General features: G+C 61.0%; 189 protein-coding genes, 4 pseudogenes and 1 riboswitch (2 of these 194 running past the window's edge). Of the genes and pseudogenes, 106 read left to right on the top strand and 87 right to left on the bottom strand.

What is annotated here, in order from left to right:
- Positions 1–1,852, bottom strand: the 5' portion of a protein-coding gene (locus KZH41_RS02980; protein WP_094952173.1) for an AsmA family protein. Its footprint begins 365 nt before the window's first position; the window shows 1,852 of its 2,217 coding nt (coding positions 1–1,852); its start codon is at positions 1,850–1,852; its stop codon lies beyond the left edge, outside the window.
- Between the two features lie 326 nt (positions 1,853–2,178).
- Here KZH41_RS02980 and KZH41_RS02985 point away from each other — a divergent pair, with 326 nt between their 5' ends.
- From KZH41_RS02985 to KZH41_RS03015, 7 genes are all read left to right on the top strand, one after another.
- On the top strand, positions 2,179–3,840 hold the full coding sequence (locus KZH41_RS02985) for an OFA family MFS transporter (protein WP_263274364.1): 1,662 nt from the start codon (positions 2,179–2,181) through the stop codon (positions 3,838–3,840).
- A gap of 258 nt (positions 3,841–4,098) precedes the next feature.
- Positions 4,099–4,692, top strand: a complete 594-nt coding sequence (hisB, locus tag KZH41_RS02990; protein WP_003218037.1) for an imidazoleglycerol-phosphate dehydratase HisB — start codon at positions 4,099–4,101, stop codon at positions 4,690–4,692.
- The gene (hisH, locus tag KZH41_RS02995; RefSeq protein WP_094952175.1) at positions 4,692–5,330 is read left to right on the top strand and encodes an imidazole glycerol phosphate synthase subunit HisH; all 639 of its coding nucleotides are present in this window, start codon (positions 4,692–4,694) and stop codon (positions 5,328–5,330) included. The genes hisB and hisH overlap by 1 nt, the downstream gene beginning before the upstream one ends.
- Positions 5,331–5,588: a DUF2164 domain-containing protein gene (locus tag KZH41_RS03000; protein ID WP_094952176.1), complete on the top strand. Its 258-nt coding sequence runs from the start codon at positions 5,331–5,333 to the stop codon at positions 5,586–5,588. It begins immediately after the preceding gene.
- 39 nt (positions 5,589–5,627) lie between these two features.
- Positions 5,628–6,365, top strand: coding sequence for a 1-(5-phosphoribosyl)-5-[(5-phosphoribosylamino)methylideneamino]imidazole-4-carboxamide isomerase (gene hisA / locus KZH41_RS03005; protein WP_003187784.1), 738 nt, complete (start codon positions 5,628–5,630; stop codon positions 6,363–6,365).
- A gap of 9 nt (positions 6,366–6,374) precedes the next feature.
- Positions 6,375–7,145, top strand: a complete 771-nt coding sequence (gene hisF / locus KZH41_RS03010; RefSeq protein ID WP_003171107.1) for an imidazole glycerol phosphate synthase subunit HisF — start codon at positions 6,375–6,377, stop codon at positions 7,143–7,145.
- Between the two features lie 66 nt (positions 7,146–7,211).
- Positions 7,212–7,967, top strand: coding sequence for a substrate-binding periplasmic protein (locus KZH41_RS03015; protein WP_094952177.1), 756 nt, complete (start codon positions 7,212–7,214; stop codon positions 7,965–7,967).
- Here the strand turns inward: KZH41_RS03015 and KZH41_RS03020 are convergent.
- The 5 genes from KZH41_RS03020 to gpmI all read right to left on the bottom strand — a co-directional run bounded on the left by KZH41_RS03020 (position 7,920) and on the right by gpmI (position 14,497).
- Entirely contained in the window at positions 7,920–9,209 is a 1,290-nt protein-coding gene (locus tag KZH41_RS03020; RefSeq protein WP_094952178.1) for a Vps62-related protein, read from the bottom strand. The two genes, KZH41_RS03015 and KZH41_RS03020, sit on opposite strands and share 48 nt — an antisense overlap.
- Before the next feature lie 63 nt (positions 9,210–9,272).
- Positions 9,273–10,058, bottom strand: coding sequence for a divergent polysaccharide deacetylase family protein (locus KZH41_RS03025; RefSeq protein WP_094952179.1), 786 nt, complete (start codon positions 10,056–10,058; stop codon positions 9,273–9,275).
- Position 10,059: 1 nt separating this feature from the next.
- Positions 10,060–11,388: a S41 family peptidase gene (locus KZH41_RS03030; RefSeq protein ID WP_094952180.1), complete on the bottom strand. Its 1,329-nt coding sequence runs from the start codon at positions 11,386–11,388 to the stop codon at positions 10,060–10,062.
- 30 nt (positions 11,389–11,418) lie between these two features.
- Positions 11,419–12,714: a murein hydrolase activator EnvC family protein gene (locus KZH41_RS03035; RefSeq protein ID WP_094952181.1), complete on the bottom strand. Its 1,296-nt coding sequence runs from the start codon at positions 12,712–12,714 to the stop codon at positions 11,419–11,421.
- 256 nt (positions 12,715–12,970) lie between these two features.
- On the bottom strand, positions 12,971–14,497 hold the full coding sequence (gpmI, locus tag KZH41_RS03040) for a 2,3-bisphosphoglycerate-independent phosphoglycerate mutase (protein WP_263274365.1): 1,527 nt from the start codon (positions 14,495–14,497) through the stop codon (positions 12,971–12,973).
- A 151-nt stretch (positions 14,498–14,648) separates the two neighbouring features.
- On the opposite strand from gpmI, the gene KZH41_RS03045 reads away from it, so the two are divergent.
- From KZH41_RS03045 to secB, 3 genes are read left to right on the top strand one after another with little or no spacing between them, the layout of a single operon-like run.
- Positions 14,649–15,062 carry a rhodanese-like domain-containing protein gene (locus tag KZH41_RS03045; RefSeq protein ID WP_263274366.1) on the top strand — a complete coding sequence of 138 codons (414 nt, stop codon included), beginning with the start codon at positions 14,649–14,651 and terminating at the stop codon, positions 15,060–15,062.
- Position 15,063: 1 nt separating this feature from the next.
- The gene (gene grxC, locus KZH41_RS03050; protein ID WP_094952184.1) at positions 15,064–15,318 is read left to right on the top strand and encodes a glutaredoxin 3; all 255 of its coding nucleotides are present in this window, start codon (positions 15,064–15,066) and stop codon (positions 15,316–15,318) included.
- Positions 15,319–15,360: 42 nt separating this feature from the next.
- The gene (gene secB / locus KZH41_RS03055) at positions 15,361–15,840 is read left to right on the top strand and encodes a protein-export chaperone SecB (RefSeq protein WP_083355711.1); all 480 of its coding nucleotides are present in this window, start codon (positions 15,361–15,363) and stop codon (positions 15,838–15,840) included.
- A 150-nt stretch (positions 15,841–15,990) separates the two neighbouring features.
- Here the strand turns inward: secB and KZH41_RS03060 are convergent, their stop codons facing one another.
- The gene (locus KZH41_RS03060; RefSeq protein ID WP_003171120.1) at positions 15,991–16,446 is read right to left on the bottom strand and encodes a tRNA (cytidine(34)-2'-O)-methyltransferase; all 456 of its coding nucleotides are present in this window, start codon (positions 16,444–16,446) and stop codon (positions 15,991–15,993) included.
- Between KZH41_RS03060 and KZH41_RS03065 the strand changes: the two genes are divergently transcribed.
- The gene (locus KZH41_RS03065) at positions 16,445–16,885 is read left to right on the top strand and encodes a hypothetical protein (RefSeq protein ID WP_094952185.1); all 441 of its coding nucleotides are present in this window, start codon (positions 16,445–16,447) and stop codon (positions 16,883–16,885) included. The genes KZH41_RS03060 and KZH41_RS03065 overlap by 2 nt on opposite strands.
- Positions 16,886–17,354: 469 nt before the next feature.
- On the opposite strand, the gene ntrC is transcribed toward KZH41_RS03065, so the two are convergent.
- The 3 genes from ntrC to KZH41_RS03080 all read right to left on the bottom strand — a co-directional run bounded on the left by ntrC (position 17,355) and on the right by KZH41_RS03080 (position 20,843).
- Entirely contained in the window at positions 17,355–18,791 is a 1,437-nt protein-coding gene (gene ntrC, locus KZH41_RS03070; RefSeq protein WP_094952186.1) for a nitrogen regulation protein NR(I), read from the bottom strand.
- Positions 18,788–19,873, bottom strand: a complete 1,086-nt coding sequence (gene glnL, locus KZH41_RS03075) for a nitrogen regulation protein NR(II) (RefSeq protein WP_078046461.1) — start codon at positions 19,871–19,873, stop codon at positions 18,788–18,790. The genes ntrC and glnL overlap by 4 nt, the downstream gene beginning before the upstream one ends.
- A 373-nt stretch (positions 19,874–20,246) precedes the next feature.
- Positions 20,247–20,843 carry a chorismate mutase gene (locus KZH41_RS03080; protein ID WP_406980080.1) on the bottom strand — a complete coding sequence of 199 codons (597 nt, stop codon included), beginning with the start codon at positions 20,841–20,843 and terminating at the stop codon, positions 20,247–20,249.
- Positions 20,844–21,228: 385 nt separating this feature from the next.
- Between KZH41_RS03080 and KZH41_RS03085 the strand changes: the two genes are divergently transcribed.
- Entirely contained in the window at positions 21,229–21,468 is a 240-nt protein-coding gene (locus tag KZH41_RS03085) for a DUF6124 family protein (protein WP_083355706.1), read from the top strand.
- 71 nt (positions 21,469–21,539) lie between these two features.
- Here the strand turns inward: KZH41_RS03085 and glnA are convergent, their stop codons facing one another.
- Positions 21,540–22,946, bottom strand: a complete 1,407-nt coding sequence (glnA, locus tag KZH41_RS03090) for a glutamate--ammonia ligase (protein WP_017138628.1) — start codon at positions 22,944–22,946, stop codon at positions 21,540–21,542.
- Between the two features lie 334 nt (positions 22,947–23,280).
- Here glnA and thiI point away from each other — a divergent pair, with 334 nt between their 5' ends.
- Entirely contained in the window at positions 23,281–24,735 is a 1,455-nt protein-coding gene (gene thiI / locus KZH41_RS03095; RefSeq protein WP_242153954.1) for a tRNA uracil 4-sulfurtransferase ThiI, read from the top strand.
- A gap of 139 nt (positions 24,736–24,874) precedes the next feature.
- Positions 24,875–26,695 carry a translational GTPase TypA gene (typA, locus tag KZH41_RS03100; protein ID WP_094952189.1) on the top strand — a complete coding sequence of 607 codons (1,821 nt, stop codon included), beginning with the start codon at positions 24,875–24,877 and terminating at the stop codon, positions 26,693–26,695.
- 155 nt (positions 26,696–26,850) lie between these two features.
- Here typA and KZH41_RS03105 read toward each other — a convergent pair whose 3' ends face one another.
- The gene (locus KZH41_RS03105; RefSeq protein ID WP_003171132.1) at positions 26,851–27,285 is read right to left on the bottom strand and encodes a YkgJ family cysteine cluster protein; all 435 of its coding nucleotides are present in this window, start codon (positions 27,283–27,285) and stop codon (positions 26,851–26,853) included.
- Positions 27,286–27,521: 236 nt separating this feature from the next.
- On the opposite strand from KZH41_RS03105, the gene KZH41_RS03110 reads away from it, so the two are divergent.
- The 6 genes from KZH41_RS03110 to KZH41_RS03135 all read left to right on the top strand — a co-directional run bounded on the left by KZH41_RS03110 (position 27,522) and on the right by KZH41_RS03135 (position 37,136).
- On the top strand, positions 27,522–29,972 hold the full coding sequence (locus KZH41_RS03110; RefSeq protein ID WP_094952190.1) for a glycogen/starch/alpha-glucan phosphorylase: 2,451 nt from the start codon (positions 27,522–27,524) through the stop codon (positions 29,970–29,972).
- Positions 29,973–30,142: 170 nt separating this feature from the next.
- Entirely contained in the window at positions 30,143–33,655 is a 3,513-nt protein-coding gene (locus KZH41_RS03115) for a DUF2339 domain-containing protein (RefSeq protein ID WP_263274368.1), read from the top strand.
- Positions 33,655–34,998 (top strand): DUF3999 domain-containing protein, encoded by a 1,344-nt coding sequence (locus KZH41_RS03120; RefSeq protein ID WP_242155990.1) that lies wholly within the window; start codon positions 33,655–33,657, stop codon positions 34,996–34,998. The genes KZH41_RS03115 and KZH41_RS03120 overlap by 1 nt, the downstream gene beginning before the upstream one ends.
- A 96-nt stretch (positions 34,999–35,094) precedes the next feature.
- Complete coding sequence (locus KZH41_RS03125; protein WP_094949338.1) at positions 35,095–36,105, top strand: class 1 fructose-bisphosphatase; 1,011 nt, start codon at positions 35,095–35,097, stop codon at positions 36,103–36,105.
- A 176-nt stretch (positions 36,106–36,281) separates the two neighbouring features.
- Positions 36,282–36,536 carry a hypothetical protein gene (locus KZH41_RS03130; protein ID WP_017849914.1) on the top strand — a complete coding sequence of 85 codons (255 nt, stop codon included), beginning with the start codon at positions 36,282–36,284 and terminating at the stop codon, positions 36,534–36,536.
- Between the two features lie 30 nt (positions 36,537–36,566).
- Complete coding sequence (locus KZH41_RS03135) at positions 36,567–37,136, top strand: lipocalin family protein (protein ID WP_094949337.1); 570 nt, start codon at positions 36,567–36,569, stop codon at positions 37,134–37,136.
- Positions 37,137–37,247: 111 nt separating this feature from the next.
- On the opposite strand, the gene KZH41_RS03140 is transcribed toward KZH41_RS03135, so the two are convergent.
- Positions 37,248–38,612 (bottom strand): formimidoylglutamate deiminase, encoded by a 1,365-nt coding sequence (locus KZH41_RS03140; RefSeq protein ID WP_094949336.1) that lies wholly within the window; start codon positions 38,610–38,612, stop codon positions 37,248–37,250.
- Between the two features lie 147 nt (positions 38,613–38,759).
- Here KZH41_RS03140 and hutC point away from each other — a divergent pair, with 147 nt between their 5' ends.
- The 12 genes from hutC to hutG all read left to right on the top strand — a co-directional run bounded on the left by hutC (position 38,760) and on the right by hutG (position 53,343).
- Positions 38,760–39,470, top strand: coding sequence for a histidine utilization repressor (gene hutC / locus KZH41_RS03145; RefSeq protein WP_232000148.1), 711 nt, complete (start codon positions 38,760–38,762; stop codon positions 39,468–39,470).
- The gene (locus KZH41_RS03150) at positions 39,467–40,027 is read left to right on the top strand and encodes a HutD family protein (protein WP_263274369.1); all 561 of its coding nucleotides are present in this window, start codon (positions 39,467–39,469) and stop codon (positions 40,025–40,027) included. Before hutC ends, KZH41_RS03150 begins: the two co-directional genes overlap by 4 nt.
- 406 nt (positions 40,028–40,433) lie before the next feature.
- The gene (hutU, locus tag KZH41_RS03155; protein WP_094949334.1) at positions 40,434–42,104 is read left to right on the top strand and encodes a urocanate hydratase; all 1,671 of its coding nucleotides are present in this window, start codon (positions 40,434–40,436) and stop codon (positions 42,102–42,104) included.
- Between the two features lie 176 nt (positions 42,105–42,280).
- Entirely contained in the window at positions 42,281–43,738 is a 1,458-nt protein-coding gene (locus tag KZH41_RS03160; RefSeq protein ID WP_263274370.1) for a purine-cytosine permease family protein, read from the top strand.
- Between the two features lie 69 nt (positions 43,739–43,807).
- Complete coding sequence (locus tag KZH41_RS03165) at positions 43,808–44,773, top strand: ABC transporter substrate-binding protein (RefSeq protein ID WP_263274371.1); 966 nt, start codon at positions 43,808–43,810, stop codon at positions 44,771–44,773.
- A gap of 71 nt (positions 44,774–44,844) precedes the next feature.
- Positions 44,845–45,696, top strand: coding sequence for an ABC transporter permease (locus tag KZH41_RS03170; RefSeq protein ID WP_083355696.1), 852 nt, complete (start codon positions 44,845–44,847; stop codon positions 45,694–45,696).
- Positions 45,693–46,517, top strand: a complete 825-nt coding sequence (locus tag KZH41_RS03175) for a quaternary amine ABC transporter ATP-binding protein (protein WP_094949331.1) — start codon at positions 45,693–45,695, stop codon at positions 46,515–46,517. Before KZH41_RS03170 ends, KZH41_RS03175 begins: the two co-directional genes overlap by 4 nt.
- Positions 46,518–46,648: 131 nt before the next feature.
- Positions 46,649–48,172 (top strand): HAL/PAL/TAL family ammonia-lyase, encoded by a 1,524-nt coding sequence (locus KZH41_RS03180; RefSeq protein ID WP_094949330.1) that lies wholly within the window; start codon positions 46,649–46,651, stop codon positions 48,170–48,172.
- Between the two features lie 18 nt (positions 48,173–48,190).
- On the top strand, positions 48,191–49,729 hold the full coding sequence (gene hutH / locus KZH41_RS03185; protein ID WP_094949329.1) for a histidine ammonia-lyase: 1,539 nt from the start codon (positions 48,191–48,193) through the stop codon (positions 49,727–49,729).
- Between the two features lie 150 nt (positions 49,730–49,879).
- Positions 49,880–51,289: an amino acid permease gene (locus KZH41_RS03190; protein WP_094949328.1), complete on the top strand. Its 1,410-nt coding sequence runs from the start codon at positions 49,880–49,882 to the stop codon at positions 51,287–51,289.
- A gap of 15 nt (positions 51,290–51,304) precedes the next feature.
- Complete coding sequence (gene hutI / locus KZH41_RS03195) at positions 51,305–52,510, top strand: imidazolonepropionase (protein WP_263274372.1); 1,206 nt, start codon at positions 51,305–51,307, stop codon at positions 52,508–52,510.
- 29 nt (positions 52,511–52,539) lie between these two features.
- Positions 52,540–53,343, top strand: a complete 804-nt coding sequence (gene hutG / locus KZH41_RS03200) for an N-formylglutamate deformylase (protein WP_263274373.1) — start codon at positions 52,540–52,542, stop codon at positions 53,341–53,343.
- Positions 53,344–53,408: 65 nt separating this feature from the next.
- On the opposite strand, the gene KZH41_RS03205 is transcribed toward hutG, so the two are convergent.
- Positions 53,409–53,915: a hypothetical protein gene (locus KZH41_RS03205; RefSeq protein ID WP_263274374.1), complete on the bottom strand. Its 507-nt coding sequence runs from the start codon at positions 53,913–53,915 to the stop codon at positions 53,409–53,411.
- Positions 53,916–54,238: 323 nt separating this feature from the next.
- Here KZH41_RS03205 and KZH41_RS03210 point away from each other — a divergent pair, with 323 nt between their 5' ends.
- The 10 genes and pseudogenes from KZH41_RS03210 (at position 54,239) to KZH41_RS03255 (ending at position 66,136) form a co-directional block, all read left to right on the top strand.
- Positions 54,239–55,186 (top strand): choline ABC transporter substrate-binding protein, encoded by a 948-nt coding sequence (locus KZH41_RS03210; protein ID WP_263274375.1) that lies wholly within the window; start codon positions 54,239–54,241, stop codon positions 55,184–55,186.
- A gap of 136 nt (positions 55,187–55,322) precedes the next feature.
- Positions 55,323–56,252 (top strand): alpha/beta hydrolase, encoded by a 930-nt coding sequence (locus tag KZH41_RS03215; RefSeq protein WP_263274376.1) that lies wholly within the window; start codon positions 55,323–55,325, stop codon positions 56,250–56,252.
- A 104-nt stretch (positions 56,253–56,356) separates the two neighbouring features.
- Positions 56,357–57,328: a prolyl aminopeptidase gene (gene pip, locus KZH41_RS03220; RefSeq protein WP_056860643.1), complete on the top strand. Its 972-nt coding sequence runs from the start codon at positions 56,357–56,359 to the stop codon at positions 57,326–57,328.
- Positions 57,325–57,762, top strand: a complete 438-nt coding sequence (gene dtd, locus KZH41_RS03225; protein ID WP_094949322.1) for a D-aminoacyl-tRNA deacylase — start codon at positions 57,325–57,327, stop codon at positions 57,760–57,762. Before pip ends, dtd begins: the two co-directional genes overlap by 4 nt.
- 265 nt (positions 57,763–58,027) lie before the next feature.
- On the top strand, positions 58,028–59,803 hold the full coding sequence (locus KZH41_RS03230; RefSeq protein WP_094949340.1) for a glucan biosynthesis protein G: 1,776 nt from the start codon (positions 58,028–58,030) through the stop codon (positions 59,801–59,803).
- Positions 59,796–62,368, top strand: a pseudogene (gene mdoH / locus KZH41_RS03235) (glucans biosynthesis glucosyltransferase MdoH); the annotation flags it as partial. The gene KZH41_RS03230 and the pseudogene mdoH, both read left to right, overlap by 8 nt.
- Positions 62,369–62,552: 184 nt before the next feature.
- Positions 62,553–63,353, top strand: a complete 801-nt coding sequence (locus KZH41_RS03240) for a transporter substrate-binding domain-containing protein (protein WP_094949320.1) — start codon at positions 62,553–62,555, stop codon at positions 63,351–63,353.
- Between the two features lie 219 nt (positions 63,354–63,572).
- Positions 63,573–64,370 (top strand): transporter substrate-binding domain-containing protein, encoded by a 798-nt coding sequence (locus tag KZH41_RS03245; RefSeq protein ID WP_094949319.1) that lies wholly within the window; start codon positions 63,573–63,575, stop codon positions 64,368–64,370.
- 79 nt (positions 64,371–64,449) lie between these two features.
- Complete coding sequence (locus KZH41_RS03250; RefSeq protein WP_263274377.1) at positions 64,450–65,409, top strand: amino acid ABC transporter permease; 960 nt, start codon at positions 64,450–64,452, stop codon at positions 65,407–65,409.
- The gene (locus KZH41_RS03255; protein ID WP_094949317.1) at positions 65,402–66,136 is read left to right on the top strand and encodes an amino acid ABC transporter ATP-binding protein; all 735 of its coding nucleotides are present in this window, start codon (positions 65,402–65,404) and stop codon (positions 66,134–66,136) included. The genes KZH41_RS03250 and KZH41_RS03255 overlap by 8 nt, the downstream gene beginning before the upstream one ends.
- 78 nt (positions 66,137–66,214) lie before the next feature.
- On the opposite strand, the gene KZH41_RS03260 is transcribed toward KZH41_RS03255, so the two are convergent.
- The 12 genes and pseudogenes from KZH41_RS03260 to ubiE all read right to left on the bottom strand — a co-directional run bounded on the left by KZH41_RS03260 (position 66,215) and on the right by ubiE (position 76,373).
- Positions 66,215–68,122 carry a methyl-accepting chemotaxis protein gene (locus KZH41_RS03260; RefSeq protein ID WP_242153980.1) on the bottom strand — a complete coding sequence of 636 codons (1,908 nt, stop codon included), beginning with the start codon at positions 68,120–68,122 and terminating at the stop codon, positions 66,215–66,217.
- Positions 68,123–68,292: 170 nt separating this feature from the next.
- Positions 68,293–69,165, bottom strand: a complete 873-nt coding sequence (locus KZH41_RS30355; RefSeq protein WP_406979632.1) for a methyl-accepting chemotaxis protein — start codon at positions 69,163–69,165, stop codon at positions 68,293–68,295.
- Positions 69,151–70,209, bottom strand: a pseudogene (locus tag KZH41_RS30360) (methyl-accepting chemotaxis protein); the annotation flags it as partial. The pseudogene KZH41_RS30360 and the gene KZH41_RS30355, both read right to left, overlap by 15 nt.
- A gap of 192 nt (positions 70,210–70,401) precedes the next feature.
- Positions 70,402–71,109 carry a 16S rRNA (uracil(1498)-N(3))-methyltransferase gene (locus KZH41_RS03270; protein ID WP_094949315.1) on the bottom strand — a complete coding sequence of 236 codons (708 nt, stop codon included), beginning with the start codon at positions 71,107–71,109 and terminating at the stop codon, positions 70,402–70,404.
- Positions 71,106–71,897 carry a twin-arginine translocase subunit TatC gene (gene tatC, locus KZH41_RS03275; RefSeq protein ID WP_094949314.1) on the bottom strand — a complete coding sequence of 264 codons (792 nt, stop codon included), beginning with the start codon at positions 71,895–71,897 and terminating at the stop codon, positions 71,106–71,108. Before tatC ends, KZH41_RS03270 begins: the two co-directional genes overlap by 4 nt.
- Positions 71,894–72,295, bottom strand: coding sequence for a Sec-independent protein translocase protein TatB (tatB, locus tag KZH41_RS03280; RefSeq protein ID WP_263274379.1), 402 nt, complete (start codon positions 72,293–72,295; stop codon positions 71,894–71,896). The genes tatC and tatB overlap by 4 nt, the downstream gene beginning before the upstream one ends.
- A 10-nt stretch (positions 72,296–72,305) precedes the next feature.
- Positions 72,306–72,584, bottom strand: a complete 279-nt coding sequence (locus KZH41_RS03285; protein ID WP_012721795.1) for a twin-arginine translocase TatA/TatE family subunit — start codon at positions 72,582–72,584, stop codon at positions 72,306–72,308.
- A 25-nt stretch (positions 72,585–72,609) separates the two neighbouring features.
- Positions 72,610–72,942 (bottom strand): phosphoribosyl-ATP diphosphatase, encoded by a 333-nt coding sequence (locus KZH41_RS03290; RefSeq protein ID WP_083355678.1) that lies wholly within the window; start codon positions 72,940–72,942, stop codon positions 72,610–72,612.
- Positions 72,943–72,944: 2 nt separating this feature from the next.
- Positions 72,945–73,337, bottom strand: coding sequence for a phosphoribosyl-AMP cyclohydrolase (gene hisI, locus KZH41_RS03295; protein ID WP_058423690.1), 393 nt, complete (start codon positions 73,335–73,337; stop codon positions 72,945–72,947).
- 41 nt (positions 73,338–73,378) lie between these two features.
- Positions 73,379–74,983 (bottom strand): ubiquinone biosynthesis regulatory protein kinase UbiB, encoded by a 1,605-nt coding sequence (ubiB, locus tag KZH41_RS03300; protein ID WP_094949312.1) that lies wholly within the window; start codon positions 74,981–74,983, stop codon positions 73,379–73,381.
- Positions 74,980–75,603, bottom strand: coding sequence for an SCP2 domain-containing protein (locus KZH41_RS03305; protein ID WP_094949311.1), 624 nt, complete (start codon positions 75,601–75,603; stop codon positions 74,980–74,982). Before KZH41_RS03305 ends, ubiB begins: the two co-directional genes overlap by 4 nt.
- Positions 75,603–76,373 carry a bifunctional demethylmenaquinone methyltransferase/2-methoxy-6-polyprenyl-1,4-benzoquinol methylase UbiE gene (gene ubiE, locus KZH41_RS03310; protein WP_263274380.1) on the bottom strand — a complete coding sequence of 257 codons (771 nt, stop codon included), beginning with the start codon at positions 76,371–76,373 and terminating at the stop codon, positions 75,603–75,605. Before ubiE ends, KZH41_RS03305 begins: the two co-directional genes overlap by 1 nt.
- 145 nt (positions 76,374–76,518) lie before the next feature.
- On the opposite strand from ubiE, the gene KZH41_RS03315 reads away from it, so the two are divergent.
- The 3 genes from KZH41_RS03315 (at position 76,519) to KZH41_RS03325 (ending at position 78,294) form a co-directional block, all read left to right on the top strand.
- Positions 76,519–76,794, top strand: coding sequence for a polyhydroxyalkanoic acid system family protein (locus KZH41_RS03315; RefSeq protein ID WP_094949309.1), 276 nt, complete (start codon positions 76,519–76,521; stop codon positions 76,792–76,794).
- Positions 76,795–76,899: 105 nt separating this feature from the next.
- Positions 76,900–77,322 (top strand): phasin family protein, encoded by a 423-nt coding sequence (locus KZH41_RS03320; RefSeq protein WP_094949308.1) that lies wholly within the window; start codon positions 76,900–76,902, stop codon positions 77,320–77,322.
- Between the two features lie 12 nt (positions 77,323–77,334).
- Positions 77,335–78,294: a phasin family protein gene (locus KZH41_RS03325; protein ID WP_263274381.1), complete on the top strand. Its 960-nt coding sequence runs from the start codon at positions 77,335–77,337 to the stop codon at positions 78,292–78,294.
- 86 nt (positions 78,295–78,380) lie between these two features.
- Here the strand turns inward: KZH41_RS03325 and KZH41_RS03330 are convergent, their stop codons facing one another.
- From KZH41_RS03330 to KZH41_RS03375, 10 genes are all read right to left on the bottom strand, one after another.
- Positions 78,381–79,001 (bottom strand): TetR/AcrR family transcriptional regulator, encoded by a 621-nt coding sequence (locus KZH41_RS03330; protein WP_094949306.1) that lies wholly within the window; start codon positions 78,999–79,001, stop codon positions 78,381–78,383.
- A gap of 27 nt (positions 79,002–79,028) precedes the next feature.
- Positions 79,029–80,711 (bottom strand): class II poly(R)-hydroxyalkanoic acid synthase, encoded by a 1,683-nt coding sequence (gene phaC, locus KZH41_RS03335; protein ID WP_242153990.1) that lies wholly within the window; start codon positions 80,709–80,711, stop codon positions 79,029–79,031.
- Between the two features lie 88 nt (positions 80,712–80,799).
- Positions 80,800–81,645, bottom strand: coding sequence for a poly(3-hydroxyalkanoate) depolymerase (gene phaZ, locus KZH41_RS03340; protein ID WP_263274382.1), 846 nt, complete (start codon positions 81,643–81,645; stop codon positions 80,800–80,802).
- Between the two features lie 153 nt (positions 81,646–81,798).
- On the bottom strand, positions 81,799–83,478 hold the full coding sequence (gene phaC, locus KZH41_RS03345) for a class II poly(R)-hydroxyalkanoic acid synthase (RefSeq protein WP_263274383.1): 1,680 nt from the start codon (positions 83,476–83,478) through the stop codon (positions 81,799–81,801).
- Between the two features lie 249 nt (positions 83,479–83,727).
- Positions 83,728–84,105, bottom strand: a complete 378-nt coding sequence (locus KZH41_RS03350) for a gamma-butyrobetaine hydroxylase-like domain-containing protein (RefSeq protein ID WP_094949302.1) — start codon at positions 84,103–84,105, stop codon at positions 83,728–83,730.
- A 186-nt stretch (positions 84,106–84,291) separates the two neighbouring features.
- Positions 84,292–85,629: an ATP-dependent protease ATPase subunit HslU gene (gene hslU / locus KZH41_RS03355; protein WP_083355661.1), complete on the bottom strand. Its 1,338-nt coding sequence runs from the start codon at positions 85,627–85,629 to the stop codon at positions 84,292–84,294.
- Positions 85,630–85,665: 36 nt separating this feature from the next.
- Positions 85,666–86,196 carry an ATP-dependent protease subunit HslV gene (gene hslV, locus KZH41_RS03360; protein WP_064450299.1) on the bottom strand — a complete coding sequence of 177 codons (531 nt, stop codon included), beginning with the start codon at positions 86,194–86,196 and terminating at the stop codon, positions 85,666–85,668.
- Positions 86,197–86,453: 257 nt separating this feature from the next.
- Complete coding sequence (locus tag KZH41_RS03365) at positions 86,454–87,155, bottom strand: SPOR domain-containing protein (RefSeq protein ID WP_094949300.1); 702 nt, start codon at positions 87,153–87,155, stop codon at positions 86,454–86,456.
- 1 nt (position 87,156) lies between these two features.
- Positions 87,157–88,893: an arginine--tRNA ligase gene (argS, locus tag KZH41_RS03370; RefSeq protein WP_263274384.1), complete on the bottom strand. Its 1,737-nt coding sequence runs from the start codon at positions 88,891–88,893 to the stop codon at positions 87,157–87,159.
- Between the two features lie 190 nt (positions 88,894–89,083).
- Complete coding sequence (locus KZH41_RS03375) at positions 89,084–91,303, bottom strand: primosomal protein N' (protein ID WP_263274385.1); 2,220 nt, start codon at positions 91,301–91,303, stop codon at positions 89,084–89,086.
- Positions 91,304–91,662: 359 nt separating this feature from the next.
- On the opposite strand from KZH41_RS03375, the gene rpmE reads away from it, so the two are divergent.
- Both rpmE and KZH41_RS03385 read left to right on the top strand, forming a co-directional pair.
- Positions 91,663–91,896, top strand: a complete 234-nt coding sequence (gene rpmE / locus KZH41_RS03380) for a 50S ribosomal protein L31 (protein ID WP_094949297.1) — start codon at positions 91,663–91,665, stop codon at positions 91,894–91,896.
- 288 nt (positions 91,897–92,184) lie between these two features.
- Positions 92,185–93,453, top strand: a complete 1,269-nt coding sequence (locus tag KZH41_RS03385) for a malic enzyme-like NAD(P)-binding protein (RefSeq protein WP_263274386.1) — start codon at positions 92,185–92,187, stop codon at positions 93,451–93,453.
- Between the two features lie 194 nt (positions 93,454–93,647).
- On the opposite strand, the gene KZH41_RS03390 is transcribed toward KZH41_RS03385, so the two are convergent.
- Positions 93,648–96,110 carry a penicillin-binding protein 1A gene (locus KZH41_RS03390; RefSeq protein ID WP_406979633.1) on the bottom strand — a complete coding sequence of 821 codons (2,463 nt, stop codon included), beginning with the start codon at positions 96,108–96,110 and terminating at the stop codon, positions 93,648–93,650.
- Positions 96,111–96,329: 219 nt separating this feature from the next.
- On the opposite strand from KZH41_RS03390, the gene pilM reads away from it, so the two are divergent.
- The 9 genes and pseudogenes from pilM (at position 96,330) to KZH41_RS03435 (ending at position 109,466) form a co-directional block, all read left to right on the top strand.
- Complete coding sequence (gene pilM / locus KZH41_RS03395; protein ID WP_242153997.1) at positions 96,330–96,986, top strand: type IV pilus assembly protein PilM; 657 nt, start codon at positions 96,330–96,332, stop codon at positions 96,984–96,986.
- Entirely contained in the window at positions 96,983–97,534 is a 552-nt protein-coding gene (locus KZH41_RS03400; protein WP_094949293.1) for a PilN domain-containing protein, read from the top strand. The genes pilM and KZH41_RS03400 overlap by 4 nt, the downstream gene beginning before the upstream one ends.
- Positions 97,531–98,502, top strand: coding sequence for a pilus assembly protein PilP (locus tag KZH41_RS03405; protein ID WP_263274388.1), 972 nt, complete (start codon positions 97,531–97,533; stop codon positions 98,500–98,502). Before KZH41_RS03400 ends, KZH41_RS03405 begins: the two co-directional genes overlap by 4 nt.
- 144 nt (positions 98,503–98,646) lie before the next feature.
- Positions 98,647–99,900, top strand: a pseudogene (locus KZH41_RS03410) (type IV pilus secretin PilQ); the annotation flags it as partial.
- A gap of 4 nt (positions 99,901–99,904) precedes the next feature.
- Positions 99,905–100,423 carry a shikimate kinase AroK gene (gene aroK, locus KZH41_RS03415; protein ID WP_071482666.1) on the top strand — a complete coding sequence of 173 codons (519 nt, stop codon included), beginning with the start codon at positions 99,905–99,907 and terminating at the stop codon, positions 100,421–100,423.
- A gap of 124 nt (positions 100,424–100,547) precedes the next feature.
- On the top strand, positions 100,548–101,648 hold the full coding sequence (gene aroB, locus KZH41_RS03420) for a 3-dehydroquinate synthase (RefSeq protein ID WP_094949290.1): 1,101 nt from the start codon (positions 100,548–100,550) through the stop codon (positions 101,646–101,648).
- Positions 101,649–101,658: 10 nt separating this feature from the next.
- The gene (locus KZH41_RS03425; RefSeq protein ID WP_263274389.1) at positions 101,659–103,221 is read left to right on the top strand and encodes an AAA family ATPase; all 1,563 of its coding nucleotides are present in this window, start codon (positions 101,659–101,661) and stop codon (positions 103,219–103,221) included.
- A gap of 348 nt (positions 103,222–103,569) precedes the next feature.
- Positions 103,570–108,015 carry a glutamate synthase large subunit gene (gene gltB, locus KZH41_RS03430; protein ID WP_242154001.1) on the top strand — a complete coding sequence of 1,482 codons (4,446 nt, stop codon included), beginning with the start codon at positions 103,570–103,572 and terminating at the stop codon, positions 108,013–108,015.
- A 32-nt stretch (positions 108,016–108,047) separates the two neighbouring features.
- Complete coding sequence (locus KZH41_RS03435) at positions 108,048–109,466, top strand: FAD-dependent oxidoreductase (protein ID WP_263274390.1); 1,419 nt, start codon at positions 108,048–108,050, stop codon at positions 109,464–109,466.
- A gap of 62 nt (positions 109,467–109,528) precedes the next feature.
- On the opposite strand, the gene KZH41_RS03440 is transcribed toward KZH41_RS03435, so the two are convergent.
- Both KZH41_RS03440 and KZH41_RS03445 read right to left on the bottom strand, forming a co-directional pair.
- Positions 109,529–112,618, bottom strand: a complete 3,090-nt coding sequence (locus KZH41_RS03440) for an efflux RND transporter permease subunit (RefSeq protein ID WP_242154003.1) — start codon at positions 112,616–112,618, stop codon at positions 109,529–109,531.
- 3 nt (positions 112,619–112,621) lie between these two features.
- On the bottom strand, positions 112,622–113,794 hold the full coding sequence (locus KZH41_RS03445; RefSeq protein WP_371917640.1) for an efflux RND transporter periplasmic adaptor subunit: 1,173 nt from the start codon (positions 113,792–113,794) through the stop codon (positions 112,622–112,624).
- Between the two features lie 234 nt (positions 113,795–114,028).
- Between KZH41_RS03445 and hemE the strand changes: the two genes are divergently transcribed.
- On the top strand, positions 114,029–115,096 hold the full coding sequence (hemE, locus tag KZH41_RS03450) for a uroporphyrinogen decarboxylase (protein WP_094949284.1): 1,068 nt from the start codon (positions 114,029–114,031) through the stop codon (positions 115,094–115,096).
- Positions 115,097–115,239: 143 nt separating this feature from the next.
- Here hemE and KZH41_RS03455 read toward each other — a convergent pair whose 3' ends face one another.
- The gene (locus KZH41_RS03455) at positions 115,240–116,475 is read right to left on the bottom strand and encodes an MFS transporter (protein WP_406979634.1); all 1,236 of its coding nucleotides are present in this window, start codon (positions 116,473–116,475) and stop codon (positions 115,240–115,242) included.
- A 157-nt stretch (positions 116,476–116,632) separates the two neighbouring features.
- On the opposite strand from KZH41_RS03455, the gene KZH41_RS03460 reads away from it, so the two are divergent.
- Positions 116,633–117,526 carry a LysR family transcriptional regulator gene (locus KZH41_RS03460; protein WP_242154008.1) on the top strand — a complete coding sequence of 298 codons (894 nt, stop codon included), beginning with the start codon at positions 116,633–116,635 and terminating at the stop codon, positions 117,524–117,526.
- Positions 117,527–117,583: 57 nt separating this feature from the next.
- On the opposite strand, the gene KZH41_RS03465 is transcribed toward KZH41_RS03460, so the two are convergent.
- The 20 genes from KZH41_RS03465 to KZH41_RS03560 all read right to left on the bottom strand — a co-directional run bounded on the left by KZH41_RS03465 (position 117,584) and on the right by KZH41_RS03560 (position 135,037).
- Positions 117,584–118,033 (bottom strand): hypothetical protein, encoded by a 450-nt coding sequence (locus KZH41_RS03465; RefSeq protein ID WP_263274391.1) that lies wholly within the window; start codon positions 118,031–118,033, stop codon positions 117,584–117,586.
- 26 nt (positions 118,034–118,059) lie between these two features.
- Positions 118,060–119,286, bottom strand: a complete 1,227-nt coding sequence (locus KZH41_RS03470; protein ID WP_094949280.1) for a beta-ketoacyl-ACP synthase — start codon at positions 119,284–119,286, stop codon at positions 118,060–118,062.
- Entirely contained in the window at positions 119,286–120,014 is a 729-nt protein-coding gene (gene fabG / locus KZH41_RS03475; protein WP_242154013.1) for a 3-oxoacyl-ACP reductase FabG, read from the bottom strand. The genes KZH41_RS03470 and fabG overlap by 1 nt, the downstream gene beginning before the upstream one ends.
- Positions 120,011–120,472, bottom strand: coding sequence for a hotdog family protein (locus KZH41_RS03480; RefSeq protein WP_083355642.1), 462 nt, complete (start codon positions 120,470–120,472; stop codon positions 120,011–120,013). Before KZH41_RS03480 ends, fabG begins: the two co-directional genes overlap by 4 nt.
- On the bottom strand, positions 120,469–121,635 hold the full coding sequence (locus KZH41_RS03485; protein WP_094949278.1) for a beta-ketoacyl-[acyl-carrier-protein] synthase family protein: 1,167 nt from the start codon (positions 121,633–121,635) through the stop codon (positions 120,469–120,471). Before KZH41_RS03485 ends, KZH41_RS03480 begins: the two co-directional genes overlap by 4 nt.
- Complete coding sequence (locus KZH41_RS03490) at positions 121,632–122,114, bottom strand: hypothetical protein (protein WP_263274392.1); 483 nt, start codon at positions 122,112–122,114, stop codon at positions 121,632–121,634. Before KZH41_RS03490 ends, KZH41_RS03485 begins: the two co-directional genes overlap by 4 nt.
- Positions 122,111–122,845 (bottom strand): class I SAM-dependent methyltransferase, encoded by a 735-nt coding sequence (locus KZH41_RS03495; protein WP_263274393.1) that lies wholly within the window; start codon positions 122,843–122,845, stop codon positions 122,111–122,113. Before KZH41_RS03495 ends, KZH41_RS03490 begins: the two co-directional genes overlap by 4 nt.
- Complete coding sequence (locus KZH41_RS03500) at positions 122,842–124,089, bottom strand: NAD(P)/FAD-dependent oxidoreductase (protein WP_263274394.1); 1,248 nt, start codon at positions 124,087–124,089, stop codon at positions 122,842–122,844. Before KZH41_RS03500 ends, KZH41_RS03495 begins: the two co-directional genes overlap by 4 nt.
- Positions 124,090–124,122: 33 nt before the next feature.
- The gene (locus KZH41_RS03505; protein ID WP_242154021.1) at positions 124,123–126,435 is read right to left on the bottom strand and encodes an MMPL family transporter; all 2,313 of its coding nucleotides are present in this window, start codon (positions 126,433–126,435) and stop codon (positions 124,123–124,125) included.
- Positions 126,425–127,015 (bottom strand): outer membrane lipoprotein carrier protein LolA, encoded by a 591-nt coding sequence (locus KZH41_RS03510; RefSeq protein WP_263274395.1) that lies wholly within the window; start codon positions 127,013–127,015, stop codon positions 126,425–126,427. Before KZH41_RS03510 ends, KZH41_RS03505 begins: the two co-directional genes overlap by 11 nt.
- Positions 127,012–127,437 (bottom strand): acyl-CoA thioesterase, encoded by a 426-nt coding sequence (locus KZH41_RS03515; RefSeq protein ID WP_263274396.1) that lies wholly within the window; start codon positions 127,435–127,437, stop codon positions 127,012–127,014. Before KZH41_RS03515 ends, KZH41_RS03510 begins: the two co-directional genes overlap by 4 nt.
- Entirely contained in the window at positions 127,430–128,971 is a 1,542-nt protein-coding gene (locus KZH41_RS03520) for an HAL/PAL/TAL family ammonia-lyase (protein WP_242154024.1), read from the bottom strand. Before KZH41_RS03520 ends, KZH41_RS03515 begins: the two co-directional genes overlap by 8 nt.
- Positions 128,955–129,890 (bottom strand): glycosyl transferase, encoded by a 936-nt coding sequence (locus tag KZH41_RS03525; protein ID WP_094949270.1) that lies wholly within the window; start codon positions 129,888–129,890, stop codon positions 128,955–128,957. Before KZH41_RS03525 ends, KZH41_RS03520 begins: the two co-directional genes overlap by 17 nt.
- Positions 129,887–130,621: a glycosyltransferase family 2 protein gene (locus KZH41_RS03530; protein ID WP_094949269.1), complete on the bottom strand. Its 735-nt coding sequence runs from the start codon at positions 130,619–130,621 to the stop codon at positions 129,887–129,889. Before KZH41_RS03530 ends, KZH41_RS03525 begins: the two co-directional genes overlap by 4 nt.
- 188 nt (positions 130,622–130,809) lie before the next feature.
- Positions 130,810–132,480, bottom strand: a complete 1,671-nt coding sequence (locus KZH41_RS03535) for an acyl-CoA synthetase family protein (RefSeq protein ID WP_094949268.1) — start codon at positions 132,478–132,480, stop codon at positions 130,810–130,812.
- Positions 132,477–133,022: a hypothetical protein gene (locus KZH41_RS03540; RefSeq protein ID WP_094949267.1), complete on the bottom strand. Its 546-nt coding sequence runs from the start codon at positions 133,020–133,022 to the stop codon at positions 132,477–132,479. Before KZH41_RS03540 ends, KZH41_RS03535 begins: the two co-directional genes overlap by 4 nt.
- Positions 133,019–133,273, bottom strand: coding sequence for an acyl carrier protein (locus KZH41_RS03545; RefSeq protein ID WP_094949266.1), 255 nt, complete (start codon positions 133,271–133,273; stop codon positions 133,019–133,021). Before KZH41_RS03545 ends, KZH41_RS03540 begins: the two co-directional genes overlap by 4 nt.
- Before the next feature lie 9 nt (positions 133,274–133,282).
- On the bottom strand, positions 133,283–133,552 hold the full coding sequence (locus KZH41_RS03550; protein ID WP_032904077.1) for a phosphopantetheine-binding protein: 270 nt from the start codon (positions 133,550–133,552) through the stop codon (positions 133,283–133,285).
- Entirely contained in the window at positions 133,530–134,342 is an 813-nt protein-coding gene (locus KZH41_RS03555) for a lysophospholipid acyltransferase family protein (protein WP_094949265.1), read from the bottom strand. Before KZH41_RS03555 ends, KZH41_RS03550 begins: the two co-directional genes overlap by 23 nt.
- Entirely contained in the window at positions 134,318–135,037 is a 720-nt protein-coding gene (locus tag KZH41_RS03560; RefSeq protein WP_094949264.1) for a beta-ketoacyl synthase chain length factor, read from the bottom strand. The genes KZH41_RS03555 and KZH41_RS03560 overlap by 25 nt, the downstream gene beginning before the upstream one ends.
- Before the next feature lie 348 nt (positions 135,038–135,385).
- On the opposite strand from KZH41_RS03560, the gene KZH41_RS03565 reads away from it, so the two are divergent.
- Together KZH41_RS03565 and KZH41_RS03570 are read left to right on the top strand one after the other, a co-directional pair.
- On the top strand, positions 135,386–136,156 hold the full coding sequence (locus tag KZH41_RS03565; RefSeq protein ID WP_012721840.1) for a ParA family protein: 771 nt from the start codon (positions 135,386–135,388) through the stop codon (positions 136,154–136,156).
- Positions 136,157–136,585: 429 nt separating this feature from the next.
- Positions 136,586–136,807: a DUF6124 family protein gene (locus tag KZH41_RS03570; protein ID WP_242154052.1), complete on the top strand. Its 222-nt coding sequence runs from the start codon at positions 136,586–136,588 to the stop codon at positions 136,805–136,807.
- 126 nt (positions 136,808–136,933) lie between these two features.
- On the opposite strand, the gene trxC is transcribed toward KZH41_RS03570, so the two are convergent.
- Entirely contained in the window at positions 136,934–137,368 is a 435-nt protein-coding gene (trxC, locus tag KZH41_RS03575) for a thioredoxin TrxC (protein ID WP_017138537.1), read from the bottom strand.
- Positions 137,369–137,602: 234 nt separating this feature from the next.
- Between trxC and KZH41_RS03580 the strand changes: the two genes are divergently transcribed.
- Entirely contained in the window at positions 137,603–137,899 is a 297-nt protein-coding gene (locus KZH41_RS03580; RefSeq protein ID WP_094949262.1) for a type II toxin-antitoxin system HigB family toxin, read from the top strand.
- The gene (locus KZH41_RS03585) at positions 137,896–138,297 is read left to right on the top strand and encodes a helix-turn-helix domain-containing protein (RefSeq protein ID WP_263274397.1); all 402 of its coding nucleotides are present in this window, start codon (positions 137,896–137,898) and stop codon (positions 138,295–138,297) included. Before KZH41_RS03580 ends, KZH41_RS03585 begins: the two co-directional genes overlap by 4 nt.
- 5 nt (positions 138,298–138,302) lie before the next feature.
- On the opposite strand, the gene selO is transcribed toward KZH41_RS03585, so the two are convergent.
- From selO to KZH41_RS30370, 5 genes and pseudogenes are all read right to left on the bottom strand, one after another.
- The gene (gene selO, locus KZH41_RS03590; RefSeq protein WP_242154055.1) at positions 138,303–139,766 is read right to left on the bottom strand and encodes a protein adenylyltransferase SelO; all 1,464 of its coding nucleotides are present in this window, start codon (positions 139,764–139,766) and stop codon (positions 138,303–138,305) included.
- 48 nt (positions 139,767–139,814) lie between these two features.
- Entirely contained in the window at positions 139,815–143,153 is a 3,339-nt protein-coding gene (gene mscK / locus KZH41_RS03595) for a mechanosensitive channel MscK (RefSeq protein ID WP_263274398.1), read from the bottom strand.
- A 57-nt stretch (positions 143,154–143,210) separates the two neighbouring features.
- Positions 143,211–144,953 (bottom strand): potassium/proton antiporter, encoded by a 1,743-nt coding sequence (locus KZH41_RS03600; RefSeq protein ID WP_094949258.1) that lies wholly within the window; start codon positions 144,951–144,953, stop codon positions 143,211–143,213.
- Between the two features lie 229 nt (positions 144,954–145,182).
- Positions 145,183–146,055, bottom strand: coding sequence for a methyl-accepting chemotaxis protein (locus KZH41_RS30365; protein ID WP_371923444.1), 873 nt, complete (start codon positions 146,053–146,055; stop codon positions 145,183–145,185).
- 30 nt (positions 146,056–146,085) lie between these two features.
- Positions 146,086–146,862 (bottom strand): annotated as a pseudogene (locus KZH41_RS30370) (MCP four helix bundle domain-containing protein); the annotation flags it as partial.
- 224 nt (positions 146,863–147,086) lie between these two features.
- On the opposite strand from KZH41_RS30370, the gene KZH41_RS03610 reads away from it, so the two are divergent.
- Both KZH41_RS03610 and KZH41_RS03615 read left to right on the top strand, forming a co-directional pair.
- Positions 147,087–147,317 (top strand): hypothetical protein, encoded by a 231-nt coding sequence (locus KZH41_RS03610; RefSeq protein WP_263274399.1) that lies wholly within the window; start codon positions 147,087–147,089, stop codon positions 147,315–147,317.
- Complete coding sequence (locus KZH41_RS03615) at positions 147,314–147,607, top strand: cell division protein ZapA (protein ID WP_094949256.1); 294 nt, start codon at positions 147,314–147,316, stop codon at positions 147,605–147,607. The genes KZH41_RS03610 and KZH41_RS03615 overlap by 4 nt, the downstream gene beginning before the upstream one ends.
- Before the next feature lie 3 nt (positions 147,608–147,610).
- Here KZH41_RS03615 and KZH41_RS03620 read toward each other — a convergent pair whose 3' ends face one another.
- The gene (locus KZH41_RS03620; protein WP_263274400.1) at positions 147,611–149,413 is read right to left on the bottom strand and encodes an acyl-CoA dehydrogenase; all 1,803 of its coding nucleotides are present in this window, start codon (positions 149,411–149,413) and stop codon (positions 147,611–147,613) included.
- Positions 149,414–149,626: 213 nt separating this feature from the next.
- Positions 149,627–153,580 (bottom strand): trifunctional transcriptional regulator/proline dehydrogenase/L-glutamate gamma-semialdehyde dehydrogenase, encoded by a 3,954-nt coding sequence (gene putA / locus KZH41_RS03625; protein WP_094949254.1) that lies wholly within the window; start codon positions 153,578–153,580, stop codon positions 149,627–149,629.
- Between the two features lie 81 nt (positions 153,581–153,661).
- Here putA and KZH41_RS03630 point away from each other — a divergent pair, with 81 nt between their 5' ends.
- Both KZH41_RS03630 and putP read left to right on the top strand, forming a co-directional pair.
- Positions 153,662–153,898 (top strand): hypothetical protein, encoded by a 237-nt coding sequence (locus KZH41_RS03630; RefSeq protein WP_242154062.1) that lies wholly within the window; start codon positions 153,662–153,664, stop codon positions 153,896–153,898.
- A gap of 143 nt (positions 153,899–154,041) precedes the next feature.
- The gene (gene putP, locus KZH41_RS03635) at positions 154,042–155,526 is read left to right on the top strand and encodes a sodium/proline symporter PutP (RefSeq protein ID WP_094949253.1); all 1,485 of its coding nucleotides are present in this window, start codon (positions 154,042–154,044) and stop codon (positions 155,524–155,526) included.
- A gap of 77 nt (positions 155,527–155,603) precedes the next feature.
- Here the strand turns inward: putP and KZH41_RS03640 are convergent, their stop codons facing one another.
- Entirely contained in the window at positions 155,604–156,092 is a 489-nt protein-coding gene (locus KZH41_RS03640) for a DUF2165 family protein (protein WP_263274401.1), read from the bottom strand.
- 187 nt (positions 156,093–156,279) lie between these two features.
- Between KZH41_RS03640 and KZH41_RS03645 the strand changes: the two genes are divergently transcribed.
- Positions 156,280–158,298, top strand: a complete 2,019-nt coding sequence (locus KZH41_RS03645) for a type VI secretion system tip protein VgrG (RefSeq protein WP_094949251.1) — start codon at positions 156,280–156,282, stop codon at positions 158,296–158,298.
- A gap of 15 nt (positions 158,299–158,313) precedes the next feature.
- Positions 158,314–159,039: a DUF4123 domain-containing protein gene (locus KZH41_RS03650; protein ID WP_263274402.1), complete on the top strand. Its 726-nt coding sequence runs from the start codon at positions 158,314–158,316 to the stop codon at positions 159,037–159,039.
- Here KZH41_RS03650 and KZH41_RS03655 read toward each other — a convergent pair.
- Entirely contained in the window at positions 159,025–160,302 is a 1,278-nt protein-coding gene (locus KZH41_RS03655; RefSeq protein WP_263274403.1) for an O-acetylhomoserine aminocarboxypropyltransferase/cysteine synthase family protein, read from the bottom strand. The genes KZH41_RS03650 and KZH41_RS03655 overlap by 15 nt on opposite strands.
- Positions 160,303–160,552: 250 nt before the next feature.
- Between KZH41_RS03655 and KZH41_RS03660 the strand changes: the two genes are divergently transcribed.
- Positions 160,553–161,389, top strand: a complete 837-nt coding sequence (locus tag KZH41_RS03660; RefSeq protein ID WP_034117387.1) for a 23S rRNA (adenine(2030)-N(6))-methyltransferase RlmJ — start codon at positions 160,553–160,555, stop codon at positions 161,387–161,389.
- A gap of 96 nt (positions 161,390–161,485) precedes the next feature.
- On the opposite strand, the gene msrA is transcribed toward KZH41_RS03660, so the two are convergent.
- The 4 genes from msrA to aceE form a co-directional block, all read right to left on the bottom strand.
- The gene (gene msrA, locus KZH41_RS03665; RefSeq protein WP_094949247.1) at positions 161,486–162,133 is read right to left on the bottom strand and encodes a peptide-methionine (S)-S-oxide reductase MsrA; all 648 of its coding nucleotides are present in this window, start codon (positions 162,131–162,133) and stop codon (positions 161,486–161,488) included.
- A gap of 71 nt (positions 162,134–162,204) precedes the next feature.
- Positions 162,205–164,898 (bottom strand): putative bifunctional diguanylate cyclase/phosphodiesterase, encoded by a 2,694-nt coding sequence (locus KZH41_RS03670; RefSeq protein ID WP_094949246.1) that lies wholly within the window; start codon positions 164,896–164,898, stop codon positions 162,205–162,207.
- Between the two features lie 317 nt (positions 164,899–165,215).
- A complete protein-coding gene (gene aceF, locus KZH41_RS03675; protein ID WP_094949245.1) occupies positions 165,216–166,865 on the bottom strand; it encodes a dihydrolipoyllysine-residue acetyltransferase in 1,650 nt (549 codons plus the stop codon).
- Between the two features lie 11 nt (positions 166,866–166,876).
- A complete protein-coding gene (gene aceE, locus KZH41_RS03680; RefSeq protein ID WP_094949244.1) occupies positions 166,877–169,522 on the bottom strand; it encodes a pyruvate dehydrogenase (acetyl-transferring), homodimeric type in 2,646 nt (881 codons plus the stop codon).
- Positions 169,523–169,904: 382 nt separating this feature from the next.
- Here aceE and glnE point away from each other — a divergent pair, with 382 nt between their 5' ends.
- The 8 genes from glnE (at position 169,905) to KZH41_RS03720 (ending at position 180,007) form a co-directional block, all read left to right on the top strand.
- Positions 169,905–172,844, top strand: a complete 2,940-nt coding sequence (gene glnE / locus KZH41_RS03685; RefSeq protein WP_263274404.1) for a bifunctional [glutamate--ammonia ligase]-adenylyl-L-tyrosine phosphorylase/[glutamate--ammonia-ligase] adenylyltransferase — start codon at positions 169,905–169,907, stop codon at positions 172,842–172,844.
- 204 nt (positions 172,845–173,048) lie between these two features.
- Entirely contained in the window at positions 173,049–174,083 is a 1,035-nt protein-coding gene (gene waaF, locus KZH41_RS03690) for a lipopolysaccharide heptosyltransferase II (protein ID WP_094949242.1), read from the top strand.
- 1 nt (position 174,084) lies between these two features.
- On the top strand, positions 174,085–175,146 hold the full coding sequence (gene waaC / locus KZH41_RS03695) for a lipopolysaccharide heptosyltransferase I (protein ID WP_094949241.1): 1,062 nt from the start codon (positions 174,085–174,087) through the stop codon (positions 175,144–175,146).
- Positions 175,146–176,270 carry a glycosyltransferase family 4 protein gene (locus KZH41_RS03700; RefSeq protein ID WP_094949240.1) on the top strand — a complete coding sequence of 375 codons (1,125 nt, stop codon included), beginning with the start codon at positions 175,146–175,148 and terminating at the stop codon, positions 176,268–176,270. Before waaC ends, KZH41_RS03700 begins: the two co-directional genes overlap by 1 nt.
- The gene (gene rfaP / locus KZH41_RS03705; protein ID WP_094949239.1) at positions 176,267–177,073 is read left to right on the top strand and encodes a lipopolysaccharide core heptose(I) kinase RfaP; all 807 of its coding nucleotides are present in this window, start codon (positions 176,267–176,269) and stop codon (positions 177,071–177,073) included. Before KZH41_RS03700 ends, rfaP begins: the two co-directional genes overlap by 4 nt.
- Positions 177,073–177,807, top strand: coding sequence for a lipopolysaccharide kinase InaA family protein (locus KZH41_RS03710; protein WP_263274405.1), 735 nt, complete (start codon positions 177,073–177,075; stop codon positions 177,805–177,807). The genes rfaP and KZH41_RS03710 overlap by 1 nt, the downstream gene beginning before the upstream one ends.
- On the top strand, positions 177,804–178,556 hold the full coding sequence (locus KZH41_RS03715) for a lipopolysaccharide kinase InaA family protein (RefSeq protein ID WP_263274406.1): 753 nt from the start codon (positions 177,804–177,806) through the stop codon (positions 178,554–178,556). Before KZH41_RS03710 ends, KZH41_RS03715 begins: the two co-directional genes overlap by 4 nt.
- Positions 178,556–180,007 carry a lipopolysaccharide kinase InaA family protein gene (locus KZH41_RS03720; RefSeq protein ID WP_094949236.1) on the top strand — a complete coding sequence of 484 codons (1,452 nt, stop codon included), beginning with the start codon at positions 178,556–178,558 and terminating at the stop codon, positions 180,005–180,007. Before KZH41_RS03715 ends, KZH41_RS03720 begins: the two co-directional genes overlap by 1 nt.
- Before the next feature lie 1,182 nt (positions 180,008–181,189).
- Here KZH41_RS03720 and KZH41_RS03725 read toward each other — a convergent pair.
- A complete protein-coding gene (locus tag KZH41_RS03725) occupies positions 181,190–183,277 on the bottom strand; it encodes a TonB-dependent receptor family protein (RefSeq protein ID WP_263274407.1) in 2,088 nt (695 codons plus the stop codon).
- A gap of 162 nt (positions 183,278–183,439) precedes the next feature.
- On the opposite strand from KZH41_RS03725, the gene KZH41_RS03730 reads away from it, so the two are divergent.
- The 8 genes from KZH41_RS03730 (at position 183,440) to KZH41_RS03765 (ending at position 192,088) form a co-directional block, all read left to right on the top strand.
- On the top strand, positions 183,440–183,781 hold the full coding sequence (locus KZH41_RS03730; protein WP_263274408.1) for a YceK/YidQ family lipoprotein: 342 nt from the start codon (positions 183,440–183,442) through the stop codon (positions 183,779–183,781).
- A gap of 153 nt (positions 183,782–183,934) precedes the next feature.
- Positions 183,935–185,692 carry a carbamoyltransferase gene (locus KZH41_RS03735; protein WP_094952899.1) on the top strand — a complete coding sequence of 586 codons (1,758 nt, stop codon included), beginning with the start codon at positions 183,935–183,937 and terminating at the stop codon, positions 185,690–185,692.
- Entirely contained in the window at positions 185,676–186,806 is a 1,131-nt protein-coding gene (locus KZH41_RS03740) for a glycosyltransferase (RefSeq protein ID WP_094952898.1), read from the top strand. The genes KZH41_RS03735 and KZH41_RS03740 overlap by 17 nt, the downstream gene beginning before the upstream one ends.
- Positions 186,806–187,702 carry an antimicrobial resistance protein Mig-14 gene (locus KZH41_RS03745; RefSeq protein WP_094952897.1) on the top strand — a complete coding sequence of 299 codons (897 nt, stop codon included), beginning with the start codon at positions 186,806–186,808 and terminating at the stop codon, positions 187,700–187,702. Before KZH41_RS03740 ends, KZH41_RS03745 begins: the two co-directional genes overlap by 1 nt.
- Entirely contained in the window at positions 187,699–189,114 is a 1,416-nt protein-coding gene (locus KZH41_RS03750) for a PIG-L deacetylase family protein (protein WP_094952896.1), read from the top strand. The genes KZH41_RS03745 and KZH41_RS03750 overlap by 4 nt, the downstream gene beginning before the upstream one ends.
- 57 nt (positions 189,115–189,171) lie before the next feature.
- Complete coding sequence (locus tag KZH41_RS03755) at positions 189,172–190,056, top strand: DUF6625 family protein (RefSeq protein WP_094952895.1); 885 nt, start codon at positions 189,172–189,174, stop codon at positions 190,054–190,056.
- Complete coding sequence (locus KZH41_RS03760; protein WP_263274409.1) at positions 190,053–191,207, top strand: glycosyltransferase; 1,155 nt, start codon at positions 190,053–190,055, stop codon at positions 191,205–191,207. The genes KZH41_RS03755 and KZH41_RS03760 overlap by 4 nt, the downstream gene beginning before the upstream one ends.
- On the top strand, positions 191,204–192,088 hold the full coding sequence (locus KZH41_RS03765; RefSeq protein ID WP_094952893.1) for a glycosyltransferase: 885 nt from the start codon (positions 191,204–191,206) through the stop codon (positions 192,086–192,088). The genes KZH41_RS03760 and KZH41_RS03765 overlap by 4 nt, the downstream gene beginning before the upstream one ends.
- A gap of 43 nt (positions 192,089–192,131) precedes the next feature.
- Here KZH41_RS03765 and KZH41_RS03770 read toward each other — a convergent pair whose 3' ends face one another.
- On the bottom strand, positions 192,132–193,991 hold the full coding sequence (locus tag KZH41_RS03770; protein WP_094952892.1) for an O-antigen ligase family protein: 1,860 nt from the start codon (positions 193,989–193,991) through the stop codon (positions 192,132–192,134).
- 159 nt (positions 193,992–194,150) lie between these two features.
- On the opposite strand from KZH41_RS03770, the gene msbA reads away from it, so the two are divergent.
- From msbA to KZH41_RS03785, 3 genes are all read left to right on the top strand, one after another.
- Positions 194,151–195,956: a lipid A export permease/ATP-binding protein MsbA gene (gene msbA / locus KZH41_RS03775; RefSeq protein ID WP_094952891.1), complete on the top strand. Its 1,806-nt coding sequence runs from the start codon at positions 194,151–194,153 to the stop codon at positions 195,954–195,956.
- A gap of 218 nt (positions 195,957–196,174) precedes the next feature.
- On the top strand, positions 196,175–197,599 hold the full coding sequence (gene hldE, locus KZH41_RS03780) for a bifunctional D-glycero-beta-D-manno-heptose-7-phosphate kinase/D-glycero-beta-D-manno-heptose 1-phosphate adenylyltransferase HldE (protein WP_263274410.1): 1,425 nt from the start codon (positions 196,175–196,177) through the stop codon (positions 197,597–197,599).
- Positions 197,592–198,527, top strand: coding sequence for an NAD-dependent epimerase/dehydratase family protein (locus KZH41_RS03785; RefSeq protein WP_094952888.1), 936 nt, complete (start codon positions 197,592–197,594; stop codon positions 198,525–198,527). The genes hldE and KZH41_RS03785 overlap by 8 nt, the downstream gene beginning before the upstream one ends.
- Positions 198,528–198,663: 136 nt before the next feature.
- Here KZH41_RS03785 and KZH41_RS03790 read toward each other — a convergent pair whose 3' ends face one another.
- From KZH41_RS03790 to KZH41_RS03805, 4 genes are read right to left on the bottom strand one after another with little or no spacing between them, the layout of a single operon-like run.
- A complete protein-coding gene (locus tag KZH41_RS03790; RefSeq protein WP_094952887.1) occupies positions 198,664–199,632 on the bottom strand; it encodes a metal ABC transporter ATPase in 969 nt (322 codons plus the stop codon).
- Between the two features lie 41 nt (positions 199,633–199,673).
- Positions 199,674–200,486, bottom strand: a complete 813-nt coding sequence (locus KZH41_RS03795; RefSeq protein WP_263274411.1) for an aldo/keto reductase — start codon at positions 200,484–200,486, stop codon at positions 199,674–199,676.
- Positions 200,483–201,658 carry an NAD(P)/FAD-dependent oxidoreductase gene (locus tag KZH41_RS03800; RefSeq protein ID WP_094952885.1) on the bottom strand — a complete coding sequence of 392 codons (1,176 nt, stop codon included), beginning with the start codon at positions 201,656–201,658 and terminating at the stop codon, positions 200,483–200,485. Before KZH41_RS03800 ends, KZH41_RS03795 begins: the two co-directional genes overlap by 4 nt.
- 55 nt (positions 201,659–201,713) lie before the next feature.
- Positions 201,714–202,049 carry a DMT family transporter gene (locus tag KZH41_RS03805; RefSeq protein WP_094952884.1) on the bottom strand — a complete coding sequence of 112 codons (336 nt, stop codon included), beginning with the start codon at positions 202,047–202,049 and terminating at the stop codon, positions 201,714–201,716.
- A gap of 103 nt (positions 202,050–202,152) precedes the next feature.
- Here KZH41_RS03805 and KZH41_RS03810 point away from each other — a divergent pair, with 103 nt between their 5' ends.
- Together KZH41_RS03810 and waaA are read left to right on the top strand one after the other, a co-directional pair.
- A complete protein-coding gene (locus KZH41_RS03810) occupies positions 202,153–203,043 on the top strand; it encodes a LysR family transcriptional regulator (RefSeq protein WP_094952883.1) in 891 nt (296 codons plus the stop codon).
- Between the two features lie 23 nt (positions 203,044–203,066).
- On the top strand, positions 203,067–204,344 hold the full coding sequence (gene waaA, locus KZH41_RS03815) for a lipid IV(A) 3-deoxy-D-manno-octulosonic acid transferase (RefSeq protein ID WP_263274412.1): 1,278 nt from the start codon (positions 203,067–203,069) through the stop codon (positions 204,342–204,344).
- Positions 204,345–204,464: 120 nt separating this feature from the next.
- On the opposite strand, the gene KZH41_RS03820 is transcribed toward waaA, so the two are convergent.
- On the bottom strand, positions 204,465–205,904 hold the full coding sequence (locus KZH41_RS03820; RefSeq protein ID WP_094953735.1) for a TolC family outer membrane protein: 1,440 nt from the start codon (positions 205,902–205,904) through the stop codon (positions 204,465–204,467).
- Positions 205,905–206,100: 196 nt separating this feature from the next.
- A riboswitch (TPP riboswitch) is annotated at positions 206,101–206,206 on the top strand.
- Between the two features lie 148 nt (positions 206,207–206,354).
- Here KZH41_RS03820 and thiC point away from each other — a divergent pair.
- Together thiC and cytX are read left to right on the top strand one after the other, a co-directional pair.
- A complete protein-coding gene (thiC, locus tag KZH41_RS03825; RefSeq protein ID WP_094953736.1) occupies positions 206,355–208,259 on the top strand; it encodes a phosphomethylpyrimidine synthase ThiC in 1,905 nt (634 codons plus the stop codon).
- Positions 208,260–208,395: 136 nt separating this feature from the next.
- Positions 208,396–209,685: a putative hydroxymethylpyrimidine transporter CytX gene (gene cytX / locus KZH41_RS03830; RefSeq protein WP_094953737.1), complete on the top strand. Its 1,290-nt coding sequence runs from the start codon at positions 208,396–208,398 to the stop codon at positions 209,683–209,685.
- Here cytX and KZH41_RS03835 read toward each other — a convergent pair.
- Entirely contained in the window at positions 209,654–210,400 is a 747-nt protein-coding gene (locus tag KZH41_RS03835) for an RsiV family protein (RefSeq protein WP_094953738.1), read from the bottom strand. The two genes, cytX and KZH41_RS03835, sit on opposite strands and share 32 nt — an antisense overlap.
- 194 nt (positions 210,401–210,594) lie before the next feature.
- On the opposite strand from KZH41_RS03835, the gene KZH41_RS03840 reads away from it, so the two are divergent.
- From KZH41_RS03840 to KZH41_RS03880, 9 genes are all read left to right on the top strand, one after another.
- A complete protein-coding gene (locus tag KZH41_RS03840; protein ID WP_094953739.1) occupies positions 210,595–211,212 on the top strand; it encodes an NUDIX domain-containing protein in 618 nt (205 codons plus the stop codon).
- A complete protein-coding gene (locus KZH41_RS03845; RefSeq protein ID WP_094953740.1) occupies positions 211,203–211,652 on the top strand; it encodes a DUF1249 domain-containing protein in 450 nt (149 codons plus the stop codon). The genes KZH41_RS03840 and KZH41_RS03845 overlap by 10 nt, the downstream gene beginning before the upstream one ends.
- A 99-nt stretch (positions 211,653–211,751) precedes the next feature.
- Positions 211,752–212,567 (top strand): 3',5'-cyclic-AMP phosphodiesterase, encoded by an 816-nt coding sequence (gene cpdA / locus KZH41_RS03850; RefSeq protein WP_094953741.1) that lies wholly within the window; start codon positions 211,752–211,754, stop codon positions 212,565–212,567.
- A gap of 204 nt (positions 212,568–212,771) precedes the next feature.
- Entirely contained in the window at positions 212,772–213,380 is a 609-nt protein-coding gene (locus KZH41_RS03855) for a YqiA/YcfP family alpha/beta fold hydrolase (protein WP_094950989.1), read from the top strand.
- Between the two features lie 45 nt (positions 213,381–213,425).
- Positions 213,426–215,330 carry a DNA topoisomerase IV subunit B gene (parE, locus tag KZH41_RS03860; protein ID WP_263274413.1) on the top strand — a complete coding sequence of 635 codons (1,905 nt, stop codon included), beginning with the start codon at positions 213,426–213,428 and terminating at the stop codon, positions 215,328–215,330.
- Positions 215,330–216,325 (top strand): esterase-like activity of phytase family protein, encoded by a 996-nt coding sequence (locus tag KZH41_RS03865; protein ID WP_263274414.1) that lies wholly within the window; start codon positions 215,330–215,332, stop codon positions 216,323–216,325. The genes parE and KZH41_RS03865 overlap by 1 nt, the downstream gene beginning before the upstream one ends.
- A complete protein-coding gene (locus KZH41_RS03870) occupies positions 216,322–216,840 on the top strand; it encodes a TIGR02281 family clan AA aspartic protease (RefSeq protein WP_094950986.1) in 519 nt (172 codons plus the stop codon). Before KZH41_RS03865 ends, KZH41_RS03870 begins: the two co-directional genes overlap by 4 nt.
- Before the next feature lie 13 nt (positions 216,841–216,853).
- Positions 216,854–219,118, top strand: coding sequence for a DNA topoisomerase IV subunit A (gene parC / locus KZH41_RS03875; protein WP_094950985.1), 2,265 nt, complete (start codon positions 216,854–216,856; stop codon positions 219,116–219,118).
- A gap of 173 nt (positions 219,119–219,291) precedes the next feature.
- Positions 219,292–220,002: a membrane integrity-associated transporter subunit PqiC gene (locus tag KZH41_RS03880; RefSeq protein WP_094950984.1), complete on the top strand. Its 711-nt coding sequence runs from the start codon at positions 219,292–219,294 to the stop codon at positions 220,000–220,002.
- 192 nt (positions 220,003–220,194) lie between these two features.
- On the opposite strand, the gene KZH41_RS03885 is transcribed toward KZH41_RS03880, so the two are convergent.
- Positions 220,195–221,730 (bottom strand): AhpA/YtjB family protein, encoded by a 1,536-nt coding sequence (locus tag KZH41_RS03885; RefSeq protein WP_094950983.1) that lies wholly within the window; start codon positions 221,728–221,730, stop codon positions 220,195–220,197.
- Positions 221,731–221,864: 134 nt separating this feature from the next.
- On the opposite strand from KZH41_RS03885, the gene serB reads away from it, so the two are divergent.
- Positions 221,865–223,079 (top strand): phosphoserine phosphatase SerB, encoded by a 1,215-nt coding sequence (gene serB, locus KZH41_RS03890; RefSeq protein ID WP_094950982.1) that lies wholly within the window; start codon positions 221,865–221,867, stop codon positions 223,077–223,079.
- Between the two features lie 144 nt (positions 223,080–223,223).
- On the opposite strand, the gene asd is transcribed toward serB, so the two are convergent.
- Genes asd through KZH41_RS03905 form a run of 3 tightly spaced genes read right to left on the bottom strand, consistent with a single transcriptional unit; the run spans position 223,224 to position 226,509 of the window.
- Complete coding sequence (asd, locus tag KZH41_RS03895) at positions 223,224–224,084, bottom strand: archaetidylserine decarboxylase (RefSeq protein WP_094950981.1); 861 nt, start codon at positions 224,082–224,084, stop codon at positions 223,224–223,226.
- Positions 224,085–224,100: 16 nt separating this feature from the next.
- Entirely contained in the window at positions 224,101–224,916 is an 816-nt protein-coding gene (locus tag KZH41_RS03900; protein WP_094950980.1) for a rhodanese-like domain-containing protein, read from the bottom strand.
- Positions 224,917–224,973: 57 nt separating this feature from the next.
- A complete protein-coding gene (locus KZH41_RS03905) occupies positions 224,974–226,509 on the bottom strand; it encodes an HDOD domain-containing protein (protein ID WP_263274415.1) in 1,536 nt (511 codons plus the stop codon).
- 166 nt (positions 226,510–226,675) lie between these two features.
- Between KZH41_RS03905 and motA the strand changes: the two genes are divergently transcribed.
- Complete coding sequence (gene motA, locus KZH41_RS03910) at positions 226,676–227,527, top strand: flagellar motor stator protein MotA (RefSeq protein ID WP_053254041.1); 852 nt, start codon at positions 226,676–226,678, stop codon at positions 227,525–227,527.
- Positions 227,528–227,530: 3 nt separating this feature from the next.
- Positions 227,531–228,559 carry a flagellar motor protein MotB gene (gene motB, locus KZH41_RS03915; protein WP_094950978.1) on the top strand — a complete coding sequence of 343 codons (1,029 nt, stop codon included), beginning with the start codon at positions 227,531–227,533 and terminating at the stop codon, positions 228,557–228,559.
- 49 nt (positions 228,560–228,608) lie between these two features.
- Here the strand turns inward: motB and rsgA are convergent, their stop codons facing one another.
- Positions 228,609–229,640, bottom strand: a complete 1,032-nt coding sequence (rsgA, locus tag KZH41_RS03920; RefSeq protein ID WP_003171340.1) for a small ribosomal subunit biogenesis GTPase RsgA — start codon at positions 229,638–229,640, stop codon at positions 228,609–228,611.
- A 108-nt stretch (positions 229,641–229,748) separates the two neighbouring features.
- Here rsgA and orn point away from each other — a divergent pair, with 108 nt between their 5' ends.
- Both orn and KZH41_RS03930 read left to right on the top strand, forming a co-directional pair.
- A complete protein-coding gene (gene orn, locus KZH41_RS03925; protein WP_003188046.1) occupies positions 229,749–230,291 on the top strand; it encodes an oligoribonuclease in 543 nt (180 codons plus the stop codon).
- A 191-nt stretch (positions 230,292–230,482) separates the two neighbouring features.
- Positions 230,483–230,686, top strand: partial view of a trimeric intracellular cation channel family protein gene (locus tag KZH41_RS03930; protein WP_169875734.1) — the 5' portion only. It continues 414 nt past the right edge of the window; the window shows 204 of its 618 coding nt (coding positions 1–204); the start codon lies at positions 230,483–230,485; the stop codon falls past the right edge of the window.

Here is a 230,686-nt window from a genome sequence, read left to right on the forward strand (position 1 = left end):
TACGCAAGGTCAGGTTGCCGCGCAGTTCCTGGAACGGCGTGTCTTTGCCTTGTGGCGTGGTGCTCAAGGTCTTGCGGTTGAGCAGGGCGATGCCGGTGCACAGTTGTTGTTCAATGTTGGCGTTGAGCAGCGCGCCGTTATTGATCACAAAGCTGGCGGTGCCGTTCAGGCTGTCGATCAGCGCCTTCTGGCTGTTACCACGGCCGTTGAGGTTGCTGTCGAGGGTGATCTGGCCTTTCACCGGCGGGGTTTGCCCCTGGGCTTGCAGGATGCGTTCAACCGGTACCTGCTTGATGCGGGTCTGCAACGCCAGCACCGGGATGTCCTGGCGCACATCGAGTGTGCCGTTGGCCTGGAAGGTGCCGTTGTAGAGGCCGCCGCTGAGGGTCTCGAGTTTGAGCTGGCCATCGATGCCGGACGCTTTGAGCGCGGCGTTCTGGATCGGCAGTTTGCTCAGGGTCAGTTCGCCAAAGGCCAGGTCGGCGTCGATATCCAAGGTGCGCAGGCGGGTCAATGGCAGCAGCTTGTCGGTGCTCCACGCGCCTTTGGTCGGTGCGTCCGGCAGGGGTGTGGTGCCACCGGCAGCCATGGCGCCGGCTTCGCTGTTCTGTACTTCGGCCTGGCGTGCGGCGGCTGCACCTTTGGCGGTTTCGGATTTGGCCGGCAGGTAGTTGTCGGCGTTGAAGCTGTCGCCTTTGAGTTGCACACGCAGCGATTGCTTGGCGAAGTCGTCCACAGCGATGCGGCCGGTAAAGGTGCTGCTGTCGAGTTTCAGGTTCAAGTCTTCCAGCGCCATGCTGGTGGGCGTGCCTTTAAGGCGGCTGACCAGCTCGACTTTACTCAGGCTGCCCGCGGCCATGGCCGGCAGCGGGTGCCCCACGCTGTCGAGGAACTTGGCCAGGTCAAACTGGGCAATGGACAGGGCACCGCTCAGTTGCGGGGTTTTGTTCAGGTCGTTGACCTTAAGTTCGCCCAAGGCGCGCAGCTGGTTGGCGGAAAGTTTCAGGTTGGTCCATTCGGCGATGTTAGCCGCCAGGTCCACCAGCAACTGGCCTTGGGTCGAGAAGGTTACGGTTTTGCCTTGCAGTGGCTCGCCGGTGGCTTCGCCGCTGAGTTTCATGTCTTCGAATTGGTAACGCTGGAGCGCGCGTTGAATGCGCAGGTTGCCGTTCAGCTCGGTCTTGACGCGCATCAGCGGCTGGTTGCTGCCCAGGAATGCGGTGAGTTTGAGCGGAATGCTCGCGCCTTCGTGCACGGCGCCGGCGCTCAACTGAATGCTTTCGGCGCTGTACTGTTTGCCGGTCTGCTCATCGTTGTATTCAACGCGGGCGTTGTTGATGGTCAGGCTGTCGATGTCCAGGCGGATCGGTTTTGGCGGCTTTTCCGGTTCGGGCTCGGCTGGCGTTTCCACTGGCGCAGGCACCGGCGCATTGGCCGTTGTCTCGGCCACGTTCTTGCCGATGTCCTCCCAGTTGCCGTGGCCTTGTTTGTCACGGGTCAGGCGCAGGTTCAGGCCCTCGACACGCACATCGCTCATCTGCACTTCGCGGCGCAGCAGCGGCAGGACGCGCACCGACAGGCCGATCATCTGCAGGTCGGCGAACGGTTGGGTCGGGTTGGTCAGGGTCGCGACGCTGGCTTCGTGCAACTCAAGGCCCAGCCAGGGGAACAGGCTCCAACCGATATCGCCATTGAGCGTCAGCTCGATGTGGGCCTTGTCGCGGGCAATCTGGCGAATCTCGTCTTTGTAATCGTTGGGATCGAAGAGGTGGGTCAGGGCAAAGCCCAGGGCCACAATGATCAGCAACAGCCCGAGAAGTACCAGACCCAGGATTTTGCCGAACGCTTTCATGGGCGAGTCCTTGTATGTCGATTTCAAAATTTAGCCGCAGAGTATAACGCCCGACGGCCTGCGTCAGTTCATGCATCGTTACATTGTATCTAGACGCAGCAAAATCGGATTTTGCTGTCGGGCAGATCAGGTTGCGTGAAAAAGGTGATGTCAGTTTGGTTTTTCTGTCATCCACTGGTGCTAATCTGCGCGGGTTCGTCTGTCGTCTGCGACACAGCGTCGCGCTCAAATGGAGCTTTACTCAACAACAACGGCCAACGCTTTGCGTGCAAGGTCGAGGGAGAGAGCGCCTGACGGACACATACTAATAACTGGGGGAAACACCAATGAGCACAAGCACTGCGGCTGGCAGTACTGCCGCACAGCCTGCGTTCCTGTCCAAGGAACGCATTATCGCCAAGCCGGGGTTCAACCGCTGGCTGGTTCCACCGGCCGCCCTGGCCATCCACCTGTGCATCGGCATGGCCTACGGGTTCTCGGTGTTTTGGTTGCCACTGTCCAAAGCGCTGGGTATCACCGCACCGGTTGCCTGCGCGCCGGACATGAGCTTCATCGCACAAGTCTTCTCGTCGCAATGCGACTGGCCCATCTCCATGCTGGGCTGGATCTACACCCTGTTCTTTATCTTCCTGGGCTGCTCGGCAGCGATCTGGGGCGGCTGGCTGGAACACTCCGGGCCACGTAAAGCCGGCGTTGTATCGGCCTTGTGCTGGTGCGGCGGCCTGTTGATCTCGGCGTTGGGCATCTATACCCACCAGATCTGGCTGATGTGGATCGGCTCCGGGGTCATTGGCGGCATCGGCCTGGGCCTGGGCTATATCTCGCCCGTGTCGACCCTGATCAAGTGGTTCCCGGACAAGCGCGGCATGGCCACCGGCATGGCGATCATGGGCTTCGGCGGCGGCGCGATGGTCGGTGCACCGTTGGCCGCAGCGCTGATGGGCCACTTCGCTTCGCCAACCAGCGTGGGCGTGTGGCAGAGCTTCGTGGTCATGGCCGCGATCTACTTCGTGTTCATGATCGGTGGCGCATTGTCGTACCGCGTTCCGCCGACCGGCTGGAAGCCTGAGGGCTGGACCGCGCCGGCGAAAAAAGCCAGTAATGCGATGATCACTCACCGTCACGTGCACGTGAACGTGGCGTGGAAAACCCCGCAATTTCGCCTGGTGTGGCTGGTGCTGTGCCTGAACGTGTCTGCCGGTATCGGCATCCTCGGCATGGCTTCGCCGCTGCTGCAGGAAGTGTTTGGTGGCAAGTTGCTGGGTGTTGATGTGCCGTTCGGCCAACTGGATGCTGGGCAGCTTGCGTCTATAGCCGCCATCGCCGCGGGCTTCACCGGTTTGTTGAGCCTGTTCAACATCGGTGGCCGGTTCTTCTGGGCGTCGTTCTCCGACTACCTGGGGCGTAAAAACACCTACTTTGTGTTCTTCGCGCTGGGTTTTGCCCTGTACGCGCTGATCCCGAACCTGGGGCATCTGGGCAACGTAGCGCTGTTTGTGGCGGCGTTCTGCATCATCCTGTCGATGTACGGCGGTGGTTTCGCGACTGTCCCGGCTTACCTGGCCGACCTGTTCGGCACCCAGATGGTTGGCGCGATCCACGGTCGCCTGTTGACCGCATGGGCAGCGGCGGGCGTGTTGGGCCCGGTGCTGGTGAACTACCTGCGTGAGTATCAGCTGAGCATCGGCGTTGAACGCGCGGCGGCCTACGACATCACCTTGTACATCCTCGCCGGCCTGCTGGTGCTGGGCTTCATCTGCAACCTGCTGGTACGCCCGGTGGCTGACAAGTACTTCATGACCGACGCCGAACTGGCTGCCGAACAGGCGCTGGGCCATGATAAAGGGGCGGATGCTTCCACCTCGCTGGAATGGAAAGCGGCTTCCGGCACGGTGCCATTGGCGATTGCCGCCTGGCTGGTGGTGGGTATTCCGTTGGCGTGGGGTGTGTGGGTGACCCTGCAGAAGACGGCGGTATTGTTCCACTAACACCGCGTAACCCCTTGTGGGCACGGTTTCTGTGGGAGCCGGGCTCATGTGGGAGCTGGCTTGTGTGGGAGCCAGCTCCCACACTTGATCTTCACCCATCTGAAGATATCGGGTCGGCGCACCATTCTGGAGCGCCTGCTTGTACACACATGTCTATCGCCGACACTCCATCAGTCTTATCCCCTTCGATGTTTCTGTTTAGCGCCCGCGCCCCTATAATGGCTGCCTTTTTCGCCCAATGATTTTGCGGAGTTGGTGATGGCCGAACGTAAGGCGTCCGTCGAGCGCGACACTCTGGAAACCCAGATCAAAGCCTCGATCAACCTGGATGGCACCGGAAAGGCCCGATTTGATATCGGTGTACCTTTTCTTGAGCACATGCTGGACCAGATCGCCCGCCATGGGCTGATCGACCTGGATATCGTCAGCAAGGGCGACCTGCATATCGACGACCACCACACGGTGGAAGACGTCGGTATCACGTTGGGCCAGGCATTTGCCAAAGCCATCGGTGACAAAAAAGGCATCCGTCGCTACGGCCACGCCTATGTTCCGCTGGACGAAGCGCTGTCGCGCGTAGTCATCGACTTCTCCGGCCGCCCAGGCCTGCAGATGCATGTGCCCTACACCCGCGCCACCGTGGGCGGCTTCGATGTCGACCTGTTCCAGGAATTTTTCCAGGGCTTCGTCAACCACGCACTTGTCAGCCTGCACATCGACAACCTGCGCGGCACCAACACCCACCACCAGATCGAAACCGTGTTCAAGGCTTTCGGCCGCGCGCTGCGCATGGCGGTGGAGCTGGATGACCGCATGGCCGGGCAAATGCCTTCGACCAAGGGCGTTCTGTAATGCAGACGGTCGCGGTTATCGATTACGGCATGGGTAACCTGCACTCGGTGGCCAAGGCCCTCGAACACGTAGGCGCTGGTAAGGTGCTGATCACCAGCGATGCCAATGTGATTCGCGAAGCCGACCGGGTCGTATTTCCCGGCGTGGGCGCGATTCGCGATTGCATGGCTGAGATCCGCCGCCTGGGCTTTGACAGTCTGGTGCGTGAAGTCAGCCAGGACCGGCCGTTCCTCGGCATCTGTGTGGGCATGCAAGCTTTGCTCGACAGCAGTGAAGAGAACGACGGCGTCGACTGCATCGGCCTGTTCCCAGGCCAGGTGAAGTTCTTCGGTAAAGGCCTGCACGAAGACGGCGAACACCTGAAAGTCCCGCATATGGGCTGGAACGAAGTTCGCCAGGCCGTGGATCACCCGTTGTGGCACGAAGTGCCAGACATGGCGCGTTTCTACTTCGTGCACAGCTACTACATCGCCGCCGGTAACCCGCGCCAGGTGGTGGGTGGCGGGCACTACGGCGTGGATTTTGCCGCAGCGCTGGCCGAAGGTTCGCGTTTTGCCGTGCAATTCCACCCGGAGAAGAGCCATACCCATGGCCTGCAATTGTTGCAGAACTTCGCCGCGTGGGATGGTCGCTGGTAAATGGCCAAGAAGCCGAAAGTGCCGGTCTTGAACCTCACGCCCGAACAGGAGGGTGAGGCTACCCTCACGATCAAGCGCTTCATGGAAGACCGCTTCGAGCTCAAGCTGGGCTCGTTCGAGGTCGCCGAGCTTCTTGAGTTGTTCACCACCGAAGTGGCGCCGCATTATTACAACAGGGCGATTTTCGACACGCAGACGCTCCTTAAAGAAAGGTTCGAAAGCATCGAAAGCGACTTGTGGTCGCTTGAGAAACCCTGATTTCCCAAGCATTGCTGAATATCGAATAAGGTTTGCCAGATGCTGATTATCCCCGCTATCGATCTCAAGGACGGCGCTTGTGTACGCCTGCGCCAAGGCCGCATGGAAGATTCCACCGTGTTCTCCGACGACCCGGTGAGCATGGCTGCCAAATGGGTAGAAGGTGGCTGCCGTCGTCTGCATCTGGTGGACTTGAACGGCGCCTTCGAAGGCCAGCCGGTGAATGGTGAGGTGGTTACCGCCATCGCCAAGCGCTACCCGAACCTGCCGATCCAGATCGGCGGCGGTATTCGCTCCTTGGAAACCATCGAGCACTACGTCAAAGCCGGCGTGAGCTACGTAATCATCGGCACCAAAGCCGTTAAAGACCCAGCCTTCGTTGCTGAAGCCTGCCGCGCGTTCCCGGGCAAGGTGATCGTGGGCCTGGACGCCAAAGACGGTTTTGTCGCCACCGACGGCTGGGCTGAAATCAGCACCGTGCAGGTGATCGACCTGGCCAAGCAGTTCGAAGCTGACGGTGTGTCCGCCATCGTTTATACCGACATCGCCAAAGACGGCATGATGCAGGGCTGCAACGTACCGTTCACCGCTGCTTTGGCTGCGGCTACCAAGATCCCGGTGATCGCTTCCGGTGGTATCCACAACCTGGGCGACATCAAGTCGCTGCTGGACGCCAAGGCGCCTGGCATCATCGGCGCCATCACTGGCCGCGCGATCTACGAAGGTACCTTGGACGTCGCCGAAGCCCAGGCTTACTGCGACGCCTACAACGGCTGAGGACTGACCATGGCGCTGGCCAAACGCATCATCCCTTGCCTGGACGTCGACAACGGTCGCGTGGTCAAGGGCGTCAAGTTCGAGAACATCCGTGACGCCGGCGACCCGGTGGAAATCGCGCGTCGCTACGATGAGCAAGGTGCCGACGAGATTACCTTTCTCGACATCACCGCCAGCGTCGACGGCCGTGACACCACGCTGCATACCGTGGAACGCATGGCCAGCCAGGTGTTTATCCCGCTGACCGTGGGCGGCGGCGTGCGTACCGTGCAAGACATCCGCAACCTGCTCAATGCCGGCGCGGACAAGGTCTCGATCAATACCGCGGCGGTATTCAACCCGGAGTTTGTCGGCGAAGCCGCGCAGCACTTCGGCTCGCAATGCATCGTGGTCGCCATCGACGCCAAAAAAGTCTCCGGCCCGGGTGAAACACCGCGCTGGGAGATCTTCACTCACGGCGGCCGCAAGCCCACCGGGCTGGACGCGGTGGAGTGGGCGATGAAGATGGAAGGCCTGGGCGCCGGTGAAATCCTGCTGACCAGCATGGACCAGGACGGCATGAAAAACGGCTTCGACCTCGGCGTCACCCGCGCCATCAGCGATGCGCTGGGCATTCCGGTGATTGCCTCCGGCGGCGTCGGCAACCTGCAGCACCTGGCCGACGGCGTGATCGAAGGCCACGCCAGCGCCGTGCTGGCGGCGAGTATTTTCCACTTTGGCGAATACACCGTTCCCGAGGCCAAGGCCTACATGGCGGCGCGCGGTATCGTCGTTCGCTAAACGCTACTGGACACCATGGCAGGCGCGCGGCACTCTTTGCGCTTGCCATGGATTCCGGTAGCCTTCATGTTCAAGACCTTGTTGCTCGCCCTCGCCAGTACCTCCGTGCTTATGGCCGGTGCTGCCCACGCCGAAGAACCGTCTGACGCCGCCCTGGTGTTGCTGACGGAAAACTTTCCGCCTTACAACATGGCGAAAAACGGCAAAAATTTCGCCAAGGACGAGAACATCGAAGGCATCGCCGTGGACATCGTCCGCGAGACTTTCAAGCGTGCCGGCATTTCCTACAACCTGACCCTGCGGTTTCCTTGGGAGCGAATCTACAAACTCGCCCTGGAAAAACCCGGTTACGGCGTATTCGTGATGGCGCGCCTGCCGGATCGCGAAGCCTTGTTCAAATGGGTCGGCCCTATCGGCCCTGATGATTGGGTGTTGTTGGCCAAGGCCGACAGCAAGATAGAGCTGTCGGACCTTGAGCATGCCCGTCGTTACAAGATTGGTGCCTACAAGGGCGACGCCATTGCCCAGACCCTGGAAAAACAGGGCCTCAACCCGTTGGTGGTGCTGCGCGACCAAGACAACGCGCAAAAGCTCATGGATGGCCAGATCGACCTGTGGGCCACCGGCGATCCTGCCGGGCGTTACCTGGCGCGCCAGGTCGGCGTAACGGGGCTCAAGACCGTGTTGCGCTTCAACAGCGCCCAGCTCTACCTCGCGCTGAACAAAGACGTGCCGGATGACGTGGTGACCAAACTCCAAGCGGCACTCGATCAGTTACGGGGCGAGGGTGTCCTCGAACAGATCATAGCCCGCTATCTCTAGTGTGGGCTGTGCTTCAAGGGGGTCTACTCCAGGCGCTTTCTCAGGCAGTGGCTCCACGCTGGGGTACTGGCTCATGTACACGTGCTCGCCGCTGTTGTAGCTCACAGTGTCTGATACCTGGCTGTCATCCAGGCGTAGCAGGCGGTATTCACTGTTCAGGATGGAGCCCGCAACGGCTATCTTCGGCGGCGCATAAGTGATGATTTCCAGCGCTGAGGCGTTGCTCCAACCTTTCGCCGAGTGCTGCGTATGCGTGAATTCACGGTCCAGCTGCGCCGAGAAACTCAGCGCGAATGCTCGAGTGTTTGCGGGCCATTGCTTGCTTAGTTCGACGCCGGTGCCAGTTGCCAGCACCCTGGTATTTTCTCCGATTTCGCCCTTCGTGGCTTTCCACGTAGAGGGGCGACTGGTCGCTTCGGTGTTGTGCTCAAAGCCGACGAAAACGTGACGATCAGTACGCTCCAACCGATAAGTGGGTGAGGTCTGCAGCTGCTCAATAGCGGTTAATTCCGGATCTTTTACGCAGAACCACGGCAGTTCGCACACCTTAATTATGGGGGTGGTCTCCTCCAGCATCGGGTTCTCATACCCGCTGAGAACGGGGAGTGGTGGTGCTTCGCTGGATTGCGCGGTGAGCGCCAGGCGCAGCGAATAGGCCAGGAGGCTTGGCTTGGTAGCGCTTTCACTGCCGATAAAGGTGCCAGGGGCCAAGTAAATTTCGCCGGCTGGTGCATCGGGCGGAGTAATCGACCAAGTGTTCAGGTTTTGGGTAGCGCCACTGCCTTTATCATCCCAGATCAGGTCGCCCACTTGGGCTGTTTGCACCAGATCTTCGCGTACGCAGCGCATGGCACTGGTCGAAGGTTTGTCATAGGCCACACCGCACACCAGCCCCATCGCGACATAGCCTTGCGGTGGCAGTGGGCGCCAGATGGATAAATTGCCTAAGGCCCCAGTTCCTTTATCGTGCCACACCAATTGGTAATCGAGCGGCGCGCGCAGGGCCGTGCCGTTGACCTTATTCACGTCGCTGACGACCGGGACGATCTTGCTCCGGTTGATATTGTCATGGTGACCAACCGCAACATCGCCCAAGGAGAAAAACGGGCTTAGTTCATCGGATGTTGTGCTGGGCCGCCAAAGGCCGACGTCTTTATGCGCGCCTGATCCCTTATCGCTCCAGAGCGGAAGAAACTCGCTGGTAAAGTTGATGAGCAGGTCGTTGAATTGCAGAGGCTTCATTGGAGGCTCTCCAGTTGATAGGAGTATCAACTATCGAAGAGCGAGCGCATTGCCGAGCTGTATTTATCTACGCAACGGAAGATAAATGCCGTTTTTCCCATGCCCGGCCATGGCCTGATTGCCACGTACGCTGATCATCAACTTGATATCAATCCAGTCGATGCCCTGGGCCTTGAGCTTGGGCAACTCGCGCTCCAATACCGCCAGGGTTTGCGGGTAAGGGTGGCCGATCATTACGGCTGAACCTTGTTTGTGCGCCAGTTTGATTGCGGTTTGCAGCTGCGTGGTGATCGCCGCTTCGGTGCGCTCGTCATCGAGGAATACATCCCGCGAGACATGCGCCAAGCCAATCTTCTGCGCCTCGGCGGCGGCGACGGTCTGTGCACTGGTGCGGCTGTCGACAAAGAACTTGTTGCGTCGTTGCAGCTCGGCCATCAGCCACGCCATGGCGGCCGGTTGGGCGGTCATGCGGCTGCCCATGTGGTTATTGATGCCGGCGGTGTAGGGCACGGCCTTGAAGGCGGCCTCCAGGCGTTTGCCGAGTTCTTCGATGGGCAAGTCGGGGTGCCAGGCGAACGGGCCGGTAGCCGGGTCCATGGGCATGTGCAGGATCACGATCTTGCCGGCCTTGTGCGCTTCGCGGGCGAATTCGGCGGCGTGGGGCGTGTCCGGCATGATCGCCATGGTCACCGGCCCAGGCAGGGCCAGCACGCGACGATCCCGGGGCAGGTTTTGCCCCAGGTCGTCGATGATAAGGGTCAGGTAGGCTTTATGCGGCTCGCCCGCAGGCGTCGCGTGGGCGACGCCTGCCAGGCTGCACAGCACAGCGATGATCAGGGCAAAACGCATATCAACGGCTGCGCGTAATGCTCAGGCCTTTAAGCAGGCTCAGCGCCTGGGCCAGTTGATAATCATCGTCCTGCGGCATCGGCTTGGCTTTGGTGGCGCTGCCGGTCGGCTGGTCGGCGCCGCCGTTGCCATTGCCCAGGTGGCCTTGCAGGTCGGCCTCTTTGTAGTACTCGCTGTCGATCTCGTTGGTGATCTTGGCTTTACGTACTTCGATGTCCGGCACGATGCCTTGGGCCTGGATCGAGCGACCGTTCGGCGTGTAGTACAGCGCCGTGGTGATCTTCAGCGCGCGCTCGTTGTTGAGCGGCAACACGGTTTGCACCGAGCCTTTGCCGAAACTGGTGGTGCCCATCAGTACGCCGCGTTTCTGGTCTTGCAAGGCGCCGGCGACGATTTCGGAGGCCGAGGCGCTGCCGCCGTTGATCAGCACAGCCAATGGCACGTTTTCGCTGAGGTCATTGCCGGTCGCTGAGAAGCGCAGTTCGGAGTTAGCGATACGGCCCTTGGTGTAGACGATCAGGCCTTTGGTGATGAAGTGGTCGACCACTTCCACCGCCGACTGCAACACGCCGCCCGGGTTGTTACGCAGGTCGAGCACGATGCCGTTGAGTTTCTTGCCGTTGTCTTTGCGCAGCTTGGCCAGGGCCTTGGCCACTTCGTCGCCGGTCTTGACCTGGAACTGGGTGATACGGATGTAACCGTAGCCCGACTCCAGCAGCTGGCTCTTCACGCTCTTGACCGTGATGGTCGCGCGGGCCAGGGTTACGTCAAACGGGTTGCCGCCGTCGCGCACCAAGGTCAGGGTGATTTTTTGGCCGAGCTTGCCGCGCATCTTGTCGACGGCTTCGGTCATGGACTGGCCACGGGTCGGCTGGCCGTTGATCTTCACGATCAAGTCGCCGGCCTGGATACCGGCCTTGGATGCTGGGGTGTCGTCGATCGGCGACACCACTTTGATCTGGCCGTCTTCGGAGCCGACTTCGATGCCCAGGCCGCCGAATTCGCCGCTGGTGCTTTCCTGCAGCTCAGCGAAATCTTCCGGGCCCAGGTAGGCAGAGTGCGGGTCGAGGTTGCTGAGCATGCCCTTGATGGCATTTTCCAGCAGGGTTTTATCGTCTACGGGTTCGACATAGGCTGCCTTGATCCGGTCCATGACCTCGGCAAAGGTACGCAGCTCGTCCAACGGCAGCGGGGCCTTGGTGGTCGCAGCCGTGGTCGCGGTCGTGGCGGCGGGTGCAGCTCCAGCGGCCTGGTCGGCAAAAGCCAGAGGCGCGCCGATCACCAGGGCGATCGTCAGGGCCAGCGAAGTGAGGCGGGACAAATGCAGCATGTCGAACGAACTCCTAATGTAGATGCGGCCCTATCCTTGGGAACGGCACCATTGTGCAGGGTCGCTCGGGCGGCCCTGCTGACGAATAGCGAAGTACAGCGCTGGCGTGTCCTGCCCACCACTGTTACCGACAGTGGAGATGGATTCGCCGGCTTTTACAACATCACCTGCCGACTTGAGTAAAGTCTGATTGTGGCCGTAAAGGCTCAAATAGCCATTACCGTGGTCAAGAATCACCAACAAACCCGCGCCCCGCAGCCAATCGGCAAACACCACACGGCCACCATGCACGGCATGCACCTGGCTGCCGGCGCCGGCGCTGATCATGACGCCATCCCACTTGGCGCGGGTGTCATCGCCACGGGTTTCACCGAAGCGTGCCAGTAGTCGACCATCAACGGGCCATGGAAGTTTGCCGCGCGCTGAAGCAAAAGGGCCGCCGAAGTTCTCGCCGGCGCTGGAAACCAGTGGCCCTGGGGCTGCGCGCGGCGGTTTACGGGGCGCCGGTGCGTCGGTGGTCGCTGCCAGTTCGGCCTCACGCTGGCGCTTTTTTTCCGCTTCCTGCTGGGCGATCAGCGCTTTCTGGCGCGCTTCTTCAGCCTCACGTGCCTGGCGGGCCAGGGTTTCTTCGATGGTTTTGAGCACTTTGCCGAGGTCGGCCTGGTCCTGCTCGCGTGCTTGGAGCTTGGCGTCGCGGGCTTTTACATCGTTATTGAGCTTGGCCAGTGCCAGCTGGCGCTCCTTACGTACCTTGTCCAGTTGGTCGCGCTGGGTGTCGAGGGCGCTTTTCTGGTCGAGCAGCTGGGATTGCTGGTCGGCAATTTCCTGTTCGACATTGGCCAATTGGCGCAGGGTTTCGTTAAAACCCTTAAGTTGCGCCAGGCGTGCCTTGCTCAGGTAGTCGTAATAGGTGAGGGTGCGCGCGAATTTTTCCGGGTTCTGCTGGTTAAGCAGCAGCTTGAGGTATTCCTGGCGGCCGCTCTGGTAGGCGGCGCGGGCCTGGATCGCGATCAGGCGTTGCTGTTCAACGCGTGCGCTCTGGAGTTTTTTTTTCTCAGCGTCGAGTCGCTCCAGTTCCGACTCGCTCTTCTTTAATTCTTTTTGCAGCTCCTGGACCTGCTTCTCGAGCTTGCCCATCTCGGTTTCCGTGCCGCGCAGGTCTTTCTGCACCCCGGATTTTTCTTCCTGGAGCTTGCCGAGCAGTTTTTTCAGCTCAGTAATGTCCTGACGCGTAGCGTCCAACTGTTGTTGGGTTTGTGCGCGCTCATCGGCAAACGCCGGTTGGAGCAGGCAGACAAGAGCGAGGGTAATCAAGGCGCGAAGCATAGAGGCGGGCGACACCAGGGAAAGGGACAGCCTAGTATGCCCGCCAAGCGCCGCAAAAAAAACGCCCAATTGGGGCTTGCGGGCAAGATAGGTGCCGAGTGGCGTTGGTGTGGCAAAAAGATATCCTCAAAAGCACCTTCCAACCCTGTGGGTGCTGGCTTGCCTGCGATGCGGACACCTCGGTGCTTCAGAGATACCGAGTTGATGCTATCGCAGGCAAGCCAGCTCCCACAGGGGCTTGCGGTGCGTCTCAGGGTCAAACCAGAATCGAAGTCCCGGTCATCTCTTTCGGCTTCTCCAACCCCATCAGCTTCAGCATGGTCGGCGCCACATCCGCCAGCACGCCGCCTTCACGCACTTTCAGGTCGCGCTTGCCGACATAGATGAACGGCACCGGCTCGGTGGTGTGGGCGGTGTGGGCTTGCCCGGTGGATTCGTCGGACATCTGCTCGCAGTTGCCGTGGTCGGCGGTGATCAGCGCTTCGCCGCCGACTTTCTCCAGGGCTTCGACGATGCGGCCGACGCACAGGTCCAGGCATTCCACGGCTTTTACGGCCGCTTCCAGGTTACCGCTGTGGCCCACCATGTCGCCGTTGGCGTAGTTGACCACGATCACGTCGTAACGCTGATTGTCGATGGCATCGACGATCTTGTCGGTGACTTCGGGTGCGCTCATTTCCGGCTGCAGGTCGTAGGTGGCGACTTTTGGCGACGGGATCAGGATGCGTTCTTCGCCCGGGAACGGTTCTTCACGCCCGCCGGAGAAGAAGAAGGTCACGTGGGCGTATTTTTCGGTTTCGGCGATGCGCAACTGGGTCTTGCCGTTTTTCGCCAGGTAGTCGCCCAACACGTTTTCCAGGCTGCCCGGGGCAAACGCCGAGGGGGCCGGAATGTTGGCGGCGTATTGGGTGAGCATCACGAACTCGACTTTCGGTTGGCGTGCGCGCTCAAAATCTTTGAAACCGGTATCGACGAACACGTGGCTCAGCTCACGGGCACGGTCGGCGCGGAAGTTCATGAACACCACGGCGTCGCCGTCTTCGACTTTCACCGGCTCGCCGAGGGTAGTGGCTTTGACGAATTCATCGCTCTCGCCACGCGCATAGGCGGCCTCCAGGCCTTCCTGTGCGGTGGCGGCGTTGAATTCGGCCTGGCCGTCGACGATCAGGTTGTAGGCCTGGGCCACGCGGTCCCAGCGGTTGTCACGGTCCATGGCGAAGTAACGGCCGACCAGGCTGGCGATGCGGCCCTTGCCGAGGGCGGCGAAGGTGGCGTCGAGCAACTCGATGGACGACTGCGCGCTTTTTGGCGGGGTGTCGCGGCCGTCGAGGAAGGCGTGCAGGTAGATCTTGTCGGCGCCGCGCTTGAACGCCAGCTCGGCCATGGCGACCAGGTGGTCCTGGTGGCTGTGCACGCCGCCGTCGGACAACAGGCCCATGAAGTGCACGGCCTTGCCGGCTGCGACTGCTTTATCCACCGCCGCGCAAATGGTCGGGTTCTCGAAGAACTCGCCGTCGCGGATCGATTTGGTCACGCGTGTGAAGTCTTGGTATACCACTCGTCCGGCGCCGAGGTTCATGTGGCCGACTTCCGAGTTGCCCATCTGGCCGTCCGGCAGGCCTACATCCATCCCCGAACCTGAGATCAAACCGTTGGGTACGGTGGCGGTGAGGCGGTCGAGTACCGGCTTCTTGGCCGAGTACACGGCGTTGTCGTGGTGGCTTTCACTGTGTCCGAAGCCATCGAGAATTATCAGGACCAAAGGTTTAGGCGTAGTAGTCATAGATCCTCTCGCGGCGGTAATAAAGGAAGGCAATCTAAAAGGGAGTAGCAGTCTAAAGCGAAGTTCCGACCACGTCACCGCTTTACGGGGGTTGGCCCCCCCTGACGGCTGTGTATACTTACCGCCATTTTAACGCCCTGGAACCTCCTTGATGGTTGATCACCTGATTGCATTTGCCACTGCCCACTACCTGCTCGCGGGTGCCTTCGTCATCCTGCTGGCGCTGCTGATCGCTCATGAAATGAGCCGCGGTGGCCGCAGCCTGAGCACGTCGGAGCTGACCGCGCTGGTCAACAAGGATGAGGCCGTTGTCGTGGATATTCGCCCGGTCAAGGATTTTGCCGCCGGCCATATCGTCGGCGCCCTGAACATTCCACAGGACAAGCTCATCGCACGCCTGGTCGAGCTGGAAAAACACAAAGGCAAGACCATTATTCTGGTCGACGCCCAAGGCCAGCACGCCGGGACCCACGCCCGCGAGATGCTCAAGGCTGGTTTCACCGCCGCCAAACTGTCCGGCGGTATCGGCAGTTGGAAGGCCGATAACCTGCCGTTGGTGAAGTGACATGAGTCAGGTTGTCGTTTACTCCAGCGATTGGTGCCCTTACTGCATGCGGGCCAAGGCCCTGCTTGAGAAAAAGGGCGTTGCCTTCGAAGAGATCAAGGTCGACGGCAAACCCCAGGTGCGCGCCGAAATGACCCAGAAGGCGGGGCGCACGTCCGTGCCGCAGATCTGGATCGGCGACAAGCATGTCGGTGGTTGCGATGACCTGTTCGCCCTGGAGCGCGCCGGTAAACTCGATGCGCTGCTGCTCGTCTGACTCCTAAACCCTAAAAGACCCCAAGATCAAGAAGGATCTGTGATGACTGACCAACAGAATACTGAAGCAGCAGAAACCCAAGGCCCACAATTCTCGCTGCAGCGGATCTACGTGCGTGACCTGTCGTTCGAGGCGCCGAAAAGCCCGGCCATCTTCCGTCAGGAATGGACTCCAAGCGTTGCGCTGGACCTGAACACCCGTCAAAAGGCACTGGAAGGTGACTTCCACGAAGTCGTGCTGACCCTGTCGGTCACCGTCAAGAATGGCGAAGAAGTCGCCTTCATCGCTGAAGTGCAACAGGCCGGTATCTTCCTGATCCAGGGCCTGGACGAAGCGTCCATGAGCCACACCCTGGGCGCGTTCTGCCCGAACATCCTGTTCCCGTATGCCCGTGAGACCCTGGACAGCCTGGTCACCCGTGGCTCGTTCCCTGCGCTGATGCTGGCTCCGGTGAACTTCGATGCCTTGTACGCGCAAGAGCTGCAGCGCATGCAACAGGAAGGTTCGTCGACCGTTCAGTAAGTCGACGCGGTAAAAATGTGGGAGCGGGCTTGTGTGGGAGCTGGCTTGCCTGCGATAGCATCACCCCGGTGTGACTGACACACCGAGGTGCCTGCATCGCGGGCAAGCCCGGCTCCCACACAAGCCCGCTCCCACATTTGTTTTTACGTGTTACTTGAAGCCGAGCTGGCGCCAGCCTTCGTAGACCGCGACGGCCACGGTGTTCGACAGGTTCAAGCTGCGGCAACCCTCGCGCATCGGCAAGCGCAGGCGATGGCCGTCGGGCAGTGCGTCGAGCACCTCGGCCGGCAGGCCACGGCTTTCCGGGCCGAACAGGAAGGCGTCGCCTTCGGCAAAGCTGGCATCATGAAACGGCCGCGAGCCCTTGGTGGTAAACGCGAACAGCCGTGGGTGGCCCAGGCTTTCCAGGCAACTGGCCAGATCGGCGTGGCGCTTGAGCGTGGCGTACTCGTGGTAGTCCAGCCCGGCGCGGCGCAGGCGCTTGTCGTCCATGTCGAAGCCCAGCGGCTCAATCAAATGCAGGTGGCAGCCACTGTTGGCGCACAGCCTGATAACGTTGCCGGTATTCGGCGGAATTTCTGGTTGAAAAAGGATGACGTGAAACATGCACGGCTCCGAAGGCAAAGATGCGCTGCATTCTACCCCTGAAGACGACCCAAGGCCGAAGCTATTGCCCAGGGTCTTGGGCTCAATGGTGATTGTCGGTTTGATGATCGGCCTGATGATTGGCCGCCTGACCACCCCGGAGCCGGTCGAATTGCAACAGGTAGAGCTGGCAAAGGACGGCGTGGTGGTGTGGTTCAACAGCGAGCCCAAGCTGCACGGCGAGCAGGTGGATGGCACCGTGGCGCTGCTGTTCGACGCGCAGGGCAAGGTGGCCAATGGGCAACTCAAGGTCAATGACAAGGACGTGAACTGGCGCATCCGCAAGACCGATAGCGGCTTGCTGCTCAACCTGGTGGCGGCTCGGCCGTTGCGCGGGGAATGGAAGGGAGAGAAGGCCGATGGCCGCTGGCGGCTTGAGATCCATCTCCAAGAGCAATAAAAGAGGGAATCCCCGGCCTGCCTGTACCGAGGTTCCCGAAACGGGTGTGGGGCACGACGCGATCCGCATCAAGCACCCCAGGTGTAAAGAGGGGATTCTCGGCCTGCCTGTACCAAGGTCCCCGAAACTGGGTAGTACAAGGGTTATTGCAGGGCGCGTGCCAGAGTTTGTAATTTGTGCCAAAAAATCACGCCATAAAGCGCAAAGCCCCGGAATACGGGGCTTTGGTGTTTTTGCTGTTCAAGGTTTTTTCAGCGTGGCTGATGTTTCAAGCGTTGGATCCATGCCCGATGCCGGTTCATGGTGCATTGAAGCGGTGCACTGCATCTGATCTGATCGTTCCCACGCTCCGCGTGGGAATGCATCGTGTGACGCTCCGCGTCACCAGTGCACAGACCTCAAGTTGCAGTGAGGCCTGGACGCGGAGCGTCCGGGGAGGCATTCCCACGCAGAGCGTGGGAACGATCAGTCAGCCCTCATCACCCTCATCTTCATCCCCGCCATCCACCTTCATCCCCAGCTCCTTGATCTTGCGCGTCAGGGTATTACGGCCCCAGCCCAGCAGCACGGCGGCGTCGCGGCGGCGGCCGGCGGTGTGCTTCAAGGCGGTTTCGATCATGATTCGCTCGAACGCCGGCACGGCGCTGTCGAGCAGGTTCGACTGGCCACGCGCCAAGGCCTGATCTGCCCATTGGCGCAGCGCCTGTTCCCAGTTGGTCACAGGGGCTGAGTCCTGCGGCAGGCTGAGCAGCTCCGGCGGCAGGTCGCTGATATGCACTTCGCGACCCGAAGCCATCACGGTGATCCAGCGGCAGGTGTTCTCCAGCTGGCGCACGTTACCTGGCCACGGCAGGTTCTTGAGGTATTCCTCAGTCTCGCTTTTCAGCAGCTTCGGCTCGACGGCCAGCTCTTGAGCGGCGCGGCTGAGGAAGTGGCGGGCCAGGGTCGGGATGTCTTCGCGACGGTCCGACATGCGTGGGATATGGATACGGATCACGTTCAGACGGTGGAACAAGTCTTCACGAAATTTGCCCGCGTGCACCAGGGTTTCGAGGTTCTGGTGGGTCGCCGCGATGATGCGCACGTCGACCTTGACCGGCGTGTGCCCGCCAACGCGATAGAACTCACCGTCGGCCAATACGCGCAGCAAGCGGGTCTGGGTGTCGGCCGGCATGTCGCCGATCTCATCCAAGAACAGCGTACCGCCGTCGGCCTGTTCAAAGCGGCCGCGACGCAGGTTGGCGGCACCGGTGAAGGCGCCTTTCTCATGGCCGAACAGCTCGGATTCCATCAAATCCTTGGGAATCGCCGCCATGTTCAGCGCGATAAACGGCGAGGCCGCCCGTGGGCTGTGGCGGTGCAGTGCATGCGCCACCAGCTCTTTACCGGTGCCCGACTCGCCGTTGATCAGCACGGTGATGTTGGAGTGGCTCAAGCGCCCGATGGCGCGAAACACTTCCTGCATCGCCGGCGCTTCGCCGATGATTTCCGGGGTGCGGGTCAGGGCGGGTGGGGCTTGCTGGTTCTGTTGTTCCTGGGCGTGCTGGTTGGCGCGCTTGACCAGCGCCACCGCCTCATCCACGTCGAACGGCTTGGGCAGGTATTCAAAGGCGCCGCCTTGATAGGACGCGACAGCGCTGTCCAGGTCCGAGTGCGCGGTCATGATGATCACCGGCAGGCGCGGGTGCTGCTCACGGATGCGCGCGAGCAAGTCCAGGCCACTGGCGCCGGGCATGCGGATGTCGGAGATGATCACGTCCGGCTGCTGGCGCGCCAGGCGGCTCATCACGCCGTCGGCGCTGTCGAAGCTCTGGGTGGTCATGCCTTCCTGTTGCAAGGCTTTCTCGAGGACCCAGCGGATAGAACGGTCGTCATCGACGATCCAGACAGTTTCACTACGGCTCATGTCGATGGGGCTCCTTGTTCCAGAGGCAGAAAGATCGAGAACGTGGTGTGGCCGGGATGGCTTTCACATTCGATCAAGCCCTGGTGCTGGCTGATGATGTTCTGAGTAATGGCCAGGCCCAGCCCGGTACCGTCCGGGCGGCCGCTGACCATGGGAAAGAAAATGGTTTCCTGCAGTTCCGCAGGAATGCCCGGGCCGTTGTCGATGATCTCGACTTTGGTCACCAGGCGATGGCGCACATGGCCGATGGTGAACTGGCGCAGGGCGCGGGTGCGCAGGCTGATGCGGCCCAGGCGCAGCTCGTTCTGGCTGCTGATGGCCTGCATGGCGTTGCGCACGATATTGAGCACCGCCTGGATCATCTGTTCGCGGTCGATCAACACGTCGGGAATGCTTGGGTCGTAGTCGCGCACCAGGGTGATGCAGCCTTGGCTTTCGGCCTCGACCAGTTGGCAGACGCGCTCCAGCACCTCGTGCACGTTGGTCATCGCCAGCGATGGCAACTTGTTGGAGCCGAGCATGCGGTCCACCAGGTTACGCAAGCGGTCGGCCTCCTCGATGATGACGTTGGTGTAGTCCTTGAGGTGCTCCTCCGGCAGTTCGCGGGCCAGCAGTTGCGCGGCGCCGCGAATCCCGCCCAACGGGTTCTTGATCTCGTGGGCCAGGCCACGCACCAGCATCTTGCTGGTTTCCTGCTTGGACAGCTGCGCTTCTTCCTTGGTGATGCGCAGCAGGCGGTCACGTGGGTGCACTTCGAGCAGCAGCAGGGTGGTGCCGTTGCTCAGGATCGGGGTCACGGCGTAGTCGACCGTCAGCGTCTGGCCGGTGAGGGCGGTGAGCATCGCTTCGCGCTTGGTGAACGGGTGTGCCTGCTCCACCGCCTGGCGCAAAGAACTCAAGGCTTCGGCCGACTCGGTGAACAATTCGCTGATGAACTGCCCATGGCTGCGCTGGCCGCTGATGGCCAGGAGCATCTCCGCCGCCGGGTTCATGTACTCAAGACGCAGGTCGTCATTGAGCAGAATGGTCGCGGTGGTCAGGTTGTCGAGTAACAAACGGTGCAGTGCATCGCTGATGGTCATCAGGACCTCTTTTGGAGCAAGGCGCGGGCTTGAGGCACACGCTGATACAAGGAAAATGCAAAAACCAAACCAAGGCTCCGAAAAGAAGCGTTAAACCCCTGAAATAGGGGTTTAAGGCGCGAAACTGTGGCGTTCTGCCAGCTTGATCGGGAAGAATCGAACCAAAATGGGCTGGGCAGATGGGAAGCGTGCAGGCTATCGCACCAATATAGTGCGGTTTTGTGAAACCTGTTCAGGAAGTGAGGGCTGGCGATGAATTGGCATGAGTATCTAGGTCAATGTGGGAGCTGGCTTGCCTGCGATAGCAGTATTGAATGTGCCGACGCTATCGCAGGCAAGCCAGCTCCCACAGTTCTGATTGGGTTTGCAGTCTTTAACCTTTGTAGATGCACAGCTCAGCGGTGGCGCGGATCATCGCCAGCTGGCGCATTGGTTCGTTCTGTGGCTCATGGACGGCTTGCGTCACCCATTGCGGGCACTGTGGGTCGGTGCGCTGTGGGGTGAAGTCCGCAAGCTGCTGGAGCAGGCGTTTTTGCAGTTGATCCAGCTGCGGACGAATCTGCTTCACCAGGTCCGGGCGCGGGTTGTCGGGCGCTTTGCCTTGGAACTGCCAGTCGGATAGATGGGTGTATTGCACCAACTTATTGGCTTCGATCTGCGCCGAGAAAAATTGCTCGGCGGCGGCGGGGTCCAGTTTGTAAGTAGGCGCCTGGGCGACGACGCTGGCGATCACTTCCTGTTCGCGCTTCTTGTCCTCTACGGGCTTGTGGCTGTCCCATTTGCTCAGGGCAACCTGGTCGGCGATCTCCAGGCGCTCGGCGATGCTGTTGAGCAGAGGCTCCAGGGTGGGCGGCGCGGCGCTCGCACTGGCGCTGATAAATAACAAAGCGAACACAAGTCGATGTTTCAAAGCAGATCTCCTGTGGGAGCTGGCTTGCCTGCGATGCGGGCAACTCGGTACAGCAGGTATACCCAGCTGATGCTATCGCAGGCAAGCCAGCGCCCACATGTTGATTGGGTTTGCAGGTTGGGGGCGGTGTCAGTCAGAGGCTACCTTAACTTGCGTGCTTGCCTACAGGTGAGCCAGAATCCGCCGGCTTGTACGGCTGGCTTGTCGTCTTTAAGGTTGCTCGGTCGCTGCTCATCAGCGATCAGGTTTAGTAGCCTGGATTCGAATTGTAGGTCGTGCATTCTCCATCAATCAGATTTCCCAAATCTGTGCTTGATGGTGGCTGTGCGCAGGGCATCCTCGGATGCGCCGGGCTTCTACATTCACCGGTCTACTAACCTGCGCACAGCCGCCACCCTTTCGTTTAGTAGCGAAGCGAAGGCGGCCTCATTGAGGAATGTAGAAAATGTTCAAACCAACCCCAAATCCACCTCCATCCGTCTTCACCATCGATCCCGGTAGCGACGACGAGTCCCTGCTGGTCAACAGCTTCGAAGCCTTCTCCTCGGTCAGCACCTTGTTGCTTGATTTGTCCGAGGCGCTGGAAGGCAAACACCGCGATACGGTTCTGGCGATTCACCAGCTCAGTGCCTTGGGCACCTTGATGATTGCCAAGATGCTCGACCGCCACGCCCCGGCCCGCTGAACCCCAGGCAAAAAAAAGACCTCCCGAAGGAGGTCTTTTTTCATCACGCCACGTTAAGCAGCGCTACCGGATCAGCAGCTGTAGTACAGCTCGTATTCCAGTGGGTGTACGAAGGTGCGTACTTTGATTTCTTCTTCGCTTTTCAGCTCGATGTAGGCATCGATGAAGTCGTCGCTGAATACGCCGCCTTTGGTCAGGAACGCACGGCCCTTGTCCAGCTCTTCCAGGGCTTCTTTCAGGCTGCCGCACACTTGTGGGATCTCTTTGGCCTCTTCAGGCGGCAGGTCGTACAAGTTTTTGTCGGCGGCGTCGCCTGGGTGGATCTTGTTCTGGATACCGTCCAGGCCAGCCATGACCAGGGCAGCGAAAGCCAGGTACGGGTTAGCTGCTGGGTCCGGGAAGCGCGCTTCGATACGGCGAGCGCGTGGGCTGGACACGTAAGGAATACGGATCGAGGCGGAACGGTTGCGAGCCGAGTAGGCCAGCATTACCGGCGCTTCGAAACCTGGGACCAGACGCTTGTAGGAGTTGGTCGACGGGTTGGTGAAGCCGTTCAGGGCCTTACCGTGCTTGATGATACCGCCGATGAAGTACAGGGCGGTGTCGGACAGGCCGGCATAACCTTCGCCAGCGAAGGTGTTCTTGCCATCTTTGGCGATGGACAGGTGAACGTGCATACCCGAACCGTTATCGCCATACAGCGGCTTAGGCATGAAGGTAGCGGTACGGCCGTAGGCATCAGCCACGTTGTGTACGCAGTACTTCAGGGTCTGAACTTCGTCAGCCTTGGCCACCAGGGTGTTGAACTTCACACCGATTTCGTTCTGGCCGGCAGTCGCCACTTCGTGGTGGTGAACTTCGATGACCAAGCCCATTTCTTCCATGGCGTTGCACATGGAGGTACGGATTTCGTGGTCGTGGTCGAATGGCGGAACTGGGAAGTAGCCACCTTTGATGCCTGGACGGTGGCCTTTGTTGCCGCCTTCGATGTCCTGGTCGGACATCCACGAACCTTGTTCAGAGAAGATCTTGAACATGGAGCCGGAGATGTCGGACTTGAACTTGACCGAATCAAAGATGAAGAATTCTGGCTCTGGGCCAACGAATACGGTGTCGCCGATACCGGTCGACTTCAGGTATTCCTCGGCACGCTTGGCGATCGCACGTGGGTCGCGGTCGTAGCCTTGCATGGTCGAAGGCTCGATCACGTCGCAGACGATGATCAGGGTTGGGTCTTCGGTGAACGGGTCGAGAACGGCAGTGCTGTCGTCCGGCATCAGGATCATGTCGGAAGCTTCGATGCCTTTCCAGCCAGCAATGGAGGAACCGTCGAACATTTTGCCTTCTTCGAAGAAAGCATCATCCAGCGCGTCGCGAGCCGGCATGGTCACGTGGTGCTGAGTACCTTTAGTGTCCGTGAAGCGCAGATCAATCCATTTAACGTCATGATCTTTGATGAGTTGAACCGACTTCGACATGGTGTCCTCCGGGTGGCTTCGGGCTGGGGTAGTGGAGTTAGCCCTTAGAATGTGGGTGATGCCGGCGCGAATACTCGACCAAGGCAACCTGCCTCACAAGAGAGCAAATTGCATGCCAGTGCGCCAACATGGCCTTTTTGCCTCAAAATGGCCCCTATAACGGTGCAATCCGCTGAAGCGGAATAATTAACGCACTGCAATGTAGCGTTAATTTGCGCAAATGACCCGTTTTGGTGCGCGGTATCGTCAATGCATATTAACTGGTTAAACCTTGAGCGATTTCCGCTATAATCCGCGCCCCCCTTTTTCAGCAGGCCCGGCGCGCGCTGTTTCCATGAAATTAATCGTTAAAGTGTTCCCCGAGATCACCATCAAAAGCCGACCGGTACGGATGCGTTTCATCCGTCAGTTGGCCAAGAACATCCGTGCCGTGCTCCGTGACTTGGACCCGGCTGTGGTGGTGAACGGCGTGTGGGACAACCTCGAGCTGGAAACCCGTGTCACCGACGCCAAAGCCTTGAAGGACATGACCGAGCGCCTGAGCTGCATGCCGGGCATCGCGCATTTCCTGCAGGTGGATGAGTACCCGCTGGGCGACTTCGACGACATCACCGAAAAGTGCAAACTGCATTTCGGCACAGAGTTAGAAGGCAAGATTTTTTCGGTGCGCTGCAAGCGCGCCGGCAAGCACACCTTCACCTCCATGGACGTCGAGAAATACGTCGGCAGCAAGCTGCGTCGCGAGTGCGGCGCCGCCGGAATTTCCCTGAAAGCGCCGCAAATTGAAGTGCGCATGGAAATTCGCGACCAACGGTTGTTTGTGATCCACAGCCAGCACAACAGCATTGGCGGCTACCCGTTGGGCGCCCTGGAACAGACCCTGGTACTGATGTCCGGCGGTTTCGATTCCACAGTGGCGGCCTACCAGATCATGCGCCGCGGCCTGATGAGCCACTTCTGCTTCTTTAATCTGGGCGGGCGTGCACACGAATTGGGCGTGATGGAAGTCGCGCATTTTATCTGGAAGAAGTACGGCAGCTCCCAGCGCGTGCTATTCGTAAGCGTGCCGTTCGAGGAAGTGCTGGGCGAAATTCTCGGCAAAGTCGATAACAGTCATATGGGCGTAGTATTGAAGCGTATGATGTTGCGCGCTGCGTCCCGAATCGCCGATCAGTTGCAGATCGACGCGCTGGTGACCGGCGAAGCGATCTCCCAGGTTTCCAGCCAGACGCTGCCGAACCTGTCGCTGATTGACTGCGTGACCGAAAAGCTGGTGCTGCGCCCGCTGATTGCCAGTCACAAGCAGGACATCATCGACCTGGCCGAAGAAATCGGCACGGCGGATTTCGCCAAGCACATGCCTGAATATTGCGGGGTCATCTCGGTGAACCCCAAGACCCACGCCAAGCGCAACCGCGTGGAGTACGAAGAACAACAGTTCGACATGGCGATTCTGGAGCGTGCGCTCGAGAACGCCAAAATGGTCCCGATCGATCGCGTAATCGACGAACTGGGCCAAGACGTGCAAATCGAAGAAGTCAGCGAAGCCCTGGCCGGCCAGATTGTCGTCGACATCCGTCACCCGGATGCCGCGGAAGATGAGCCGCTGGAAATCACTGGCATCGACGTGCAAGCGCTGCCGTTCTACGCATTGAACGCGCGTTTCAAGGAACTGGATAACAGCCGTCAGTACCTGCTGTATTGCGACAAAGGCGTGATGAGTCGCCTGCATGCCCACCATTTGCTCAGTGAGGGGCATGCCAATGTGCGCGTTTATCGACCGAGCTAAGAGCCCGGGGCTGTTTGCCTGTGGCCTGCGTCACCGGCCCCCCGACTCTGCCGTCAAGCTGTAACGGCAAGGCCTGACTCTACTGTTAATCGCTGCCACGACCTGTCAGCACACCGAATCCTCTGATCGAGATACACAAGTGATCGAAAATCTACGTAACATCGCCATCATTGCTCACGTTGACCATGGTAAAACCACCCTGGTAGACAAACTCCTGCGTCAATCCGGCACCCTGGAGCGCAACGAGCTCAACGACGAGCGCGTGATGGACTCCAACGACCAGGAAAAAGAGCGCGGTATTACCATCCTGGCTAAAAACACCGCTATCAACTGGAACGGCTACCACATCAACATCGTGGACACCCCGGGCCACGCCGACTTCGGCGGTGAAGTTGAACGTGTAATGTCGATGGTTGACTCCGTTCTGCTGCTGGTTGATGCCCAAGACGGCCCTATGCCGCAAACCCGTTTCGTGACCAAGAAGGCTTTCGAAGCCGGCCTGCGTCCGATCGTGTGCATCAACAAGGTTGACCGTCCAGGCGCGCGTCCGGACTGGGTTCTGGACCAGATTTTCGACCTGTTCGACAACCTGGGTGCAACCGAAGAGCAGCTTGATTTCCAAGTGATCTACGCCTCTGCCCTGAACGGTATTGCCGGTCTGGAACACACCGCCATGGCGGAAGACATGACCCCGCTGTACCAGGCGATCGTTGACCACGTTCCACCGCCGAAGGTTGACCGTGAAGGCCCGTTCCAGATGCAAATCTCGGCACTGGACTACAACAGCTTCCTGGGTGTTATCGGCGTTGGCCGTATCGCTCGTGGTAGCGTCAAGCCGAACACTCCGGTTGTTGCTATCGGTGCCGACGGTAAGAAGCGTAACGGTCGTATCCTGAAACTGATGGGTCACCACGGTCTGCACCGTATCGACGTTGAAGAAGCTTTCGCAGGCGACATCGTGTGCGTCAGCGGTATGGACTCGCTGTTCATCTCCGACACCCTGTGCCAGCCGGACACTGTCGAGGCGATGAAGCCTCTGACCGTTGACGAGCCAACCGTTTCCATGACCTTCCAGGTAAACGACTCGCCTTTCTGCGGTAAAGAAGGCAAGTTCGTGACTTCCCGTAACATCAAGGAACGTCTGGACAAAGAGCTGCTGTACAACGTTGCACTGCGCGTTGAAGAAGGCGACTCGGCTGACAAGTTCAAGGTTTCCGGCCGTGGTGAGCTGCACCTCTCGGTACTGATCGAGACCATGCGTCGCGAAGGCTTCGAAATGGGCGTTGGTCGTCCGGAAGTGATCATCCGTCAGGTTGACGGCGTGAAGCAGGAACCGTTTGAAGACGTGACCATCGACACCCCGGAAGAATCCCAGGGCAAAGTCATGGAAGAGATGGGCCTGCGTCGCGGCGACCTGACCAACATGGTGCCGGATGGCAAAGGCCGTGTGCGTCTGGAATACAACATCCCTGCTCGTGGTCTGATCGGTTTCCGTAACCAGTTCCTGACCCTGACCAACGGTGCTGGCATCCTGACCTCGATCTTCGATCGCTACGACACCATGAAGTCCGGCGACATGTCCGGCCGTCAGAACGGTGTTCTGGTATCGGTAGAAACCGGCAAGGCGCTGACCTACTCCCTGGAAACTCTCCAGGCGCGTGGCAAGCTGTTCGTTGAACACGGTCAAGAGATCTACAACGGTCAGATCGTTGGTCTGAACAGCCGTGACAACGACATGGGCGTCAACCCAACCAAAGGCAAGAAGCTCGACAACATGCGTGCTTCGGGTAAAGACGAAACCATCGCTCTGGTTCCACCTGTTCGCTTCACCCTGGAACAGGCTCTGGAATTCATCCAGGACGACGAGCTGTGCGAAGTTACGCCTAAGTCGATCCGCCTGCGTAAGAAGATCCTGGACGAAGGCGAGCGTACCCGCGCTGCCAAGAAAGCCAAGAACTGAGTTAACTCAGGCTGAATGAAAAACGCCCCCGGTCGAAAGGCCGGGGGCGTTTTTTTATGCCTGATCGTTCCCACGCTCTGCGTGGGAATGTAGCTCTGGACGCTCCGCGTCCGCTCTTAAAAGAGGCGTTCCCACGCAGAGCGTGGGAACGATGATCAGAACTTATCGAGGGTCTTGAACTTAGTCTCGCGCACCACTTCCTTCGGCTTATACGCGCAATACCCAGGCCGCGGGCCGATTTTCGGGTGGTTGCGGCAGGTATCCGGGCGCTTGTCATAAATAGTGCAGAAGCGCGTCTTACGATCCAGGTACAGGCAATCGTTGTTGCTCATGCGCTGCAGGGTAAAAATTTCGGATTTGGAGTTGTAGCGCTCGACGATGCCTTCCTTCTGCAAACGCTTGGCGATGTTCTTCGGCGGGTCGCCGCGTTCGAACTCGTCAACGATGCCAATGCGGATCAGGTCCTTGATCTTCACCTCAACCGGCAGCGTGCAGCAGCTGGACACGCAGCCACCGCACATGTGGGCGGAATATTTCTGCCAGGTCTCGAGACGGTCGAGTTCCGCGGCGGCGATCAGTTGAGGCTTCATCAGGGTTCCAAGGTGGGGCTATATCCGGGCGCGCGATAATACCGGGATTGATGATTTTTTGAACAATATTTTGCGGTTTTCAGCCCGAAGGCTGCTCAAGCGCCGTTCGGGCACGACCCCTGCATCAATTTCCCGCAAAGGTGAATGAGTTAAAAAACTGCCGAACCAGCACGTCCGCCGTCTGTCAGACCGACTAGGCTCTAGCAACTCCTTCAATCTCGCCCGAGGTCGCACCGATGTCTCAGGAACCGCTTGCACGAGAAGCAGAGGTAGCCGCATTCCGCGATGCTGTCTTGACCAAACTCACCTACGCGGTGGGCAAAGACCCCGACCACGCCTTCGACCACGACTGGTTTGAAGCCATTGCCCTGGCCGCGCGCGACCAGATGGTCGACCATTGGATGGACCATACACGGCGTATTTACCGCAAAGGCCAGAAGCGGGTTTATTACCTCTCTCTCGAATTCCTGATCGGTCGTTTGCTCTACGACAGCCTGAGCAACCTTGGCGTGCTGGAGATCGCGCGCGAAGCACTCTCCGAACTGGGAGTCGACCTGGAGCGCATCCGCCTGCTGGAGCCCGACGCGGCGCTCGGCAACGGTGGCCTGGGCCGCTTGGCGGCATGCTTTATGGAAAGCATGTCGACCCTGGGCATTGCCGGCCACGGGTATGGCATTCGTTATGAGCACGGCCTGTTCCGCCAGGCGATTGTTGATGGCTGGCAGCAGGAACAGACCGAGCGCTGGCTGGACTTTGGTAACCCATGGGAATTCGAGCGGGCCGAAGTGATTTACCCGATCGGCTTTGGCGGCAGCGTCGAAACCCTGCCGGACGCCTCCGGCAAGCTGATCCAAGTGTGGACGCCCAGTGAAACCGTGCGCGCGGTTGCTTATGACACCCCAGTCGTCGGCTGGCGTGGCGCCAGCGTCAACACCCTGCGCCTGTGGCGTGCACGCGCCGTGGAAGACCTGCACCTGGAACGTTTCAACGCCGGTGACCACTTGGGCGCCGTCGCCGAAGTCGCCCGCGCCGAAAGCATCTCGCGAGTGCTTTACCCGGCCGACAGCACCGAAGCGGGGCAGGAACTGCGCCTGCGCCAGGAATACTTCTTCGTCGCCGCCTCCTTGCAAGACTTGCTGCGCCGCCACAAAAACATGCACGGCTCGGTATTGAGCCTGGGCGAGCACGCCGCCATCCAGCTCAACGACACTCACCCCTCGATTGCCGTGGCTGAGCTGATGCGCCAACTCGTCGACCTGCATGACATTCCGTGGGAAGCCGCGTGGGATGTGACGGTTGAAACCCTTTCCTACACCAACCACACCTTGCTACCCGAGGCATTGGAAACCTGGCCTGTGGGCCTGATGGAACGCATGCTGCCCCGGCACATGCAGATCATCTACCTGATCAACGCCCAGCACATCGACTCGCTGCGCGCCAAAGGCATTCACGACTTTGACGTGCTGCGCGCCGTGTCGCTGATCGAAGAAGACAACGGCCGCCGTGTGCGCATGGGCAACCTGGCGTTCCTGGGCTCCCACAGCGTCAACGGCGTGTCCGGCTTGCACACCCAACTGATGCGCAGCACGGTGTTCTCCGAAATGCACAAGCTGTACCCGGAGCGCATCAACAACAAAACCAACGGCATCACCTTCCGCCGCTGGCTGTACCAGGCCAACCCCAAGCTCACCGAGATGCTGGTGGAAGCGCTGGGCCCGGACATTCTCGACACCATGGAAACCCGCCTGACGGAGCTGGAAACCTTCGCCGAGAAGCAGTCTTTCCGCAAAGCCTTCGCCGATCAGCGCCTGCACAGCAAGCGCGCGCTGGCCGAGATCATCCACGAGCGCCTGGGCATCTCCGTCAACCCGGCGGCGATGTTCGACGTGCAGGTCAAACGCATCCACGAATACAAACGCCAGTTGCTCAACCTGCTGCACACCGTGGCGCTGTACCAGGCGATACGCGCCGAGCCGGGCACTGACTGGGTGCCACGGGTGAAGATCTTCGCGGGCAAGGCCGCCGCGAGTTATCACCAGGCCAAGTTGATCATCAAGTTGACCAACGACATCGCCCGCACCGTGAACAACGACCCCACCGTGCGCGGCTTGCTCAAGGTGGTGTTCCTGCCCAACTACAACGTCAGCCTGGCGGAAAGCATCATCCCGGCGGCAGATTTGTCGGAGCAGATCTCCACGGCGGGCTTCGAAGCCTCGGGCACCAGTAACATGAAGTTCGGCCTCAACGGCGCGCTGACCATCGGCACCATGGACGGCGCCAACGTGGAGATGCACGAGCGCGTGGGCGCTGATCACATGTTTATTTTCGGCCTCAGTGCGCAGCAGGTGGAAGCCCGCAAGCACGCCGGTGAATTCAACGCCGGGCCGGAAATTGCCGCCTCCCATCGCCTCAACGATGTGCTGCAAGCGATCCGGGGCGGGGTGTTCTCGCCGGATGATCCGGGCCGTTATGTGGGTTTGATCGATGGCCTGATCGACTACGACCGTTTCCTGGTGTGTGCCGACTTCGACTCCTACTGGGATGCCCAGGCACGGGTCGAGGCGCATTGGCATGACTCCAAGGCGTGGTGGCGTTCGGCGGTGCTCAATACGGCGCGGATGGGGTGGTTCAGCTCGGATCGCACGATCCGCGAATACGCCACCGAGATCTGGAAAGCCCTCGACTAAACACCGCTGATCCAAGTGTGGGGGCGGGCTTGCCCGCGATAGCGCAGTGTCAGTTTGCAAATATGTCGACTGATACACCGCTATCGCGGGCAAGCCCGCTCCCACATTAGTGCTGCGTCGATATACTAGCCCCCGGTTTGCCCGCCTCGGGCTGCTTAGGGATATCGACTATGCAATGGATCTTCATGCTGATTGGCCTGGTGCTCGGCTGGACACTCGATGAGTCGTTCACCGATGCCGGTTTCGGTGCGCTATTGGGCTTGGGCATTGGCCAGGCGATTCGCCTGTCGAGGCTGTCCGCCCAAGCGGACCAGCAAGCTCGTCAGTTGGAGACCACGCAGAAGGCGCTGATAGCGCTGGGTGAGCGCCTGCGGCAGCTGGAAGTGCCCGCGCCGATTAGCAGCGTGATTGTTGAAACCCCTCTCCCTGAACCCGTACCTGTGGTTGAAAAGCCCGAACTTGTTTGGGAGCTGCCCGCCGAACTGGCGCCTGTCGCCACAGTGGCCGAAACCAGCCAGCCGCTGTCGGATGACGTCTGGGCCCCAGCGCCGACGCCAACACCTAAAGAACCTGCCATTCCCCGTGGCCCCAACCTGATCGAGCGCGCCATCAGTGGCGCACGCACTTGGTTGTTTGGCGGTAACACCGTGCTGCGCGTTGGCGTGGTGCTGTTGTTTCTCGGCCTGGCATTTTTGCTGCGCTATGCCACCGAAGGTGTGGTGGTGCCGATCGAACTGCGTTACGCCGGCGTTGCCGCTGCCGCCATCGGCCTGCTGGGCCTGGGTTGGTGGTTACGGCTGCGCAACAGCAATTACGGCCTGATGCTGCAAGGCACCGGGATTGCCGTGTTGTACCTGACGGTGTTTGCCGCGATGCGCTTGCACCCATTGATCGACCCGAGCGCTGCGCTCGGCCTGTTGGTGGCGGTCACGGTGTTCTCGGCGATCCTGGCGATCACTCAGGACGCCCTTGGCCTTGCGTGCGCGGCAGCGCTGGGTGGGTTTGCCGCGCCGATTCTTACGTCCACCGGCGCCGGTAACCATGTGGCGCTGTTCAGCTATTTTGCGTTGCTCAACGCCGGCATCCTCGCCATCGCCTGGTTCAAGGCCTGGCGCTTGCTCAACCTGATCGGGTTTGTCGGCACCTTCGGCATCGGTTTCGCCTGGGGCCTGCGTTCGTACACACCGGAACTGCTGTGGAGCACCGAGCCGTTTCTGATCCTGTTTTTCCTGATGTACTTGGCCATTGGCCTGTTGTTCGCCCGACGTAAGTTGCAAGAGATGGGCGATGCCCCCGAAGACCGTCATGCGCTGCTGCGCTGGTCGGCGGCCAAGGGCGATTATGTCGATGGCAGCATGCTGTTCGGCCCGCCGCTGGTGGGCTTCGGCTTGCAGTTCGCCTTGGTGCAGCATTTGGAATTTGCTGCCGCGTTCAGTGCGCTGGGCTTAGGGCTTATCTACATGGGCCTGGCGCGGTTGCTCAGTGGCGGTCGCGCCTTGCTGCTGGCGGAAACCTGCCTGGCCCTGGGGGTGATCTTTGCCAGCCTGGCGATTCCGCTGGGCCTTGATGCGCGCTGGACGGCGGCGGCGTGGGCGGTGGAGGGCGCGGGGATCTTCTGGCTCGGCTTGCGCCAACAGCGGCCGCTGGCGCGGGCATTTGGCCTGTTGTTGCAGTTGGGTTCGGCGCTGGCGTTCCTCAGCGAACTGCGCGTAGGCGAACTGACCTTGCTCGACGGTGCACCGCTGGGCGCGCTGTTGCTGGGTGCGGCGCTGCTGTTCAGCTTCGATCAGTTGCGCAAGGCATCGACCGAACAGGCGGCGCACTGGGAGCGCAAAGGCCTGCCCGTGCTGGCGAGCTTGGGCCTGAGCTTTTTGTACCTGCTTGCACCGTTGCTGCTGCTGACCCAAGGCACCGCCGTCAGTTGGGCAATCGCGGGTCTTGTGACGCTGTTTGTCGGCCTGCGCATCGGCTCGCGCACCTTCCTGTTCACCGCCTTCGGCGTGCAATTGCTTGGCGGTGCGTTGTTCCTGTTGCGCTTGCAGGGCGGTGATGGGGCGGCGGTATTCAGCGCCGGGTGGACCGGCTTATTGACCGCCTCGCTGATCGGCCTGGCGTTGGTCGGCGGCATGCTGATGGCCGCGCGCGATGACCTGGTGCGTAGCGATGTGCGGCTGCTGCGCGGGCTGTCGGTGGTGCTGCTCGCCGGTTTGGTGCTGATCAACCTCGCAGTGCTGTTTGTGTTGCCATGGGAAAGCGCCAGCGGCGTATGGGCGGCCAGCGGTTTGCTGATTATCTGGCTGAGCCTGTACTTGCAGCAGCGCGTGAGTTTCGTGTTTGGGTTGCTGCTGCAACTGATCGGCGGCGCTTCGTTCCTGTTGGCGGTGCCGCAGTTGCTCGGGCCGTTGAGCAGCGAGGGCTTGCGCCCAATGGCGCACAGCGGTTTTTGGACGCCAATGGTGCTGGGCCTGGCCGCGATGGTGGGCGCCTGGCGCTTGCAGCGTGAACCGCATGCGCCGGTGTTTGCCGTGTTGAAGCTGCAACGCTTGTCCGACCTGCTGCTGGTATGGGGCGCGGCCTGGTGGACGCTGGCGCTGATCGGGGAAGCGTTGCGGTTTATCCCGCAGGCGCTGCAGGGGCCATTTTTGCTCGGTATCGCGGCGATTAGCGTGGCGATCTGGGCAGTGCTGGCCGAACGTTTGCGCTGGGCATCGCTGGGCATGCTGTGCGCCTTGCTGATGCCGGCGGCGGGTGTGGTGTTGCTGGTGTCTGCCCATGACTACTACCACCCGGCGGCGCAGTACGGCTGGCTGGCTTGGTTGGCGGTGTTCGTTGTGCATTTCCTCTCGCTGCGCCGTTTGGCTGCGCGGGTGCCGGGCAACGTATTGAGCATCGCCCACGTGCTCGGCTGCTGGATGTTGATCGGCGTGCTGGCGCTGGAGCTGCGTTACGGCCTGCTGATGCTGTCGAGCGAATACAACGCCTGGCGCTGGTTGGGTTGGGCGATTCTGCCAAGCCTGTACCTGGTGCTGGCGGCTGCGCCTCGCAGCTGGCCGTGGCCGGTGTCGGCGTATCCGCGTGAATACCGCGTGCTGGCCGCGTTGCCGCTGGCGGTATTGATGCTCGGCTGGTTCTGGCTGGCGAATATTTTCAGCGACGGCACCGCTGAACCGCTGCCGTACGTGCCGCTGCTTAACCCGCTGGACCTGGGCCTGCTGTTCGCATTGCTGGGTATTTACCTGTGGTCGCGCAGTGTTGCGCCGCAGCGTGGGCCGCGTGCCGAGCTAGTCGCCCAAGGTGTCGCGGGGGCTTCGCTGTTTGCCTTCTTCACCGCCTTGGTGATGCGCACCGCCCACCACTGGGCGGGTGTGCCGTTCCAGCTGGATGCGTTGCTGGCGTCCATGTTGGTGCAGGCCGGCCTGTCGATTGTGTGGACCCTGATCGCCCTCGGCCTGATGATCGGCGGCCACCTGCGCCATCGTCGCGAAGTGTGGTTGATCGGCGCGGCGTTGATTGCAGTGGTGGTCGCCAAGCTGTTCTTTGTCGAGCTGAGTAACCGTGGCGGGCTGGCGCGGATTGTGTCGTTTATCGGCGTGGGCGGGCTGTTGCTGGTGGTGGGCTACTTTGCACCACTGCCGCCCAAGCGTGCCGAGCCTGTGTTGGAAACTGAAGGAGCATCCTCTTGATCGGTAAGTTGAGCGTAATCGCGGTGGGCTTGTGTACGACGTTGTCGGTATGGGCGCAGGAAACGCCCGCCGACTTCACCACGCAGGTGCCGTTGGCGGTGAGTGGCAACGGCCCTTGGTATCGCCTGGAGTTGCCGCTGTCTGTGCAATTGAGCGCGCGCCAGGCCGATCTGAGCGATGTGCGCGTGTTCAATGCCGCCGGTGAGCCTCAGGCGTATGCGTTGTCGCGCCAATCAGCGCAACGCACCGAAAGCCGCAATGTGGCCGATGTGAAGTGGTTCCCGCTGTACGCCGCCGACACCCGCGAAAGCGTGCCGGACGTGGTGATGAAATCCACTGCTGAAGGCACGCTGCTCGAGGTGCGCCCGTCCAAGGCCGGCAAGCAAGTACTGCGTGGCTGGGTGCTGGACGCCAGCGCGATCAAGGCGCCGTTGCAGCAACTGAGCCTGGACTGGAGCCGCGAACAGGACGGCTTCCAGCGTTTCAGCATTGAAGCCAGTGACGACTTGCAGCACTGGGAATCCTGGGGCGATGGCCAGGTGGCGCGCCTGTCGTTTGCCGACGAGCGGGTCGAGCAGCATGACGTGAGCTTGCCGGGGCAATCGGCGCGTTACCTGCGCTTGGTGTGGCAAGGCCAGGTCGCGCCGACGCTGACCTCGGCCAAGCTTGTGAGCGCCACCAGCAGCAGTCTGCCGATGCCGTTGGTGTGGTCGCAGCCGTTGTCGGGTACGCGACTCAAGGCCGGGGAATACAGCTGGCAGCTGCCGACGGGTCTGAATGTCGAGCGCTTGCGTATCGAGTTGAAGCAGCCGAACACGCTGGCGCCGGTCGCCTTGGCGGGGCGCCGTGAAGCCAAGCAAGCCTGGCAGCCGCTGAGCAATGGCTTGTTGTACCGCCTGGCCCAGAACGGCCAAGACGTCGTGCAGGACGAGTTGCAACTGCCGGGCATTGCCGTCGGCGAGCTCAAGTTGCAGGTGGATGAGCGCGGCGGTGGCTTGGGCGTTGAAGCGCCGGCCCTGCGTTTTGCCGTGCGCGCCACGCAGTTGGTGTTCCTGGCGCGGGGTGAGCCACCGTTCACCCTGGCGCTGGGCAATGGCTCGGTCAAGGCGGCGAACCTGCCGTTGTCGACCCTGATCCCCGACTACAGCGCCGAACGTCTCAAGACGTTAGGCCAGGCCAGCGTTGCGGGAGAGGTGGTGGTCAAAACCGCCGCCGTCGCCGCATCGCCCGAAGCAGGCACCGACTGGAAGAAACTCGGCCTGTGGGCCGTGCTCCTGTTGGGTGTGGCGGCGCTGGGGGCGATGGCCTACAGTTTGTTGCGCCAACCTGCGGCCAAACCGTGAACTCTATTGGAGTTAAATCCTCTGATTAGAGGAAATACGCCCCGACTCGCGTTAAACTGCGCGGGTTTTTAAGCCCCCCATTCTCCGGAGCCTTCCATGTCCCGCGTTACCCTGAGTCGCTATTTGATCGAGCAGACCCGCAGCAACAACACGCCTGCCGATCTGCGCTTCCTTATCGAAGTGGTGGCGCGTGCTTGCAAGGAAATCAGCCACGCCGTATCCAAAGGCGCACTGGGTGGTGTCCTGGGCAGCATGGACACTGAAAACGTTCAAGGCGAAGTGCAGAAGAAGCTCGACGTGATCTCCAACGAGATCCTGCTCGAAGCCAACGAATGGGGCGGTCACCTGGCCGGCATGGCGTCCGAAGAAATGGACAATGCCTACCAGATCCCGGGCAAGTACCCCAAGGGCGCCTACCTGCTGGTGTTCGACCCACTGGACGGTTCGTCCAACATCGACATCAACGCACCGGTCGGCACCATCTTCTCGGTATTGCGCTGCCCGAACGAGTACCTGAGCCAGAACGAAGCCTTGAACGAAAAGGCCTTCCTGCAGCCAGGCACTGAGCAGGTCGCTGCCGGTTACGCGATCTACGGCCCGCAGACCATGCTGGTGCTGACCTTGGGCGATGGCGTCAAAGGCTTCACCCTGGACCGCGAAATGGGCAGCTTTGTGCTGACCCACGAAGACATCACTATTCCTGCATCCACCCAGGAATTCGCGATCAACATGTCCAACCAGCGCCACTGGGAAGAGCCGGTAACCCGCTACGTCGGCGAGTTGATGGCCGGTGAGGAAGGCCCGTTGAAGAAAAACTTCAACATGCGTTGGGTCGCCGCGATGGTGGCTGACGTACACCGTATCCTGACCCGTGGTGGCTTGTTCATGTACCCACGCGACAGCCGCGAGCCGTCCAAGCCGGGCAAACTGCGCTTGATGTACGAAGCCAACCCGATGTCGTTCCTGGTTGAGCAAGCAGGCGGCGCGTCCACCGACGGCCACCAGCGTATCCTCGACATCCAACCCGAAGGCCTGCACCAGCGTGTGGCCGTGTTCCTAGGTTCGAAGGAAGAAGTTGAGCGCGTGACCGGCTACCACAAGAAGTAATCCGCGGCGATAAGTTATCCGCCATGTTGTGAGGCTGTTCACTCTTAAAGAAGCCCCGAAACGTTTCAGCGTTTTCGGGGCTTTTTTGTTTTTGCACATCGGGAACCAGACACCTCTTTTCCCTTCTAAGCTTCTGGCAGATACCCAAGCTGCTTCGTCCCTCCAGGAGTTTTTCCATGTCGTTACGCCGTCTCGCCCTGCTGGCTTTTTGCGTGCTATTGGCCGCTTGCAGCAAGGTCAACCAAGAAAATTACGCGAAGTTGTCGGCTGGCATGGCCAAGGCTGAGGTGGAGTCGCTGCTGGGCAAGCCGACCGACTGTTCCGGCGCACTGGGCATGTCCAGTTGCACCTGGGGCGATAAAAACAGCTTTATCAGCGTTCAATATGCCGGTGACAAAGTTCTGATGTTTTCCGGGCAAGGCCTGAAGTAAACCGGGGCGCGAGCCTGCGGGAGAAGAAGAATGATGCGTTTTGTTTTGTGCCTTTGTGCCAGCCTGTTTTTGGCGGGCTGCGCCAGCCATTCTGGCGATGATCTGCAACCCAAGACAGCGAGCAACGTCAACCTCAAGCGTTACCAGGGCACCTGGTATGAGTTGGCCCGATTACCGATGTACTTCCAGCGCAACTGCGCGCAGTCCGAAGCCCGTTACACCTTGCTGCCTGATGGCGACATGTCGGTGTTCAACCGCTGCCTGACACCTGAGTGGCAGTGGCAGGAAGCCAAGGGCACGGCCACGCCGCAAGTGCCGGGCAAGACCGACAAGCTCTGGGTGGAATTCAATAACTGGTTCACGGCGCTGCTGCCGGGCGTCGCCAAGGGCGATTACTGGGTGCTGTACGTCAGCGATGACTACAAGACCGCCCTCGTCGGCAGCCCAAGCCGGCGCTACATGTGGATCTTGTCGCGCACACCTACGGTGAGTGCCGACACCCGCGAGGACCTGCTGAGCCGGGCGCGCCAGCAAGGGTATGACACGACGCGGTTGATCTGGCGTACGTCGGACACGCAGATGGCGAAGACCTCGCACTAAGCCTGGGTCACCGCCAATCAAAAAATGTGGGAGTTGGCTTGCCTGCGATGCAAACACCTCGGTGATGCTATCGCAGGCAAGCCAGCTCCCACATTTGTTATGTGTTGCCTGTTAGCCCAGCAGGTCTCTCAGGACTTGCGTAAAGGCGCGGCTGCTCTCTTCCTCACCCGCATGCCGCCCATCGCGCACCACCCACTTGCCGTTGACCAGCACATCGCGCACTTGCCGATCACCGCCGGCGAACAGCCAGCGATTAAGAATCCCATCCTCAGTCGCCGTCGCCAGGTACGGATCGTTGCCGTCGAGCACCAGCCAATCCGCGCGTTTACCCACTTCCAAACGACCAATAGGCTGGCCCAGCGCCTGGGCGCCGCCGTCCAATGCAGCATCAAACAGCGTGCGGCCGACCATCGGCTGATCACTGCGGTACAAGCGGTTGCGCCGCTGGTCACGCAGGCGCTGGCCGTATTCCAGCCAACGTAACTCTTCCACCACACTAAGCGACACATGGCTGTCGGAGCCAATGCCCATGCGCCCGCCTTGGGCGAGGAAATCCACGGCCGGGAAAATCCCGTCGCCCAGGTTGGCTTCGGTGGTCAGGCACAAACCGGCAATCGCGCGGCTCTTGGCCATGCGCGCCACTTCGTCAGCATCCGCGTGAGTGGCGTGCACCAGGCACCAGCGCTCATCCACCTCGACGTTGTCATACAGCCATTGCAGCGGGCGTTTGCCGCTCCAGGCCAGGCAATCGTCGACCTCTTTTTGCTGCTCGGCGATGTGGATATGCACCGGGCACGCCTTGTCGCTGGCAGCCAGGACATCATGGATTTGTTGCGGCGTGACGGCGCGCAGGGAGTGAAAGCACAGGCCCAACTGCTGCGCCGGTTGCGCGGCGAGGATCGGCTTGAGCTGCGCTTGCAGGTCCAGGTAGTTTTCAGTGCTGTTGATAAACCGTCGTTGGCCTTCATTCGGCGCCTGGCCACCAAAGCCTGCGTGGGAGTAGAGCACCGGCACCAAGGTCAGGCCAATCCCACTGCTGGCGGCCGCCTGGCTGATTTGCCGCGACAGCTGCGCGCGGTCGGCATACGGCTGGCCGCTGACGTCGTGATGCACGTAGTGAAATTCGGCCACCGAGGTGTAACCGGCCTTGAGCATCTCGATATACAGCTGGCGGGCGATGACGTGCAGTTGGTCCGGGTTGATCTTGCCGACCATGCGGTACATCAAATCGCGCCAGGTCCAGAAGCTGTCATTCGGGTTGCCGGCCACTTCGGCCAAGCCCGCCATGGCACGCTGGAACGCATGAGAATGCAGGTTCGGCATGCCCGCCAACACCGGGCCTCTGAGCCGTTCGGCGCCGTCTGCACTGGCATTAGGCTCAACGTGGGTCAGCACGCCATCGGCGCTGACTTCAAAACGTACATCGTTGGCCCATCCATTAGGCAGCAGCGCGCGTTCGGCAAAGAAAGCGGACATGATCAAGGCACCCCGGTCGTGTGTTTATTTGTATATACATATACAGACGTTTGCCTGCTCGGTAAACTCCGGCAATCTATGCATCTTTTCCCCCTGCAAGGATTCCCTGTGCCGACTCCGCCTGCCAAGTCTTCGCTGGCTGCCCACATGGACGAAAGTCCGGCGCCCTTGTATGCCCGCGTCAAACAGATGATCAGCCAGCAGATCCTCAACGGCAACTGGCCGCCGCATTACCGCGTGCCGTCCGAGAGCGAGCTGGTCAGCCAGTTGGGTTTCAGCCGCATGACCATCAACCGCGCCCTGCGCGAGCTCACCGCCGAAGGGTTGCTGGTGCGCATGCAAGGCGTCGGCACGTTCGTCGCCGAGCCCAAGAGCCAATCGGCGCTGTTTGAAGTGCACAACATCGCCGACGAGATCGCCTCCCGCGGCCATCGGCATACCTGCCAAGTCATCCACTTGTGCGAAGAGGCCGCAGGTTCCGAGCGCGCCGTCGCCCTGGAAATGCGCGAAGGCGGGCGGGTGTTCCACTCGCTGATCGTGCACTTCGAAAACGACATCCCGGTGCAAATCGAAGACCGTTTCGTCAACGCCTTGGTGGCGCCGGACTACTTGCAGCAGGACTTCACGCAACAAACGCCGTACGCCTACTTGAACCAAGTTGCGCCGCTGACCGAAGGCGAGCACGTGGTTGAAGCGATCCTCGCCGATGCTGAAGAGTGCAAGCTGCTGCAGATCGAGCCGAGCGAGCCGTGCCTGTTGATTCGCCGCCGCACTTGGTCGGGGCGCCAGCCGGTGACCGCTGCGCGTTTGATCCACCCCGGTTCCCGTCATAGCCTGGAAGGACGTTTCAGTAAATGAGTGCAGTGAACGTCTGGCGCGCCGCCGATTACATCCGCATGCCGTGGAAAAACGGCGGCGGCAGTACCGAAGAAATCACCCGTGACGCAGGTACAGGCCTGGATGGCTTCGGCTGGCGCCTGTCGATTGCCGATATCGCCGAGTCGGGCGGGTTTTCCACCTTCGCCGGCTACCAGCGCGTGATCACCGTGATCAAAGGCGCGGGCATGGTGCTGACGGTGGATGGCGAAGAGCAACGTGGCTTGTTACCGCTGCAGCCCTTCGCGTTCAGTGGTGAGAGCGAGGTTTCTTGCCGCTTGATCACCGGGCCGATCCGCGATTTCAACCTGATTTATTCGCCCGAGCGTTACCACGCGCGCTTTCAGTGGGTGGATGGTGTGCAGCGGTTTTTCACCACGGCGCAGACCGTGCTGGTGTTCAGCGTGGCGGATGAAGTGAAGGTGCTGGACCAAAAGCTGGGGCATCACGACTGCCTGCAAATCGACGGTAACACCGACCTGCTGGACCTATCGGTTACCGGCCGCTGCTGCGTCATCGAACTGACCGCACTCGGTTAAAAACTGTGGGAGCTGGCTTGCCTGCGATGGCGGTGTATCAGTACTGGATGTGCTGGCTGACACACCGTCATCGCAGGCAAGCCAGCTCCCACACTTGTTTCTGTGTTGTTCAAGGGATCTGTTTCCGGCCAGCGCACCAATTTGTTACCGAACGCCCCAGCGTGGCGCAACGCCACGCTGTTATGAACAATCTCCCTCGCTGCAAAACGCCTCCGCAAGAAATTTCACCAAGCCTCCAGGCCTTAATTTCCAAGGCTTTCACACACCTTCCCAAAAAATCTCACGCCCTCGCTAAGAAAGTTGGCCGCTCGATTGCATATGCTTGTATGTACAAGTAAAGATGTGTGCGTAAGACTCTCCTTCGCACCATCAATGTTCGCGCATCGATCGCCGAGGAGTCTTAGCTGTGACCAAGCCTACAAAATACCGTGACGTCGAAATCCGCGCCGCCCGCGGTAACAAGCTCACCGCCAAAAGCTGGCTGACTGAAGCGCCGCTGCGCATGCTGATGAACAACCTCGACCCGCAAGTGGCCGAGAACCCGAAAGAATTGGTGGTGTACGGTGGTATCGGCCGTGCGGCGCGCAACTGGGAGTGCTACGACCAGATCGTCGAGAGCCTCACCAACCTGAATGACGACGAAACCCTGCTGGTGCAATCCGGCAAGCCGGTCGGCGTGTTCAAGACCCACAGCAACGCCCCGCGCGTGCTGATCGCCAACTCCAACCTGGTGCCGCACTGGGCCAGTTGGGAACACTTCAACGAACTGGATGCCAAGGGCCTGGCCATGTACGGCCAGATGACCGCCGGCAGCTGGATCTACATCGGCAGCCAAGGCATCGTTCAAGGCACCTACGAAACGTTCGTCGAAGCCGGTCGCCAGCATTACAACAGCGACCTGACCGGCCGCTGGGTACTCACCGCCGGCCTCGGCGGCATGGGCGGCGCTCAGCCGCTGGCCGCGACCCTGGCCGGCGCGTGCTCGCTGAACATCGAATGCCAGCAGGTCAGCATCGACTTCCGCTTGAGCAGCCGCTATGTCGACGAGCAAGCCACCGACCTCGACGACGCCCTGGCCCGCATCGCCAAATACACCAAGGAAGGCAAGGCCATCTCCATCGCCCTGCTGGGTAATGCGGCGGAAATCCTGCCGGAACTGGTCAAGCGCGGCGTGCGCCCAGACATGGTCACCGACCAGACCAGTGCCCACGACCCGCTCAATGGCTACCTGCCGGCCGGCTGGACCTGGGACGAATACCGCGCCCGCGCCAAGACCGAACCGGCTGCCGTGATCAAGGCCGCCAAACAGTCGATGGCCGTGCACGTCAAAGCCATGCTCGAGTTCCAGAAGCAAGGCATCCCGACCTTCGACTACGGCAACAACATCCGCCAGATGGCGCAAGAAGAAGGCGTGGAAGACGCCTTCGCCTTCCCAGGCTTCGTACCGGCCTACATCCGCCCACTGTTCTGCCGTGGCATCGGCCCGTTCCGTTGGGCGGCACTGTCCGGCGACCCGCAAGACATCTACAAGACCGACGCCAAAGTCAAAGAGCTGATCCCTGACGACGCGCACCTGCACAACTGGCTGGACATGGCGCGCGAGCGCATCAGCTTCCAGGGCCTGCCGGCACGTATCTGCTGGGTTGGCCTGGGCCAGCGCGCCAAACTCGGCCTGGCGTTCAACGAAATGGTGCGCAGCGGCGAGCTGTCAGCGCCGGTGGTGATCGGCCGTGACCACCTCGACTCCGGCTCGGTTGCCAGCCCGAACCGCGAAACCGAAGCCATGCAGGACGGTTCCGACGCCGTGTCTGACTGGCCACTGCTCAACGCCTTGCTCAACACCGCGAGCGGCGCGACCTGGGTTTCGCTGCACCACGGCGGCGGCGTTGGCATGGGCTTCTCGCAGCACTCCGGCATGGTGATCGTCTGCGACGGCACCGACGAAGCCGCTGAGCGAATTGCTCGGGTGCTGCACAACGACCCGGCCACCGGTGTGATGCGCCACGCCGATGCCGGTTACCAGATCGCCATCGACTGCGCCAAAGAGCAGGGCCTCAACCTCCCGATGATCAAGTAACGGCTGGCAAGGTTCCTGTGGGAGCTGGCTTGCCTGCGATGGCATCACCTCGGTTTTACTGACAGACCGAGTCGCCCGCATCGCAGGTAAGCCAGCCCCCACAGTTGACCGGCTGTGTACACAAGACATGTTTCACCCGCACCACTAAAAAACAATCCATCAGAGGTTGAACAGACATGGCTGCAAATGACGCACGTGCAAGCACCACCCCGTTGATCGAAAGGCGTTCGATCGACTACATCCCGGAAGCGGAAAGACACGGTCGTCTGTTTAGCCAGTTCACCCTATGGATGGGTGCCAACCTGCAAATTACCGCCATTGTCACCGGGGCCTTGGCCGTGGTGCTGGGCGGTGATGTGTTCTGGTCGTTGATCGGTCTGCTGATCGGCCAACTGGTGGGTGGCGGCGTCATGGCGTTGCATGCGGCGCAAGGGCCGAAGCTTGGCTTGCCGCAGATGATCTCCAGCCGCGTGCAGTTTGGTGTTTATGGCGCGGCCATCCCGATCGTGCTGGTCTGTTTGATGTACCTCGGCTTTACCGCGACCGGCACCGTGCTTTCCGGCCAAGCGCTGGGCCAGTTGTTTGGTGTCAGTGACAGCGTCGGTATCCTTATCTTCGCCAGTGTCATTGTGCTGGTCACGGTGCTCGGTTACCGGGTGATCCATTGGATCGGCCGCATCGCCAGCGTCATCGGTGTGATCGCCTTCGTCTACCTGTTCAGTCGCCTGATCAGCCAGACCGACATTGGCGCACTGCTGCAAATCCGCCACTTCAGTTGGAGCAGTTTTTTGCTGGCGGTGTCGCTCGCGGCATCCTGGCAGATCGCTTTCGGCCCTTACGTGGCGGACTACTCACGTTACTTGCCGAGCAAGACGTCCTCGGTGAAAACCTTTCTCGCCGCTGGCGCGGGTTCGGTCATTGGTGCACAGGTGGCGATGATCCTCGGCGTGTTTGCCGCGGCCATGTCCAACGGGCAATTCGCCGGGCACGAAGTGGCTTACATCGTTGGTTTGAGCGGCACGGGTGCCACCGCTGCGCTGCTGTATTTCAGCATCGCTTTTGGCAAGGTCACCATCTCTACGCTGAACTCCTACGGTAGTTTCATGTGCATCGCGACCATCATCAGCGGTTTTCGCGGTCGCCTGGAAGTCACGCGCCTGCAGCGTCTGGTTTTCGTGCTGGTTATTGTCGGCACTGCGACCCTGATCGCGTTGCTCGGCCAGCACTCGTTCCTCGGTGCTTTCAAGTCTTTCATCCTGTTCCTGCTGGCGTTCTTTACGCCCTGGAGCGCGATCAACCTGGTGGATTACTACTGCATCACCCGCGAGCGCTATGACGTGCCGGCGCTGGCCGACCCGAACGGTCGCTACGGTCGCTGGAACCTGCTCGGTATCAGCGTCTATGTCTTCGGCGTGTTGGTGCAATTGCCATTCATCTCCACCAAGTTCTACACCGGCCCGCTGGTGGCCGCGCTGGGTGATGTGGATATTTCCTGGATCATCGGTCTGGTACTTCCCGCAGCCCTCTATTACGTCTGTGCGAAAAAGTGGCACAGCGCAATTCCTGAACACCTGATCCTGCCGGTAGAGCAGGGCGCTACACCAATAGCAAACGGGCTGGTTGTACAGGCCTGATGGGACGTGGACAGGGCAGGACGCCTACTGACTGCCGTAATCCATTTCAAGATTGGGAGCGTCACAACAATGAAGATGAATAAGACCGTGCTGGCCACCTTGTTTTCTGCGGGCTTGCTGGCCTCTGCTGGCGCCCAGGCGGCCGGTTGGTGTGAATCCGGCAAGCCGGTGAAATTTGCAGGTTTGAACTGGGAAAGCGGCATGTTGCTCACCGACATCCTGCAAACCGTGCTGGAAAAAGGCTACGACTGTAAAACCGACAGCCTGCCGGGCAACTCCATCACCATGGAAAACGCCCTGAGCAGCAACGACATCCAAGTGTTTGCTGAAGAGTGGGTCGGCCGCAGCGAAGTCTGGAACAAGGCCGAGAAGGCCGGCAAAGTCGTTGGCGTGGGTGCGCCGGTCGTCGGTGCGGTGGAAGGTTGGTACGTGCCGCGTTACGTGATCGAAGGCGACGCCAAGCGCAAATTGGAAGCCAAGGCGCCGGACCTGAAAAACATCGCGGATCTGGCCAAATACGCCTCGGTGTTCAAGGACCAGGAAGAACCGTCCAAAGGCCGTTTCTACAATTGCCCGGCTGGCTGGACCTGTGAGTTGGACAACAGCGAAATGCTCAAAAGCTACGGCCTGGAAAGCACCTACACCAACTTCCGCCCAGGCACCGGCCCGGCGCTGGATGCGGCGGTGCTGTCGAGCTACAAGCGTGGCGAGCCGATCCTGTTCTACTACTGGTCGCCCACTCCGCTGATGGGCCAGGTGGACCTGGTCAAGCTGGAAGAAAAGCCCGGTGTGGATAAAAGCGTGAGCATCAAGGTCGGCTTGTCCAAGACCTTCCACGAACAAGCGCCGGAGTTGGTGGCGGTGCTGGAGAAGGTCAACCTGCCGATCGACCTGCTGAACCAGAACCTGGGCCGCATGGCCAAAGAGCGAATTGAGTCGCCAAAACTGGCGAAAATTTTTCTCAAGGAACATCCTGAAGTCTGGCACGCATGGGTGAGCGACGACGCAGCCAAGAAAATCGACGCGGCCTTGTAGGGCGAGCGTTCCCGGTTGTCTGAACAGGCAACCGGGCGCCCGGCCACAACCCACTGGATCGAGAGCACGATATGTTTCCTGAGAGTTTTACGTTTTCCATCGCCGACTGGGTCAACGGTTGGGTGGACTCGCTGGTCACCAACTACGGCGATGTGTTCCGGCAGATCTCCGACACCCTGCTATGGGCCATCGTCAACCTGGAAGGGCTGCTGCGCGCAGCGCCCTGGTGGCTGATGCTGGCCATCGTCGGCGGCATCGCCTGGCACGCCACCCGCAAGGTGGTGACCACGGCCGTGATCGTCGGCCTGCTGTTTCTGGTGGGTGCGGTTGGCCTGTGGGACAAGCTGATGCAAACCCTGGCCTTGATGATGGTCGCCACGGTGATCTCGGTGCTGATCGGCATTCCGCTGGGCATTCTGTCGGCGCGCAGCAATCGCCTGCGTTCGGTGCTGATGCCGTTGCTCGACATCATGCAAACCATGCCGAGCTTCGTGTACCTGATCCCGGTGCTGATGCTGTTCGGCCTGGGCAAGGTGCCGGCGATTTTCGCCACGGTGATCTACGCCGCACCGCCGCTGATTCGCCTCACCGATTTGGGCATTCGCCAAGTCGACGGCGAAGTCATGGAAGCCATCAACGCCTTTGGTGCCAACCGCTGGCAGCAACTCTTTGGGGTGCAACTGCCGCTGGCCCTGCCGAGCATCATGGCCGGGATCAACCAGACCACCATGATGGCGCTGTCGATGGTGGTGATCGCCTCGATGATCGGTGCCCGTGGCTTGGGCGAAGACGTGCTCGTCGGCATCCAGACCCTCAACGTCGGCCGTGGCCTCGAAGCCGGTCTGGCGATTGTGATTCTCGCAGTGGTCATCGACCGCATTACCCAGGCCTATGGTCGTCCACGGCATGAGGCGAGCAAATGAGTACTGTCAGCAAAATTGAAGTTAAAAACGTCTTCAAGATCTTCGGCAACCGCTCCAAGGAAGCCCTGGCGCTGGTTGGCCAGGGCAAGACCAAGGACCAGGTACTGGCCGAGACAGGTTGCGTGGTCGGCGTAAATGACTTGTCCCTGAGCATCGGCACCGGCGAGATCTTCGTGATCATGGGCCTGTCGGGCTCCGGCAAATCCACCTTGGTGCGCCACTTCAACCGCCTGATCGACCCTACCAGCGGCGCGATCCTGGTGGACGGTGAAGACATCTTGCAACTGGACATGGAAGCCTTGCGCCAATTCCGTCGGCACAAGATCAGCATGGTGTTCCAGAGCTTCGGCCTGCTGCCCCACAAGAGCGTGCTCGACAATGTCGCCTACGGCCTGAAAGTGCGTGGCGAAACCAAGCAGGTCTGCGCCGAACGCGCGCTGCACTGGATCGAAACCGTAGGCCTCAAAGGCTACGAAAACAAATACCCGCACCAGCTGTCCGGCGGCATGCGCCAGCGTGTGGGCCTGGCTCGCGCCTTGGCGGCGGATACCGACATCATCTTGATGGACGAAGCGTTCAGCGCCCTCGACCCGCTGATCCGCGCCGAGATGCAGGACCAGTTGCTCGAGCTGCAAAAGACCCTGCACAAAACCATCGTGTTCATCACCCACGACCTCGACGAGGCCGTGCGCATCGGCAACCGCATCGCGATCCTCAAGGACGGCAAGCTGATCCAGGTCGGCACCCCGCGCGAGATCCTGCATTCGCCGGCGGATGAGTATGTGGACCGGTTTGTTCAGCGGCGGGCGGCGGTGGTGTAAGTGATCGTTCCCACGCTCTGCGTGGGAATGCATCCCGTGACGCTCTGCGTCACACCTGATAGCGGGACGCGGAGCGTCCCAGGCGGCATTCCCACGCAGAGCGTGGGAACGATCAATTCAAGAGGCTTAAGATGTCCCAGGCAGCAAAAATCATCATCGCCGACGCCCCCATGCGCTGGCAGGACGTGGTCGCCGTCGCCCGCTTCGGCGCCGAGATCGAACTCTCGGGCCACGCCTGGGCGCGCATCGACAATGCCCAGGCCATCGTGCAGCGCATCGTCACCAGCGGTGAGCGCGCCTATGGTGTGAACACCGGCCTGGGCGCGCTGTGCAATGTGTCGCTCAAGGGCGAGCAACTCAGCCAGCTGTCGCGCAATACGCTTTTGAGCCACGCCTGTGGCGTCGGCCCGGTGCTCAGCGACGAGCAAACCCGTGCGATCATTTGCGCGGCTGTCATCAACTACAGCCACGGCAAATCCGGCCTGCACCCGCAGGTGGTGCATTCGCTGCTGGCGCTGCTCAACCACGGCATCACCCCGCAAGTACCGTCCCAGGGTTCGGTGGGCTACCTGACCCACATGGCCCACGTCGGCGTGGCCTTGCTCGGTGTCGGCACGGTGAGCTATCGCGGTCAGATCGTGACAGCGCAAGAAGCATTACACGCAGAAGGCTTGCAGCCTGTGGTACTCGGCGCCAAAGACGGCCTGTGCCTGGTCAACGGCACGCCGTGCATGACCGGCCTGAGCTGCCTGGCCCTGGCCGACGCCCACCACTTGCTGCAATGGGCCGACGTGATCGGCGCCATGAGCTTTGAGGCCCAGCGCGGCCAGATCGACGCCTTCGACGAAGCCATCATCGCCCTCAAGCCGCACCCGGGCATGCAGCAAGTCGGCATCAACCTGCGCGCCTTGCTCGATGGCAGTGAAGTGATCGCCAGCAGCAAGGGCATTCGTACTCAGGACGCCTTGAGCATCCGCTCGATCCCGCAGATTCACGGCGCGGCGCGCGACCAAGTTGAACACGCCACCCGCCAGATCGAGACCGAACTTAACAGCGCCACCGATAACCCGCTGTTGCTGGGCACGCCGGATAACTACCGCGTGGTGTCCCAGGCCAACCCGCACGGGCAGTCCGTGGCATTGGCGGCCGACATGCTCGCCATCGCCATGGCCGAAATCGGCTCGGTGGCCGAGCGCCGTCTGGACCGCCTGATTAACCCGCACGTCAGCGGCTTGCCGGCGTTCCTGGTCAGCAACCCTGGGGTTAACTCCGGGATGATGATCGTGCAGTACGTCGCCGCCTCGCTGTGCGGGCAAAACCGCCAGTTGGCGCAACCGGCGGTGCTCGACAATTTCGTCACCTCGGGCCTGCAGGAAGACCACCTGAGCATGGGCACCAACGCCGCGCTCAAGCTGCACCAGCTGTTGGCCAACGTTACCCAGATTCTCGCCATCGAATACCTGTTGGCGGCCCAGGCTTTCGAGTTTCTCAAGGACCAGCGTTTCGGCGCGGGCACCCACAGCGCCTGGCGCCTGCTGCGTGAAAAGGTCCCGGCCTACGAGCAGGACCGCTGGTTGGCGCCAGACATCGCGAGTGCCGCCGCGTTGCTTAAAGACACCGCTTTGCTGCACCACGTATTACCTAATTTGCACTAAAAATAATTCACAAGGAGCATGAATGTGACTGCGCTAAATCTGATTCCAGGCCAATTGAGCCTTGCCCAACTGCGGGCTATCTACCAGCAGCCGGTAACCCTCAGCCTGGATGACAGCGCCACGGCGCAGATCGAAGCCAGTGTTGCCTGCGTGGAGCAGATTCTCGCCGAGAACCGCACCGCCTACGGCATCAACACCGGTTTCGGCCTGCTGGCCTCGACCCGCATCGCCAGTGAGGACCTGGAAAACCTCCAGCGTTCGCTGGTGCTGTCCCACGCCGCCGGCGTGGGTGAGCCGATCAGCGACGCGCTGGTGCGGCTGGTCATGGTGCTCAAGGTCAACAGCCTCAGCCGTGGGTTCTCCGGGATCCGCCGCCAGGTCATCGACGCATTGATCGCGCTGATCAACGCCGAGGTGTACCCGCACATCCCGCTCAAAGGTTCGGTCGGTGCCTCCGGCGACCTGGCGCCGTTGGCGCACATGTCGTTGGTACTGCTGGGCGAAGGCAAGGCGCGCTACAAAGGCGAATGGCTGGAAGCCACCGAAGCACTGAAAGTCGCCGGCCTGACGCCGCTGACCCTCGCCGCCAAAGAAGGCTTAGCGCTGCTCAACGGCACCCAAGTGTCCACCGCCTACGCCTTGCGTGGCCTGTTCGAAGGCGAAGACCTGTTCGCCGGCGCGCTGGCCTGCGGCGGCCTGACCGTGGAAGCGGTACTCGGCTCACGCTCGCCGTTTGACGCGCGTATCCACGCCGCACGTGGCCAGCGTGGGCAGATCGATTCGGCTGCGGCCTATCGCGACCTGCTCGGTGAAAGCAGCGAGGTGTCCCAGTCGCACCAGAACTGCGACAAAGTCCAAGACCCGTACTCCCTGCGCTGCCAGCCGCAAGTCATGGGCGCCTGCCTGACCCAGTTCCGCCAGGCTGCCGAAGTGCTGGTGGTGGAAGCCAATGCCGTGTCGGATAACCCGCTGGTGTTTGCAGCCGAAGGCGACGTGATCTCCGGTGGTAACTTCCACGCGGAACCGGTGGCCATGGCCGCTGATAACATGGCGCTGGCCATCGCCGAAATCGGCTCCCTGAGTGAGCGCCGTATCTCGCTGATGATGGACAAGCACATGTCGCAACTGCCGCCGTTCCTGGTGGGCAATGGCGGGGTCAACTCCGGCTTCATGATTGCCCAGGTGACCGCCGCCGCGCTCGCCAGCGAAAACAAGGCACTGTCCCATCCGCACAGCGTCGACAGTTTGCCGACGTCGGCCAACCAGGAAGACCACGTGTCGATGGCGCCGGCAGCAGGCAAGCGTCTGTGGGAAATGGCTGAGAACACCCGTGGCATTTTGGCGGTGGAATGGCTGGCCGCGTGCCAGGGCCTGGACCTGCGCGATGGCCTGAAAACCTCGCCGAAGTTGGAAAAAGCCCGTGGCATCCTGCGCGCCAAAGTGGGCTTCTACGACAAGGATCGCTTCTTCGCCCCGGACATCAATGCCGCCAGCGAACTGCTCGCCACCCGCTGCCTGAATGAGCTGGTGCCGGCCAAGTTGCTACCAAGTCTCTAACACGCTGATCGTTCCCACGCTCTGCGTGGGAACGCCTCCTGTGACGCTCCGCGTCACGGCTCCGAAAGCGGACGCAGAGCGTCCAAGGCGGCCTTCCCACGCAGCGCGAGGGAACGATCTTCTCCTCATAAGAATAATTAGGGACGAGAAATGCACCAGCAAGAAAAAGGTTTGAAACGCGGGCTTAGCGCCCGACATATTCGCTTCATGGCACTCGGTTCCGCGATCGGCACCGGGCTGTTCTACGGCTCCGCCTCAGCCATCCAGATGGCCGGCCCCGCCGTGCTGCTGGCCTACCTGATCGGCGGCGCCGCGGTATTCATGGTTATGCGCGCCCTCGGCGAAATGGCTGTGCACAACCCGGTTTCCGGCTCCTTCGGCCAGTACGCCAGCACCTACCTGGGGCCTATGGCCGGGTTCGTCCTCGGCTGGACTTATGCGTTTGAAATGATCATCGTCTGTCTGGCCGACGTCACCGCCTTTGGCATCTACATGGGCTTCTGGTTTCCCGAAGTTGCGCGCTGGGTGTGGGTGCTTGGCATCGTGTTTTTGATCGGCGGCCTGAACCTGTGCAACGTCAAAGTGTTTGGCGAGATGGAGTTCTGGCTGTCGTTGCTCAAGGTCGGCGCCATTGTGGCGATGATCCTCGGTGGCTTCGGCATCATGCTGTTCGGCATCCATTCGGCCGGCGATACCCAGGCCAGCGGCCTGAGCAACCTGTGGGCCCACGGCGGCTTTATGCCCAACGGCATCGGCGGCCTGATCGCCTCGTTCGCGGTGGTGATGTTTGCCTTCGGCGGCATCGAAATCATCGGCATCACCGCCGGTGAAGCCAAAGACCCGCAGCGCGTGATCCCCAAGGCGATCAACGCAGTGCCGCTGCGCATCCTGTTGTTCTACGTGCTGACCCTGTTTGTGCTGATGGCGATTTACCCGTGGCCGCAGATCGGCAGCGAGGGCAGCCCGTTCGTGCAGATCTTTAGCAACCTCGGCATCGGCTCGGCAGCGACCATCCTCAACATCGTGGTGATCTCGGCGGCCGTCTCGGCCATTAACAGCGACATCTTCGGCGCCGGCCGCATGATGTACGGCCTGGCTCAGCAAGGGCAGGCGCCCAAGGGCTTTGCCCAGCTGTCCAAGCAAGGCGTGCCGTGGATGACCGTGGTGGTGATGGGCGCGGCGCTGCTTGGCGGCGTGGTGCTCAACTACCTGATCCCGGAAAACGTGTTCCTGCTGATCGCCTCGATTGCCACCTTCGCCACCGTGTGGGTGTGGCTGATGATTCTGTTCACCCAGGTCGCGATGCGCCGCTCGATGACCAAAGAACAGGTCGCCGAGCTGAAATTCCCGGTACCGTTCTGGCCGTATGCGCCCGCGGCTGCCATCGTGTTCATGCTGTTCGTGTTTGGTGTGCTGGGTTACTTCCCGGACACCCAGGCCGCTTTGCTGGTCGGCGCCGTGTGGATCGTGCTGCTGGTTCTGGCCTATCTGCTGTGGGTCAAACCCGCTGCCGGGCAAACGGCCAAGGTCCATTACGACACGGCTTTGTCTCATCGTTAACTTAGGGAGGCGTTGATGAAAACGCTTTGGCAACACTGCCACGTCGCAACCATGGCAGGCGGCAAGTACTCGATCATCGAGGATGCCGCCATGGTCACTGCAGGCCAGCTCATCGAGTGGGTCGGCCCCCGCAGCCAAGTGCCGCCGGCGGATTACGCCCAGGTGCATGACCTGCAAGGCGCGTGGGTCACCCCCGGGCTGATCGACTGCCACACCCACACGGTGTTCGGCGGCAATCGCAGCGGCGAATTCGAGCAGCGCCTTGAAGGCGTGAGCTACGCCGAAATCGCGGCCAAGGGTGGCGGCATTGCCAGCACCGTGCGCGCCACCCGCGCCGCCACTGAAGATGAACTGTTTGCCAGCGCGCACAAGCGCCTGCGCAGTTTGCTGCGTGACGGCGTGACCACGGTGGAGATCAAATCCGGCTACGGCCTGGACCTGGCCAGTGAGCGTAAATTGCTGCGGGTGATCCGTCGCCTCGGCGAAGCGCTGCCGGTCAGCGTGCGCGCCACCTGCCTGGCGGCCCACGCGTTGCCGCCGGAGTACAAGGATCGCGCCGACGATTACATCGACCACATCTGCGCCGAGATGCTGCCGGCCCTGGCCGCGGAAGGGCTCGTGGACGCGGTGGATGCGTTCTGCGAATACCTAGCGTTTTCCCCGGAGCAGGTTGAGCGCGTCTTCAAGGTTGCCCAGCAACTCGGCCTGCCGGTGAAGCTGCACGCCGAGCAACTGTCGTCGTTGCACGGTTCCAGCCTGGCCGCGCGTTACCACGCGCTGTCGGCGGACCACCTGGAATTCATGACCGAAGATGACGCGATCGTCATGGCTGCCTCCGGCACCGTCGCGGTGCTGTTGCCGGGTGCGTTCTACTTTCTGCGTGAAACCCAGTTGCCGCCGATGGATGCCCTGCGCAAGCACGGCGTGAAGATTGCCATCGCCAGTGACCTCAACCCCGGCACCTCGCCGGCCTTGTCGGTGCGCCTGATGCTGAACATGGCCTGCACGCTGCTGCGCATGACCCCGGAAGAAGCCCTGGCCGGTGCCACCCAGCATGCGGCTACCGCGCTGGGCATGGGCGATACCCATGGCTCGCTGGAAGTGGGCAAGGTCGCTGATTTTGTCGCTTGGCAGATTGATCGCCCCGCCGACTTGGCCTACTGGCTCGGCGGTGAGCTGGATAAACGCGTTGTGCGCCACGGCGTCGATGTCACTGTTTAAGGCTGCCTTTGTGAACGAGGAGTACTGCTGTGGATAAGGTTCTGAACTTCAAACAAGGCCGCGTACCGCTGCTGATCAGCATGCCTCATGCCGGCCTGCGCCTGACGCCTGCGGTCGAAGCCGGCTTGATCCCCGAGGCGCAAAGCCTGCCGGACACCGACTGGCACATCCCCACGCTGTATGACTTTGCCGAGGCGCTGGGCGCCAGCACCCTGTCGGCGGAGTACTCGCGGTTTGTGATCGACCTGAACCGGCCATCGGACGACAAGCCGCTGTACGTCGGCGCCACCACCGGCCTGTACCCGGCGACATTGTTCGACGGCGTGCCGCTGTTCCGCGAAGGCCTGGAGCCGTCGGCAGAGGAGCGCGCCACCTACCTGCAAAAGATCTGGGGCCCGTACCACCGCGCCCTGCAAGAGGAACTGGCGCGGCTCAAAGCCGAGTTCGGCTACGCATTGCTGTTTGATGCGCACTCGATCCGCTCGGTGATCCCGCACCTGTTCGACGGCAAGCTGCCGGACTTCAACCTCGGCACCTTCAACGGCGCGGCTTGCGACCCCCAGCTGGCGAGCCAGTTGGAAGCCATCTGCGCCACGCATCCGCAGTACACCCACGTGCTCAACGGGCGCTTCAAGGGCGGGCACATCACCCGGCATTACGGCGACCCGGCGCAGGATATCCACGCCGTGCAGTTGGAGTTGTGCCAGAGCGCTTATATGGAAGAGTTTGAGCCGTTTCGTTATCGGCCAGATTTGGCTGAGCCGACGCGGGTGGTGTTGAAGCAGTTGCTGGAAGGGTTTTTAGGTTGGGGGCGGCAGCGTTATTCAAGGTAATTAAAGTGCGAGTTCTCGGGGACGGTAACTCGCACTGTTATATTGATATGTTAACAAGTGCACATTTAAATTGAGTGCATGCCTTTATTGAGAATGTTGTAAGCACCTTTGATTTCAAATGTCGTGTTGTCTGGATTTTTGACCTTGAAGTTAAAAGCGCCAGTAATGCGTGCTCTATTGTCTGGCCATGAGTAGACAAGTTCGCCTTTGATGGACGGGAATTCATAAGCCGTGTCGACCAAGTCGTCATCATCGTCCGGGCTGTCTTTCAATTTATAGTAGGCTGCCGAATTTTCTCGTATGTCGGGTGGAGACAGCGCTGAAACAATCTGAACGGGGCCGCCCGCGAAGTCTTTCTTTATATGAAGTCGGAGGGTGTTTATTTCAGTAGTACCGTCTTTTTTGTCCTGCGTGTCTTCATAAGCCTTAAGGGTCCAGCAGACAACACCTGAAGGCGTAGTGGTTTCTTCTACGCTGACTCTGTTTGCTTTGAAGTGTTCTTCAGAGGTTGAAAAATATAGGGTTGCTTCAAAACTTTCCGGTCCAAAAACCTGAGTGTCTTGCGTAGTCATGTGTTTCTCCTGATCATGAACTCGACTGACTGAGCTTCTCCGTGCCTCGTGTGATTAAAGTTTGAACGGCGCGCGGCGTCTACTGGTATATGTAACAGTAGACAGTGTAGGTTTTACATGATAACTCCCTGCTGTTTTTGGGGGGGAAGGAGCGTTCTGTAAAAGTGTCGCCACGCGTTTTGTTCTGCAATACCACAGTCGCCCCAGTGCAAAACAGGGTCGCTGTAGGTCTCTTTAAATAAGGTTTCGCCGGGTAAGGTGCTGGGCACGGCGCGCTAGACGCCACTCCCCACAATAAAAGCTGCCGAGTGAGACCTCTTTCCATGAAAAGACTGTTCAACCGCTACCTGTTGACCCTCACCGGCGCCGCGCTACTCAGTGCGCACGCCATGGCCGCAGAACCTGCGTCGTGCAAAACCGTGCGCATGGGCGTGGTCAGTTGGACCGACGTGGTCGCCACCTCCGGAATGGCCGACGTGCTGCTCAACGGCCTGGGCTATGACAGCAAACAGACCAGCGCGGTGCAGCAGATCATCTTTGCTGGCATCCGCGACAAGCGCCTGGATATCTTCTTCGGTTACTGGAAACCGGCGATGGACAACAACATCGCCCCGTTCCTGGCCGCCAAGCAGGTCAAGGTCTTCGACACGCCCAGCCTGTCTGACGCCCAAGCCACCCTGGCCGTGCCGCAATACGTAGCCGACGCTGGGTTGAAAACCTTTGCTGATATCGCCCGCTTCAAAGACAAACTGGGCGGCAAGCTCTACGGCATCGAGCCTGGCAGTGGCGCCAATACCGACATCCAGAAAATGATCGACACCAACCATTTCGGCCTGGGCGGCTTCAAGCTGGTGGCGTCCGGTGAAGCGGGGATGCTGGCGGCGGTGCAGCGCGCGGTGAATCGCAAGGAGTTCGTGGTGTTTGTCGGTTGGACCCCGCACCCGATGAACATCAACATGAAAATGGCCTACCTCACCGGCAGCGAAGATGTGTTCGGCGCCGACGAAGGCCGCGCCACGGTTTCTACCGTCACCGCGCCGGACTTCGCCGAGCGCTGCCCCAACGCCAACCGCTTGCTGACCAACCTGACCTTCACCGCCGCCCAGGAAAGCCAACTGATGGTGCCGATCATGGAACGCCAATCGCCCCAGGAGGTTGCCAAGCAATGGCTGCGCGACCACCCCGAGGACTTGCAGCGCTGGTTGGCGGGTGTTACGGCGTTTGATGGCGGCGATGGCGCGGCGGCCGTGCAAGCCAGCCTAAAACCCTAAGCCGGGCACGAGCAAATGTGGGAGCGGGCTTGCCCGCGATGGCGGTGGGTCAGCCACTCATCAGGCGACTGATACACCGCCTTCGCGAGCAAGCCCGCTCCCACAGGTTGATTTCCATTGATAGGGATATTTGCGCATGTACCCGATTTCTCCGCAGATGGCGGCCTTTGTTGCCAAGACTGAGTCCTTCACCAGTGACGATTCATCGCTGGCCGGCTTGCGCCAGAACTACGATCGCATGTGCCAGGCGTTCACCCCGGCGCAGCCTGATGAGCTGCAAGTCTCGGACGCTACGCTTGGCGGGGTGAAGGTTCGCTGCTATCACCCCGCAACGACCCCTCCAGCGCAAGGCTGGCCATGCCTCCTTTATATGCACGGCGGCGGCTGGGTGGTCGGCGGGCTGGATTCCCATGATTTCATCTGCTTCGAACTGGCCAGCGCGCTGCAGGTGCTGGTGATTGCCATCGACTACCGTCTGGCGCCGGAGCATCCGTTCCCGGCGGCGTACCAAGATTGCCGCGCGGTTTGGCAGGCGATCCAAGCGGGGCAGGGGCCGCACGCCATCAACCTGCAGCGCTTGGTGGTGATCGGTGACAGCGCGGGCGGCAATCTGGCGGCGGCGTTGTGCCTGGGCCTGCGCGACGACGGCCTGCCGCTGCCCTGCGCCCAGGTGCTGATTTATCCCGGGTTGGGCGGGCCGGCCGATTTGCCGTCGCGCCGTGACTGCATGGACGCGCCGCTGCTCAGTACCGCCGACACTGGCGACTACCTGGCGCTGTACCTGCAGGGGGCGGGCAAGCCGTCGGCCTATGCCATGCCACTGCTGGCCGAGGATTTCAGCGGCTTGCCCAAGGCGCTGATCGCCGTGGCCCAGTTCGACCCGCTGCGCGACGACGGCATGCTGTATGCCGAACGCCTGCAAGCGGCGGGCGTCGAGGCCGTGCTGTATCCCGGCAAAGGCTTGGTCCACGGCTGTTTGCGCGCGCGCGGCCAGGCGCCGGAGGTGGATCAGCTGTACGACTACCTGTTGTCTTACGTGAGGAGCGAGCGGCTGACACAGGTCTAAGTACTCAAGGACATGCTCATTGCACAATTCGGGTTTATGATGCCAGACGGCAAAAATAATAGACGTCCCCTCAGGGATGAACCCGACACCCTACGGAGCGCGCAATGCAGACTTGGTACCCGCAGATCAAACCCTACGCCAGGCACGATCTGGCCGTCGATGACACCCACACGCTGTACGTCGATGAAAGTGGCTCCCCCGAAGGTTTGCCCGTGGTCTTTATCCACGGTGGCCCCGGCTCCGGTTGCGACGCCCAGAGCCGCTGCTACTTTGATCCCAACCTGTACCGCATTGTCACCTTCGACCAGCGTGGCTGCGGGCGCTCTACGCCTCGCGCCAGCCTGGAAAACAACACCACCTGGGATCTGGTCGCTGACCTTGAGCGCATCCGCGAACACCTGGGCATCGACAAATGGGTGCTGTTTGGCGGTTCCTGGGGCTCGACCCTGTCCCTGTCTTACGCGCAAACCCACCCCGAGCGCGTGCATGGCCTGATCTTGCGCGGCATTTTCCTGGCTCGCCCGCAGGACATTCACTGGTTCTACCAGGAAGGCGCGAGCCGCATGTTTCCGGATTACTGGCAGGACTACCTCGCACCGATCCCGGCAGATGAGCGCCACGATATGGTCGCCGCTTACCACAAGCGCCTGACCGGCAATGACCAGATCGCCCAGATGCACGCGGCCAAGGCTTGGTCCGGCTGGGAAGGGCGCATGTTGGGCCTGTGCCCGAGCCCGCAGCATGTCGAGCGGTTTTCCGAACCGCAGCGCGCGCTGTCGATCGCCCGTATCGAGTGCCACTACTTCACCAACAACTCTTTCCTTGAGCCCAACCAGCTGATTCGCGACATGCACAAGATCGCCCATCTGCCTGGCGTAATCATTCATGGTCGCTACGATATGATCTGCCCGTTGGACAACGCCTGGGAATTGCATCAGGCCTGGCCCAACAGCGAGTTGCAGGTGATCCGTGAGGCCGGCCATGCCGCGTCCGAGCCCGGCATCACTGATGCGCTGGTGCGCGCGACCGGCGAGATGGCACGGCGCCTGCTTGATCTGCCGCCAGAAGAAGCATGAAGGGCCTGTTGCAACGGGTGAGTGGCGCTCGGGTCGAGGTGGAAGGCGAAGTTGTAGGGGCGATTGACCAAGGTTTGCTGGTGCTGGTGGCCGTCGAGCCTTCAGATACGCCCGAGAGCGCCGACAAACTGCTGCACAAGCTGCTTAACTATCGGGTGTTCAGCGACGACGAGGGCAAAATGAACTTGTCGTTGAAGGATATCGGCGGCGGTTTGCTGCTGGTGTCGCAGTTCACCCTGGCGGCGGATACCAAAAGCGGGTTGCGGCCGAGCTTCTCCACGGCGGCCCCTCCGGCCCTGGGAGCGGCGCTTTTTGAACACTTGTTGTTACAAGCGCAACAAATGCATGGCAAGGTGGCGTCAGGGCGTTTTGGCGCGGATATGCAGGTGCATTTGGTCAATGATGGCCCTGTAACCTTCCTCTTACAGACGTGAATGTATTAAAAACGACTTTAATGCCTAAAAACGCAGGGTTTCGCTACAAATACTTCGTTGTCCCTGATGCGTTGTTTCGCGGGCTACTAGATAATCGCGCGCTACGGGGATCAGCGTTGTTTGGTCCATTTTGACTTAGGTAGAGACTTGTCCGACGGCCATTGGGGAATCATTTTGACCCAGGGGAGTCGGAACAATGCTCGCCAACCTGGCATATAGATAGCTGGCCGTTGGTTTTTTGATCTGTTTTCGGCGAGGGTTGCTCGTGATTGTTAGTCCCTGTAATGCACCAAAATTGTCTGCCAAACGGTTACGAAACGCACTGGTGACAGGCTCCGCCCTGTTTTGCCTGTTCGGCGCGGGTCAACTGTGGGCATTCAGTCTGGATGATGTGTCGGCCAAGGCAAAAGAGCTGGCCGGGCAGAAATACGAAGCTCCGCGCAGCAATCTGCCGAACGAATTTCGCGAAATGAAATTCGCCGACTATCAGAAGATTCGTTTCCGCAACGAAAAAGCTGAGTGGGCCGATCAAAACACCCCGTTCAAGCTGTCCTTCTATCACCAGGGCATGCACTTCGACACGCCGGTGAAAATCAACGAAGTGACCGCCGACAGCGTTCATGAAATCAAATACGACCCGACGCGTTTCGATTTCGGCGACGCGAAATATGATCCCAAGTCCACCGAACAACTGGGTTATGCCGGTTTCCGTGTGCTGTACCCGATCAACAAAGATGACAAGCAAGACGAAATCATGACCATGCTCGGCGCCAGCTACTTCCGCGTCGTCGGCAAAGGCCAGTCGTATGGCCTGTCTGCCCGTGGCATGGCGATCGACACTGCCTTGCCGTCCGGTGAAGAGTTCCCGCGTTTCACCGAGTTCTGGGTCGAGCGTCCAAAACCGGGTGAAAAGCAGCTGGTGATCTTCGCCCTGCTGGATTCGCCACGCGCAACCGGCGCCTATCGCCTGATCCTGCGCCCTGGCAGCGACACCATCGTCGACGTCAAATCCCAAATGTTCCTGCGTGACAAGGTCACCAAGCTGGGCGTTGCCCCGTTGACCAGCATGTTCCTGTTCGGCGCGAACCAGCCGTCCAAAGTGCTTAACTACCGCCGTGAACTGCACGACTCCAGCGGTCTGTCGATCCATGCCGGCAACGGCGAGTGGATCTGGCGCCCACTGAACAACCCTAAACACCTGTCGGTCAGCAACTTCAGCGTAGAAAACCCGCGTGGTTTCGGCTTGCTGCAACGCGGCCGCGACTTCAGCCACTACGAAGACCTGGACGACAACTACGACAAGCGCCCAAGCGCCTGGATCGAGCCTGAAGGCGATTGGGGCAAGGGTTCCGTCGACCTGGTCGAGATTCCGACCGCCGATGAAACCAACGACAACATCGTTGCGTTCTGGAGCCCGGCCGAGCTGCCAAAAGTCGGCGAGCCGCTGGACATCAGCTACCGCCTGCACTGGACCATGGACGAGAAAGCCCTGCACCCGGCCGACAGCGCCTGGGTCAAGCAGACCCTGCGCTCCACCGGTGACGTGAAGCAATCCAACCTGATCCGTCAGCCTGACGGCAGCGTGGCCTACCTGGTCGACTTCGAGGGCCCGTCCCTCAAAGCCCTGCCGGCGGACGCCCCGGTGCGCAGCCAGGTGAGTGTTGGCGACAACGCCGAAATCGTTGAAAACAGCGTGCGCTACAACGAGCACACCAAAGGCTGGCGCCTGACCCTGCGCATGAAGATCAAAGACGCAGGCAAACCGACCGAAATGCGCGCGGCGCTGGTCCAGGATGTTCCGCAGCCTGAGCCAGAGAAGCCTTCGACCCAAGTACTCAAGGCCGACAAGCTTCTGGCCAAGCAACACGAGAAACAGGCCAAGAAAGAAGCAAAAGAAGCTAAAGACGCCAAAGAAGCCAAAGACAAGGAAGCCAAGCAGCCAGAAGCTGCCCCGGCCACGCCACTCTCTAATCCGGAGCCGAGCAAGACAGAACAAGTCCTGACCGAGACCTGGAGCTACCAGTTGCCTGCCGATGAGTAATTCTCAAGCCACGCCCGAGACGCTGTCCGAGTACCTGGCGCATCTCCCGATGACCGCAGAGCAGCGCGCCGAATTGGCGGGCTGCACCTCCTTCAGTGAGCTGCACGAACGCTTGTCGTCCAAGACCTTCGACGCACCGACCGATGCCGCCCAGGCCTCGGTCGGCCGTCGGCTGACCCTCAATACCGCCGAAGAGCTGCAAGACGCGGAAATGCTCGCGCTCGACGCCAGCGGCCGGGTTTGCTTGAAGGCCACGCCGCCGATTCGTCGGACCAAAGTCGTGCCTGAGCCTTGGCGCACCAACATCCTGGTGCGCGGTTGGCGCCGGATGACCGGTCGCACCAACCCACCCCTGCCGCCCAAAGACGATCGCGTATTGCCGGCCGCGCGCTGGCGTACCGTCGGTTCGATCCGTCGCTACATCCTGCTGATACTGATGCTCGGTCAGACCATCGTGGCCGGCTGGTACATGAAAGGCATCATGCCGTACCAGGGCTGGTCGCTGGTCGACTTCGACGAAGTGCGCAACCAGACCCTGCTGCAAACCGCGACCCAAGTACTGCCTTACGCCTTGCAAACCAGCATCCTGATCATGTTCGGGATCTTGTTCTGCTGGGTGTCGGCCGGTTTCTGGACTGCGCTGATGGGCTTCCTGGAACTGCTCACCGGTCACGATAAATACCGGATCTCCGGTAAAAGTGCCGGCGACGAGCCGATTCCGAAGGATGCCCGTACCGCGTTGGTGATGCCGATCTGCAACGAAGACGTGCCCCGGGTATTCGCCGGTTTGCGCGCCACCTTCGAATCGGTAGCCGCCACCGGCGACCTGGACCGCTTCGATTTCTTCGTGCTCAGCGACAGTAACGAAGCTGATATCTGCATCGCCGAACAGCAAGCCTGGCTCGACGTGTGCCGCGAAGCCGGCGGTTTCGGCAAGATTTTCTATCGCCGCCGTCGCCGTCGCGTTAAACGCAAAAGCGGCAACCTCGACGACTTCTGCCGTCGCTGGGGCGGTGACTACAAGTACATGGTGGTGCTCGACGCCGACAGCGTGATGAGCGGCGAATGCTTGACTAGCCTGGTGCGCTTGATGGAAGCCACGCCGGATGCCGGGATTATCCAGACCGCGCCACGGGCGTCGGGCATGGACACCCTGTATGCGCGCATGCAGCAGTTCGCCACTCGCGTGTACGGCCCGCTGTTTACCGCCGGCCTGCACTTCTGGCAGTTGGGTGAATCCCACTACTGGGGCCACAACGCGATCATCCGCATGAAGCCGTTTATCGAGCATTGCGCTTTGGCGCCGTTGCCGGGTAAAGGCGCCTTTGCCGGTGCGATCCTCTCCCACGACTTCGTTGAAGCAGCGCTGATGCGCCGTGCCGGCTGGGGCGTGTGGATTGCCTACGACCTGCCGGGCAGCTATGAAGAATTGCCGCCGAACCTGCTGGATGAGCTCAAGCGTGACCGTCGCTGGTGCCACGGTAACCTGATGAACTTCCGCCTGTTCCTGGTTAAAGGCATGCACCCGGTGCACCGCGCGGTGTTCCTGACCGGCGTGATGTCCTACCTGTCGGCGCCGTTATGGTTCTTCTTCCTGGTGTTGTCCACCGCGTTGCTGGCGGTGAACACCCTGATGGAGCCGCAGTACTTCATGGCGCCACGCCAGCTGTACCCGCTGTGGCCGCAATGGCATCCGGACAAGGCGGTGGCGCTGTTCTCCACCACCATCGTGCTGCTGTTCCTGCCCAAGTTGCTGAGCATCATTCTGATCTGGGCCAAGGGCGCGAAAGAGTTCGGCGGCAAGTTCAAAGTGACCTTGTCGATGTTGCTGGAGATGTTGTTCTCCATGCTGCTGGCACCGGTGCGGATGATATTCCACACCCGCTTCGTGCTCGCCGCGTTCCTCGGCTGGGCTGCGACCTGGAACTCGCCGCAGCGTGACGACGACTCCACCCCGTGGGGTGAAGCGGTCAAACGCCACGGTCCACAAACCCTGCTGGGCTTCCTGTGGGCACTGCTGGTGGTGTGGTTGAACCCAAGCTTCCTGTGGTGGCTGATCCCGATCGTCGGTTCGCTGATGCTGTCGATCCCGGTGTCGGTGATTTCCAGCCGGGTCAAGCTGGGCCTCAAGTCCCGCGACGAGAGCCTGTTCCTGATTCCTGAGGAATACAATCCGCCGCAGGCCCTGCTGTCGACCGAGAAGTACACCCACGAAAACCGTTGGCACGCCCTGAATGACGGGTTTGTGCGTTCGGTGGTCGACCCGCAGCAGAACGCCTTGGCCTGTGCCCTGGCGACCTCGCGTCACCGTGAGGCGGAGCCGATCGAGCACTTGCGTCAGGAGCGTGTGCGCCATGCGTTGAAAGTCGGCCCTGCCGGCCTCAACAACGGCGAGCGCCTGGCGTTGCTCAGCGATCCGGTAGCCCTGGCTCGCCTGCACCAGCAGGTGTGGAGCGAAGGCCACGCCGAGTGGCTCGGCGCTTGGCGTGCATCGATCAAGGCTGATCCGCATGCGCCCTTGCTGCCGCTGAAACCGCTGCTGTCCCAGGCCCAAACGGCCTGATTCAGACCCCCCCGAGGGCTCACCTCGGGGGTGTTCGAAGCGCTGGTCCTACAGCGTTTCACGATTCTTCTTTTTATCCCTAACGCCTTGTTATTTCGAAACAAAAGACCTTTGTTCGATACGTATTGTCGTGCCTGCGGCTGGGTTAGCATCGCCCCCCAAATTGACTAGGCCTCAGGGGGATTCATGATCAAAAGGTATTGTTCGGCATGGCTGATCGGCGCTGTCGTCGTCCTCTATGCCGGCTGGGTAAGCGCGGGCGCCCTTGATGATGCCGTGCGACGTGGTGTGCTGAAAGTCGGCACCACGCCGGTCTATGTCCCCTTCGAAATGACCGACAAGCAGGGGCGCATCGTCGGCTTCGAGGTTGATTTACTGCAGGCGATGAGCCGCGCCCTGGGCGTCGAGCTTGAGCTGGTCGCCGTGCCCTATACCGACTTGGTGCCGGGGTTGATGGCGAAGAAGTTTGACCTGATTGGCAGCGGCATGACCGTCACGCAGGAGCGCAACCTGAAGCTCAATTTCAGCGACTCCTTTATCGTGGTCGGCCAGACCGTGCTGCTGCATCCAAGCCTGGCCGGCAAGATTGCCAGTATCGAAGACCTGGACGAGGCCGGCTACCGGATTGCGGCTACCGAGGGCACCACCGGGGAGTCTGCGGCACAGCGCTTTTTGGGAGCAGCTCGGTTGAGCAGCTTCGCCACCCCCGAGGAGGGCGTGCGACAGGTGCGTGAGGGCAAGGTCGATGCGTTTATTCATGATGCGCCCTACAACCTGATTGCCATGGCCAGGCCGGAAAACCATGCCCTGTTGGCACTGGAGCAGCCGTTTACCTTTGAACCCTTGGCGTTCGGCCTGAAAAAAGGGGATTACGACAGCCTCAACTGGATCAATCACTTCTTGAGTCAGGTGGCCCAGGATGGGACCTACGATCGCCTGCATGACAAGTGGTTCAAGGACACTGCCTGGCTGGTGGAAATCGAGTGATCGCCATAACTACTTACATATCAGTCAATTGGCGCGCCCGCGGCCTGACGTGTCTATCTTTGCGCTTGGCTGCACCGTTGTGGGGCGTATCCGACATACGCCGTTAACATTTACCCGCGAAACCTTTGTGACGGGCAACGAGTGGGTTAGGATCGCACCCCGAATGGGTGCAGCCTTTTTGTGCCCCGACCTTATAAGAATCGTTCAGGGGACTTGATGATGAAAAAGTATCTTTCGATGCTGATGCTTGGCGTCACCGCGCTGGTCGCGGCCACTGCCGCTCACGCGGGTGCCATCGACGATGCGGTCAAGCGCGGTACGCTGAAAGTCGGCATGGACCCGACCTACATGCCGTTCGAAATGACAGACAAACGCGGTGAAATCATCGGTTTTGAAGTCGACATCCTCAAGGCCATGGCCAAGTCCATGGGCGTCAAGCTGGAGCTGGTGTCCACCGGTTACGACGGCATCATCCCAGCCTTCCTGACCGGCAAGTTCGACATGATCGGCAGCGGCATGACCCTGACCCAGGAACGCAACCTGCGCCTGAACTTCAGCGAACCCTTCATCGTGGTTGGCCAGACCCTGCTGATTCGCAAGGACCTGGAAGGCACTATCAAATCTTACAAAGACCTCAACGACGAAAAATACCGCCTGACCTCCAAGCTGGGCACCACCGGTGAGATGGTCGCCAAAAAACTGATCTCCAAAGCCAAGTACCACGGCTATGACAACGAGCAAGAAGGCGTGCTGGACGTGGTCAACGGCAAGGCTGATGCCTTTGTGTATGACGCACCGTACAACGTGGTTGCCGAGAAAAAAGTCGGTAACGGCAAGCTGGTGTTCCTGGACGAACCCTTCACCTTCGAACCGTTGGCGTTCGGCCTGAAAAAAGGCGATTACGACAGCCTCAACTACATCAACAACTTCCTGCACCAGATCCGCAACGACGGCACCTACGATCGCATCCATGACAAGTGGTTCAAGAGCTCCGAGTGGCTCAAGGACATGGAATAAAGGCTGAGACCGAGTTGCCTGTATCGCGGGCTTGCTCGCGATGACGGCCCGCCAGGCGATACACCTCCCGGAACCTGAAATGAAACAGAAAAAAGCCCAATGGCCGTGGCACTTACTAACCGTGGTCGTGCTGGTTGGCCTGGCGGGCGCGTTGTACTACGCCACCTCGCTGATGTCCTACGAGTGGCGCTGGAACCGCGTGCCGCAGTACTTCGTCTATCAGGCCGAAACGTCGCAGCGCGCCGCCGACATTTCCACCGTGGTCGAACTGGTGCGCAAGGGCGACGTAGCCGAAGTCACCCTGCGTAACGATGCCGGCGCTGAGCAAAAGCTCACCGTGGCCGACAACAGCCTGCAGGTTTCGCGCGGCGATGATGTCGCCGAAGGTGACGTGGTGGGCGTGACCCGGCATTGGGCCTTGGGCCCATTGATGTGGGGGCTGTGGACCACGCTGTGGTTATCGGTGGTCTCAGGCATCCTGGGCCTGGCAATCGGCTTGGCGACTGGCCTGTGCCGACTGTCGACTAACCCGACCTTGCGCGACTTGTCGACGATCTACGTCGAACTGGTGCGCGGTACGCCGCTATTGGTGCAGGTCTTCATTTTCTACTTCTTCATCGGCACGGTGCTCAACCTGTCCCGGGAATTTGCCGGGATCGCGGCGCTGTCGCTGTTCACCGGCGCTTATGTAGCGGAAATCGTCCGCGCCGGCGTGCAGTCGATCACCCGTGGCCAGAACGAAGCCGCGCGCTCGCTGGGCTTGAGTGCCAGCCAGTCGATGCGCCATGTGGTGTTGCCGCAAGCGTTCAAACGCGTGCTGCCGCCGCTGGCTGGGCAATTTATCAGCTTGGTGAAAGACACCTCGTTGGTGTCGGTGATCGCGATTACCGAGCTGCTTAAAAGCGGCCGCGAGGTGATCACCACCTCGTTCTCGCCGTTTGAAATCCTGTTCTGTGTGGCAGGCCTGTACCTGCTGATCAACCTGCCGCTGTCGAAAATGGCCAGCCGGCTTGAGCGGAGGCTCGCGCAAAGTGATTGAAGTTCGCGATCTGGTAAAAGTCTTCGACACCCGTGGCCACGTGGTGCGCGCGGTGGACCATGTCAGCACCCAGGTCGCCAAGGGCGAAGTGCTGGTAGTGATCGGCCCCTCGGGTTCAGGCAAGTCGACCTTCCTGCGCTGCCTTAATGGCCTGGAAGAATTCGATTCAGGCTCGGTCAGCATCGACGGCCTGCAACTGGCCGACCCGAAAACCGACGTCAACGCCTATCGCCGCGAAGTCGGCATGGTGTTCCAGCACTTCAACCTGTTCCCACACATGACCGTGCTGGAAAACCTGTGCCTGGCGCAAAAAGTCGTGCGCAAGCGTGGCAAACAAGAGCGCGAGGCCAAGGCCCTGGCGCTGCTGGAAAAGGTTGGCATTGCGCAAAAAGCCAACGAGTTTCCGTCACGCTTGTCCGGTGGCCAGCAACAGCGCGTGGCGATCGCCCGCGCCTTGGCGATGGAGCCCAAGGTGATGCTGTTTGACGAGCCCACCTCGGCGCTGGACCCGGAAATGGTCGGCGAAGTGCTGGACGTGATGAAGACCCTGGCCCTTGAAGGCATGACCATGGTCTGCGTCACCCACGAGATGGGCTTTGCCCGCGAAGTGGCCGACCGGGTGTTGTTCTTCGACCATGGCAAGTTGCTGGAAGACGCGGCCCCGGCCGAGTTCTTCGATGCGCCCAAAGACCCGCGGGCCCAGGCCTTCCTGCGCCAAGTGCTGTAACCGCTGCAAAAAGATCGTTTTTTGTGGCGAGGAAGCTTGCTCTCGTTGGGCCGCGCAGCGGCCCCCAAAAAGGCATTTTCAGACCTTGAACTTGCCCACCCAGCGCTGCAAATCCGCGCCCAGGCGCGCCAGTTCGACACTGGCCGCCGCCGTCTCCTGACTCGCGGCCGAGGTCTGTTCCGACACGTCCTTGACCTTCAGCACGCTGCGATTGATCTCTTCGGCAACCGCCGTTTGCTCCTCGGCAGCGGCGGCAATCTGCGGGTTCATTTCCTGGATCACTGAGACCGTGCGGGTGATGTTGGCCAAGGCATCGCCCGCGCGGCGGGTCAGTTGCACGCTGTTGTCGGTCAGGCTACGGCTGTTGTCCATGCTGTCGGCGACCTGCTGTGTGCCCCGTTGCAGGCTGCCGATCAGCTCTTCTATTTCCTCGGCCGACTGCTGCGTGCGTTGCGCCAGGCTGCGTACCTCGTCGGCAACTACCGCAAAGCCTCGGCCGGCTTCACCGGCGCGGGCGGCTTCGATGGCGGCATTGAGGGCCAGCAAGTTGGTTTGCTCCGAGACCGACTTGATCACTTCCAACACGCTGCCGATCTTCTGGCTTTCCTGCCGCAACCCTTGCATGGCCTGGCTTGAGTGGGTCATCTCCTGGGCCAGGTGCTCGATGTGCGCAATCGCCTCGGCCACCACGTGGTCACCCGCGCTGGCCTGTTGATCAGCTTCGGTGGCGGCGTTCGAGGCTTGCTCGGCGTGGCGCGCGACTTCCTGGGAGGTGGCGAGCATTTCATTCATCGCCGTGGCCACCTGTTCGGTTTCCTGCCGCTGTTCGTCGATGCCGGCGCGGGATTGCTCGGTCACGCTGGATAATTGCTCGGAGGCGCTGGCGATCTGCCGCGCGCTGTCACCGATACCACCGATCAAACCGCGCAGGTTGACCGTCATTTGCCCGATGCTGCGCTGCAATTGCCCCAGTTCATCCCGGCGTGTGGTCTGGATATCGTGGCTCAAGTCACCCTCGGCCACTCGGTTCGCCACCACCAGAGCCCGGCGCAGGGGCGTGACGATCTGCCCGGCAATCAGCCAGGCGGCCAAGGCGCCCAGCAGCAGCGCGGCAGCGGTGACATTGATCAGTAAAGTGCGGGCCTGGTCGGCTTCTTTATCACGCTGCTCGGTCTGGTACTGGCTCAACAGGTCGCTTTGCTTGAGCAGCTCATCCAACCATTGTTCCAGTTGGTTCTGGGTGGTTTCGGTGGTGACTTGGGCGTCCTTGAGGCGGTTCAGCTGGGTGCGGTAGTCGCGCAGGGCGCCGGCCAGTGCAGTCGCGTCCACCGGCAGCTTGGCCACGGAGGCCTGTGCGCCGTCGAGGGCCTGGAGCGCGTCCGTGACGTTTTGTGTATAGGCCTCCAGCGAGGTGGCTGCCCAGGCTGCGCTTTGGGCACTGTCTTCGGCTTTTTCCATGGTCTGGCGCATGAGTTCTACGGTGTCCAGGGCCTTTTCGTCGTCTTGATTGGGCAAGTCACTGGACAGCTGGGCGAGGGTGTCGCTGGCTTGGGCGGCGCTTTTCTTGAGCCCCTCGCGCGCGTTTTCGCGTTGTTCGATCAGGTTGGCCAGGCCGCCCAGCGACGTCTTGAAGCTGGCGGTCAGACGCGTCGCGTCTTGCACTTGTTGCAAGCTGGCCGGATGGACCAAGCGGGTGGACATTTCCATCAGGTAGCGATCGATTTTTTCCATGTGCACGCCGACCTTGGTCAGGCTGGCCGGGTTATTCAGGGTGCGATACACAATGCGGTCAGCCCGCAGCTCTTCGCCGACCACCGCTAATTGCGAAAGAATGGTCAACGATTGCGAGCGAAACAATGAGGTGTTTAAGGCTTGCCAGCCCGTCAGGGCTATAGCCAAGCTGAGCGTCAAGACCAGGCCGAAGCCAAGGAAGAGTTTAAGGGTGACACTGGCGTTGCCGAGTGCGCGGGTCAGTGGACCAAACATGGTGAACCTCCTACGAGTAAAGGGAGCGTTTCGACAGTCCGGCTGACACGGTCAGGGGAGTTGAAACGCTACTTCTATTCGGCGGAAGGTGTGTAATCCTCGACCTGAAAAGCGTGTAGGAAATTTCACAGCTTGTGAAGGCGACGGCCATGATGGCCGTCGCGAGGGGCTCAAACCTTGAAGCGGCCTACCAGGGTTTGCAGGTAAATACCCAGGCGCGCCAGTTCCGCGCTGGACGCTGCGGTCTCTTCACTGGCCGAAGAGGTCTGTTCAGACACATCACGCACATTCAGCACGCTGCGGTTGATCTCTTCGGCCACGGCGCTTTGTTGCTCGGCGGCGGTGGCAATCTGCGAGTTCATCGCCTGAATAGTCGAGACCGTGCGCGTGATGTTGCCCAGTGCGTTGCCGGCTCGGCGGGTCAGCTCGACGCTGCTGTCGGTGAGGCCACGGCTGTTGTCCATGATGGTCGCCACCTGCTGGGTGCCGCTTTGCAGGCCGACGATCAGCTCTTCGATCTCTTCGGTGGACTTCTGGGTGCGTTGGGCCAGGCTGCGCACCTCGTCGGCCACTACGGCAAAGCCACGTCCGGCTTCACCGGCCCGCGCCGCTTCAATCGCGGCGTTGAGTGCCAGCAGGTTGGTTTGCTGGGCCACCGACTTGATCACATCGAGCACGCTGCCGATCTTGTCGCTTTCGCGTTTCAGGTGGCCCATGGCCTCGGTAGAGTTGCCGACCTCGGTGGCCAGGCGCTCGATCTGGGCGATGGCCTCGCTGACCACCTTGTCACCTTCACGGGCCTGCTGGTCAGCCGCCACGGCCGCCTCAGAGGCTTCCTCGGCGTTGCGTGCCACTTCCTGCACGGTCGCAGCCATTTCGTTCATGGCGGTGGCCACCTGGTCGGTCTCGACCTTCTGGCTGTTGACCCCGGCGCTGGTTTGCTCAGTCACGGCGGACAGTTGCTCGGCGGCGCTGGCGATTTGGGTGACGCCGTCGCTGATACCGCCGATCAACTCGCGCAGGCCGACGGTCATGCTTTGCATGGAGCGCTGCAATTGGCCCAGCTCGTCCTGGCGTGCGGAGTTGAGGTTGTGGCTCAGGTCGCCGGAGGCCACGCGCTCAGCGACTTTGAGGGTCTGGTTCAGCGGAATGACGATTTGGCGCGTAATGGCCCAAGCGGCGACGATGCCGAAGATCAACGCCAGCACGGTGGCCAGCAGCAGCAACTGTTTGGCGTGTGCCGCATCGGCATCGCGCACTGCGGTTTGCGAGGTGGTGAGTTTTTCGCTGTGGCCCAGCAGGATATCGCCTTGCCCAGTCATGATTTTCAGCGCAGCAGCGCTGGCGACCTGGGAGTCGCGGTACTGGCTGACAGCCGCGCGGTAGGCTTGCAACGACACGCCGGCCTCTTGCAGGTTGGCCTGGTACTGGGCCGGCAGTTGACCTTGGAGCTCGGTGATTTTCTTCAGGGCGTTGTCGATGGCATCCAGGGCCGGCTGTTCGGCTTCGGTCTTGCCGCTGTAGGTGTAACCGCGCACTTGGAAGCGCGATTGCTGGATCAGTTTGCTTAGGTCGACCACGCTGTTGAACAGGGTGACGCTGTCACCCTGCAGCAGGTTTTTTTCGACTTCGTTGATCTTGGCCACGGCGTTATCGGCGGTGTCGCCGAGCTTGCTGCGCGCGCCTTCACGCTTGAGACCAGCCTGGACCATGGCGGTGAAGGCCTTTTTGTATTGGTTCAGGGCATCCTGTTGTTGCTCGACCAGGGCCTTGTCGTCGGGTTGCTCGATCAGGGTTAGCGCGGTGTTCAACCCGTTGTCCAGCTGGGTGAGCAGGCCGTTGACCGCATCGGTGCCTTGTTCGCCGCGACGCATTTCAAAGTCCAGGCGCGCCAGGCGCAGGTCTTTGGTCAGCCCGTTGAGGCTGGAGATAAAGCCTAGCTTGTCACCCCGACTGATCACATCGCCCAGGCCAGTCCAGCCGGTGAAGGTGATCAACAACGTCAGGACCAACACCAAGCCAAAGCCAATGCTTAACTTGCGGTTGACGCTCACATTCCCCAGTTTTTCGGCTAACCAACGATACATACTGCGAACTCCCCTTGAACAAGGCTTGGACTTATTCAGAGGCTATCGGCGGCGTAGGATTATTCTGTAGGTGCGATGATCGTTCCCGCGCTCTGCGGGGAATGCATCCCGTGACGCTCTGCGTCACAAGAGCGGACGCAGAGCGTCCATGAGGGCGTTCCCACGCGGAGCGTGGGAACGATCGGGATAGAGTCAGAACAGGCGGGCGAGTAGGGCGGTTACGGCGGTTTCTACACGCAGGATGCGCGCGCCCAGTTGTACCGGCTGCAAGCCAGCCTTGGTCAGCAGGTCCACTTCGTAGGGTATCCAGCCACCTTCCGGGCCGATGGCCAGGGTTACAGGCTCATCCAGCCCACGCGGGCAGGCCGGGTAATCGCCAGGATGGCCGATCAGGCCGAGGGTGCCTTCGGTCATGGCCGGCAGGCGATCTTCGACGAACGGCTTGAAGCGTTTTTCGATGATGATCTCGGGCAGCACCGTGTCGCGCGCCTGCTCCAGGCCGAGGATAAGCTGCTCGCGAATCGCCTCAGGCTCCAGGAATGGGGTTTGCCAGAAGCTCTTCTCCACGCGGTAGCTGTTGACCAGCACCACCTTGGGCACGCCCATGGCCGCCACGGTTTGCAGCACCCGACGCAGCATCTTCGGGCGCGGCAGGGCCAGCAGCAAGGTCAATGGCAGTTTGGCCGGCGGCGGCAGGTCGAAGCTCACTTGCAGTTCGGCTTCACTGGCCTGCAGGCGCAGCAGTTGCGCACTGCCCATCAACCCGCCAATGCGCCCCACCCGCAGGTTGTCGCCCACCACGGCGCGGTGGACTTCCTGCATATGCACCAGGCGCCGATCACGCAGGATCACCCGGTCGGCCGCGATAAAGTCGGCCTCTTCAAGCAACAGCAGGTTCACGGCTGAGTCGCTGGCGGCTGGTCGTCGTCGGCGGGTTGGTCATCCGGGTGCTCGCCACGCTTGGTGATCAAGCTGCTGAACAGGATGCCTACCTCGAACAGCATCCACATCGGCACGGCCAACAGGGTCTGCGAGAAGATGTCCGGCGGGGTCAGGATCATGCCGACCACGAAGCAGCCGATGATCACGTATGGGCGGACTTTCTTCAGGTATTTGACGTCGACCACGCCGATCCACACCAAGAGCACCACGGCCACCGGGATTTCAAAGGCCACGCCAAAGGCGAAGAACAGCGTCATCACGAAGTCGAGGTAGCTGGTGATGTCGGTCATCATTTCCACGCCGGCCGGCGTGGCCGCAGCGAAGAACTTGAAAATCAGTGGGAACACCAGGAAATAGGCGAAGGCCATGCCGGTGTAGAACAGCAGGATGCTCGACACCAACAACGGCACGGCAATGCGCTTCTCATGCTTGTACAGGCCCGGCGCGATAAAGCCCCAGATCTGGTGCAGGATCACCGGGATCGCCAGGAACAGCGAGACCATCATGGTCAGCTTCAGTGGCGTGAGGAACGGCGACGACACGTCGGTGGCGATCATCGTCGCACCGGCCGGCAGGTACTGGCGCAGCGGCGTCGAAACGAAGGTGTAGATCTGCTGGGTGAAGGCGAACAGCCCGGCAAAGATAATGAAGATGGCCGCTACGCAACGCAGCAGGCGGGTACGCAACTCGGTGAGGTGCGAGACCAGTGGCATGTGCTGGTCGTTTTCCGGTTTATCAGCGCTCATGGGGCTCGCGGCGGCAATGTAGGGTCATGGGGAGCGGGCGACGCAACGGGCGTCGGCGCTGGCTCGGTCGGGGTGGGCGCAGTCGGCGTCGCTTGCGCAGCGGGTGCGATGCTGTGCTCGGCCACGGGCTCTGCCGGCTTGCTCGGTTCATTCACCGGCGACAGGATTTTGCGTGCTTCCTGCTCCAACGACAGAATATGTTCGTTGTGCAGTTGCCGACGGATCTCGTCGGCGCCGATTTCCCGTTCAACTTCCTGTTTGATGGCGTTGAAACTGCGTTTCAGGCGCCCGATCCATAGGCCGGCCGTGCGCGCGGCACCGGGCAGGCGTTCCGGCCCCAATACCAGCAGGGCCACGAGGCCGACGAGGAGCAGTTCAGAGAAGCTGATACCAAACATTAGTCAGTGCTCACGAGTCTTTGCGGGTCGGCTCTTCGACTTTTTCAGCCTGTACGTCGAAGGTACGACGCTCAGTGATCGGCTGGGTCGCCTGTGGGTGTACAGGCTGGGCCGGCGGCACTGGGTTTACGACCGGGTCCGCAGGCTTTTCGTCGTCGTTCATGGCTTTACGAAAGCCCTTGATCGACTCGCCCACGTCGGTGCCCAGGTTCTTGAGTTTCTTGGTGCCGAACACCAGTACCACCACCACCAGAATGACGATCCAGTGTTTCCAGTCAAAAATGCCCATGCTGCAATTCCTCTGTAGAAGTTATTCAGGCGGACGGGCGCGAGGCCTTTTCGGCGTGCCCGGACAAGCCATGGCGACGGTCCAGTTCATCAAGTACAGCCTGTGGATGCAGCCCCAGCTGGGCGAGCATGATCATGCTATGAAACCACAGGTCGGCGGTTTCGTAGATCACGTCGCTGCAATCCCCGCTGATTTGTGCGTCTTTGGCGGCAATGATGGTCTCGATGGATTCTTCGCCAAGCTTTTCCAGGATCTTGTTCAAGCCCTTTTCATACAGGCTGGCGACATACGAGCCCTCGGCGGTTGCGGCTTTGCGATCTTCGAGCACCTGGGCCAGGCGGTTCAGGGTGTCAGTCATGTTCAGTGTCCTGCCGAATAGATGGCGTGCGGGTCTTTGAGCACCGGTTCGACCACCTTCCACTCGCCGTTCTCGAACACGCGATAGAAGCAGCTGTGACGGCCAGTGTGGCAGGCGATGTCGCCGATCTGCTCGACCATCAGGATCACCACGTCGGCGTCGCAGTCGATGCGCATCTCGTGCAGGGTTTGCACGTGCCCGGACTCTTCGCCCTTGCGCCACAGTTTGCCACGCGAACGTGACCAGTAAATGGCGCGCTGCTCAGTGGCGGTCAGGCTCAGGGCCTCGCGGTTCATCCAGGCCATCATCAGCACGCGCCCGGTCTTGTAGTCCTGGGCAATGGCCGGCACCAGGCCGTCACTGTCCCACTTGATCTCGTCCAGCCAGTCTTTCATGTTCCGCTCCGGCAATTTGCGACAGTGTATAACCGGATCGGCTATCGACGCACGATCAGATAAACACCCACGGCGACCATGATGCCGGCCGGCCAATGGCCCAGTTGGTTCAGCGGCCCACCGATGGCGAGCATCACACCACCCACCAGGTGCGCGGCGCCCAGCAGGCGCAGGAACCAGTCGTCCTTGCGTTTCTGCCAAGGCGGTGCGGGGTCTTTGGCGTGCGGCTGGGACATGCGCTCCAGCAGGTCGCGGGTCATATTGGCCAGGTGCGGCAACTGTTCGACCTGGCTTTGCAGGTTGCCTAGCAAGGTTTTCGGGCTGACGCGTTCGCGCATCCAGCGTTCCAGGAACGGCTGCGCGGTGTTCCACAGGTCGAGGTCCGGGTACAACTGGCGGCCCAGGCCTTCGATGTTCAGCAGGGTTTTTTGCAGCAGTACCAGCTGCGGCTGCACTTCCATATTGAAGCGCCGCGCGGTCTGGAACAGGCGCATCAGCACCTGGCCGAAGGAAATATCTTTTAACGGTTTTTCGAAAATCGGCTCGCACACGGTGCGGATCGCCGCTTCGAATTCGTTGAGCTTGGTTTCCGCCGGCACCCAACCCGAATCGATGTGCAACTGCGCCACGCGGCGATAGTCACGCTTGAAGAAGGCGAACAGGTTGCGTGCCAGGTAGTCCTGGTCTTCCGGGGTCAGGCTGCCGACGATGCCGCAGTCGATTGCGATGTACTGCGGGCTCCACGGGTTCACGGTGCTGACGAAGATGTTGCCCGGGTGCATGTCGGCGTGGAAGAAGCTGTCGCGGAACACCTGGGTGAAGAAGATCTCCACACCGCGCTCGGCGAGCATTTTCATGTCGGTGCGCTGGTCGGCCAGGGTCGCGAGGTCGGTGACCTGCACGCCGTAGATGCGCTCCATGACCAGCACTTTTGGGCGGCACCAGTCCCAATACACTTGCGGCACGTACAGCAGCGAAGAACCTTCGAAGTTGCGCTTGAGCTGGCTGGCGTTGGCGGCTTCGCGCAGCAGGTCGAGTTCGTCGTAGATGGTCTTTTCGTAGTCGGCGACCACATCCACCGGGTGCAGCAGGCGCGCGTCGGCGGAGAAACGCTCGGCGGCACGGGCGAGGATGAAAAGCCACGCCAGGTCCTGGCCGATAATCTGCTTGAGGCCGGGGCGAATCACCTTCACCACCACTTCTTCGCCGGTCTTGAGCTGCGCCGCGTGCACTTGCGCCACCGAGGCCGAGGCCAGCGGGTCGACGTCGAAACGGCTGAACACCTCGCTGATCTTCTTGCCCAGCTGCTCTTCGATCAGCTTCATCGACTGCTGGGAGTCAAACGGCGGTACGCGGTCCTGCAGCAGCATCAACTCGTCGGCGATGTCTTCGGGCAACAGGTCGCGACGCGTGGAGAGGATCTGCCCGAACTTGATAAAGATCGGCCCCAAATCCTGCAACGCCAGGCGCAGGCGCGCGCCACGGCTCAGTTCCAGCTGTTTGCGCGGGAACCAGCGCCACGGCAGCACGTAGCGCACCGCCAGCAGGAACCACGGCAAGGGCAGGGCGAACAGCAGGTCATCGAGGCGGTAGCGAATTACGACGCGCTGGATACGAAACAAACGGCGGACGGCGAGCAGCTTCATGCGTTATCGCTTGGATCAAGGGAACGGCTCAGGCGCTCGAAGCGCGCCTCGAGGCGTTCCAGGTCGATTTTGGCCTTGTCGAGTTCGCGAAAGCGCGCTTGCGCTTCGCGTTCTCCGACCAGGGTGCGCGATTCTTCGCTCAGGTATTCGGCAAGGTTCTGGTTGAGGCTGGCGAAGCCTTGCTGGTACCAGCGCGAACGGCTGCGCAGGTGCCCGCTGATCAACTGGGTGGCCACGGGGCCGATCCAGCGTGACAGCTCGTATTCCCAGTCCAGCTCCAGGTCTTGCAGCACGGCGGCCAGGTCCATCAGCACCGCGCTGTCGCCTTCCAATTCCACTTCAGGGCCGTGGAGGATGGCGGTCTTGTTGCGGCTCAGGGCCAAGTGCAACAGGCTCGACGCCGGTGCGCGCAGCGTGCAGTCGGCTTCGGCGGCCCATTGGGTCGCGAGCAGCAGGCCTTCATCGCTGGGCAGGATAAACAGCTGCAGGGCCGGGCTCGTGCAGTCGACGGCAATGACTTTGCCGTTCAAGTGCGCGAGCCGCGCCAGGGCGGTGCTGTCCAGGCGCAGTACACGGTTGACGCCGTGTTCAACGCTGGCGAGAAGGCCTTTGAGCAGCATCAGGGCTTGATGCCGCGGTGCAGGGCGACTACCCCTGCGGTCATGTTGTGGTAGGTCACGCGGTCGAAACCGGCCTCCACCATCATCGACTTCAGGGTTTCCTGGTCCGGGTGCATGCGGATCGATTCGGCCAGGTAGCGGTAGCTCTCGGCGTCATTGGTGATCAGCTTGCCCATCAGCGGCATGAAGGCGAACGAGTAGGTGTCGTAGACCTTGGACATCAGCGAGTTGGTCGGCTTGGAGAACTCCAGCACCAACAGGCGGCCACCCGGCTTGAGCACGCGCAGCATCGAGCGGATCGCGTCTTCTTTATGGGTGACGTTGCGCAGGCCGAAAGCGATGGTCACGCAGTCGAAATGGTTATCCGGGAACGGCAACTTTTCCGCATCGGCCTGAACGAATTCGATATTGCCGGCCACGCCTTTATCAAGCAGGCGATCACGGCCGACCTTGAGCATCGAACCGTTGATGTCCGCCAGCACTACCTGGCCGGTAGGGCCGACGAGCTTGGAGAACTTGGCGGCCAGGTCGCCTGTGCCGCCAGCGATGTCCAGCACGCGGTTGCCGGTGCGTACGCCCGACAGTTCGATGGTGAAGCGCTTCCACATGCGGTGCATGCCGCCCGACAGCACGTCGTTCATCAGGTCGTACTTGGCGGCTACGGAGTGGAACACCTCAGCGACTTTTTCCGCTTTCTGGCTTTCCGGAACGTTCTTGAAGCCGAAGTGAGTGGTGGGTTCGGCATCGCTGCCTTTGCGCTGATCAGTCATATCGCTGTCACCAAAAGAGAATGCGGGACATGATAATCCCCAAGGCTTGCTTTGTCTTGGCAAGGCTGAAGGTAAGATAGGGGGTCACCGAGACCTTTTGCCGCATGGCAGGTGTTCTGAGTCGTTATAAAGAGGAGTCATTGCAATGGCCCGTATTACCGTTGAGCGTGCACATTCCCTGGGTAAAGACGGCGCGCGTGCGAAGGCCGAGAAGTTGGCGCAGAAACTCAAGGAGCAATATGGCCTGGAGCCATCCTGGTCCGGCGACACCCTGAACCTCAAACGTTCGGGGGTTAAAGGCACAGTATTAGTGGCGGATGATTCGCTGCGTATCGATGTGGAGCTGGGCCTGTTGATGTCGGCCATGAGTGGCACTATCAAGTCCGAAATCGAGAAAGCCCTGGATAAGGCGCTGGCCTGATCGAGGTGTTCTTAGGGTGCCGATTCTAATTTTTCGCCCTACTTTGTGCCCAAGCCCTCAACTCCTGTGGGCCGTTCCTCGACCCTAATTTGCGTGAGGTGCACCATGGCCAAAGTTATTTTGCAGAAAAAAATCGACGCACAGACCACTACCCTGAGTGACGTAAAAAGCTATGCCCGCAAGATCTGGCTGGCCGGTCTTGGTGCCTATGCCAAGGTTGGAAGCGAGGGCGGGGAGTACTTCAAAGAGCTGGTTAAGACTGGTCAACATGTTGAAAGTAAAGGCAAAAAAGTTGTGGTTGAACAACTTGATGCTGCCAACAGTCAGATTGACCAAGTAAAGAGTAACGTCTCAAGCGTCAAAGGTTTGGTTGAAGTTCAACTCGATAAAGTTGAAAAAGCTTTTGACACGCGTGTTGCAAGTGCCTTGAATCGGATCGGCATTGCGTCTAAACATGACGTTGAGACACTCTCTGCTAAGCTCGAAGAGCTGACGACATTGCTAGAACGTGTCGCGCGTAAACACTAAGGAGACATCGGGATGGCTGTTAAAAAGACTACTCAGAAAGAAGGCAGCTCGTGGATCGGGGAAGTTGAAAAATATTCCCGTAAGATCTGGCTTGCTGGTTTAGGCGTGTACTCGAAGGTTAGCAGTGACGGCGGTAAGTACTTCGAGACTTTGGTCAAGGACGGCGAGAAAGCCGAGAAGTTGACCAAGACCACAGTGGGTAAAAAAGTCGAGGCGGCCAAGGCGAGTGCAGGTTCTGCCAAGTCGAGCATTTCTGATACATGGGGCAAGTTGGAAGAGACTTTCGACAAGCGTCTTAACAGTGCCATTTCGCGACTGGGCGTGCCCAGCAAAGCGGAACTGAAGACGCTGCACAGCAAGGTCGATACGCTGACCAAGCAAATCGAAAAACTCACGGGCGCCAAAGTGGCCCCGGCTAAAACTGCCGCGGCTAAACCGGCTGCTAAGCCTGCCGCCAAACCGGCTGCAAAATCTGCGGCCAAGCCTCTGGTTAAAGCGGCTGCCAAGCCGGCTGCGAAACCTGTGGCCAAGGCCCCAGCTAAAGCAGCGGCAAAACCGGTTGCCAAACCTGCCGCCAAGCCTGCTGCTAAACCAGTAGCCGCTAAAGCAGCTGCCAAGCCAGCGGCTAAACCTGCTGCCAAGGCCGCTGCGAAACCAGCTGCTAAAACTGCCGCAGCCAAACCTGCTGCCAAGCCGGCCGCTGCGAAATCTGCAGCCAAGCCAGCCGCCGCTAAACCGGCCGTCAAGCCTGCTGCAGCAAAACCTGTGGCTGCCAAGCCAGCGGCAAAACCAGCCGCCGCGAAGAAGCCCGCTGTAGCGAAAAAGCCAGCAGCGCCAAAGCCTGCCGTTGCGGCCAAGCCTGCAACCCCAGCGCCAACCGCTTCGACAGCCAACTCGGTGTCCGCACCGACCCACGCTGCTGCTGCCCCGACTGCATCGCCGGTAACCCCGACGCCATCCAGTCAGTCCTGATTTTTTCAGGGTACAAAAAACGCCCGGCCTGCGAAGGTCGGGCGTTTTTTATTGGCGATCTTATGACCACCGCCGCTCCCACATTTTTAATCCATGTCATCCAGATATTTCAGGGCGAACCGCTCGGTCGCCTGCCGTGCCGGCAACAACAAGTGCGGCGCCACCAGCATCATGATCTGGTACACCACCACGCGCACTTCCCCTTCACGGTCGAGAATCCGCTGGTAATCCAGGGAAAACAGCAAGGTCATGGTGATCTGTTCCACCAGTTGCCCCAGCGCCTGGGTATCACTGACCAACTGCCCCGCCGCCTTGAGTCGCGCCAGTAATGAAGCCAGTGTTCGCTTCAGTGCCGTAAGCAAATTGCGAATGCCCTTGGCCAGCTTCGGCAGGCGCCCGGCCAGGTTCGACAAATCCTGAAACAGAAACCGGTAATGGGCCATGCGCTCGACGATCAAGTGCAGGAACAGCCAGTAATCTTCGGCTCTGAGTTGTGCATCCGCCGGCGGGTCGAGCAGCGGTGCCAGTTCATTTTGAAAGCGCTCGAACAGCCCGAGTACCAACGGCTCCTTGCCATGGAAGTGGTAGTAGAGGTTGCCGGGGCTGATCCCCATTTCATTGGCCACCTCCATGGTCGACACGTTCGGCTCGCCCTTGTGGTTGAACAACTGCAGGGCACATTCAAGGATACGGTCGCGAGTCTTCATCCAATCTTCTTAATGGGGTCGTTGAGCTCAGCGCACGCGCACGTAGGTGCCCGGCGCCGCTTCCATGGGTGGGTAATTCTGGTTGCCCAGGGCAGTCAATGTTTCGCGTTGTGCGCCGGAGCGCTGTTGAATCCACTCCAGCCACTGCGGCCACCAGCTGCCTTCGACATGGTTGGCGTCGTAGTACCAGGCGCGCGGGTCGCTGCTTAGCTTGGGGTTTTCGACGTAATTGGCCTTGGGGTTGCCTGGCGGGTTAAGGATGCTCTGCACATGCCCGCTGTTGGACAGCACGAAGCGCCGCTCACCGCCGAGCAATTGCGTGGAGCGGTACACCGCATCCCACGGCGTGATGTGGTCGTTGATCCCGGCCACGCTGAAGCTGTCCACCGTGACCTTCTGCAAATCGATAGGCGTGCCGCACACCTCAAGGCCACCAGGATGGCTCAGCGGGTTGTGCTTGAAGAAGTCCAGCAAGTCGCCATGCAGCGCGGCGGGCAGGCGCGTGTTGTCGTTGTTCCAGTACAGGATGTCGAACGCCGGTGGCTCCTTGCCCAACAGGTAATTGTTGATCCAGTAGTTCCAGATCAGGTCGTTGGGGCGCATCCAGGCAAACACCTTGGCCATGTCGCGACCGTCGAGCACGCCTTGCTGGTAGGAGCGGCGCTTGGCGGCTTCGAGGGTTTGTTCATCGGCGAACAGGGTGGCGGGGCTGTCGATCTGGCTGTCCAGCAAGCTCACCAGATAGCTGGCGCTGGAGATGCGTCGCAGCTGGCGCTTGGCTTGCAGATGGCCTTGCAGTGCGGCGATGGTCAGGCCACCGGCGCAGGCGCCCATCAGGTTGACCTCGCGGGCACCGGTGATCGCCCGGCACACGTTGAGCGCTTCCTCCAGCGCCGCCACATAGGTGGACAGGCCCCATTCGCGGTGGCGCACATCCGGGTTGCGCCAACTGACCATAAAGGTCTGCAGGCCGTTTTTCAGCGCGTACTGCACAAAGCTATTGGCCGGACTGAGGTCGAAGATGTAGTACTTGTTGATTTGCGGCGGCACGATCAACAGCGGCTTGGCGTACTGTTTTTCGCTCATGGGCTTGTACTGGATCAGCTCCAGCAGCTCGTTGCGAAACACCACCGAGCCGGGCGTGGTCGCCACGGTCTTGCCGACTTCAAACGCATGCTTGCTGACCTGACGGGGCAGGCCGTTGTTGTGCAGTAAATCATCAAACAGGTTGCTCACACCGCGCACCACGCTGTTGCCGCCGGAGTTGAGCAGCTCCTTGATGGCCAGCGGGTTGAGCAGCGTGTTGGAAGGCGACACCGCATCATTGAGCAGCGAGAACGCGAAGTGCGCGCGGGCGCGGTCATCCGCGTTCAGGGCACTGTCGTCGATCCAGTGGCGAGTCTGTTTCTGCCAGCTCAAGTAGGCTTGCAGGCTGCGGCGGTACAGCGGGTTGAGTTTCCAGGTGGGGTCGATGAAGCGCGCGTCGTTGGGGTTGGGTTCATGCATCGTTTCGCCCAGCAACACGCGACCCAACTGACCGCCCAGCGCCAGGGCGTGACGCGCGGTGTGCACCGGGTTGCGCAAGCCGTGGGCGGCGACGCTGCGCAGGGTTGCGAGTAAATCCCGACCGCGCAGGCCGGTGATCGCATTTTGCGCATTGATGAACACAGCAGGGGTGGGCGCCGGGTTCGTCACGGGTCTTTCTCGCATGAGCCAACACTCCTTCGTCAGGGCAACAACAGGCACGCCAATTGAGAACCATAGTCGGTTCTGGGCAAGTTGCGCGGCGGTGTAGTCCTTACACCGCCGGTCGCGGATGAATCACCGCCCGCAGGCGCTCCTCTTCGAGAAACTTCATGATGATCGGCGCCACGGCTTCAGCCCGGGTGATCAGGAACAGGTGGCCATCATCGATGATGTGCAGCTGCGCATTCGGAATGCACCAGGCCAGCATGCGCATATTGATCAACGGGATCAGCGGGTCGTCGTCACCCGCCAGCACCAGGGTCGGTTGGCGGATCTTGTGCAGCCAATGGATGCTGGTCCAGCCAAACCCCGCAAACAGCTGCCAGTAGTAACCGAGCTTGCCGGCCGAGCGCACTTTGCTCGCGTGCTCGGCAGCCAGTTTTGAATCGCGGCGGAACGAGCCGCCATAAATCATTGGCGCGATGCGCACCACGTGGGACGGTTGGATATAGCGCCTTGGGCTTGCCATCAGCCACAGCACCTTAGGCTTGCCCGGCACCATAAAGGCACCGGCTGCGGTGGCGGCCAGGATCAGCTTTTTGCAGCGCTCCGGGTAGTCATAAGCGAACTGTTGCGCCAGCGCGCCGCCCCAGGACACACCCACCGCATTCACCTGGCCATAGTCGAGGTAATCGAGCATGCGCGCGGTGAGTTTGGCCAGGCCGGGAAAGCGATAAGGCCGATTGGGCGTCGACGAACCGCCCACGCCCGGCACATCAAAGGCGATCACTTCGAGGTCCGGGTCCAGCGCCTGGACGAACGGAAACACCAGCTCAAGGTTGGCGCCGATGCCGTTGAAGATCAGCAGCGGCGTCAAGTGAGGCTTGCCCGGGCGTACCGCCGTACGGATGGTCTGGCCATCCAGGTCGATGGTACGGAAGATGAACGGTTGCGGCATGCTCAAGCCCTGTGGAGTGGTGCTATTTATCGGTAGGAACTCGGTCTATGTGGGAGCTGGCTTGCCTGCGATGGCATTCTGTCACTTACCGGCATACCGCTATCGCAGGCAAGCCAGCTCCCACATTGATCTCATTTCAACTACACAATTTGCTTATCGTTCATGCACATAAGTACCCGGCGCCGCCTCAGCTGCGGCATAGGTTTTGTTACCCAAGCTTGTAGGTGCTTTCTTCAATTTACCCGACCGCTCCGCCTGCCAGGCCTGCCAATGCAGCCACCAGGAGTCAGTATGTTTGGTGGCATTCTCCTGCCAATCCAGCGCCTTGCCCGCCAGGCCATCGCTGGTCTGGTAACGCGCCTTGGGGTTGCCCGGCGGGTTGAGGATGCTCTGGATATGCCCACTGCTGGACAACACAAATTCCACTTTGCCGCCAAACAACTGCGCCGACTTGTAGCAAGACTGCCACGGCGTGATGTGGTCGTTGGTGCCGGCCAGGGCGTAGATATCGGCGGTGACCTGCTTGAGGTCGATCGGCGTGCCGCACACTTCCAGGGCGTTGGCGCGTATCAGTGGGTTGTTCTTGAACAGTTCGATCAAGTCGCCATGGAACGCTGCTGGCAGGCGCGTGGTGTCGTTGTTCCAGAACAGGATGTCGAACACCGGCGGCTCGTTGCCCAGCAGGTAGTTATTGACCCAGTAGTTCCAGATCAGGTCGTTGGGGCGCATCCAGGCAAACACCTTGGCCATGTCGCGGCCTTCCAGCACGCCAGCCTGGTAGGAATGGCGCTTGGCTGCCTCCAGGGTCTGCTCGTCGACAAACAGCGCCACCTGGGTGTCCAGGGTGGTGTCCAGCACGCTCACCAGCAGGGTCAGGGCGTTGACCTTCTTCTCCCCCAGCGCCGCGTAGTGGCCCAGCAGCGCGGTGCAGGTGATACCGCCGGAGCAGGCGCCGAGCATGTTGATGTCTTTGCTGCCGGTAATCGCCGTGACCACATCGACCGCTTCCTTGAGCGCCTCGATATAGGTCGACAGGCCCCACTCGCGCTGGGCCTTGGTCGGGTTGCGCCAGCTGACGATAAACGTCTGCAAACCATTGCGCAGGCAGAAGCGCGCCAGGCTCTTCTCCGGGCTCAGGTCGAATACATAGAATTTGTTGATCTGCGGCGGCACCACCAGCAATGGGCGCTCGTGCACCTGCTCGGTGATCGGCTTGTATTGGATCAGCTCCAGTACGTCGTTGCGAAAGACCACGGCGCCTTCGGTGGTGCCCAGGCTCTTGCCCACTTCAAAGGCGCCCATGTTGACCTGGCTCGGCATGCCGCCGTTGTGCACCATGTCCTTGGCCAGGTGGGACAAGCCATCGAGCAGGCTTTTGCCGCCGGTTTCAAAGAAGCGCTTGACCGCCGCCGGGTTGGCCGCGCTGTTGGTGGGGGCCATGGCTTCGGTCATCAGGTGGATCACAAAGTGGCCGCGGCTGATGTCCTGTTCCGACAGGTTACTGTCGCCAATCCAGTCGTGCAGTTCCTTGCGCCACGCCAAGTAAGTTTGCAGGTAACGTTTGTAGAGCGGGTTCTGGCTCCAGGCGGGGTCGTTGAAGCGACGGTCATCGCCTTCGGGCACCAGCGCGGATTTGCCAAACATCACGTTCTTCAATTCGACGCCAAAGTGGGCCACGTGCTTGACGCTGTGTAACGGTTGCTTGATGGCTTGGGTCAGCACCATCTTCGCCGAGGCTAATAAATCCTTTTTTCGTAACGCGATGATCGGGTTCAGCCCCAGGGTGTTTTCTGAGGCCTGGCGTTTCAAGTCATCGTTATTCTTGTTACTCATCTACGACGCTCCATTGTCCGAAAGACGAGTACCGGCGATTGCTGCGCACCCAATTTCGATACACGACACCAGCCTGGTACTGCGACTCGGGTGACCGTAAATACCGCATCGTCAAATGCAGGGAACTTGCCAGTTCTATTGGTTACCCGAGTTTAATTTTTTTCGCAAGCGGGCCAATCGTTGGCCGCGCGACAGGGCATTCAAGCAGATGAAATTAGAAAATGCCCTCTAAAGAGCAAGACGCCTGAGTTAGAGCATTAGCCGCACGACCGACTCACTCGGGTCGCGGGTTTTTCCGGCCGCTTTAAGTTCAGCAAGATAGTCGGCCCACAGTGCTTCCTGGCGCATAGCCAACTGGTAGAGGTAGTCCCAGGTGAACAGTCCGCTGTCATGCCCGTCGTCAAAGGTCAATTTCAGTGCGTACTGACCGGCCGGTTCTATCTTGATCAGCCGGACATTGAGTTTGCCGAACTGCAGGATGGGTTTGCCGTGGCCCTGGACTTCGGCGGAAGGCGAGTGCACCCGCAGCAGTTCGGCGGGCAACTGGTAGACCTCATCGGGCCCGTACGTGAGGCCGAGGGTGTTGGAGGTTTTATGCAGGTTTACAGCGGTAGGGAATTGGGTCATTTGGGGGTTCGCTCAGAGATGATCCTCCTGAAGGAACCGGCTTAATGTGGGAGCAGGCTTGTGTGGGAGCCGGGCTTGCCCGCGATGCAGGCACCTCGGTGTTTCAGGAACACTGAGGTGATGCTATCGCAGGCAAGCCAGCTCCCACACAAGCCTGGCTCCTACACAAACCATTTCCTGTGAGGCTTACAGGATATAACGAGACAGGTCTTCGTTCTGCGCCAATTCGCCCAGGTGGCTATTCACGTAGTCAGCATCGATCTTGATCGCTTCGCCATTCTGCGAACCCGCCATGTCGCCCGCGCTGAAGGAAACTTCCTCCAGCAGACGCTCAAGCAAGGTATGCAGACGACGCGCACCGATGTTCTCGGTCTTCTCGTTAACCTGCCAGGCAATCTCCGCCAAACGCTTGATCCCGTCCGGCAGGAACTCGATACCCAAGCCTTCAGTTTTCAGCAGCTCGCGGTACTGCTCGGTGAGCGAGGCGTGCGGCTCGCTGAGGATGCGCTCGAAGTCGCCCGGGGTCAGCGCCTTGAGTTCCACGCGAATCGGCAGACGGCCTTGCAGCTCCGGCACCAGGTCGCTTGGCTTGCTCAGGTGGAATGCACCGGAGGCGATAAACAGGATGTGGTCGGTCTTGACCATGCCCAGCTTGGTGTTCACGGTGCAGCCTTCGATCAGCGGCAGCAGGTCGCGCTGGACGCCTTCGCGGGACACATCAACGCCGCCGGAGTTGCCACGCTTGGCCACTTTGTCGATCTCATCGATAAACACGATGCCATGTTGCTCGACGGCTTCCAGGGCTTTGGCCTTGAGTTCTTCCTCATTCACCAGGCGCCCGGCTTCTTCGTCGCGCACCAGCTTCAGCGCTTCCTTGACCTTGAGCTTGCGGCTTTTCTTCTTGCCCTTGCCCATGTTGGCGAACAGGTTCTGCAGCTGGCTGGTCATTTCTTCCATGCCAGGCGGTGCGGAGATATCGACGCCGGAGACTTCGGCGACTTCGATCTCGATTTCCTTGTCGTCCAGTTGGCCTTCACGCAGGCGCTTGCGGAACAGCTGGCGGGTATTGGAATCGGATGACGGTGCGGCGTCTTCGTTGAAACCCATGCGTGCCGGCGGCAGCAAGGCGTCGAGGATGCGTTCTTCGGCGGCGTCTTCAGCGCGGTGGCTAACCTTGGTCATTTCCTGTTCGCGCAGCAGCTTCAGGGCGGCGTCGGCCAGGTCACGAATGATCGACTCGACGTCGCGGCCCACATAGCCCACTTCGGTGAACTTGGTGGCTTCGACCTTGATGAACGGGGCATTGGCCAGCTTGGCCAAGCGCCGGGCGATTTCGGTTTTACCGACGCCGGTAGGGCCGATCATCAGGATGTTCTTCGGCGTTACTTCAACGCGCAATTCTTCGGGCAGTTGCATCCGGCGCCAGCGGTTACGCAGCGCAATGGCAACGGCGCGCTTGGCATCGTCCTGGCCGATGATATGGCGATTAAGTTCATGGACGATTTCGCGGGGAGTCATGGACATAGTGTTTGCGGCCTCAAGCGGGAATAAGCCTAGGGCTTACTCGGCGAGGTCCTGCTCCTCAATGGTGAAGTTGTGGTTGGTGAACACGCAGATGTCGCCGGCAATGCCCAAGGCAGTCTCGACGATTTCACGGGCCGACAGGTCGGTTTTCTTCAACAGTGCGCTGGCTGCCGCCTGGGCGTAGCCACCGCCGGAACCCATGGCGATCAAGCCATGTTCAGGCTCAACCACGTCGCCGTTACCGGTGATGATCAAGGAAGCGTCTTTGTTGGCAACGGCCAGCATGGCTTCCAGGCGGCTGAGGGTACGGTCGGTGCGCCATTCTTTGGCGAGTTCGACCGCGGCGCGCACGAGGTGGCCCTGGTGTTTTTCCAACTGGCCCTCGAAACGCTCGAAGAGGGTGAAGGCGTCGGCGGTAGCGCCGGCAAAGCCCGCGAGAACCTGGCCGTGGTACAGGCGGCGCACTTTTTTGGCGTTACCTTTCATCACGGTGTTGCCAAGGGAAACCTGGCCGTCGCCGCCCATGACGACTTTGCCGTGGCGACGTACTGAAACGATGGTGGTCAAGGGGAGAGTCTCCACGCAGCGGGGCGAAAATGCCCTGATGGAATCTCATATGGGGGTGGCGAGGGGGATTTCAACCGTAGGGGGGTGTGGCGGACGAGTGGTGTTTATTGGTCTGACACATTTTTGGGAGCGTCCCAAAACCAACTGTGGGAGCTGGCTTGCCTGCGATGGCGGTGTGTCAGTCACTGAAAATAATGACTGTTACACCGCCATCGCAGGCAAGCCAGCTCCCACATGTATACCGAGTTGGCTATGAGTCAGCGGCTCTGGCGTTGTTGTAACAACAGGTTGCTAAACCCGGCGCCGGCCAATTGTTTCTGCGCCACGGTCAGCTGTTCACGGTTGCTGAACGGCCCTACCAGCACGCGATACCAGGTCGAGTCCTTCACCGTGCCGGACTCCACCGTCACCGTCTGGCCCAGCAGAATGATCTGCGCTCGCACCCGATCCGCGTCCGCCTGTTTCGGGAACGAGCCCGCTTGCAGGAAGAACTTGGTCACCGGTGCCGCTTTGGTCTGCGCAACCGGCGGTGGCGGCGGCGGGGTGATCCCGGCCAGCGCCGCTTGAGCGCGTGCGGTGTCGATTTTCGCCGCTTCCGCAGGCGTCACGGGTGTGGTCGGCACTTGCGGCGTCGGCAGGGTTTTCTCCGGCACGGCGTCGGGCGGCACGATCACTTCCGATTCCGGCAGCAGCGTGTAGAAATCGTACTTCGGCTTCACCGGCGCGGTCGGGCTCGGCGCCGTCTTGTTGGCTTCGGCCATTTTCGTGGCTTTCTGCTGCTCTTGCTTGACGCGTTTAACGTCATCGCCCTTGCCCGGCTCCAGCTTCATCAGGATCACGACAAACGCACCGACCGCCAGGCCGATGGCCATCCACAACCAGCCCGGAATCGGCTTTTTCGCCGGGGCTTGATAGCGGCTGGCGCCGCGCTTGGGTGCAGGTTTTTTCTTGGCAGCCAACTTACATACGCTCCAGGGTTTCCAGGCCTAACAATTCCAGGCCTTGCTTGAGGGTCCGTCCAGCCAGTGCGGCGAGGCGCAGGCGACTTTGCTTCTGGGCTTCGTCGTCGGCGGTGAGGATCGGGCAGTGCTCGTAGAAGCTGGAGAACAGGCCGGCGACTTCATACAAATAGGTGCAGAGGACATGCGGCGTGCCTTTCTCACCGACGCTGTTCAACACTTCTGCGAATTGCGCCAGTTTGGCCGCCAATTCCTGTTCGTGAGGAGCATCGAGCACGATCTGGCCTTCAACTTCGCTGAAGTCCTTGCCCAGCTTGCGGAACACGCCGGCCACGCGGGTGTAGGCGTACAGCAGGTACGGCGCGGTGTTGCCTTCGAAGTTGAGCATCAGTTCGAAGTTGAAGCTGTAGTCGCTGGTGCGGTGCTTGGACAGGTCGGCGTATTTCACCGCGCCAATACCCACCACGCGGGCGATGTTGCGCAACTCGGCTTCGGCCAGCTCCGGGTTCTTTTCCTTCACCAGGTTGTAGGCGCGCTCCTGGGCTTCGTTCAGCAGGTCGATCAGCTTCACGGTGCCGCCATCGCGGGTCTTGAACGGGCGGCCGTCGGCGCCGTTCATGGTGCCGAAGCCCATGTGTTCCATGTGCATCGGGTGGGTGACGAAACCTGCGCGGCGTGCCACTTCAAACACCTGCTGGAAGTGCAGGGCCTGGCGCTGGTCGACGAAATACAGCGCGCGGTCGGCTTTCAGCACGCCGCTGCGGTAGCGCACGGCCGCCAGGTCGGTGGTGGCGTAGAGGTAGCCGCCATCGGCCTTGACGATGATGACCGGCAGCGGCTCGCCGTCGGCGGTCTTGAATTCTTCGAGGAACACGCACTGCGCGCCGTTACTCTCCACCAGCAGGCCCTTGGCCTTGAGGTCGTTGACCACGTTGATCAGGTCGTTGTTGTAGGCACTTTCGCCCATCACGTCGGCCATGGTCAGCTTCACGTTGAGCAGCTCGTAGATTTCCTGGCAGTGCGACAACGAGATCTCGCGGAAGCGGCCCCACAGCGCCAGGCATTCCTTGTCGCCGGCTTGCAGCTTGACCACCAGGCCACGGGCGCGGTCGGCGAACTCTTCGGACTCGTCAAAACGCTTTTTGGCGGCGCGGTAGAAGTTTTCCAGGTCGGCCAGCTCGTTGCTGGTGATCGGGTTTTCCTGCAGGTAGGCCATCAGCATGCCGAACTGGGTGCCCCAGTCGCCCACGTGATTCTGACGGATTACGGTGTCACCGAGGAACTCCAGCACCCGCGCCACGCCGTCGCCAATGATGGTCGAACGCAAGTGGCCCACGTGCATCTCTTTAGCCAGGTTGGGGGCCGACAGGTCAATCGCCACGCGCTCCAGCGGGCCGGCCTTGCGCACGCCGATCTTGGCGTCGGCCAGGGCGGCGTCCAGGCGCGAAGCCAGGGCCTGGGTGTTCTGGAAGAAGTTGATGAAGCCTGGGCCGGCGATCTCAGCCTTGGTGACGCTCTCGTCAGCCGGCAGTGCGGCGATGATTTTTTCCGCCAGGTCGCGCGGCTTCATGCCCGCAGGCTTGGCCAGCATCATCGCGATGTTGCTGGCGAAGTCGCCGTGGGTCTTGTCGCGGGTGTTTTCCACCTGGATCGCCGGCGTCAGGCCTTCAGGCAACACACCTTCGTTGACGAGTTGGGTGAGGGCTTGTTGGATCAACTGGCGAATGGTGTCTTTCATGGTGTTCTCTTTCGACCGCAAGCGGCGGCGCGCGATGCGCAGGTGGAAAAACTGGGCATTATCCGTGGCGAGGGCGGGCTTGCCAACCGTTCAGACCAGATGGCGGACCTGCGGGCCTCATCGCGGGCAAGCCCGCTCCCACATTTAAGGGTATTCACATTTCAAAATGTGGGCGCTGGCGTGCCTGCTATCAATACAGGTCTACCGGGTCCACATCCAACGACCATCGCACTTGCCGGCCGCTGGGCATTTGCTCCAGGGCAAGTAACCAGCTACTTAATAGCCGATGCAGTGGTGCGCGGGACGTTGCCTGCAAGAGTAGCTGGGCGCGATAACGCCCGGCGCGGCGTTCCATAGGCGCGGGCACCGGGCCGAGCAATTCGATGCCGGTCAGACCCAGTTCGCCAAGCAAACGTTCGGCGGCGCTGCACGCCTCATCCAGAAAACTTTCTGCCTGCCCCTGTTTGTGGGCTTCGGCGCGCAGCAAGGCCAAATGGGAAAAGGGCGGCAGGCCGGCGGCGCGGCGTTCGCTCAAGGCCTGTTCGGCGAAGGCAAAGTAGCCTTGTTCGGTCAGCTGGATCAACAGCGGATGGTCGGCCAGGTGCGTCTGGATAATCACTCGGCCCGGCTCTTCGGCCCGCCCGGCCCGGCCCGCGACCTGCACGATCAACTGCGCCATGCGTTCGCTGGCGCGGAAGTCGCCGGAGAACAGGCCGCCGTCGGCATCCAGGATCGACACCAGCGTCACCCGTGGAAAGTGGTGCCCTTTGGCAAGCATCTGCGTGCCGATCAGGATGCACGGCTGGCCTTTCTGGATGGTCGCGAACAGCTGGTTCATCGCGTCTTTGCGCGACGTGCTGTCGCGATCGACTCGCAGTACCGGGTAGTCCGGGAACAAAATCCCCAGTCGCTCTTCAGCACGCTCGGTGCCGGCGCCCACTGGGCGCAAGTCCACCTTGCCGCATTGCGGGCAGTGGCGTGGCACCCGTTCCACATGGCCGCAGTGATGGCAGCGCAACTCGCCGTGGCGCTGGTGCACGGTCATGCGCGCATCGCAGCGCTCGCACTCGGACATCCAGCCGCAGTCATGGCACAGCAGCGTCGGCGCAAAGCCCCGGCGGTTGAGAAACACCAGCACTTGCTGGCCGGCGGCGAGGGTCTGGCCGATGGCTTGTTGCATTGGCCCGGAAATGCCGCTGTCCAGCGGGCGGCTTTTGACGTCCAGGCGCAGGAAACGCGGTTGTTTGGCGCCACCTGCGCGCTCATTCAGGCGTAGGAGCCCGTAACGGCCGGTGTAGGCGTTGTGCAGGCTTTCCAGGGAAGGCGTGGCCGAGCCCAGCACAATCGGGATGTCTTCCTGGCGTGCGCGTACCAGCGCCAGGTCGCGGGCGTGGTAGCGCAGGCCTTCCTGCTGTTTATAGGAGCCGTCGTGCTCCTCGTCGATGATTATCAGCCCGGGGTTTTTCATTGGCGTGAACAGCGCCGAACGGGTGCCGATAATAATGTCGGCCTCACCGTCCCGCGCCGCCAGCCAGGACTCCAGGCGTTCGCGGTCGTTGACCGCCGAATGCACCAGGGCGATGCGCGCATTGAAGCGCTGCTCGAAACGCGCCAGGGTTTGCGGGCCCAAGTTAATCTCGGGGATCAGCACCAGTGCCTGTTTGCCGGCCTTCAGGGTTTCGCGGATGAGCTGCAAATAGACTTCGGTCTTGCCGCTGCCGGTCACGCCGGCCAGCAGGAACGCATGGAAGCTGCCTGCGCCTGCGCGGATGGCTTCATAAGCAGCCCGTTGCTCGGGGTTCAGCGGCAGTTCGGGTTGGGCCAGCCAGTGTTCGTGGCGCGGGTCCGGCGCGTGCTTGCGGATTTCCACCTGCACCAGGCCCTTGGCCAGCAGCAGGTCGAGGCTGTCCTTGCTCAGCATCAGCTTGCTTAATAGCTGATGCGCCACGCCGTGGGGGTGCTGCGCCAGCGTGGCCAGGGCTTCACGCTGGCGCGGCGCGCGGGCGATGCGCGGGTCGTCCAGGCGGGCGCCGGGCACCATCGACCAGAAGCGTTCTTGGCGTGCTTCGGCCAACTCGCCCTGGCGCAGCAGCACCGGCAGCGCCCAGCTCAGCGTGTCACCCAGGCTGTGCTGGTAATACTGGGCAGTCCACAGGCACAGCTTGAACAAGCCCGGGGGCAATGGCGCAGTGGCGTCGAGGATAGCGATGGCGGGCTTGAGCTTTTCTGCGGGCACTTCGCTGTGGTCGGCGACTTCCACCAGGATGCCGATCATTTCCCGCCGCCCGAACGGCACGCGCACACGCATGCCCGGCTGCAACTGCGCGCGCAGCACGCCGGCCGGGGCGCGGTAGTCGAACAGGCGGCGCAGAGGCGAGGGCAGGGCTAGGCGCAAAATGGCGTCGGGCACGCGGGGGGTCTCTTATAAAGGCAGGCGGTGGCGCAGGGGCGCGAGCCTAGCAGACCTGCGGTGGAGGTGTCCCGTCTCGGGTGTTGGAGGCAGCACTTCTGTGGGCGCCGGGCTTGCCCGCGCTAGCGGCGTATCAGTCGCCGGATTGGGTGCCTGACACGCCGCCATCGCGGGCAAGCACGGCTCCCACAATGATCGTGGTGAACCGGAAGTTTTCTGATGAAAGGGGCTTTTATGTGCGCAAACGACAGGCGCCGCCGCTTGCGCGTTTAAAAAGGTCTGGTAGAATCGGCGGCCTAATTACGTGCGGTATTCGACAATAGTGTCGTGTGGCGGCACGCTAGCCCGAGGAAGTCACCATGAAAGCCGATATCCATCCAGCGTACGAAACCATCGCAGTAACCTGCAGCTGCGGCAACAAGTTCGAAACGCGTTCGAACCTGTGCAAGCCACTGGGTACTGACGTATGCAACGAGTGCCACCCGTTCTACACCGGTAAGCAGAAAACTCTGGACACCGGCGGCCGTGTACAGCGCTTCGCAGATCGCTTTGGTGCTTTCGGCAAGAAGCCTGCTGCTACTCCAGCAGAGTAAGGCTCAAAAGCCCTTTGGGTTTTTGTCAGCTGTTGAAAAAGGCGTCCCTTGTGGACGCCTTTTTTGTGGCCGCGATTTGGCGAAGCGTTGCAAAATTGATTTTTGAATAAAAAATTGTAGACATTTTTTAAGGTGATTGTGAACAGTTAAGCCCTTGTATCCCGTGGCTCTTGGCCAAAAGTCGTAGCGCAGGGCCCTTGACACCTGTGACTGCCCAGTCTTGTAGGGACTTTGCGACACGCGTATCCTCGGCGGTCCGTCGACCAACAGTAAAAGCGGAATGCCGATATGTCTGATTTGAAAACTGCCGCTCTCGAATATCATGCCCATCCTCGTCCAGGAAAGCTGAGTGTAGAGCTCACCAAAGCCACTGCCACCGCCCGCGACCTGTCGCTGGCCTACAGCCCTGGCGTTGCCGAGCCCGTACGTGAAATCGCCCGCGACCCTGAACTGGCGTACAAGTACACCGGCAAAGGCAACCTGGTTGCAGTGATTTCCGATGGCACCGCGATTCTCGGCCTGGGCAACCTCGGCCCATTGGCATCCAAGCCAGTCATGGAAGGTAAGGGTGTGCTGTTCAAGCGCTTTGCCGGCATCGACGTTTTCGACATCGAAGTCGACTCCGAAAGCCCGCAGGCGTTCATCGACACGGTTAAGCGCATTTCCATCACCTTCGGTGGCATCAACCTGGAAGACATCAAGGCACCTGAGTGCTTCGAGATCGAAAAGGCCCTGATCGAGCAGTGCGACATTCCGGTATTCCACGATGACCAGCACGGTACCGCGATCGTTACCGCGGCCGGCATGATCAACGCCCTGGAAATCGCCGGCAAAACGCTGGCTGACGCGCAAATCGTCTGCCTGGGCGCCGGCGCGGCGGCCATCTCCTGCATGAAGTTGCTGGTGAGCATGGGCGCCCGGCTTGAAAACATCTTCATGGTCGACAGCAAGGGCGTTATTCAGTCCGAGCGTACCGACCTGAACCAGTACAAGGCGATGTTTGCCCACGCGACCGACAAGCGCACCCTGGCTGACGCCCTCAACGGTGCAGACGTGTTCGTTGGCCTGTCCGGCCCGAACCTGCTGAGCGCTGAAGGCCTCAAGTCCATGGCGGCCAACCCGATCGTGTTCGCTTGCTCCAACCCTGATCCGGAAATTGCCCCGGAACTGGCGCACGCCACCCGTGACGACGTGATCATGGCCACCGGCCGTTCGGACTACCCGAACCAGGTCAACAACGTACTGGGCTTCCCGTTCATCTTCCGTGGTGCCCTGGACGTTCGCGCCAAGCGCATCAACGAAGAGATGAAAGTGGCTGCCGCCAACGCCCTGCGTGAACTGGCCAAACTGCCGGTGCCTCAGGAAGTGTGCGACGCCTACGGTGGCATCAAGCTGGAATTCGGCCGTGAGTACATCATTCCCAAACCAATGGATAAGCGCCTGATCACCCTGATCTCCGATGCCGTGGCCAAAGCCGCCATCGAGACCGGTGTGGCTACCCTGCCGTATCCGAAGCACTACCCGCTGCAAAGCGTGGATGATGTGTTCAACGGCTAAGCCGTTGTAGCGCACCAACAAAAAGCCCCGGCTCTCGCGAGTCGGGGCTTTTTTGTGGCGGGGTGAATACGCTCTTCAGACGTCGGGTGAGCCCTGTGTAAGTCGGGCTTGCCCGCGATGGCGGTGTATCCGGTAGACCCCTATCGCAGGCAAGCCAGCTCCCACATTGGAGCTGCGCTCAGCCGCAGATCGAGTTAGAAGAGATCGATCGGTGCCCCCTCATCCGCCGGCAGCGGGCTGCCCGGTGCAACGCCATTGCCCAGCTCGTTGACCGACGGTGGCGTGTCTTCGCTTTTGAACAGCTCGAAGAACGCATTCGGCGTGCTCGGCGATGCCGCACGGCCGCTCACCGGGTCAATCCGCAGGCTGAGAATGCCTTCCGGCTCGGGCTGGGTGTGCAGCGGCTTGTCCTTCAAGGCTGCGCCCATGTAGCTCATCCAGATCGGCAGCGCGACGGTGCCACCAAACTCGCGGCGGCCCAGGCTTTCCGGTTGGTCGTAGCCGGTCCACACGGTGGTCACGTAGTCGCCGTTGTAGCCGGAGAACCAGGCGTCCTTGGATTCGTTAGTGGTACCGGTCTTGCCCGCGATATCCGCACGGCCCAGGGCCAGTGCGCGACGGCCGGTGCCTTTCTTGATCACGTCTTCCAGGATGCTGTTGAGGATATATGTGGTGCGACCATCCACGATCCGCTCAGCCACTGCCGGCGCTTGTGGCTCGGTGGGCGCAGCGGCGTTTGCCGCAGGCGCTGCGCCTGGGGTCGGGTCGATGGTGATTCCGCCGTTGCTCGGTGCCGCGAGGCCATCCGTCGCGGCCACGCCATTGACCACGTCACCCGGCACGCGTGGCGGGTTGGCGGTGAACAGGGTGTCGCCGTTACGGCTTTCGATCTTTTCTATCAGGTACGGCGTGATCTTGTAGCCGCCGTTGGCAAAGGTGCTCCAGCCCGTGGCGATTTCCATTGGCGTGAGGGTCGCGGTGCCGAGGGCCAGGGACAGGTTTGGCGGCAGGTCCGACTTGGCGAAGCCGAAGCGCGTCATGTAGTCGATGGTCTTGCCCACGCCCATCGCCTGCAGCAAGCGGATCGACACCAGATTGCGCGACTTGTACAGCGCCTCGCGGATACGGATCGGGCCGAGGAAGGTGTTGGTGTCGTTCTTCGGGCGCCAGACCTTGTCCAGGTACTCGTCGACAAACACGATCGGCGCGTCGTTGACCAGGCTGGCGGCGGTGTAGCCGTTATCCAGCGCAGCACTGTAGACGAACGGCTTGAAGCTCGAGCCCGGTTGGCGCTTGGCCTGGGTTGCGCGGTTGTAGTTGCTTTGCTCGAAGGCAAAACCGCCGACCAGGGCACGGATCGCACCGTTCTGCGGGTCCAGGGACACCAGCGCGCCTTGCGCCACAGGCACTTGGCTGAATTTCAGGCTGTCGTCTTTCTGGCGTTGCACGCGGATCAAATCACCCACTTGCGCCACGTCAGACGGCTGCTTGGGCATCGGGCCCATGCTGTTGGTGTTCAGGAAGGGGCGTGCCCACTTCATGCTGTCCCACGAAACATGACCTTCGCCGGTGCGGGTCAGCACCTGCACGCCATCTTTATTCACTTGGGTGACGATGGCCGGCTCCAGGCCGCTGATTGGGCGCTGTTTGCCCAATTCTGTGGTCCAGGCGCTCAAGGTCTTGCCCGGCAGGCGCGATTCAGGGCCACGGTAGCCATGGCGTTGGTCGTAGGTGACTAAGCCTGTGTGTACCGAGTTATTGGCGATTTCCTGCAGGTCGCTCGGAATCGTTGTGGTCACGCGGAAGCCTTCAGTGTAGGCCTCGCTGCCATAGCGGCCGACCATCTCGGCCCGCGCCATTTCCGCGATGTACGGTGCGTTCACTTCCGGCGTCGGCACGTGGTAGCTGGCGTTCAACGGCTCAGCCACGGCGCTTTCATAGGCGACCTGGTCGATCTTGCCCAGCTTGTACATGCGGCCCAGGATCCAGTCGCGGCGCTCTTTGCTGCGCGCCGGGTTGGCCAGTGGGTTGAAGCGTGAAGGGGCTTTAGGCAGGCCGGCAATCATCGCCATCTGCGCCAGGCTGGCGTCACGAATCGACTTGCCGTAGTAGACCTGGGACGCCGCTTCGATGCCGTAGGCGCGGTTACCCAGGTAGATCTTGTTCACGTACAGCTCAAGGATTTCATCTTTGGTCAGCTGGCGTTCGATCTGCAGGGCCAACAGGATTTCAGTGGCCTTGCGCGAAAAGCTGCGCTCGCTGGTGAGGAAGAAGTTCTTCGCCACCTGCATGGTGATGGTGCTACCGCCGGATTGAATGTGTCCGCTTTTTACCAACTGAGTGGCCGCACGCACCAGGCTGCTGGGGTCGACGCCGTAGTGGTTGGCGAAATTATCATCTTCAGCCGAGAGCAGGGCATTGATGAAATTGGGCGGAATATCGGCGAAACGGATCGGTGTGCGGCGCATTTCGCCGAACTCCGCGATCAGTTTTTCGTCGCTGCTGTAGACCCGCAAAGGAATCTGCAACTGGATACTTCTGAGTGCCTCTACGGAGGGCAAACCCGGACTAAGGTAGAGGTAGGCCCCGCTGAGTACGAGCATCAGCCCGCAGACGATCGCGACAATGGAGTACCCGAAAAACTTCAGCAGACGAATCAAGGCTTTTGGATTTCCAGAGAAAAGAATGAGTTACGCGTCGGGGCATGCATAACAAACGATGGATCAACCCGAGCAGCAGAAAAAAGCGGGGAAAAACGCTGGGCATTAAAGCATTTTCGGCCTGGGGCGTCATTCGCACCACTCAAACAAGTCGACCGAATGCACGATGCCCCGCGCTAATCAGGCGGTATGACAGGCAAAGTTTTAGGGAGTTTTATGAGAAAGGGATTTTTCAGGCGAAAAGTCGACACCATGCTGGGCGTCGACATCAATGACACCGGCATCAAGCTGATTGAACTGGGCCGTTCAACCCGTGGCTATAGCGTTCATGGCTATGTCACACAGCGCTTGCCTGCCAATGCGGTGGTTGATGGCACGCTGCTGGACCTTGAGGCGATAGGGCGGGTACTGCAACAGGCGTTATCTGAGTTGCATACTTCGGCCAGGCAGGCGGCTGTGGCGGTGGCGGGCCCTTCGGTTATCACGCGGGTGATAGAAATGGCGGCAGGGCTCAGCGACGAGGAGATGGTCTGGAAGATCCAGATGGAGGCCGATCAATACATTCCTTACCCCTTGGACGACGTCGCCATCGATTTTCAGGTCCGCGGCCCTTCGGCTCACGACCCGGCCCGCGTCGAGGTGCTGCTGGCGGCGTGCCTCAAGCAGCAGGTCGAAGCCCGCGAAGCGGTTTTGGCCCTGGCCGGGCTGGTGACGCGGGTCGTGGATGTCGAAGGGTTTGCATTGGAGCGCGCTTGCAGTCAGGATTTCGCCAGCTTCATGCCGGGCCATCGAGTCGATGGCGCACAGTGGGCCGTGGATGCCCACGGGATGGGAATTGCTTGCGGGTTGGCCCTGAGGAGTTTCGCTGGATGACACGAATCAATCTTTTGCCTTGGCGCCAGGCGCTGGCGGAACGGCGGCGCAAATACTTCCTGATATTTTTGCTGGCGTTCGCTTGTGTGGCGCTCGCGGCGGTGTGGCTGGCGGATCAGGTGATCGACCAGGCAATTGACCGGCAAGCCGCGCGAAATAACCATCTGGGCAAGGAAGTCACCGTCGAGGATGCGCGCCTCAAGACCTTCGACAACCTTCAAGAACAAAGCCAGCAATTGGCGCAACGCATGAAGGTGGTGCAGGACCTGCACGAAGGCCGTTCGGCCAGCGCGCAGCTATTGGACCAGTTGGCGCGTGCGGTGCCCGATGGCGTGCACCTGCATGAGGTTGTCGCCAAGGGCGGCACGGTGAGTATCAGTGGCAGTGCCGAGTCCAGCCAGGATATCGCCCAGTTGATGCGCCGCTTGCAGGCCTCTGAAGGTGCCCACGCTACCCGGTTGCAGCATGTGCGTGCGCAGGGCGAGGGTGGCGGCAACGAATTCCAACTCATGGTGCGCCAGGGGGAATCCACCGAGGCCCAGCCATGAGCCTGCCCAGGCTCGACTTCTCTACGCTCTCTCACAACGCTGCGAAATGGCCCTTACCCGGTAAGGCCCTGTTGGGCTGCGCGTTGGCGGGCCTGGTGGTGCTGGTGGGCGATGTTGTGTTGCTGGCCCCGGCCCGTGAGCGGCTGCAAGCGTTAGAGGCGCAGGAAGTAATCCTGCAACAGGCGCACGCGCAAAATGCCGGCAAGGTCGCGGGGTTTGAGGGGCTCACCCGTCAGGCTCAAGTGACGGAGGATCAGGTCGCCGGGCTTTTACGGCAGTTGCCCGGCGAATCCGACATGCCCGGCTTGTTGGAAGACATTGCCCGGCTGGCGGTTGCCAATGGTCTGGTGGTCGAGGACGTCACGGTATTGGATGAGCAGCCTCATCCGTTCTACATCGAGGAACCCGTGCAGGTCGGTGTGTTTGGCGCCTACCACGACCTGGCAATGTTTGTGAGCGGCTTGGGCGGGCTGCCGCGCATCGTCTCCGCACATGATGTGGTGCTTCGGCCTGATGGGTCGTTGCTGCGCCTTGATCTGCTGGCCAAGAGTTATCGAAGCGCCTCAGGCCATGGCAAGCCTGCCCAGGCAGTCGAGCAGGGCGCGCGATTTGTCTACGCCGCCGCCTCCCTGCGTGATCCGTTCCAGCCGCTGGCCTTGCAAGTGGGCCACGTGTCAGGCCGGTCGGCGCGTGCGCCGGACCTCGCGCGCAAGCGTGGCGCCTTGGAAGGTCTGGCCATCGACCGGTTCGAAATGGTCGGCACGTTGTCCCGTGGCTTACAGACCTTTGTATTGCTGCGTGCGGCCTCGACGGTGCATCGCCTAGCAGTCGGCGATTACTTGGGGCCTCACCATGGCCGGGTCACAGCTATTCATGACAGCTACATCGAACTGGCCGAACTGTTCCCGGATGAACAGGGCGCATGGCTGGAGCGTTCGCGAACCCTCGTGTTAAACGTCAACTCATAACGGAATCAAACAATGAAAAGGACTTTCTCGTCCTTCGGTGTGGCGCTATGGATAGCGTTCACGGCACCGATGGCATCTGCTGTGCCCAATCGCGTGGATCTGATCCAGCTGCCGCCTCCCGGTCAGGCAGCTCTGGGCACTCCCTATGCCGGCGACAAGCTGAACCTTAACTTCCAGAACATCGATGTGCGTGTCGTATTGCAGCAGATTGCGGATGTCGCGGGGCTTAACTTGGTGGCCAGCGATGAGGTGCAGGGCTCGATCACCCTGCGGCTCAAAGAGGTGCCCTGGGATCAGGCGCTGGACCTGGTGCTGCAAAGCAAAGGCTTGGACAAGCGCGTGAAAGCCGGTGTGTTGCTGGTGGCGCCGGCCGAAGAGCTGGCGGCTCGCGAACTGCTGACACTGGAGGCAAGTAAACAGATGGCGGATTTGGCGCCGTTGCGCCGGGAGCTGTTGCAGGTCAATTACGCCAAGGCGGCGGACCTGGCCAAGTTGTTCCAGTCGGTGACGGGCCTGGAAGGCATCACCGATGAGCGCGGCTCAGTGGCGGTGGATGACCGCACCAATAACATCATCGCCTACCAGACCAGCGAGCGGCTCGAAGAGCTGCGGCGGATCGTGGCGCAGTTGGACATTCCAGTGCGCCAGGTGATGATTGAAGCGCGGATCGTCGAGGCCAATGTCGATTACGACAAAAGCCTGGGCGTGCGCTGGGGCGGCCGACTCAACCGTGGCAACTGGGGCGCGGGTGGTATCAGCAAGCCCTTGGGCGAAGGGGTTGAGCCGCCGGTAAACCCGCCCAGCTCACCGTTTGTCGACATGGGTTCGCTCACCGGTACGGCAGGCCTGGGCATCGCCTATATCACCGACAACCTGTTGCTGGACTTGGAGCTGACCGCCATGGAGAAAACCGGCAACGGTGAAATCGTCTCACAGCCCAAGGTGGTCACCTCCGACAAGGAAACCGCGCGCATCCTCAAGGGCACCGAAATCCCCTACCAGGAATCCAGCGGCCGGGGTGCAACGTCAGTGTCCTTCAAGGAGGCTTCGCTGTCGCTGGAGGTCACCCCGCAAATTACCCCTGACGGCTGGGTGTTCATGGAGGTCAAGGTCACCAAGGATGAGCCCGATTACCTGAATAAGCTCAATGACGTGCCGCCGATCAAGAAAAACGAAGTTAATGCCAAGGTATTGGTCAAGGATGGCGAGACCATCGTCATCGGCGGGGTTTTCTCCAATACCCAAAGCAAAGTGGTAGATAAAGTGCCATTTTTGGGCGATGTGCCGTATCTTGGCCGCCTTTTCCGGCGCGATGTGGTTGCGCAAAGAAAATCCGAGCTGCTGGTATTCCTGACTCCGCGTATTATGAATAACCAGGCGATTGCTGTGAGTCGTTGATTCTGTGCGAAATTTGATTCTTGTAGGACCGATGGGGGCTGGTAAAAGCACCATCGGCCGTTTGCTGGCCAAAGAGCTGCGCCTGCCATTCAAAGATTCCGACAAGGAAATTGAATTGCGCACGGGCGCCAATATCCCATGGATCTTCGATAAGGAAGGTGAACTGGGCTTTCGCGACCGCGAGCAGGCGATGATTGCCGAGCTGTGCGGCTGCGATGGCGTGGTATTGGCCACCGGCGGCGGCGCGGTCATGCGCGATGAAAACCGTCGGGCGCTGCATGCCGGTGGTCGCGTGGTTTATCTGCATGCGTCGGTCGAGCAGCAAGTGGGCCGTACCGCCCGTGATCGCAATCGCCCGCTGTTGCGTACCGCCGACCCAGCCAAGACCTTGCGGGATTTGCTGGCGCTGCGCGATCCGCTCTATCGGGAAATCGCCGATCTGGTGGTGGAAACCGATGAGCGGCCACCACGAATGGTGGTTCTCGACATTCTTGAGCGCTTGCAGCAGTTGCCACCCCGTTAAAGCCAGACCCGAAATGCGCTATTCTCGGCGGCGCGCTATCAGCCTTAGGGGTGTGGCGCAGAGCCATCAGGCGACGTCAGATCCGAGCGTTGCCGATCGTACATACATCTTCACGCGGGGACACATGCAGACACTTAAGGTCGATCTAGGCGAGCGCAGCTACCCAATCCATATTGGCGAAGGTTTGTTGGACCTGCCCGAGTTGCTCGCACCGCATATTGCCGGGCGGCAAGTGGCGATCATCTCCAACGAAACGGTCGCGCCGCTGTATCTTGAGCGTCTGAGCCGCAGCCTTGCGGCGTACTCGGTGATTTCGGTGATCTTGCCGGATGGCGAGGCCCACAAAAACTGGGAAACCCTGCAACTGATCTTTGATGGCCTGCTGACCGCGCGTCATGACCGGCGTACCACCGTGGTTGCCCTGGGCGGCGGTGTGATCGGCGACATGGCCGGCTTTGCGGCGGCCTGTTACCAGCGCGGTGTGGACTTTATCCAGGTGCCGACCACCTTGTTGTCCCAGGTCGATTCGTCGGTGGGCGGCAAAACCGGCATCAACCACCCGCTGGGCAAGAACATGGTCGGCGCGTTCTATCAGCCCCAAGCTGTGCTGATCGACACCGCCACCCTCAACACCCTGCCGCCGCGCGAGCTGTCGGCGGGCCTGGCGGAAGTCATCAAGTACGGGCTGATCTGCGACGAGCCGTTTCTGACCTGGCTTGAAGAACAAATGGACGCCCTGCGCGCTCTGGACCAGGTTGCACTCACCGAAGCGATTTCCCGCTCCTGCGCCGCCAAGGCGCTGGTGGTGAATGCCGACGAGCGGGAATCCGGCGTACGCGCCACCCTGAACCTTGGCCACACCTTCGGCCATGCGATCGAAACGCACATGGGCTATGGTGTGTGGTTGCATGGGGAAGCCGTAGCGGCTGGCACAGTGATGGCGTTGGAGATGTCGCAACGGCTGGGCTGGATCAGCGCCCAGGAACGTGATCGTGGCATTCGCCTGTTCCAGCGCGCCGGTTTGCCGGTCGTTCCACCTACCGAGATGACCGAGGCAGATTTCCTCGAACATATGGCAATCGACAAGAAAGTGATCGACGGTCGCCTGCGACTGGTACTGCTGCGCCGCATGGGCGAAGCGGTAGTGACCGACGATTATCCGAAAGAGATTTTACAGGCCACGCTGGGAGCGGATTACCGCGCCCTGGCCCAGCTTAAAGGTTAATAAGATCCCGATGACTAGTTTGCATGCCGACGAGGCGTTCCTCGGCCATTACCAGCTAAGCCACGACCCCTTTGCTCCACGGGTGCCGGGCTTCAAATTTTTCCCTGCCCAGCGCAAGCCGGTGCTTGGCCAACTGCACCATTTGGCGCGCTACAGCCAATTGCTGCTGGTAGTCACTGGCCCGTTGGGCAGCGGCAAGACCCTGCTGCGCCAGGCGCTGGTCGCCAGCACCAACAAGCAATCGGTACAGAGCGTGGTGGTGTCGGCCCGTGGCGCCGGTGATGCGGCGGGCGTGTTGCGCCAAGTGGCCCAAGCGCTGAACGTGGCCACGGCCGAGCCGAACGCGATTCTCAAGCAAGTGGTGCAACTGGGCCTGACCGGCCAGGAAGTCTACCTGCTGGTGGACGACGCCGAGCAGCTCGACGAATCCGCTCTGGAAGCCCTGCTGGCGCTGGCCGCGGGCACGCCTGAAGGCCGCCCGCACGTGTTCCTCTTTGGCGAATCGTCGTTGATCGCTGATCTGGAGCAGATCAGTGGCGACCAGGAGCTGTTTCACGTTATCGAATTGCAGCCGTACGAAGAGGAAGAGACCCGCGAATACCTGGCTCAACGCCTCGAAGGCGCCGGGGCCGGTATCGAACTTTTCTCCGCTGCGCAGATCTCTGATATTCACGAAAGCTCCGACGGCTGGCCTGGCACCATCAACCAGGTTGCCCGGGATGCCTTGATCGAAGCCATGATTGCAAGCCGCTCTGCGGTTAAGCGTCCAAAGATGGGGTTTACTATGCCTAAGAAGCACGTATTGGCTATTTCCGCCGTTGTCGTGGTCGCTGTCGCCGCCGCCTGGTTGATCCCAGGTCGCAGCAAGGCACCCGCCACCGCCGGCGCGCCAACCGAACAGGCGCAGTTGCCACTGGGCAAGCCCACGCCAAATGTCGAATTCGCCAACTCCGGCCAACCGACCAACCTGCCGATGGTGGGCCAGCCGGTGATGCGCGGCCCGCTCGCCGAAGAAGCCGGTGGTATCTCCGAAGGCGACGACGGTGTGCCGGTGGAAGGCTCCAGCGCCACGCCACCGACCGTGACCACTACCGCGCCGCCTGCAGGCGTACCAGCCGGCCCGGCAGCCACGCCAGCGGCCAAGCCGACCCCGGCACCGACCGTCGCCACCGCCAAACCGGCTCCGGTTGCCAAGCCTGTCGCACCGGCACCAGCCGCCAAGCCGGCACCGGCTGCCAAGCCTGCTGAAAAACCAGCAGCCACTGTCGCCAAGGCAGGCGCCGCCGGCAGCAGCTGGTACACCAGCCAGCCGACCGGCAACTTCGTGGTGCAGATCCTCGGCACCAGCTCCGAAGCCAATGCCCAGGCGTTCGTGAAAGAGCAGGGCGGCGAGTACCGTTATTTCAAGAAAGTGTTCAACGGCAAGCCTCTCTACGTGATCACTTACGGCAACTTCTCCAGCCGCGCAGCAGCTGAATCCGCTATCAAGGCCTTGCCAGCGAAGGTTCAGGCTGGTAAACCTTGGCCTCGCACTGTTGCCAGCGTTCAACAAGAACTCGCAACAACTCGCTGAAGATTCGGCGGCCTTACCCAGGCCGCCCTCTCGGCACCTCAAAAAAAACGACAAAGCGTGCAGCCCTGAAGGCCGCGCGCTTTGTGGTGTCTGCACACGTCACTTTTGAGTCGTAGCGGTCAGAATTAAAAAAGTTTTGACTAGCACAGCATATCGCTTTAAACCTTTCATAAATGCGACATAGATTTGCGACATTTCGTCGCTAAATTTGTGAGCGTTCGTGTCGGTGTGTACAATGACCTCCCTTTTGCCCCCGCTAAGCCGGCGTACGTTCGGCGTGGAAGGTAACCGGTTGAATTAAAAAGAAATTTGCCTCGGTATAAGAGGCAGCCTGGTGAGAAAGTGTCTATGAAAGCAGGTCTGTACCAACCCGATGAATTCAAGGATAACTGCGGTTTCGGCCTGATAGCCCACATGCAGGGCGAGCCCAGTCATACCCTTTTGCAAACGGCCATCGAGGCCCTGACCTGCATGACCCACCGCGGTGGGATCAACGCCGACGGCAAGACCGGTGACGGTTGTGGCTTGCTGATTCAAAAGCCCGACCAGTTCCTGCGCGCTGTCGCCAAAGAGCAATTTGCGGTCGACCTGCCCAAGCAATACGCCGTGGGCATGGTTTTCTTCAACCAGGACCCAGTCAAAGCCGAAGCCGCTCGCGAGAACATGAACCGCGAGATCCTCGCTGCCGGCCTGCAACTTGTCGGCTGGCGCAAAGTGCCGATCGACACCAGCGTGCTCGGCCGCCTGGCCCTGGAGCGCCTGCCGCAGATCGAACAAGTGTTCATTGCAGGTAGTGGCCTGAGCGACCAGGACATGGCGATCAAGCTGTTTACCTCGCGTCGTCGTTCGTCAGTGTCCAACGCCTTGGATACCGACCACTACATCTGCAGCTTTTCGCACAAGACCATCATTTATAAAGGCCTGATGATGCCGGCGGATTTGACCGCCTTCTATCCAGACCTGAGCGATGAGCGCCTGCAAACCGCAATCTGCGTGTTCCACCAGCGCTTCTCCACCAACACCCTGCCGAAATGGCCGCTGGCCCAGCCATTCCGCTTCCTCGCCCACAACGGCGAGATCAACACCATCACCGGCAACCGCAACTGGGCTGTGGCCCGTCGCACCAAGTTCGCCAACGACTTGATGGACCTCGAAGAGCTCGGCCCGCTGGTCAACCGTGTGGGCTCCGACTCCTCCAGCATGGACAACATGCTCGAGCTGATGGTCACCGGCGGCATTGACCTGTTCCGTGGCGTGCGCATGATCATTCCGCCAGCGTGGCAGAACGTCGAGACCATGGACCCGGACCTGCGTGCGTTCTACGAGTACAACTCGATGCACATGGAGCCGTGGGACGGCCCGGCCGGCGTGGTAATGACCGACGGCCGCTACGCGGTGTGCCTGCTCGACCGTAACGGTCTGCGCCCGGCGCGTTGGGTCACCACCACCAACGGTTTCATCACCCTTGCGTCGGAAATCGGCGTATGGGACTACAAGCCTGAAGACGTTATCGCTAAAGGCCGCGTAGGCCCTGGCCAGATCCTGGCCGTGGACACCGAAACCGGGCAGATCCTCGACACTGACGCCATCGACAACCGCTTGAAGTCGCGTCACCCGTACAAGCAATGGCTGCGCAAGAACGCCCTGCGCATCCAGGCGACCATGGAAGACAACGACCACGGTTCGGCTTTCTATGACGTCGACCAACTCAAGCAGTACATGAAGATGTACCAGGTCACGTTCGAAGAGCGCGACCAAGTGCTGCGCCCGCTCGGCGAGCAAGGCTACGAGGCGGTCGGCTCCATGGGCGATGACACGCCGATGGCCGTGCTGTCCCAGCGTGTGCGCACGCCATACGACTATTTCCGCCAGCAGTTCGCCCAGGTGACTAACCCACCGATCGACCCGCTGCGCGAAGCCATCGTGATGTCGCTGGAAGTGTGCCTCGGTGCCGAGCGCAACATCTTCCAGGAGTCGCCTGAGCACGCCTCCCGCGTGATCCTCAGCTCGCCAGTGATCTCGCCAGCCAAGTGGCGTTCGTTGATGACCCTGGAGCGCCCAGGCTTCGACCGCCAGATCATCGACCTGAACTACGACGAGAGCCTCGGCCTTGAAGCCGCTGTGCGTAACGTCGCCGATCAGGCTGAAGAAGCGGTGCGTGCCGGTCGTACCCAGATCGTGCTGACTGACCGTCATATCGCTCCAGGCAAGTTGCCGATCCACGCTTCCCTGGCGACCGGTGCGGTGCACCACCGCCTGACCGAAAAAGGCCTGCGTTGCGACTCCAACATCCTCGTCGAAACCGCCACAGCCCGCGACCCGCATCACTTTGCGGTGTTGATCGGTTTCGGCGCCTCGGCGGTTTATCCGTTCCTGGCGTACGAAGTGCTCGGTGACCTGATCCGTACCGGTGAAGTGCTGGGCGACCTCTACGAGGTGTTCAAGAACTACCGTAAAGGCATCACCAAGGGCCTGTTGAAGATCCTGTCGAAGATGGGTATCTCCACCGTCACGTCCTATCGCGGCGCTCAATTGTTCGAAGCCATCGGCCTGTCTGAAGAAGTCTGCGAGCTGAGCTTCCGTGGCGTGCCGAGCCGCATCAAGGGTGCGCGTTTCGTCGACATCGAAGCCGAACAGAAAGCCCTGGCCGCCGAAGCCTGGAGCGCGCGCAAGCCGATCCAGCAAGGCGGCCTGCTCAAGTTCGTGCACGGTGGCGAATACCACGCCTACAACCCGGACGTGGTCAGCACCCTGCAAGCCGCTGTGCAGCAGGGCGACTACGCCAAGTTCAAGGCATACACCGCGCTGGTGGATAACCGCCCGGTGTCGATGATCCGCGACCTGTTCAAGGTGAAAACCCTGGACACGCCGCTGGCCATCAGCGAAATCGAGCCGCTGGAATCGATCCTCAAGCGCTTCGACTCCGCGGGTATTTCCCTCGGCGCCTTGTCGCCTGAGGCCCACGAAGCCCTGGCCGAAGCCATGAACCGCCTGGGTGCGCGTTCCAACTCCGGCGAAGGCGGTGAAGACCCGGCGCGCTACGGCACCATCAAAAGCTCGAAAATCAAGCAGGTCGCGACTGGCCGTTTCGGTGTAACCCCGGAATACCTGGTCAACGCCGAAGTGCTGCAGATCAAAGTCGCCCAGGGCGCCAAGCCCGGTGAAGGCGGCCAACTGCCAGGCGGCAAGGTCAACGGTTTGATCGCCAAGCTGCGTTATGCGGTGCCGGGTGTGACCCTGATTTCGCCGCCGCCGCACCACGACATCTACTCGATTGAAGACTTGTCGCAGCTGATTTTCGACTTGAAACAAGTCAACCCGCAGGCGCTGGTCTCGGTGAAACTGGTAGCCGAAGCCGGCGTGGGCACCATCGCCGCTGGCGTGGCCAAGGCCTATGCCGACCTGATCACCATCTCCGGCTACGACGGCGGCACCGGCGCTTCGCCGCTGACGTCCATCAAGTACGCCGGCGCGCCGTGGGAACTGGGCCTGGCTGAAACTCACCAGACCCTGCGCGGCAACGACCTGCGCGGCAAAGTCCGTGTACAAACTGACGGCGGCCTGAAAACCGGCCTCGACGTGATCAAGGCTGCGATCCTCGGCGCCGAAAGCTTCGGCTTCGGCACCGCGCCAATGATCGCCCTGGGCTGCAAATACCTGCGCATCTGCCACCTGAACAACTGCGCCACCGGCGTCGCGACTCAGAACGAGAAGCTGCGTAAGGATCACTACATCGGCACCGTCGACATGGTGGTGAATTTCTTCACCTACGTCGCCGAAGAAACCCGTGAGTGGTTAGCCAAGCTGGGCGTGCGCTCGCTGGAAGAGCTGATCGGGCGTACCGATCTGCTGGAAATCCTCGAAGGCCAGACTGCCAAGCAACAGCACCTGGACCTGACGCCGCTGTTGGGCAGCGATCACATCCCGGCAGACAAGCCGCAATTCTGCCAGGTGGAGCGCAACCCGCCGTTCGACAAAGGCTTGCTGGCCGAGAAGATGGTCGAGATGGCCAGCGCCTCGATCAACGACGCCAGCGGTGGCGAATTCGCCTTGGATATCTGCAACTGCGACCGCTCCATCGGCGCACGCATCTCCGGCGAAATCGCGCGCAAGCACGGCAACCAAGGCATGGCGAAAGCGCCGATCACCTTCCGCTTCAACGGCACTGCGGGCCAGAGCTTCGGCGTGTGGAACGCCGGCGGCCTGCACATGTACCTGGAAGGTGACGCCAACGACTACGTGGGCAAGGGCATGACCGGCGGCAAGCTGGTGATCGTTCCGCCTAAAGGCAGCATCTACAAGACCCAGGACAGTGCCATCATCGGCAACACCTGCTTGTACGGTGCCACCGGCGGCAAGCTGTTCGCCGCCGGTACGGCCGGTGAGCGTTTCGCCGTGCGTAACTCCGGTGCCCACACCGTGGTGGAAGGCACTGGCGATCACTGCTGCGAGTACATGACCGGGGGCTTTGTCGCGGTACTGGGCAAGACCGGTTACAACTTCGGTTCGGGCATGACCGGCGGTTTCGCCTACGTGCTCGACCAGGACAACACCTTCGTCGACAAGGTCAACCACGAGTTGGTCGAGATCCAGCGGATCAGCGGTGAAGCCATGGAATCCTACCGGAACCACTTGCAGCACGTGCTGGACGAATACGTCGAGGAAACCGGCAGCGAATGGGGGCGTAACCTCGCTGAAAACCTCGATGATTACCTGCGTCGTTTCTGGCTGGTCAAGCCCAAGGCTGCCAACCTGAAATCGTTGCTTTCCAGCATCCGTGCCAACCCGCAGTGATATGCGCCTGAACAGTTTGATGAGGTTTTAACATGGCTGAACGTCTGAATAACGACTTCCAGTTCATCGATGTCGAGCGCAAAGATCCGAAGAAGAAACTGTTGCGTCAACGCAAGAAAGAGTTCGTGGAAATCTACGAGCCCTTTAAACCCCAGCACTCGGCCGACCAGGCCCACCGCTGCCTGGGTTGCGGTAACCCGTATTGCGAATGGAAGTGCCCGGTGCACAACTTCATTCCCAACTGGCTAAAATTGGTGGCTGAGGGCAACATCCTCGCCGCCGCCGAGCTGTCGCACCAGACTAACACCCTGCCGGAAGTCTGCGGCCGGGTGTGCCCGCAGGATCGTCTGTGCGAGGGTGCTTGCACCCTTAACGACGGCTTCGGCGCGGTGACCATCGGTTCGGTGGAGAAGTACATCACCGACACCGCGTTCGCCATGGGCTGGCGCCCGGACATGTCCAAGGTCAAGCCGACCGGCAAGCGTGTCGCGATCGTTGGAGCAGGCCCGGCGGGCTTGGGCTGCGCCGACGTGTTGGTGCGTGGCGGCGTGACCCCGGTGGTGTTCGACAAGAACCCGGAAATCGGCGGTCTGCTGACCTTCGGCATCCCCGAGTTCAAGCTGGAAAAAACCGTACTGAGCCACCGTCGCGAAGTGTTCACCGGCATGGGTATCGAGTTCCGTCTCAATACCGAAATCGGTAAAGACATCACCATGGAGCAACTGCTCGCCGAATACGATGCGGTGTTTATGGGCATGGGCACCTACACCTACATGAAGGGCGGCTTTGCCGGTGAGGACCTGCCGGGCGTTTACGACGCGCTCGACTTTCTGATCGCCAACGTCAACCGCAACCTGGGCTTTGAAAAGTCGCCGGAAGATTTCGTCGACATGAAAGGCAAGAAGGTTGTGGTGCTCGGCGGTGGTGACACCGCGATGGACTGCAACCGCACCTCGATCCGCCAGGGCGCCAAGTCGGTGACCTGTGCGTACCGTCGTGACGAAGCCAACATGCCAGGCTCGCGCAAAGAGGTGAAGAACGCCAAGGAAGAAGGCGTGAAATTCCTCTACAACCGCCAGCCGATTGCCATCGTCGGTGAAGACCGTGTCGAAGGCGTGAAGGTGGTCGAGACCCGTCTCGGCGAGCCGGACGCCCGTGGCCGTCGCAGCCCTGAACCGATCCCGGGTTCTGAAGAGATTATCCCGGCTGACGCCGTGGTCATCGCCTTCGGTTTCCGCCCAAGCCCGGCGCCGTGGTTCGAGCAGTTCGAAATCCAGACCGATAGCCAGGGCCGTGTCGTAGCCCCGGAACAAGGCCAGTACAAGCACCAGACCAGCAACCCGAAAATCTTCGCCGGTGGCGATATGGTTCGGGGTTCTGACCTGGTGGTAACCGCGATCTTCGAAGGGCGTAATGCCGCTGAAGGGATCCTGGATTACCTGGGCGTCTAGGCCCGGCTAAGCCACACACAAAAGCGGGCGTGTTCTTTACGGACAAGCCCGCTTTTTGCGTTTCAGCGACGGCGGGTTTTCACTCGCTTCGTCACCTCCACAAAAAACACCGGTACAAACACCACGGCCAACGTCGCGGTGATCATCCCGCCGATCACGCCCGTGCCGATGGCCTGTTGGCTTTGCGAACTGGCACCGGTGGCAATGGCCAGGGGCACCACGCCAAGGATGAACGCCATGGAGGTCATCACAATCGGCCGCAACCGCTGCCGCGCGGCTTGCAGGGTGGCGTCGACCAGGTCGTGGCCCTCGTCGTAGAGGCTCTTGGCAAACTCGATGATCAAGATCGCGTTTTTCGCCGACAGGCCAATGATGGTGATCAAACCGACCTTGAAGAAGACGTCGTTGGGCATCTCGCGCAGGGTCACCGCCAGCACGGCACCGAGCACGCCCAGGGGCACTACCAGCAGGACTGACGTCGGGATCGACCAGCTCTCGTACAGCGCCGCCAGACACAGGAACACCACCAGCAGCGACAAGCCGAACAGGATCGGCGCCTGGTTGCCCGACAAACGCTCCTGCAATGACAGCCCCGTCCATTCCTGCCCCAGCCCGGCAGGCCCTTGCGCCACTAGGCGCTCGATTTCCGCCATGGCTTCGCCGGTGCTGTAGCCGGGCGCCGGTTCGCCGGAAATGCTGATCGCCGGGTAGCCGTTGTAGCGGTTCAGTTGCGCCGGTCCTTTAATCCAATTGGCCTGGACAAAAGCCGACAGCGGCACCATTTGTCCCTCGTTGTTGCGTACGTGCATCTTCAGCAAGTCCTCGACCTGCCTGCGTTGCTCGCCTTCAGCCTGGACCACCACCCGTTGCATGCGGCCCTGATTGGGGAAGTCATTGATATAGGCCGAACCGATGCTGGTGGACACGACGTTGCCGATATCGGCAAAGGCGACACCCAGCGCATTGGCATGTCGGCGGTCGACTTCCAGTTTTACCTGGGGCGCTTCGGCCAGCGCGCTTTCGCGCACATTGATCAGGATCGGGCTGGCTTGAGCGGCCTCCAGCAAATCGCTGCGTGCCTGCATCAATGTCGCGTACCCAAGGCCGCCACGGTCTTGCAGGCGGAACTCAAACCCGCTGGAAGTGCCAAGCCCGTCAATCGGCGGCGGCAATACGACGAACACTTCGGCGCCTTTGATTTGGCTGGCCACCGCGTTCGCCCGTTCGGCGATCGCGGCCGCCGTGTCATTGCTGCCCCGCTGCGACCAATCCTTGAGCACCGTGTAACCCAGCCCGGCATTCTGCCCGCTGCCGGAAAAACTGAAACCGAGCACAAAGGTGCTGTTGTCCACACCCGGCTCGGTGGCGTTGTGTGCTTCGATCTGCTTGATGACCTCGATCGTGCGGCTTTGGCTCGCCCCGGGAGGCAGTTGAATATCGGTGATCGTATAGCCCATGTCTTCGACTGGAAGAAACGAGGAGGGCAGACGATTGAAACTCACCACCAGCACGATCAGTAGCGCGGCATAGATGAACAAATAGCGGCCACTGCGTTTCAAGGCCTGTGCGACCCAGCCCTGATAGCGCTCGGTCAGTTGTTCGAATCGGCGGTTGAACCCGGCGAAGAATCCGCGGGCCTTGTGCTCACCCGGTGCAACGGGTTTCAGTAGCGTGGCGCACAGTGCCGGTGTGAGGGTCAGGGCAAGGAACGCCGAGAACAGAATCGACGTGGCCATGGTCAGGGAAAACTGCTGGTAAATGATCCCGACCGAACCTTGCATGAACGCCATCGGAATAAACACGGCCACCAGCACCAGGGTGATGCCGACGATGGCGCCGCCGATTTGTTTCATCGCCTTGCGCGTGGCGTCCCTGGGTGAGAGGCGCTCCTGAAGCATGATGCGTTCGACGTTCTCCACCACCACGATGGCGTCGTCCACCAGAATGCCGATGGATAGCACCATGCCGAACATGGTCAGCACATTGATGGAGAACCCCAGCACCTGCATGAGTGCAAAGGTGCCCATCAGGGCCACCGGCACAACCAATGTCGGAATCAATGTGTAGCGGATGTTTTGCAAGAACAGGTACATCACGGCAAACACCAGCACCATCGCTTCGAGCAAGGTGTAAACCACTTTGGTGATCGAGACTTTGACGAAGGGCGAGGTGTCGTAAGCGATCTGGTATTTCATGTCTGCCGGAAAGTAGCGCGTCAACTCATCCATTTTCGCGCGCACCAGCGTCGCAGTACTCAATGCGTTGCCGCCGGGTGTCAGTTGCACGCCCAATTCGCTGGAAGGCTGGCCGTTGAGGCGAGTACCGAACTGGTATTCCTGGCTGCCGATCTCGACCCTGGCAACATCACCTATGCGCACGCTGGCCCCATTGGGCTGGGCACGCAGCACAATATCGGCGAATGCTTCAGGGCTCGACAGTTGGCCGTCTACGAGGATGCTCGCAGTGATTTCCTGGCTGCCGGCGACCGGCAGCTCCCCGAGGCTGCCGGCGGCTATCAGGGCGTTCTGCGCGATGATCGCGGCATTCACGTCCGCCGCTGTCAGGTTGAAGGCAATCAGCTTTTGCGGATCGACCCAAATACGCATGGCACGCTCGGCGCCGAACATCTGCACCTTGCCGACGCCGTCCAGACGTTTGATCTCATTGACCACGTTGCGCGCCAGGTAATCACTGAGGGACACGTTGTCGACGTCATCGCTGGTGCCGATCAGTGAGATGAACAGCAGGAAACCCGTGGAAACTTTCTCCACGCGCAAGCCCTGTTCTATCACCGCTTGCGGCAGGCGCGACTCGATGACCTTCAAGCGATTGAGCACGTCGACCTGCGCCAGCTCAGGGTTGGTGCCGGGTTTGAAGGTCGCGGTGATCGTGGCGGAGCCTTGGCTGCTGCGCGATTCAAAATACAGCAGGTGATCAGCCCCGCTGAGCTCTTCTTCGATCAGGCTGACGACACTTTGGTCCATGGCCTGCGCCGACGCGCCGGGGTAGGTGGCAACGACCTCGATTTTGGGCGGTGCAATGTTGGGGTATTGCGCCACGGGCAACTGCGAAATCGCCAGGACACCGGCCAGCACGATAAACAGCGCAATGACCCAGGCGAATACCGGGCGATCGATAAAGAATTGCGGCATAAGCTAGCGTCCTGCTGACTGACCAATAGCTTGGTCGAGTGGAAGAGCGGCGTTGTCGAGCACGACCTGCTCGCCTGGTCGGGCATGCTGCAGGCCTTCGACGACGATGCGGTCGCCGGCGCTGAGGCCGTCGGTGACGACCCACCGGTTCTGGTGCACCGCGCCCAGTTGCACGGTTTTCAGGCTCACGCGCAGTTGGTCATCCACCAACAGCACCTGTGGCAACCCCGCGCTGTTACGCAGGATGGCGCGCTGCGGCACGCTGATGCCTTGTTGGTCGATGGCGTGCTCCAGCCGCACACGCACAAAGCTGCCGGGCAGCAAATCGAGGTCGGGGTTGGGAAATTCGCTGCGCAGGATGATCTGGCCGGTGCCGGGGTCGACGGCGATGTCGCTGAACAGCAGCTTGCCGGGCAACGGGTACGCGCTGCCGTCGTCCTGGAGCAAGGTCGCTTTGGCCTGGCCTGGGCTCAATTGCTGCAACTGGCCGGAGCGGAATGCGCGGCGCAGTTCGTTGAGTTCACGGGTCGATTGCGTGAGGTCGACATGGACCGGGTCCAGTTGCTGGATCAGCGCCAGCGGGGTTGATTCGTTCTGGCCGACCAAGGCGCCTTCGGTCACCAAGGCGCGCCCGATACGCCCGGAGATGGGCGCGGTAACGGTGGCGTAACCCAAATTAAGACGCGCGCGTTGTACCAAGGCCTCATTGGCCGCGACGTCAGCCTCGGCCTGCCGTGCGCCCGCCCGTGCGTTGTCATATTCCTGAGCACTGATCGCATTGCCTGAGATCAACTGGCGGTAGCGCTGTTCTTGCTGGCGCGCGCGTGAAGCATCGGCTTGAGACCTTTTGAGCCCGGCCAGCGCGCTATCCAAGTCAGCTTGGAGCGGCGCCGGGTCGATGTAGAACAGCACGTCGCCCTGTTTTACGTCAGCGCCTTGCGCGAACACACTTTTGAGCACCACCCCAGCTACCCGAGCGTTTACCTGGGCCGTTCGTGGTGCCGCAATGCGCCCACTGAGCTCGCTGGTGATAGACAGGGGTTTGGCTTGCAGGGTTTCGGTGCTCACCTTTACGGGGGCGGATGCCTGCGGCTCGGTTGCCGGAGTGCAGCCGCTCACAGCAATCGCCAACACCAGTGAACCTGATGCGAAACGCAGTTTTCTATACATCGACATGCCTCCATAAAGAGGCATGGATGCTAGGAACGAGCAGTTAATTTGCTGTTAAGTCGACGTTGCAAGAGTGCGAGCAAATGTGACGTTTAGTTTCAAGTTATTGCAGCGAAGAGGCTCAAGTGCGAGGTCCAATCACCGCGACAAATTGACCCGATAGACAAAAGGCACGGCTCACTCCGTGCCTTTTGCGTCGCGCTCTGAGAAAATGCCCGTACTTTTTTTGCGGATGCCGACATGACTGCCCTCAAGAACGACCGTTTCCTTCGTGCCCTGCTCAAGCAACCCGTAGACGTCACGCCCGTGTGGATGATGCGTCAGGCCGGTCGCTACCTGCCGGAATACCGCGCCAGTCGCGCCAATGCCGGCGACTTCATGAGCTTGTGCATGAACCCGGAGTTCGCCTGCGAAGTCACGATGCAGCCGCTGGACCGCTACCCACAACTGGACGCGGCCATCCTTTTCTCCGATATCCTCACCATCCCTGACGCCATGGGCCAAGGCCTGTACTTTGAAACCGGCGAAGGCCCGCGTTTCAAGAAAGTCGTCAGCACCCTGGCCGACATCGAAGCCCTGCCGATCCCTGATCCGCACAAAGACCTCGGTTACGTGATGGACGCCGTCAGCACCATCCGCCGCGAGCTGAATGGCCGTGTGCCGCTGATTGGCTTCTCCGGCAGCCCATGGACCCTGGCCACCTACATGGTCGAAGGCGGCTCGTCGAAAGACTTCCGCAAGACCAAGGCCATGCTCTATGACAACCCACAAGCCATGCACCTGCTGTTGGACAAACTGGCCCAGTCGGTGACCAGCTACCTCAACGGCCAGATCATGGCCGGCGCGCAAGCGGTGCAGATCTTCGACACCTGGGGCGGCAACCTGTCGTCGGCGGCGTACCAGGAATTCTCCCTGGCCTACATGCGCAAAATCGTCAGCGGCCTGATCCGCGAACACGAAGGCCGCAAAGTACCGGTGATCATGTTCACCAAAGGCGGTGGCCTGTGGCTGGAAAGCATCGCCGACGCCGGTGCCGATGCACTCGGCCTGGACTGGACCTGCGACCTCGGTGACGCGCGCAGCCGCGTTGGCAACCGGGTGGCGCTGCAAGGCAACATGGACCCCACCGTGCTCTACGCCAAGCCGGAAGCGATCCGCACCGAAGTCGGCCGCATCCTGGCCAGCTACGGCAAGGGCAGCGGGCACGTGTTCAACCTCGGCCATGGCATCACGCCGGAAGTGAACCCGGAACATGCCGGCGCGTTCCTGCGCGCGGTGCATGAGCTGTCGGCGCAGTACCACGAGTAATGAAAAAGCCCGGCAGTGCCGGGCTTTTTATTAGGGTGTACACAAAACAAATGTAGGAGCTGGTGTGCCTGCGATAGCGGTGGTGAATTCACTACCGCTATCGCAGGCAAGCCAGCTCCCACATACAGCAAATCGCGTCAGGCCTATACATTCCCCAGCGGCGCCAGCTTCGCCAGCTTCAACGCCACCAACAGCGCGCCAATCAACAGCGCCACGATAAACCCACCAATCCCATTCCACCCGGCAAAATGCCAGAAGAACCCACCCGCCGTACCCGCAATACTCGAGCCCACGTAGTAGCAGAACAAGTACAGCGACGACGCCTGCCCCTTGGCCTTGACTGCGCGGCGGCCGATCCAGCTGCTGGCCACCGAGTGGGCGCCGAAGAAGCCGAAGGTAAAGATCAGCATGCCCGGCACCACCAGCCATAGCGGGGTGAACAGTGTCAGTAACATCCCCGAAAGCATCAGCACGATGGTGCCCCACAACACACGACGACGGCCGAGCCGATCAGCCAATGAGCCGATTTTCGCCGAGCTGTAGATGCCCGAGAGGTACACCAGCGACAGCAGGCCGACCAGGGCTTGGCTTAATTCGTAAGGCGAAGCCAGCAGGCGATAGCCGATGTAGTTGAACATCGTCACGAACGCACCCATCAGCAGGAACGCTTCGAGGAACAACCACGGCAGGCCCGCGTCCTTGAAGTGCATGACAAAGCCATCCAGCAGGTTGCGTGGCTTGAGGCTGCTGGCGCGGAAGTTACGCGACTCGGGGAGGATCTTCCAGAACACCGTGGCCGCGATCAGCGCCAGGGCGCCGATGATCAGCGTGGCGGTGTGCCAACTGACGAAGTCGATCAGCACGCCCATGATCAGGCGCCCGCTCATGCCGCCAATCGCGTTGCCGCCAATGTAGAGCCCCATGGCCAGGCCGATGTGTTGCGGGTGAATCTCTTCGCTCAGGTAGGTCATCGCTACAGCGGCCAGACCGCTCAGTGACAAACCCACCAACGCGCGCATCAGCAGAATCCCTTCCCACGTCGGCATCAAGCCACTGGCGATGGTCGCCAGCGCGGCACAGAACAACGCGGACACCATCACGGGCTTGCGCCCCAGCCGGTCGGAAATCGGCCCGGTGATCAGCAATCCCAAGGCAAGCATCGCCGTGGCAACCGATAGGATCAGGCTGCTTTGCGCCGCATTGATGGAAAACTCGTGGGACAGCGCTGGCATCATCGGCTGCACGCAATACAGCAGCGCAAAGGTCGCAAACCCACCGGAGAACAGCGCCAGCACGGTGCGCATGAACATCGGCGTGCCTTTTTCGATGAACTGCTCGTTGAGCTGTGCCACCACCTCATCTAAGGCGGTAGGCGGGATGTCTTGAGCAGATGGAGCGACAGCAGATTTCACGGGGACCTCGGCGAGGGAAAGCCTGCCAGGACTGGCAATGCAAAAAAGAATATAGCTGCCTAATGATTCTTTCCAATATATTATTCGACCTGTTTGATAGCTTTAACGACCTAATGAGGTTTGCATGGAATTGCGTCACCTGCGGTACTTCATCGCCGTCGCCGAAGAGCTGCATTTTGGCCGTGCCGCGCAGGTACTGGGCATCTCGCAACCGCCGCTGAGCCAGCAGATTCAGGCGCTGGAGCAAGAGGTGGGCGCGCGCTTGTTTGAGCGGACCAATCGTCGGGTCGAGCTGAGTGAGGCGGGGCGGTTGTTCCTGCACGAGGCGCGGTTAGTGCTGGCGCAGGTCGACAAGGCGGCGGACGTGGCCCGGCGCGCGCAGTTGGGCGAACTGGGGGAGTTGAAGATTGGCTTCACCTCGTCGGCGCCGTTCAATTCCAGCATTCCGCAGGCGATCTTTGCGTTTCGTCAGGCGTTCCCGGCGGTGCACCTGAACCTGCAAGAGATGAGCAGCACCGAAGTGGCCGAGTCGCTGGTGGATGAGTCGATCCAGGTCGGGCTTATGCGGCCGCTGCCGTTGCCCGACTCGCTTAGCGTCATCGAACTGATGCGTGAGCCTCTGGTCGCCGTACTGAATGCCGGCCACCCGCTGGTGGAAGGCAGCGAGCGCGGTTTGCACCTGGCGCAACTGGCGCAGGAGCCGTTTGTATTCTTCCCACGCACCTATGGCAGCGGCCTGTATGCGCAATTGCTCAACCTGGCCCGTGACGCCGGCTTCAGCCCGCACTTCGCCCAGGAAGCCGGAGAGGCGATGACCATCATCGGTTTGGTGGCGGCGGGGTTGGGTGTGTCGGTGCTGCCGGCGTCTTACCAGCGCATACGCATTGATGGCGTGGTGTATCGCACGTTGCTCGATCAGGAAGCAGTGACGGCCGTGTGGCTGGTGCAACGCAAAGGCGCGCAAACCCCGATGGCCAAGGCGTTTGTGGAACTTCTAACCCGTAAGGCGTTGGTATGACGGGCGAATAACCTGTGGCGAGGGAGCTTGCTCCCTCGCCACAGGAAAGCGGGTGTATCAGTTCTGCTTCGACGTCCCCGTCTGCTCAAACAACTGCGCCGCCGACCCCGGCTCATTCGCGCCATTGCTGCGCAAACCCGCCATGATGTCGCTGTCCAAGTTGTTCACCCAGCGGTTGTAGTTGCGATGGATCTTGCCGTCCTTGTAGCCCAGGTCGCGGCTGTCGCGGTAGGTGATGGCGTAGCTGTTGCGGGTGTAACGGATGTCGATGGCGGCGTAGCACTGGTTACGCACGGTGATTTCGGCCTGCACCAGTTGTGGGCTCAGGCGTTGCACGGTCCACTCGCGTTTTTGCAGGGCGTTGACGATGACCTGCTTCATTTTGTCTTCGCTGACCTGGGTGTCGGCCGGCAGCGCGTGCTGGGTGTTGAGCACCGGTTTGTTGGTGCAGCCGGCGGTGGTCAGCAACGCCAGGGTGATCAGGGTGGCGCGTAGCAAGGAAGACATTCCGTTTTCTCCAATCGATTAAAAATTCAGGACCAGCGGCGGAAGATCAGCGAGGTGTTGACGCCGCCAAACGCAAAGTTGTTGTTCATCACGTAATCGTTGTGCATTTCGCGAAAGCCACCTTGCAGGTAATCCAGCTCGCCGCATTGCGGGTCGACCGAATCGAGGTTGAAGGTGTGCACGTACTGGTCGCGGTTCATCATTTCAATGCTGAACCAGGACTCCAGTGCGCCGCACGCGCCCAAGGTGTGGCCGAGGAAGCTTTTCTGCGAGCTGATGGGCATGCGGCTGCCGAACAGGCTGCTGGTCGCCAATGTCTCGGCAATATCGCCTTGATCAGTGGCAGTGCCATGGCCGTTCACGTAGCCGATGGCCGAAGGCTCAAGCCCGGCATCTTCCAGGGCCAGTTCCATCGCGCGGCGCATGGTTTTCTGCTCCGGGCGGGTGGTGTGCTGGCCGTCGGCGTTGCTGCCGAAACCCACCAGCTCGGCGTGGATGTGCGCCCCGCGTGCCAACGCGTGTTCGAGTTCTTCGAGCACCAACATGCCGCCGCCTTCGCCGATCACCAGGCCATCGCGGCCGCTGTCGTAAGGGCGTGGGCTGGTCTGTGGCGCATCGTTTTTCAGGCTGGTGGCGTATAGCGCGTCGAACACCATCGCTTCGGTAGGGCACAACTCTTCCGCGCCGCCGGCGAGCATCAACGGCAGGCGACCGAACTTGATCGCCTCGTAGGCATAGCCGATGCCTTGGCTGCCACTGGTGCAGGCGCTGGACGTCGGGATCAGCCGCCCAGTGAGGCCAAAGAAGATGCTGATATTCGCCGCCGTGGTGTGCGGCATCATGCGCACATAGGAGTTGGCATTCAGCCCCTCGGCCACGGAGTTCAGCAGCATATTGCCGAACGCCTTGATCTCATCGGTGCTACCGGTGGACGAGCCACAGGCCACGCCCATACGCCCGTCCTTGATCGACTCGTCGCCGAGCAAGCCGGCGTCCTGCAGCGCCTGCTCTGCCGCCCACACGGCCAGGCGCGAGACGCGGCCCATGCTGCGCAGTTGCTTGCGCGTCCAATGGGCAGGCACCACGAAATCGTCGATGGGCCCGGCCAGTCGCGTGTTCAGTTCGGTGAAACGGTCCCACTCGTCCATGCGCCGAATGCCGCTGCGGTTGGCGCGAAAGTTGGCGGCGATGGTATCCCAGTCGCAGCCCAGGGAGGTCATGCCGGCCATGCCGGTGACGACGACGCGCTTCATCAGCACAGGCCTCCGTTCACGGCCAACACCTGGCGCGTGATGTAGCCAGCCTCGGCCGACATCAGGAAATTCACTGCACCGGCGACTTCTTCCGGCGTGCCCATGCGCTGTGCCGGGATCATTTTCATCAGCTCTTCTACCGGCACGTTTTCATCCAGCATCGCAGTGTCGATCAAGCCGGGCGCCACACAGTTGACGGTGATTTTGCGCTTGCCCAATTCAATAGCGAGGGCCTTGGCCGCGCCGATCAAGCCGGCTTTCGACGCGCTGTAGTTGACCTGCCCACGGTTGCCGATCAGCCCCGACACCGAGGTGATGCACACGATACGGCCGGCGGCGCGACGACGAATCATCGGCATCATTACCGGGTGCAGCACATTGTAGAAACCGTCGAGGTTGGTGCGCATCACCACGTCCCAATCGTCTTCGGACAAGGCTGGGAACGCACCGTCGCGGGTCAGGCCGGCATTGAGCACCACGCCGTAGTAGGCGCCATGTTGCTCCACGTCGGCCTCAAGGATTGCCTTGCAGCTGGCGCGATCCGCCACATCGAATTGCAGCACGCGAGCCTTGCGGCCCAAGGCTTCAATCTCGACCTGCACCGCGTCCGCTTCAACGCGGCCACTGCGGCAATGCAGCACGATGTCATGCCCGGCCTGCGCTAGGCGCAGGGCAATGGCGCGGCCGATGCCACGGCTGGAGCCGGTGACCAGTACGGATTCAGTCATGGCGTTTCGTCCTTCGGTTCATCTAAATAATTGGCCGCCTGTGGCGGTCGAAATACGTTCAAGCGTGCGCTGGCCTGGATACCGTCGCCGGTGAGGTGGCATTCGAACACACCCATGCCGTTGTCGTCTTCCAGCGAGCGCAGGCCGTGGATGCGCAACTCGGCGCCTGCCGGGAAGTGTTCCACGTTGCACTCGAACTTGCGGGTGCCGAGCAGGAAGCCCAATTCCACCGCATCGCCTTTCTGGCGCGCGCGGCACCCGGCATAGGCGGCGACGCTTTGCGCCATCAGCTCGATGCCGACCCAGGCCGGTAGGCTGCCGTCCGCGCGGTTGAACAGGCCGCCGGGCTTGACGGTGAGGCGGGTGTGAATCTGCTCTTCATCGAACGACAACACCTGGTCGATCAGGATCATGTCGCCCGCATGGGGCAGCAGTTCGGCGAGTGGCCAATCGATCATGGGGCCTCTGCGATTATCAGGCTGACGTTATTACCGCCGAAAGCAAACGAGTTGCTCATCAGGCAGCGCTTTTTCAGGGTGTCGCCGGCCTGCGCCCATTGCAAGGCCGGCAGCGCCGGGTCGGCGTGGCCGTCCCACACATGCGGTGGTACCAAGCCGTGTGTCAGGCTCAGCCAGCAGAACGCCGCTTCCAGCGCGCCGGCTGCACCGAGCGTGTGGCCAGTCATGGGCTTGGTCGAAGAACAGGCCACGCCTTCGGGAAACAGGCTGGCGACAGCCAGGCTTTCCATGGCGTCGTTGTGTTGGGTGGCGGTGCCGTGCAGGTTCAGGTAACCGATGTGCTCGGGCGCAAGCTTCGCGCTGGCCAAAGCCTTGCGCATCGCCTGCAACGCGCCCTTGCCGGTGGGCTCGGGCGCGGAGATATGGTGCGCGTCGCAACTGGCGCCACTGCCCAGCAAAGCAATGGGTGCAGGTGTTTTAGTCATCAGAAACAGCACCGCCGCTTCGCCGATATTGATGCCATTGCGGTTCACTGAAAAGGGATTGCAGCGCTCGCTGGAGACGGCTTCCAGCGAGGTAAAACCGTTCAGCGTCAGCTTGCACAGGCTGTCGACACCGCCGCAGATCACCGCGTCACACATGCCCAGGTCCAGCAGGCGTTGAGCACTCATCAACGCGCGGGCGCTGGAGGTGCAGGCGGTGGAAATCACATAGGCCGGGCCGCTCAGTTGCAGCCAGTCGGCAAGGAAATTCGCCGGGGCGCTGAGTTCCTGTTGTTGGTAGTCGTAGTCGCCGGGGAATTGCTGGTCGCGCAGGTAATTGGCGATGCCACGGCTGGCTTCGTCAATGCCCGAAGTGCTGGTACCCAAAACCACGCCGACTCGCGATGCGCCGTAATCGTGGATTGCCTGGCGGATCTCGCTTTCAATCTGCAACGCCGCTTCCAACAGCAACTGGTTGTTGCGGCTGCTTTGCTGGTTCAGTTCGACAGGGATAGTCGCTAGCTCGCTGCGCACGCCACCCACCGGCAACACACGTTCCGGCACCCAGCCGCTCTCGGCGCGCATACCGGAGCAGTCGCCGGCAAACAGGCTGCGGCTGACCTCGGCCTGGCCGCGCCCCAAGGCACAGATCACGCCCAGCGCATTTAGATAAGCTGTCATCGGGCAACCCCAAGCGGCGTGATGCGGTAGCTCAACGGCTGGCCCGTCATGTTCACGCTAAACACCTCGGAAGACTGATACACGATTTGCCAATGGCCTGGCAGCGTGCGCGTGAGGTCCATGGCTTGGGCGCTGGGGTACAGCGCGCGCACGTCATCCGCCGAGGTCAGGGCAAACAGCAGTGCGGCGAACAACTCGCGGGCTTGAGGGTTGGGCGGCAGCAAGCCATCGGCCTGCCACTGGCCATCTACCAGCTTTTGCCGGGCCTGGGGAATGCCCAGCGGGTCCATCATCGACCAGCGAATGGCTGCGCCTTCGCGCTGGATCACCAGCAGCCAATCCTGGCTCTGGCTGCCTGCCAGGCGCTGCACATGCAGTTGCATCGGCAAGGCCAGGGCTGGGGGTTTTTCCGGCAATGGCGGCTGGCTGACGCAGGCGCTCAGCAGCAACAGGCAGCCGATCAACAGCAGGCGGATCATGGTGCGGCGCTCACTAAAGGCTTACGCGCCACGCAGTTCACCAAGGTCTCTTCACGCTGGCCCACCGGTGTCGGGTTGCGCAGGCCCCAGCGCTCGAGCAAGCCGAAATCGCTGGAACGGCTCCACCATAAGTACGGATACGAGACGTTCTGCGGGCCGAATTCAAAGCCCTGCTCGCGCAGCATTTGCAAATACTCTTCGGCGCTTTTCTGCACGTGCATCGGGTGGCGGAACAGCCAGCGAATCACCCAGGTGTCGATGTAGGCTTCGGTGGACTCGGCAAACAGCAAGTAGCCGCCCGGTTTGAGCACGCGGTAGAACTCTTTCAAGGCGCGATGCTGTTCCACCAGGTGGTGGAAGGTCTGGTGGCAGAACAGGATATCGACGCTTTCATCCGGCACTTGCAGGGTGGCGCAGTCGCTGCCGATCAGCTCGATGGTCAGGCCCTGGCGCGCGGCTTCGGCCTTGCTCAGTTCCAGGCTGTGAGGGTCGGCGTCCAGGCCGATCAGGCGCTGCGGCGCGAACACGTGCTGTAAATACTGGAACGATTTGCCCTGGCCGCAACCGGCGTCCAGCAACACCGGCGCTACCGGTAGTGGCTCGGTGAACAAGCTGCGCAGGTCGTTGATCGCCACGCGCAACACGTGATGCTGCCAGGTGTGGCTGCGCAGGAACCAGAAGCCGAACTTGGTTTCTTCGACGTAGTTTTTACTCAGGTATTGAGTGCTCATACTGTTTCGCCCGCACAAATCTCCGACAACATCCGCAACCGCCGCTTGGGTTCGCTGACAAACGGGTTGCGCTCATCCCACGCATAGCCAGCGAGGATCGAGCTGATCATCCGGCGAATCTCCGGCGAGCTGCTCGGGTGGAAAATCACATCCTGGAAGGTGCCGGCGTACCAGCCTTCGACGTAGCAACGGAAGGTATCGACGCCGCGCTTCAACGGCTCGGCAAACTCGGTTTGCCAGTCCACAGCCTCACCCTTGAGTTGGCGATGCAGCAGCCCCGCGGCCATGCTTGCCGAGCGCATGGCGATGGTCACACCGGAAGAAAACACCGGGTCGAGGAATTCCGCCGCGTTGCCCAGCAGCGCAAAGCCCGGGCCGTGCAGGGTTTTGACGTTGGCGGAGTAGCCACCGATGGTGCGCGCGGGCGTGTCCCACACGGCGTTTTGCAGCACGCCGGCAAGGCTTGGGGTTTCTGCGATAAAGCCGCGCAGGCAGGCGTCGAGGTCGCTGTCGCGGCCGTCGAAATGCTCCTTGGCCGCAACCACGCCCACCGAGCAGCGACCGTTGCTGAACGGGATGGTCCAAAACCAGATGTCGCGCTGGGTGGGGTGGGTGGTGATCAGGATCTTGGTGCGGTCGAAGCCTGGGTGGTCGATGTGGTCTTCAACGTGGGTGAAAACCGCCTGACGCAGCGGGAAATTTGACGGTGCTTCCAGGTCCAGCAGGCGCGGCAGCACGCGGCCGTAGCCGCTGGCGTCGAGCACGAACTTGGCCTTGAGGTGGTACTCGCTGCCATTCTCGCGGCGCACGTGCAGGTAGCGGCTTTCGCCGGCGAAGTCCACGCCGACGATGGTTTCGCCGTAGCGAATGTCCACGCCTTGCACGGCGGCCTGGTCGGCCAGCAATTTGTCGAATTCGCCGCGCTGCACCTGGAAGGTGGTGGGCTTGCCGTTGCTGAACGTGTCACCAAAATCAAACGCGCTGTAGCGCTCGCCCCAGGCAAACGCGGCGCCGGTTTTCAACTGAAAGCCTGCCGCCTGGACGGCCTCGAGCATGCCGGCTTCTTCGATAAAGTCGATGCAGTGCGACAGCAGGCTTTCGCCAATCGAGAAACGTGGGAAATGCTGACGCTCGATAATCAATACATCATGCCCGTTGCGCTTTAACAGCGCGGCAGCGATCGCACCGGACGGGCCGGCACCAATCACCACCACCTGGCGACGTTCCATTTCAACTGTGGGCACGATGGCTCCTTGCCATTTTGGCGGTAATCACATTCATAAGGCGTGCTTCTGTTGGCCGGCCCAAGGCGCCAGCATAAAGCTGAACGCCAGGCCCAAACTGACCGACAGGCCGAAATTACTCACGGCCGGCGTACTCGACACTGCCAGCAGGCCAAACGACAACCAAGTCGTCAGCGCTGCCAGTAGCGTACCTAAAAGACTCACGGCAGGGCCGCCGATTTGCTCGCGCATCAAGATCGCGTAGTCGACGCTGATGGCCGTGACCAGCAGCAGGCCGAACAGGCTGAACAGGGTCAGCGGTTGGCCCAACCAACCCAGGCTGGCCAGGCTGCACAGCGCCGCGAGCAGCGGCAGCGCGACGATGCGCAAGGCGCCGCCGAAGCCGAACGGCAGGATCAGCAACAGCACGATCAGCACGCACGACATCAATTTCAATTCAGCGGCGCTGATCTGCGTGTCGGCGAACACGCGGTTCAAGTCGCCCAGGCGATCGACCAATTGCACGCCGGGCAGGTCCAGCGCCTGCACCCGTAGCAACGCAGGGTTGTTCAAGCCTTGCAGGCTGACCATCGCCGCCACGCCGCCGTTTACCGGGCCCAGCCACAATGTGCGCCAAGGCTCGGCCAACGGGCCTGCCAGCGCGGCATCGATGTCTTCGGTGGGCAGCGCTTGCAGCTGCGCGACTTCGGCTTGCAGCGCGCTGGCGGGCACGCCAAGGTCCAGCAGCGGCTGCCAGTGTTGCGGCAACTGGTTCAGCGCATCGCGCAGTTGTTGTTGCTCGGCTGGCAGGCTGACCAGTTGGTTGAGCGCCAGGTAGCCCTGCAACTTGTCCATATTCACCAGTTGGTCCAGGCGCTGGCCCAAGGCCGCCTGACGCTCCAGCAACTGCTGCTGATTGTCGGCCCGTACCAGGAAGAATTGGCTGGTGGGCTGGAACCCGGTGATGCGCGCCACGGCCTGGGCTTCCTGCAGCAAGTGCGGCGGGGCGCCGATCCATTGGCGGATATCGTTTTTGCTGTTCAGGTGCCACAGGCCACCGGCGCAAAACACCAGCACCAGCGCCAGCAGCACCGGGCTTGGTACGCGTTTGATCAAGGCTGCACGCAACAGCCACAGGCCTTCAGCGATGCGCAGCGGCCATTGCGCTGGGCGCAGCTCCACACCTTTGAGCAGCGCGGGCAACAGGCACACGGCCGACAGGTAGGCGCCGACTAAACCGGCGGCGGAGAACACCGCGATTTGCGTCAGCGCCGGGAAGGGCGTCCAGGCCAGCGCCAAGTAGCCGATGCAACTGGTGGCCAGGCTCAGGCTCAGCCCTGGTAGCGTCAGGCGCAACGCCGGCCAACTGCGCCACGGCTGCAGGCTCCAGCTTTTGGACAGGTAGTGCAGCGGGTAATCCACCGCCACGCCGATCAGGCTGGAGCCCAGCACCAAGGTCATCACATGCATATGGCCGAACAGCGCCACACAGGCCACCGCGCCAAACAGCATGCCCACCAGCACCGGCACAAAGGCCAGCAGCACGCGCCAGCGGCGGAACGCCAACAACAGCAATAACAGAATGCCCAGGGTGGCGCCGCCGCCGACCCAGGTGATTTCGCGGGTCGCCTGTTGCTGACCATTGGCCGCGTAGAGCAACCCGCTGGCGGCGAGCAATTGCGCGTCTTGTTCGCTGGCCTGCGTGCGGCTGGCCTGGAGCAGATCCGCCACTTGCAGCGGCAGTTTCATATCGAAGGCATTGCCGGTGGTACGCGCGCGCAGCAGCACCCAGCTTTTGCCGTCGGCATCGGCGATCAACGCGCCGCTGCCGATATCCAGTTGCACCGAACCGTGCTGCGGCTGGCTGTTCTGGATACGCCCGGTGAGGCCCAGCCAGTCGTCCTGGCTTGGCACCAGGCTGAACCCGGTGAACGGGTCGAACAACGCTTGCACACGCTGCTGAATGAAGGCGTCGGGGTGCTCGATCAGTTGTTCGCGGTCTTTGGCTGAGAGCATCGCCAGTCGCCCGCGCAGCAGTTGCTCGCGCAACGCCGGCAAGTCGGCTTGCAGGTTCCACTGCACTTTTTCAAACAGCCCGCTGGCCTGCCAGTGCTCGCCCAATTGCTGCGCGAGCGCCACGGCTTTTTGCCGATCGGCATGCCCCACCAACACCAGCATTTCGCGGTTCAGCGGTTCCTGCATGCGCTGTTCGGCTTTGAGCTCCAGTGCATCCGGCGTGCTGCCCGGCACCAGCTCCATCAGGTTGGCCGACAGCGGCGCACCCTGGCGCCACTGCCAACCGGCCAGGGCCAGCACGGCCACCAGCAGGATCAGGAACAGGCGCGGTAACAGGCGCTCACTGGGCAAAGTCGTGGCTCTCCGCTTCACTCAACGGTTGGCCGGCCGTGCTGTCCTGCATGCGCAGCACGGTGCTGTCGCCTTGGGTTTCCAGCAGTTGGATGGTTTGGACCAGCTCGCCGCCGTCGATATTGATCTGGGTGAACACTTGCTTGAGCAGCAATGAGCGTGGGGTCAGCGTCAGCTTCCATTGCTTGGCCTCGCCTTGCAGTTGCAGGTCGAAGTCGCGCTGCAGGCCGCTGCTGTCGCCTTGGAGCACGGCGAGGAACAGACGGTTCTGCTCGGCACCGGCGCTCTTGTTCGGCAGCAGCTGCCAGCCGTTGGCGTCGCGGCGCGCGATGCCTTGGGTGCTGATGCGGTAGTCCTGTTGCAACGGCGTTTTCAACAGCCACAGCAGGCCGTGGTCTTTGGCGAGCACGAAGGTGCCTTTGCTGACCAAGGGTTGCGGCAGGGCGCGCAGGTGTTTTTCCTGGGTGAAGGTGCCGTGGATCACTGAGGGTTTAGCCAACTGGTCGCTCAGCTGTTGCAGGTCAAAAGCATGAGCGCTGAGGCTCAGCATCACGCTTGCAAACAGGATTAAAACTCTCATGCCAAGGCCCTTTCGACGGCGTCGGTGAATATTTTCGGCGAGGTTAGCTGCATTTCGCGGCTGGCAATCTCTACCGCCACTTGCACGGTGCTGGCGCGGGTCAGGCGTTCGCCGCTGGCCAGATCAGTGATCAGGTAATTCACCTTCAAACGGTTCTCCCATTCCACCAGGCTGGCGCGCACATTGATCGTTTGGCCAAAGGTGGCGCCGCGCACGTAGCGCAGCTGCATGTCGATCACCGGCCAGGCGTAGCCGGATTCGAGCATCGCGGTGTAGTTATGGCCGAGCTTGTCCAGCAGCGCGCAGCGCGCCACTTCCAGGTACTTCACGTAATGCCCGTGCCACACCACGTTCATGGTGTCGATGTCGAAAAACGGCACGCGGATTTCAGTGTCGCAATGCAACACGCCTTGGCTACGCATGCAGCCTCCAGTGTTGCTCGGCGATACGCTTGAGGCACAGGCGCAGTTCGCCTTCCAGCGCACGGTCTTCGATGACCGGCGGGAAGTCTTTGGCGAGTGCTTCATGCATGGCTGCCAAGGCCGGCGGCAGTGGCCGCGCATCCTCAGCCTGGGCACGCAGCCACACACCTTGGTTGGCCGCGAGCAGGGTGGCGGCGGCCACCTGTTCGGTCAGCTCCAGCACGCGGATCGCATCGCGGGCGGCGATGGTGCCCATGCTCACTTTGTCCTGGTTATGGCACTCGGTGGAGCGCGAGAACACGCTGGCCGGCATGGTGTTTTTCAGCGCTTCGGCGGTCCAGGCACTGGTGCCGATCTGCACGGCCTTGAAGCCGTGGTTGATCATCGCGCGGTCGGCCGGCGCGCCGGACAGGTTGCTCGGCAAGCCGTGGTTGTAACGCACATCCACCAGCAGTGCGAGCTGGCGGTCGAGCAGGTCGGCGACGTTGGCCACCAAGGTCTTGAGGCTGTCCATCGCGAAGGCGATGTGCCCGCCGTAGAAGTGCCCGCCGTGCAGTACGCGTTCTTCTTCGGCGTCGATAATCGGGTTGTCGTTGGCGCTGTTCAGTTCGATCTCGATAAATGAGCGCAGCCAGTTCAGGCTGTCGGCCAGCACGCCGAGCACGTGGGGCGCACAGCGCAGCGAGTAGCGATCCTGCAGGCGGTGCAGCGGTGCGGTTGGCGCATCAATCGCCAGGTCTTTGCGCAGCCACGCGGCGACTTGCATCTGCCCCGGGTGCGGCTTGGCGGCGAACAGGCGCTCGTCAAAGTGTTCCGGGTTGCCTTGCAGCGCCACCACGTTCAGCGCGGTGATGCGCGTGGCCAGTTGCAGCAGGTAGTCGGCGCGGGCGAAGGCCAGGCAGGCGAGGCCGGTCATCACGGCGGTACCGTTCATCAAGGCCAGGGCTTCTTTGGGGCGCAGCACCAGCGGCTCCCAGCCGAGTTCGCGGTGCACATCGGCGGCCTGGCGACGTTCGCCACCGAACATCACTTCGCGCTCGCCGGACAAGGTCGCGGCCACGTAGGACAGCGGCGTCAAATCCCCGCTGGCGCCCACCGAGCCTTCTTCCGGGATCAGCGGCAGCACGTCGTGCGCCAGGAATGCGTGCAGACGCTCCAGCAACTCCACACGCACCCCGGAAACGCCGTGGCACAACGACTGCAAGCGCGCCGCCAGCACCGCGCGGGTGGCTTGTGCGTCGAGCAACTTGCCCAGGCCGCAACCGTGGAAGGTGTACAGGTGACGTGGCAACGCCTCGACGTGCTGCAACGGCACCGCCACCACGCACGAGTCGCCGTAGCCGGTGGTCACGCCGTAGATCACGCCTTCCTTGTCCAGCAGCGAGTCGAGGAACTGCGCGCCTTTGGCAATGCGCTGGCGATACGCCGCGTCGCCCTGCAACTGCGTGGGCGCCTGACGGTTGGCCAAGGCCAACACGTCTTCAATGCGCAAAGCGCGTTCGCCAAAGGTTACCGGCTCAAGATGCGTCGTCATCGGTCTTCCAGAAAGGGTAAAAGTTGAACCATTGTTGGGGCGCTTCCAGGCAGAACTGGCCCAGGCGTGCGGCGTAGCGCGCGGTCCACAGGGCGATGACCTGCTCGCGGGTGCTGCGCTTCCATTCGATCAATTGCGCGAAGGGCTCGATGGTCAAGCGATAGCGGCCCTGGTGTTTCAGGCACATCAGCAGGTTCACCGGGCATTTGAGCAGCCCGGCCAGCAGCCACGGGCCTTGGGGGAATGCTGCGTCAAAACCGAGGAAATCCACACGCACCTTGCGCCCGCCGTGCAGGGGTACGCGGTCGCCGGCAATTGCCAGCCATTCGCCGTCGTCCAGGCGCTGGCTGAGCAGCAGCATGGTCGCCGGGTCCAGTTCGCTGACTTGGATCAGGCGCAAATGGGTGGCCCCGGCTTCGCCCAGCAGGCGGTTGAAACGCTCGGCGTGCTTGGTGTGCACCAGCACGTTCATGGTGACTTGTTCACCCATTTCGGCCAGCGCGCGGCACACTTCAAGGTTGCCCAAATGCGCGCCGACCAGCATCTGCCCGCGTTCACCGCGCAGTTGCCCGCGCAATTGCGCCGGGTCGTTGATTTCGATCTGTTCCAGGTGCAGCTTGCCGTTCCACACGTCGAGCTTGTCGAGCAATGAGTCGGCAAACGCCATGAACTGGCCGAAGACTTTTTTATGCGTAGGCCGCAGCTCATCGCGCCCGCTCCAGTCGGCCAGGCGCTGCTGGTATTCCCAGGCGCTGTGGCGTGCTGTGCGGCCGAACAGGAAAAAGTACAGCACGATGCCGTACAGCAACGGGCTCAGCAGGCGGCGGCCAAGGACTTTAGCGGCGACGGCGGTGAGTTTCATCAGCCAGAAACTGCCGCGTTCTTCGCGGTCGGCCCAGTGCTTGGTGTTGTCGCTCATGCCTGCCACCGTCGCCACAGGATCATCGGCGCACGCACCAGCATGCCGAAGAACAACCGCGTGTGCATGGCCGAGATGCGCACGTTGTCGCGCAGCAGGCGGAAGTGCGACACGCCGTCGGCGGGGTAGTGCACCTTGGTCGGCAGCCAGCGCATTGGCTGGTTACGCCAAGCCAGGCGCACCAGGATGTCGGAGTCGAAATCCATGCGCGTGCCGATGTAGGCCGAGTCCATCAGGGCCAGCGTAGGCGCCAGCGGGTACACGCGAAAGCCGCACATCGAGTCGCGAATCTGCAGCGACAGGGTGTTGATCCACACCCACACGTGGGTCAGGTAGCGTGCGTAGAGGCGGCCCTTGGGCACGCTGTCGTCGTATTCGGGGTAGCCGCAGATTACGGCGTCGGGGTGCCTGCGTGAGGTATCGAGGAAACTCTCGACTTCGCGCAGGTCGTGCTGGCCGTCGGCGTCTACTTGCAGGGCATGCGTGAAGCCCAGGCGCGCGGCTTCGCGGAAACCGGCCATCACTGCGCCGCCTTTGCCTTGGTTGTTGGGCAAGGTCAGCAGGGTGACGTTTTCGAGTGTGGCCAATTGCGCCAAGACCGCCGCGCAGGCCGGGCTGCTGCCGTCGTCGACCAACAGGCACGGCAGGCCGCTGTTCAGCAGGCTGTGGACCACGGCGGGTACGGCGGCTTCATGGTTGTAGACCGGGATCAGGGCGCAGGGGTTATGCATGGCTCACCCAACCGACTGGTGGCGGACTTCCTGTGGTGAGCAGGCTTGCCCCGCGTTGGGCTGCGAAGCAGCCCCAAAACCTGCCCACTCGGTATGTCTGACACAGCTCGGTTACCTTACTGGGGCCGCTTCGCAGCCCAATGCGAGGCAAGCCCGCTCGCCACAACAATCCCGCCTGCCACAAAAGCTTATGCATGCGCGTTTACCAGTTGGATCCGGCCGCTGGAGCAGGCCGCGACGCCGTTGCGGTAGGCGAAGTACAGCTTGGCGCGTTCCTGGTCGAAGCGCAGGTGCAGTTCAACGTGGTCGCCGGGGCGTACCAGTTGCTGGAACTTGAGCACTTCCATGCCGGCAAAGGTTGTGGGCAAATCCAGCAACTGCTGGCCGAGGTTAAAGGCCCATTCCACCTGCACCACACCTGGCAAAACCGGCGTGACCGGGAAGTGGCCGCTGAAATAGGCCAGGTCCGGCGGGATGCTCAGTTGCACGGTCCATTCACCGTTGGCTTCGACTTGCTCCAGCACTTCGGGCGCTTTTGGCCGTGGTGCGAGCAGCAGCGCCGCCACATCCGCCTGGGGCAGTTTGCCTTGAGCATTCAGTGGCAACTGGCGCAGCAACCGCCAGCGACGTGGCAGGGCCAGTGCTTCGCAGTGTTGGCTCAGGTGCTGGCGTAAGGTTTGGGTGACGGTGCGGCGGCCCTGATTGCGCAGCGCATGCAGGCCATCGGCGCTCAGCACCACCAGCGCGCCGAGGGAGGCGCGGTTTTCCTGCACCACGCCCAGGCGGGTTTCGGCGACCCAGGCGTGGGCCATCAGCGCCTGCTCCAACATGGGCAGGGAGATGCGTTTTTCTTCCAGCTTGACGATGCGGTCCAGGCGGCCCAGCAGCTCAAAGCGGCCATCGGAATGAATGCGGGCGGCGTCGGCGGTCTGTTCGATATGCCCCTCGGGCAGGTAAGGCGACGCAATGCGCAGGGCGCCGTCGGCATCCTGGCTCAGCGCTACGTCGGCGAACGGCTGCCACGGCTGCGCGCCTTGGCGCCAGGCGATGCCGCCGGTTTCCGAGCTACCGAGGATTTCCGTCGGCCATTGCTGCAAACGGTCATAAAGGCTGCCGGCGGCCTCGATGGGCAACGCGCCACCTGAGGAAAACACCCGTGCCACCTGGCTCAGCGCGGGCCAGTCGAGGTTGTCGCCCATGCGCTTGAGCAGCGCGGGGCTGGCGACCCAGGCGAATTGTGGGTGTTCGCGGCTGGCGCGCTGCATGTCTTCGGGGAAGGCCAGTTGTTTGCGCACAAAGGTGCGACCGGCGCACAACGGCCACAACACCCGGAACAGCAAACCGTAGATGTGTTGGGTGGCAACGCTGCCGATGATGCACGCGTCTTTAAGGTCCGCACCCCACAGGGTTTCCAGCGCCTGAACTTCGTTAGCCAGTTGGCGCAGGGTCTTGTCGATGCGCTTGGGTTCGCCACTGGAGCCGGAGGTACACAGGCTCAGTTGGCAGGTATCCAGGTCGAGTGCGGCGGCGCTCAACGGCGGCTGATACAGCGCGTCAAGATCGGCGGCCTCAATCAGCCAGGCATCCACGGCGTCGTCCCAGCGCTGGCGCGTTTGGGGCTGCAGGTCGGCGGGCAGCAACACGCTGGCGCCGGCACGCCAGGCGCCGAGCAGGGCAATCGCCAGCAGGCCTGCGTCTTCCAGGTGCACGGCCAGACGCTGGATACCGCGCGCCTGCAAGCCTGCCGCCAGGCTCAGGGATTGCGCCCACAGCTGGGCGTGATTCATCGCAGGTTCGGTGGTGACCAAACGCTGTTCCAGCGGCTCAAGCAGCAGGTGCTCAAGTTTCAACCCATTCATACGCGGCCTCGAACCCTTTGTCGTACCAGCCATTCCACGGCAAACAACAACCCCATCAGCCCGTAGGCGATCAGGCCGTTGTACAACGTCCACCAGCTCAGCGGCGCCCATAAGGTGAGGGCGGCGGCGAGTAGGCCATTACACAGAAAAAACACACTCCACACCACGGTGACCTGGCGCGTATAGATAATTGCCTTGGGCGGCAGGTGCGGGTCGGTCATGCGCGCCAGGCGCTCGACCATTGGCGGGCCGTATTTCAGGCTCAGGCCGAACAGTGCCAGCATGAAGGCGCTGACCAGGCTGGGGTACCAGCGCAGCAGCTGCGGGTTGTCGAACCAGGCCAGCAACAGGCAAAACACAATCACCGCCACCGCCATCCAGCGGCTGCCGGGGCGTCGTGCGCCGGTCAGCGCACGCAGCAGCCACAGGCTGCCCAGCAGCAAGCCGAATTGCCACGGCGCAAAGTGCTCGGTGCCGTAATACACCGCAAACGGATACAGCAGCCCCGCCAGCAACAGGCCAAGGCCGATCAGCCGGCTCATGCGGCAGGTGTGACCAGACGGTACACCGCCTCAACCACGTCGTTTACGGTGCGCACAGCCTTGAATTCTTCGGCGGCGATCTTCTTGCCGGTTTGGCGTTTGATGTGGTCGATCAGGTCCACGGCGTCAATGCTGTCGATCTCCAGGTCCTGGTACAGGTTGGCATCGAGGGTGACGCGCGAAGGCTCCAGTTCAAACAGTTCCACCAAGGCGTCGCGCAAGGTGTTGAAAATATCGTCACGAGTTTGCATGGTCCGGTCTCAAGCTGCCTGTCTGGCCGTGACGAACGCCGCAAGGCTGGCCACGTTGGTGAAGTGATTGCGCGTGTCTTTGGCGTCGGCATCGATTTTGATGCCGTACTTTTTCTGGATCGCCAGGCCCAATTCCAGGGCGTCTACCGAATCCAGGCCCAAGCCTTCGCCGAACAGGGTCTGGTCGCTGCCGATGTCGTCGACGCTGATGTCTTCCAGGCCCAGGGCCTCGATGATCAGCGTCTTTATGTCGTGCTCAAGGCGGTGTTGGTCGCTCATCTTCGGCGAGCTCCTTAATAAAATAGTGGTGCAGGTAATCGTTGAGCTTGCGTGAAGCCTGGGGCGCGGGCCCGAGTGCGGCAAAGGCGTGTGGTTCTATATCGGCACCCACGCGCAAACTGAAATGAAATCGACGTTTAGGAATGCGGTACCAGGGTTCTGCCTTGGTCAAGGTGGTGGGGCTGACCTTGATCACCACCGGGGTGATGATTGTCGCACCGCGCAGCGCAATGGCGGCGCCACCGCGATGAAAGGCGGGCGCCGCGCCAGGTGTGGTGCGGGTGCCTTCCGGAAAGATGATCAGGGTCTGGCCTTGGCGCAGTGCCTCGGCGGCGGCATCGAGCATTTCGGCGCTGCCGTCATTGCTGATATAGCCTGCATCACGCACCGGCCCACGGGTGAACGGGTTCTGGAACAGGCTCTGCTTGACCACGCAATTGGTCTGGCGCATCAGGCCGATCAAAAACACCACGTCGATCAGCGACGGGTGGTTGGCGACGATCATCTGGCCCGGGCGGCCGAGTTTTTCTGCGCCTTCGACGCTGTAGGTCAGCACGCCGGCGCGCTGCATCATGCGGATGAAGAACCAGAACAGTTTGCTGATGGTGTGGCGAGCGCGACGCTGGTGTTGTTCAGCGCTGCCCGGCAGGCAACTGAGCAACGGGAATACCAGCAAACGCAGGCACAGCCCGCCCACGCCGAACATGAAGAAGCTGGCGGCGGTGGCGAACAGGCGCCAGTAATAGGCGTCCCGTGGTTTGTCGGTCAAGGCTTGCGTTGCCAGTTCCATACACGGTTCTTCCAAGCATGTTGGCAGGCGACCTGTTCAGTGAGCAGGGTGCGCAGCAGGTTCAGGGCGTGGGGCCACTGGGTTTGACTGAGTTGGACAGCGCCGCTGTTTAGTTCCATTTGCCACTCGTCGCCCGGTGTCAGCAGCAGGCCGACGGCGTAGGGAAAGGGCACGTCATGGATCCAGCTGGCATAGGCCTCGGGCGGTTGTTCTTCGGTGATTACCAGCAACACCGCGGGGGCGCCCTCGTTGAGCAGCGCGGCGGCTTCGAGCATGCCGTGCTCCAGGCCATCGCCGGCGGCGGCTAGGGCAGTCATTTCGCTGGTTTCATTGCGCAGGATCGACCACAGGCCGATCACCGCGTTGTGCACCGACAGGCTGAACTGGGTCGGCGATAGGGGCTGGTCATTGGCCAGGTCGCTGAGAATATCGAGGGTGCGCGGGGTTTCGCCGTGCCGTGAAATAAACACGAGTGGCAGGTCTTGCAGGCCTTCGGCCAGCGGCCAACCCACGCTAAAGGCCATGCGCGCCAGTCGGCTCAGGCGGCGGCGCTGCATGGCCGGCAGGAAGGATACGTCCGGCGAAGCATCGCTGGCAGGCAGCAACACCGGGGCTTGGCACCAGGCGTGCCAGTCGTGCGCACTTTCCAGGCCGGGAGCCCAGGCGCGCCATTGGGCGATGTTGAAAGTGATCACTGAGAAGTTATCCCGCCCCTGCGGGCTTCCATGTGCGGCCGTTGGCCCCGAATACCGGGACAGGGAGCAATAGCCGAGTGGCGCGCATTATCCCGGTGCTGCGGGGTTCTAGCAAACGTTGGTAAAGAATTGTTCATGGCTAATTACAATTTGGTAGTAAAGATTTACCGATTGTCCTTTACCCGATGCCGGACTGGCTTGTAGGAATATTCCTTTTTGCGTATCGGCTACGTATGTCAGTCGAGGTGAGACGCGCGGTTGATGCAGCAGTGCATGAATGAACGAGGTAGCTAACAGGCGCTTTTGCCCTCTACACTCGGACATTCATTGATACACGGAGGTTTTTCCATGCGGCGTGTGGTGTTCAATCAGAAAGGCGGCGTTGGCAAGTCCAGCATTGCCTGCAACCTGGCGGCGGTCAGCGCCAGTGAAGGCTATCGAACCCTGTTGGTGGACCTCGATGCACAAGCCAACTCAACCCAGTACCTCACCGGGCTGACCGGCGACGATATCCCGATGGGCATTGCCGAGTTCTTCAAGCAAACCCTGTCTTCCGGGCCGTTTTCCAAGAAGAACCGCGTGGATATCTACGAAACGCCGTTCGACAACCTGCACGTCATCACCGCGACCGCCGAGCTCGCGGACCTGCAGCCCAAACTTGAAGCCAAGCACAAGATCAACAAGCTGCGAAAGCTGCTGGACGAGTTGAGCGAAGATTACGACCGGATTTACCTTGATACGCCGCCGGCGCTGAATTTCTATGCAGTATCGGCGCTGATTGCCGCTGATCGCGTGTTGATCCCTTTCGATTGCGACAGTTTCTCGCGCCAGGCGCTGTATGGCCTGCTGGCAGAAATCGAAGAATTGAAGGAAGACCACAACGAAGGCCTGGAAGTGGAAGGCATCGTGGTCAATCAGTTCCAGGCCCGCGCAAGCCTGCCTCAGCAGATGCTCGATGAGTTGATTGCCGAGGGCCTGCCGGTGCTGCCGGTGTACCTGGCCAGCTCCGTGCGCATGCGCGAGTCGCATCAGGAGAACAAGCCACTGATCCACCTGGACCCACGGCATAAGCTGACGCAGCAGTTTGTGGAGTTGCATAACTTGCTGGAAAACGCGTGACTCTTGCCGGCAGCGCAATAACCCTGTGGGAGCTGGCTTGCCTGCATCGCAGGCAAGCCAGCTCCCACATTTGGTTTTGCATTCCTGCAGGGGGATTTGGATTGTTCCCACAGGGGCTGTAGGAAGGGTCTGGCAAGCGGGGGTGTGCCTTGTCTCATTGCCTACAGATAAGCCAGAATCGCCCGGCTTGTGCGTCTGGATGGGCGTCTTTAAGGTTCTTCGGTCACTGAATGTTCAGTGATCGGGTTTAGTAGCCCGTGGTGAGACGTACAGCAACTCTTCGGTCAGGACCTTCCTGAACGTGATGGTGGCTGTACGGAGGGCGCTTTCGAGCGCGCCGGTTTGCGTCTCCCCGGTCTACTAACCTGCGTACAGCTGCCACCCTCCGTTTAGTAGCGGCTGGTTGCGGCTTCTACTAGGAGACGTTCCATGGTTAACCTTTATACCGTTGCACCCAACCTCCCCACCGAAACCCTCGTGCTTAACAGCTACGAAACCTTCTCTTCCGTGCGCACGCTGCTACTCAAGCTATCCAACGACCTCACCGGCGAACACCGCGACGTCGCCCTAGTCATCCACCAATTAAGCGAACTCGGCGTACAACTCGTAGGCCAGATGATGGACCGCGAAACCCCCGTACCCCAAGCTTAAAACGCGGTCAAACTGTGGGAGCTGGCTTGCCTGCGATGCAGGCAACTTGGTCTTCAGTTAGACCGAGGTGATGCCATCGCAGGCAAGCCAGCTCCCACATTTGACCGAGTTGATATTGGGTTTGGGTTACACGCCCTGGCTGCGCAACCAACTCATCAACTGCGGCAACGGAAACGCCCCACTCTGGCGCGCCACTTCGCGGCCGTTCTTGAACAGAATCAAACTGGGAATCGAGCGAATCCCCAACTGCGCCGACAGCTGCTGATTAGCCTCGCTGTCCAGCTTGGCCAACCGACACTTACCCTCCAACTGCCCAGCCGCCTGTTCAAACACCGGCGCAAACGACTTGCACGGCCCGCACCATTCGGCCCACACATCCACCAGCAACGGCAGGTCGCCTTTTATTTGGCTCGCGTAGTCGCCTTGTTTCAGCTCAAAGGGCTTGTTCAGCAACACCGGTTGCTTACAGCGCCCGCATTTCGGCGCATCACCCAGGCGCTCGCCGGGGATGCGGTTGAGGCCGTTGCAATGAGGGCAGGGGATGACGAGAGGTTCGGACATGGTGGGCTCCTTGGAATTGGCCATGGAGTGAATTTGGAGTCAGTGACCGGGTTTATCAAGGTGTGGAGCAAATGACTCATCCACTCACAGTTTGCCCAAGCTGGTGTGAGGCGGTCTATCTAAGCTGTCAGCGCTTGTTCTGTTTTACGCCATCTGTCTGTTTGCAAATATAGCAAATTGCGATAATTCGGATTCGGGTTTAACCTTCATAGCAAGATGCGATAAGGATGTTGCATGCGAGTGATCAGCGAGAAAAGGATCTGGGAAGCAAAGGAAAAGTGGCCACGTTCAGCAACGGCTTTGGATCAGTGGTATCGGGTAATGAAGCAAAACGCCCCCAAAGACTTCGCGGCGATGAAAGCCATGTTTCCCGCCACGGATAAGGTCGGGGAGTTTCATGTATTCGATATTGGAGGCAACAAGCTGCGGCTTATTGCTGGCGTGGAGTATCGGGCGCAGCGCGTTTACATCAAGCACCTGCTTGATCACCGCGATTATGAGAAAGATAAATGGAAGGAAAAAATAAGATGAGTGCGCTTATGCGAGTAGCGGCCGAACACTGGCAATTTGTTTCGCCAGTGATGCGCAAACCTGAAAACGAGGCGGACTACGACGCACTGGTGTGTGGTTTGGACGAGTTGTTAAGCCTGGTCGGCGAAAACGAGGACAGCCCGCTGATGAGCTTGGTAGATATCCTCAGTGACTGGATCGAAGCCTACGATCATGAGCATCGCCCAATGCCCGCCGCCAGTGGCGTCGACGTGCTGCGCTACATGATGCGCGAGCACGGTTTAAACCAGAGTGATCTGCCAGGTGTAGGTACACAGTCGGTTGTTTCAGAAATCCTGAGCGGAAAGCGCCAGCTCAACGTGCGGCAAATACGTTGGCTGGCGGAACGTTTCAGGGTGTCAGTGGAAACGTTTATCTAAAGGTTTTATGAAGAACAACTAATCTCCAAATGCTTACCCCAATCCGGCGGCCGCTGGGCGTATTGCTCCATCCCAGCCTGCTCTTCAAACGGCTTGCTCAGCACTTCATGCAGGCGCCGTACTTCGCTGTAATCGCCTGACTCGGCGGCGGCGATGGCGTTTTGCGCCAGATAGTTGCGCAGGATGTACAGCGGGTTTACCGCGTGCATGCGCTCGCGGCGTTGTGCTTCGCTGTAGTCGCCGTCCCGCGCAACGCGGGCCTTGTACTGCTCGGCCCAGGCATCGAACCCGGCGAGGTCGACAAAGTCATCACGCAGCCGCGCCACGGCCAGCGCCGTCGACTCATCGCCCAGGCGGCGGAAGAACAGCGTGTAGTCCACGCCGCTGTTTTGCATCAGCTTGAGCAACTGCTCCACCAGTTTCTGGTCATCCTCTTCGGCGATGGTCAGCCCTAGCCGGCGGCGCATCAGGTCCAGGTAATGGGCCTGATACAGCGGCAGGTATAGCCCGAGGGCTTCCTTCAAGGCGTCGACGCTGATAAACGGCGTGAGCGCCTGGGCCAGCGCGCTGAGGTTCCACTGCCCAATCGGCACCTGATTGCTGAAGGAATAACGGCCTTCGTGATCGGAGTGGTTGCAGATGAAGTGCGCGTCAAAGTCATCGAGAAACGCAAACGGCCCGAAGTCGAAGGTGATGCCGAGGATCGACATATTGTCGGTGTTCATCACGCCGTGGCAGAAGCCGTAGGCCTGCCATTTGGCGATCATTTCGGCATTGCGCTCGACGATTTCGCTGAACATCGCCAGGTACGGCTCGGGTTGCTCCATGCACTCGGGGTAGTGCAATGAAAGCACGTGTTCGGCCAATTCCTTCTGCTGCTCGGGCTTTTTGGTGTAGTAGAAATACTCGAAATGCCCGAAGCGGATATGGCTGTGCGCCAGGCGCAACACCATCGCGCCACGTTCCTGTTTCTCACGCCAAACCGGCGTGTTGGAGCCGATTACGCACAAGGCGCGGCTGCTGGGGATGCCCAAGGCGTGCAGGGCTTCGGAAGCGAGAAACTCACGAATCGAAGAGCGCAGCACCGCGCGGCCATCGCCCATGCGCGAGTAAGGCGTCAGCCCGGCGCCTTTGAGGTGCAGGTCCCAATGCTCGCCGGCTTGGTTGTACACCTCGCCGAGCAACAACCCGCGGCCATCGCCCAATTGCGGGGAGTAGCCGCCGAACTGATGCCCGGAATAGACCATCGCCCTAGGCTCCGCTTCGGCCCACAGCTTATGCCCGCTGAACAGCTCGGCAAATACTGGCGTTTCGGCCACCACCGGGTCGAGGTCGAGCAGGGCCATGGCCGCATTACTCGCCACCACCAGGCGCGGTTCGTCGAGGGGGTCAGGCAGTACGTGGGTCGAGAACGCGTCGCCCAGGCGTGCGAAGCGGTTGTCGAAGGTCAGTTCGTCGAGGGCTTTCACCGGCCATCTCCAGCAGAATGTCCGAGCATTCTGCTGGGGATAGGCGCGTTAGTCGAGTTTGCTCGGCGGCGGTTCTTGCGCGCCGCCGTCATTGGCGGGCTTGGCCGGGGTGTCGACTTCCACCAGTTTGTATTCCTGGCCGTGGAGGTTCTTGAGGTAGACCTCCATCTGGCGGAACGAGATGTTGATGTGGTGGGTCTTGAACTCGCGGTTGATAAAGCGGTTCACCTCGTCGATCACCGGGTTACGGTCACCGAGGTCGCGCACGTGCATACGCAGTTCATGGTCGAGGGTGCTTTCGCCGAAGTTGAGGAAGTACACATGGGGTTCCGGCTCTTTCAGCACGCGTGGGTTTTCTCGCGCGGCCTTGAGTAGCAATTCCTTCACCAGGTCCAGGTCGGAGCCGTAGTCCACGCCCAGTTTCAGGGTGACCCGGGTGATGGTGTCGGTCAGCGACCAGTTGATCAACTGGCCGGTGATGAAGGTCTTGTTCGGGACAATGATGTCCTTGCGGTCGAAGTCGGTGATGGTGGTGGCGCGGATGCGGATCTTGCTGACCGTGCCCGACAGGTTGCCGATGGTGATGGTGTCGCCGATACGCACCGGGCGTTCGAACAGGATCATGATGCCGGAGATAAAGTTGGCAAAGATCTCCTGCAATCCGAAGCCCAACCCCACCGTCAAGCCTGCCGCCAGCCATTGCAATTTGTCCCAGCTCACGCCGAGCGTGGACAAGGCGGACACGAAGCCGATGCCGGCAATCATGTACGACAGCAAGGTGGTGGTTGCATACGCGCTGCCTTGGGCCAAATCCAGCTTGGACAACACCAGTACTTCGAGCAAGCCGGGCAAGTTGCGCGCCAGGGCAACGGTTATGCCGACGATGATCGACGCTCCCAGCAAGTCGCCGATACTGATCGGCACCATGCTGATATTGGCGCCGGTGCCGCTGGAGTATTCGTAAAGAGTGATGTTGTCCAGGTAGGAGAACACGGTGATCAGGTCTTTCCACACCCAATACAGCGCCGCGATGAAACCGCCGAGCAAGGCCAGGCGGATCAGGCGCATGGACTGTTCGTTGACCTGCTCGATGTCCAGGGTCGGCTCTTCGATCACCGCTTCGCCATCACCGGCTTCCTTGGCCGCCTGGCGCTTGGCCAGGGCGCGCGCGTAGGCCAGGCGCCGTGCGGCAACGCCCAGGCCACGCACGAAGGTGGCTTCGATTACCAGCCAGAACATCAGCAGGTACAGGGTGTTGATCAAGCGGTCGCTGAGTTTGAGCGCGGTGTAGTAGTAGCCAAAGCACACCGCGATGAACAGGGCGACGGGCAGGGCGGTAAACACCAGGCCCATGGCTTTACGAAACAGAGAGGCTTTTTCGTGGGTCGGGCTGTGCAGCAGCAGGCGGCCCAGCAGCCAGGCCATCAGTGCGTAGCAGGTCAGCACCACGGCGATGCCCAGCACGTCGTCGGCCAGCGCCGCCGGTTGGTGCTCGGCGATTGCCACCACGGCCACCAGGGCCAGTACCACCAGCCCGAGCTTGCGCACCCAGCCTTGGAGGAATTGGACCTGGGTTTTTTCCCAGCGGAAGTGCAGTTCCGCCACGCCGCCCTGCGCGAGGATGCGGTAAGCGGTGTAGAACACCAACCAGGCCTGGGCGATTTGCAGCAGGGCCGAGCCCAGGTTGGCGTTTTGCCCACGGGCGTCGATTTGCAACGCGTAGCCGCACAGCGCCAGGCCCAGGGAGACCGGCATCGCCAGCAAGATATTGATCAGGATAGCCTGCGGCGTGTGCCATTGGCTGTCGCGCTTGAAGTGGCCGATGTCCAGATGGACCTTGTTCAGCCGTTGGTACAGCGCTTTGCGCCGCCACAACAGGGCACCGATCAACAGCAGCAATGGCAGGAACAGCAGCGGGCGCTGGGTCAGGCCGTCATACAGTTCGCTGACGCTGGAGGCCCATGGCAGGGTGGTGACTTGCTTGCTCAGGTGCGCCGGTACGGTTTCCAGCCACTCGGTGTCCAGCGGCTTGTTGCTGGGGATCCAGAACATTTGCTCGTCGAGTGTCGCGCGCAGGGTGGTGGTGGTGCTGAGTAGTTGTTTTTGGTTCAGTTGCAGGGTGATGGATTCGTTCAGCAGCGCGCTCAGTTCACGGCTCAGGCGCTCCAGCAGATCGCTACGGGTGATCGCCAGTTCCAGTAGGGTGCGGCGTAGTTGCGGGGTGACGTCATCCGGTGGCTGATTGGCCAGCAAGTTATCCACATAGGCGCTGGGGGTGTTGATTTTCTCGCGTTCCTGGTTGATCTCGAACTGGTACAGGCGAATGTTAGCGATATCGTCCGCCAGGTCGCGATCGACCCTGAGGCTTGGCAGTGCTTGTTTCTGCTTATAGAGAATCTTGGAGAGCAGCAGGCTGCCCTTGAGCACGTTGATCTGCTCGTCCAGCGCTGAGTCGCTTTGGGTCACGGTGTCCAGTTGCTGCTTGGTCTGCAGGTTTTTCTGGGTCAGGTCGTTGAGGCGGTCGGTGCTTCTGAGCAGGTAGTCGGACAGCTTCAGGTTGGCTGCGCTTTCGGTGGCCAGCAGGCTGCTGCCGCCAGCTTTCTGCGCTTCGATGGACTGTTGGGTAACGGTCTGCTGGGACTGGGCCAAGCGTTTCTGGTTGATCAGGGTTTGCAGGTCCTGGATTTCCTGCTCCAGGCGGCTGGTTTTCTCCGTCGCCAGGTCGCGCTGGCTGTTGCCCAGATCTTGCAGTTGGCTGTTGCCCGCCAGTTCCTGGCGGCGCAGAGGAATCAAGGCGTTGAGGGCGGCCAGTTCGGCGTTCAATACGTTGCGCTGGTCGCCAGTGAGGGGCTTGCCGTTATCTTTGCCCGCCTTGAGGATCGAATTGATCTGCTGGATGCGGGTCTGGCTGCTGCTGATTTCAGTCTGGGCGCGTTCGGGGCGGGTCTGGGCGGCGATAGACATGCTGTTGGCGTCAGACATGTATTTTTGCAGGTCGCCTTGCTGTGTCGTGCGCTGCACCAGTAATTGCTCAAGCTGCGGCACCGGCAGAGTGGCATAGCGTTGCGTCACTGGGATGATTTTGGTGGCCTTGAGCCTGGCCAATTCACGCTGGTTGTCGGTTGTCTGACGCGGGGCGTCTTCCAGCTGGCGCTTGAGGTCGATGAGGCGCTGTTCGTAATCCTGTTTGTTGCCCAAGTAAGTCAGGGTCTGTTGCAGGATGGTTTGCAGCGCCTTCATGTCGGCGTCAGGCAGCTTGCGGTCGGGCAGCTTGTCCAGGGTTTGCTGGATGGCCTCGGCGCTGGGTGGGTCGGCGGCGTAAACGCTGCCGACACAAAGGGTCAGGCCCAGCAGGGCGGTAGCTAAAAAGGTGCGCAGAGTCGTCATGGATACCGGTCGAACAAGGTAAATAAGGTGGGGGGCGTGGCGCCAATAGCCCGCAGTTTAGAGGAAGAGTCCAGGGCCTGGACGACTTCCTTCGGGGAATTTGACGCCGACTTTTCCGATTCTGTTCCCGTCCATGACCGCGACGGTCCACAGCGTGTTGTTCCATTCCACTTGGTCGCCCACAACCGGCGCACCGCCGACCTTCTGGGTGATGAAGCGGCTCAGTGGCATATCCGGGTCGATACCTTCGAGTTTGAGGCCGTAAAGGGCCGACACCGCGCCCAGCTGGGCGTCGCCTTCGAGGACGAAGTCGCCGAAGAAGCGCAGGTCGAGGCCGCGTTGCGGGGCCTGGCTGAACAGTTTGCCCAGGGCCGGCAAGTTGTGTTCGTGGCCGATCACGCAGAGCAAATCGTCGACTTCAAGCACCGTACTACCCGACGGATGGAGCAGTTGCTGGCCACGGAACAGCGCGGCGATGCGCGTGCCTTCGGGCATTTTCAGTTCGCGCAGGGCTGCGCCGATGCACCATTTTTCCGCGCCCAAGCGGTAGACGAATAGCTCCCACTCGCTCGTGACGTGGACTTCCAGGGCCGCGCGGGAGATCGGCGCAGGGTCCGGCGGTACGGTCACTTTCAGCAGCTTGGCTACCCACGGCAGGCTCGTGCCCTGCACCAGCAGCGAGACCAGCACGATAAAGAACGCCAGGTTGAAGTACAGCTGCGCGTGGGGCAGGCCGGCCATCAGCGGGAACACCGCCAGAATGATCGGCACCGCGCCGCGCAGGCCTACCCAGGCGATAAAGGCTTTTTCGCGACCGTGGAACGCCTTAAACGGCAGCAGGCCGACCATCACCGACAGCGGCCGCGCAAACAGGATCATCCACAGTGCCAGGCCCAACGCCGGCAGGGCGATGGGCAGCAAGTCATGGGGCGTGACCAGCAGGCCGAGTACCAAGAACATGCCGATCTGTGCCAGCCAGGCCATGCCGTCGAGCATATGCAAAATGCCATGACGGCTGCGCACCGGGCGGTTGCCGATCACCAGGCCGCACAGGTACACGGCGAGGAAGCCGCTGCCGTGCAAGGCGTTGGTCAGGGCGAACACCACCAGGCCGCCGGCGATTACCAGAATCGGATACAGGCCGGTGGCCAGGTTGATGCGGTTGACCATCTGCAGCATCAGCCAGCCGCCGCCCAAGCCGACGATGCCGCCGATGCCGAATTCGCGGATCAGGTGGGTCAGCAGGCTCCAGTGCAGGCCGGTCTGGCCTGTGGCGAGCATGTCGATCAGGGTGACAGTGAGAAACACCGCCATCGGGTCGTTGCTGCCGGATTCGATTTCAAGGCTGGCGGTGACCCGCTCGTTCAGGCCCTTGCCGCCCAGCAGTGAGAACACGGCGGCGGCGTCGGTGGAGCCGACGATGGCGCCGATCAGCAAGCCTTGAATGATATTGAGGTCGAACAGCCAAGCGGCGGCCATGCCGGTGAGGCCGGTGGTAATCAACACCCCCACCGTGGCCAGCGACAACGCCGGCCAGAGTGCCACGCGGAAACTCGCCACCCGTGTGCGCAAACCGCCGTCGAGCAGGATGACTGCCAAGGCGAGGTTGCCCACCAGGTAGGCGGTTGGGTAGTTATCGAAGATGATGCCGCCGCCGTCGACGCCGGCGAGCATGCCCACGGCCAGGATGATCACCAGAATCGGGATACCTAAGCGCGACGAAAGAGAACTCACCAGAATGCTCGCACCCACCAGCAACGCGCCGATCAAGAACAGGCTGTTGATGGTCGTCGCATTCAAAGGCAGTACTCCAGAGCTGGGAAGGCGGGGCGCAAACTGACCATGCAGTCTGCGTGCCAGCGATTCTAACCTGTTGAATTGCTGCGCTGTCAAAAAGCTTTTGTGGGAATACGCTGATCAATGTGGGAGCTGGCTTGCCTGCGATTGCGGTGTATCAGTCACTGGGGATATTGACTGTTAGATTGCTATCGCAGGCAAGCCAGCTCCCACAAGGGGGCACCGGTGTCAGTTAAAGCCTGAACCGCCCCACCATCCCATTCAAATCCACCGCCAGGCGCGACAGCTCACTGCTCGCCGTACTCGTCTGGCTGGCGCCCGTCGCCGACTGCACCGACAAGTCACGAATATTCACCAGGTTACGGTCCACTTCGCGCGCCACCTGCGCCTGCTCTTCCGCCGCGCTGGCGATGACCAGGTTGCGCTCGTTGATCTCCACAATCGCGGTGTTGATGGTATCCAGTGACATCCCGGCGCCTTTGGCGATGTTCAGCGTCGATTCCGCGCGCTCGGTGCTGTTGCGCATCGAATCCACGGCATGCTCGGTGCCGGTCTGAATGCTGCCGATCATCCGCTCGATCTCGCTGGTCGACTGCTGGGTGCGATGGGCCAACGCCCGCACTTCATCGGCTACCACGGCAAACCCACGGCCGGCTTCACCGGCGCGCGCGGCTTCAATCGCCGCGTTCAGGGCCAACAGGTTGGTCTGGTCGGCCAAGCCGCGAATCACGTCCAGCACTTTGCCGATGTCGCGCGATTCATTCGCCAGGTCGCCAATCAGCGTAGCGGTGGCTTGCACGTCGCCGCTCATGCGTTCGATGGCGCTGACGGTTTCCTGCACCAAGTCACGGCCGTCACCGGCGGAGGTGGTGGCGGCGCGCGAGGCTTCGGAGGTGCTCACGGCATTGCGCGCAACTTCTTCGACGGCGCTGGTCATCTCGTTGACGGCGGTGGCGGCTTGTTCGATTTCATTGTTCTGCTGAGTCAGGCCACGGGCGCTTTCGTCGGTGACGGCGTTCAGCTCTTCGGCGGCCGAAGCTAGCTGGGTAGCGGAACCGGCAATGCGTTGCAGGGTGTCGCGCAGCTTGTCCTGCATCTTGGCCATGGCAGCCAGCAGGCGGCCGGCTTCGTCGTTGCCGTCGACCTTTATCGGGCGCGTCAGGTTGCCCTCGGCGACTTCTTCAGCCGCTTCCAGGGCTTGGGCGATCGGCAAGGTGATGCTGCGGGTCAGCAACCAGGCGAACAGCAACGTCAGCGCCGTGGCAACGATCAGCAGGCCCACCACCAGCTTAAAGGCCATGTCGTATTGGTCTTTGGCTTGCTGGTTGCTGGCGTTGGCCATCGCGTTATTGATGTCCAGCAGGCGCGTCAGCACCGCGTTGACTTGCTCGGAGTTGCTCAGCAGTTCGGTGTTGAGCATGGTGCGCAGCTCGTCGATCTGGTTGGCGCGGGACAAGCTCTTCATGCGCTCTTCGATCTGGTGGTACTGGCCGAGCAAACGCACGTATTCGTCATAGGCGGCGCGTTCTTCGCTGCTCTCGATGACTTTTTCGTAGACGCCCTGGGCGGTGCGGATCTGCTGGTTGCGCAGTTCGAAGGCTTCCAGGGTCTTTTGCTGCACGTCCGGCTCGCGGTTGGTCAGCAAGCGGTACGACAACACCCGCAGGCGCAGGGTCAGCTGGGTGAATTCGTCGAGGGCGCGAATGCTTGGCACGCTGGACTGGGCGATGTCTTCCGTTGCCGCACGGATCTTGCTCATTTGGTTCAGGGCAAACACACCGAGAAACAACATGAGTGCACCAATAAACGCAAAGCCGAGGAAAGCCCTCGGAGCGATATTCATATTACGAAGAGACATGCTGGAATCCTGGGGAGAAGCGCGATCCGTGCGGCCACGAGACGGGGTGTGCATCTGCTATCGGCCATGCGACTAAAGTCTTAAGGGCGCGCGCGTTTTTATTGCATCTGACGAGGGGTTGGGGGGGATTCAGGAACCAGATGGGGTAAATGCAGTCACTAAGGGTCGAAAGCGCGGCCCGGCCCTTAAAAAACGGGCTGCCGGCCTGGGATAACCCTGGCTTCCGAGGTGAATTTTCTTTATCGTCACCGCCCTTTTAAAAAGCCCGAGAAATCAAAATGTTAGAAGCATCCCTCAGCCAATTGGAACAACTGGTCAGCGACCTGGTACAGCAAAATCAGGACCTGCTGGGCAGCAACGAATCCCTCAAGGAGGAACTGGCCCGCGCCAAGGACGAAAACGACAGCCTGCAACTGAACCTGATGGAACAGGAAGAAAAGCATGGCGCCACCGCCGCGCGCATCCAGGCACTGGTTGAGCGTGTGAGCGCAGGTCCTGTCGGCGCATGAATGAAGGGATAAAGGTCGTTTCGATTCTCGGAGAGGATTACTCGATCAAGGCGCCGGACGGGGAAGATCAAACCCTGATGCACGCCGTGACCATGCTCAAGGCTTCCCTGGCCACCACCAAGAAAAAGTACCCGACGCTGATCGGTGACAAGTTATTGGTACTGGCCGCGCTGAACCTGTGCGCCGAGCAGATCGAAATGCAAAAGCAGCACCAGCAGGAACTCGACCGTTACCAAGAGCAAGTCAGCGCCACGGTCGACGTCATCGCCAAGGCTATCGGCCAGCCTTAGCGGTTAGAACCACGCATCCTGCATCCCCAGGCACGTGTCATCGCGTGCCTCCAGAATCGCCAGTTCATGATGGCAGCTCGGCACTTCCCAGGTCAGGAAGTACCGAGCGGCCTGGAGCTTGCCTTTATAGAAGGCAACATCGGCCGCATTGCCCTTGGCCAAGCCTTCCTCAGCGCGAATCGCCTGCTCCAGCCAGCGCCAGCCAATCACCGTGTGCCCGAACACCTTCAAGTACAGTGCCGAATTCGCCAGGCTGCTGTTGACCTTGCCTTGGGCGAGGTCGGTCAGCAGGCCAATCGTCACGCTTTGCAGGCGGTTAACTAACTGTTCCAGGGGTTCGCGCAGCGCCGTGAGTGACGGGTACTGCTGCGCCCGCGCGCCGGTTTCTGCGATCAGGCGGATCAGTTGCTTGAGGCCCGCGCCGCCGTTCTGGGCGAGCTTGCGCCCGAGCAAATCCAGGGACTGAATACCGTGGGTGCCTTCGTGGATCGGGTTCAGGCGGTTGTCGCGATAGTACTGCTCCACTGGGTATTCGCGGGTGTAGCCGTGGCCGCCGAGGATCTGGATTGCCAGCTCGTTGGCCTTCAAACAGAACTCCGACGGCCAGGATTTGACGATCGGTGTGAGCAAGTCGAGCAGTTCGTGAGCTTGCTTGCGCGCGGTGTCGGTTTCCAGGGTGGTGGTGTCATCGAACAGCCGCGCGGCGTACAGGCCGAGGTCAAAGGCGCCTTCCACATAGGCCTTCTGCGTCAGCAGCATGCGCTTGATATCGGCGTGCTGAATGATCGAGACCGGCGCGGTGCTGGGGTCTTTGCTGTCGGGCAGGCGACCTTGCGGGCGTTCGCGGGCGTATTCCAGTGAGTACAGGTAGCCGGCGTAACCCAGCATCACTGCGCCCATGCCGACGCCGATGCGCGCCTCGTTCATCATCTGGAACATGCAGCTCAGGCCCTGGTGCGGTTTGCCCACCAGATAGCCGACGCAGTTACCGTTATCGCCGAAGTTAAGTGCCGTGGACGTGGTGCCGCGCCAGCCCATCTTATGAAACAGCCCGGCCAGCAGCACGTCGTTGCGCGCGCCCAGGCTGCCATCGTCGTTGACCAGGAACTTGGGCACGATAAACAGCGAAATGCCCTTCACCCCGGCCGGCGCGTCCGGCAACTTGGCCAGCACCATGTGCACGATGTTTTCCGACAGCGGATGGTCGCCACCGGAAATGAAGATTTTGTTGCCCTTGAGGCGATAAGTGCCGTCAGCCGCCGGCTCTGCCCGTGTACGAATATCCGACAGCGACGAGCCTGCATGTGGCTCGGTCAGGGCCATGGTGCCGAAGAAGCGGCCCTCGATCATCGGCTGCAGGAAGCGCTGTTTCTGCTCCTCGGTGCCGAAGCTTTCAATCAGGTTGGCGGCGCCCATGGTCAGAAACGGATAGGAAGTGGACGCTGCGTTCGCTGACTGGAAATGCGCGAAACAGGCCTGGGACAGCAGGGTGGGCAGTTGCATGCCACCGGCTTCGAAACTGCGCGCGGCGTTGAGAAAGCCGGCTTCGAGGAACGCGTCCACGGCAGGTTTGACGTCTGGGATCAGGATCGCCTTGCCGTCTTCATAGCGCGGTTCGTTTTCGTCGTTCTTGCGGTTATGCGGCGCGAAGTACTTTTCGGCAATGTTGCGCGCCGTGCTGATGGCGGCATCGAAGGTCTCGCGGTTGTGCTCGGCAAACCGCTCGCGCTGAGTCAGGCCCTCGGCATCGAGGACTTCGTACAGCTCGAAAGCCAGATTGCGGGAACTGAGCAGCGTCTCGGACATGGCGGCTTACCTTTTAGGGAATGGCCTGAGTCTAAGCGTGCGAATAGAGGCTGGATAGCAAGATTGATTTGCGTGATGGAGAGGCAGAACAGCGGCGGGGGATTTGAAATGCGGTCAAATGTGGGGGCGGGCTTGCTCGCGAAAGCGGTGGATCAGTCAATGCATCTGGCGACTGACACTCCGCTTTCGCGAGCAAGCCCGCTCCCACATTAGTTAGCCAATGGTCATCAGGCTGGCGTTACCCCCCGCCGCAGCGGTGTTAACACTCAACGCACGCTCGATCACCAGGCGCTCCAGCGCAATCGCCGTTTCACCCTGCGACAAACCATGCACCCCAACAATCGCTCCGCCACGCTGTGCCACTTGCTGGCACACCGCACGCAGTTGGTCGGAGTCGCCGTGGTGCAGGACTGCGTCGAACACCACTTCGTCCTTGGTCCAATCGGGCACGCGCTTGATCTTCGCCTGAATTTCCTTCGGCAGGCGTGGGAACACTGCCTTGGTCAGGTCAGTTTCCGGCCATACCGCCGAACCGCCGACGGCCAACACTGCTGCCAGTTGCGTCAGCAAGTCACCTTCCACTTCCGCCAGGCACAGCACGTGCTCGCGGGGCAGGATGGCGTAACTGTTGCGCTCGCCGGTCGGGCCGGCCAGTTGGCGGGTGATACCGCTTTGCGATTGCGCGGCGAACTGATTGCACAGGGCGCTCAGGTCGCTGAACTTGTTGCTGTCGGCCCAGGTTTTCAGGGCGGTCAGCGGTTGGCTCATGGCATCACGCAGACGCACGTCCGGTGCGGTCAGCTTGTCGCCACGTACGAAGGATTGCTCGATCGCATCGGTAGGACGAGTCGACAGCAGACGGTACAGGTACAACGGCCCACCGGCTTTCGGGCCAGTGCCCGACAGGCCTTCGCCGCCGAATGGCTGCACGCCGACCACGGCGCCGACGATGTTGCGGTTCACGTAGACGTTACCGGCATGCACGTTGTCGATCACCTTGGCGATGGTCTCATCGATGCGGGTGTGCACGCCCAGGGTCAGGCCGTAGCCAGAAGCATTGATCTGCGAAATAAGCTGGTCGATCTCTTTACGCTTGTAACGCACCACGTGCAGCACGGGTCCGAAGATCTCGCGTTGCAGTTCGTCGAAGCTTTCCAGCTCGATCAGGGTTGGCATCACGAAGGTGCCGCGCTTGATCTCTTCGCCGTCGGCAATTGCCACTTGGTACACATTGCGGCCTTTGTCGCGCATGGCCTGGATGTGTTTCTCGATGCCGGCCTTGGCTTCGGCGTCGATTACCGGGCCGATGTCCACCGACAGGCGCTCCGGGTTGCCCAGGCGGCATTCAGCCATGGCGCCTTTGAGCATTTCGATCACGCGGTCTGCCGAATCTTCCTGCAGGCACAGGACGCGCAGGGCCGAGCAGCGTTGGCCGGCGCTGTCGAAAGCCGACGAGACAACGTCGATCACGACTTGCTCGGTCAGCGCCGAAGAGTCGACGATCATCGCGTTCTGGCCGCCGGTTTCGGCGATCAGCGGAATCGGACGGCCCTGGGCATCCAGACGACCGGCGACGCTGCGTTGCAGCAGGCGCGCGACTTCGGTGGAGCCGGTGAACATCACGCCTTTGACGCGATCATCACCGACCAGGCGCGCACCCACGCTTTCGCCCTGGCCAGGCAGCAGTTGCAGTACGCCTTCCGGAATACCGGCTTCGAGCAAAATGCGTACGGCTTGTGCCGCCACCAGCGGGGTTTGCTCGGCAGGCTTGGCCAATACCGGGTTGCCGGCCGCCAGTGCCGCAGCGACTTGGCCACTGAAAATGGCCAGCGGGAAGTTCCACGGGCTGATGCAGACCACCGGGCCCAGTGGGCGGTGGGCATCGTTGGTGAAGTCGTTGCGCGCCTGCACCGCGTAGTAACGCAGGAAATCCACGGCTTCGCGCACTTCGGCGATGGCGTTGGCGAAGGTCTTGCCGGCTTCGCGGGCCAGCAGGCCCATCAGCGGCTGGATCTCGCCTTCCATCAAGTCGGCGGCGCGCTCCAGGATCGCGGCGCGCTCGGCGGGCGGGGTGGCCTGCCAGATCGGGCCAGCGTTGATGGCGCACTGGATAGCATTGTCGACGTCTTCGACGGTGGCTTCCTGTACGTGGCCGACCACGTCACGCAGGTCGGACGGGTTCAGCACCGGTGCAGCCGCTTCATTGCTGGACGCGCAGCCCAGCATCGGCGCAGCTTTCCAGTCGTTATGGGCGGTGGCCAGCAAGGCGCAGGACAACGACGCCAAGCGGTGTTCGTTAGCCAAGTCGATACCGGCCGAGTTGGCGCGGTCGCTGCCATACAGGTCACGCGGCAGCGGAATACGCGGGTGCGGCAGGCCGAAGCCGCCTTCCAGCGTGGCCATCTGCTCGATGTTGGCCACTGGGTCGGCCACCAGTTCCTGAATCGAGATGGTGTGGTCGGCGATGCGGTTAACGAACGAGGTGTTGGCGCCGTTTTCCAGCAGGCGACGCACCAAGTACGCCAGCAGTGTTTCGTGGGTGCCGACCGGTGCGTACACGCGGCACGGACGGTTCAGCTTGCCATCGGAAACCTTGCCCACAACTTGCTCATACAGCGGTTCACCCATGCCATGCAGGCATTGGAACTCGTACTGGCCGGGGTAATAGTTCTGGCCGGCGATATGGTAAATGGCCGACAGCGTGTGGGCGTTGTGCGTGGCGAACTGCGGGTAGATGACTTCCGGCACTGACAGCAGTTTGCGTGCACAGGCGATGTAGGAAACGTCGGTGTACACCTTGCGGGTGTAGACAGGGTAGCCTTCCAGGCCTTCGACTTGGGCGCGCTTGATTTCGCTGTCCCAGTACGCGCCTTTTACCAGGCGGATCATCAGGCGATGGCGGCTGCGGCGCGCCAGGTCGATGACGTAGTCGATCACATACGGGCAACGCTTCTGGTAAGCCTGGATCACGAAACCGATGCCGTTCCAGCCGGTCAGTTGTGGCTCGAAGCACAGGCGTTCGAGCAGGTCGAGCGACAGCTCCAGGCGGTCGGCTTCTTCGGCGTCGATGTTCAGGCCGATGTCGTACTGCTTGGCCAGCAAGGTCAGGGACAGCAGGCGCGGGTACAACTCGTCCATCACGCGCTCGTACTGGGCGCGGCTGTAACGCGGGTGCAGTGCCGAGAGCTTGATGGAAATGCCCGGGCCTTCATAAATCCCACGGCCGTGGGAAGCTTTGCCGATGGAGTGAATGGCTTGTTCATACGAGGCCAGGTACTTCTGGGCATCGTGTTCGGTCAGCGCGGCTTCACCGAGCATGTCGTAGGAGTAGCGGAAGCCCTTGGCTTCGAACTTGCTCGCATTGGCCAGGGCTTCGGCGATGGTTTCGCCGGTGACGAACTGCTCGCCCATCAGGCGCATGGCCATGTCGACGCCCTTGCGGATCATCGGTTCGCCGCTCTTGCCGATGATGCGGCTCAGGGACGAGGTCAAGCCCGCTTCGTTGTGGGTGGCGACCAGTTTGCCGGTCAGCAGCAGGCCCCAGGTAGCGGCGTTGACGAACAGCGACGGGCTGTTGCCCAGGTGCGGCTGCCAGTTGCCGGTGCTGATCTTGTCGCGGATCAGCGCGTCGCGGGTGCCTTTGTCCGGGATGCGCAGCAGCGCTTCGGCCAGGCACATCAGTGCCACGCCTTCCTGGGACGACAGGGAAAATTCTTGCAGCAGGCCCTGAACAATCCCGGCACGGCCGCCGGCGCTCTTCTGATTGCGCAGCTTCTCGGCAATCGAGGCGGCCAGCTTGTTGGTGGCCTCGGCCATCTGTTGCGGCAGGCGGGCCTGCTCAATCAGCATCGGCACCACTTCCGGCTCGGGGCGACGGTAGGCGGCGGTGATCGAGGCGCGCAGTACGGATTGCGGCAAGATGCTTTCGGCGAACTCCAGGAAGCACTGGTGGGCGTGGTCCGACTGGACTTCGCCTGCGTCTTCAGCGTCCTTGCTGCCCGAGCCGTTGAGCTCGGTCAGGGTTGCACCACCCTCGAGTTTCTCCAGGTAATTGAAAATCGCCTGCTTGATCAGCCAGTGCGGCGTGCGATCAATGGAGGTCGCGGCCGCCTTGAGGCGTTCGCGGGTCGGGTCGTCGAGTTTGACCCCAAGGGTGGTCGTAGCCATCTTTTTATCCTCATGGGTGCCACTACTGCGTGGCATCTGCTGGCGGCAAGATTAGCTTTGCGCATCCAGAGGTGCAACCGGGTGCAACCCAAATTGTTCAGGAAATTTTCGATCGTGATCGGGAAAAAATTCGGCCTTCGACCGAATCCGCTCCACAGTGGTGCATTTGCTTCTGACATTGGCTGTTCTTGCTCCGAAAAGGAGCAAAAAACCGCTGTTTTAGTCAAAACACACATGGGTGCAACTTATTCTCAAGAAACTGGTTGCACCTTATTTACTTTGTTGAATAGCATTCGTGCCCAAGGTGCAACCACCTGAAGGGTTCGGTTCATCGGCTGGCGGCTTTCCTGGGGAAACGTCAGTCATAAATGCGCGGCACGTCGTTTCGTCTACCCGTTTATCCACGGGTGGCCGTCTGACAGACCGTCGCTACATAAAAACAATGCCAGGGCGTCACTCTTATGAGCGTTAGCAATCCCACCCTGATCACGTTTGTGATCTACATCGCAGCAATGGTGCTGATCGGCTTAATGGCCTATCGCTCCACCAACAACCTCTCCGATTACATCCTCGGCGGTCGCAGCCTTGGTAGCGTGGTCACCGCCTTGTCGGCCGGTGCTTCCGACATGAGCGGCTGGTTGTTGATGGGCCTGCCGGGCGCTATCTACATGTCCGGCCTGTCGGAAAGCTGGATCGCCATCGGCCTGATCGTCGGCGCTTACCTGAACTGGTTGTTCGTGGCCGGCCGCCTGCGGGTGCAGACCGAGCACAACGGCGACGCCCTGACGCTGCCGGATTACTTCTCCAGCCGCTTCGAAGATAAAAGCGGCCTGCTGCGGATTATCTCTGCGGTGGTGATCCTGGTGTTCTTCACCATTTACTGCGCTTCCGGCATCGTCGCCGGCGCCCGTCTGTTTGAAAGCACCTTCGGCATGTCCTACGAGACCGCGCTGTGGGCTGGTGCTGCTGCGACGATTGCCTACACCTTTGTCGGTGGTTTCCTGGCAGTCAGCTGGACAGATACCGTACAAGCCACGCTGATGATCTTCGCGCTGATCCTGACGCCAATCATCGTGCTGCTGGCCACCGGTGGCATTGACACCACCTTCCTGGCGATCGAAGCCAAGAACCCCGACAACTTCAACATGCTGAAAAACACCAGCTTCATCGGCATCATCTCGCTGATGGGCTGGGGCCTGGGCTACTTCGGCCAGCCGCACATCCTCGCGCGTTTCATGGCGGCGGATTCGGTGAAGTCGATCGCCAAGGCACGTCGCATCTCCATGACCTGGATGATCCTGTGCCTGGGCGGCACCGTGGCAGTGGGCTTCTTCGGCATCGCTTACTTCTCGGCGCACCCGGAAGTGGCTGGCCCGGTCAATGAGAACCACGAACGTGTGTTCATCGAGTTGGCCAAGCTGCTGTTCAACCCGTGGATTGCCGGCGTGTTGCTGTCCGCGATCCTGGCAGCGGTGATGAGCACCCTGAGCTGCCAACTGCTGGTGTGCTCCAGCGCGCTGACCGAAGACTTCTACAAAACCTTCCTGCGCAAAAACGCCTCCCAGGTTGAACTGGTGTGGGTCGGCCGCGCGATGGTGCTGTTGGTGGCCCTGATCGCCATCGCCATGGCAGCCAACCCGAACAACCGTGTACTCGGCCTGGTGAGCTACGCCTGGGCCGGTTTCGGCGCTGCGTTCGGTCCTGTGGTGCTGATCTCGGTGATCTGGAAACAGATGACCCGCAACGGCGCCCTGGCCGGCATCCTGGTCGGCGCGGTCACCGTGATCGTGTGGAAGCACTTCGAGTTGCTGGGCTTGTACGAAATCATCCCAGGCTTCATCTTCGCCAGCCTGGCGATCTACTTCGTCAGCAAGCTGGGCGCACCGACTGCCGGTATGGTCGAGCGCTTTGATGCTGCGGAAAAAGACTACAACCTCAACAAGTGATTCGTCGGGTGCTGAGCGCCCGCTGAATTGAAAAAAGGCCCGCGTCCTAAGGATGGCGGGCCTTTTTTATGGGCGGTTCAGTTGGTATCCGGCTGATTAAGAAAAATCAGCACACCCAGAATCGCCATGTAGAACTTGAACGCCGCTTCCTGGCCATTCCACTGATGGGATTGCCACATCAGAAACCATTCGCCGCCCACCACCATAAAACCAAAAAACCACACCAAAAAGCCGAGCGCGAGGCCGGTGGTTGCGCCTGCTTTGGCGCGGTTGAACGCGATAGCCGGCGCGTGCCGAGCGCGCCACAACGACAGCGCACCCCAGGCCAGCAACAGTGCAGTAAGCGCCTCGCCCAGGATGATCAGCGCGTAGGCCGCGTGCCACAGCCCTGGCGTGGTGATTGAGCGGTACATAGCGGCGTTGTCGGGGAACGTGGTGTCCATGCTCAACACGTGTTTGACGAAGGCGAAGTTGGAGCCGTAGTCGGTGATGTTGTTGAACGCAACTAAGCCGGCGAAGGCCGCAAGGACGAGGGTCAGGATGATTTTTGCGTAGCGGGTGGTCATGCTTTTTCCAAAGGGCCGGCGAGGGGAGGAGCATTAACGCTAGCACGGACATGAGCGGCCTTCGACTCGGCTGAGTGAGGAATTTTGTACTCATGACGTAGGACCTTACTGATTTGCCAGCGGCACGCTCAGGTCGGCAAAAAGCTGGTGCAGAATCGGCCGCCTACCCCTCGCAGAGAAACACCGGATGTTCGCTCCTGCCAACGAAAGCGCGTTTACCCTGACCCTTGATGGGCAGCCCAGCGATCTCAAGGTCCGTGGGTTCATGGGTGATGAGTTTATTAGCCTGCCGTTTCGCGTTGACCTTGAACTGGTCAGCGAGCAAGCCGATCTGGACCTCGAGAGCCTGCTGCACCGTCAGGCGTTCCTGGGGTTTGACGCTCAGGGGCATGGCATTCACGGCCAGGTATATCGGGTGGCCCAAGGTGATTCGGGCAAGCGTCTTACCCGTTACCAGGTCACGTTGGTGCCGCAGTTGGCTTATCTGGAACACAGCACTCACCAGCGGATTTTCCAGAAAAAAACCGTGCCCCAGATCATTGCGCTGGTGTTGGAGGCCCAGGCTATCCAGGGGGACACCTTCGCGTTTCAGCTGAGCGGCAAGTACCCCGAGCGTGAGTACTGTGTTCAGTTCGGTGAAACCGACCTGGAGTTCATTCAGCGCCTGTGTGTCGAGTCTGGCATTCATTATCACTTCCAGCACAGCCCCGAGCGCCACCTGTTGGTGTTTGGCGATGACCAGAGCGTGTTTGCCCAGCCGGCTCAAACCACCCCGTATTCGCCCGGTTCCGGGATGGTCGCTGACACGCCTGCGATCAAGCAATTTAGCCTGCGGCTAAAGGCGCGTACCACCGGTGTGAACCTGCGAGACTACGATTTCAAGAAGCGGAGTCTGGTGTTGGAAAGCTCGGCCTCCAGCGGGCAACGTCCCGCCCTGGTCGAACAGCGCTACCCTGGGCACTTTGCTGATCGTGAGCATGGTAAGTACCTGGCGCAACGCCTGTTGGAGCGTCACCGCAGCGATTATCGCCAGGCCAGCGGTTTTAGCGACCAGCCGGCCTTGGTTACCGGGCAGTTCTTGAAAATGGCCGGGCACCCTCGTCAGGAATGGAATGATTTGTGGTTGGTAACCCAATTGCACCATTCAGGGCATCAGCCTCAAGTGTTGGAGGAGTCTGTTCCCGAAGACGATGGCGATGAATCACCTCCGGGCTACAGAAATGAATTTGTTATCACCCCTTGGGACGTGCCATTTCGAACGCCCCTGATCCTGTCGCGGCCGCAAATATCCGGTTACCAAAGCGCGGTGGTCACAGGGCCTGCCGACAGTGAGATCCATTGCGACGAATACGGCCGGGTCAAAGTACAGATGGCCTGGGACCGCGACGGCGAGCACAACGACCATTCCAGTTGTTGGCTGCGAGTCGCCAGCGCTTGGGCCCATGACCGTTATGGTTCGGTGCTGATCCCCAGGGTCGGCATGGAGGTGCTGGTAGGCTTCGTGAATGGCGACATAGACATGCCGTTGGTGATGGGCTGCCTGCCCAACGCGGCGAACCCTGTGCCCCTCGACCTGCCGGCAGACAAGACCCGCAGCATCTTGCGCAGCCACAGCAGCCCGGGGGGTGGTGGCTACAACGAGCTGCGCATTGAAGACCGCAAGGGCGCTGAGGAAATCTACCTGCGCGCCCAGCGGGATTGGACCCAGCACGTCTTGAATGACCAACAGGTGCAGGTCGATAACCAGCGCCGGGTGACGGTGGGCGGCGAGTCGCACCATGAGCTTCAAGGCGAAGAGCAACGCATTACCCACGGCAACCGCCTGACCGAGCTCAAGCAGGATGATCATCTGGTGGTCGGTGGTTCGCAGCAGGTGCGGGCAGGGCGGGCCATTCAGATCGGAGCAGGGCAAAGCATTGTTATCGACGCCGGCGCCAGCGTGACGATCCAGGCGGGAGGGCAGTCGATCACGCTTTCGGCGAGCGGCATATTCAGCAGCGTGCCGATTCAGCTTGGCGGCGTGCCGGCTGCCGCCGCTGCGCCGTTAATGCCGGGCATCAAGGAAAAGCTGCTGGCGGTTATTCCCGCCCTGCTCAGCCGCGTGCAAGTGGCCAGCCTGAAACGCAGTGCACCGTTTTGCGAAGAGTGTGAGCGCTGCAAGAACGGTCAGTGTGATATTGCCGAACATCTCCAGGCTCGACCTTAAAAGGAGTTAACCCTTATGCCTCAGCCTTTGGAACCTCATGCCTGGCTGGACCAATACCCTTTGCTCGCCAATGAGCAGATTTTCGCCGTGCTGGGCAGTGCCAGCGACGCCAAGCCGTTTAGCGCTTGGCAAGCGAAGGCAGGTGCAATGCCGCCCCAGCCAATCTGGGCAGGCACGGCCTATGCGCAGTGGAATGAGGTGATGCCTTACGTTGGCATCATCGAGCCAGGCAGCCCCTTCCTCGACTGGATCGCAACCACCGAAGCAACGGATTGGGGGTGGTTGGCAGTGTCGTCCAGCCCGCTGGAAACAGTGGTCGCGCATCTGCAAAGCCTGACCAAGGTGTTGCTGCCCGAGGGCCAGGACGTGTTTTTGCGCTTTTGGGATGGCGGCCAATTTCTGCCGATTGTGCAGAAATTGGGCGACGAGGCGGGGAAGGTGTTGCCGGTATTTCAGCGTTACCTGATCAACCGCCAACCGCTGACGGTTGCGACAGGCCCGGTGGTTGCCGCCAAAACCAGCCCATGGTGGCGCGTGCCCGCCGTGGTGTTGGAGCATCTGGCCGCGCAATCACCCCAGGTGTTGATCAATAACCTGCTGCAATGGCTCGAAGAACAACGCCCCGACCTGTACACCGCCTTCAAGCCTGTGACCTTGCAGCACAAGGTCGCCTACTTCGTGCGCGGGGCGGATGTCAGTCATGGGGCGCTGGCCGACTATTTGACCTCAGAGTTGAGTTGAACCCAGCGCCTGCTGCAGATCCTCGATCAAGTCTTCAATTGCCTCGATGCCCACCGACAGGCGAATCATTTCGGGCTTCACGCCGGCCTTGGCCTGCTCCTGCTCATTCATCTGCCGATGGGTGGTGGACGCCGGATGGCAGGCCAGGGATTTGGCATCACCAATGTTCACCAGGCGTTTGAAGATTTGCAGGGCGTCGTAGAAGCGTACTCCGGCGTCGTAACCACCCTTGAGGCCAAAGGACAGAATCGCTGACGGTTTGCCCTGCATGTATTTCTGCGCTAATGCGTGGTGCGGGTGATCCGGCAGCCCGGCATAGCTGACCCATTCCACCTCGACGTGGCCTTGCAGAAACTGCGCAACCTTCAGCGCGTTTTCAGTATGGCGCTCCATGCGCAGGGCCAGGGTTTCCAGGCCTTGCAGCAATAGGAAGGCATTCATCGGTGCGAGGGCTGCGCCGGTGTTGCGCAGTGGCACGGTGCGGGCACGGGCGATAAAGGCGGCGGGGCCGAATTTATCGGTGTAGACCACGCCGTGATAGGCCGGCTCGGGGGTGTTGAGACCGGGGAATTTCTCTGGGTACTTCGTCCAGGGGAAGGTGCCGCTGTCGACGATGACGCCGCCCAGGGAGTTGCCGTGGCCGCCGACGTATTTGGTCACGGAGTGCACCACAATGTCGGCGCCGAACTGGATAGGTTTGCACAGGATTGGCGTTGCCACGGTGTTGTCTACCATCAGTGGTACGCCGTGTGCGTGGGCGACATCGGCCAGGGCTTCGATGTCGATGATGTTGCCTGCGGGGTTACCGATGCTTTCGCAGTAGACCAGCTTGGTGTTGTCATCGATCAATTCGGCGATGGCCGCGGCGCAGTCGTCGCGGGCGAAGCGCACATCGACGCCAAAGCTTGGCAACAGGTGCGCGAACAGGGTGTAGGTGCCGCCGTAGAGCTGCGGCGTGGTGACGATATTGTCACCCGCGCGGGTCAGCGTCTGGATCGCGTAATGGATCGCGGCGCTGCCAGCTGATACGGCTAGGGCGGCGATACCGCCTTCAAGGGCGGCAATGCGCTGCTCCAGCACGTCGTTGGTGGGGTTCATGATGCGTGTGTAGATATTACCGGGCACGTCCAGGTTGAACAGGTCGGCGCCGTGCTGGGCGTTGTCGAATTCGAAGGCGACGTTCTGGTAGATCGGCACGGCGACGGCCTTGGTGGTCGGGTCGGATTTGAAGCCATGGTGCAGTGCAATGGTGGCGTCTTTCATGATTGTTATTGACCTCCTTGGATTCCTTGAGCGCCCCGTACGCGGTGGGCGCTGGCTTGCCTGCGATAGCATCACCGCGGTGCAAGGGTAATACCGCGTCGCCTGCCTCGCGGGCAAGCCCGTTCCCACAGGGGCGATTAGACTGTTTTCGGCGGTGTGCCTGCGGTTATGACATAAGCACCGCCCGACACGCAGCCCTGCACCTTTGCCCCGGTAGAAGGTAAACTTCGCCCCCTGCGCAGGAGCAACCATGAATTATCGTCACGCCTTTCACGCCGGCAACCACGCCGATGTCTTCAAACACCTGACCTTGACCCGCCTCATCGCCTTGATGTCGCGCAAGGAGCAGCCGTTCGCCTACCTTGACACCCACGCCGGGATCGGGCTGTACGACTTACAAGGTGATCAGGCCAACCGCACCGGTGAATACCTGGAAGGCATCGCCCGCCTGTGGGGCGCGAGCGACTTGCCGCCGTTGACCGCCGATTACATGCGCGTGCTGCACGAGATGAACCCGGACGGCCAGTTGCGCTATTACCCGGGCTCGCCGGAACTGGCGCGCCGCCTCACGCGGCCCCAGGACCGTGTGTTGCTCAACGAAAAGCACCCGGAAGATGGTGTGCTGCTCAAGGACAACATGAAGGGTGATCGCCGGGTCAAAGTGCACCTGGGCGAAGGCTGGCATGTGCCGCGCGCCCTGCTACCCGTGCCGGAAAAACGCGCGCTGATGCTGATCGATCCGCCGTTTGAGCAACTGGACGAGATGCAGCGCTGCGCAGCGTCCCTCAAGGAAGCCGTCAGCCGCATGCGCCAGACAGTCGCGGCGATTTGGTACCCGGTGAAAGACCAGCGCATGTTGCGCCGCTTCTATCAGGACCTGGCCGGCACTGGTGCGCCGAAGTTGTTGCGGGTGGAGTTGCTGGTGCATCCGCTGGACACGCCCAACACCCTGACCGGCTCGGGCCTGGCGATTGCCAACCCGCCGTGGGGGCTGGAGGAGGAGTTGCGTGAGCTGCTGCCGTGGTTGTCCAAGAAGCTTGGGCAGACCCAGGGTGGGTGGCAGATGGATTGGCTCATCGCTGAGTAATTAGTCGCCTGTCAGGACGCCATCGCGGGCAAACCTGCTCCCACATTTGGAATGCATTCCAAGGTGGGAACGGGCTTGCCCGCGATGCTGTTTGCGTCAGATCGGGCAGGTCACGCCCGTGCCGCCGATCCCGCAGTACCCCTGCGGGTTCTTCGCCAGGTACTGCTGGTGATACGCCTCGGCGAAGTACACCGTCGGTGCTTCTTCAATTTCTGTGGTGATGGTGCCCAGGCCAGCCTTGGTCAGCTCACCCTGATACGCCTCGGCGCTGGCCTTGGCCGCCTCCAGATGCTCAGGTTTCACCGCGTAAATCACCGAACGGTACTGGCTGCCGATGTCGTTGCCCTGGCGCATGCCCTGGGTCGGGTTGTGCAACTCCCAAAACATTTTCAGCAGCTCTTCGTAGCTGATCTTGTCTTGGTCAAACACTACCAGTACCACTTCGCTATGGCCGGTCAGGCCCGAGCAAACTTCTTCGTAGGTCGGGTTCGGCGTGTAGCCGCCGGCATAACCGACCACGGTGCTGACTACGCCGTCGCGCTGCCAAAACTTGCGCTCCGCGCCCCAGAAGCAACCCAGGCCGAATATCGCGAACTCTACGTTGTCGACAAAGGGGCCGAGCAGCGGGTTGCCGTTGACGAAATGCGTTTGCGGCAGATTCATCGGGGTTTCACGGCCAGGCAAAGCTTGTTCTTGAGTAGGCAACACGTTTTTGTTCACCAGAATTTCCGAGCGCAAGACCATGATCAGTCCTCTCAGTCAGATTGAGTTATGTATTAAGAAGACACTCAGTGTGCCCGAGTGTTACAGCGCTGTCAGGCGATTGGCCCGCGCGGGTAGCGTTTAAGCTTCTCGAGCAGCTCTGCACCGGGGATCGGCCGGTCAAACAAATAGCCCTGGCCCACATCACAACGATGCCGACGCAGGAAGGCTAACTGTTCGGCGGTCTCGACGCCTTCGGCCACCACCTTGAGCTTGAGGTTGTGAGCCATGGCGATCACCGCCGAGGTGATTTCCATGTCGTCCTGGTTGTCCGGGATTTCGTGGATAAAGCTGCGGTCGATCTTGATGATGTCGATGGGGAATTTTTTCAAGTAACTCAGCGACGAGTAACCGGTGCCGAAGTCGTCCATGGCCAGGGTCAGGCCAAAGCTTTTGAGCTGGTCGAGCTGCAAGCGCGTGTCTTCGGTGGCTTCCAGCAGCAAGCCTTCGGTCAATTCCAGCTCCAGCAGGTTGGCCGGCAGTTGTTCTTCCTTGAGGATGGTGGCAATTGAGGCCACCAGATCCGGGTCGGAAAACTGCTTGGGCGACAGGTTGATCGCCACCTGCAAGTTGCCCATGCCCGCGGCGGTCAACTGCCGGCTCATGCGGCAGGCCTGGCGCGCGATCCACTTACCGATAGGGATGATCAGCCCAGTCTCTTCCGCCACGCTGATGAACTGGTCGGGGCGAATCATGCCCTTTTCCGGGTGGTTCCAACGCAACAACGCTTCCATGCCCAGCAGGCGGCCGCTGCGCAGGCACAGTTTGGGCTGGTAGAACACGTCCAGCTCGTTCTGGGTCAGGGCGCGGCGCAGGTTGTTTTCCACGAACAGTTTGTAACTGGCCTCGGCGTTCAGGGCTTCGGTGAACACCTGCACTTGGTGTTTGCCGTTGGCCTTGGCTTTGTGCAGCGCCAGCCCGGCGTTACGCATCAGGGTTTGCGGGTCGCGGCCGTGTAATGGCGCGCACGCCAGGCCCACGGAGCCGGTGACGCTGATTAGCTGGTTATCGACGAACATCGGCTTGTCGAGGGTGGCCAGCAGCTGGCTGGCAACCTGCTGGCCAGTCTCAAGATCAGTGTCGTCGAGCAACACCGCGAACTCGTTACTGGCAAACCGCGCCAAGCTGCCACTGGCGCTCAGGCTGTTGCGCAGGCGGCGTGCCAGGCTGATCAGCAGCTTGTCGCCGGTCTGGTGGCCGAGGCTGTCGTTGATCCGCTTGAAGTTGTCGATGTCCACCAGCAACAGGCTGATCGGGCTGTCGCTGTCGCGGGCAAAGCGCTCATCCAGGTTGCGGATAAACGCCGGGCGGTTGCCCAGGTTGGTCAGGTTGTCGGTGTAGGCCAGGCGCTCGATGCGCTGCTGGGCCAGCTTGGTTTGGGTAATGTCTTCGTAGATGCCGATGTAGTGGGTCAACTCACGGTTGTCGCCATACACCTTGGAAATCGACAGTTGGCCCCAGTAGGGTTCGAGGTTCTTGCGCCGGCTCTTGAACTCGCCCTGCCAGCTATTGCTCTTGGCCAGGCTCGACGGCGCATCGAAGAGCAACTCGCTGAGGTTCTCCAGCGCCGGCAGTTGCGCCAGGCGGTGGCCGTGGACTTCTTCGGCGCTGTATTGGGTGATCGCGGTAAAGCTGGGGTTGACGTACTCCACCACGCCGTCGCAATTGACCAGCAAAAAGGCGTTGGCACTTTGCTCCACGGCACGCTGAAACAGGTGCAGGGCGCTGGTGGCGGTGCGCCGGTTGTGGTTGTTGATCACTTGCGCGAATTGGTCCGCCAGCTCACCGGCGAAGGCGATTTCATCGGTCTGCCATGCGCGGGGGCTGCCGCTTTGTTCCAGGCACAACACGCCAATGACCTGGCCATCGACGCGGATGCTCGCGTCGAGCATCGCGTATATATCCTTAGCGCGCAGGCTCTCGGCCATTTCCCGGGTGCGCGGGTCGCGCATCGCATGGGTGGCGTCGATGGCGCGGCTCGAGTGCAGGGCTTCCAGGTAGTCCGGGAAGCCGCTGGCGTCGATCGCTTCCGGCAAATGGTGTTGTTGGTCGGCGCGGTGGTAGGCCGAGATCGGCACCAGGCGCTGGCCTTCGAGGTTCCAGATGCTCGCGCAATCGATCTGGTAGATGTCGCACGCGCTGCGGGTGATCAGCTCGGCGGCTTCCTGCAGCGAGTTAGGCGTGGTGTAGCGCTGGCGCGCGAGCAGCAGAATCAGCTCCTGTTGGGCGCGCACGCGTTCCAGGTGCTGCAACTGTTCCAGCTGGGCGCGCTGGTTGAGCTCCAGGGCGATCTGCAGGCGGCTGTTCTGGTTTTCCAGGTCTGCGGTCGGGGCGGCGGCGGGGATTTCGCTGAACAGCCCGTCGACCACCATCAGGTAGCCGCGCAGCAGGTGGCGATTGTGTTGTTTGTAGGCCTCGCCCATTTCCAGCAGGCTCAGGGGGCCGTCGTTGGTGTGCAAGGTGTAGCGCACCAAGTAATGCGGGCTCTGGGTCAGTTGTTGCTGGATGGCGTCGTGCAGTTGGTAGCGCGCCTGCGGTTCCATCAGGCTGGCGTAGGGTGTGCCGAGCAAGGCACACAGCTCAACCGCCGGCAGGCCGAATTGGCGCTCGCAATTGGGGTCGAGGTACAAGAGGGCCCAGCTTGCCTCATTAAGCCGCTCGAAACGCAGCATGCCGAGGCGCGAAGGCACCGGTAACTGCGTCACTACCTCGGCCGCCATACGGGCGACATCGGGTTGGCTTTTCATGGGGGAACTCGCTTGGAAAAATGCGCACGGCGCCGGGCTCACGCCCTCTTTACTGTCACCTGCGGCAAGGTTGCATCATGCAGCACGCACTGACAAGAGAGGATGAAGGCTAAGTGCTATATGGCTGTTATCGGCCGCGGGAGCGGTTTCTACAATCGAGGTGATGGGTGGCGCATTGACGCAGGCACGGCGGGCCTAGCTCCTACAAACCGGCAGGCCAAAAAAAGCCCCGCCAAATGGCGGGGTTGAGGTACGAGCGTGGCGCTCGGAAATCGGTGCAGCCAGGCCTCCCCGGTGAAAGGGAGGCCCGTTGAGGCTTACAGCAGGATGGTGCGGATGTCGTTCAGCAGTTGGCTCAGGCGCTGCGTGAAGCGTGCAGCGGCTGCACCGTTGATCACACGGTGATCGTAGGACAACGACAGCGGCAGCATCAGCTTAGGCTGGAACGCTTTACCGTCCCACACAGGCTGGATCGTGGCCTTGGAAACACCCAGGATTGCCACTTCCGGCGCGTTGACGATTGGCGTGAAGCCAGTGCCGCCAATGTGACCGAGGCTGGAGATGGTGAAGCACGCGCCCTGCATATCGTCTGCGGTGAGCTTCTTGTCGCGGGCCTTGGCAGCCAGCGCAGCCGCTTCGGCAGCGAGTTGCAGCAGGCTCTTCTGGTCGACGTTCTTGATGACCGGTACCAGCAGGCCGTCAGGCGTGTCGACTGCAAAGCCGATGTTCACGTATTTCTTGCGAATGATCGCCTTGCCGCTTGGTGCCAGGGAACTGTTGAAGTCCGGCAGTTCCTTGAGCAGGTGCGCGCAGGCCTTGAGCAGCAGTGGCAGCACGGTCAGTTTCACGCCGGCCTTCTCGGCCACGGCTTTCTGCGCAACGCGGAAAGCTTCCAGGTCGGTGATGTCGGCTTGGTCGAACTGAGTCACGTGCGGAATGTTCAGCCAGCTGCGGTGCAGGCTCGACGCGCCGATTTGCATCAGGCGAGTCATCGGCACTTCTTCGGTTTCGCCGAAGCGGCTGAAGTCCACGACCGGAATCGGCGGAATGCCCGAACCACCAGTAGCAGCGCCGGCAGCCGGAGCTTCCTTGGCTTTCTGCATCATGGCTTTGACGTAAACCTGCACGTCTTCTTTCAGCACGCGACCGTGAGGGCCAGTGGCCGACACAGCGTTGAGCTCAACGCCGAATTCACGGGCCAGCTGACGCACGGCAGGGCCGGCGTGAACCTTGGCACCGCTTGGCGCAGGTGCGGCAGCCGCTGGGGCCGGTGCGGCCTCAGCTTTTGCAGCCGGTGCCGGGGCGGCAGCGGCCGGAGCCGCTTCAGCCTTGGCCGCCGGGGCAGCAGCGGCTGGCGCCGGTGCCGCAGCAGGCGCAGCGCCTTGTACTTTGAGCTTGAGGATGAAATCGCCAGTGCCGACTTCGTCTTCCAGCTTGACCGCGATGCTTTCCACCACGCCGGCAGCCGGCGAAGGGATTTCCATGGAGGCCTTGTCGGACTCCAGGGTGATCAGCGACTGATCGGCTTCGACGGTGTCGCCGACCTTGACCAGCAGCTCGATGATCTTGGCCTTGCCCGACGAACCGATGTCCGGAACATGAATGTCCTGGACGGTGGCGGCGGCAGGTGCAGCGGCCGGGGCTGCTGGAGCTTCGGCGGCGGCAGGCTTTTCAGCAGCAGGGGCGGGTGCAGCAGCGGCAGCAGGGGCTGGCGCAGGGGCCGCATCAGCGGCACCTTCGATTTCCAGCTCCAGCAGTTCGTCGCCTTCTTTCAGGCGGTCGCCCAGCTTCACTTTCAGGCTCTTGACCACGCCGGCTTTGGGAGCAGGGATTTCCATGCTCGCCTTGTCCGATTCCAGGGTCAGGATGCTCTGGTCGGCTTCGACTTTGTCGCCGACCTTCACAAACAGCTCGATTACTTCACCTTCACCGCTGCCGATGTCAGGTACGCGAATGAGTTCGCTCACAAAAAATCTCCTCAGCAGTCCAGTGGGTTGCGTTTTTCCGGGTTGATCCCGAACTTGACGATAGCGTCAGCCACCACCTTAGGTTCGATCTCACCACGGTCAGCCAAGGCTTCCAAGGCTGCCAACACCACGAAGTGACGGTCAACTTCGAAGAAGTGACGCAGCTTCTTGCGGCTGTCACTGCGGCCGAAACCGTCGGTGCCCAGGACTTTGAATTCCTTGGACGGGACCCACTGGCGAATCTGTTCAGCAAACAGCTTCATGTAGTCGGTAGAGGCAATGACTGGACCTTTACGGCCGGCCAAGCACTCTTCAACGTAGCTCAGTGCAGGCTTCTGACCTGGGTGCAGGCGGTTGTTACGCTCCACCGCCAGGCCGTCGCGACGCAGTTCGTTGAAGCTGGTAACGCTCCACACGTCAGCGCCGACGTTGAACTCTTCACGCAGGATCTTCGCCGCTTCACGGACTTCACGCAGGATGGTGCCGGAGCCCATCAGCTGTACGTGGTGCGCCGCTTCCTTGGTGTCTTCTTCGAGCAGGTACATGCCCTTGATGATGCCTTCTTCCACGCCGGCCGGCATAGCTGGCTGCTGGTAGGACTCGTTCATCACGGTGATGTAGTAGAAAACGTCCTGCTGCTGTTCGGTCATCTTCTTCATGCCGTCCTGGATGATCACCGCCAGCTCATAGCCGTAGGTTGGATCAAAGGTGCGGCAGTTCGGGATGGTGGCAGCCAGAATGTGGCTGTGACCGTCTTCGTGTTGCAGGCCTTCGCCGTTCAGCGTGGTCCGCCCGGCAGTACCGCCGATCAGGAAGCCACGGGTACGGCTGTCGCCTGCTGCCCACGCCAGGTCGCCAATACGCTGGAAGCCGAACATCGAGTAGAAGATGTAGAACGGCAGCATCGGCTGGTTGTGGCTGGAGTACGAAGTACCGGCAGCGATGAAGGAGCTCATGGCGCCCGCTTCGTTGATGCCTTCTTCGAGGATCTGGCCCTTCTTGTCTTCCTTGTAGAACATCACCTGGTCTTTATCGACTGGCTCGTAGAGCTGGCCGACGGAGGAGTAGATGCCCAACTGACGGAACATGCCTTCCATACCAAAGGTACGGGCTTCGTCCGGGATGATCGGGACGATACGCGAACCGATTTCCTTGTCCTTGACCAACTGCGCGAGGATCCGCACGAAGGCCATGGTGGTGGAGATTTCACGGTCGCCCGAGCCGTCCAGGATAGCCTTGAGGGTATCGAGTGGCGGTGTCGGAATGTCGAAGGACTTGGCGCGGCGCTGTGGCACGAAACCGCCCAGTGCAGTACGGCGCTCGCTCAGGTAACGGGCTTCGGCGCTGTTTGGCTCTGGCTTGAAGAACGGCAGGTTTTCCAGCTCTTCGTCTTTGACGGGGATGTCGAAGCGATCGCGGAACAGCTTCAGGCTTTCAACATCAACCTTCTTGGTGTTGTGCGCGGTGTTTTTCGCTTCGCCGGCACCGGTGCCATAACCCTTGATGGTCTTGGCCAGGATGACGGTCGGTTGTTCTTTGTGGTTGACCGCTTCGTGGTACGCCGCGTAGACCTTGTACGGGTCGTGGCCACCACGGTTGAGCTTCCAGATCTCGTCGTCGGACAGGTCTGCAACCATCGCCTTGAGTTCAGGCGTGTTGAAGAAGTGCTCACGTACGAACGCGCCGTCTTTGGCCTTGTAGTTCTGGTACTCGCCGTCGATGACTTCGTCCATGCGACGTTGCAGGATACCGTCGACGTCTTTGGCCAACAGTGGGTCCCAGAAACGGCCCCAGATGACTTTGGTCACGTTCCACTGAGCACCGCGGAACACGCCTTCGAGTTCTTGGATGATCTTGCCGTTGCCGCGAACCGGGCCGTCGAGGCGCTGCAGGTTGCAGTTGATGACGAAGATCAGGTTGTCGAGCTTCTCGCGGCCAGCCAGAGAGATGGCGCCCAGGGATTCCGGCTCGTCACACTCGCCGTCGCCCAGGAAGCACCAGACTTTCTGCTTGCCTTCAGGGATGAAACCACGGGCTTCCAGGTACTTCATGAAGCGTGCCTGGTAGATCGCCTGGATCGGGCCAAGGCCCATGGATACAGTCGGGAACTGCCAGAAATCAGGCATCAGCCAAGGGTGCGGGTACGACGACAGGCCGCCACCGTCCACTTCCTGACGGAAGTTGTTCATCTGGTCTTCGGTGATGCGGCCTTCCATGAACGCACGGGCGTAAACGCCTGGAGAGGTGTGGCCCTGGAAGTAGATCAGGTCGCCGCCGTGTTCGTCGGTCGGGGCCTGGAAGAAGTAGTTGAAGCCGATGTCATACAGGGTTGCGCTGGAAGCGAAGCTGGAGATGTGACCGCCCAGGTCAGAATCTTTCAAGTTCGTGCGCATTACCATCGCCATGGCGTTCCAACGTACCAGCGAGCGAATGCGGCGTTCCATGAACAGGTCGCCAGGCATGCGTGCTTCGTGGGTAACGGGGATGGTGTTGCGGTATGGCGTAGTGATGGCGTAGGGCAGTTGCGAGCCGCTGCGGGTCGCGAGTTCGCCCATACGGGTCATCAGGTAGTGAGCACGGTCTTCGCCTTCTTTGTCGAGAACCGATTCCAGGGCGTCCAGCCATTCCTGGGTTTCGACGGGATCGAGGTCTTGCATGGCTTGCTCCAGGGCGGAAAGGCTACCAGAATCGGTTGCCTGAGTTTGCGACTGGCCTTGTGGGCAGACGACATAAATTCTTGGATGGCCGAAGGTTGCTTCGGCGTCCTGTAGTTTTACTACAAATCGTCGGCCATTTCAGCCTTTCGAATGTATATACGAGTAGTAAAACTACACAAGACTGAGCGTATGGCTCGGTCTGGCTGGTGAGCATAATCGTTATTGTTGATCTTTTGCGAACAAGAAAAGGTGAAAGTTTGATGTTGCCTGCCAAGATTAATTTAATTTCAGCTATTTATAACCTTTGTTCGACAGTCCTTCACCGAGCGTGGTTCTTGCGTTCACAGCTACAAGCCATTCACGCGCCGATCAAGGATAGACCATGAGCCTTCCAACGCTGGCCCCATTACCGGCCATTCTCTTGCCTTACGCCCAGCGGGCCGAGCAGTCATTTCGTGACGCAGTGGCCGCGCTGGACGCCGATCATGGCCTTTCTGAGTGGTCGCCGCAACGGTGGGCTGACTTCGCCCGCGTGTGTGCCGCCAGTGATTTCGTCATTGAACAGAGCCTGCGTGACCCTTTGATGTTGCTTGAACTGGTGGCCTGGGGCGAGCTGGACCGTGGCTTTGCGCCCGGCGAGCTGTGCGGCCAGATCGCCGGTGCCGTGCAACAGGCCGAAACAGAAGATGAGCTGGGCCGCGTACTGCGCCGCCAGCGCACGCGTCAACAAGTGCGCATCATTTGGCGCGACCTGACCCGCCAGGCCGACCTGGTGCAAACCTGTCGCGACCTGTCCGACATGGCCGACGCCAGCATCGACCAAGCCTACCAGTGGCTGTACCAGCGCCACTGTGTGCAATTCGGCACACCCACTGGCCGGCGCAGCGGTGAAGCTCAGCACATGGTCATCCTCGGCATGGGCAAGCTCGGCGCCGTGGAGCTGAACCTGTCTTCGGATATCGACCTGATTTTCGCCTACCCCGAAGGCGGCGAGACGGTGGGCGTGAAGCGCGCCCTGGATAACCAGGAGTTTTTCATTCGCCTTGGTCAAAAATTGATCAAGGCCCTCGACCCGATGACCGTCGACGGCTTTGTGTTCCGCGTCGACATGCGCCTGCGCCCTTACGGTTCGGCCGGGGCTCTGGTGCTCAGCTTCAATGCGCTGGAACAGTACTATCAGGATCAGGGCCGCGACTGGGAGCGCTACGCCATGATTAAGGCGCGCGTGGTCGCCGGTGATCAGGTGGCCGGTGCGCAACTGCTGGATATGCTGCGCCCGTTCGTCTACCGGCGTTACCTGGATTTTTCCGCCATCGAAGCGCTGCGCACCATGAAGCAGCTGATCCAGCAGGAAGTGCGGCGCAAGGGCATGGCCGAGAACATCAAGCTGGGCTCGGGCGGCATTCGTGAAGTGGAGTTTATCGCCCAGGCGTTCCAACTGATCCACGGTGGCCGAGACCTGAGCCTGCAACAGCGACCTTTGCTCAAGGTGCTCGGCACTCTGGAAGGTCAGGGCTACTTGCCGGCGGCGGTCATTGCCGAATTGCGCAATGGTTACGAATTCTTGCGTTACACCGAGCACGCGATCCAGGCAATTGCCGACCGCCAGACGCAAATGCTCCCGGACAGCCCGGAAGACCAGGCACGCATTGCCTTTATGCTTGGCTTTGCCGACTGGGCCGCCTTCCATGAACGCCTGATGTACTGGCGTGGCCGGGTGGCCTGGCACTTCCGCCAAGTCATTGCCGACCCTGATGAAGCGGAGGGCGAAGAAAGCGAATTGGTCGTGGGCGGTGAGTGGTTGCCGCTGTGGGAAGAGTCCCAGGACGAAGACGCCGCGTGCCGCCAATTGCAGGAAGGTGGCTTTACCGACGCGCCCAAAGCCCTGAAAACCTTGGCCGGCCTACGCGGCAGCCCGCAGCTACGTGCCATGCAGCGCCTGGGCCGCGAGCGGCTCGATGCCTTTATCCCGCGCCTGCTGGCTCAGGCCGTCGAACACGCCAACCCGGACCTGGTGCTGGAGCGTGTGTTGCCATTGGTCGAAGCCGTCGCCCGCCGTTCCGCTTATCTGGTGCTGCTCACGGAAAATCCCGACGCTCTGCGCCGCCTGTTGACCCTGTGCGCCGCCAGCCCTTGGATCGCCGAACAGATCACGCGTTTCCCGCTGTTGCTCGACGAATTGCTCAACGAAGGCCGCCTGTTCAAGCCACCGTTGGCGCCGGAACTGGCTGCCGAGCTGCGTGAACGCCTCACGCGTATCCCCGAGGATGACCTTGAGCAGCAGATGGAAGCCCTGCGCCACTTCAAGCTGGCCCACCGCCTGCGCGTGGCCGCTTCGGAAATCGCTGGCAGCTTGCCGTTGATGAAAGTCAGCGATTACCTGACCTGGCTTGCCGAAGCCATCCTTGAACAAGTGCTGGCCCTGGCCTGGCGCCAGACCGTGGCGCGCCACGGCTCGCCGCAGCGGCTCGACGGCACCTTGTGCGACCCGGGGTTCGTCATTGTCGGCTATGGCAAAGTCGGCGGCATCGAGCTGGGCCATGGTTCCGACCTTGACTTGGTGTTTATCCACGACGGCGACCCGCAGGCCGAAACCGACGGCGCCAAGCCGATCGACGGTGCGCAGTTCTTCACGCGGCTGGGCCAGCGGATCATCCACCTGCTGACCACCCAGACCAACTCCGGCCAGCTGTATGAAGTGGACATGCGCCTGCGGCCTTCCGGCGCGTCCGGTTTGCTGGTGAGTTCGCTCGGTGCGTTTGAGCGCTATCAAGAAAATGAAGCCTGGACCTGGGAACATCAGGCCCTGATCCGCGCGCGAGTGCTGGTGGGCAGCCAGGACGTAGGCCATGCGTTCGAGCAGGTACGCGCTAAAGTACTGGGGCGCGAACGCGACTTGGCCAAGCTGCGCCAGGAGGTCGGCGAGATGCGCGCCAAGATGCGCGGCAACCTGGGCACCAAGTCTACGGCGGCCGGTACCGGCGCCAATGCCTTCGAGCCCACGGTGGCGTTCGACCTCAAGCAGGACGCCGGTGGTATCGTCGATATTGAATTTATGGTGCAATACGCGGCTTTGGCGTGGTCTGCGCAACATCCATCGTTGCTGCGCTACACCGACAATATCCGCATTCTGGAGGGCCTGGAGCAGGTGGGGTTGATGCCCGCCGCCGATGCTCATTTGCTGCGCGAGGTGTATAAGGCCTACCGTTCCGCCGCGCACCGCCAGGCCTTGCAAAACGAGGCCGGTACGGTGGCCGGGGATCAGTTCGCCGACGAACGGCGTCAGGTGATGCGAATCTGGAATGAACTGGGTTTAAGCTGAAACCCGATGAATTGAGCGATGCCAATCTAATGTGGAAACCGGCTTTATGTGGGAGCGGGCTTGCCCGCGATGCAGACGCTTCGGTGTATCAGGTATACCGAGGCGATGCTATCGCAGGCAAGCCCGCTCCCACAAAAAGCGCGATCTGCAGTAATTATCGATGCGGGGAGGCATAAGCCTCCCCGCATCGTTTGTGGACACTACATGAATATTCTGATCGTTGGGCCCAGTTGGGTCGGTGACATGGTGATGGCACAGACACTGTTCCAGTGTCTGAAACAGCGCCATCCCGACTGCCAAATCGACGTGCTCGCCCCCGAGTGGAGCCGGCCGATCCTTGAGCGCATGCCCGAGGTGCGCAAGGCCTTGAGCTTCCCGCTCGGCCACGGTGCCCTCGAACTGGCAACGCGCCGTCGCATCGGCAAATCTCTGGCCGGCCAGTACGATCAGGCGATCCTGCTGCCCAACTCGCTGAAGTCGGCGCTGGTGCCGTATTTTGCCGGCATCCCTAAACGCACCGGCTGGCGCGGCGAGTTTCGCTACGTGTTGCTCAACGACGTGCGCACCCTCGACAAGGCGCGCTACCCGCTGATGATCGAGCGTTTCATGGCCCTGGCCTACGAGCCCGGTGCTGAGTTGCCGACGCCGTACCCGCGCCCAAGCCTGCAGATCGACCCGGTGACCCGCGATGCGGCCCTGGCCAAGTTCGGCCTGATGCTCGACCGTCCGGTGTTGGCGCTGTGCCCAGGCGCGGAGTTTGGTGAGTCCAAGCGCTGGCCGTCGGAGCATTACGCCAAAGTCGCCGAGATGAAGATTCGCGAAGGTTGGCAGGTGTGGCTGTTCGGTTCGAAAAATGATCACTCGGTGGGCGAAGACATCCGCCAGCGCCTGATTCCCGGCCTGCGCGAAGAGGCGGTGAACCTCAGCGGCGACACGTCCCTGGCCGAAGCCATCGACCTGCTGTCCTGCGCCGATGCGGTGGTGTCCAACGACTCCGGCCTGATGCACGTGGCCGCCGCGCTGAACCGCCCACTGGTGGCGGTGTACGGCTCGACCTCACCAGGGTTTACCCCGCCCTTGGCCGACAAAGTCGAAGTGGTGCGCCTGGGCCTGGATTGCAGCCCGTGTTTCGACCGCACTTGCCGTTTCGGCCACTACAATTGCCTGCGCCAGTTGCTGCCGCAACCGGTCAGCGATGCCTTGCAGCGGTTGCAGGGCTCTGTGGTCGAGGTTCGTTAGTTTGCGAGTATTGGTAATCAAGACCTCATCCCTGGGCGACGTGATCCACGCCTTGCCGGCACTGACCGACGCGGCGCGGGCGATCCCTGGCATTCGCTTTGATTGGGTGGTGGAAGAAGGCTTCGCCGAAATCCCCACCTGGCACCCGGCGGTGGACAAGGTCATCCCGGTGGCGATTCGCCGCTGGCGCAAAAACATCTGGCAAACCATCAAGAGTGGCGAGTGGCGGCGCTTCAAACAGCGTATCCAGGCGACTAAATACGACTTGGTGATCGACGCTCAAGGCCTGCTGAAAAGCGCCTGGCTGACGCGCTACGTGCGTGCCCCAGTGGCCGGTTTCGACAAACACTCGGCCCGCGAGCCAATGGCCTCGCGCTTCTACTCGCGGCGCCTGGCCGTAGCCCGTGGGCAGCATGCGGTGGAGCGTTTGCGCCAGCTGTTCGCCGTGGCGCTGGGTTATGACTTGCCCAAAGGTCTTGGCGACTACGGCCTGAGCGTCGACAAACTGCTCGGCCTGCCGCCGAAGAAACCTTTTGTACTGCTGCTGCACGGCACCACCTGGGACACCAAGCACTGGCCCGAAGCCTATTGGCGCGAGCTGGCTGAGCGCATGGGCCGCCTGGGTGTGGACGTGAAGTTGCCGTGGGGCAATGCCGACGAAAAAGCCCGCGCCGAACGCCTGGCCCAAGGCCTGCCAAACGCCGAAGTGCTGCCCAAGCTGAACCTGGCCGGTGTGGCCCGCGTGCTGGCCGGCGCCCGCGCTTGCGTGGCGGTCGACACCGGCCTTGGCCACTTGGCCGCTGCGTTGGACGTGCCGACCATTTCCCTGTTCGGCCCCACCAACCCTGGCCTGACCGGCGCCTACGGCAAGGGCCAGATTCACCTGGCCAGCGACTTCCCGTGCGCGCCGTGCCTGCAAAAACACTGTACCTATCAACCAACGGCCGACGACCTGCGTCGGTTCGACATCAAGCGCGAGTCGCCCCTGTGCTTCACGCGCTTGAACCCTGAGCGTGTGGCAAGCCGACTGAGCACGTTGTTACTGGCTGAGGAGCTGCACTGATGCAACTGGCTTTTGTTCTGTACAAATATTTCCCCTTCGGTGGCCTGCAGCGCGACTTTATGCGCATCGCCCTGGAGTGCCAGCAGCGCGGCCACCAGATTCGTGTCTACACGCTGATCTGGGAGGGCGACATACCGCCGGGCTTCGAAGTGCTGGTGGCGCCGGTCAAGGCGTTCTTCAATCACCGTCGCAATGAAAAGCTCAGCGCCTGGATGGAAGCCGACTTGGCCAAGCGCCCGGTGGACCGCCTGATCGGCTTCAATAAAATGCCCGGCCTGGACGTGTACTACGCCGCCGACGGCTGCTTTGAAGACAAGGCGCAAAACCTGCGTCATTCGCTGTACAAAAGCTTTGGCCGTTACAAGCACTTTGCCGAGTACGAGCGCGCGGTGTTCGCCAGGGGCGCCAAGACTGAAATCCTGATGATCTCGCAAGTGCAGCAGCCGCTCTTCATCAAGCATTACGACACCCCGCTGGAACGCTTCCACCTGCTGCCGCCGGGCATCGCCCAGGACCGCCGCGCACCGCCGAATGCCGCCGAAATCCGCGAAGGCTTCCGCAAGGAATTCAACCTCGCGGACGACGACTTGCTGCTGGTGCAAATCGGTTCCGGCTTCAAGACCAAGGGCGTCGACCGCAGCCTCAAGGCCGTGGCCGCGCTACCGGCGGAACTGAAAAAACGCACCCGACTGTTTGTAATTGGCCAGGACGACCCCAAAGTATTCCAATTGCAGAGTGCGACATTGGGGCTGGGCGATAACGTGCAGTTCCTCAAGGGCCGCAGCGATATCCCGCGTTTCCTGCTGGGCGCCGACCTGTTGATCCACCCGGCGTACAACGAAAACACCGGTACTGTGTTGCTCGAAGCCCTGGTGGCCGGGTTGCCGGTGCTGGTCTCGGCGGTGTGTGGTTATGCCCACTACATCCGCGAAGCCGACAGTGGTCTGGTGCTGGATGAGCCGTTTGAACAAACGCAGCTCAACCACTACCTGACCCAAATGCTCACCGACACTGCACAGCGCGCGGCCTGGGGCCGCAATGGGTTGGCGTTCGCCGAGACGGCCGACCTCTATAGCATGCCGCAGCACGCGGCCGATGTGATTCTGGCGGAGCCAAAGCGATGAAGTTGATGCTTGCCGAACCGTTCAAGACCCTCTGGGCTGGGCGTGATGCCTTTGCCGAAGTCGAGCGGCTGGAAGGCGAGGTGTACCGTGAGCTCGAAGCCCGCCGTACCTTGCGTACCGAGGTGGATGGTCGTGGCTATTTTGTGAAGATCCACCGTGGCATCGGCTGGGGCGAGATCGTCAAGAACCTGGTCACCGCCAAGCTGCCAGTGCTCGGCGCAGGCCAGGAGTGGCAGGCCATCCAACGCCTGCAGGAAATCGGCGTGCCGACCATGACCGCCGTGGCTTACGGCGAGCGCGGCAGTAACCCGGCCGACCAGCACTCGTTCATCATCACTGAAGAGTTGGCGCCCACCGTCAGCCTGGAAGATTTCAGCATCGACTGGGTCAAGCAGCCGCCGGAGCCACGCCTCAAGCGCGCGCTGATCGCCGAAGTGGCCCGCATGACCGGCATGATGCATCGCGGTGGGGTCAATCACCGCGACTGCTACATCTGCCACTTCCTGCTGCACACCGATAAGCCGGTGACCTTCGATGACTTCAAGCTGTCGCTGATCGACCTGCACCGCGCCCAGACCCGCGACAGGATCAGCCATCGCTGGCGCGACAAAGACTTGGCCGCGCTGTACTTCTCGGCGCTGGATATCGGCCTCACGCGTCGCGACAAGTTGCGCTTCCTCAAGGGCTACTTCCAGCAACCGCTGCGCCAGATCCTCGCCGAAGAAAACGCCTTGTTGCAATGGCTGCAAACCAAGGCTGACAAGCTTTACGCGCGTAAACAACGCTACGGGGATGCGCTCTGATGGCGGGTTGGAACCTGGAGCCCGCTTACGTCGCCCTGGCGGATGATTTCGGCAGCCTTGAGGCGGTATTTGCTCTGGAAGGCGAGCAACTGACCCACGACCCGCTGTCGGAAGTGGTTCGGGTAGAGCGCGGCGGGGTCAATTACTACGTCAAGCGCTACGTCGGTGCCGGCAAAGGCCTGCGTCGCTACCTGGGCAAACCACGGGTGAAGTCCGAGTGGCAGAACCTCAAGCGCTTCGCCAAATGGGGTATTCCCACTGCTGACGTAGTGGCCTGGGGCCTGGAGCGCAAGGGCCTGGCCTACGCCCGTGGTGCGATGATCACCCGCGAGTTGCCGAAAACCGAAGACCTGTCGGTGCTGGCTGATCGCAACGATCCGTGTTTGAAAGATCCCAAGTGGGTCAGCGCGATCAGCCGCCAGCTCGCCGAATATACGCGCACCATGCACGAGCACCGCTTCACCCATAACGATTTGAAGTGGCGCAACCTGTTGGTCGATGACCAGCAAACCCTGTACCTGATCGATTGCCCCAACGGCGACTTCTGGCGTGGCTTCTGGCTCAAGTACCGTATCACCAAGGACTTGGCCTGCTTGGACAAGGTCGCCAAGTATCACTTGTCGGCCACCCAGCGCCTGCGCTTCTACATGCAATACCGCCAACGCACGCACCTGACGGCGTCGGACAAACAGCGAATTCGCCACGTGGTGAAGTTTTTCGAGGGACGCGAATGAGTGATTTCCTGGCGGCCGAAGACCGCGCCTTACTTGAGCGCAACGGCCTCGCTACCTTCGATGCCCTGTGGGCCAGGCAACTGGACGCGGTGGATGAACCCAATACCAGCAAAGGCGGCTGGAGCAGCGTGTTTCGCCTGGAGCTCGAAGGCCAGGGTTACTACCTTAAGCGCCAAAGCGACTACTTGACGCGCACACTGCACAAGCCGTTTGGCGAGCCCACCTTCGCGCGTGAATTCCGCAATATCAGCCGTTATCAGAAGCTCGGTATTCCGGCATTGCAGGCGGCGTTTTTCGGTGAGCGCAAGGTTAATGGCGAGCACCGCGCGATGTTGCTGACCCGCGCCCTGGGCGGTTGGAACGACCTGGATTCGTTGCTGGAGCAATGGCCGCAACTCACGGACGCCCAGCACTGCGCGATCCTGCTGGCGTGCGGCCAACTGGCTCGTCATCTGCACAGCGTCGGCCAGGTGCATGGCTGTTTTTATCCCAAGCATATTTTTTTGCAGGCCCTCGGCGACGGCTATGCCGCGCAGTTGATTGACCTTGAGAAAACCCGCCCGCTGTTGTTCGGTCGGCGTGATCGGGTCAAGGACCTGGAGCCGCTGTTGCGCCGCGCGCCGCAATGGTCGGACGCGCAAGTGCGCCAACTGCTGGCCGCCTATCTGCAACAGCCTGAAGACAGCGCACCGGTGGCCGCCTGGTTCCAACGCCTGACGGCGCGCCGCAGCCATAAGGAGAACCGCTGATGCGTTTGTCCGAGCTGAAGAAAGCCGGCCGCACGCCTGATCTGCCGCTGACTATCGAGCTGGCGGACGCCGCAGGCCCAGGGCAGTTGCAACTGCTCAGCCTGTTGCGCGTGTTACCGGGCGAGCGCTACGTGGGTGCTGGCGTCTGGCGCGGGCGCACGGTGCTGGCCAAGTTATTGGTCGGCAGCAAGGCGGCACGCCACTTTCAGCGCGAACTCAGCGGTGTGCGCCTGCTCGCCGAGCAAGGCCTGACCACGCCACTGCTGCTTGCCGATGGCCTGCAAGAAGGCGAGGGCGGCTGGCTGCTGTTTGAATTTATTGAAGGCGCCCAAAGCCTTGCCGATGCCTGGCAGGCCGTCGAAGGCTTGCCGCCGCTGGCTGACGAACAAACCGCCGTGCTCGCTGAGGCCCTGGCGGCGATTGCCCAGATGCACGCCAAAGGCCTGTGGCAGGAAGACCTGCACCTGGACAACCTGCTGCGCCAGAACGGCAAGCTGTACCTGATTGACGGTGCCGGGATTCGTGTCGAAGAGGCGGGCAAACCGCTGTCGCGCAACCGCGTCCTGGAAAACCTCGGGGTGTTTTTTGCGCAGTTGCCGAAAAATCTTGAGCCGTTCACCGAAGAGCTGCTGGTGTACTACCTGCTGAGCAATGGCGAACATGCTGTGCCGCTGGAGGCCCTGGAAAAACAGGTGCGCAAAGTCAGCGCCTGGCGCTTGAGGGACTTTTTGAACAAGGTTGGCCGCGAATGCACGCTGTTCAGCGTGGTGCGTGGCGCCTTTGTCTTGCGTGCGATTCGTCGCGAGGAAGAGGCCGCGATGCTGCCGGTATTGGAGCAGGCTGATGCATTGCTGGATCAGGGCCACCTGTACAAAACCGGTGGTGCGGCCAGCGTGGGCAAGGTCGAGGTGGCCGGTCGGCCGCTGGTGATCAAACGCTACAACATCAAGGGCTTTGCCCATTGGCTCAAGCGCTTCTGGCGCCCGAGCCGTGCCTGGCATTCGTGGCGCGAAGGCAACCGTCTGGCGTTTCTGGGGATTGCTACGCCCAAGCCGCTGGCGGTGTTGGAGAAGCGGTTCTTCTGGCTGCGCAGCCGTGCGTATCTGGTGACTGAGTTTTTGCCGGGGCCGGACATCATCGAGCGTTTCGCGCCTTACGTTGAGCACGGCGATGTGCCTGAAAGCGAGCTGCTGGCGCTGGATCATCTGTTTGCCGAGCTGATTCGTGAGCGCATCAGTCACGGCGACTTCAAGGGCCATAACCTGTTCTGGCACGCAGACCGCTGGGCGTTGATTGACTTGGACGCCATGTGTCAGCACAGCTCAGTCGCCAGCTTTGCGCCGGCGTATGCCAAGGATCGCGCGCGGTTTATGCGCAACTGGCCGCAGAGCAGTGCGCTGTACCAACTGATCGATCAGCGTTTGCCCAAAGAGATCGGCGTCGCCGGTTAAAGCGGGCTTTCGGCCCTATCGCGGGCATAGGTATCTACGCAACTTTTTATGGGTTGAGTTCTTTGGTTGTCGCGGGCGCCGCCGGGTACATATCCGTTGCTGCGGTAACGGCGACTATGGGTTCCGCTCTTACAGCGGGTCACTTTTGGAAAAGAGCCCCAAAAGTAACCAAAAGGGCTCTTGCCCCACCACTCGGCACCTCGCCTAGGCTCGGTGTGCCCTCACTACGGCTTTGGACCGTGGGCCGCCGCCATGGGCCATCCTTGGCCCATCGCGGCTAAACCGGCGTCCTGCCGGTTTACCCCCGCTCCAAAGCCTGCGTTCGGCCAGCGTGGTTTAACGGGGCGCCTCAGATCAAGATCAAAAGCACGGCGGCCTAGTAGCCGACCTGAGTGGTTAAATCAAAAGCAAAACCGAGGCGGCCTGACAGCCGACCTGATATTTGAAACTGAACTCAATCTAATGTGGGAGCTGGCTTGCCTGCGATGGCATCAACTGGCTATGCCTGATACACCGAGGTGCCTGCATCGCAGGCAAGCCAGCTCCCACAGAAAACAGAGTGCCACGGTGCAGGCAGCTAAACTCGGTCAAAATTGTGGGGCGGGGCTTGCTCGCGAAGGCGGTGGGTCAGTTACACATGAGCTGGCTGACCCACCGCCTTCGCGAGCAAGCCCGCTCCCACATTGGGATCTCATTACATCAGCTAGATAGGGTGGTGCTCTGCTCTGCTCTGCTCTGCTTCTGTCTTGCTTTTGCTTCTACCACTCAGGTCGGCTACTAGGCCGCCGTGCTCTTGCTTTTGATCTTGATCTTGATCTGAGGCGCCCCGTTAACCACGATGGCCGAACGCAGGCTTGAATCCGTGGGTAACCCGGCAGGACGCCGGGTTAGCCGCGATGGGCCAAGGATGGCCCATGGCGGCGGCCCACGGATTCAAGCCGGAGTGAGGGCATGCCGAGCCTAGGCGAGGCACCGAGTGGTGGGGCAAGAGCCCTTTGGTTACTTTTGGGGCTCTTTTCCAAAAGTGACCCGCCGTAAGGGCGGAACCCATATCAGCCGTTACCGCAGCAACGGATATGTACTCATATCTACCTAAAAGCCCCGCCAAAAGCCTAGCGCAACACAAAAAATTGCGTAGATACCCATGCCGCAATAGGGCCACCTAGGCGCCGCGTGGCCTGATCAGAACTGATATTCAGCCCCAGCCCCCGCATACCATGACCTTCCCGGTGCCCCTTCGTAATAGCGGAAGTTGCCGTCCCCGACAATCACCGAACCCACGTACTGGCGATCCAGCAAGTTATCCAAACGCAAGGTCTGGTGAAAGGTCCAGTGCTCGACCTTCTGCTCAAAGCGCGCACGCCAGTTGAATACGCTGTAGCCCGGCGCGGCGCGTTGCTGGTTGGTGTCTTCGACGTAGACCTTGCTGCGGTAAATGCCTTCGATGGCGGTGCTGACCCAGTCGCGGGGCTTCCAGTTCAGCTCGGCGAAAAGGGTGGTTTGGGGCACGCCCGGGAGGTAGTTGCCTTTGTCGATGGCTTTCCCGTTCCCGATGAAGTCACTGTCGTAGGTGGCTTGCAGTCGGGTGTAGGCGAGGCTTGTGCTCCAGTGGTCGCTGAGCTGGCTTTCAAGGCCCAGCTCGAAGCCACGGCGTAGGGTGCGGCCGGCATTTTGATAAGTGGTGCGCCCGTCCTTGGATTGCGCCACTACCAATTCATCCTCGGTGGTGATCTGGAAAAGGGCGGCGTTGAGGCGCGTGTCTTGGCCAATGCGTGCTTTCAGGCCGACCTCGTATTGTTTGCTGACGGAAGGCTTGAGCGCGAAATTGAAGCCGTTTGAGGTGCTGGAATACGCCGACTCCGCCTGAGTCGGCGTTTCGAAGCCTTTGCCCGCGCTCACGTAACCATGCAGGTCTGGCGTGAAGGCGTACATCACGCTCACTGACGGCGTGTTCTTCTGGTAGGTCTTGCTGCCGCTGTCGTTGCCGTCGCTGAGAAAGTGGTCGTCCACGTCCATCTTCAGGGTGCTGTGGCGCAGGCCGGCTTGCAGGGTCCAGTCGCCCAGCAGCCAGTTGGCTTGCACGAACGGGTCGAGGCTGGTGGCGGTGTCGATTTCGTCGCGGCCCAAGGCGCCTTTGACGCCGTGCACGCCGTTGAGGGTGTTGGAATAGCCTTGGCGATCATCCTGGCTGCGGTCGTAGTCGAGGCCGGTGATCAGGGTCAGGTCGCCGGGGGCGCTGGTGATCGGTTGCAGCCAGTGGATGGAGCCGCCGTAGAACTTGCGGTCGAAGTCCACGACGCCGCCGCGCTTGTCTGACGGCGTACCGCCGGGAATCGACAAATACTGAATCACACTCCGCCGCCCTGTATACGCGTTCACCTGCAACGTCGCATCGCCGATGTAGCGCTCGTAATTCATACCCAATTGCTGATGATCGATGCTTTTTCTCGTGTTGTACTGCAGCGCGGCGGGATCCACGGAGCGCGGATCTGCTTTATAGGCTGCCCATTTCTGCCCCAGCGGGTCCTGCGTGCCGTTCTGCTCCAGGCTGCTGTAAATCAGCGCCAGTTTGCTGTCGTCATCCGGCTCGAAGTTCAGCTTGGCAAAGGTCTGGTCGCGACGGGCGCTGCTGTGGTCGCGGTAGCCGTCGGTGTCCATGCGCGAGGCGTCGAGCACGAAACCCGCGCCGTTGGCTGCGCCTTCGGCCGTCAGGTGGTGCTTGCTCAGGCCGTCGCTGCCCACCAGGGTTTCGGCGCCGATGCGCGGCGAGCCTTCGCCGTTGCGGGAAAACATCTGGATCACCCCGCCGGCGTTGCTGCCGTACAAAGTGGCCGCCGGGCCGCGCAGGACTTCGATGCGCTCGGCGGTGTCGAGGTTGAAGGTGGCGGCCTGGCCCTGGCCGTCCGGGGTGCTAGCGGGAATGCCATCAGCCATCAGCTTGATGCCGCGCACGCCAAACGCCGAACGGGCACCGAAGCCGCGCGAGGAAATCTGCAGGTCCTGCGCGTAGTTCTGGCGGTTTTGCACCACCAGGCCGGGCACGCGCGACAGGGCTTCGGAGGCGTTGATGCCGAGTTGGCCGTCGCTGATTTGCTCGTGGCTGATGCTGTCCACCGAGTACGGCAGGTCGAAGGTCGGGCTGGCGCTGCGTGAACCGGTGACCACGCTGGGGTCGAGGATCAGTGGGGGCTCGTCGGCCCTGACGCTGTAGCTCACCCCCAAAAGGCCAGCAAGCAACATCGTGAAACAGATGGGGGTGACAACGTTCATAAGCAAGCCGACATCCATAGCGCGCAGCGCTGGCGCGCAAAAGTGCGCAAGTTTAACGGCTCGGCAGGCGTTTGCCGACTGACTCATCGGTGGTTTGTCGATCTATCTGGAGTTCGCAACCCTAGGTTAAGCTACCGTTTTCTACTCAAGAAGATGCTACTGATGAAGCTTGTAAAGAATGCCTTTCTTGCTGCGATTGCACTTTCGACTGCCGGTTGCGGCACGATCAATACGCTATTTAGAGAAGACGCGGTGACGAGCCGCAACCTTAAAGAACTGCGCAGTCACTGTGAGAATGTGCCGCGTGTTTACAGTGGCGTGGTGTATGACTTCTGCTCCCTCAATGGCGAGCCCAACAGTCACGGGAATATGGCGGACCAGCAGGTTAACTCGATTCCTTGGATGGCCATTGATTTTGTCGCATCAGGCGTTCTGGATACGTTGGTGCTGCCTTACACGGTCTATCGGCAGAGCAAGGACGGCAGTATTGAGATCTTTCGCTAGGGCGCAGTGACAACGGGTCGCCATAAACGCTAGATCATCACCGGACGTCTTTACGCTATAATCCCGCCCTTTAGCTGTTTCTCGTCCAGGCGAGAGGCACACTTTTTTCAGGCGCAACCCGCCTGTATGCAGACTAAAAGAGGCTAGACCCCTGTGGCATTGACGATTCTTGGCCTGTCCGGCGCCCTTAGCCATGATCCTTCCGCAGCCTTGTATATCGACGGCAAGCTGATCGCGGCCGCCGAAGAAGAGCGCTTCGTACGCGACAAACATGCAAAGAACCGCATGCCCTACGAGTCGGCGAAGTTCTGCCTTGAGCAGGCCGGCATCAAACCTTCCGACGTTGATGTGGTGGCGATCCCGTTCGCCCCGATCAGCCTGTTCGGCGAGGCGCGCTGGCACTATGCCAAGCGTTACTGGTACGCCCCGGACCGCGCCCTCGACGCGATCCTGATGGGCAACCGTCGCTACAAGCGCTATCGCAACAAGATCGTCTGGTGCCTGGAACAACTGGGCTTTGATCCGAAGAAAATCAAGATCGAACCGGTTGAACACCACTTGGCTCACGCCTCCAGCGCCTACCACTGCTCCGGCTTCCAGGAAAAAACCGCGATCCTGGGCATCGACGGCAAGGGTGAGTACGCCACCACGTTCTTCGGCTACGGCGAAAACGGCAAGATCCACAAGATCAAAGAATTCTACGACCCGGATTCCCTGGGCGGCCTGTACGGCGCGATCACCGAGTTCCTCGGTTTCGAGATGCTCGACGGCGAGTTCAAGGTCATGGGCATGGCGCCGTATGGCGACGCCAGCAAGTACGATTTCTCGCGTCTGGCCTCGTTTGAGAACGGCGAGTTGGTGATCAACACCGACTACGCCAACGTCATCGGCCTGCGCCGTTACAAAGAGAAGGGCAAGGGTTTCTACTTCTCGCCAAAGCTGATCGAGTGGCTGGGCCCCAAGCGCGAAGGCGACATCGCCGACGAGCCGTACATCCACTACGCCGCCAGCATGCAAGCGCTGTTCGAAAAGCTGGCCTTGCAGATGATCGACCACTACCTGGGTGACATCCTCAAGGACACCGGCAAGCTGGCCTTCGCCGGCGGCTGCGCGCTGAACGTTAAGTTGAACCAGAAGATCATTGCCCGCGATGACGTCAAGGAGCTGTTCGTGCAGCCGGCGTCCGGCGATGCCGGCACCGCCGTCGGTGCGGCGGCCTATGTGTCTCATGCCCGTGGTGTACCGGTGGAGAAGATGGAGCACGTCTATCTCGGCCCGTCCTACAGCAACGAAGACGTGATCGCCGCGTGCGCCAAGCACGCGAGCAAGCCGGTCTGGCGCAAGATCGAGAACATGCCTAAGCGCATCGCCAAGATCATGGTCGACGGCAACCCGGTGGCCTGGTTCCAGGGCCGCATGGAGTTTGGCCCGCGTGCGTTGGGCGGTCGTTCGATCATCGGTTGCCCGAGCGCGACCGGCGTGGCGGATCGCATCAACCACCAGATCAAGTTCCGCGAGCGCTGGAGGCCTTTCTGCCCGTCGATGCTCGACACTGTGGCCCCGCAGATGATCAAGGTCGATCACCCGGCGCCGTTCATGACCTTCACCTTTGAAGTGTCGGACGAGTGGAAAACCCGCGTGCCGGAAGTGGTGCATGAAGATGGCACGTCCCGCGCCCAGGTGCTCAAACGCGAATACAACCCGCGCTACTACGACATGATGAAAGAGCTGGAAGTGCTGACCGGCAACGGCGTGTCGCTGAACACCTCGCTCAACCGTCGTGGCGAAGCGATGATCTGCTCGCCGACCGACGCGCTGAACATGTTCTTCGGCTCCGACCTGCAGTACCTGATCATGGAAGACATCCTGGTCGTCAAAGACGGCGTGGACCCTTATGACTCGGTCGGCTGAGCGCCACGTCCTGCAGTTCTGCCACGGCTATGACGGGCCGTTCCTGGATTGCGCGCGGCAGTACGCGAGCCTGTTCGCAGGCTCGGGCTATAAAGTGACCACGGTGTTTCTCACCGGGGTCGCTGACCCCGAGGTCGCCGCCGGTTGCGCCTCTGATGAAGTGTTGTTCATGGAATTCAGCTCCAAGGCCATTCGTGGCCTGAAGCTGGGCGCCATCCGTGAGCTGCGCAAGATCGCAGCGTCGCGCAACTTCAGTTTCTGCATCGCTCACCGGTTCAAGCCGATCTATATCGCCTTGCTTGGCACGCGCTTGCCGGTGATCGGTGTGCATCACGCGTTCGGTGACTATGAGCGCCGCACCCGCAAGCTGTTTGCCTCGATTTTCCGCAAACGCCTGAGCCTGCTCGGTGTGTCCGATGCGGTGCGCGATGACATGCGCCGTTGCCTGCCGACCTGGCCGGCGGCGCGTATTCAGACGCTGTACAACCGCATTGATGTCGACGCCCTGCAGGCCCAGCAGGTGTCGGCCGATGCGGCGCGGGATGCCTTGGGGCTGTCGCCGGACGAGTGGGTGGTCGGCAACGTCGGCCGTCTGCACCCGGACAAAGACCAAGCCACCTTGCTTAAGGGTTTTGCCCTGGCGTTGCCACATTTGCCTGCGCAGAGTCGCCTGGCGATCCTCGGTACCGGTCGGCTGGAACAAGACCTCAAGGCTTTGGCCCGCGAGTTGGGCATTGCCGAGCAGGTACTGTTCCTCGGCCAGGTGCCGGAGGCGCGCCGTTACTTCCGAGCGTTCGACGCCTTTGCCCTGAGTTCCGATCACGAGCCGTTCGGCATGGTGCTGTTGGAAGCCATGGCCGCTGGCGTGCCGCTGTTGGCAACTGCGTGTGGCGGCGCCCGGGAAGTGGTCGAGGGCGTGGGTATTCTGTTTCCGTTCGGTGACGCCGAACGCCTGGGCCAAGGGCTTCGGCACTTGGCGGCGATGGATCGTCAACAGCACCAACAGTGTGCCGAGATGATGCTCGAGCGCCTGCACGAGCGGTTTTCGGATCAGGCGGTACGCGATACGTTCTGGCTGTTGCCGCCTGTCATTGCACTGACCGCGAGGGCCTGATGCTCAATCGATTCCAAGGCTGGCGCGAGCGTGGCTGGGCGGTCGTTGACGCGCCCACTTACAGTGACGCCTGGCAGCGTTACGGTGGCAGTGTCGCCACCCATCCGCAGGTGGTTGAACGTCTGGCCGGGCTGGCCGACATTCCTGTGCGCTACTTGGCGTGGGAACAAGGCGGTGAGCTCAAAGCGTGCATTGCGACCTGGGGGCGCGACTTGGCCCTGTCCAAGGATGTGCTCAAGCGCCATGGCAAGAAGGGCTTGTTCGACTTGGGCAATGCCGAGTTGATCCTGCCTGCCGCCGCCGATGCCCAGGCGCCGTTGCGCCATCGCGGGCGCTACCTCTCGGCCCTGAATGAAGGCCGGTTTGCTGGCCTCAAGCTCCAGGCCGAGCAGTTGGCCATGGCGCGTACGCCGGAAGAACTGTCGAAGAAGTTTCGCTATAACCAGCGCCGTGAGTTGCGTTTGCTGGAAGAGGCGGGCGGCGTGGTGCGTGCGGTCCAGGAATTCTCCAGTGCAGAGCTGGCAGCGATTTACTGCGACCTGTTCCAGCGCCGCTGGGGTTTTGCCGCCACCGGTGCCGAGCGCATGGCGCAGGTGATCGAGTTGCTGCGTGAATGGCTGATCGGTTCGGTGATTTTCCTCAACGATGCGCCGATTGCCATTCAATTGGTCTACCGCGTTGAAGCGCCCGAATGGATCAGCGTCGAGTACATCAATGGCGGCGTAGACCCTGAAACGCGCGCGTTCAGCCCGGGCAGCGTACTGAGCTTTCTCAACACGCAAAGTGCCTGGGAGCAGGCGCGTGAAGCCGGCAAGCCGCTGCGGTTCTCATTCGGCCGGGCTGACCGCGAATACAAGGACCGTTGGTGCAACCCTGTACCGGTATTCAACGTATGAGCGAGTCGACGAGCCGTAAGCAGGCGCTGCTCAAGCGCCACCGCCGTAATAAACGCATCAGCCTGCTGATCGGCCTGCTGCTGTTGATTGGCGTGGGTGTGCTGGTGGCCTGGTGGCTGCCGCTGGTGCTTGCAGTGCTGGCCTGGGTGGCCCATGAAGCCTGGTTTGCCGACCACCTGTTTTACTCGCCCAAGGACGACTACCAGTATCAGTTTGCAGCGGATACCGAGCAGCCCAAGGTCACGCTGATCAACGGCCGGTTGGTGTTAGGCGAGGCGCTGGAGCTGGCGGGCAATGAGACCCTGATCCTCGCGCTGCGCCTCAAGAGCAGCGCGTTGGGCCGCTTTATCGACCCGTTTATTACCTTGCCTGGCGCTGATCGCCAAGTGTTCGAGCGCGGCGTCAATGGCCTGCGCTACCTGAACCTCACCGGCCAAACGCAAGCGCTGCTCGATGGGCAACTGCTGCTGGGGGCTCGGTGCTGCCGCGTGCTGGGTACGCCAGTGCTGTCGGTATTCCGTCAGCCTGATGTGCGCGAGCAACGGGTGATGGTCATTGCGCCGCACGCCGATGATGCCGAGTTGGCCGCCTTTGGCCTGTACAGCCAGGCGACTCAACCCTGGATCGTGACGTTGACGGCTGGCGAGATCGAAGCCGAGCACTATCAGCACATGGGCCTGGGCAAGCCTGAGGCGGCACGCCTCAAGGGCCGTTTGCGTGCTTGGGACAGTGTCGCCGTACCGCGTTGGGCTGGGGTGGCGCAGGAACATTGCGTTCAGCTGGGGTATTTCTGCCTGCAATTAGCGGCGATGAAAGCCGAGCCGGATCGCGCCGTGGCTTCGCGAGAGGCCGAGTTGAGCGACATTCGCCTGTTCCGCCAATTCAATCCGTTCCCTTTGCCGGCGGATGCCGATGGCCGGCCGACCTGGAACAACCTGCTGGCCGACCTGCGCGCGTTGCTGCTCATGGCCCGCCCGGAAGTCATCGTGTTGCCCCATCCGGTGCTCGATCCGCATCCTGATCATATCTGCGCGCAGCAAGCCGTATTGGAAGCCTTACAGGGGCTTGAATGGCAGCCGACGACGTTGCTCGGTTACGCCAATCACCTGCATGACAATGACCGCTGGCCGATGGGCGATTCGGGCGCCGGTATCGCTTTGCCACCATGTTTTGATTCCACGTACACTTTGCGTCCTTATTGCCTGCCGGTGTCCGAAGGCCGGCAGTGTGACAAGGCCATGTCGCTGGGCATGATGCATGACTTGCAGCCCAGGATGCCGTTCAAGCGGCGTGTGCGGCGTGTCATACAGCGCTGGCTGGCGGGAAGGGCTGTCTCGCCCTGGGGTGAGAACGAGTTTTTCCGCAAGGCCATTCGGCGGCATGAGCTTTTTTGGTTCATCAAGCACAAGTAACGTTAAGCAACGTGTTGGAGCGCTGAGCGCTCCCGTAAAACTGACAGTGAGTCCCCAGTGATCAATCCGTGCCCCCGCATCCTCTTCCTCATCCCATACTTTGGCCATTGGCCTTTCTGGATGCCGTTTTTTCTCGAAAGCTGCCGGCGCAATGCGGATATTGACTGGCTGTTGTTCAGCGACTGCCCGATACCGGACAACGTCCCGGACAATGTCAGGATTGAAAGCATCAGCTTTGCTGATTACTGCGCGTTGGTTTCACAGCGTTTGTACATCAATTTTGCGCCGCAGGCCGCCTACAAGTTGTGCGACATCAAGCCTGCGTTGGGGCACATCCATGCCGATCGCCTAGAGGGGTACGATTTCTGGGCGTTTGGCGACCTGGACCTGATCTATGGCGACCTGCGCCGGTATTTCACGGCTGACCGCCTGGCCGGTTATGACTTGTTTTCAACCCATGAACGGCGGGTTGCCGGCCATTTGTGCCTGATGCGTAACACCGCCAGAAAGCGCCAGGTGTTTATGCGGATCAAGGATTGGGAAGCGCGCTTCACCGATCAGGAGCATCATGCGCTGGACGAAGGCGCGTTCAGCCGTATTTTCCTGTGGCGCAAGAATTTTCCCAAGCCGTTGTTCAATCTGGTGGGCAAACTCAACCCGTGGCGCCGTCGCAGTGAGTTCACCGAGGCGTTCAGTACGCCGGGTGGTGTGATCAAGTGGCATGACGGCACTGATCGCTTCCCGCACCAATGGTTTTGGAACAATGGTCGTTTGACCAACGACAGAGATGGCGACCGGGAATTTCCGTATTTCCATTTTGTCTGCTGGAAGCGTAATCAGTGGCCGTTGGTGCCCGCGCCAAGCGCTGAGTACACCGAGGCACTGGCCGCTGAGTCATCCTGGGTTGTTGATGCCACAGGTTTCCATCGAGGAGAGTTATGAGTCGGCCTTTCAAGGTCCTGCAATTGCAGCCTGACTACAATGTTAAATCCCATGATTTTGCCGACTTGGCCGAACAGATCGTCAAGGCATTGCCTGCGGACCGCTATGAAGTCACCGCCGCGTTCCTGCGTGGCCGGCCGGAGCCTGGGGGGCCGGTCAGTCGCGCGGCGACCTCCGTCTACTTCGAGTTTTCCGACGCGTCACTCAAGGGCTTGAGGCTGCGCGCCATGTGGCAGTTGTATAAGTTCTGCCGCAGGGAAAAGTTTGACGTCGTGGTGTGCAACCGCTTCAAACCGGTCAACATGATGTTGCAGCTGAACCGCTGGCTGAAGATCCCGTTGTGTATCGGCATCTCCCACGGCTTCGGCGAGTATGACCGTCTGTACCGACGCAAGCAGGCGCAGCGCTGGGTCGACGAGCACTGGCGTTTTGTCGGTGTGTCGCCGGCGGTCAAGCAGTACCTGTTGGACTGCAACTGCGGGTTTACAGATAGCAATACCTACGCCATCACCAATGCCATCGACATCGAGCAGGCCGAAGCCTTGCAGCATTCGCGTGAACGCGCGCGTGAGTTGCTGGGCATCGACCCTTCGGTGCGTTTGATCGGCGCCTTGGGGCGCCTGGTGCCGGTCAAGGGGCACACCTATTTGTTGCAGGCGTTCGCCGCACTCAAAGACAAATACCCCACAGCGCAGCTCGCCATCATTGGCGCGGGGCGTGAGGAGTCCAACCTCGCCGCGCAAATCCAGAGCCTTGGCTTGGCTGGGCGTGTGCACTTGTTGGGCTTCAAGGAAAATGCCCTGCAGTACGTTCGCGCCTTTGATATCTGGGCGATGCCTTCCCTGGCCGAAGGCCTGGGCCTGGCGCTGCTGGAAGGCATGAGCGGGCGCCTGCCGGTGATCGCGTCAAGCGTGCCGGCCATGCTGCCGCTGATTGAAGGGGCGGGCGGCCTGGCGGTTGAGCCGGCCAACGTCCCCGAGCTGACCCAGGCGCTGGATACCTACCTGGCGCTGCCCGATGAAACGCTCGTGCAAAAAGGCGAGCGGGCCTACCAGTACCTCCAGGCGGAGCACGACATTGAAGTGTTCCGTCAGCAATACCTCGAACTGATTGATTCAGGATTGGCTCAAGCCCGCAGGAACAATGTATGAACCAGAGTCAGCCCTTGGTCACGGTGATCATCGCGTCCTATAACCATGCGCCGTACATCGAGCAAAGCATCCTCAGTGCCCTGAACCAGACGTATCCAAACATCGAGTTGTTGGTGATTGATGATGGGTCGACAGACGACAGTGTCGAGCGTATTCGTCGGTTGCAGGAACACCACACCTTCGACTTTCGCGTCCAGCAGAACCAAGGCCTGACCAACACGCTCAATGGCGCGATTGCACGCTCCCAAGGCCCGTTGGTTGTGCCGTTCGGTTCCGACGACATCATGTTGCCAGAGCGGATTGCGACCCAAGTGGCCTATATGGATGGCAAGCCGGAGGTGGGGATCTGCGCGGGTAACATCGAACTGATCGACGCCCAGGGCGAGCTGTTTCCTGAAAAGCGCCAGCGTCGCGACGTGCCGTTTCGGCGCCTGGACTTCGACGATATGTTCCTGGAGCGCAAACCGTACCCGCCCGCACCCACGCTGATGATCCGGCGCGAGGCGCTGGAGAAGGTCGGTGGGTTTGATCCGAAGATTCGTCTGGAAGACTTGTTGATCGAGTTGAAAATTACCCACGCCGGGTACTTCATCGATGGCTTGAACGTGGTCATGGCCCGCTATCGCAAGCACGCCACCAACTCGTACAAGAACCATCGATTCATGATCGACAATATCTTGCGTTCCTACGCGTTGTTCAGCGACCACCCGCTCTATGACGAGGTGCGTTACAAGTTCCTCAGCTCCATGTTCCTCAAGACCGCCAACCGTGATCGTAAGTTGGCGCGCGAGCTGCTGGCGCAGATCCCGTTCCGGGCCTGGAATAAGAAAACCTGGCGCGGCTTGAGCCGGTTGTATTTTTCCCCGCTGGAGAAAGACTGACAGCGCATTGTGCGCCCCAGCCCTGGGGCGCACAGGCTTGCTGTTAGGCGCCGGGGCGCGCGAGTGTCAGCACTTGCTCACGCAGCTTTACCGTGGCTTGCGGCGAGGCTACTGACGCATAGCCCTTGGCCAACTGTTCAAAATGGGTTTCGAACAACCAGCTGCGGTCCTGCGGGTAACGCTGCATGTGCTTCAGGTTGCGCTGGCGCAGCGTGTTGCGCAGTGCTGACGGGTAAATGCGCATGTCGGCCACGTCGATCAGCCCGAACTCACCATCTTCCAGAAGCAGGACATTGCCCAAGTGCAGCGAGCGGAAGTACACGCCGCGTTCGTGCAGCTGTGCCATGAACCGGCCAAAACGTTCGATCAGCGACTCTCGCAGGCTGGCGTCCAGGCTTTGCAGCGCCTGGCGCAGGGTCAGGCCCGGTAGCGGCCGATAACGCACGGCGCTGCTGCCATCTTGCAAGCTGTACAGGTCGAGGATAGGCGGCGAAGCAATACTCAATTGCTGCAGCTGTTCGCTGTTGCTGGCGAAGCGCTCCGAATAGGGATTAAACCGGCCGGAGGTGTACCAGCGGCGCGCCCTGAACAGTTTGAGGAAGCTGCCGTCCTCCAGGCGTAGCACCTTCGGGCCCAGACCATCCTCCTCGATGACGTGGGCACCGTTGCACAACGCTTCAAAGGCCTGTGGCTTGGGCGTTGCTACTGGCATGCGCAGCAGGCTGCGGCGGCGTTGGGCGATGCTCAGGCCGGCGATCAGTGCCAGTGGAACCCACAGCAAAAACCAGTGCTCCTTGGGCCGCGACAGAATGCCACCGCCTTCGGTCAGGCCGGCGCCGATGCCGTAGGCCAGCAGTGACGATGCCAGGATAAACAGTGGCTGCGCCCGCTCTTTGAGGCTTTTGTACAAGCCCCAGCCGAGCATGAAGAGCCATGGGATAAAGCCGATGATGCCGACGTAATACAGCACGCCCAAGGCAAAGTTGTGGGGCTCGCGAAGTGTCCCGTCGTAGTTCGCAGGCTGCACGTAGAGTTCGGAGTCGTAGCTGTGGCCGATCCATGGATGATCAGCGATACGGCCCAGAATGATGCGCCAGATCTCCAGGCGGAATGAGCTGCCGCGTTCGGTAATCAGTTGTGGGTAAAACAGCAGCAATGCGGCGGCCGCCGCTATCAGGCCTGCAACCATCAGCACCGAACGACGATTGCGGCTGAGCAAGCCCATCCAGAGCACCGCCAGAACCAGCGCAACCAACGGCGTCCTGGAGCCTGTCGCCAGCACTGCCAGGGTCATGATTGCCAGGGCGGGAACGCTGAGCCAGAGCATGTGCAAGCGTTTGGTGGTTACACAGACGTACAGCCAGTACACGCAGAAAAAGCCGAACAGGTGCGAACTGAGCAGCGGGTTGTCGAGGGCGCCCAGGCCGCCGATCATGCGCATGCCCGGCTCAAAACCTTTGGCGAACGCCACCAGGTTGCCCAGGCACACCACCAGTGCAATCACCGCGGCACTGAAGAAGACCGGCTTGAACAGCTCGTTGCGGTAATGCAGCAGCAACCCGCAGCCAGCAAACAACATGAACGTTTGCAGCGGTACCTTGAACAGGTTGGAGTCGCCGGTAGGTTCAGGGCTCCACAGCACGGTGGTCAGCGCCCAGGCGCAAAATGCCAGGAGGGCGACCACTAAGGGCTCACGCAGCAACTCTTTGAGTTCCTGGGGGCGCAAGCACAGCAGCAGCAAGGTCGGGACACTGAAGAAACCGTAGTAGAACCGGTGCATTACATTGCGATTAGTGACGTAGAACAGCGAGCTCAGCAGCAACAATAAGCCAATGGGCAAAATCCATAGGACCACGAAGTCGAAAACGCGATTTGAGCCATAAGTAAGGCGCTTGGAGTGCATACAGAAAAGCCATTCCAGAATAGAGAAAGCCGACCATCTTAAAGTAGTGGCTATATAATGTCGTCGGTTGGATCCAACCGGGCCGAGGGTCATGCCGGGTGCAAGTACAACAGAGAAGCTGTGCTAAAGTCAGCCTCCTTTTTCAAAACGCCGCGTGATATGACCGACTCCAGTCCGAGCGCAAGCCCTTCGAGCTTGAAAATATACTTCCGCCTGCTCATGTACGTTAAGCCCTACGCTGGCTTGTTCGCGTTGAGTATCGTCGGATTTCTGATTTTCGCGTCGACCCAGCCCATGCTGGGGTACATCCTCAAGTACTTCGTCGACGGTCTGTCCAACCCTGAAGCGGTGCTGTTCCCCAACGTACCGTTCCTGCGTGACCTGCAATTGCTGCAAGCCGTGCCGTTGTTGATCATTCTGATCGCAGCCTGGCAGGGCCTGGGTTCGTTCCTGGGCAACTACTTGCTGGCCAAGGTCTCTTTGGGCCTGGTCCACGACCTGCGGGTGCAGTTGTTCAACAACCTGCTGACGCTGCCCAACCGCTACTTCGACAACCACAACTCCGGGCACCTGATTTCGCGCATCACCTTCAACGTGACCATGGTCACGGGGGCGGCGACCGATGCTATCAAGGTGGTGATCCGCGAAGGCATGACGGTGATCTTCCTGTTTGCCTCGCTGCTGTACATGAATTGGCGCCTGACGCTGGTGATGATCGCTATCCTGCCGTTGATTGCAGTGATGGTCAGCACGGCCAGTAAGAAATTCCGCAAGCAGAGCAAGAAGATCCAGGTGGCCATGGGCGACGTGACCCACGTGGCTTCGGAAACCATCCAGGGTTATCGCGTGGTGCGCAGCTTCGGCGGTGAAGTCTACGAGGAGAAGCGCTTCCTCAAAGCCAGCCAAGGCAACACCGACAAGCAACTGCGCATGACCCGCACCGGGGCGATCTATACCCCGTTGCTGCAACTGGTGATCTACACTGCCATGGCGGTGCTGATGTTCCTGGTGCTTTACCTTCGCGGCGACGCTTCGGCCGGTGACATGGTGGCTTACATCACCTTGGCCGGCTTGCTGCCCAAGCCGATCCGCCAATTGTCGGAAGTCAGCTCGACCATCCAGAAGGGTGTGGCCGGCGCTGAAAGCATTTTCGAGCAGTTGGACGAAGAGCAGGAAGTCGACGGCGGCACCCTCGAGCGCGACAAGGTCAGTGGCCGGCTGGAAGTGCGCAACCTGAACTTCACCTACCCTGGCACCGAACGCCATGTGCTCAAGGACATCAGCTTTACCGCTGAGCCTGGGCAGATGATCGCCCTGGTGGGCCGTTCCGGCAGCGGCAAGTCGACTCTCGCCAGTCTGATCCCGCGCTTCTACCACCATGAAAGCGGCGAAATCCTGCTGGACGGCGTAGAGGTTGAGGATTACAAGCTGCTCAACCTGCGCAAACACATTGCCCAGGTAACGCAGCATGTGACCTTGTTCAGCGACACCGTGACCAACAACATCGCCTACGGCGACCTGGCCGGCGCGCCGCGTGCGGACGTTGAAGCGGCGGCGGCGGATGCCTATGCCAAGGACTTCATTGACCAGTTGCCAAAAGGCTTCGACACCCAGGTCGGTGAAAACGGCGTGCTGCTTTCCGGTGGCCAGCGCCAGCGCCTGGCAATCGCCCGGGCCTTGCTGAAGAACGCGCCGCTGTTGATTCTCGACGAGGCCACCTCGGCCCTCGACACCGAATCCGAGCGGCACATTCAGGCGGCCTTGGACAAAGTCATGCAGGGCCGCACTACCCTGGTAATCGCGCATCGCCTGTCCACCATCGAGAAGGCCGACTTGATCCTGGTGATGGACGACGGTCGAATTGTCGAGCGCGGCACCCACGGCGAGCTGCTGGCGCAGAACGGCTATTACGCCCGCCTGCATGCCATGGGCCTGGATGCCCCCGTAGCGGCCGATATTACTTAAAGGCCTTTGTGGGAACGGGCTTGCCCGCGATAACGGAGTGTCAGTCACCGAATGTTTCGACTGATTCAGCGCTATCGCGGGCAAGCCCGCTCCCACAGGTGTTCATCAGCGGATTCACTCCCGTGTCTGCCGCGACATCTTCTGTCACGCCCTCCACAAGCCTCCTGTAACCCTGTGCTAATATCGCGCCCCTGTTCATTTTGTATGTGGGTTGCTCCATGAAGTTGTCCATGCCGCGATTCGATCAAGCCCCTGTCTTGGTGGTCGGCGATGTCATGCTCGACCGTTACTGGCATGGCGGTACCTCACGGATTTCCCCTGAGGCACCGGTACCGGTAGTCAAGGTCGAGCAAATCGAAGACCGTCCAGGTGGCGCTGCCAACGTTGCCCTTAATATTGCCGCCCTCGGCGCCCCGGCCTCCTTGGTGGGTGTGACCGGCGACGACGAAGCCGCCGACAGCCTGGCTAACAGCCTGCGCGGTGCCGGCGTGCGTGCGCTGTTCCAGCGCATTGCCCATCAGCCGACCATCGTCAAGCTGCGGGTCATGAGCCGTCACCAGCAATTGCTGCGTATCGATTTTGAAGAACCCTTCGCCACCGACGCCCTGGCCCTCAGCGAGCAGGTCGACAGTTTGCTCGAAGGCATCAAGGTGCTGGTTTTGTCCGACTACGGCAAAGGCGCCCTGAAGAACCACCAGATGCTGATCCAGGCCGCGAAGGCCCGCAACATCCCGGTACTGGCTGATCCCAAGGGCAAGGACTTCTCGATTTATCGGGGCGCCAGCCTGATCACGCCAAACCTCAGTGAGTTCGAAGCCATCGTTGGTGGTTGCGCCGATGAGCACGAACTGGTGACCAAAGGCGCCACGTTGATGGCCGACCTCGACCTGGGCGCCTTGCTGGTGACCCGTGGCGAGCACGGCATGACCCTGTTGCGCCCGGGCCATCCGGCGATGCACCTGCCGGCGCGTGCCCGTGAAGTGTTCGACGTCACCGGCGCCGGTGACACCGTGATTTCCACCCTGGCCGCCTCGATCGCTGCCGGTGAGGAATTGCCCCACGCCGTGGCCCTGGCCAATCTGGCCGCGGGCATCGTGGTCGGCAAACTGGGTACTGCGGCCATCAGTGCACCTGAGCTGCGCCGCGCTATCCAGCGTTCCGAAGGTTCCGAGCGTGGAGTGCTGACTATCGAGCAGTTGCTGCTGGCGATTGACGATGCGCGCGCACATAACGAAAGCATTGTGTTCACCAATGGCTGTTTCGACATCCTGCATGCCGGTCATGTGACGTACCTGGAACAGGCGCGCGCCCAAGGCGATCGCCTGATCGTTGCGGTCAATGACGATGCTTCGGTCAGCCGATTGAAAGGCCCGGGCCGCCCGATCAACAGTGTCGACCGACGCATGGCAGTCTTGGCAGGTTTGGGCGCGGTGGACTGGGTGATCAGCTTCTCTGAAGGCACCCCGGAAAACCTGCTGGCCCAGGTCAAGCCGGACGTGCTGGTCAAGGGCGGCGACTACGCCGTCGACCAGGTCGTGGGTGCCGATCTCGTCGGCGCCTACGGTGGTAAGGTCAAAGTGCTGGGGCTGGTTGAAAACAGCTCGACCACGGCCATCGTCGAGAAGATCCGCAACAATGAGTAACGCTGATAAGTGGGTCCTGATCACCGGCGGTGCCGGCTTTATCGGTTCGCACCTGGTTGATGCCTTGCTCGCCAGCGGCTACGCCGTGCGGGTGTTGGATGACCTGTCCACCGGCAAGCGCAGCAATCTGCCGCTGGGCAACCCGCGCGTACAACTGATCGAAGGCAACGTGGCCAATGCCGAGCTGGTGGCGCAAGCCGCCGTTGGCGTGACCGCCGTGGTGCACTTGGCGGCAGTGGCCTCGGTACAGGCGTCGGTGGATGACCCGGTGAGTACTCACCAAAGCAATTTCGTCGGCACCCTGAATGTCTGCGAGGCCATGCGCAAGGCTGGGGTCAAGCGGGTAGTGTATGCCTCCAGTGCGGCGGTGTATGGCAACAACGGCGAGGGCGATTCGATTGACGAAGCGACCACCAAGGCGCCGCTGACACCCTACGCCTCCGACAAGTTGGCCGGTGAGCACTACTTTGACTTCTACCGCCGCCAGCATGGCCTGGAGCCGGTGGTTTTCCGCTTCTTCAACATCTTCGGGCCACGCCAGGATCCGTCATCGCCGTATTCCGGGGTGATCAGTATCTTCAGTGAGCGCGTGCAGCAGGGTGTGCCGATTGCCGTGTTTGGCGATGGCGAGCAGACCCGAGACTTCATGTACGTGGAAGACTTGGTGGATGTGCTGGTGCAGGCCATTGAGGCACCTGAAGCACCGCTGGGTGCGATCAACGTCGGCTGGAACCGTACCACCACGCTTAAGCAGGTGTTGCAGGCGCTGGAAGAGGTGGTGGGTCAGTTGCCCGCGATCACTTACGGGCCGGCGCGCTCGGGGGATATCCGGCATTCGCGGGCGAACAATCAGCGGCTGCTGGCGAGTTTCAAGTTGCCTGAGCCTACTCCGTTGAAGGTTGGGCTGGAGCGGTTGCTCAACGGCTGAGCACCAGATCATTCCCACGCTCTGCGTGGGAATGCATCCTGTGACGCTCGGCGTCACATTGCACAAGCGCTGACATCAGGACGCGGAGCGTCCGGGGCGGCGTTCCCACGCAGAGCGTGGGAACGATCGACGGGTATCAGCCCTTGGCTTTTTTCTTCGGCACAATCTTGCGCAACATCAGCCGCGCCTTGCCAGTCAGGCGCTTGAGCTTCGACTCCTTCTCAGGCTCAGCCAGCCCTTGCTGCCTCAGCCAATCCTTCCAACGAATCCGCTCATCGCGCACTAACCAGCCTTCCTGTTGGGCAAAACTTTCGGCCAGGTACAGGCCGCGGGTACTGGCCGGATACAGTTGGTCTTTCTTCACCGTGTACAGCTCAGCCAACGGCTGGCCGTCTTTTAGCGGCATCAGGTACAGGTCCGGGCGCTGACGGTTCAGGCGCGCCACCAACTGGTCGCCTTCGAGCCGCTCATCCACGTGAAACAGGCTGAGGGATTTGGCTTCCTTCGGCACCTCAAGACGCAAGTCATAAATCAATTGCAGCGACGCGGTCGGCAGGTGCACATAAGCCCGTGGGCGTTCGATCAATTGCATGGTCGCGCAGCGCACCGGGCGTGCGGCGCCCGACAACGGGCTCAGGCGAAATGGCAGGGCTTCGCGGTAATGCAGGGCTGCGGAGTAGGGCGCCGGTAGCCACGTGTCGTTAAAGCGCCCGCCCAGCCAGCCTTCTGGCGTTTCCAGCAAGCATTCTTCGGCAATTTCCTGGATGGCGGTGTGCAGCGGCAGGTTCAGCTCATGGGCAGGGACGTAGCCGGAGATCAGCTTGAGCACCACATCGCCACGGTCCTGGCGGCGTTGGCGCACCAGCACCCAGTAATCCTTGTTTTGCCAATGCAGGGTCAGGCGCACCGACACGCCGAGGTTCGCCAGTTCCAGGGCGAAACGCTCGGGGTCTGCCACCTCCACCGGCTTGCGCCGTTGCAGGGTCTGGGCAAAGTTGAGCGGCATGCCCACGCTCTGGTAACTCAGGCCTTCGGGGGTGGCTTCGACGTGCAGCGGCAGTGTTTTAAAGTTGCTGGGGTTTTTTCTAATGAGCGTGCGCGGCATGTCGGCTCCTTCTTGCGACGGGGTCGGCCGCGTGGGCGGCATCAGAGTTGACGAATGACCTTGGCAGCGGTCGCCACGTTATGGGCCAGGTGCAGCGGATTAATGGTCCCGACAATAGCACTGGCGACGCCCGTTTGCGCAAACAACAAGATGAAACTGGCTTGAACTGGATCCATTCCTGGCTCCAGGCACACGTGGCCGCTGGCCAGGGCCTTTTTCACCAAAATGCCCTTGCCGTGTGCGGCTGCATAATCAATGACGGCTTTCTCGCACCGTGAGTTCAGATTGTAGGTGACCATGGCGCAATCGCCTTGTTCCAGAGCCTTCACGCCGCCTTCGACGGTTTTACCGGAGAAGCCGAAACCGCGAATCTTGCCCTCTTTTTTCAGCTCCGCCAGGGTCTGGTACACCTCGCAATCGTTGAGGATATGCAAATCGTTGCCGTCGGAGTGCACCAGCACCAGGTCGATAAAATCAGTTTCAAGTCGTTTCAAGCTGCGCTCGATCGACATGCGGGTATGGGCGGCACTGAAATCGTGATGGGACACGCCATCGGCAAACTCTTCGCCGACCTTGCTGACGATCACCCAGTCCTTGCGTTGGCCGCGTAGCAGCGGCCCCAGGCGTTCTTCGCTGCGGCCATAAGCCGGTGCGGTGTCGATCAGGTTGATGCCCAACTGGCGGGCCTGGCGCAGCAACATTCGTGCTTCATCGTCATCCGGAATCTGGAAGCCGCTGGGGTATTTCACCCCTTGATCGCGGCCCAGCTTCACGGTGCCCAGGCCCAGTGGCGACACCAGCAAGCCGGTGCTGCCCAGCGGGCGATGCAGGTCGTGCAGGGTAGGCAGGCTCATGGCAACAGTTGCTCCCAGGCAGGTTGGCCCAGAGCCGGTTTTGGCAGTTCGGGCAGGGCTTCGGTAGCACGTGGGCGGATGCCGTCGCGTTCCAGGGCGCTGAGCACGCGGTCAGCGAAGTCCGGCGCCAGCGCCAGTTTGGTCGGCCAACCCACCAACAGGCGGCCCTGCTCGGCGAGGAAGGCGTTGTCGGGGCGGGACAGGCCTGATTGCAGCGGCTCGGCACGGTCGACGCGCAGGGTTGCCCACTGGGTTTGGCTCATGTCGATCCACGGCAGCAAGTGCGCCAGCTCTTTTTGCGCAGTGGCGATCTGTTCTTCAGGTGTGCGTGCCACGCCATCGGCTTCAGCGATGTCGCCGCCCATGTACCACACCCAGTTGCCATCGGCGGCCGGGTGGGTGGTGATGGTGAGGCGCGGCTTGGTGCCGCCGCCCAGGCAGTGCGCGTACAGCGGTTTGAGGCCCGGGCCTTTGGCGATGATCATATGCAGCGGGCGCTTTTGCATGGCTGGCTGGCTGAGGCCCAGTGCACTCAGCAGATCAGCCGTGCCGCCACCGGCGCTCAATACGATGCGCTGGGCGCGGATCTCGCGGCCATCCACCTTCAAGCCGACCAAGGTGTCGCCTTCCAGCAGCGGTTCGATGTGCTGCCCGGCGAGCAAACCGTCACCGGCCAATTGCGCCAGGCGTTCGATCAGGCTGGGCACATCCACGACCAACTCCGCCAGGCGATAGACCTTGCCCTTGAAGCGGCGGTCTTGCAGGGCCAGCGGCAACTCATCGCCTTTGACTTGGTCGACACGGCCACGCACGGCTTTGCTGGCGAAGAAGCTGGTGAGGTTGCCGGCGAGTGTGCCGGGCGACCACAGGTAGTGGGCCTCGGACAGCAGGCGCACGCCGGACAGGTCCAACTCGCCGTTACCGGCCAGGGCTTCGCGCCAGCGGCGCGGCATGTCGGCAATCGCTTCGGAGGCGCCGGTGAGGGCGCCGTGCAGGGCGTATTTCGCACCGCCGTGAATAATCCCTTGGGACTTCACGCTTTGCCCGCCACCCAAGGTGGCGCTTTCCACCAACACCGTGGAAAACCCCTGGCTGCGCAGGCGCGCATTGAGCCAGAGGCCGGCAACCCCGGCGCCGACAATCAGAACGTCGGTGGACATAACGGATGGCATGGGCGACCTCAGTGTTCAAGACAAGAGGCGCAGTATACAGGCTGTTGAGCGGTGATCAGTGCCCGGCGGTTTTCGAGAACAGCTGAATCACCACCACGCCCAGCACAATCAGGCCCATCCCCAGCATCGCCGGGATATCCAGCTTCTGGCCGTAGATAAACAGCGCGGCGACACTGACCATCACAATCCCCAGTCCTGCCCAGACCGCGTAGGCGATGCCCACCGGCACCGTGCGCACCACTAGGGTGAGCATCCAGAACGCTATGGCATACCCCACAATCATCAGCAGCAATGGGATCGGCGTGTTCAAGCCCTTGACGGCTTTCATGGAAACGGTCGCGACCACTTCCGAGCAAATGGCAATGGCCAAATAGAGGTAAGCGACATTCATGGGGTAATCCTCGGTGCGATGCGTGCTTGATAAGGTCGGCATTCTAACGCTTGGAAAGATGGGGTAAAGTCATTACCTATCCGATTTAAAGATGGGTTGAGCCATGAGCGTGCAGTGGAACCTGGAACAGATGCGCCTGTTTGTCAGTGTCGCCGAACAGCGTTCATTTTCGGCGGTGGCACGCGACCAGCGCAAGGCGCAATCGGCGGTGAGCAATGGCATTGCCCTGCTCGAGGCCGACCTTGGGCTGAGCCTGTTCGACCGTAGCAGTGGCCGCCAGCCGCGCCTGACCGAAGCCGGCAGTGTGTTGTTGGAAGAAGCCCGCGAAGTGTTGCGCCAGTGTGAGCGGCTCAATGGCCGCGCGTTGTCGCTGACGCGCGGCGAGGAAGCCTGCCTGCGTCTGGCCCAGGACGAAGCCATGCTGTTCCAACCGGTGCTCGACAGCCTTGAGGCACTGGCCGGGCGATATCCGCTGCTGGAAGTGCAGCTGTCCAGCGCCGCTCAGGGCGATGTGGCGCGCAAGTTGGTGGAGCGTAAGGCTGACCTGGGCTTGCTGTTCTATCACGACCAAATCCCCGAAGCCCTTGAGCGGCGTGTGGTGGGCAGTGTGGAAATGGTCACGGTGTGCGGCGTGAATCACCCGCTGGCCAAGGAGAAGTACGTGACGTGCCAGCACTTGGCGCAGTTCCGCCAGTTGCTGATGTCGACCCAGACCAGTGTCTACCCCGGCAGCGAAGCCGCCAGCCCGCTGGTATGGCGCGCCGACAGTTTCTACGTGTTGGCCGAATGGCTGATGAGTGGCCTGGGCTGGGCCTGGCTGCCGCGGCATATCGTGCAGTACCCCACTTATCAACAACAAATGGTTGAACTGGACAGCGAATGGACGCCGCCTGCGCTAGTCGTGGAGCTGGTCTGGCGCCGTGACGAACACCTGGGCCCCGCTGCGCGCTTCCTGGCCGAACGATTTGCCGAGTGCTTGCAGGCGATCGACTGAAAAAGCCGATAAACTCCGCCGCCATGAATAGAACTCTCTACAGCTGTCTGTTTTACTTGGCGCTGCCGCTGGTGGCTTTACGTTTGTGGCTGCGTGCGCGCAAGGCGCCGGCCTATGCCAAACGCATCGGCGAACGCTTTTCCTACGGCCTGCCGGTCATGCAGCCCGGTGGCATCTGGGTGCATGCCGTGTCGGTGGGCGAAAGCATCGCCGCCGCGCCGATGATTCGCGGGCTGCTGGCGCGCCATCCGACGTTGCCGATTACCGTCACCTGCATGACGCCCACCGGGTCCGAGCGCATCCAGGCGCTGTTCGCCAATGAGCCGCGCATTCAGCACTGCTACTTGCCGTACGATTTGCCCTGCGCCGCCAAGCGTTTTCTCGATCGCGTGCAACCCAAGCTGGCGGTGATCATGGAAACCGAGCTGTGGCCTAACCACATCCACGCTTGCGCCCAGCGCGGCATTCCGGTGGCGCTGGCCAACGCGCGGTTGTCGGCGCGTTCGGCCAAAGGCTATGCGCGGTTCGCCAAACTCACCGCGCCCATGCTGTCTGAAATGAGCCTGTTCGCGGTACAGACGCACACCGAAGCCCAGCGTTTCCTGAGCCTGGGCGCGCGTCCGGAAACCGTCGAAGTCACCGGTTCGATCAAGTTCGACCTGACCATCGACCCCGAGCTTGCGGTGCGCGCCGCCGCGTTGCGTGAGCAATGGGGCGCCAGCGAGCGCCCGGTGTGGATCGCGGCCAGCACCCATCAAGGCGAAGACGACGTGGTGCTGGCTGCCCATCGCCAGCTGCTCGACAGCTATCCCAATGCGCTATTGATTCTGGTGCCGCGCCATCAGGAACGTTTCGGCCCGATGTTTGAATTATGCGCGCACCAAGGATTTGCCACGGTGCGCCGCTCCAGTGGTGAGCCCGTGACCGCGCACACCTCGGTGCTGCTCGGCGACACCATGGGCGAGCTGCTGTTTCTCTACGCCCTGGCCGACAGCGCCTTTGTCGGCGGCAGCCTGGTGCCCACCGGCGGGCACAACCCGCTGGAGCCAGCAGCGCTGGCCAAGCCTGTGATCATGGGGCCGCACCTGTTCAACTTCCTCGAAATCAGCGCGATGATGCGCGAGGCGGGGGCGTTGCGTGAGGTGGATGATGCAGACGGTTTGGCCGAGGCCGTGCGGCAACTGTTCGAGCTGCCGCAGGATGCGCGCAAGATGGCAGAGGCGGGGCTTGCGGTGATGCAGGCCAACCAGGGCGCGCTCAAGCGCTTGCTGGATGGCTTGGACAGGCTGATCAATCACTGACCCAACCTGATCCAAATGTGGGAGCTGGCTTGCCTGCGATAGCATCACCCAGGTGTAACTGATACACCGCGGTGCCTGCATCGCAGCCAAGCCAGCTCCCACATTGGTTTTGCGCTGTGCTTAGTAGCCGGGGCGGGCCTTTAGCTGCTCGGCGGCCGCTTTGGCCAGGTCAGGCGGCAGGAAGTCCTTGTCCGGGTTGTAATCAGCCTTGAGGTAACGCGACAGGTCCTGCAAATCCCCAGGGTTCAACGTGCCCGCGGCCTGCTTCAAGCGCAGGTTGTCGAGGATGTAGTCGTAGCGGCTGTTGTTGTAGTTGCGCACCGACGAGTAGAGCTGGCGCTGCGAGTCCAGCACGTCGACGATGTTGCGCGTGCCCACCTGATAACCGATCTCCGTGGCTTCCACCGCGCTCTGGTTCGAGATGATTGACTGGCGGCGTGCCTGTACCTGTTCCACATCGGTGTTCACCGCGCGGTGCAGGTTGCGGGTGTTTTCCACCACTTGGCGGCGCAGGCCTTCGCGTTGCTGCTCGCTCTGATCGAGGCGCGAATAGGATTCGCGCACTTGCGAGCTGGTGAGGCCGCCGCTGTAGATCGGGATGTTCAGGCGCAGGCCGATGGTGCGTTGCGATACATCACCGCCGTAAGGGATCGGCAGTTGGTTGGGGTTGCTGAAACCCAGCGCGTCGTTGTCACCCTTTTCGTATTGCGCCACGGCGTCGAGGGTCGGCAAATGGCCGGCCTTACGCTGGCGCAGGGTTTCTTCGGCGGCGGTGACCGCGTAGTTGCTGGCCAGCAGGTTGAGGTTCTGGCGGCCGGCGGTTTCGACCCAGGCCTTGGCGTCATTCGGCGCCGGCGGCAGCACCGGCAGCGTGTGCACGATGCCCTGGATGGCGTTGTACTCTCGGTTGGTCAGGGTGATCAGCGCTTCGAAGGCGTCGTCCACCTGGCGCTGGGCGACGATGCGGTTGGCGCGCGCGGTGTCGTAGCTGGCCTGGGATTGCAGCACGTCGGTCTTGTCCGACAGGCCCACGTCAAAGCGTTCGTTGGACTGGTCGAGCTGGCGCTTGAAGGCGTTTTCTTCGGCCTTGGTCGAGGCCAGGTTGTCCTGGGCGCGCAGCACGGCGAAGTAGTTCTCGGCGCTTTGCAGGATCAGGTTCTGTTCGGTAGCCGACAGTTGCAGCGAGGCTTGTTCGTTGACGGCTTCGGCGGCTTGCAGCTGGAACCAGCGGTCGGCGCGGAACAGCGGCTGGCTCAAGGTCGCACGCCAGGAGTGGGCGTCACGGTTGGCGGTGGCCGCCGGTTGGTTGATCTGGGTGCGCACGTTGTTGCTGTCGGCGCCGGCCGACAAGTTCGGCAGCAAGCCGGCGCGGGCCTGGGGCACCACTTCTTTTTGCGCGCCATATTGGGCGCGGGCGGCGGCCAGGTCGGCGTTGTTGTTCACCGCTTCTTGGTAGACGCTGACCAAATCGGTGTTGGCGGACAAGGGCGCTTCAGCTGCCCAGACCATTCCATTGGTCGCACAAGACACGGCAAGAGCCAGTGAGAGTTTGCGCAGCATGAGGCGATCCCTAGTGTGAATATTACGGCGATAATTTAGCGCCCAAGGCTAAGGCTGGCCATTCCTGGCGTCAAGCATTGTGGCAGTGCCCGAGTGTAGTGGCGCTGACCCGGCGCAACAATCCCGCAATCACGCCATTCATCACGCTGAATGCACCGCTATTGGCAATTTGCCCACGCCATGGTCTAGACTGGCCGCGTTCTTGTCGGGGTGCCTTGTTGGAAGGCTGAGATCGGTAAATACCGGATCCCGTTGAACCTGATCAGGTTAGCGCCTGCGTAGGGAACAAGATTTCTCGTCACCCGGCGAGTCCTCTTGTGCTTCGTCCGGGATGTTGTTCGACAATCGAACAGCTCTTGTGCGTCAAGCACAGCACTGGTTTCAGTGCGTCCATCCGTCACAGGTTCGCTCCGACAAAAATCCACCACCTGGATAGTTGGAGAGCCCGTGATGAGCACAGAAATAAAAAGTACAAAACTGAAAAACACCGTGCACTTGAGTGAGTCGGCCAAGGTCGATTCCGGTTCCGTGCAGCCGTTTACCCGCTCGCAAAAAATCTATGTGCAAGGCACTCGGCCAGACATCCGCGTACCGATGCGGGAAATCAGTCTTGACGTGACACCCACCGATCTCGGTGGCGAAATCAACGCCCCCGTGGTGGTCTACGATACCTCCGGCCCTTATACCGACCCGAACGTCATCATTGATGTGCGCAAAGGCTTGGCCGATATCCGTTCGCCATGGATTGAGGAGCGCGGTGACACCGAGCGCCTGGCAGGCCTGAGCTCCCACTACGGTCGGGAGCGCCTCAACGATCCGGAGCTGGCGTCGCTGCGTTTTGCCCACTTGCAAAACCCTCGCCGAGCCAAGGCCGGCGCCAACGTCAGCCAGATGCACTACGCGCGCAAAGGCATCATCACGCCGGAGATGGAATTCGTCGCCATCCGCGAAAACATGAAGCTTGAAGAAGCTCGCGCCAACGGCCTGCTTGAGCAGCAACACCCTGGCCACAGCTTCGGCGCCAGCGTGCCGAAAATTATCACGCCCGAATTTGTACGCGAAGAAATCGCCCGTGGCCGCGCAATCATCCCGGCCAACATCAACCACACCGAATTGGAACCGATGATCATTGGCCGTAACTTCCTGGTGAAGATCAACGGCAACATCGGCAACAGCGCCCTGGGTTCGTCCATTGAAGAAGAAGTGGCGAAAATGACCTGGGGGATTCGCTGGGGTTCGGACAACATCATGGACTTGTCCACCGGCAAGCACATCCACGAAACCCGCGAGTGGATCATCCGCAACTCGCCAGTGCCGATCGGTACTGTGCCGATCTACCAGGCCCTGGAAAAAGTCGGCGGCGCCGCCGAAGACCTGACCTGGGAGTTGTTCCGCGACACCCTGATCGAACAGGCCGAGCAGGGCGTTGACTACTTCACCATCCACGCCGGCGTGTTGCTGCGCTACGTGCCGCTGACCGCCAAACGCGTCACTGGCATCGTGTCCCGTGGCGGTTCGATCATGGCCAAGTGGTGCCTGGCGCACCACAAAGAGAACTTTGCCTACACGCATTTCGAAGAAATCTGCGAAATCATGAAGGCCTATGACGTTAGCTTCTCCCTCGGCGACGGCCTGCGCCCTGGCTCGATTGCCGACGCCAACGACGCCGCGCAATTCGGTGAGCTGGAAACTCTGGGCGAACTGACCAAGATCGCCTGGAAGCACGACGTGCAAACCATGATCGAAGGCCCCGGCCACGTGCCGATGCAACTGATCAAGGAGAACATGGACAAGCAGTTGGAATGCTGCGACGAGGCGCCGTTCTACACCCTCGGCCCGTTGACCACCGACATTGCGCCGGGCTACGACCACATCACCTCGGGCATCGGCGCGGCGATGATCGGCTGGTTCGGTTGCGCCATGCTCTGCTACGTCACGCCTAAGGAACACCTGGGCTTGCCGAACAAGGATGACGTGAAGACCGGGATCATCACCTACAAGATCGCCGCACATGCGGCCGACTTGGCCAAGGGGCACCCGGGTGCGCAGATTCGCGATGACGCCTTGAGCAAGGCGCGCTTCGAGTTCCGCTGGGAAGACCAGTTCAATCTCGGCCTGGACCCAGACACGGCGCGGTCGTACCACGATGAAACCTTGCCGAAGGACTCGGCCAAGGTCGCGCATTTCTGCTCGATGTGTGGGCCGAAATTCTGCTCGATGAAAATCACCCAGGAAGTGCGTGAGTACGCGGCCAACCAGCGTATTGAAGCGGTGGATGTGGACGTGGCCAAGGGCTTGGCCGAGCAGGCGCAGCGGTTCAAGCAGGAAGGGAGTCAGTTGTACAAGAAGGTCTGACACCCACGATCGTTCTCACGCTCTGCGTGGGAATGCATCCAGTGACGCTCCGCGTCACAAAGGCGGACGCAGAGCGTCCATAGCGGCATTCCCACGCAGAGCGTGGGAACGATCATGCCCCTCAGAGATAACACCCTTGAGCATTCAACCGAGTACCTACTCTCCTGATATAGCGGTGCCGAGCGACAAACGCGTGTTCGGCGCCCGCGACCTGTTTTCCCTGTGGTTTTCCCTCGGCATCGGCCTGATGGTCCTGCAAACCGGCGCCTTGCTTGCACCGGGCCTGGGCTTGTCCGGTTCGTTGCTGGCGATTTTCCTCGGCACCCTGGTCGGTGTGCTGTTGCTGGCCGCCGTCGGCGTGATTGGCAGCGACACCGGCCTGTCGGCCATGGCCGCGCTCAAGCTTAGCCTCGGTGCCAAGGGCGCCAGCCTGCCGGCGCTGCTGAACTTGCTGCAACTGATCGGTTGGGGCTCGTTCGAAATCATCGTGATGCGCGATGCCGCCAGCGTGTTGGGCACACGAGCCTTCAGCGAAGGCAGCCTATTGGCCAGCCCTTTACTGTGGACGCTGTTTTTCGGCGGCTTGGCGACGCTGCTCGCCGTCAGTGGCCCGCTGACGTTTGTGCGCCAGATCCTGCGCAAATGGGGCATATGGCTGTTGCTGGCCGCCTGCCTGTGGCTGACCTGGAACCTGTTCGCCAAGGCCGACCTGGCTGCACTGTGGGCCACGGCCGGTGACGGCTCGATGCCGTTTGCGGTGGGGTTTGATATCGCCATCGCCATGCCGCTGTCGTGGTTGCCGCTGATCGCCGACTACTCGCGCTTCGGCAAGCGCGCCAAAAATGTCTTCGGCGGCACCGCCCTTGGCTTCTTTATCGGCAATTTCTGGCTGATGAGCCTGGGCGTGGCTTACACGCTGGCGTTTGCGCCAAGTGGCGAGGTGAATGCGTTGTTGCTGGCGCTGGCGGGTGCGGGCCTGGGCATTCCGCTGTTGCTGATCCTGTTGGACGAGTCGGAAAATGCCTTTGCCGATATTCACTCGGCGGCGGTGTCCAGCGGGATTTTGCTGCGTTGGAAGGTCGAGCACCTGGCGCTGGCCATCGGTGTGATTTGCACCCTGATCGCCTGCTTTGCACCGTTGGCGCAGTACCAGAACTTCCTCCTGCTGATTGGCTCAGTGTTTGCGCCGTTGTTCGGCGTGGTGCTGGTGGATCACTTTATCCTGCGCCGCCGTGGCCAGAGCGCGGTCGCCCACCTGCAAAGGCCAGCGCTGGTGGCCTGGCTGGGCGGCATCGCTACGTATCACGTGCTGGCAAACCTGTATCCGGACATCGGCGCAACCCTGCCGGCGCTGGTGCTGGCAGGGCTGTTGCAACTGATCTTGGGCCGGGCCTTCAGTGGCGCGCGGGCGCCAGTTCAGGCTTGAGTACGCCGGTGAGGCGCGCATAGGGGATGGTCATTTCGATCAGCCCCAATGCGTAAGGCGCAATGGTCGACACGTTGTACTTGAGCACCACGCCGCTGCTGGTCAGGGCGATGTTCGGGGTTTTCTGGAACGGCCAGTTCTTCACGAACGCCGGGTCACGGTCCATCTGCGAGTTGATCAGCCAGCTGTTGTGGGCGACTTTGGCGGCGTTCCAGAACGCTTGCTCCTGGCCCGGCAACAGCATGTCGTTCAGGCTTAGCTCTTTGTGCAGCACGCGTGAGTAGTTGATGAAACCACGGCCGGGCTGGCCTTGGGCGACACCCGTGTCGAGGTAGCTGGAGACTTCAATGATCACCAGTCCGTCATGCTGCTCACGTACCTTGGCCTGCAAGTACATGCTGTGGCGGTCGGCAGACTCGCGCAGGAACGTGTCCCGGTAAGCGTTCAGGGTCGGCGGCACGCTGGCGCCGGGGGTGGTTCGGGTCATCTGCAGCAGGCGTTGTTCCACCAGGCTGTCGAGCTGCGGCTCGCTGGGGAAGTGCACGGTATCAATGTTCACTAACGGGCAGTCGGGGCTGCCGCAGCCAGGCTTGATCTGCTCAGAGGCATCTTGTTGGGTGTCCAGCGGCTTGAGGTAGCTTGGCTGGAACAGGCTCTGGCAAGCACCCAGGGTCAAGGCAATACAGGCCATGGAGGCGATTTTTAAAAGCGACATGTGCGTCCTTCGGAAATCGATGGAAAGCGAAAAAGAGTAGCGCTTCGACTGCGAACAAAGCCGTCAGTTCGCCACTAAGCTGATTAGAGTGAGTTTGACGCTCGCCGTCTATCTCGGCAACTGCAAAGGGGCTGCACCAACCGGCATGGGCGCGTTAGGATGGCGCCAATTGCACGGCCTTAACGAGGAAGAATATGACGGACATTGCCAAATCGACGCCGAACACCATCGAGATTGTTCAGCGCGACAATGCCTACAAGGGCTTCTACAAGCTCGATCGCGTGCAGCTGCGCCACGAAAAATTCGATGGCGGCATGAGCCGGGTGATCAATCGCGAAGTCTTCGTTCGTCATGACGCAGTGTGCGTGCTGCCTTATGATCCGCAGCGCGATGAAGTGGTGCTGATCGAGCAATTCCGTGTCGGCGCTATGGGCCGTACCGACAACCCTTGGTTGATTGAAATGGTCGCTGGCCTGATCGACAAGGATGAAGAGCCGGAGGAGGTTGCGCACCGCGAAGCCGAGGAGGAAGCTGGGCTGACATTCTCCGCGCTGTGGCCGATCACTAAATATTTCCCGTCGCCCGGTGGCAGTACTGAATTCGTGCACTTGTACCTGGGCCGCTGCGACAGCGCCGGGGCGGGTGGCGTCCATGGACTGGAAGAAGAGGCAGAAGATATCCGCGTCACCACCTGGGCGTTCGAAGATGCCCTGCAGGCGGTGCGTGACGGCAAAATTTCCAACGCAGCCAGCATTATCGCCCTGCAATGGCTTGCGCTTAATCGCGCGGAAGTGAGGGGGTTATGGCAGTAAAGGCACGGGAACGTTATCGAGTCGACCTGATCGGGTTGCAAGCCGCCTGCGAGGCCAACTATGCGCGGCTGATGCGCTTGCTCCCCGACATGCGCCACACGCCCGAGGCGCGGCGCATTGCGGTGACCCACGGCGACCAGATGCTCGGCGTGCTGAACTTGGAGGTCATCGTCAACTGCCCGTACACCACCACCTTGCGCGTGCGCCAGGAGCACAGTCTACCGTGGCTGCCGGTGCCGCAACTGGAAGTGCAGGTTTACCACGATGCGCGCATGGCCGAAGTGATCAGCGCCGAACATGCGCGACGCTTTCGCAGCATCTATCCTTACCCGAACGTGTTCATGCACCAGCCCGATGAGAAAGCACAGCTCAATGTGTTCCTCGGTGAATGGTTGAGCCACTGCCTGGCCTTAGGTCATGAGTTCGAAGTCGTGCGGTAGATGTGAACTGCATCTGCTTCCTTGGGTTTCCTCTTTGTGTCCTGCCCCAGCATAATCGCGCCAAACGTCCATTTCCTGTGATTGTCTTGGGAGAGCGCCTTGTCCCGCGTATCCACCGTGAACCCTGATGCGCCGGCGCTGCTGGTGCAATTGTCCGACAGCCACCTGTTTGCCGAGGCCGATGGCACGCTGCTGGGTATGAACACCCGCGAAAGCCTGCAGCGGGTGATCGAGTTGGTGCGCGAGCAGCAGCCGCACATCGATTTAGTGCTGGCCACGGGGGACTTGTCCCAGGACGGCACGCTTGAGTCCTATCAACAGTTTCGCGACCTGACCCGGCAGATCGACGCCCCGGCGCGCTGGATCCCCGGTAACCACGATGAGCCGCAGATCATGGCGCATGCCGCTGTGCACAGTGATCTGCTGGAGCCGGTGGTCGACATCGGTAACTGGCGCGTCACCCTGCTCGACTCCGCCGTGCCCGGCTCGGTGCCGGGCTACCTGCAAGACCAGCAACTGCAATTGCTTGCCCAAGCCTTGAGCGAAGCGCCGGGCCAGCACCATCTGGTGTGCTTTCACCATCACCCAGTGCCCATCGGGTCTGCGTGGATGGAGCCGATCGGGCTGCGTAACCCCGAGGCCTTGTTTGCCGTGCTCGACCGCTTCCCGCAGGTCAAGGCCGTGCTCTGGGGCCATGTGCACCAGGAGATCGACCGCGACCGCAACGGCGTGCGCCTGCTGGCGTCGCCGTCTACCTGTATCCAGTTCGCGCCGGGCAGCGAGGATTTCAAGGTCAGCGAGCAAGCGCCGGGTTACCGGTGGCTGCGCCTGCATGCCGACGGACGGTTAGAGACCGGGGTAGAGCGGGTCAAAGGCTTTGCGTTCACCATCGATTACGGCAGCAACGGCTATTAAACGCTGCAAACACAGATCAAAATGTGGGAGCTGGCTTGCCTGCGATTGCGGTATGCCGGTTAACCAATGTGTGACTGATACACCGCCATCGCAGGCAAGCCAGCTCCCACAGTGGATCTTCTGTGTCCTTTAGATAGAGGGCCTCACACACCCCTGCGATCCCTGTAAACTGCGCCTCTTTGGCTGACGCACGGAGAGCCCGGCATGTCTGCTTCGATCTTGTATATCCACGGTTTCAACAGCGCGCCTGCGTCCAACAAGGCCAGCCAGTTGAGCACCGTGATGGACAGCCTCGGCCTGGCCGACCAATTACGCGTGCCGGCCCTGCATCACCATCCGCGTCAGGCGATTCCTCAATTGGAGGAAGCCATTGAGCAACTGGGGCGGCCACTGCTGGTAGGTAGCTCACTCGGCGGCTACTATGCAACCCATCTTGCCGAACGCCATGGCCTCAAGGCGCTGCTGGTCAACCCGGCGGTCAGCCCGCATCGGATGTTTGACGGTTACCTGGGCACCCAGAAGAACCTCTACACCGATGAAACCTGGGAACTGACCCACGACCACGTCGAGGCCCTGGCCGAACTGGAAGTGCCGGCTCCGCAGGACGCCTCGCGTTACCAGGTATGGTTGCAAACCGGGGATGAAACCCTGGACTATCGCCTCGCCCAGCAGTATTACCGGGCCTGTGCTTTACGCATCCAGGCCGGTGGCGACCACGGTTACCAGGGCTTTGCCCAGCAAATACCGGCCATGTTGAGCTTTGCCGGCATTGGCGCAGATCAGTATCAATCCTTCGATTTTTCTTCACTGTAAGAATCGCAGGTTACTTTTTAATCGAACGACTCACGACGAGACCCCATGGCCACTCCCAGCGCTAGCTCTTATAACGCCGACGCCATCGAAGTCCTCTCGGGCCTCGACCCGGTGCGTAAACGCCCAGGCATGTACACCGACACCAGCCGGCCGAACCACCTTGCCCAGGAAGTCATCGACAACAGCGTCGACGAAGCCTTGGCCGGGCACGCCAAGTCAGTGCAAGTCATCCTGCACGCCGACCATTCCCTGGAAGTGTCCGACGATGGTCGCGGCATGCCGGTGGACATCCACCCCGAAGAGGGTGTGTCGGGCGTCGAGCTGATCCTCACCAAGCTGCACGCCGGCGGCAAGTTCTCCAACAAGAACTACCAGTTCTCCGGTGGCTTGCACGGTGTGGGTATTTCTGTGGTCAACGCCCTGTCGAACCATGTGCGGGTCAAGGTCAAGCGCGACGGCAACGAGTACCAGATGACCTTCGCCGATGGCTACAAAGCCACCGACCTGGAAGTGATCGGCACCGTTGGCAAGCGCAACACCGGCACCAGCGTGTACTTCGCGCCGGACCCGAAATACTTCGATTCCCCCAAATTCTCCATCAGCCGCCTCAAGCACGTGCTCAAGGCCAAGGCTGTGTTGTGCCCGGGCTTGCTGGTCAGCTTTGAAGACAAAGGCACCGGCGAGAAGGTCGAGTGGCATTACGAAGACGGCCTGCGCTCCTACCTGGAAGACTCCGTCAGCGACTTCGAGCGCCTGCCCAACGAGCCGTTCTGCGGCAGCCTGGCCGGCAATAAAGAAGCCGTCGACTGGGCGCTGCTGTGGTTGCCCGAAGGTGGCGACAGCGCGCAGGAAAGCTACGTCAACCTGATCCCGACCGCCCAGGGCGGCACCCACGTCAACGGTTTGCGCCAAGGCTTGCTGGATGCCATGCGCGAATTTTGCGAATACCGCAGCCTGTTGCCACGCGGCGTGAAGCTGGCGCCGGAAGACGTGTGGGAGCGCATCGCGTTCGTGCTGTCGATGAAAATGCAGGAGCCGCAATTCTCCGGCCAGACCAAAGAACGCCTGTCGTCCCGCGAGGCCGCAGCGTTTGTCTCCGGTGTGGTCAAGGATGCGTTCAGCCTGTGGCTCAACGAGCACCCGGAACTGGGCCTGGCCCTGGCGGAACTGGCGATCAACAACGCCGGCCGTCGCCTCAAAGCCAGCAAAAAGGTCGAGCGCAAGCGCATTACGGCTGGCCCGGCACTGCCGGGCAAACTGGCCGATTGCGCCGGCCAAGACCCGATGCGTTCCGAGCTGTTCCTGGTGGAAGGTGACTCCGCCGGTGGTTCCGCCAAGCAAGCGCGGGACAAGGAATTCCAGGCGATCCTGCCGTTGCGCGGCAAGATCCTCAACACTTGGGAAGTCGATGGCAGCGAAGTCCTGGCCAGCCAGGAAGTGCACAATATCGCGGTGGCCATCGGTGTCGATCCAGGCTCGGCTGATATTGCCCAACTGCGCTACGGCAAGATCTGCATCCTCGCCGACGCCGACTCCGACGGTTTGCACATTGCCACCTTGCTATGTGCGCTGTTCGTCCAGCACTTCCGCCCATTGGTGGATGCCGGTCATGTCTACGTCGCCATGCCGCCGCTGTACCGTATCGACCTGGGCAAAGAGATTTTCTACGCCCTGGACGAAGCCGAGCGCGATGGCATCCTCGACCGCCTGGTCGCCGAAAAAAAACGCGGCAAGCCACAGGTCACGCGATTTAAAGGCCTGGGTGAGATGAACCCGCCGCAGTTGCGCGAAACCACCATGGACCCGAACACGCGGCGCCTGGTGCAGTTGACCCTGGAAGACTTCGCCGGCACCTCGGAAATGATGGACATGTTGCTGGCGAAGAAGCGTGCACCGGATCGCAAAGCCTGGCTGGAATCCAAAGGTAACCTGGCCGAGGTTCTAGGCTGATGCGCACAGGTTTCGCCCTGGCGATCCTGATGTTGAGCGGGTTGGCGGCCACCGAGGTGGTTGCCGCGCCCGTGGCAGAACTCAAACTCGTGTCCGAGCACCCGGTGGACGGCATGCGCGGTGGTAACCTCTCGGGCCTGGCCTTGTGTGGCAAGGACCTGTGGACGGTTTCCGACCGCGATGACGACCAGATCTACCGCCTTGATATCAGCGCGCCGACCTGGCAAGCCGAAGCGGTGAAGATCGACGTGCCGCCGGTGCCCGAGTCCGGCTTGCCCTGGGGTTTGCGTTCGCGCACCAAGGCTGCTTCGTTTATTCGCGGTGGCGACCTGGATTTTGAAGGCATCACCTGTGATGCCGTCGGCAACCGTTACATCGTCAGCGAAGCCCACGCGGCCGTGCTGCAGGTACCGGTGAGTGGTGCGCCTGAGTGGTTGAAAATCGCCCCTGGCATGGTGCGTGAAGCCCGTGCCAGCGGCATGTTGCTGCATTTTAATGCGTTGTTTGAAGGCCTGACGGTGAACCCGCAAGGCACTCAGATTTGGTTGGCGGCAGAGCGTGAGCGGCGTGGCTTGATCTCGATCAAGCGCGGGCAGAGCGTCTGGGATTGTGAGGGCCCCTGTGTGTTGTTGAGCGAGGCCGGCCAGGAAGTGCAGCCGGCGCAGTTCACCAACGCCAAGGCGGTGTCCAAGGACTTTGCCGACCTGGCGCTGTTCAACGGCAAGCTGTTTACCCTGGAGCGCAATGCGTTCCAGATTTGCCGGCGCGATGCGGTCACAGCCAAAGTCGAGCTGTGCTGGTCGTTTGCCGACGAAACCCTGACGCCGAACCGGCGCTATCCCCAGCCCTACGGCCTGGCCGAAGCCCTGGTGGTGGATGCTGACGGTGCGTGGTTGGGCATCGACAATAATTTTGGCCCACGTGCCGATGGTGAAAAACGGCCTGTGGTCTATCGTTTCGCCGCCCCTGCCGGTGGCTGGAGCGCCCAGCCATGAGTGCACAACCGCCCGGCAAGCGTGCCGGACGTGTATTGATGTTTTTGGCATGGGGGGCCGGACTGTTTTTGGCCACACGTTTTTTTGGGCAATGGGAAGCGCGTCAGGAAAACCCCAATGCCGTGGTGACCTCGGAGCAACACGAGGGTTACATCGAAGTGAAATTGCTGGGCAACGGCCAAGGGCATTTTGTTGCCAGCGGCCAGATCAACGGGCAGCCGGTGGAGTTTATGCTCGACACCGGCGCGACCGATGTGGCGGTTCCGGCCGAATTGGCTGACCGCCTCGGACTTAAACGTGGCTTGCCGGTGACCTTGAGCACCGCCAACGGGCGTAGCCAGGGCTACCGTACCCACCTCGATCGCCTGAAACTGGGCGATATCGTCCTGCAGGACGTCCGCGCACTAGTGGCGCCGGGCTTGGACGGGGAACAGGTGTTGCTGGGCATGAGTGCATTGAAACAACTTGAATTTACCCAGCGCAGCGGCACATTGCTGCTGCGCCAGACCAAATAATGATGAGGCCCGCATGAGTGACATCCTCGCAGACAGCTTAGATGGCGTAGAACGCCGGTCGCTGGCTGACTTCACCGAAAGTGCCTACCTCAACTACTCCATGTACGTGATCATGGACCGTGCCTTGCCGCATATCGGCGACGGCCTGAAGCCCGTACAACGGCGCATTATCTACGCCATGAGTGAGTTGGGCCTGGACGCTGATTCCAAGCACAAGAAGTCGGCGCGTACCGTCGGTGACGTGCTCGGTAAGTTCCACCCGCACGGCGACTCGGCGTGCTACGAAGCCATGGTGCTGATGGCCCAGCCGTTCAGCTACCGCTACACGCTGGTAGACGGCCAGGGTAACTGGGGTGCGCCGGATGATCCCAAGTCTTTCGCCGCCATGCGTTACACCGAAGCGCGCTTGTCGCGGTATTCGGAAGTGCTGCTCAGCGAATTGGGCCAGGGCACCGCGAACTGGGGCCCGAACTTCGACGGCACGTTGGAGGAGCCTTTGGTGTTGCCGGCACGTTTGCCGAATATCCTGCTCAATGGCACCACCGGCATTGCGGTCGGCATGGCCACCGACGTGCCGCCGCATAACCTGCGCGAAGTCGCCGCCGCCTGCGTGCGCTTGCTGGATGAGCCCAAGGCCACGGTCGAGCAGCTCTGCGAGCATATCCAGGGCCCGGACTACCCGACCGAAGCGGAAATCATCACGCCGCGCGCCGACCTGCTGAAGATGTACGAAACCGGCAAGGGCTCGGTGCGTATGCGCGCCGTGTACCACATCGAAGACGGCGACATTATCGTCACCGCGCTGCCGCACCAGGTGTCTGGCGCCAAGGTGTTGGAGCAAATCGCCGCGCTGATGCAGGCCAAACCGTCGAAACTGCCGCAAGTTGCCGACCTGCGTGACGAGTCCGACCACGAAAACCCATGCCGTATCGTGATCATCCCGACCAACAGCCGGGTCGACCACGAAGTACTGATGCAGCACCTGTTTGCCAGCACCGACCTGGAGTCCAGCTACCGGGTCAACGTCAACATCATCGGCCTGGACGGCAAGCCGCAGCTGAAAAACCTGCGCAACTTGCTGGTGGAGTGGCTGGAGTTCCGCGTACAGACCGTGCGCCGCCGCCTGCAATTCCGCCTCGACAAGGTCGAGCGTCGCCTGCACCTGTTGGACGGTTTGCTGATTGCTTACCTCAACCTGGACGAAGTGATCCATATCATTCGTACCGCCGAGCACCCGAAAGCCGAGCTGATCGCGCGTTTCGAGCTGAGCGAGATCCAGGCCGACTACATCCTCGATACCCGCTTGCGTCAGTTGGCGCGACTGGAAGAGATGAAGTTGCGTGACGAGCAGGATGCACTGCTCAAGGAACAAGCCAAGCTGCAAGCCCTGCTGGGCAGCGAAGCCAAGCTCAAGAAGCTGGTGCGCACCGAGCTGATCAAAGACGCAGAGACCTATGGTGATGACCGTCGGTCGCCAATCGTTCAGCGCGCTGAAGCGAAAGCTCTGACAGAAACCGAACTGTTGCCTAACGAAAAAATTACCGTCGTTCTGTCGGAAAAGGGTTGGGTTCGTTCCGCCAAAGGGCATGATATTGACGCCACTGGCCTCTCGTACAAGGCCGGTGATGGCTTCAAGACCGCTGCCGCCGGGCGTTCCAACCAGTTTGCGGTGTTTATCGACTCCACCGGGCGGAGCTATTCGGTGCCGGCGCATACCTTGCCGTCGGCCCGTGGCCAGGGCGAGCCGCTGACCGGGCGGCTCACACCGCCACCGGGGGCGAGTTTCGAGTGCGTGCTGCTGCCGGACGACGATTCGCTGTATGTGATCGCCTCCGACGCGGGTTACGGGTTTGTGGTCAAGGGTGAAGACCTGCAGGCCAAGAACAAGGCGGGCAAGGCGTTGTTGAGCCTGCCGAACAACGCCAAGGTGATCCTGCCGCGTACGGTGGAAGACCGTGAGAGCAACTGGCTGGCGTCGGTGACCACCGAAGGGCGTTTGCTGGTGTTCAAGATCAGTGACCTGCCGCAGTTGGGCAAAGGCAAGGGCAACAAGATTATTGGGATTGCTGGGGATCGAGTTGCCAGTCGCGAAGAGTACGTGACCGACATCGCCGTGATCCCGGAAGGCTCAACCTTGGTGCTCCAGGCCGGTAAACGCACACTGTCGCTGCGCCCCGACGACCTGGAACATTACAAGGGTGAACGTGGCCGTCGCGGTAACAAATTACCGCGTGGCTTCCAGCGAGTGGATGCGTTACTGGTGGAAACACCCGTTTGAAGCGAATTAGAGCCCTCGATCTACGATTTAACGCGTAGATCGACGCTTTCGCGCTGGAGTCATGGCGAATATTCACGGATGATATGCCCTTTCCAGCGCCGGCGTGGCCGAGCGTGTTTAGGTTATTTTTAGTATTACATTGTGGTTCGCCTTGTGGCAGCCACCTGGATGGGATGATGACTGCTCCACGCCTTCCTCTATTTTTGATGCTCGCTGGCCTTTTGGGGCTGGCGGGTTGCAGCACGCACCAACCGGTGTCGCTGTACCAGCTGGACAGCGGAAGTCCGGCTCAGCCAGCACAAACCGCTGGCATGGCCGTATTGTTGGGCCCGGTAGTCGTTGCTGACTACCTGCAACGCGAAACCCTGCTGCAACGTCAGAACGACGGCAGCCTGCAAGGTTCCACCGATGGTCGTTGGGCGGGCAGCTTGTCGTCCGATATCAACCAACTGATGTTGCGCCAGGTGGCGGGCCAGTTGGACAGCCAGCGTGTGGTGCTCGCGCCTGCGCCGACCGGCTTCACGCCGGATGTGCAGGTATTGCTGACGATTACCCGACTCGACTCGGGTACTTCGCAGCCGGCGATCCTGGATGCACAGTGGCGCTTGATCGACCGCCGTGGCCAAGTGCGCGATAACCGCATTGTGCACCTGCAGGAAGAGCACGCTGGCACCACCGCGTCTCAGGTCCAGGCCCAGGGCGTGTTGTTGCAGCATCTGGCTCAGCAGTTGTCGGTGGCGCTCAAACCGTTGGCCAACCAGCCTTCGGTCGCCGAGGCGCCGCGCAAACAGGCTCCAGCACAGTCCAAACCGGCAGCGCCGGAAAAGCCGAAGATGCCGATGGCTACGCCGATTCGTACGGATATGGAAGTGTTCAGGTTTTGATCTGAAACCGACTCACAAAAAAGGCCCGCTTACTCAGCGGGCCTTTTTGTTTGATCGTTCCCACGCTCTGCGTGGGAATGCAGCCTGTGGCGCTCTGCGTCACCCTTGTACATGGCTTGGGCCTGGCAGGACGCGGAGCGTCCCAAGAGGCGTCCCACGCAGAGCGTGGGAGCGATCATTGGTCTAGCAGTGTTATTCAGGCTTGTTGCGGGTCTCATGCATGCGTGCCAACTGCCGCTCCAGCATCGACGGATACGGCTCCATCAGCCGCTCCACGCAGCTCGCGCCTTCAGGGCTGGCAATCGGGCGGATACGCGCGCGTTGACGGATCAACGTGTCTTCGCTGATCTTGCGCTCCACCAGCAGCAGGTTGCGACTGTGTTGCGACAAGGCCAGCGCGTCCTGGGCGATTTCGGTGAGCAGTAGGTCGATCTGGCTCATGCCGAACAGATCATCGCCCACCGTCAGGCCGAGCTGCAGTTGCAAGGTGATGCCGCTGTCGGCCACTTCAATCTGCAGGGCGTGGCCCAAGGCGCGCAACAACTCGCCGCAGCAGATTGCATTAGTCAGATAATCTTCGCCGCTGTCTTCGCTGTGGAACAGCATCAACGTGCTGCCATCGTTCAGGGTGTGCAGCTCGCTCTGATACAGCGAAGCAGCCTGGTCCAGGCAGTCGCGGTAGCGTTCTAGCAACTCCGTCAGGCGGGCGCGGGGCAGGCGACGCAGTTGGTCCTGGGCACCCAGTTGCACGGCCAAGACGGCGCTGTGCTGGGGTTCGCTGCTCTTCACTGGCGCAGGCTTGGGAGCGACGGCAGGGGCGGCGGCCGACGTGTCGCGCAAATCGGAGAACGGGTCTTCATCGTCCAGTTCATCTTCTTCGGCCCTGATCGCCTGGCGTGTCGCGGGCTTGAGGCCGGCCACCGGCGCGCTTTCGTCAAAGCCCGGGTCGCGCAGGTCGCGCACTTCAAACTCGGGTTCGTCGTCGTAATCGGTGTCGTCGTACTCAGGCTCGGGTTCAACCTCGGGCACCACCGGTTCCGGGGCGAAGCTGGCGTGGAGTTGGCGGGCGAGGTCGCCGATTTCATCCTGACGATCAGTGGCCGGGGTGTGTTCGTCGATATCGCGCAGCCAGATGCGCAGTTGCATCAGCGGCGTGGAGATATGCCGACCCAGGCGCAAGCTCAAGGCCAGGGCCAATGCCAGCAAAATGGCGCTGAGGATGCCCATGCTCTGCAGGCTGATGGTCATCGGCTGCTGGAACTGCTGCATGTCGAGGCTGATGCGCAGTTGGCCGGCTTTCACATCCTGAAACGTGATATTGCTCTGATACAGGCCTTCGGCTTCACCCAGCAGGCCGTTTTTCGGGCGTTGCCCGGCTTCGGCCATGATCCGGTTGTCCACGCTATAGATAGCCGCGTGGGCCACCAGCGGGTTCTTGGTCAGGTTGTTGAGCAGCACGTTGAGGCTGAGGATGTCATTGGACACCAGCAGCTCAGTCGCCGAGGTGGCGGTCTGAGTGGTCAAGCTCTCGCCCAGGGCGTCGGCTTGCTCGTGCATGGCCTGCTTGAATTGCAAACCCATCACGCAGGCGTAGATCACCAGGGCCAGAGCGACCAGGATCACGTTATGGCTGGCGATGCGTAATGCGATCGGTACACGGCGGTGGCGCAGTGCCCGGAAGATCAGCAGGAAGAAGTTGTCGGTTTTTATTGGCGTAGGCCGGTTCACTTGAGCTCGGCTCTTTAGTCCGTGAAGTTGACGCGCAGTATAGCGACAGGCCTAGGACCGGCAAAGCGCTGGCTGTGCCCGATGGTCACTGAAAGTGGGTAGAATGCGGTTTTTTTCCAGCCTGGGGGTGCGCTTTGCGCGAAATTGTCCTGATAAACATCACTGGCGAAGACCGCCCGGGTCTTACGGCAGCCATTACCGGTGTTCTGGCCCAGGGTGGTGTGAACATTCTCGATATCGGCCAGGCAGTGATCCACGACACCCTGTCGTTCGGCATCCTCGTGGAAATCCCGAGCACCGAACAGGCCTCGTCGGTGCTAAAGGACATCCTGTTTACGGCGTATAAGCTGGATCAACAGGTGCGTTTCACCCCGGTCTCCGAAGCCGATTATCAGCATTGGGTGGAAGGCCAGGGCAAAAAACGCCACATCGTCACTTTGCTGACCCGCAAGGTAACCGCCGAACAATTGCAGCGCGTCAGCTCGATCACGGCCCAGTACGGTTTGAATATCGATCATATTGACCGTCTGTCGGGACGCATGCCGTTGGACACGCCAGCCGACAAGGGCAAGGGCTGCATCGAGTTCTCCGTGCGCGGCGAGCCGGCGGACCCTCAAGCCCTGCGCGCCGAGTTCTTGAGCGTGGCCCAAGAGCTGAATGTCGATATCGCCTTCCAGGAAGATTCGCTGTTCCGCCGTAACCGCCGCCTGGCGGTGTTCGACATGGACTCCACGCTGATCGAAGCCGAAGTCATCGACGAATTGGCCAAGGCCGCCGGTGTGGGCGAGCAGGTGTCCGAAATCACTGAGCGCGCCATGGCCGGTGAGCTGGATTTTCGTGCCAGCTTCAAGGAGCGCCTGGCCTTGCTCAAAGGCCTGGATGTGAGCGTGCTGGACTCGATCGGTGCCTCGCTGCGCCTGACCGAAGGCGCTGAAACCCTGTTCGCCGAACTCAAGCGCCTGGGCTACAAAACCGCAATCCTGTCGGGTGGCTTCACCTACTTCGCCAAGCAGTTGCAGGCCAAGCTGGGCATCGACTACGTGTTCGCCAACGAGCTGGAAGTGGTGGATGGCAAGGTGACCGGCGTGGCGGTGGAGCCGATTGTCGACGCGCAGCGCAAGGCGGACTTGCTGAAGGAGTTGGCCCACAAGGAAGGTTTGCGTCTGGAGCAGACCATCGCGGTCGGCGACGGCGCGAATGATTTGCCGATGCTGGCGATTGCCGGGCTGGGTGTGGCGTTCCGCGCCAAGCCACTGGTCAAGCAGTCAGCCAAGCAGGCGATTTCGACGTTGGGGTTGGATGGTGTGTTGTATCTGCTGGGCTTTCGCGACCGCGACAGTCAGCTGTAACTGTAGATACGCGGACCGATCGTTCCCACGCTCTGCGTGGGAATGCCGGCCTTGACGCTCTGCGTCAGCCTTAAGGTCGCGACGCGGAGCGTCACAGGATGCATTCCCACGCAGAGCGTGGGAATGATCAGTATCGGCTTCGAATCAGGCTTTAGGCGATGCGATGCCTTGGCCCATCTGCACTGGCGTACCCGCCACCAGTTCTTCAGCCCACTTAACCTGATCCGGCCCAAACAGCACAATTGCCGTCGAACCCAGCTTGAAGCGGCCCAGTTCAGCACCCTTCTCCAAGTGAATCGGCGCGCGCGCGGCTTCGTCGTAGCGGAAGGTTTTCAGCTCGCGCTTGGGCGGAGTGACCAGCCCGGCCCACACGGTTTCAATCGACGCGACGATCATCGCACCCACCAACACCACCGCCATCGGGCCGCGTTCGGTGTCGAACAGGCAGACAACACGCTCGTTACGTGCAAACAGCTCAGGCACGTTTTCAGCGGTGGTCTGGTTTACCGAGAAAATCCGACCCGGCACGTAGACCATTTCACGCAGCGTACCGGCCAATGGCATGTGCACGCGGTGGTAGTCCTTCGGCGACAGGTAGACGGTGGCGAAATCACCGCCCATGAAGGGGGCCGCCAACGCTGCATCGCCGCCCAGCAGTTCCAGCACGCTGAAGCTGTGGCCCTTGGCCTGGAACACCCGGCCGTGTTCAATCGGGCCGAGCTGGCTGACAGCACCGTCGGCCGGGCTCAAGACCGCGCCTGGGGTCTGATCCAGCGGGCGCGCACCGTCTTTCAAGGCGCGGGTGAAGAAGGCGTTGAAGTGCTCGTAGGCGGTCAGGTCTTCAACCAGGGCTTGGGACATGTCCACTTGGTAGCGCTTGGCGAACCAGGCGGTGAAGGCATTCTTGAACCAGCGTACGCGGCACTCGGCAATGCAGCCGGCCAGACGCGAGAGCAAGTGGTGCGGCAGCAAGTACTGGCTGAGGATAAACAACTGCTTTTTCATTAACTGTCCTTAAACCTTAAATCTCAACGGGGGTGTCGGGGTGGTTGCCCCATTCGCCCCAGGAACCGGCATAACCTTTGACTCGCGGATAACCGAGCGCCTTGGCCACCAGGTAGGTGAAGCCAGAGCGGTGGTGGGTCTGGCAGTGGGTAATGATTTCTTTATCTTTGGTCAGGCCGAGGTCTTCGAGGATCTGCGGCATGTCGCGGCGGATACGCAGGTTGCGTGCCTTGTCCATGCCGGCGGTCCATTCGAAGTTCACAGCGCCAGGGATGTGACCACCCTTGGCCGCGAGGACCTTCTCGCCGGAATATTCCAACGGGCCGCGTGCGTCCCAGATGCCCAGGTCGGCCTCGCCGAGTCGACTTTGCAAGTACTCGCGCGTGGCGGTGGGGCCATCGTGCAAGGTCAGGCTGACTGGGCCGCCGACCGGGGCGGGCACCTCGGTGGACACGGGGTGTTTACCGTCCAGCCAGGCCAGCAGGCCGCCGTCCAGGTAGTGGTATTTCTGGTGGCCGATCACGTCGAGCATCCAGATGAAGCGCCCGGCCCAGCCGCCGCCCTCGTCGTCGTAGACCACGTAGGTGGCATCTGGGGTGTGGCCCAGTTCGCCGAAGAGTTTTTCCAGCTCGGCCTTGTGCGGCAGCAGGCCGGGCGCGGGCGCCTGGCCGAGTTGGGTGCGCTTGGGGTCAACGAAATGCGCGCCGGGGATATGCCCTTCGGCGTAGCGGGCGGCACTGGTGAGGTCCACCAGAATCAGGTGTTCGGCATCCAGTTGACCGAGCAGGTCGCTGGACTCGATCACCAGCGGCAAGCCAGAGAAGTCAGGCATGTGAGGTCTCCTGGGCACAAATGTTGGCGATAAAAGAGGGCGATTGTAGCGCAAGCATCAAGCGCTGCGGTTGGTAAAGCAGTGCAGGGCTTTCTCGATGCATTGAGCGGTTTTGCCGAAGGCTTGCACGGTGGTTTCCGAGAACGGCCCGCCGCCCTGGTCGGCGACCATCAGCATCACCACCTTGCCGTTGCAACTCAAGGAGCGTAGCAACAGGTGTTCGCCGGTGAACAGGCGGCGCAGGGTCGGCGGCAGCAGTGCCGAGAACTGCGCGTGATTGTCTGGCGTGAGGCGCACTTGGGCGGACTTTTCCAGCAGGCGCTGCAGCAGCGTGCTGTTGACCACGTCCAGGCTCAGGTTGGCGGCGTCCTTAGGCAAACCGTCTGCTTGATGCGCACGCAAGGTGCTCAGGGTGCGGTCGGCCATAAACAGCAACACTCGCTGCATGCCACTGGCGACCAAGGCTTCCTTGGCGCAGGTGGTCAGGTGCATGGCATTGGCAAAACGGCTCGGTTCTACCAGTAGCTCAGTGCAGCGATTGCGCCACACGGCCAATGATTCGGCAGTGGGCGGCGGCGCCGGCAACAGGCCGCGATGGACTTTCTGCACATGCCACGGCCAGATCAGCGATAACGCCGGGTGCCAGAGGTCCGGCATCAAGGTGGTGCGTGCGCTGGTCACCGCTTGCTGGTGAACCTGTTGCTGCACGTCGCTCAACGGTTCTTGCAGGTACAGCGCGGTGAGGTATTGCCAGCGCTCGGTGTGCGGGCAGGTCCAGGATTCCTGTGCCGACATCGCCAGGCCGTTGGCCAGCAGCACGGTGTTGGCCGGCTGGTTCAGCCAGCGGCGCAGGTTGGGGGCGGCATCGAGCAATTGCTGGTGGCGCAGGGCGTCGTCTTCGCGGGCGATGTGCAGCGCCTTGACCAGCAAGCGTTGCTCGGTGAGCAGCAAGTTGTAGCCTTGGGAGACCCAGATCGGCAGGTGCCAGGCCTCGGTCAAGCCGAGGCACACGTCCAGCAGGCGCACGCCAAACAATTCCTGCTCGACTTTGCGCGCCGACTGGCCTTTGTGGATAACGCGCAGTTCCCATTCTTCCAGGAGCTTGGGGTAGGCGACGGCCATCGGCCACAGCGGCGACAGAAACAGCAGGCTGCCCCAATGAATGTCTTGCCATAGCCGCGCCAGGCGGCTGGCGAACAAACCGTTGGCCTGCTGGGACGCGTGTTGGCTCACCAGCAGCAGTTGGCGAAGGGCCACGGGGATGTCTTTTTCCGGCACCGAAGGCAGGCGCGCCAACAATTCCTCGGCGCGTTTAAGGCCCAGGCGGTTGAGTGCCACTTCGAGGTTTTCCGCCGGCCCCGACAGGCTGCCGTGGGCCTGGCTATTGGCCTCGCGTATCACGCTGAGCACGAGCGCGGGGCTGTGTTGCATCAGCTCGGCAATATCTCGCAATGAGCTGCGGCTATCGCGAATGGCTTTGCACACACGCTCGTGACTGGCTTGGGGAACAGGCAGCAGCACGTCGTCCAGGCGCTTGATCCAAGCGGCGAGTGTGGTGGGTTTTGCAGTGGGTACTGTCGTTTCATTAGCCATGAGTGGGGCGCGATCATCACTTGCGTTCTACATGCCCGGAACGGGCCGAATTGGCTTTTCGCCTTAACGGGCTATAGTCTGGCGCAGTTTTGCCGATAAGTAGAACAAGAGTTTTCGGCTGCACCCAATATGTCCATGAACCCGACGGCGCAAGTACCAATCCCCTATGGCTAAAATTATCGGCATCATCGTCGTCTTCGCAAGCGTGCTCGGTGGGTACGTCCTTTCCCACGGTAAAATCGCTGCGTTGATCCAGCCCTTCGAAGTGATGATTATCGGCGGTGCGGCCTTAGGTGCATTCTTGCAGGCCAACCCCGGTTACATGACCATGCATGTGATCAAAAAGTCGCTGGGGATGTTCAGTTCGCGCTTCTCCCACACCTTCTACTTGGAGGTTCTGGGCCTGGTCTACGAGATCCTCAACAAGAGCCGCCGTGAAGGCATGATGGCCATCGAAGGCGACATCGAAGACGCCGCGGCTAGTCCGATTTTCGCCAAGTACCCGGCCGTGCTCAAAGATGAGCGCATGACCGCCTACATTTGTGATTACCTGCGCATCATGTCCTCCGGCAACATGGCGCCGCACGAGCTCGAAGGCTTGTTCGACATGGAGCTGTTCAGTCTTAAAGAAGAGTTGGAGCACCCTTCGCATGCCGTGACCGGCGTTGCCGACGCCATGCCCGGCTTTGGTATCGTCGCGGCGGTACTCGGTATTGTGGTGACCATGGCGTCCCTGGGCGAAGGCGACCAGAAGGCCATTGGTATGCACGTGGGTGCGGCCCTCGTGGGTACCTTCTTCGGTATTCTTGCGGCCTATGGCTTCTTCGGCCCACTCGCTACCTGCCTGGCCCACGATGCCAAGGAAGAGGTCAACCTCTACGAAGCGATTAAGGCGTGCCTGGTGGCTTCGGCGTCCGGTATGCCGCCATCGCTGGCGGTGGAGTTCGGGCGCAAGGTGCTGTACCCGAAACATCGCCCAAGTTTTTCCGAGCTGGAACAAGCGGTTCGCGGTCGCTAAACCATGGAAAACAACCAGCCGATAATCATCAAGCGCGTCAAGCGCTTCGCTGCGGGGCACCATGGTGGTGCCTGGAAAATCGCCTTCGCCGACTTTGCGACGGCGATGATGGCGTTCTTCCTGGTGCTGTGGCTGATGTCGACCGCCACGCCCGAACAGAAAATCGCCATCGCCGGTTATTTCAAAGACCCGATTGGCTTCTCGGAAAGCGGTACGCCGTTTGTGATCGACCTGGGCGGCTCGCCGCAGTTGGCGCCTGAGCGCACCATCAACCCCGAGGTCAAGACCGAATCGCCGCAGGAAAACATCCCGATTGAGCGCGAAACTGTCGAGAGCATGGCCGATCAGGTCGAGAAAGAGCGCCTCGAGTTGTTGCTGCAGGAACTGCAGACCAAGGTTGAAGAGAACCCGCAGCTACTGAAATTCAAGGACCAGATTTCCTTCGAAATCACGCCTGAAGGTCTGCGCATCCAGATCACCGACGCTGCCAACCGGCCGATGTTCGACTCCGGCAGCGCGCGCCTGAAGCCCTACTTTGAAGACATCTTGCTGGCCATGGCCGACACCATCAAGGCGGTGCCGAACAAGATCAGCATCAGCGGTCACACCGACGCCAAGCCGTATTCGGGCCAGGGCGACTTCGGCAACTGGGAACTCTCGGCCAACCGCGCGAACGCCGCGCGCCGTGCGCTGGTGGCAGGCAGCTATCCCGACCCGCAAGTGGCGCGTGTGGTGGGTTTTGCTTCCTCGCAGCTGTTTGATCCTAAAGACCCGTTCAACCCGATCAACCGTCGGATTGATATCGTCGTGCTGACCAAAAAGGCCCAGCGCGCGATTGAAGGCGATCAAGGCGCAGCGCCGCCGGTACCAACCCAAGGCGAAGGTGCGCCAGGCGAAGTGCCGGCCGACCCGAACGCCATTCCGCCGGGGCAGGAGCCGTTGCCGGCGCATGAGCTGCGCCAGAAGCTGAACCTGTTTGATGATGGCGGGGTGAAAGACCCGACGGCGCCTGCGCCGGCGCCCGGGTCGTAATCCACATGCAAAAAGGCCGCGATGATCGCGGCCTTTTTGTCAGTGCGGTTTAGTAACTGCTCTCAGGCAAGCTCGCAATAATCGACCGATAGCTGTTCATCCGCTGCTGCTGCACGCGGCCGTCTTCCAAGGCCTTGAGCAACGCACAGCCCGGCTCGCGGTCGTGTTTGCAGTCGCGGAAGCGGCAGGTACCGATCAAGTCGTTGAACTCGATGAAGCCCGCTTCCACATCGCTGCGGCTGACGTGGCCGAGGCCGAATTCGCGGATGCCTGGGGAGTCGATCAGCTCACCGCCGCCGGGGAAGTGGAACAACCGCGCGGTGGTGGTGGTGTGAGTGCCCTGGCCAGACAGCTCTGAGAGTGGGCCGACGCGGGTGTCGACTTCCGGTAGCAGGCTGTTGACCAGCGACGACTTGCCCACGCCCGACTGGCCGACGAACACGCTGATGCGCCCGTCCAACTGCTGTTGCAGCTGTTCCATGCCGTTGCCGTGATGCGCCGAGACTTCCAGCACCGGGTAACCCAGGGTGCGGTAGACCGCCAGCAACGCGTTGAGCGCCGGGGCGTTCTGCTCGTCGATCAGGTCGAATTTGTTCAGCAGCAACAGCGGGCGAATACCGGCATGCTCGGCTGCGACCAGATAGCGGTCGATCAGGTTGGCATGCGGCTCGGGCAGCGGCGCGAACACGATCACGATCATGTCGACGTTAGCGGCCACCGGCTTGAGCTGGCCACGGCTGTCGGGGCGGCGTAGTTCGGTGGTGCGTGGCAACTGGGCGACGATCACGCCGATACCCTGGTTGCCGGCACGCCACACAACCTTGTCGCCGGTCACCAGCGCAGGCAGGTTGGCGCGCAAGTGGCAACGGGAAACAGAGCCTGCGAGTTCGCCTTCGAGCGCCTCGACTTCGACCTGCACACCAAAGTGCGCGATCACCAAGCCCGTTTGTTCAGGGCCTAGGTCGCCGCCCTCGAGCGCTTCCACGGCGGAGGATTCACGTTTGGCGGCGCGAGCGGCGCGTTCACCTTGAATCTTTTCGATGCGCCAGTTTTGGCGACGATTGAGCTGGCGTTTGGCCATTGGTGTTCCGTGTCGATAATACAAAGGTTAGGTAAAACGGTCGCGAGTCTAGCACGGCCCCGCCTGCTAAACTGCGCAGCTACGCCAAGGTGCAAAGAGAATCAAGCCATGCAAAACCCACAGAACCTGATTTGGATCGATCTGGAAATGACCGGTCTGAACCCCGACACTGACGTCATCATCGAGATGGCGACGATTGTCACCGACAGCAACCTCAACACCTTGGCCGAAGGTCCGGTGATCGCCATTCACCACAGCGACGCCGTGCTCGCCACCATGGACGAGTGGAACACCCGCACCCACGGCAACTCCGGGCTGACCCAGCGCGTGCGTGACAGCCGTATCAGCATGGCTGAAGCTGAGGCTCAAACCATCGCTTTCCTGGAGAAGTGGGTGCCCAAGGGCAAGTCGCCGATCTGTGGCAACAGCATCTGCCAGGACCGCCGCTTCCTTTATACGCATATGAAAGGGCTGGAAAGCTACTTCCATTATCGCAACCTGGATGTGTCCACCTTGAAAGAACTGGCCGCGCGCTGGGCGCCGGAAGTTAAAGATAGCTTCCATAAAGGCAGCACGCATTTGGCGTTGGATGACATTCGCGAATCGATCGCTGAGCTGCAGCATTACCGTAAGCATTTCATCAAGGCTTGAAGATGTAGTGCCAGGCCTGGCGCCTTCGCGAGCAAGCCCGCTCCCACATTCGACTACATTCCAAAGGTGGAACTCGGTCAAATGTGGGAGCGCGCTTGCTCGCGAAGGGCGCGCCTCGGTCTTTCGCCAAGCGCCCCCTTTTGGTGCCATCACCAAATGATTAGACTGCGCGCCTCTTTGCAAGGATCGCCATCATGCTGTTGATGCTCTACCTCATCGCCATCACCGCCGAAGCCATGACCGGCGCGCTGTCTGCCGGGCGGCGCGGCATGGATTGGTTTGGCGTGGTGCTGATCGCCTGCGTCACCGCCCTGGGCGGCGGCTCGGTGCGCGACGTGCTGTTGGGGCATTACCCGCTGACGTGGGTCAAACACCCGGAATACCTGGTGCTGACC

Origin of the sequence: Pseudomonas sp. YeP6b, from assembly GCF_025642995.1 — a bacterium.
Classification (GTDB): Bacteria; Pseudomonadota; Gammaproteobacteria; order Pseudomonadales; family Pseudomonadaceae; genus Aquipseudomonas.

Coding starts and splice junctions, on each gene's coding strand:
- KZH41_RS02985 (WP_263274364.1), top strand. CDS start 2,179: ATGAGCACAAGCACTGCGGCTGGCAGTACTGCCGCACAGCCTGCGTTC.
- hisB (WP_003218037.1), top strand. CDS start 4,099: ATGGCCGAACGTAAGGCGTCCGTCGAGCGCGACACTCTGGAAACCCAG.
- hisH (WP_094952175.1), top strand. CDS start 4,692: ATGCAGACGGTCGCGGTTATCGATTACGGCATGGGTAACCTGCACTCG.
- KZH41_RS03000 (WP_094952176.1), top strand. CDS start 5,331: ATGGCCAAGAAGCCGAAAGTGCCGGTCTTGAACCTCACGCCCGAACAG.
- hisA (WP_003187784.1), top strand. CDS start 5,628: ATGCTGATTATCCCCGCTATCGATCTCAAGGACGGCGCTTGTGTACGC.
- hisF (WP_003171107.1), top strand. CDS start 6,375: ATGGCGCTGGCCAAACGCATCATCCCTTGCCTGGACGTCGACAACGGT.
- KZH41_RS03015 (WP_094952177.1), top strand. CDS start 7,212: ATGTTCAAGACCTTGTTGCTCGCCCTCGCCAGTACCTCCGTGCTTATG.
- KZH41_RS03020 (WP_094952178.1), bottom strand. CDS start 9,209: ATGAAGCCTCTGCAATTCAACGACCTGCTCATCAACTTTACCAGCGAG.
- KZH41_RS03025 (WP_094952179.1), bottom strand. CDS start 10,058: ATGCGTTTTGCCCTGATCATCGCTGTGCTGTGCAGCCTGGCAGGCGTC.
- KZH41_RS03030 (WP_094952180.1), bottom strand. CDS start 11,388: ATGCTGCATTTGTCCCGCCTCACTTCGCTGGCCCTGACGATCGCCCTG.
- KZH41_RS03035 (WP_094952181.1), bottom strand. CDS start 12,714: ATGCTTCGCGCCTTGATTACCCTCGCTCTTGTCTGCCTGCTCCAACCG.
- gpmI (WP_263274365.1), bottom strand. CDS start 14,497: ATGACTACTACGCCTAAACCTTTGGTCCTGATAATTCTCGATGGCTTC.
- KZH41_RS03045 (WP_263274366.1), top strand. CDS start 14,649: ATGGTTGATCACCTGATTGCATTTGCCACTGCCCACTACCTGCTCGCG.
- grxC (WP_094952184.1), top strand. CDS start 15,064: ATGAGTCAGGTTGTCGTTTACTCCAGCGATTGGTGCCCTTACTGCATG.
- secB (WP_083355711.1), top strand. CDS start 15,361: ATGACTGACCAACAGAATACTGAAGCAGCAGAAACCCAAGGCCCACAA.
- KZH41_RS03065 (WP_094952185.1), top strand. CDS start 16,445: ATGCACGGCTCCGAAGGCAAAGATGCGCTGCATTCTACCCCTGAAGAC.
- KZH41_RS03060 (WP_003171120.1), bottom strand. CDS start 16,446: ATGTTTCACGTCATCCTTTTTCAACCAGAAATTCCGCCGAATACCGGC.
- ntrC (WP_094952186.1), bottom strand. CDS start 18,791: ATGAGCCGTAGTGAAACTGTCTGGATCGTCGATGACGACCGTTCTATC.
- glnL (WP_078046461.1), bottom strand. CDS start 19,873: ATGACCATCAGCGATGCACTGCACCGTTTGTTACTCGACAACCTGACC.
- KZH41_RS03085 (WP_083355706.1), top strand. CDS start 21,229: ATGTTCAAACCAACCCCAAATCCACCTCCATCCGTCTTCACCATCGAT.
- glnA (WP_017138628.1), bottom strand. CDS start 22,946: ATGTCGAAGTCGGTTCAACTCATCAAAGATCATGACGTTAAATGGATT.
- thiI (WP_242153954.1), top strand. CDS start 23,281: ATGAAATTAATCGTTAAAGTGTTCCCCGAGATCACCATCAAAAGCCGA.
- KZH41_RS03105 (WP_003171132.1), bottom strand. CDS start 27,285: ATGAAGCCTCAACTGATCGCCGCCGCGGAACTCGACCGTCTCGAGACC.
- KZH41_RS03110 (WP_094952190.1), top strand. CDS start 27,522: ATGTCTCAGGAACCGCTTGCACGAGAAGCAGAGGTAGCCGCATTCCGC.
- KZH41_RS03115 (WP_263274368.1), top strand. CDS start 30,143: ATGCAATGGATCTTCATGCTGATTGGCCTGGTGCTCGGCTGGACACTC.
- KZH41_RS03125 (WP_094949338.1), top strand. CDS start 35,095: ATGTCCCGCGTTACCCTGAGTCGCTATTTGATCGAGCAGACCCGCAGC.
- KZH41_RS03130 (WP_017849914.1), top strand. CDS start 36,282: ATGTCGTTACGCCGTCTCGCCCTGCTGGCTTTTTGCGTGCTATTGGCC.
- KZH41_RS03135 (WP_094949337.1), top strand. CDS start 36,567: ATGATGCGTTTTGTTTTGTGCCTTTGTGCCAGCCTGTTTTTGGCGGGC.
- KZH41_RS03140 (WP_094949336.1), bottom strand. CDS start 38,612: ATGTCCGCTTTCTTTGCCGAACGCGCGCTGCTGCCTAATGGATGGGCC.
- hutC (WP_232000148.1), top strand. CDS start 38,760: ATGGACGAAAGTCCGGCGCCCTTGTATGCCCGCGTCAAACAGATGATC.
- KZH41_RS03150 (WP_263274369.1), top strand. CDS start 39,467: ATGAGTGCAGTGAACGTCTGGCGCGCCGCCGATTACATCCGCATGCCG.
- KZH41_RS03160 (WP_263274370.1), top strand. CDS start 42,281: ATGGCTGCAAATGACGCACGTGCAAGCACCACCCCGTTGATCGAAAGG.
- KZH41_RS03165 (WP_263274371.1), top strand. CDS start 43,808: ATGAAGATGAATAAGACCGTGCTGGCCACCTTGTTTTCTGCGGGCTTG.
- KZH41_RS03170 (WP_083355696.1), top strand. CDS start 44,845: ATGTTTCCTGAGAGTTTTACGTTTTCCATCGCCGACTGGGTCAACGGT.
- KZH41_RS03175 (WP_094949331.1), top strand. CDS start 45,693: ATGAGTACTGTCAGCAAAATTGAAGTTAAAAACGTCTTCAAGATCTTC.
- KZH41_RS03180 (WP_094949330.1), top strand. CDS start 46,649: ATGTCCCAGGCAGCAAAAATCATCATCGCCGACGCCCCCATGCGCTGG.
- hutH (WP_094949329.1), top strand. CDS start 48,191: ATGAATGTGACTGCGCTAAATCTGATTCCAGGCCAATTGAGCCTTGCC.
- KZH41_RS03190 (WP_094949328.1), top strand. CDS start 49,880: ATGCACCAGCAAGAAAAAGGTTTGAAACGCGGGCTTAGCGCCCGACAT.
- hutI (WP_263274372.1), top strand. CDS start 51,305: ATGAAAACGCTTTGGCAACACTGCCACGTCGCAACCATGGCAGGCGGC.
- KZH41_RS03205 (WP_263274374.1), bottom strand. CDS start 53,915: ATGACTACGCAAGACACTCAGGTTTTTGGACCGGAAAGTTTTGAAGCA.
- KZH41_RS03210 (WP_263274375.1), top strand. CDS start 54,239: ATGAAAAGACTGTTCAACCGCTACCTGTTGACCCTCACCGGCGCCGCG.
- KZH41_RS03215 (WP_263274376.1), top strand. CDS start 55,323: ATGTACCCGATTTCTCCGCAGATGGCGGCCTTTGTTGCCAAGACTGAG.
- pip (WP_056860643.1), top strand. CDS start 56,357: ATGCAGACTTGGTACCCGCAGATCAAACCCTACGCCAGGCACGATCTG.
- dtd (WP_094949322.1), top strand. CDS start 57,325: ATGAAGGGCCTGTTGCAACGGGTGAGTGGCGCTCGGGTCGAGGTGGAA.
- KZH41_RS03240 (WP_094949320.1), top strand. CDS start 62,553: ATGATCAAAAGGTATTGTTCGGCATGGCTGATCGGCGCTGTCGTCGTC.
- KZH41_RS03245 (WP_094949319.1), top strand. CDS start 63,573: ATGAAAAAGTATCTTTCGATGCTGATGCTTGGCGTCACCGCGCTGGTC.
- KZH41_RS03250 (WP_263274377.1), top strand. CDS start 64,450: ATGAAACAGAAAAAAGCCCAATGGCCGTGGCACTTACTAACCGTGGTC.
- KZH41_RS03260 (WP_242153980.1), bottom strand. CDS start 68,122: ATGTTTGGTCCACTGACCCGCGCACTCGGCAACGCCAGTGTCACCCTT.
- KZH41_RS30355 (WP_406979632.1), bottom strand. CDS start 69,165: ATGCAAAGCATGACCGTCGGCCTGCGCGAGTTGATCGGCGGTATCAGC.
- tatC (WP_094949314.1), bottom strand. CDS start 71,897: ATGAGCGCTGATAAACCGGAAAACGACCAGCACATGCCACTGGTCTCG.
- tatB (WP_263274379.1), bottom strand. CDS start 72,295: ATGTTTGGTATCAGCTTCTCTGAACTGCTCCTCGTCGGCCTCGTGGCC.
- KZH41_RS03285 (WP_012721795.1), bottom strand. CDS start 72,584: ATGGGCATTTTTGACTGGAAACACTGGATCGTCATTCTGGTGGTGGTG.
- KZH41_RS03290 (WP_083355678.1), bottom strand. CDS start 72,942: ATGACTGACACCCTGAACCGCCTGGCCCAGGTGCTCGAAGATCGCAAA.
- hisI (WP_058423690.1), bottom strand. CDS start 73,337: ATGAAAGACTGGCTGGACGAGATCAAGTGGGACAGTGACGGCCTGGTG.
- ubiB (WP_094949312.1), bottom strand. CDS start 74,983: ATGAAGCTGCTCGCCGTCCGCCGTTTGTTTCGTATCCAGCGCGTCGTA.
- KZH41_RS03305 (WP_094949311.1), bottom strand. CDS start 75,603: ATGCTGCTCAAAGGCCTTCTCGCCAGCGTTGAACACGGCGTCAACCGT.
- ubiE (WP_263274380.1), bottom strand. CDS start 76,373: ATGACTGATCAGCGCAAAGGCAGCGATGCCGAACCCACCACTCACTTC.
- KZH41_RS03315 (WP_094949309.1), top strand. CDS start 76,519: ATGGCCCGTATTACCGTTGAGCGTGCACATTCCCTGGGTAAAGACGGC.
- KZH41_RS03320 (WP_094949308.1), top strand. CDS start 76,900: ATGGCCAAAGTTATTTTGCAGAAAAAAATCGACGCACAGACCACTACC.
- KZH41_RS03325 (WP_263274381.1), top strand. CDS start 77,335: ATGGCTGTTAAAAAGACTACTCAGAAAGAAGGCAGCTCGTGGATCGGG.
- KZH41_RS03330 (WP_094949306.1), bottom strand. CDS start 79,001: ATGAAGACTCGCGACCGTATCCTTGAATGTGCCCTGCAGTTGTTCAAC.
- phaC (WP_242153990.1), bottom strand. CDS start 80,711: ATGCGAGAAAGACCCGTGACGAACCCGGCGCCCACCCCTGCTGTGTTC.
- phaZ (WP_263274382.1), bottom strand. CDS start 81,645: ATGCCGCAACCGTTCATCTTCCGTACCATCGACCTGGATGGCCAGACC.
- phaC (WP_263274383.1), bottom strand. CDS start 83,478: ATGAGTAACAAGAATAACGATGACTTGAAACGCCAGGCCTCAGAAAAC.
- KZH41_RS03350 (WP_094949302.1), bottom strand. CDS start 84,105: ATGACCCAATTCCCTACCGCTGTAAACCTGCATAAAACCTCCAACACC.
- hslU (WP_083355661.1), bottom strand. CDS start 85,629: ATGTCCATGACTCCCCGCGAAATCGTCCATGAACTTAATCGCCATATC.
- argS (WP_263274384.1), bottom strand. CDS start 88,893: ATGAAAGACACCATTCGCCAGTTGATCCAACAAGCCCTCACCCAACTC.
- rpmE (WP_094949297.1), top strand. CDS start 91,663: ATGAAAGCCGATATCCATCCAGCGTACGAAACCATCGCAGTAACCTGC.
- KZH41_RS03385 (WP_263274386.1), top strand. CDS start 92,185: ATGTCTGATTTGAAAACTGCCGCTCTCGAATATCATGCCCATCCTCGT.
- pilM (WP_242153997.1), top strand. CDS start 96,330: ATGAGAAAGGGATTTTTCAGGCGAAAAGTCGACACCATGCTGGGCGTC.
- KZH41_RS03400 (WP_094949293.1), top strand. CDS start 96,983: ATGACACGAATCAATCTTTTGCCTTGGCGCCAGGCGCTGGCGGAACGG.
- KZH41_RS03405 (WP_263274388.1), top strand. CDS start 97,531: ATGAGCCTGCCCAGGCTCGACTTCTCTACGCTCTCTCACAACGCTGCG.
- aroB (WP_094949290.1), top strand. CDS start 100,548: ATGCAGACACTTAAGGTCGATCTAGGCGAGCGCAGCTACCCAATCCAT.
- KZH41_RS03425 (WP_263274389.1), top strand. CDS start 101,659: ATGACTAGTTTGCATGCCGACGAGGCGTTCCTCGGCCATTACCAGCTA.
- gltB (WP_242154001.1), top strand. CDS start 103,570: ATGAAAGCAGGTCTGTACCAACCCGATGAATTCAAGGATAACTGCGGT.
- KZH41_RS03435 (WP_263274390.1), top strand. CDS start 108,048: ATGGCTGAACGTCTGAATAACGACTTCCAGTTCATCGATGTCGAGCGC.
- KZH41_RS03440 (WP_242154003.1), bottom strand. CDS start 112,618: ATGCCGCAATTCTTTATCGATCGCCCGGTATTCGCCTGGGTCATTGCG.
- KZH41_RS03445 (WP_371917640.1), bottom strand. CDS start 113,794: ATGTCGATGTATAGAAAACTGCGTTTCGCATCAGGTTCACTGGTGTTG.
- hemE (WP_094949284.1), top strand. CDS start 114,029: ATGACTGCCCTCAAGAACGACCGTTTCCTTCGTGCCCTGCTCAAGCAA.
- KZH41_RS03460 (WP_242154008.1), top strand. CDS start 116,633: ATGGAATTGCGTCACCTGCGGTACTTCATCGCCGTCGCCGAAGAGCTG.
- KZH41_RS03465 (WP_263274391.1), bottom strand. CDS start 118,033: ATGTCTTCCTTGCTACGCGCCACCCTGATCACCCTGGCGTTGCTGACC.
- KZH41_RS03470 (WP_094949280.1), bottom strand. CDS start 119,286: ATGAAGCGCGTCGTCGTCACCGGCATGGCCGGCATGACCTCCCTGGGC.
- fabG (WP_242154013.1), bottom strand. CDS start 120,014: ATGACTGAATCCGTACTGGTCACCGGCTCCAGCCGTGGCATCGGCCGC.
- KZH41_RS03480 (WP_083355642.1), bottom strand. CDS start 120,472: ATGATCGATTGGCCACTCGCCGAACTGCTGCCCCATGCGGGCGACATG.
- KZH41_RS03485 (WP_094949278.1), bottom strand. CDS start 121,635: ATGACAGCTTATCTAAATGCGCTGGGCGTGATCTGTGCCTTGGGGCGC.
- KZH41_RS03490 (WP_263274392.1), bottom strand. CDS start 122,114: ATGATCCGCCTGCTGTTGATCGGCTGCCTGTTGCTGCTGAGCGCCTGC.
- KZH41_RS03495 (WP_263274393.1), bottom strand. CDS start 122,845: ATGAGCACTCAATACCTGAGTAAAAACTACGTCGAAGAAACCAAGTTC.
- KZH41_RS03510 (WP_263274395.1), bottom strand. CDS start 127,015: ATGAGAGTTTTAATCCTGTTTGCAAGCGTGATGCTGAGCCTCAGCGCT.
- KZH41_RS03515 (WP_263274396.1), bottom strand. CDS start 127,437: ATGCGTAGCCAAGGCGTGTTGCATTGCGACACTGAAATCCGCGTGCCG.
- KZH41_RS03520 (WP_242154024.1), bottom strand. CDS start 128,971: ATGACGACGCATCTTGAGCCGGTAACCTTTGGCGAACGCGCTTTGCGC.
- KZH41_RS03525 (WP_094949270.1), bottom strand. CDS start 129,890: ATGAGCGACAACACCAAGCACTGGGCCGACCGCGAAGAACGCGGCAGT.
- KZH41_RS03530 (WP_094949269.1), bottom strand. CDS start 130,621: ATGCATAACCCCTGCGCCCTGATCCCGGTCTACAACCATGAAGCCGCC.
- KZH41_RS03535 (WP_094949268.1), bottom strand. CDS start 132,480: ATGAATGGGTTGAAACTTGAGCACCTGCTGCTTGAGCCGCTGGAACAG.
- KZH41_RS03540 (WP_094949267.1), bottom strand. CDS start 133,022: ATGAGCCGGCTGATCGGCCTTGGCCTGTTGCTGGCGGGGCTGCTGTAT.
- KZH41_RS03545 (WP_094949266.1), bottom strand. CDS start 133,273: ATGCAAACTCGTGACGATATTTTCAACACCTTGCGCGACGCCTTGGTG.
- KZH41_RS03550 (WP_032904077.1), bottom strand. CDS start 133,552: ATGAGCGACCAACACCGCCTTGAGCACGACATAAAGACGCTGATCATC.
- KZH41_RS03555 (WP_094949265.1), bottom strand. CDS start 134,342: ATGGAACTGGCAACGCAAGCCTTGACCGACAAACCACGGGACGCCTAT.
- KZH41_RS03565 (WP_012721840.1), top strand. CDS start 135,386: ATGCGGCGTGTGGTGTTCAATCAGAAAGGCGGCGTTGGCAAGTCCAGC.
- KZH41_RS03570 (WP_242154052.1), top strand. CDS start 136,586: ATGGTTAACCTTTATACCGTTGCACCCAACCTCCCCACCGAAACCCTC.
- trxC (WP_017138537.1), bottom strand. CDS start 137,368: ATGTCCGAACCTCTCGTCATCCCCTGCCCTCATTGCAACGGCCTCAAC.
- KZH41_RS03580 (WP_094949262.1), top strand. CDS start 137,603: ATGCGAGTGATCAGCGAGAAAAGGATCTGGGAAGCAAAGGAAAAGTGG.
- KZH41_RS03585 (WP_263274397.1), top strand. CDS start 137,896: ATGAGTGCGCTTATGCGAGTAGCGGCCGAACACTGGCAATTTGTTTCG.
- mscK (WP_263274398.1), bottom strand. CDS start 143,153: ATGACGACTCTGCGCACCTTTTTAGCTACCGCCCTGCTGGGCCTGACC.
- KZH41_RS30365 (WP_371923444.1), bottom strand. CDS start 146,055: ATGGCCAAGATGCAGGACAAGCTGCGCGACACCCTGCAACGCATTGCC.
- KZH41_RS03610 (WP_263274399.1), top strand. CDS start 147,087: ATGTTAGAAGCATCCCTCAGCCAATTGGAACAACTGGTCAGCGACCTG.
- KZH41_RS03615 (WP_094949256.1), top strand. CDS start 147,314: ATGAATGAAGGGATAAAGGTCGTTTCGATTCTCGGAGAGGATTACTCG.
- KZH41_RS03620 (WP_263274400.1), bottom strand. CDS start 149,413: ATGTCCGAGACGCTGCTCAGTTCCCGCAATCTGGCTTTCGAGCTGTAC.
- putA (WP_094949254.1), bottom strand. CDS start 153,580: ATGGCTACGACCACCCTTGGGGTCAAACTCGACGACCCGACCCGCGAA.
- putP (WP_094949253.1), top strand. CDS start 154,042: ATGAGCGTTAGCAATCCCACCCTGATCACGTTTGTGATCTACATCGCA.
- KZH41_RS03640 (WP_263274401.1), bottom strand. CDS start 156,092: ATGACCACCCGCTACGCAAAAATCATCCTGACCCTCGTCCTTGCGGCC.
- KZH41_RS03645 (WP_094949251.1), top strand. CDS start 156,280: ATGTTCGCTCCTGCCAACGAAAGCGCGTTTACCCTGACCCTTGATGGG.
- KZH41_RS03650 (WP_263274402.1), top strand. CDS start 158,314: ATGCCTCAGCCTTTGGAACCTCATGCCTGGCTGGACCAATACCCTTTG.
- KZH41_RS03655 (WP_263274403.1), bottom strand. CDS start 160,302: ATGAAAGACGCCACCATTGCACTGCACCATGGCTTCAAATCCGACCCG.
- KZH41_RS03660 (WP_034117387.1), top strand. CDS start 160,553: ATGAATTATCGTCACGCCTTTCACGCCGGCAACCACGCCGATGTCTTC.
- msrA (WP_094949247.1), bottom strand. CDS start 162,133: ATGGTCTTGCGCTCGGAAATTCTGGTGAACAAAAACGTGTTGCCTACT.
- KZH41_RS03670 (WP_094949246.1), bottom strand. CDS start 164,898: ATGAAAAGCCAACCCGATGTCGCCCGTATGGCGGCCGAGGTAGTGACG.
- aceE (WP_094949244.1), bottom strand. CDS start 169,522: ATGCAAGACCTCGATCCCGTCGAAACCCAGGAATGGCTGGACGCCCTG.
- glnE (WP_263274404.1), top strand. CDS start 169,905: ATGAGCCTTCCAACGCTGGCCCCATTACCGGCCATTCTCTTGCCTTAC.
- waaF (WP_094949242.1), top strand. CDS start 173,049: ATGAATATTCTGATCGTTGGGCCCAGTTGGGTCGGTGACATGGTGATG.
- KZH41_RS03700 (WP_094949240.1), top strand. CDS start 175,146: ATGCAACTGGCTTTTGTTCTGTACAAATATTTCCCCTTCGGTGGCCTG.
- rfaP (WP_094949239.1), top strand. CDS start 176,267: ATGAAGTTGATGCTTGCCGAACCGTTCAAGACCCTCTGGGCTGGGCGT.
- KZH41_RS03710 (WP_263274405.1), top strand. CDS start 177,073: ATGGCGGGTTGGAACCTGGAGCCCGCTTACGTCGCCCTGGCGGATGAT.
- KZH41_RS03715 (WP_263274406.1), top strand. CDS start 177,804: ATGAGTGATTTCCTGGCGGCCGAAGACCGCGCCTTACTTGAGCGCAAC.
- KZH41_RS03720 (WP_094949236.1), top strand. CDS start 178,556: ATGCGTTTGTCCGAGCTGAAGAAAGCCGGCCGCACGCCTGATCTGCCG.
- KZH41_RS03725 (WP_263274407.1), bottom strand. CDS start 183,277: ATGAACGTTGTCACCCCCATCTGTTTCACGATGTTGCTTGCTGGCCTT.
- KZH41_RS03730 (WP_263274408.1), top strand. CDS start 183,440: ATGAAGCTTGTAAAGAATGCCTTTCTTGCTGCGATTGCACTTTCGACT.
- KZH41_RS03740 (WP_094952898.1), top strand. CDS start 185,676: ATGACTCGGTCGGCTGAGCGCCACGTCCTGCAGTTCTGCCACGGCTAT.
- KZH41_RS03745 (WP_094952897.1), top strand. CDS start 186,806: ATGCTCAATCGATTCCAAGGCTGGCGCGAGCGTGGCTGGGCGGTCGTT.
- KZH41_RS03750 (WP_094952896.1), top strand. CDS start 187,699: ATGAGCGAGTCGACGAGCCGTAAGCAGGCGCTGCTCAAGCGCCACCGC.
- KZH41_RS03760 (WP_263274409.1), top strand. CDS start 190,053: ATGAGTCGGCCTTTCAAGGTCCTGCAATTGCAGCCTGACTACAATGTT.
- KZH41_RS03765 (WP_094952893.1), top strand. CDS start 191,204: ATGAACCAGAGTCAGCCCTTGGTCACGGTGATCATCGCGTCCTATAAC.
- KZH41_RS03770 (WP_094952892.1), bottom strand. CDS start 193,991: ATGCACTCCAAGCGCCTTACTTATGGCTCAAATCGCGTTTTCGACTTC.
- msbA (WP_094952891.1), top strand. CDS start 194,151: ATGACCGACTCCAGTCCGAGCGCAAGCCCTTCGAGCTTGAAAATATAC.
- hldE (WP_263274410.1), top strand. CDS start 196,175: ATGAAGTTGTCCATGCCGCGATTCGATCAAGCCCCTGTCTTGGTGGTC.
- KZH41_RS03785 (WP_094952888.1), top strand. CDS start 197,592: ATGAGTAACGCTGATAAGTGGGTCCTGATCACCGGCGGTGCCGGCTTT.
- KZH41_RS03790 (WP_094952887.1), bottom strand. CDS start 199,632: ATGCCGCGCACGCTCATTAGAAAAAACCCCAGCAACTTTAAAACACTG.
- KZH41_RS03795 (WP_263274411.1), bottom strand. CDS start 200,486: ATGAGCCTGCCTACCCTGCACGACCTGCATCGCCCGCTGGGCAGCACC.
- KZH41_RS03800 (WP_094952885.1), bottom strand. CDS start 201,658: ATGCCATCCGTTATGTCCACCGACGTTCTGATTGTCGGCGCCGGGGTT.
- KZH41_RS03805 (WP_094952884.1), bottom strand. CDS start 202,049: ATGAATGTCGCTTACCTCTATTTGGCCATTGCCATTTGCTCGGAAGTG.
- KZH41_RS03810 (WP_094952883.1), top strand. CDS start 202,153: ATGAGCGTGCAGTGGAACCTGGAACAGATGCGCCTGTTTGTCAGTGTC.
- waaA (WP_263274412.1), top strand. CDS start 203,067: ATGAATAGAACTCTCTACAGCTGTCTGTTTTACTTGGCGCTGCCGCTG.
- KZH41_RS03820 (WP_094953735.1), bottom strand. CDS start 205,904: ATGCTGCGCAAACTCTCACTGGCTCTTGCCGTGTCTTGTGCGACCAAT.
- thiC (WP_094953736.1), top strand. CDS start 206,355: ATGAGCACAGAAATAAAAAGTACAAAACTGAAAAACACCGTGCACTTG.
- KZH41_RS03835 (WP_094953738.1), bottom strand. CDS start 210,400: ATGTCGCTTTTAAAAATCGCCTCCATGGCCTGTATTGCCTTGACCCTG.
- KZH41_RS03840 (WP_094953739.1), top strand. CDS start 210,595: ATGACGGACATTGCCAAATCGACGCCGAACACCATCGAGATTGTTCAG.
- KZH41_RS03845 (WP_094953740.1), top strand. CDS start 211,203: ATGGCAGTAAAGGCACGGGAACGTTATCGAGTCGACCTGATCGGGTTG.
- KZH41_RS03855 (WP_094950989.1), top strand. CDS start 212,772: ATGTCTGCTTCGATCTTGTATATCCACGGTTTCAACAGCGCGCCTGCG.
- parE (WP_263274413.1), top strand. CDS start 213,426: ATGGCCACTCCCAGCGCTAGCTCTTATAACGCCGACGCCATCGAAGTC.
- KZH41_RS03865 (WP_263274414.1), top strand. CDS start 215,330: ATGCGCACAGGTTTCGCCCTGGCGATCCTGATGTTGAGCGGGTTGGCG.
- KZH41_RS03870 (WP_094950986.1), top strand. CDS start 216,322: ATGAGTGCACAACCGCCCGGCAAGCGTGCCGGACGTGTATTGATGTTT.
- parC (WP_094950985.1), top strand. CDS start 216,854: ATGAGTGACATCCTCGCAGACAGCTTAGATGGCGTAGAACGCCGGTCG.
- KZH41_RS03880 (WP_094950984.1), top strand. CDS start 219,292: ATGATGACTGCTCCACGCCTTCCTCTATTTTTGATGCTCGCTGGCCTT.
- asd (WP_094950981.1), bottom strand. CDS start 224,084: ATGAAAAAGCAGTTGTTTATCCTCAGCCAGTACTTGCTGCCGCACCAC.
- KZH41_RS03900 (WP_094950980.1), bottom strand. CDS start 224,916: ATGCCTGACTTCTCTGGCTTGCCGCTGGTGATCGAGTCCAGCGACCTG.
- KZH41_RS03905 (WP_263274415.1), bottom strand. CDS start 226,509: ATGGCTAATGAAACGACAGTACCCACTGCAAAACCCACCACACTCGCC.
- motA (WP_053254041.1), top strand. CDS start 226,676: ATGGCTAAAATTATCGGCATCATCGTCGTCTTCGCAAGCGTGCTCGGT.
- motB (WP_094950978.1), top strand. CDS start 227,531: ATGGAAAACAACCAGCCGATAATCATCAAGCGCGTCAAGCGCTTCGCT.
- rsgA (WP_003171340.1), bottom strand. CDS start 229,640: ATGGCCAAACGCCAGCTCAATCGTCGCCAAAACTGGCGCATCGAAAAG.
- orn (WP_003188046.1), top strand. CDS start 229,749: ATGCAAAACCCACAGAACCTGATTTGGATCGATCTGGAAATGACCGGT.